This window comes from Curtobacterium sp. RM9 (genome assembly GCF_054956955.1).
The window spans coordinates 674,862-904,666 of record NZ_CM143271.1; the positions used below are offsets into that span (position 1 = coordinate 674,862).

Annotated in this window: 207 protein-coding genes, 1 tRNA gene, 1 pseudogene and 2 riboswitches (2 of these 211 cut by a window edge); of the genes and pseudogenes, 122 read left to right on the forward strand and 87 right to left on the reverse strand. The window is 72.2% G+C overall.

What is annotated here, in order from left to right:
* Both ACY3FI_RS03295 and ACY3FI_RS03300 read right to left on the reverse strand, forming a co-directional pair.
* Positions 1-797: the 5' portion of a discoidin domain-containing protein gene (locus tag ACY3FI_RS03295; RefSeq protein WP_462549320.1), read on the reverse strand. The gene continues 976 nt to the left of window position 1, outside the view; the window shows 797 of its 1,773 coding nt (coding positions 1-797); it begins with the start codon at positions 795-797; its stop codon lies off the left edge, out of view.
* A gap of 142 nt (positions 798-939) precedes the next feature.
* A complete protein-coding gene (locus ACY3FI_RS03300) occupies positions 940-2,103 on the reverse strand; it encodes an epoxide hydrolase family protein (RefSeq protein ID WP_462549321.1) in 1,164 nt (387 codons plus the stop codon).
* 99 nt (positions 2,104-2,202) lie between these two features.
* Between ACY3FI_RS03300 and ACY3FI_RS03305 the strand changes: the two genes are divergently transcribed.
* From ACY3FI_RS03305 to ACY3FI_RS03315, 3 genes are all read left to right on the forward strand, one after another.
* Positions 2,203-2,799: a TetR/AcrR family transcriptional regulator gene (locus ACY3FI_RS03305; RefSeq protein WP_462549322.1), complete on the forward strand. Its 597-nt coding sequence runs from the start codon at positions 2,203-2,205 to the stop codon at positions 2,797-2,799.
* Entirely contained in the window at positions 2,796-3,692 is an 897-nt protein-coding gene (locus tag ACY3FI_RS03310; protein ID WP_462549323.1) for a serine hydrolase domain-containing protein, read from the forward strand. Before ACY3FI_RS03305 ends, ACY3FI_RS03310 begins: the two co-directional genes overlap by 4 nt.
* Before the next feature lie 133 nt (positions 3,693-3,825).
* Positions 3,826-5,775 carry a potassium transporter Kup gene (locus tag ACY3FI_RS03315; RefSeq protein ID WP_462549324.1) on the forward strand — a complete coding sequence of 650 codons (1,950 nt, stop codon included), beginning with the start codon at positions 3,826-3,828 and terminating at the stop codon, positions 5,773-5,775.
* A 16-nt stretch (positions 5,776-5,791) separates the two neighbouring features.
* On the opposite strand, the gene ACY3FI_RS03320 is transcribed toward ACY3FI_RS03315, so the two are convergent.
* The 4 genes from ACY3FI_RS03320 to ACY3FI_RS03335 all read right to left on the reverse strand — a co-directional run bounded on the left by ACY3FI_RS03320 (position 5,792) and on the right by ACY3FI_RS03335 (position 12,094).
* The gene (locus tag ACY3FI_RS03320) at positions 5,792-6,832 is read right to left on the reverse strand and encodes a carboxypeptidase-like regulatory domain-containing protein (protein ID WP_462549325.1); all 1,041 of its coding nucleotides are present in this window, start codon (positions 6,830-6,832) and stop codon (positions 5,792-5,794) included.
* A 175-nt stretch (positions 6,833-7,007) separates the two neighbouring features.
* Entirely contained in the window at positions 7,008-8,705 is a 1,698-nt protein-coding gene (locus ACY3FI_RS03325) for a collagen-binding domain-containing protein (RefSeq protein WP_462549326.1), read from the reverse strand.
* On the reverse strand, positions 8,702-10,366 hold the full coding sequence (locus ACY3FI_RS03330; protein WP_462549327.1) for a bifunctional aspartate transaminase/aspartate 4-decarboxylase: 1,665 nt from the start codon (positions 10,364-10,366) through the stop codon (positions 8,702-8,704). Before ACY3FI_RS03330 ends, ACY3FI_RS03325 begins: the two co-directional genes overlap by 4 nt.
* Positions 10,367-10,387: 21 nt before the next feature.
* On the reverse strand, positions 10,388-12,094 hold the full coding sequence (locus ACY3FI_RS03335) for an aspartate:alanine exchanger family transporter (RefSeq protein ID WP_462549328.1): 1,707 nt from the start codon (positions 12,092-12,094) through the stop codon (positions 10,388-10,390).
* 234 nt (positions 12,095-12,328) lie between these two features.
* Here ACY3FI_RS03335 and ACY3FI_RS03340 point away from each other — a divergent pair, with 234 nt between their 5' ends.
* Positions 12,329-12,586 (forward strand): hypothetical protein, encoded by a 258-nt coding sequence (locus tag ACY3FI_RS03340; protein ID WP_462549330.1) that lies wholly within the window; start codon positions 12,329-12,331, stop codon positions 12,584-12,586.
* A gap of 15 nt (positions 12,587-12,601) precedes the next feature.
* Here ACY3FI_RS03340 and ACY3FI_RS03345 read toward each other — a convergent pair whose 3' ends face one another.
* Positions 12,602-13,180: a TetR/AcrR family transcriptional regulator gene (locus ACY3FI_RS03345; RefSeq protein ID WP_462549331.1), complete on the reverse strand. Its 579-nt coding sequence runs from the start codon at positions 13,178-13,180 to the stop codon at positions 12,602-12,604.
* A gap of 94 nt (positions 13,181-13,274) precedes the next feature.
* Between ACY3FI_RS03345 and ACY3FI_RS03350 the strand changes: the two genes are divergently transcribed.
* Entirely contained in the window at positions 13,275-14,156 is an 882-nt protein-coding gene (locus tag ACY3FI_RS03350; RefSeq protein WP_462549332.1) for an NAD-dependent epimerase/dehydratase family protein, read from the forward strand.
* Between the two features lie 58 nt (positions 14,157-14,214).
* Here ACY3FI_RS03350 and ACY3FI_RS03355 read toward each other — a convergent pair whose 3' ends face one another.
* Both ACY3FI_RS03355 and ACY3FI_RS03360 read right to left on the reverse strand, forming a co-directional pair.
* A complete protein-coding gene (locus tag ACY3FI_RS03355; RefSeq protein ID WP_462549333.1) occupies positions 14,215-15,093 on the reverse strand; it encodes a DUF808 family protein in 879 nt (292 codons plus the stop codon).
* A gap of 30 nt (positions 15,094-15,123) precedes the next feature.
* Positions 15,124-16,095, reverse strand: coding sequence for a helix-turn-helix transcriptional regulator (locus ACY3FI_RS03360; protein WP_462549334.1), 972 nt, complete (start codon positions 16,093-16,095; stop codon positions 15,124-15,126).
* A gap of 91 nt (positions 16,096-16,186) precedes the next feature.
* Here ACY3FI_RS03360 and ACY3FI_RS03365 point away from each other — a divergent pair, with 91 nt between their 5' ends.
* Positions 16,187-16,453 carry a hypothetical protein gene (locus ACY3FI_RS03365; protein WP_462549335.1) on the forward strand — a complete coding sequence of 89 codons (267 nt, stop codon included), beginning with the start codon at positions 16,187-16,189 and terminating at the stop codon, positions 16,451-16,453.
* Positions 16,454-16,525: 72 nt separating this feature from the next.
* Here the strand turns inward: ACY3FI_RS03365 and ACY3FI_RS03370 are convergent, their stop codons facing one another.
* The 3 genes from ACY3FI_RS03370 to ACY3FI_RS03380 form a co-directional block, all read right to left on the reverse strand.
* Entirely contained in the window at positions 16,526-16,945 is a 420-nt protein-coding gene (locus ACY3FI_RS03370; protein WP_462549336.1) for a VOC family protein, read from the reverse strand.
* A gap of 38 nt (positions 16,946-16,983) precedes the next feature.
* Entirely contained in the window at positions 16,984-17,562 is a 579-nt protein-coding gene (locus tag ACY3FI_RS03375; RefSeq protein WP_462549337.1) for a TetR family transcriptional regulator, read from the reverse strand.
* A gap of 236 nt (positions 17,563-17,798) precedes the next feature.
* Entirely contained in the window at positions 17,799-18,404 is a 606-nt protein-coding gene (locus tag ACY3FI_RS03380) for an acyl-CoA-like ligand-binding transcription factor (RefSeq protein ID WP_462549338.1), read from the reverse strand.
* A gap of 125 nt (positions 18,405-18,529) precedes the next feature.
* On the opposite strand from ACY3FI_RS03380, the gene ACY3FI_RS03385 reads away from it, so the two are divergent.
* Positions 18,530-19,477 (forward strand): aldo/keto reductase, encoded by a 948-nt coding sequence (locus ACY3FI_RS03385; RefSeq protein WP_462549339.1) that lies wholly within the window; start codon positions 18,530-18,532, stop codon positions 19,475-19,477.
* A 120-nt stretch (positions 19,478-19,597) separates the two neighbouring features.
* On the opposite strand, the gene ACY3FI_RS03390 is transcribed toward ACY3FI_RS03385, so the two are convergent.
* Both ACY3FI_RS03390 and ACY3FI_RS03395 read right to left on the reverse strand, forming a co-directional pair.
* Entirely contained in the window at positions 19,598-20,188 is a 591-nt protein-coding gene (locus tag ACY3FI_RS03390; protein WP_462549340.1) for a TetR/AcrR family transcriptional regulator, read from the reverse strand.
* A 76-nt stretch (positions 20,189-20,264) separates the two neighbouring features.
* On the reverse strand, positions 20,265-22,346 hold the full coding sequence (locus ACY3FI_RS03395; protein WP_462549341.1) for an MDR family MFS transporter: 2,082 nt from the start codon (positions 22,344-22,346) through the stop codon (positions 20,265-20,267).
* A 97-nt stretch (positions 22,347-22,443) separates the two neighbouring features.
* Here ACY3FI_RS03395 and ACY3FI_RS03400 point away from each other — a divergent pair, with 97 nt between their 5' ends.
* From ACY3FI_RS03400 to ACY3FI_RS03410, 3 genes are all read left to right on the forward strand, one after another.
* Positions 22,444-22,920, forward strand: coding sequence for a MarR family winged helix-turn-helix transcriptional regulator (locus tag ACY3FI_RS03400; RefSeq protein ID WP_462549342.1), 477 nt, complete (start codon positions 22,444-22,446; stop codon positions 22,918-22,920).
* 113 nt (positions 22,921-23,033) lie between these two features.
* The gene (locus ACY3FI_RS03405) at positions 23,034-24,860 is read left to right on the forward strand and encodes a DEAD/DEAH box helicase (RefSeq protein WP_462549343.1); all 1,827 of its coding nucleotides are present in this window, start codon (positions 23,034-23,036) and stop codon (positions 24,858-24,860) included.
* Between the two features lie 305 nt (positions 24,861-25,165).
* Positions 25,166-26,497 (forward strand): fibronectin type III domain-containing protein, encoded by a 1,332-nt coding sequence (locus tag ACY3FI_RS03410; RefSeq protein ID WP_462549344.1) that lies wholly within the window; start codon positions 25,166-25,168, stop codon positions 26,495-26,497.
* Between the two features lie 58 nt (positions 26,498-26,555).
* Here the strand turns inward: ACY3FI_RS03410 and ACY3FI_RS03415 are convergent, their stop codons facing one another.
* On the reverse strand, positions 26,556-27,485 hold the full coding sequence (locus ACY3FI_RS03415; RefSeq protein WP_462549345.1) for an NAD-dependent epimerase/dehydratase family protein: 930 nt from the start codon (positions 27,483-27,485) through the stop codon (positions 26,556-26,558).
* A 137-nt stretch (positions 27,486-27,622) separates the two neighbouring features.
* On the opposite strand from ACY3FI_RS03415, the gene ACY3FI_RS03420 reads away from it, so the two are divergent.
* The 4 genes from ACY3FI_RS03420 (at position 27,623) to opgC (ending at position 33,576) form a co-directional block, all read left to right on the forward strand.
* On the forward strand, positions 27,623-28,444 hold the full coding sequence (locus ACY3FI_RS03420; RefSeq protein WP_462549346.1) for a TetR/AcrR family transcriptional regulator: 822 nt from the start codon (positions 27,623-27,625) through the stop codon (positions 28,442-28,444).
* 151 nt (positions 28,445-28,595) lie between these two features.
* Positions 28,596-30,623: a glycosyltransferase gene (locus ACY3FI_RS03425; protein WP_462549347.1), complete on the forward strand. Its 2,028-nt coding sequence runs from the start codon at positions 28,596-28,598 to the stop codon at positions 30,621-30,623.
* Positions 30,620-31,030, forward strand: coding sequence for an ATP-binding protein (locus tag ACY3FI_RS03430; RefSeq protein ID WP_462549348.1), 411 nt, complete (start codon positions 30,620-30,622; stop codon positions 31,028-31,030). Before ACY3FI_RS03425 ends, ACY3FI_RS03430 begins: the two co-directional genes overlap by 4 nt.
* The gene (gene opgC / locus ACY3FI_RS03435; RefSeq protein WP_462549349.1) at positions 31,018-33,576 is read left to right on the forward strand and encodes an OpgC domain-containing protein; all 2,559 of its coding nucleotides are present in this window, start codon (positions 31,018-31,020) and stop codon (positions 33,574-33,576) included. The genes ACY3FI_RS03430 and opgC overlap by 13 nt, the downstream gene beginning before the upstream one ends.
* An 82-nt stretch (positions 33,577-33,658) precedes the next feature.
* On the opposite strand, the gene ACY3FI_RS03440 is transcribed toward opgC, so the two are convergent.
* A complete protein-coding gene (locus ACY3FI_RS03440) occupies positions 33,659-35,251 on the reverse strand; it encodes a long-chain-fatty-acid--CoA ligase (RefSeq protein ID WP_462549350.1) in 1,593 nt (530 codons plus the stop codon).
* 164 nt (positions 35,252-35,415) lie between these two features.
* Positions 35,416-36,294 (reverse strand): hypothetical protein, encoded by an 879-nt coding sequence (locus tag ACY3FI_RS03445; RefSeq protein WP_462549351.1) that lies wholly within the window; start codon positions 36,292-36,294, stop codon positions 35,416-35,418.
* Positions 36,295-36,644: 350 nt separating this feature from the next.
* On the opposite strand from ACY3FI_RS03445, the gene ACY3FI_RS03450 reads away from it, so the two are divergent.
* Positions 36,645-37,106 carry a hypothetical protein gene (locus tag ACY3FI_RS03450; protein ID WP_462549352.1) on the forward strand — a complete coding sequence of 154 codons (462 nt, stop codon included), beginning with the start codon at positions 36,645-36,647 and terminating at the stop codon, positions 37,104-37,106.
* Positions 37,107-37,313: 207 nt separating this feature from the next.
* Here ACY3FI_RS03450 and ACY3FI_RS03455 read toward each other — a convergent pair whose 3' ends face one another.
* From ACY3FI_RS03455 to ACY3FI_RS03495, 9 genes are all read right to left on the reverse strand, one after another.
* On the reverse strand, positions 37,314-37,718 hold the full coding sequence (locus ACY3FI_RS03455; RefSeq protein WP_462549353.1) for a hypothetical protein: 405 nt from the start codon (positions 37,716-37,718) through the stop codon (positions 37,314-37,316).
* Between the two features lie 304 nt (positions 37,719-38,022).
* Positions 38,023-38,598: a VanZ family protein gene (locus ACY3FI_RS03460; RefSeq protein WP_462549354.1), complete on the reverse strand. Its 576-nt coding sequence runs from the start codon at positions 38,596-38,598 to the stop codon at positions 38,023-38,025.
* 448 nt (positions 38,599-39,046) lie between these two features.
* Positions 39,047-39,688, reverse strand: coding sequence for a response regulator (locus tag ACY3FI_RS03465; RefSeq protein ID WP_462549355.1), 642 nt, complete (start codon positions 39,686-39,688; stop codon positions 39,047-39,049).
* A gap of 11 nt (positions 39,689-39,699) precedes the next feature.
* Positions 39,700-41,067 carry a sensor histidine kinase gene (locus ACY3FI_RS03470; RefSeq protein ID WP_462549356.1) on the reverse strand — a complete coding sequence of 456 codons (1,368 nt, stop codon included), beginning with the start codon at positions 41,065-41,067 and terminating at the stop codon, positions 39,700-39,702.
* A gap of 213 nt (positions 41,068-41,280) precedes the next feature.
* Positions 41,281-42,405 carry a Gfo/Idh/MocA family protein gene (locus tag ACY3FI_RS03475; RefSeq protein ID WP_462549357.1) on the reverse strand — a complete coding sequence of 375 codons (1,125 nt, stop codon included), beginning with the start codon at positions 42,403-42,405 and terminating at the stop codon, positions 41,281-41,283.
* Positions 42,402-43,196, reverse strand: coding sequence for a ThuA domain-containing protein (locus ACY3FI_RS03480; RefSeq protein WP_462549358.1), 795 nt, complete (start codon positions 43,194-43,196; stop codon positions 42,402-42,404). The genes ACY3FI_RS03475 and ACY3FI_RS03480 overlap by 4 nt, the downstream gene beginning before the upstream one ends.
* A 50-nt stretch (positions 43,197-43,246) precedes the next feature.
* Positions 43,247-44,137, reverse strand: a complete 891-nt coding sequence (locus ACY3FI_RS03485) for a carbohydrate ABC transporter permease (RefSeq protein ID WP_462549359.1) — start codon at positions 44,135-44,137, stop codon at positions 43,247-43,249.
* Positions 44,134-45,084 carry a carbohydrate ABC transporter permease gene (locus ACY3FI_RS03490; RefSeq protein ID WP_462549360.1) on the reverse strand — a complete coding sequence of 317 codons (951 nt, stop codon included), beginning with the start codon at positions 45,082-45,084 and terminating at the stop codon, positions 44,134-44,136. Before ACY3FI_RS03490 ends, ACY3FI_RS03485 begins: the two co-directional genes overlap by 4 nt.
* Before the next feature lie 62 nt (positions 45,085-45,146).
* Positions 45,147-46,388, reverse strand: coding sequence for a sugar ABC transporter substrate-binding protein (locus ACY3FI_RS03495; RefSeq protein ID WP_462549361.1), 1,242 nt, complete (start codon positions 46,386-46,388; stop codon positions 45,147-45,149).
* Between the two features lie 210 nt (positions 46,389-46,598).
* On the opposite strand from ACY3FI_RS03495, the gene ACY3FI_RS03500 reads away from it, so the two are divergent.
* The gene (locus ACY3FI_RS03500; RefSeq protein ID WP_462550397.1) at positions 46,599-47,609 is read left to right on the forward strand and encodes a LacI family DNA-binding transcriptional regulator; all 1,011 of its coding nucleotides are present in this window, start codon (positions 46,599-46,601) and stop codon (positions 47,607-47,609) included.
* A gap of 136 nt (positions 47,610-47,745) precedes the next feature.
* Here ACY3FI_RS03500 and ACY3FI_RS03505 read toward each other — a convergent pair whose 3' ends face one another.
* Complete coding sequence (locus ACY3FI_RS03505; RefSeq protein ID WP_462549362.1) at positions 47,746-47,901, reverse strand: hypothetical protein; 156 nt, start codon at positions 47,899-47,901, stop codon at positions 47,746-47,748.
* 157 nt (positions 47,902-48,058) lie between these two features.
* Entirely contained in the window at positions 48,059-48,505 is a 447-nt protein-coding gene (locus tag ACY3FI_RS03510; RefSeq protein ID WP_462549363.1) for a MarR family winged helix-turn-helix transcriptional regulator, read from the reverse strand.
* A gap of 122 nt (positions 48,506-48,627) precedes the next feature.
* On the opposite strand from ACY3FI_RS03510, the gene ACY3FI_RS03515 reads away from it, so the two are divergent.
* Complete coding sequence (locus ACY3FI_RS03515; protein WP_462549364.1) at positions 48,628-49,611, forward strand: AraC family transcriptional regulator; 984 nt, start codon at positions 48,628-48,630, stop codon at positions 49,609-49,611.
* 114 nt (positions 49,612-49,725) lie between these two features.
* Here ACY3FI_RS03515 and ACY3FI_RS03520 read toward each other — a convergent pair whose 3' ends face one another.
* Positions 49,726-50,757, reverse strand: coding sequence for a LacI family DNA-binding transcriptional regulator (locus tag ACY3FI_RS03520; RefSeq protein ID WP_462549365.1), 1,032 nt, complete (start codon positions 50,755-50,757; stop codon positions 49,726-49,728).
* A gap of 147 nt (positions 50,758-50,904) precedes the next feature.
* Here ACY3FI_RS03520 and ACY3FI_RS03525 point away from each other — a divergent pair, with 147 nt between their 5' ends.
* From ACY3FI_RS03525 to ACY3FI_RS03540, 4 genes are read left to right on the forward strand one after another with little or no spacing between them, the layout of a single operon-like run.
* Positions 50,905-52,206 carry an ABC transporter substrate-binding protein gene (locus ACY3FI_RS03525; RefSeq protein ID WP_462549366.1) on the forward strand — a complete coding sequence of 434 codons (1,302 nt, stop codon included), beginning with the start codon at positions 50,905-50,907 and terminating at the stop codon, positions 52,204-52,206.
* Between the two features lie 2 nt (positions 52,207-52,208).
* A complete protein-coding gene (locus ACY3FI_RS03530; RefSeq protein WP_462549368.1) occupies positions 52,209-53,231 on the forward strand; it encodes a carbohydrate ABC transporter permease in 1,023 nt (340 codons plus the stop codon).
* On the forward strand, positions 53,231-54,124 hold the full coding sequence (locus ACY3FI_RS03535) for a carbohydrate ABC transporter permease (protein ID WP_462549369.1): 894 nt from the start codon (positions 53,231-53,233) through the stop codon (positions 54,122-54,124). Before ACY3FI_RS03530 ends, ACY3FI_RS03535 begins: the two co-directional genes overlap by 1 nt.
* A complete protein-coding gene (locus tag ACY3FI_RS03540; RefSeq protein ID WP_462549370.1) occupies positions 54,121-56,688 on the forward strand; it encodes a glycoside hydrolase family 3 N-terminal domain-containing protein in 2,568 nt (855 codons plus the stop codon). Before ACY3FI_RS03535 ends, ACY3FI_RS03540 begins: the two co-directional genes overlap by 4 nt.
* 209 nt (positions 56,689-56,897) lie before the next feature.
* Here ACY3FI_RS03540 and ACY3FI_RS03545 read toward each other — a convergent pair whose 3' ends face one another.
* The 3 genes from ACY3FI_RS03545 to ACY3FI_RS03555 all read right to left on the reverse strand — a co-directional run bounded on the left by ACY3FI_RS03545 (position 56,898) and on the right by ACY3FI_RS03555 (position 60,095).
* Positions 56,898-58,172, reverse strand: coding sequence for an alpha/beta hydrolase (locus ACY3FI_RS03545; protein ID WP_462549371.1), 1,275 nt, complete (start codon positions 58,170-58,172; stop codon positions 56,898-56,900).
* Positions 58,173-58,267: 95 nt separating this feature from the next.
* Positions 58,268-59,329: a sodium:calcium antiporter gene (locus ACY3FI_RS03550; RefSeq protein WP_462549372.1), complete on the reverse strand. Its 1,062-nt coding sequence runs from the start codon at positions 59,327-59,329 to the stop codon at positions 58,268-58,270.
* A 115-nt stretch (positions 59,330-59,444) separates the two neighbouring features.
* Positions 59,445-60,095 (reverse strand): NAD(P)-dependent oxidoreductase, encoded by a 651-nt coding sequence (locus ACY3FI_RS03555; protein WP_462549373.1) that lies wholly within the window; start codon positions 60,093-60,095, stop codon positions 59,445-59,447.
* Positions 60,096-60,157: 62 nt separating this feature from the next.
* Between ACY3FI_RS03555 and ACY3FI_RS03560 the strand changes: the two genes are divergently transcribed.
* Positions 60,158-60,769 carry a TetR/AcrR family transcriptional regulator gene (locus ACY3FI_RS03560; protein ID WP_462549374.1) on the forward strand — a complete coding sequence of 204 codons (612 nt, stop codon included), beginning with the start codon at positions 60,158-60,160 and terminating at the stop codon, positions 60,767-60,769.
* Here the strand turns inward: ACY3FI_RS03560 and ACY3FI_RS03565 are convergent.
* The 4 genes from ACY3FI_RS03565 to xylA all read right to left on the reverse strand — a co-directional run bounded on the left by ACY3FI_RS03565 (position 60,747) and on the right by xylA (position 65,043).
* Complete coding sequence (locus tag ACY3FI_RS03565; RefSeq protein WP_462549375.1) at positions 60,747-61,202, reverse strand: hypothetical protein; 456 nt, start codon at positions 61,200-61,202, stop codon at positions 60,747-60,749. The two genes, ACY3FI_RS03560 and ACY3FI_RS03565, sit on opposite strands and share 23 nt — an antisense overlap.
* Positions 61,203-61,269: 67 nt before the next feature.
* Positions 61,270-62,256 carry an acetylxylan esterase gene (locus ACY3FI_RS03570; RefSeq protein WP_462549376.1) on the reverse strand — a complete coding sequence of 329 codons (987 nt, stop codon included), beginning with the start codon at positions 62,254-62,256 and terminating at the stop codon, positions 61,270-61,272.
* Between the two features lie 136 nt (positions 62,257-62,392).
* A complete protein-coding gene (gene xylB, locus ACY3FI_RS03575; protein WP_462549377.1) occupies positions 62,393-63,856 on the reverse strand; it encodes a xylulokinase in 1,464 nt (487 codons plus the stop codon).
* Positions 63,853-65,043 (reverse strand): xylose isomerase, encoded by a 1,191-nt coding sequence (gene xylA / locus ACY3FI_RS03580; protein WP_462549378.1) that lies wholly within the window; start codon positions 65,041-65,043, stop codon positions 63,853-63,855. The genes xylB and xylA overlap by 4 nt, the downstream gene beginning before the upstream one ends.
* Positions 65,044-65,183: 140 nt before the next feature.
* Between xylA and ACY3FI_RS03585 the strand changes: the two genes are divergently transcribed.
* The 14 genes from ACY3FI_RS03585 (at position 65,184) to ACY3FI_RS03650 (ending at position 79,774) form a co-directional block, all read left to right on the forward strand.
* Complete coding sequence (locus tag ACY3FI_RS03585; RefSeq protein ID WP_462550398.1) at positions 65,184-66,335, forward strand: Gfo/Idh/MocA family protein; 1,152 nt, start codon at positions 65,184-65,186, stop codon at positions 66,333-66,335.
* A 51-nt stretch (positions 66,336-66,386) separates the two neighbouring features.
* Positions 66,387-67,034, forward strand: coding sequence for a ThuA domain-containing protein (locus ACY3FI_RS03590; RefSeq protein WP_462550399.1), 648 nt, complete (start codon positions 66,387-66,389; stop codon positions 67,032-67,034).
* Positions 67,019-68,131 carry a Gfo/Idh/MocA family protein gene (locus ACY3FI_RS03595; protein WP_462549379.1) on the forward strand — a complete coding sequence of 371 codons (1,113 nt, stop codon included), beginning with the start codon at positions 67,019-67,021 and terminating at the stop codon, positions 68,129-68,131. The genes ACY3FI_RS03590 and ACY3FI_RS03595 overlap by 16 nt, the downstream gene beginning before the upstream one ends.
* 26 nt (positions 68,132-68,157) lie before the next feature.
* Positions 68,158-69,192: a sugar phosphate isomerase/epimerase family protein gene (locus ACY3FI_RS03600; protein WP_462549380.1), complete on the forward strand. Its 1,035-nt coding sequence runs from the start codon at positions 68,158-68,160 to the stop codon at positions 69,190-69,192.
* Positions 69,193-69,243: 51 nt separating this feature from the next.
* Positions 69,244-70,590 (forward strand): ROK family transcriptional regulator, encoded by a 1,347-nt coding sequence (locus ACY3FI_RS03605; protein WP_462549381.1) that lies wholly within the window; start codon positions 69,244-69,246, stop codon positions 70,588-70,590.
* Entirely contained in the window at positions 70,587-71,627 is a 1,041-nt protein-coding gene (locus ACY3FI_RS03610) for an NAD(P)-dependent alcohol dehydrogenase (protein WP_462549382.1), read from the forward strand. The genes ACY3FI_RS03605 and ACY3FI_RS03610 overlap by 4 nt, the downstream gene beginning before the upstream one ends.
* 154 nt (positions 71,628-71,781) lie before the next feature.
* Complete coding sequence (locus ACY3FI_RS03615; RefSeq protein WP_462549383.1) at positions 71,782-73,191, forward strand: MFS transporter; 1,410 nt, start codon at positions 71,782-71,784, stop codon at positions 73,189-73,191.
* Positions 73,192-73,345: 154 nt separating this feature from the next.
* Entirely contained in the window at positions 73,346-73,504 is a 159-nt protein-coding gene (locus tag ACY3FI_RS03620; protein WP_462549384.1) for a hypothetical protein, read from the forward strand.
* A complete protein-coding gene (locus ACY3FI_RS03625; RefSeq protein ID WP_462549385.1) occupies positions 73,501-75,375 on the forward strand; it encodes an alpha/beta hydrolase in 1,875 nt (624 codons plus the stop codon). The genes ACY3FI_RS03620 and ACY3FI_RS03625 overlap by 4 nt, the downstream gene beginning before the upstream one ends.
* Before the next feature lie 95 nt (positions 75,376-75,470).
* A complete protein-coding gene (locus tag ACY3FI_RS03630; RefSeq protein WP_462549386.1) occupies positions 75,471-75,878 on the forward strand; it encodes a hypothetical protein in 408 nt (135 codons plus the stop codon).
* 106 nt (positions 75,879-75,984) lie between these two features.
* Positions 75,985-76,401 carry a hypothetical protein gene (locus ACY3FI_RS03635; protein ID WP_462549388.1) on the forward strand — a complete coding sequence of 139 codons (417 nt, stop codon included), beginning with the start codon at positions 75,985-75,987 and terminating at the stop codon, positions 76,399-76,401.
* 112 nt (positions 76,402-76,513) lie between these two features.
* The gene (glmU, locus tag ACY3FI_RS03640) at positions 76,514-77,941 is read left to right on the forward strand and encodes a bifunctional UDP-N-acetylglucosamine diphosphorylase/glucosamine-1-phosphate N-acetyltransferase GlmU (RefSeq protein WP_462549389.1); all 1,428 of its coding nucleotides are present in this window, start codon (positions 76,514-76,516) and stop codon (positions 77,939-77,941) included.
* Positions 77,942-77,996: 55 nt separating this feature from the next.
* Positions 77,997-78,974, forward strand: a complete 978-nt coding sequence (locus ACY3FI_RS03645; RefSeq protein WP_462549390.1) for a ribose-phosphate diphosphokinase — start codon at positions 77,997-77,999, stop codon at positions 78,972-78,974.
* Between the two features lie 23 nt (positions 78,975-78,997).
* The gene (locus tag ACY3FI_RS03650; protein ID WP_462549391.1) at positions 78,998-79,774 is read left to right on the forward strand and encodes a putative protein N(5)-glutamine methyltransferase; all 777 of its coding nucleotides are present in this window, start codon (positions 78,998-79,000) and stop codon (positions 79,772-79,774) included.
* Between the two features lie 82 nt (positions 79,775-79,856).
* Here the strand turns inward: ACY3FI_RS03650 and ACY3FI_RS03655 are convergent, their stop codons facing one another.
* A complete protein-coding gene (locus ACY3FI_RS03655) occupies positions 79,857-81,461 on the reverse strand; it encodes a molybdopterin-dependent oxidoreductase (RefSeq protein WP_462549392.1) in 1,605 nt (534 codons plus the stop codon).
* A gap of 194 nt (positions 81,462-81,655) precedes the next feature.
* Here ACY3FI_RS03655 and ACY3FI_RS03660 point away from each other — a divergent pair, with 194 nt between their 5' ends.
* Positions 81,656-82,282, forward strand: coding sequence for a hypothetical protein (locus ACY3FI_RS03660; RefSeq protein ID WP_462549393.1), 627 nt, complete (start codon positions 81,656-81,658; stop codon positions 82,280-82,282).
* Between the two features lie 77 nt (positions 82,283-82,359).
* On the opposite strand, the gene gnd is transcribed toward ACY3FI_RS03660, so the two are convergent.
* On the reverse strand, positions 82,360-83,817 hold the full coding sequence (gene gnd / locus ACY3FI_RS03665; protein WP_462549394.1) for an NADP-dependent phosphogluconate dehydrogenase: 1,458 nt from the start codon (positions 83,815-83,817) through the stop codon (positions 82,360-82,362).
* A gap of 112 nt (positions 83,818-83,929) precedes the next feature.
* On the opposite strand from gnd, the gene ACY3FI_RS03670 reads away from it, so the two are divergent.
* Positions 83,930-84,469 carry a gluconokinase gene (locus ACY3FI_RS03670; RefSeq protein WP_462549395.1) on the forward strand — a complete coding sequence of 180 codons (540 nt, stop codon included), beginning with the start codon at positions 83,930-83,932 and terminating at the stop codon, positions 84,467-84,469.
* On the opposite strand, the gene ACY3FI_RS03675 is transcribed toward ACY3FI_RS03670, so the two are convergent.
* Positions 84,456-84,713: an SHOCT domain-containing protein gene (locus ACY3FI_RS03675; protein ID WP_462549396.1), complete on the reverse strand. Its 258-nt coding sequence runs from the start codon at positions 84,711-84,713 to the stop codon at positions 84,456-84,458. The two genes, ACY3FI_RS03670 and ACY3FI_RS03675, sit on opposite strands and share 14 nt — an antisense overlap.
* Before the next feature lie 214 nt (positions 84,714-84,927).
* Between ACY3FI_RS03675 and ACY3FI_RS03680 the strand changes: the two genes are divergently transcribed.
* Positions 84,928-86,223 (forward strand): sensor histidine kinase, encoded by a 1,296-nt coding sequence (locus ACY3FI_RS03680; RefSeq protein WP_462549397.1) that lies wholly within the window; start codon positions 84,928-84,930, stop codon positions 86,221-86,223.
* Positions 86,220-86,924 carry a response regulator gene (locus ACY3FI_RS03685; protein ID WP_462549398.1) on the forward strand — a complete coding sequence of 235 codons (705 nt, stop codon included), beginning with the start codon at positions 86,220-86,222 and terminating at the stop codon, positions 86,922-86,924. Before ACY3FI_RS03680 ends, ACY3FI_RS03685 begins: the two co-directional genes overlap by 4 nt.
* A 33-nt stretch (positions 86,925-86,957) precedes the next feature.
* Here the strand turns inward: ACY3FI_RS03685 and ACY3FI_RS03690 are convergent.
* The 3 genes and pseudogenes from ACY3FI_RS03690 to ACY3FI_RS03700 form a co-directional block, all read right to left on the reverse strand.
* Positions 86,958-87,440 (reverse strand): annotated as a pseudogene (locus tag ACY3FI_RS03690) (class I SAM-dependent methyltransferase); the annotation flags it as partial.
* Between the two features lie 92 nt (positions 87,441-87,532).
* Complete coding sequence (gene uxaC / locus ACY3FI_RS03695; protein WP_462549399.1) at positions 87,533-88,972, reverse strand: glucuronate isomerase; 1,440 nt, start codon at positions 88,970-88,972, stop codon at positions 87,533-87,535.
* Between the two features lie 11 nt (positions 88,973-88,983).
* Positions 88,984-90,030 (reverse strand): LacI family DNA-binding transcriptional regulator, encoded by a 1,047-nt coding sequence (locus tag ACY3FI_RS03700; RefSeq protein WP_462549400.1) that lies wholly within the window; start codon positions 90,028-90,030, stop codon positions 88,984-88,986.
* Between the two features lie 202 nt (positions 90,031-90,232).
* Here ACY3FI_RS03700 and ACY3FI_RS03705 point away from each other — a divergent pair, with 202 nt between their 5' ends.
* The 13 genes from ACY3FI_RS03705 (at position 90,233) to mfd (ending at position 107,109) form a co-directional block, all read left to right on the forward strand.
* Positions 90,233-91,591, forward strand: a complete 1,359-nt coding sequence (locus ACY3FI_RS03705) for an ABC transporter substrate-binding protein (RefSeq protein ID WP_462549401.1) — start codon at positions 90,233-90,235, stop codon at positions 91,589-91,591.
* Positions 91,591-92,619 carry a carbohydrate ABC transporter permease gene (locus ACY3FI_RS03710; protein ID WP_462549402.1) on the forward strand — a complete coding sequence of 343 codons (1,029 nt, stop codon included), beginning with the start codon at positions 91,591-91,593 and terminating at the stop codon, positions 92,617-92,619. The genes ACY3FI_RS03705 and ACY3FI_RS03710 overlap by 1 nt, the downstream gene beginning before the upstream one ends.
* Complete coding sequence (locus ACY3FI_RS03715; protein ID WP_462549403.1) at positions 92,616-93,566, forward strand: carbohydrate ABC transporter permease; 951 nt, start codon at positions 92,616-92,618, stop codon at positions 93,564-93,566. The genes ACY3FI_RS03710 and ACY3FI_RS03715 overlap by 4 nt, the downstream gene beginning before the upstream one ends.
* Before the next feature lie 80 nt (positions 93,567-93,646).
* On the forward strand, positions 93,647-94,486 hold the full coding sequence (locus tag ACY3FI_RS03720) for a sugar phosphate isomerase/epimerase family protein (protein ID WP_462549404.1): 840 nt from the start codon (positions 93,647-93,649) through the stop codon (positions 94,484-94,486).
* The gene (locus ACY3FI_RS03725) at positions 94,483-95,697 is read left to right on the forward strand and encodes a Gfo/Idh/MocA family protein (RefSeq protein WP_462549405.1); all 1,215 of its coding nucleotides are present in this window, start codon (positions 94,483-94,485) and stop codon (positions 95,695-95,697) included. The genes ACY3FI_RS03720 and ACY3FI_RS03725 overlap by 4 nt, the downstream gene beginning before the upstream one ends.
* The gene (locus ACY3FI_RS03730) at positions 95,694-96,566 is read left to right on the forward strand and encodes a sugar phosphate isomerase/epimerase family protein (protein ID WP_462549406.1); all 873 of its coding nucleotides are present in this window, start codon (positions 95,694-95,696) and stop codon (positions 96,564-96,566) included. Before ACY3FI_RS03725 ends, ACY3FI_RS03730 begins: the two co-directional genes overlap by 4 nt.
* Positions 96,563-97,843: a mannitol dehydrogenase family protein gene (locus ACY3FI_RS03735; protein ID WP_462549407.1), complete on the forward strand. Its 1,281-nt coding sequence runs from the start codon at positions 96,563-96,565 to the stop codon at positions 97,841-97,843. Before ACY3FI_RS03730 ends, ACY3FI_RS03735 begins: the two co-directional genes overlap by 4 nt.
* Positions 97,840-99,195, forward strand: a complete 1,356-nt coding sequence (manD, locus tag ACY3FI_RS03740; RefSeq protein WP_462549408.1) for a D-mannonate dehydratase ManD — start codon at positions 97,840-97,842, stop codon at positions 99,193-99,195. Before ACY3FI_RS03735 ends, manD begins: the two co-directional genes overlap by 4 nt.
* 31 nt (positions 99,196-99,226) lie before the next feature.
* Positions 99,227-100,330 carry a hypothetical protein gene (locus tag ACY3FI_RS03745; RefSeq protein ID WP_462549409.1) on the forward strand — a complete coding sequence of 368 codons (1,104 nt, stop codon included), beginning with the start codon at positions 99,227-99,229 and terminating at the stop codon, positions 100,328-100,330.
* A 209-nt stretch (positions 100,331-100,539) separates the two neighbouring features.
* Positions 100,540-101,172 (forward strand): 50S ribosomal protein L25/general stress protein Ctc, encoded by a 633-nt coding sequence (locus ACY3FI_RS03750; protein ID WP_462549410.1) that lies wholly within the window; start codon positions 100,540-100,542, stop codon positions 101,170-101,172.
* Between the two features lie 32 nt (positions 101,173-101,204).
* Positions 101,205-101,789 carry an aminoacyl-tRNA hydrolase gene (gene pth / locus ACY3FI_RS03755; RefSeq protein ID WP_462549411.1) on the forward strand — a complete coding sequence of 195 codons (585 nt, stop codon included), beginning with the start codon at positions 101,205-101,207 and terminating at the stop codon, positions 101,787-101,789.
* A 161-nt stretch (positions 101,790-101,950) separates the two neighbouring features.
* Positions 101,951-103,435 (forward strand): NHL repeat-containing protein, encoded by a 1,485-nt coding sequence (locus ACY3FI_RS03760; RefSeq protein ID WP_462549412.1) that lies wholly within the window; start codon positions 101,951-101,953, stop codon positions 103,433-103,435.
* 62 nt (positions 103,436-103,497) lie between these two features.
* Complete coding sequence (gene mfd / locus ACY3FI_RS03765; RefSeq protein ID WP_462549413.1) at positions 103,498-107,109, forward strand: transcription-repair coupling factor; 3,612 nt, start codon at positions 103,498-103,500, stop codon at positions 107,107-107,109.
* A 58-nt stretch (positions 107,110-107,167) separates the two neighbouring features.
* Here the strand turns inward: mfd and nhaA are convergent, their stop codons facing one another.
* Positions 107,168-108,346 (reverse strand): Na+/H+ antiporter NhaA, encoded by a 1,179-nt coding sequence (gene nhaA, locus ACY3FI_RS03770; RefSeq protein ID WP_462549414.1) that lies wholly within the window; start codon positions 108,344-108,346, stop codon positions 107,168-107,170.
* Between the two features lie 99 nt (positions 108,347-108,445).
* On the opposite strand from nhaA, the gene ACY3FI_RS03775 reads away from it, so the two are divergent.
* The 8 genes from ACY3FI_RS03775 (at position 108,446) to ACY3FI_RS03810 (ending at position 116,810) form a co-directional block, all read left to right on the forward strand.
* A complete protein-coding gene (locus ACY3FI_RS03775) occupies positions 108,446-109,234 on the forward strand; it encodes a MazG family protein (RefSeq protein WP_462549415.1) in 789 nt (262 codons plus the stop codon).
* 288 nt (positions 109,235-109,522) lie between these two features.
* Positions 109,523-110,767, forward strand: coding sequence for a histidine--tRNA ligase (gene hisS / locus ACY3FI_RS03780; protein WP_462549416.1), 1,245 nt, complete (start codon positions 109,523-109,525; stop codon positions 110,765-110,767).
* Between the two features lie 79 nt (positions 110,768-110,846).
* Positions 110,847-112,130 (forward strand): phosphopyruvate hydratase, encoded by a 1,284-nt coding sequence (gene eno, locus ACY3FI_RS03785; protein ID WP_462549417.1) that lies wholly within the window; start codon positions 110,847-110,849, stop codon positions 112,128-112,130.
* 380 nt (positions 112,131-112,510) lie between these two features.
* Entirely contained in the window at positions 112,511-113,044 is a 534-nt protein-coding gene (locus tag ACY3FI_RS03790) for an FtsB family cell division protein (protein ID WP_462549418.1), read from the forward strand.
* A gap of 68 nt (positions 113,045-113,112) precedes the next feature.
* The gene (locus tag ACY3FI_RS03795) at positions 113,113-113,661 is read left to right on the forward strand and encodes a DUF501 domain-containing protein (protein WP_462549419.1); all 549 of its coding nucleotides are present in this window, start codon (positions 113,113-113,115) and stop codon (positions 113,659-113,661) included.
* A gap of 47 nt (positions 113,662-113,708) precedes the next feature.
* Positions 113,709-115,181, forward strand: coding sequence for an NAD(P)/FAD-dependent oxidoreductase (locus ACY3FI_RS03800; RefSeq protein ID WP_462549420.1), 1,473 nt, complete (start codon positions 113,709-113,711; stop codon positions 115,179-115,181).
* A 74-nt stretch (positions 115,182-115,255) separates the two neighbouring features.
* A tRNA-Leu gene (locus tag ACY3FI_RS03805) sits at positions 115,256-115,329 on the forward strand.
* A gap of 143 nt (positions 115,330-115,472) precedes the next feature.
* Positions 115,473-116,810, forward strand: coding sequence for a threonine/serine exporter family protein (locus tag ACY3FI_RS03810; protein WP_462549421.1), 1,338 nt, complete (start codon positions 115,473-115,475; stop codon positions 116,808-116,810).
* A 93-nt stretch (positions 116,811-116,903) separates the two neighbouring features.
* On the opposite strand, the gene ACY3FI_RS03815 is transcribed toward ACY3FI_RS03810, so the two are convergent.
* On the reverse strand, positions 116,904-118,604 hold the full coding sequence (locus ACY3FI_RS03815; protein ID WP_462549422.1) for a class I adenylate-forming enzyme family protein: 1,701 nt from the start codon (positions 118,602-118,604) through the stop codon (positions 116,904-116,906).
* Between the two features lie 100 nt (positions 118,605-118,704).
* Positions 118,705-121,161 (reverse strand): hypothetical protein, encoded by a 2,457-nt coding sequence (locus tag ACY3FI_RS03820; protein ID WP_462549423.1) that lies wholly within the window; start codon positions 121,159-121,161, stop codon positions 118,705-118,707.
* A gap of 232 nt (positions 121,162-121,393) precedes the next feature.
* On the opposite strand from ACY3FI_RS03820, the gene ACY3FI_RS03825 reads away from it, so the two are divergent.
* Complete coding sequence (locus ACY3FI_RS03825) at positions 121,394-121,975, forward strand: LemA family protein (protein WP_462549424.1); 582 nt, start codon at positions 121,394-121,396, stop codon at positions 121,973-121,975.
* Between the two features lie 71 nt (positions 121,976-122,046).
* Here ACY3FI_RS03825 and ACY3FI_RS03830 read toward each other — a convergent pair whose 3' ends face one another.
* Complete coding sequence (locus ACY3FI_RS03830) at positions 122,047-123,300, reverse strand: winged helix-turn-helix domain-containing protein (RefSeq protein ID WP_462549425.1); 1,254 nt, start codon at positions 123,298-123,300, stop codon at positions 122,047-122,049.
* A gap of 91 nt (positions 123,301-123,391) precedes the next feature.
* Between ACY3FI_RS03830 and ACY3FI_RS03835 the strand changes: the two genes are divergently transcribed.
* Positions 123,392-124,663 carry an AI-2E family transporter gene (locus ACY3FI_RS03835; RefSeq protein ID WP_462549426.1) on the forward strand — a complete coding sequence of 424 codons (1,272 nt, stop codon included), beginning with the start codon at positions 123,392-123,394 and terminating at the stop codon, positions 124,661-124,663.
* Between the two features lie 45 nt (positions 124,664-124,708).
* The gene (gene ilvA / locus ACY3FI_RS03840; RefSeq protein ID WP_462549427.1) at positions 124,709-125,968 is read left to right on the forward strand and encodes a threonine ammonia-lyase; all 1,260 of its coding nucleotides are present in this window, start codon (positions 124,709-124,711) and stop codon (positions 125,966-125,968) included.
* A gap of 71 nt (positions 125,969-126,039) precedes the next feature.
* Here the strand turns inward: ilvA and greA are convergent, their stop codons facing one another.
* Both greA and ACY3FI_RS03850 read right to left on the reverse strand, forming a co-directional pair.
* The gene (gene greA, locus ACY3FI_RS03845) at positions 126,040-126,528 is read right to left on the reverse strand and encodes a transcription elongation factor GreA (RefSeq protein WP_462549428.1); all 489 of its coding nucleotides are present in this window, start codon (positions 126,526-126,528) and stop codon (positions 126,040-126,042) included.
* 67 nt (positions 126,529-126,595) lie between these two features.
* The gene (locus tag ACY3FI_RS03850; protein WP_462549429.1) at positions 126,596-126,985 is read right to left on the reverse strand and encodes a DUF4307 domain-containing protein; all 390 of its coding nucleotides are present in this window, start codon (positions 126,983-126,985) and stop codon (positions 126,596-126,598) included.
* 150 nt (positions 126,986-127,135) lie between these two features.
* On the opposite strand from ACY3FI_RS03850, the gene mca reads away from it, so the two are divergent.
* Together mca and ACY3FI_RS03860 are read left to right on the forward strand one after the other, a co-directional pair.
* A complete protein-coding gene (gene mca / locus ACY3FI_RS03855; protein WP_462549430.1) occupies positions 127,136-128,026 on the forward strand; it encodes a mycothiol conjugate amidase Mca in 891 nt (296 codons plus the stop codon).
* Positions 128,023-128,337 carry a hypothetical protein gene (locus tag ACY3FI_RS03860; RefSeq protein WP_462549431.1) on the forward strand — a complete coding sequence of 105 codons (315 nt, stop codon included), beginning with the start codon at positions 128,023-128,025 and terminating at the stop codon, positions 128,335-128,337. The genes mca and ACY3FI_RS03860 overlap by 4 nt, the downstream gene beginning before the upstream one ends.
* A 91-nt stretch (positions 128,338-128,428) precedes the next feature.
* Here the strand turns inward: ACY3FI_RS03860 and trhA are convergent, their stop codons facing one another.
* Positions 128,429-129,130 (reverse strand): PAQR family membrane homeostasis protein TrhA, encoded by a 702-nt coding sequence (gene trhA / locus ACY3FI_RS03865; protein WP_462549432.1) that lies wholly within the window; start codon positions 129,128-129,130, stop codon positions 128,429-128,431.
* 85 nt (positions 129,131-129,215) lie between these two features.
* On the opposite strand from trhA, the gene ACY3FI_RS03870 reads away from it, so the two are divergent.
* The 3 genes from ACY3FI_RS03870 (at position 129,216) to phoH2 (ending at position 132,879) form a co-directional block, all read left to right on the forward strand.
* On the forward strand, positions 129,216-130,001 hold the full coding sequence (locus tag ACY3FI_RS03870; RefSeq protein WP_462549433.1) for an isoprenyl transferase: 786 nt from the start codon (positions 129,216-129,218) through the stop codon (positions 129,999-130,001).
* Positions 130,002-130,090: 89 nt separating this feature from the next.
* Positions 130,091-131,200 (forward strand): aminotransferase class V-fold PLP-dependent enzyme, encoded by a 1,110-nt coding sequence (locus ACY3FI_RS03875; RefSeq protein ID WP_462549434.1) that lies wholly within the window; start codon positions 130,091-130,093, stop codon positions 131,198-131,200.
* Between the two features lie 317 nt (positions 131,201-131,517).
* On the forward strand, positions 131,518-132,879 hold the full coding sequence (phoH2, locus tag ACY3FI_RS03880; RefSeq protein ID WP_462549435.1) for an RNA 5'-3' helicase PhoH2: 1,362 nt from the start codon (positions 131,518-131,520) through the stop codon (positions 132,877-132,879).
* A 189-nt stretch (positions 132,880-133,068) separates the two neighbouring features.
* Here phoH2 and ACY3FI_RS03885 read toward each other — a convergent pair whose 3' ends face one another.
* From ACY3FI_RS03885 to xseA, 5 genes are all read right to left on the reverse strand, one after another.
* Entirely contained in the window at positions 133,069-134,490 is a 1,422-nt protein-coding gene (locus ACY3FI_RS03885; RefSeq protein ID WP_462549436.1) for a class II fumarate hydratase, read from the reverse strand.
* Positions 134,491-134,623: 133 nt separating this feature from the next.
* Entirely contained in the window at positions 134,624-135,238 is a 615-nt protein-coding gene (locus ACY3FI_RS03890) for a carbonic anhydrase (protein WP_462549437.1), read from the reverse strand.
* 44 nt (positions 135,239-135,282) lie between these two features.
* Positions 135,283-135,918, reverse strand: coding sequence for a DUF4245 domain-containing protein (locus ACY3FI_RS03895; protein WP_462549438.1), 636 nt, complete (start codon positions 135,916-135,918; stop codon positions 135,283-135,285).
* Positions 135,915-136,166 carry an exodeoxyribonuclease VII small subunit gene (locus tag ACY3FI_RS03900; protein ID WP_462549439.1) on the reverse strand — a complete coding sequence of 84 codons (252 nt, stop codon included), beginning with the start codon at positions 136,164-136,166 and terminating at the stop codon, positions 135,915-135,917. Before ACY3FI_RS03900 ends, ACY3FI_RS03895 begins: the two co-directional genes overlap by 4 nt.
* A gap of 156 nt (positions 136,167-136,322) precedes the next feature.
* The gene (xseA, locus tag ACY3FI_RS03905; protein WP_462549440.1) at positions 136,323-137,564 is read right to left on the reverse strand and encodes an exodeoxyribonuclease VII large subunit; all 1,242 of its coding nucleotides are present in this window, start codon (positions 137,562-137,564) and stop codon (positions 136,323-136,325) included.
* Positions 137,565-137,631: 67 nt separating this feature from the next.
* Between xseA and ACY3FI_RS03910 the strand changes: the two genes are divergently transcribed.
* Entirely contained in the window at positions 137,632-138,696 is a 1,065-nt protein-coding gene (locus ACY3FI_RS03910; RefSeq protein WP_462549441.1) for a 4-hydroxy-3-methylbut-2-enyl diphosphate reductase, read from the forward strand.
* Positions 138,693-139,373, forward strand: coding sequence for a DUF6264 family protein (locus tag ACY3FI_RS03915; RefSeq protein WP_462549442.1), 681 nt, complete (start codon positions 138,693-138,695; stop codon positions 139,371-139,373). The genes ACY3FI_RS03910 and ACY3FI_RS03915 overlap by 4 nt, the downstream gene beginning before the upstream one ends.
* Here ACY3FI_RS03915 and ACY3FI_RS03920 read toward each other — a convergent pair.
* Positions 139,351-139,941 (reverse strand): TetR family transcriptional regulator, encoded by a 591-nt coding sequence (locus tag ACY3FI_RS03920; protein ID WP_462549443.1) that lies wholly within the window; start codon positions 139,939-139,941, stop codon positions 139,351-139,353. The two genes, ACY3FI_RS03915 and ACY3FI_RS03920, sit on opposite strands and share 23 nt — an antisense overlap.
* Positions 139,942-140,024: 83 nt before the next feature.
* On the opposite strand from ACY3FI_RS03920, the gene ACY3FI_RS03925 reads away from it, so the two are divergent.
* Positions 140,025-141,146 carry a zinc-binding alcohol dehydrogenase family protein gene (locus ACY3FI_RS03925; RefSeq protein ID WP_462549444.1) on the forward strand — a complete coding sequence of 374 codons (1,122 nt, stop codon included), beginning with the start codon at positions 140,025-140,027 and terminating at the stop codon, positions 141,144-141,146.
* A 21-nt stretch (positions 141,147-141,167) separates the two neighbouring features.
* Here ACY3FI_RS03925 and ACY3FI_RS03930 read toward each other — a convergent pair whose 3' ends face one another.
* On the reverse strand, positions 141,168-142,424 hold the full coding sequence (locus ACY3FI_RS03930) for a M18 family aminopeptidase (RefSeq protein WP_462549445.1): 1,257 nt from the start codon (positions 142,422-142,424) through the stop codon (positions 141,168-141,170).
* A 93-nt stretch (positions 142,425-142,517) separates the two neighbouring features.
* Complete coding sequence (gene fbaA / locus ACY3FI_RS03935; protein ID WP_462549446.1) at positions 142,518-143,546, reverse strand: class II fructose-bisphosphate aldolase; 1,029 nt, start codon at positions 143,544-143,546, stop codon at positions 142,518-142,520.
* A 121-nt stretch (positions 143,547-143,667) separates the two neighbouring features.
* Between fbaA and glpX the strand changes: the two genes are divergently transcribed.
* Positions 143,668-144,657 (forward strand): class II fructose-bisphosphatase, encoded by a 990-nt coding sequence (glpX, locus tag ACY3FI_RS03940; RefSeq protein WP_462549447.1) that lies wholly within the window; start codon positions 143,668-143,670, stop codon positions 144,655-144,657.
* Positions 144,658-144,677: 20 nt separating this feature from the next.
* Here glpX and ACY3FI_RS03945 read toward each other — a convergent pair whose 3' ends face one another.
* A complete protein-coding gene (locus ACY3FI_RS03945; RefSeq protein ID WP_462549448.1) occupies positions 144,678-145,940 on the reverse strand; it encodes a DNA recombination protein RmuC in 1,263 nt (420 codons plus the stop codon).
* A gap of 151 nt (positions 145,941-146,091) precedes the next feature.
* Here ACY3FI_RS03945 and iolC point away from each other — a divergent pair, with 151 nt between their 5' ends.
* The 10 genes from iolC to ACY3FI_RS03995 all read left to right on the forward strand — a co-directional run bounded on the left by iolC (position 146,092) and on the right by ACY3FI_RS03995 (position 157,121).
* The gene (gene iolC, locus ACY3FI_RS03950) at positions 146,092-147,096 is read left to right on the forward strand and encodes a 5-dehydro-2-deoxygluconokinase (protein ID WP_462549449.1); all 1,005 of its coding nucleotides are present in this window, start codon (positions 146,092-146,094) and stop codon (positions 147,094-147,096) included.
* Entirely contained in the window at positions 147,089-148,078 is a 990-nt protein-coding gene (locus ACY3FI_RS03955) for a class I fructose-bisphosphate aldolase (RefSeq protein ID WP_462549450.1), read from the forward strand. Before iolC ends, ACY3FI_RS03955 begins: the two co-directional genes overlap by 8 nt.
* On the forward strand, positions 148,075-149,631 hold the full coding sequence (locus ACY3FI_RS03960; RefSeq protein ID WP_462549451.1) for a CoA-acylating methylmalonate-semialdehyde dehydrogenase: 1,557 nt from the start codon (positions 148,075-148,077) through the stop codon (positions 149,629-149,631). The genes ACY3FI_RS03955 and ACY3FI_RS03960 overlap by 4 nt, the downstream gene beginning before the upstream one ends.
* 7 nt (positions 149,632-149,638) lie before the next feature.
* Complete coding sequence (gene iolB / locus ACY3FI_RS03965) at positions 149,639-150,544, forward strand: 5-deoxy-glucuronate isomerase (protein WP_462549452.1); 906 nt, start codon at positions 149,639-149,641, stop codon at positions 150,542-150,544.
* Complete coding sequence (iolD, locus tag ACY3FI_RS03970; protein WP_462549453.1) at positions 150,541-152,439, forward strand: 3D-(3,5/4)-trihydroxycyclohexane-1,2-dione acylhydrolase (decyclizing); 1,899 nt, start codon at positions 150,541-150,543, stop codon at positions 152,437-152,439. The genes iolB and iolD overlap by 4 nt, the downstream gene beginning before the upstream one ends.
* 31 nt (positions 152,440-152,470) lie before the next feature.
* On the forward strand, positions 152,471-153,424 hold the full coding sequence (locus tag ACY3FI_RS03975) for a sugar phosphate isomerase/epimerase family protein (RefSeq protein ID WP_462549454.1): 954 nt from the start codon (positions 152,471-152,473) through the stop codon (positions 153,422-153,424).
* A 34-nt stretch (positions 153,425-153,458) separates the two neighbouring features.
* The gene (locus ACY3FI_RS03980) at positions 153,459-154,538 is read left to right on the forward strand and encodes a Gfo/Idh/MocA family protein (protein WP_462549455.1); all 1,080 of its coding nucleotides are present in this window, start codon (positions 153,459-153,461) and stop codon (positions 154,536-154,538) included.
* A gap of 3 nt (positions 154,539-154,541) precedes the next feature.
* Positions 154,542-155,411: a sugar phosphate isomerase/epimerase family protein gene (locus tag ACY3FI_RS03985; RefSeq protein ID WP_462549456.1), complete on the forward strand. Its 870-nt coding sequence runs from the start codon at positions 154,542-154,544 to the stop codon at positions 155,409-155,411.
* 2 nt (positions 155,412-155,413) lie between these two features.
* The gene (locus ACY3FI_RS03990; protein WP_462550400.1) at positions 155,414-156,610 is read left to right on the forward strand and encodes a Gfo/Idh/MocA family protein; all 1,197 of its coding nucleotides are present in this window, start codon (positions 155,414-155,416) and stop codon (positions 156,608-156,610) included.
* Positions 156,611-156,716: 106 nt separating this feature from the next.
* Positions 156,717-157,121, forward strand: coding sequence for a tautomerase family protein (locus ACY3FI_RS03995; RefSeq protein ID WP_462549457.1), 405 nt, complete (start codon positions 156,717-156,719; stop codon positions 157,119-157,121).
* 18 nt (positions 157,122-157,139) lie between these two features.
* Here the strand turns inward: ACY3FI_RS03995 and ACY3FI_RS04000 are convergent, their stop codons facing one another.
* Positions 157,140-157,898 carry a GntR family transcriptional regulator gene (locus ACY3FI_RS04000; protein ID WP_462549458.1) on the reverse strand — a complete coding sequence of 253 codons (759 nt, stop codon included), beginning with the start codon at positions 157,896-157,898 and terminating at the stop codon, positions 157,140-157,142.
* A 416-nt stretch (positions 157,899-158,314) separates the two neighbouring features.
* Positions 158,315-158,950, reverse strand: a complete 636-nt coding sequence (locus ACY3FI_RS04005) for an exonuclease domain-containing protein (RefSeq protein ID WP_462549459.1) — start codon at positions 158,948-158,950, stop codon at positions 158,315-158,317.
* Positions 158,951-159,030: 80 nt separating this feature from the next.
* Here ACY3FI_RS04005 and ACY3FI_RS04010 point away from each other — a divergent pair, with 80 nt between their 5' ends.
* The 5 genes from ACY3FI_RS04010 to ACY3FI_RS04030 all read left to right on the forward strand — a co-directional run bounded on the left by ACY3FI_RS04010 (position 159,031) and on the right by ACY3FI_RS04030 (position 162,508).
* Entirely contained in the window at positions 159,031-159,570 is a 540-nt protein-coding gene (locus tag ACY3FI_RS04010) for a hypothetical protein (protein ID WP_462549460.1), read from the forward strand.
* Between the two features lie 24 nt (positions 159,571-159,594).
* The gene (locus tag ACY3FI_RS04015; RefSeq protein ID WP_462549461.1) at positions 159,595-159,795 is read left to right on the forward strand and encodes a hypothetical protein; all 201 of its coding nucleotides are present in this window, start codon (positions 159,595-159,597) and stop codon (positions 159,793-159,795) included.
* A gap of 61 nt (positions 159,796-159,856) precedes the next feature.
* The gene (ychF, locus tag ACY3FI_RS04020; protein WP_462549462.1) at positions 159,857-160,930 is read left to right on the forward strand and encodes a redox-regulated ATPase YchF; all 1,074 of its coding nucleotides are present in this window, start codon (positions 159,857-159,859) and stop codon (positions 160,928-160,930) included.
* Between the two features lie 647 nt (positions 160,931-161,577).
* Positions 161,578-162,039, forward strand: coding sequence for a DUF8821 family protein (locus tag ACY3FI_RS04025; RefSeq protein ID WP_462549463.1), 462 nt, complete (start codon positions 161,578-161,580; stop codon positions 162,037-162,039).
* Between the two features lie 112 nt (positions 162,040-162,151).
* The gene (locus ACY3FI_RS04030; RefSeq protein WP_462549464.1) at positions 162,152-162,508 is read left to right on the forward strand and encodes a hypothetical protein; all 357 of its coding nucleotides are present in this window, start codon (positions 162,152-162,154) and stop codon (positions 162,506-162,508) included.
* Between the two features lie 69 nt (positions 162,509-162,577).
* Here ACY3FI_RS04030 and ACY3FI_RS04035 read toward each other — a convergent pair whose 3' ends face one another.
* From ACY3FI_RS04035 to ACY3FI_RS04045, 3 genes are all read right to left on the reverse strand, one after another.
* The gene (locus tag ACY3FI_RS04035) at positions 162,578-162,865 is read right to left on the reverse strand and encodes a hypothetical protein (RefSeq protein WP_462549465.1); all 288 of its coding nucleotides are present in this window, start codon (positions 162,863-162,865) and stop codon (positions 162,578-162,580) included.
* Positions 162,866-163,123: 258 nt separating this feature from the next.
* Entirely contained in the window at positions 163,124-163,735 is a 612-nt protein-coding gene (locus ACY3FI_RS04040) for an HD domain-containing protein (protein ID WP_462549466.1), read from the reverse strand.
* Between the two features lie 72 nt (positions 163,736-163,807).
* Positions 163,808-164,584: an isocitrate lyase/PEP mutase family protein gene (locus ACY3FI_RS04045; protein ID WP_462549467.1), complete on the reverse strand. Its 777-nt coding sequence runs from the start codon at positions 164,582-164,584 to the stop codon at positions 163,808-163,810.
* Positions 164,585-164,696: 112 nt separating this feature from the next.
* Here ACY3FI_RS04045 and ACY3FI_RS04050 point away from each other — a divergent pair, with 112 nt between their 5' ends.
* The gene (locus tag ACY3FI_RS04050) at positions 164,697-165,884 is read left to right on the forward strand and encodes a MalY/PatB family protein (RefSeq protein WP_462549468.1); all 1,188 of its coding nucleotides are present in this window, start codon (positions 164,697-164,699) and stop codon (positions 165,882-165,884) included.
* A gap of 79 nt (positions 165,885-165,963) precedes the next feature.
* On the opposite strand, the gene ACY3FI_RS04055 is transcribed toward ACY3FI_RS04050, so the two are convergent.
* On the reverse strand, positions 165,964-166,161 hold the full coding sequence (locus tag ACY3FI_RS04055; protein ID WP_462549469.1) for a hypothetical protein: 198 nt from the start codon (positions 166,159-166,161) through the stop codon (positions 165,964-165,966).
* Between the two features lie 23 nt (positions 166,162-166,184).
* Positions 166,185-166,676: a GNAT family N-acetyltransferase gene (locus ACY3FI_RS04060; RefSeq protein WP_462549470.1), complete on the reverse strand. Its 492-nt coding sequence runs from the start codon at positions 166,674-166,676 to the stop codon at positions 166,185-166,187.
* A gap of 68 nt (positions 166,677-166,744) precedes the next feature.
* Here ACY3FI_RS04060 and ACY3FI_RS04065 point away from each other — a divergent pair, with 68 nt between their 5' ends.
* Positions 166,745-167,638 carry a LysR substrate-binding domain-containing protein gene (locus tag ACY3FI_RS04065; protein ID WP_462549471.1) on the forward strand — a complete coding sequence of 298 codons (894 nt, stop codon included), beginning with the start codon at positions 166,745-166,747 and terminating at the stop codon, positions 167,636-167,638.
* 128 nt (positions 167,639-167,766) lie between these two features.
* On the opposite strand, the gene ACY3FI_RS04070 is transcribed toward ACY3FI_RS04065, so the two are convergent.
* The 5 genes from ACY3FI_RS04070 to ACY3FI_RS04090 form a co-directional block, all read right to left on the reverse strand.
* Entirely contained in the window at positions 167,767-169,164 is a 1,398-nt protein-coding gene (locus tag ACY3FI_RS04070) for a hypothetical protein (RefSeq protein ID WP_462549472.1), read from the reverse strand.
* Between the two features lie 71 nt (positions 169,165-169,235).
* Complete coding sequence (locus tag ACY3FI_RS04075) at positions 169,236-169,496, reverse strand: hypothetical protein (RefSeq protein WP_462549473.1); 261 nt, start codon at positions 169,494-169,496, stop codon at positions 169,236-169,238.
* Positions 169,493-169,975 (reverse strand): FBP domain-containing protein, encoded by a 483-nt coding sequence (locus ACY3FI_RS04080; RefSeq protein ID WP_462549474.1) that lies wholly within the window; start codon positions 169,973-169,975, stop codon positions 169,493-169,495. The genes ACY3FI_RS04075 and ACY3FI_RS04080 overlap by 4 nt, the downstream gene beginning before the upstream one ends.
* 12 nt (positions 169,976-169,987) lie before the next feature.
* Complete coding sequence (locus ACY3FI_RS04085) at positions 169,988-170,770, reverse strand: M56 family metallopeptidase (protein WP_462549475.1); 783 nt, start codon at positions 170,768-170,770, stop codon at positions 169,988-169,990.
* The gene (locus ACY3FI_RS04090) at positions 170,742-171,116 is read right to left on the reverse strand and encodes a BlaI/MecI/CopY family transcriptional regulator (protein ID WP_462549476.1); all 375 of its coding nucleotides are present in this window, start codon (positions 171,114-171,116) and stop codon (positions 170,742-170,744) included. Before ACY3FI_RS04090 ends, ACY3FI_RS04085 begins: the two co-directional genes overlap by 29 nt.
* A gap of 94 nt (positions 171,117-171,210) precedes the next feature.
* A riboswitch (glycine riboswitch) is annotated at positions 171,211-171,311 on the forward strand.
* Positions 171,312-171,433, forward strand: a riboswitch (glycine riboswitch).
* A gap of 49 nt (positions 171,434-171,482) precedes the next feature.
* Here ACY3FI_RS04090 and gcvT point away from each other — a divergent pair.
* From gcvT to ACY3FI_RS04130, 8 genes are all read left to right on the forward strand, one after another.
* Positions 171,483-172,586 carry a glycine cleavage system aminomethyltransferase GcvT gene (gcvT, locus tag ACY3FI_RS04095; protein ID WP_462549477.1) on the forward strand — a complete coding sequence of 368 codons (1,104 nt, stop codon included), beginning with the start codon at positions 171,483-171,485 and terminating at the stop codon, positions 172,584-172,586.
* Between the two features lie 4 nt (positions 172,587-172,590).
* Positions 172,591-172,968: a glycine cleavage system protein GcvH gene (gene gcvH, locus ACY3FI_RS04100; RefSeq protein ID WP_462549478.1), complete on the forward strand. Its 378-nt coding sequence runs from the start codon at positions 172,591-172,593 to the stop codon at positions 172,966-172,968.
* Positions 172,965-175,883 carry an aminomethyl-transferring glycine dehydrogenase gene (gcvP, locus tag ACY3FI_RS04105; protein ID WP_462549479.1) on the forward strand — a complete coding sequence of 973 codons (2,919 nt, stop codon included), beginning with the start codon at positions 172,965-172,967 and terminating at the stop codon, positions 175,881-175,883. The genes gcvH and gcvP overlap by 4 nt, the downstream gene beginning before the upstream one ends.
* A gap of 337 nt (positions 175,884-176,220) precedes the next feature.
* A complete protein-coding gene (locus ACY3FI_RS04110; RefSeq protein WP_462549480.1) occupies positions 176,221-177,855 on the forward strand; it encodes a peptide ABC transporter substrate-binding protein in 1,635 nt (544 codons plus the stop codon).
* A gap of 229 nt (positions 177,856-178,084) precedes the next feature.
* Positions 178,085-179,014 (forward strand): ABC transporter permease, encoded by a 930-nt coding sequence (locus tag ACY3FI_RS04115; RefSeq protein WP_462549481.1) that lies wholly within the window; start codon positions 178,085-178,087, stop codon positions 179,012-179,014.
* A complete protein-coding gene (locus ACY3FI_RS04120) occupies positions 179,004-179,954 on the forward strand; it encodes an ABC transporter permease (protein WP_462549482.1) in 951 nt (316 codons plus the stop codon). Before ACY3FI_RS04115 ends, ACY3FI_RS04120 begins: the two co-directional genes overlap by 11 nt.
* The gene (locus tag ACY3FI_RS04125) at positions 179,951-181,693 is read left to right on the forward strand and encodes a dipeptide ABC transporter ATP-binding protein (protein ID WP_462549483.1); all 1,743 of its coding nucleotides are present in this window, start codon (positions 179,951-179,953) and stop codon (positions 181,691-181,693) included. The genes ACY3FI_RS04120 and ACY3FI_RS04125 overlap by 4 nt, the downstream gene beginning before the upstream one ends.
* Positions 181,694-181,752: 59 nt before the next feature.
* Positions 181,753-182,196: a PH domain-containing protein gene (locus tag ACY3FI_RS04130; protein ID WP_462549484.1), complete on the forward strand. Its 444-nt coding sequence runs from the start codon at positions 181,753-181,755 to the stop codon at positions 182,194-182,196.
* A gap of 555 nt (positions 182,197-182,751) precedes the next feature.
* On the opposite strand, the gene ACY3FI_RS04135 is transcribed toward ACY3FI_RS04130, so the two are convergent.
* From ACY3FI_RS04135 to ACY3FI_RS04145, 3 genes are all read right to left on the reverse strand, one after another.
* Positions 182,752-183,315, reverse strand: a complete 564-nt coding sequence (locus ACY3FI_RS04135) for a hypothetical protein (protein ID WP_462549485.1) — start codon at positions 183,313-183,315, stop codon at positions 182,752-182,754.
* Between the two features lie 253 nt (positions 183,316-183,568).
* Entirely contained in the window at positions 183,569-184,045 is a 477-nt protein-coding gene (locus tag ACY3FI_RS04140) for a peroxiredoxin (protein ID WP_462549486.1), read from the reverse strand.
* Positions 184,046-184,262: 217 nt separating this feature from the next.
* Positions 184,263-185,945: an ABC transporter family substrate-binding protein gene (locus ACY3FI_RS04145; RefSeq protein WP_462549488.1), complete on the reverse strand. Its 1,683-nt coding sequence runs from the start codon at positions 185,943-185,945 to the stop codon at positions 184,263-184,265.
* Positions 185,946-186,089: 144 nt separating this feature from the next.
* Here ACY3FI_RS04145 and ACY3FI_RS04150 point away from each other — a divergent pair, with 144 nt between their 5' ends.
* Genes ACY3FI_RS04150 through ACY3FI_RS04160 form a run of 3 tightly spaced genes read left to right on the forward strand, consistent with a single transcriptional unit; the run spans position 186,090 to position 190,265 of the window.
* On the forward strand, positions 186,090-187,073 hold the full coding sequence (locus tag ACY3FI_RS04150) for an ABC transporter permease (RefSeq protein ID WP_462549489.1): 984 nt from the start codon (positions 186,090-186,092) through the stop codon (positions 187,071-187,073).
* A 1-nt stretch (position 187,074) separates the two neighbouring features.
* Positions 187,075-188,103, forward strand: a complete 1,029-nt coding sequence (locus ACY3FI_RS04155) for an ABC transporter permease (protein ID WP_462549490.1) — start codon at positions 187,075-187,077, stop codon at positions 188,101-188,103.
* A complete protein-coding gene (locus tag ACY3FI_RS04160; protein WP_462549491.1) occupies positions 188,100-190,265 on the forward strand; it encodes a dipeptide ABC transporter ATP-binding protein in 2,166 nt (721 codons plus the stop codon). Before ACY3FI_RS04155 ends, ACY3FI_RS04160 begins: the two co-directional genes overlap by 4 nt.
* Positions 190,266-190,355: 90 nt before the next feature.
* On the opposite strand, the gene ACY3FI_RS04165 is transcribed toward ACY3FI_RS04160, so the two are convergent.
* Positions 190,356-191,105, reverse strand: a complete 750-nt coding sequence (locus ACY3FI_RS04165) for a CPBP family intramembrane glutamic endopeptidase (protein WP_462549492.1) — start codon at positions 191,103-191,105, stop codon at positions 190,356-190,358.
* 125 nt (positions 191,106-191,230) lie between these two features.
* Between ACY3FI_RS04165 and typA the strand changes: the two genes are divergently transcribed.
* The 7 genes from typA to ACY3FI_RS04200 all read left to right on the forward strand — a co-directional run bounded on the left by typA (position 191,231) and on the right by ACY3FI_RS04200 (position 199,271).
* Positions 191,231-193,153: a translational GTPase TypA gene (typA, locus tag ACY3FI_RS04170; RefSeq protein ID WP_462549493.1), complete on the forward strand. Its 1,923-nt coding sequence runs from the start codon at positions 191,231-191,233 to the stop codon at positions 193,151-193,153.
* 109 nt (positions 193,154-193,262) lie between these two features.
* Positions 193,263-194,456 (forward strand): amidohydrolase, encoded by a 1,194-nt coding sequence (locus ACY3FI_RS04175; protein WP_462549494.1) that lies wholly within the window; start codon positions 193,263-193,265, stop codon positions 194,454-194,456.
* A gap of 75 nt (positions 194,457-194,531) precedes the next feature.
* Entirely contained in the window at positions 194,532-195,071 is a 540-nt protein-coding gene (locus ACY3FI_RS04180; protein WP_462549495.1) for a hypothetical protein, read from the forward strand.
* Positions 195,072-195,090: 19 nt separating this feature from the next.
* Entirely contained in the window at positions 195,091-196,275 is a 1,185-nt protein-coding gene (locus ACY3FI_RS04185) for a PIG-L deacetylase family protein (protein WP_462549496.1), read from the forward strand.
* 36 nt (positions 196,276-196,311) lie between these two features.
* The gene (gene fdxA, locus ACY3FI_RS04190) at positions 196,312-196,629 is read left to right on the forward strand and encodes a ferredoxin (RefSeq protein WP_462549497.1); all 318 of its coding nucleotides are present in this window, start codon (positions 196,312-196,314) and stop codon (positions 196,627-196,629) included.
* A 13-nt stretch (positions 196,630-196,642) separates the two neighbouring features.
* Entirely contained in the window at positions 196,643-197,761 is a 1,119-nt protein-coding gene (gene dapC / locus ACY3FI_RS04195) for a succinyldiaminopimelate transaminase (RefSeq protein ID WP_462549498.1), read from the forward strand.
* 211 nt (positions 197,762-197,972) lie between these two features.
* On the forward strand, positions 197,973-199,271 hold the full coding sequence (locus ACY3FI_RS04200) for a citrate synthase (protein WP_462550307.1): 1,299 nt from the start codon (positions 197,973-197,975) through the stop codon (positions 199,269-199,271).
* Between the two features lie 157 nt (positions 199,272-199,428).
* Here ACY3FI_RS04200 and dapD read toward each other — a convergent pair whose 3' ends face one another.
* Positions 199,429-200,397 (reverse strand): 2,3,4,5-tetrahydropyridine-2,6-dicarboxylate N-succinyltransferase, encoded by a 969-nt coding sequence (dapD, locus tag ACY3FI_RS04205; protein ID WP_462549499.1) that lies wholly within the window; start codon positions 200,395-200,397, stop codon positions 199,429-199,431.
* A gap of 76 nt (positions 200,398-200,473) precedes the next feature.
* Between dapD and dapE the strand changes: the two genes are divergently transcribed.
* Entirely contained in the window at positions 200,474-201,556 is a 1,083-nt protein-coding gene (gene dapE, locus ACY3FI_RS04210; protein WP_462549500.1) for a succinyl-diaminopimelate desuccinylase, read from the forward strand.
* A complete protein-coding gene (locus tag ACY3FI_RS04215; protein WP_462549501.1) occupies positions 201,541-202,785 on the forward strand; it encodes a putative hexosyltransferase in 1,245 nt (414 codons plus the stop codon). Before dapE ends, ACY3FI_RS04215 begins: the two co-directional genes overlap by 16 nt.
* Here ACY3FI_RS04215 and ACY3FI_RS04220 read toward each other — a convergent pair.
* On the reverse strand, positions 202,764-203,915 hold the full coding sequence (locus ACY3FI_RS04220; protein WP_462549502.1) for an AI-2E family transporter: 1,152 nt from the start codon (positions 203,913-203,915) through the stop codon (positions 202,764-202,766). The genes ACY3FI_RS04215 and ACY3FI_RS04220 overlap by 22 nt on opposite strands.
* 127 nt (positions 203,916-204,042) lie before the next feature.
* Here ACY3FI_RS04220 and ACY3FI_RS04225 point away from each other — a divergent pair, with 127 nt between their 5' ends.
* Both ACY3FI_RS04225 and ACY3FI_RS04230 read left to right on the forward strand, forming a co-directional pair.
* The gene (locus ACY3FI_RS04225; protein ID WP_017887054.1) at positions 204,043-204,213 is read left to right on the forward strand and encodes a DUF3117 domain-containing protein; all 171 of its coding nucleotides are present in this window, start codon (positions 204,043-204,045) and stop codon (positions 204,211-204,213) included.
* A gap of 91 nt (positions 204,214-204,304) precedes the next feature.
* Positions 204,305-205,027 (forward strand): AAA family ATPase, encoded by a 723-nt coding sequence (locus tag ACY3FI_RS04230; protein ID WP_462549503.1) that lies wholly within the window; start codon positions 204,305-204,307, stop codon positions 205,025-205,027.
* Positions 205,028-205,072: 45 nt separating this feature from the next.
* Here the strand turns inward: ACY3FI_RS04230 and ACY3FI_RS04235 are convergent, their stop codons facing one another.
* Positions 205,073-205,705, reverse strand: coding sequence for an O-methyltransferase (locus tag ACY3FI_RS04235; protein WP_462549504.1), 633 nt, complete (start codon positions 205,703-205,705; stop codon positions 205,073-205,075).
* Between the two features lie 64 nt (positions 205,706-205,769).
* Between ACY3FI_RS04235 and ACY3FI_RS04240 the strand changes: the two genes are divergently transcribed.
* A complete protein-coding gene (locus ACY3FI_RS04240; protein ID WP_462549505.1) occupies positions 205,770-206,144 on the forward strand; it encodes a twin-arginine translocase TatA/TatE family subunit in 375 nt (124 codons plus the stop codon).
* Between the two features lie 86 nt (positions 206,145-206,230).
* Complete coding sequence (locus tag ACY3FI_RS04245) at positions 206,231-206,815, forward strand: hypothetical protein (protein WP_462549506.1); 585 nt, start codon at positions 206,231-206,233, stop codon at positions 206,813-206,815.
* Between the two features lie 130 nt (positions 206,816-206,945).
* On the opposite strand, the gene ACY3FI_RS04250 is transcribed toward ACY3FI_RS04245, so the two are convergent.
* From ACY3FI_RS04250 to ACY3FI_RS04265, 4 genes are all read right to left on the reverse strand, one after another.
* A complete protein-coding gene (locus ACY3FI_RS04250) occupies positions 206,946-207,794 on the reverse strand; it encodes a class I SAM-dependent methyltransferase (protein ID WP_462549507.1) in 849 nt (282 codons plus the stop codon).
* Between the two features lie 69 nt (positions 207,795-207,863).
* A complete protein-coding gene (locus ACY3FI_RS04255) occupies positions 207,864-209,024 on the reverse strand; it encodes a P-loop NTPase (protein ID WP_462549508.1) in 1,161 nt (386 codons plus the stop codon).
* Entirely contained in the window at positions 209,017-209,565 is a 549-nt protein-coding gene (locus ACY3FI_RS04260) for a DUF1003 domain-containing protein (protein WP_462549509.1), read from the reverse strand. The genes ACY3FI_RS04255 and ACY3FI_RS04260 overlap by 8 nt, the downstream gene beginning before the upstream one ends.
* Positions 209,549-210,868: a magnesium transporter MgtE N-terminal domain-containing protein gene (locus ACY3FI_RS04265; RefSeq protein ID WP_462549510.1), complete on the reverse strand. Its 1,320-nt coding sequence runs from the start codon at positions 210,866-210,868 to the stop codon at positions 209,549-209,551. Before ACY3FI_RS04265 ends, ACY3FI_RS04260 begins: the two co-directional genes overlap by 17 nt.
* A 97-nt stretch (positions 210,869-210,965) precedes the next feature.
* Here ACY3FI_RS04265 and ACY3FI_RS04270 point away from each other — a divergent pair, with 97 nt between their 5' ends.
* Positions 210,966-211,979 (forward strand): YflT domain-containing protein, encoded by a 1,014-nt coding sequence (locus ACY3FI_RS04270; protein ID WP_462549511.1) that lies wholly within the window; start codon positions 210,966-210,968, stop codon positions 211,977-211,979.
* Between the two features lie 566 nt (positions 211,980-212,545).
* Here ACY3FI_RS04270 and ACY3FI_RS04275 read toward each other — a convergent pair.
* A complete protein-coding gene (locus ACY3FI_RS04275) occupies positions 212,546-213,046 on the reverse strand; it encodes a GNAT family N-acetyltransferase (protein ID WP_462549512.1) in 501 nt (166 codons plus the stop codon).
* Between the two features lie 9 nt (positions 213,047-213,055).
* A complete protein-coding gene (locus ACY3FI_RS04280) occupies positions 213,056-214,540 on the reverse strand; it encodes an aminopeptidase P family protein (RefSeq protein ID WP_462549513.1) in 1,485 nt (494 codons plus the stop codon).
* A gap of 61 nt (positions 214,541-214,601) precedes the next feature.
* On the opposite strand from ACY3FI_RS04280, the gene ACY3FI_RS04285 reads away from it, so the two are divergent.
* Positions 214,602-215,483 (forward strand): PHP domain-containing protein, encoded by an 882-nt coding sequence (locus ACY3FI_RS04285; RefSeq protein ID WP_462549514.1) that lies wholly within the window; start codon positions 214,602-214,604, stop codon positions 215,481-215,483.
* A gap of 164 nt (positions 215,484-215,647) precedes the next feature.
* Here ACY3FI_RS04285 and ACY3FI_RS04290 read toward each other — a convergent pair whose 3' ends face one another.
* A complete protein-coding gene (locus ACY3FI_RS04290; protein ID WP_462549515.1) occupies positions 215,648-217,144 on the reverse strand; it encodes a DEAD/DEAH box helicase in 1,497 nt (498 codons plus the stop codon).
* Between the two features lie 82 nt (positions 217,145-217,226).
* Here ACY3FI_RS04290 and ACY3FI_RS04295 point away from each other — a divergent pair, with 82 nt between their 5' ends.
* Positions 217,227-217,943: a ferritin-like fold-containing protein gene (locus tag ACY3FI_RS04295; protein WP_462549516.1), complete on the forward strand. Its 717-nt coding sequence runs from the start codon at positions 217,227-217,229 to the stop codon at positions 217,941-217,943.
* A complete protein-coding gene (locus tag ACY3FI_RS04300; protein WP_462549517.1) occupies positions 217,943-219,124 on the forward strand; it encodes a mannosyltransferase family protein in 1,182 nt (393 codons plus the stop codon). Before ACY3FI_RS04295 ends, ACY3FI_RS04300 begins: the two co-directional genes overlap by 1 nt.
* Before the next feature lie 22 nt (positions 219,125-219,146).
* Here the strand turns inward: ACY3FI_RS04300 and ACY3FI_RS04305 are convergent, their stop codons facing one another.
* Together ACY3FI_RS04305 and ACY3FI_RS04310 are read right to left on the reverse strand one after the other, a co-directional pair.
* Positions 219,147-219,443 (reverse strand): hypothetical protein, encoded by a 297-nt coding sequence (locus ACY3FI_RS04305; protein WP_462549518.1) that lies wholly within the window; start codon positions 219,441-219,443, stop codon positions 219,147-219,149.
* 1 nt (position 219,444) lies between these two features.
* Positions 219,445-219,669: a DUF3107 domain-containing protein gene (locus ACY3FI_RS04310; RefSeq protein ID WP_462549519.1), complete on the reverse strand. Its 225-nt coding sequence runs from the start codon at positions 219,667-219,669 to the stop codon at positions 219,445-219,447.
* 167 nt (positions 219,670-219,836) lie between these two features.
* On the opposite strand from ACY3FI_RS04310, the gene ACY3FI_RS04315 reads away from it, so the two are divergent.
* Positions 219,837-222,995 carry a PD-(D/E)XK nuclease family protein gene (locus tag ACY3FI_RS04315; protein WP_462549520.1) on the forward strand — a complete coding sequence of 1,053 codons (3,159 nt, stop codon included), beginning with the start codon at positions 219,837-219,839 and terminating at the stop codon, positions 222,993-222,995.
* On the forward strand, positions 222,992-226,288 hold the full coding sequence (locus tag ACY3FI_RS04320) for an ATP-dependent DNA helicase (RefSeq protein ID WP_462549521.1): 3,297 nt from the start codon (positions 222,992-222,994) through the stop codon (positions 226,286-226,288). The genes ACY3FI_RS04315 and ACY3FI_RS04320 overlap by 4 nt, the downstream gene beginning before the upstream one ends.
* 90 nt (positions 226,289-226,378) lie before the next feature.
* On the opposite strand, the gene ACY3FI_RS04325 is transcribed toward ACY3FI_RS04320, so the two are convergent.
* A complete protein-coding gene (locus ACY3FI_RS04325) occupies positions 226,379-227,377 on the reverse strand; it encodes a phosphotransferase (protein ID WP_462549522.1) in 999 nt (332 codons plus the stop codon).
* 94 nt (positions 227,378-227,471) lie between these two features.
* Between ACY3FI_RS04325 and nudC the strand changes: the two genes are divergently transcribed.
* Both nudC and ACY3FI_RS04335 read left to right on the forward strand, forming a co-directional pair.
* Positions 227,472-228,407, forward strand: coding sequence for an NAD(+) diphosphatase (gene nudC / locus ACY3FI_RS04330; protein ID WP_462549523.1), 936 nt, complete (start codon positions 227,472-227,474; stop codon positions 228,405-228,407).
* Positions 228,404-229,805 carry the 5' portion of an ATP-dependent helicase gene (locus tag ACY3FI_RS04335; RefSeq protein ID WP_462549524.1) on the forward strand. 347 nt of this gene lie beyond the right edge of the window, so only the first 1,402 of its 1,749 coding nucleotides appear in the window; its start codon is at positions 228,404-228,406; its stop codon lies beyond the right edge, outside the window. Before nudC ends, ACY3FI_RS04335 begins: the two co-directional genes overlap by 4 nt.

Genomic DNA, 229,805 nt, shown 5'->3' on the forward strand with positions numbered 1-229,805 from the left:
TTCGCCCGGGCCGCGTCGAACAGCGGCGCCGAGGACGCGTCGGTGCCCCAGGTCCGGACGGTGTTCGCCCCCATCGCCGCGACGTCCGGCAGGTACGTCGCGGCCTGCGCGGGCGGTGGCCCGTACGTCACGCCGCGGACGGTCCAGGGGGCGCCGTCGACGGTGAGCTGCCAGGAGCCCTGCGAGCCGACGACGTGCACGCCCGTTGCCGGGGCCGGGGCCGGCGACGTGGACGGCGTCGGCGTCGGCGTCGGCGCGATGGTGGCGGTGGGGGCCGGGGTGGGGGTCGCGCTGGGTGTCGGCGTCGCGGTCGCGGTGGTGCCGAAGACCTGGAACTCCCACAGCGAGTAGCCGTAGCTCGTCGCCCGCTGCACGCCGAGCATGCGGACGTAGCGGCCGGACGCCGAGACGCTCGTGGACACGACGCCGCCCTTCCCCGCCGTCGTGGTCGACACCGTGCGCCAGTTCGTGGCGTCCGAGGAGACCTGCAGCCGGTACGACCTCGCGTACGCGGCCTCCCAGCGGAGGGTGATGCTGGTGATCGTCGCGGTGCGTCCGAGGTCGACGCGCAACCACTGCGCATCGGACCGACCGCTGGCCCAGCGTGTGGACGTGCTGCCGTCGACCGCCTTCGCCGGGCTGCGGGTGGTCGCGTCGCTGGCGGAGGCTGCCGCGGGGCGACCCTGGGAGAGCAGGGTCGGGGCGGCGCTCGCCGGGGACGTCCGCACGGTCACCAGGAGGGCGGCCAGCAGGACGGCGACCAGCACCGCCACCGCCGTCCGGGTGGTCGTGGACACGGTGCTGCTGATCCTGCGCATCGGGGCTCCTCGGCGCTCCTGGTGCTCGTCGTGCTCCTCGGTGGGGAGCACCGTCACCGTACGGACGTCTCCGTGCCGGGGTCAACGGCCGGTGGCCGCCCCAGTCCGGGGGCAGGACAGTTCACGCACGGAGGCCGCGGAGTCCGCTCCGCAGCTCCTCGACCAGGAACGCCGGCTGCTCGAGCGCGGCGAAGTGGCCGCCGTGCTCGGCCGTCCCGAGGTGGACGAGCCCCGGGTAGGCGTCCTCGATCCAGTGCCGCGGCATCAGCGGCACGTCCTCCGGGAACCGGGTCACGGCGACCGGCAGGGTCAAGCGTGGACCGCTCATCGTCGCGGACCGGTTGTCCCAGTAGATCCGCGCCGCCGAGGCCGCGCTGTTCGTGAACCAGCTGATGGACACCGTGTCGAGGATCCGGTCGAGGTCGATCGCGTCCTCGAACCGACCGCCGTGGTCGGTCTTCGACTCGTACCGGTCCAGGATCCACGCGGCCTGCCCGATGGGGGAGTCGGCCAGCGCGAAGCCGATCGTCTGCGGTTTGGTGCCCTGGAGGTGGTTCGCCCCGCCGAGTTCCCCGGCGTAGCGGACGAGCCCCTCGACGGCCCGCTCCTCCTCGGGTGAGCGGTCCGTCGGGAGGACGGCGGGGACGGCGTACGGCGTGCTGAGGTGCACGCCGAGCAGCCCCTCCGGACGGGCGGCGCCGAGGGCGGTCGTCACGGCGGAGCCCCAGTCGCCGCCGTGTGCCGCCCACCGCGCGTACCCGAGCCGACGCATGAGCTCGGTCCACGCCCCGGCGATCCGGTCGACCGTCCACCCTGGTTCCGACGGCGCGCTCGAGAACCCCGCGCCCGGCAGCGACGGGACCACGACGTCGAAGGCGTCCTCGGCGCGGCCGCCGTGCGCGACGGGGTCGGTCAGTGGGGCGACGAGGTCGAGGAAGTCCGCGGGGGTGCCGGGCCAGCCGTGGGTGAGGAGCAGCGGCAGGGCACCCGGCTCGGGGGACCGGACGTGCAGGAAGTGGACGTCGACGCCGTCGATCGCGGTCCGGAACTGCGGGACGCTGTTCAGGCGCTCTTCCCGCCGACGCCAGTCGTAGCGGTGACGCCAGTGGTCGACGAGCGCCCGCGCGGCGTCGGTCCGGACGCCCTGGGACCAGTCGGGGACGGGCTCGGGTGCCGGCCAGCGGGTCGCAGCGAGCCGACGCGCGAGGTCGTCGAGGTCCGCGTCTGACACGGCGAGGCGGAACGGTCGGACGGCGTCGGGTGCGTGGGTGGTCGGTTCGTGCATGGTCGGACTCCTCGTCCAGTGGACCGATCCGGCTGCGATTGCACACCGGTGTGCAACGCAGGCTAGAGGCTTTGCACACCGGTGTGCAATCATCGAGGCGTGACCGACACCGAAGACCGCATCCTCACCGTCGCGGTGGAGATGCTCGGTGCGGACCCCGACGCCGGCATGGGCGAGGTCGCGCTGGCGGCCGGTGTCGTCCGCCGGACCGTCTACGGCTACTTCCCGAACCGGGCGGCACTCGTCCGGGCGATCACGACGCGGGCGGTCACCGAGATCCTCGAGGTCCTGCGTGACGCCGACCGACCGGACCGCTCCGCCGACGCCGCATGGGTGGCCTGCATCGCCCGGGTCTGGCCGCTCGCGCACCGGTACCGGGTGCTCGTCGTGCTCCGGCGCGGCGAGTTCGGGGCCGACATCCACGCGCTGCTCGCCCCGGTGGACCGTGCGCTGGCCGACCTCGTCGCTCGCGGGCAGGCGGACGGGTCGCTCGGCAGGCACCTGCCGGCGGACGTCCTCGGACAGCTGGCGTGGTCGGCGGTGTTCGCGATCGCGGACCACGACCTCGCGCGCGACGACGTGGACCTGCCCGCGGCGGTCACCACGAGCCTGCTCCTGCTCGGCGTCCCCGCGGACCGTGCGGCCGCGCTGCTCCGCGAGGCCGGGCCGGACGTCACGGAGCGCCGGGCCTCGTGAACGCCGCCGGGACGCTCCTCGACGCCCTGGTGGCGCACGTCGACACGACGGGCTTCGGCGCGCACGGCCTCCACGTCACCGTCGGCACGGACACCGCCGAGCACCGCTGGACCCCCGACGTGCGCGAGGAGGTGCACTCGATCGCGAAGGGCGTCTGCGTGCTCGCCCTCGGGATCGCCGCGGACGACGGGCTCGTGGACGTCGACCTGCCCGTGCGCCGGTACCTCCCCGACCTGGCGTACGGGGCCGGGACCGCGGACGTGACGCTCCGCCACCTGCTCACCATGACGAGCGGGATCGACATGCCGTGGTCGCCGACCGAACTGACCGACTGGCCGGACCTCGCCGCCGAGTTCCTCCGGCGACCCTCCCGCGGCCGGGTGTTCCAGTACGCGAACGCCAGCACCTACACCGCGATGCGCGCGCTCGCGACCCGGGTGGGCGACGTCGGGACCTTCGTGTCCGAGCGGCTGTTCGCGCCGCTCGGCATCGAGGACGTGCACTGGCTGCGCTCCCCGGACGGCTCCGTGGCGGCGGGCGAGGGCATCGCGCTCCGGACCGAGGAGCTCGCACGGCTCGGCCGCCTGGTGCGCGACGGCGGGGTGTCGGACGGTGTGCGGGTCGTCTCCTCCCGCTGGTGCGACGCGATGCACGCCGGCTGGGTCCGACGCGACGACGCCGACCCGGGCTACGACCGGTACGGGATGGCCGGCTGGGGCGGCCCGGGTCGGCTCTGGCGCCTGCACGGGGCGTACGGCCAGATGCTGCTGTTCGCCCCGGACGGCCGGACCGTCGTGACCGTCAGCGCCGACGACCACCTCGGCGCGGACGCCTTCGCCGCGTTCGTCGCCGACGAGACGGAGCGACGACGGGCCCGACCGTCGAGGGACTGAGCACCGTCCGTTCCACGCGCCGCCCGACGGCGTCCCGTCCACGTTGTGCGCCCGCTGCGAGCGGCGGCCCCGTCGCGGTGCGAGGATGATCCGCGGCCGTCGCCCGGACGGCCGCGAGACAGAGGTGACGAGCGTGACCGAGACCCGCTCCCAGAGCACGGCGACCGAGACCTCCGAGGACGGCGGACACGGCCCGGCCAAGGGCGTCGTCGCGCTCGCGCTCGCGGCCCTCGGGGTCGTCTTCGGCGACATCGGGACCAGCCCGCTGTACGCCCTGCGCACCGTGTTCACCATCGACGGCGGGATCGTGAAGGCCACCGAGGAGGACGTCTACGGCGTCATCTCGATGATGTTCTGGAGCATCACGATCGTCGTGTCGATCAAGTACGTGCTCGTGCTGATGCGCGCAGACAACGACGGCGAGGGCGGGGTGATGGCGCTCGCCGCACTCGCACGGCGCCTGTACGCGAAGCGCCGTGGCGGGGCGACGATCTTCCTCGTCATCGGGATCGTCGGCGTCTCGCTGTTCTACGGCGACTCGGTGATCACCCCCGCGGTGTCCGTGCTCTCCGCGGTGGAGGGCCTGCAGACGGCGGCGCCGAGCGTCGGGCACCTCATCGTGCCGATCGCCGCCGTCATCCTGGTGATCCTGTTCGCGGTGCAGAAGTTCGGCACCGGCAAGGTCGGCAACCTGTTCGGCCCGGTGATGCTGCTCTGGTTCGTGGTCATCGCGGCTGCCGGTGTCCCGCACATCCTGGCGCACCCCGGCGTGCTGCAGGGGCTGTCCCCGACGTGGGCGATCGCCTTCCTCATCGCGCACCCGTACATCACCTTCGTCGCGATGGGCGCGGTCGTGCTCGTGATCACCGGTGCCGAGGCGCTCTACGCGGACATGGGGCACTTCGGCCGGACGCCGATCCTCCGCGCCTGGTTCTTCGTCGTGTTCCCGGCCCTCGTGCTGAACTACCTCGGGCAGGCGTCGCTCGTGCTGAGCGACCCCTCGGCCGCGAAGGACCCGTTCTTCCTGCTGTTCCCGAACGCGCTGCAGATCCCCGTCGTCGCCCTCGCCACCCTCGCCACCGTGATCGCCAGCCAGGCCGTCATCTCCGGGGCCTTCTCGCTCACCCGGCAGGCCGTCCAGCTCGGGCTGCTGCCGCCGCTGACGATCCGGCAGACCTCGCGGCAGGAGGGCGGGCAGATCTACCTGCCGGCGATCAACCTCATGCTCTTCATCGCGGTCATGGCGATCATGCTGACCTTCCGGTCGTCGGCGAGCCTCGCGACCGCGTACGGCGTCTCCGTCACCGGGGCACTCGTCGTCGACACCCTGCTGCTGCTCCTCGTCGTGAAGCCGCTGTGGGGGTGGAAGACCTGGAAGCTCGTGGTCGCCGCCGTCGTCTTCGGTGGGCTCGAGCTCACGTTCCTCGCCGGCAACCTGTCGAAGATCCTGCACGGCGGGTGGGTGCCGCTGCTCATCGCGCTCGCCGTGATCACGCTCATGACCACGTGGCGCCGGGGCCGGCAGCTCGTGCAGGAGGAGCGCAAGGAGCGCGAGGGGTCGCTCGCCGACTTCATCGACCGGGTCAACCGCGAGCACCTCCCGCGCGTCCCCGGCGTCGCGGTGTTCCCGCACCCGAACAAGGAGACGACGCCGCTGGCGCTCCGGGCCAACGTGGAGCACAACGGGGTGGTGCACCGGAAGGTGCTCATCGTGTCCGTCCTCACCGCGAACGTGCCGCACGTTCCCCACGCCAAGGCCTTCTTCCGCGACGACCTCGGGTACGAGGACGACGGCATCGACCACATCACGGTGAAGTTCGGGTTCTCCGACGACCAGGACCTGCCCAAGGCCCTGCACGCCGCGTGCCTCGCCGAGGTGCTCGACGTCGACCCCGACGAGATGCTGCACGCGTCGTTCTTCATCTCCCGCGGCGCGCTCCGGCCGACGCCGGGCAACCGCGGCATGGCGGGCTGGCGCAAGAAGCTGTTCGTCGGGCTCGCCCACAACGCTGCGGACCCGGCCGCCCGGTTCGGCCTGCCGGCGCAGCGCACCGTGACGATGGGCAGCGACGTCGAGATCTGATCGGCGAGTCAGCCCGTCAGCGCGTGCTCCAGAAGTTCACCGTCCGGCTCTCCTCGCTCGTGACCACGATCGTGTGCGAGGACGCCCGGTCGGCGACGGGCCGCTTGCCCTCGCCGCCGTACCAGTAGGACACGTACCGGCCCTGGCTCGGTGACCAGCCGACGATCTCGATCTTGTAGCGACCGGGGTTCACGAGCGCACCCCAGGTCCCGCCACGACCGGGCGACCAGTACCCCATCCGGCTGTCGAACGTGCTGCCGATCGACTCGCCGTACACGTGCACCTCGCCGTTCGTGAAGTCCGTGTCGAGCTGCGGGTTGAGGATCACGCCGAGACCGACGCCGCGGGTGGACCGGCCGTCCACGCCGTCCACGACCGTCTCGGCACGGCCTCCGACCCGCTGCGCGACGCGGACGTAGGACCGCTCGGTCGTCGCGCCCGCCGCACGGTGGAAGCCCCACGACTGGTCACGGAGTGCCGGCCAGGCGTCGAGCGTCTCGTCGTGCGCGTTGAACTGCACGCTGTAGTCGTCGCTCGGCAGCCCGTGCACCCAGTAGTGGCCGTCCGGCCCGGTCACCGTACGGCGGACGGTGCCGGTGTTCCAGCCGCGCACGACGACGGATGCGCCGTACAGGTCGGCACCGTACGGGTTGGACGCGGTCCCGCCGATCGAGGCGCCCTTCCGCATCACGAGGACCACGGTGTCGTGCTCCCCGGCCGCCACGACGACACCGGTGCGCTCGGCGGGCAGGACGTCGTCGAAGCCGTGGTCGCCCTGTCGTTCGCCGTACAGCGAGAACGTGCCGGCGGGGACGTCGCCGAACGTGAGCCGCCCACGCGGGTCGCTCATCGCGGTGTCCTCGATGCGCCCGGACGGGTCGCGCAGCTCCACCGTGACGCCGTCCATCGCGAGCGGTCGCTTCTCCGGGTCGCTGAGCATGACGGTCAGCGCGCCGTCGGCCGGTGCGGCCGAAGCCGCGGTGACCGGGACGACGAGCACCCCGGTCAGCGTCATGGCGGTGGCGATGCCCACCGTCGTCCATCGTCGTGCGGTCATCTCGGGCCCCTGATCCCTCGCGGGGCCGCCCCCGGCCCCGGTGCGTCGCATGGTAGCCGCACCGTCGTCACCGCGGTGCGGATCCGACGGACTGGAGGCGCGGTGCCGGCCCGCCCCGCGCCTCCAGGACGACCTCCGGGACGTTCCGAGGCCGTGCACCGCGACCCGGCTCCCGTCACCCCCGGTGCGTGCGACGGCGCGCACGGCGCACCGTCAGCAGCAACACGGTGCCCGCGGTGAGCAGCGCGGCCGCGGCGAGGCCGAGGGCGGACGGGTCGTCGCCGGTGAAGGCCAGGACGGACGCCGCAGCCCCAGCGGCAGCATCCGGTCCACGGCCACCCGCCGGTGCGCCGGTCGGCGCCGCCGGCCCGGTCGGGTCGCTCGTCGGGGGCGCAACACCGCCCGGGTCAGGGGTCGGCGAGGGGCCGGTGGTCGGCCCCGGCGTCGGGTCGGAGTCGGGTGGGACCGCGGTGTTCACGACCGTGCAGACGGCGTCGGCGCCGTCCGTGATCGTGACCGTCGACCCCGCGACCGCCGCGCCCGTGCAGGCCCACGGTCCGGGGTCGTACCCGGTCGGACCGCCGGTCTCGCCGAGGACGTAGTCGCCCGCCGGGACGGTCTGCCCGGTCACCGCCGCACTGCCCGAGGTGCCGGCGACGACCGTGCCGGGTGCGGTCGCCGTCAGCGTCCAGTCGGCCGGGTCGGCGGATCCGCCCGACACCCGCTTCACGAGCGTGAGCGTGCCGGTGGCTGCCGACGTGCCGACGCAGGACACCGTCGCGGCGAAGGGGAAGCCGTGGATCTCGAGCGGGACCGGCCCGGGTGCGCTGGCGACACCGTGCGTGAAGGACGCCGCGATGACGTTGCCCTCGATGTTCTGCGTGACGTCCCACCGGAGGTCGGCCCGCGGGGCGTAGATCGTCCCCTCCAGCGCGTCGGCGCCGGTCACGTGCACGCTGGTCGCGTCGGGGAAGTTCCACAGCACGAACGGCGCGTTGCCGCTCGTCAGGTTCGCCAGGTTCGGGATCGATCCGTCGAACGACGCACCGGTGACGTTGACCACCAGCGGGGTCCCCGGGCCGGGCACGCCGTCGAAGGTGAGCAGCGACAGTGCGTCGAGGTCGGTGCCGGGGACGGTCAGCACGTTCGTCATGCCCGTCTGGAGCGCCACCCGGGCGGAGGTCCCCTGGGCGACCGGGGAGTCGACGGGCGTGCCCGCTGCGTCGGTGAGGACGGTGGTGGCCGGGCAGGTCCCGATGTCGGTCGACAGCGACCGGTAGCGCGCGAACGAGGCGGCGGGGTCGAGCACGGACGGGTCCGCCGTCCGCGCGACGTCGGCGGGCGACTGCGTGACCGTGCCCTCGATCCGCGGGGTCGTCTCGGCGGTGGCGCCCTCGGGGACGAGCCGGTACGGGATCGCGGCACCGTTCTGGTCGACGTCGAAGGCGTCGTAGGTCGTCGTGTCGCCGACGTGGGTGAGGCCGCCGTTCAGCACCCGCAGCACGGCACCGCTGCCGGTCGGGAAGCGGATGCCGCCGCCGACGTAGAGGTAGGTCGGCCGGTCGTCCCCCGGCAGCGTGGGGGCGCCGATCGGCGTGCTGCCCGCGCCGATGTTGTACGCGGTGTCGAAGGTCAGGTCGCCACCGGCGGCGAGCGTCCCCTCGGCCTCGTCGGCCGCCAACCGCACGTCGCCCTCGACGAACACGAGGAAGCCCTGGTTCGCCGGGTGTCCGTCGACCGGGACGGTCACGGGGTTCACCGGGGCGAGCGGCGCGGCGACGGCCGGTGTCGGAGCCGTCCACGCGAGGGTCGAGGTGGCCGCGACGACGAGGAGCGCCGCCGAGCCCGCCAGCCCGCGCCTGACCCGTCTCACGCGCCCGGCTCCGCCGCGACCGTGTCGGCCTGCTCCTCGCTCGCCCGCCACTCGTCGACGTACTGCTTGCCGATCGCCCGGAGGCTGCGACCGATCTGCGTGTAGTCCTCGTCGCGGAGGTTCGCCAGCGAGACACGGACGGACCACTCCGGACCGTCGAAGCCGCCGCCGTTCAGCAGGATGATCCCGGTCTGGTCGGCGAGACGGAACAGGATGTCGGTCGGCTCGTAGTGCTCGCGGAGGAACGCGCCGATGCCGGGCCCGCGAAGTCGTTCGGCGTAGGCGAGCACGTCGAGCTCCACGTAGTAGCCGACGCGGTTCACGTCCTCGGGCAGGGTGACCTGCATGCCGTCGAGGAGGAGCTCGAGGCGACGCCGGATGAGCGCCTGGGCCTCGTGCTTGTAGTGGCCTTCGCGGTCGAGGACGGCGTACGCGGCGAACAGCAGCATCTGGCACTGCTGCGGGAGGGAGAGCCCGGCCGTGTGGTTCAGCGCGACGGACCGGCTGTCCGCCACCAGCCGGTCGACGAACCGGATGTCGCGCGGGTGCAGGGACAGTGTGCCGTAGCGGGCGTCGAGCTCGCGGAGGTCGGCGTCCGGCAGTGCGGCGAGTCGCTCGTCGAAGACGTTGTCACGGTTGACCGCGACGACGCCGAGTCGCCATCCGGTCGCCCCGAAGTACTTCGAGAACGAGTACACGCCGATGGTGTTCCGCGGGACCTCCGCCATCAGCGAGCGGAACCCGTCGATGAAGGTGCCGTAGACGTCGTCGGTGATGATCGTCAGCTCCGGGTTGTCGGTCGCGACGACCTCCGCGATCGCGTCGAGCGTCTCCTGGGCGATCCGGACCGACGGCGGGTTGGTCGGGTTGACGACGAACAGCGCCGTGATCGACGGGTCGCGCAGCCGGTCGATCTCCTCCGGCGGGTACTGCCAGAGGTGCACGCCGTCCTGGTCGACGGTGCTCGCATGCAGGTGGACCTGTTCGAGGTCGTACTCCGCCAGGGCGGGGATCTCGAGGTAGGGCGTGAAGATCGGGGTCATGAGCGCGATGCGGTCGCCGCGGTGCATCAGCCGGTTCTGGAGCAGGGAGTCGAACACGTAGCACATCGCGGCCGTGCCGCCCTCGACGGCGAACAGGTCGTACGGTTGCCCGGGTGCCTCCCCGGCGCACATCTCCTGCACGAGGTACTCGTGCACGAGCTGCTCGGCGTGGTGGAGCATGCGGTCCGGCTCCGGGTAGTGGTCCCCGATCACCGAGTCGGCCAGCTCCCAGACGAACGAGTCCGGGGCGAAGCCGAGGTCGTCGACCCCGTGGCGCAGGACCCGCCGCAGCAGGTCCACGCCGGGTTCGCCGTCGTGCTCGGCGATCCAGGCCTCGAACCGCGCGGCGATGCCGTCCTTCTCGGGGACACCGATGAGCTCGCTGTCCCACTCGTGGTGCTCACGGGACGTCGTGAGGGCGAACTGCCCGAGGGCGAAGAACGCCTCGCGGGGGGTGGGTGCGATGAAGTTCGGGTTGCCGCGTCCCGCGTTGAGCATCTGGAACGCGGTGCGTGCCTCGTGCTCGCCAGCGATGCGTTGCAGCTCGGCCTTGAGTTCGAAGGGCGAGAGTTCCTGGAGTCGGGCGATCTGCTCGCGGGAGACGCTGGCGACGGGCATGGGGGTTCTCCTTGCGCTGGGTCAGCTGGCCATGACGGCGACGACGACGGCGCCGCCGATGCTGAGGACGATGTTCCCGATGGCGTACGGGACGGTGAAGCCGAGCAGGGGGACGCTGCTCTTCGCGGTCTCCTGCAGCGACCCGACGGCAGCCGTGGTCGTCTGTGCGCCGGTCAGCATGCCGAGGATGATGACCGGGTCGGTCCGTCGGAAGAAGAACCGCCCGACCAGCGTCATGACGACGAGGGGGACGAGCGTGACGACGACGCCCGCGAGGAGGAGCTGGACGCCGTACTGCCGGAGGCCGTCGACGAACCCGGGTCCGGCGTTGATCCCGACGACCGCGACGAAGAGCGTCAGGCCGACCGTCTCGAAGAACCACTGGGCCCCGGGCGGCACGTGCCCGAACGTCGGGCTCTTCGAACGTCGCCAGCCGAGCAGCAGGCCGACCACGAGCGCACCGACGCTCGTCGTGAGGGCGACGGGGACGGTGCCGATGGTGATGGACGGCACCCCGATGAGCGCACCGACGGTGATGCCGATCGCGACCGTGACCATGTCGGTCTTCGGGTCGGTGCGCTCCGGGAAGCCCACGTACCGGATGCCCTGCTCGAGGAGGGGCAGCGGCCCCTGCACGCGGAGTTCGTCGCCCGCGTGGAGCACCGTGTCCGCGCCGAACGGGATCGCCTGACCGCCCCGGGTGATGCTCTTGAGGAAGATCTGGCGGGCCGTGGGCGTCCGTCGGAGGTCCTCGATCGACTTCCCGACGACGGCCCTGTTCGTCACGACGACGGAGAGCTCCTCGATCGGGACGTCGAGCAGGGCGGCGTCGTCGACCTCGGTCGCGAACGCCGCGAGGTCCTCCTCGACGACCGCTGCGTGGTGGCCGGCGACCACCACCACGTCACCGGGCTCGAGCTGCTGGTCGAGGTGCGGTTCGACGATCGCGTCGCCGTGCCGCACCCGGGCGATGAACACCCGTGCGCCGACGCGTTCGTCGGACGCCGCTTCGAACGCCCCGACGGTCTGCGGCCGGAAGGCCTCGTCCAGCCGGTAGGCGCGACGGACGACCTGCGCGTACCCGCTCGTCACGTCCGGGTTGTCGTCGTGCACGCCGAGGCGCTGCTCCAGCCCGTGCGCGGCCGCCGGGAGGTCGCGGACACCGAGCAGACGGGGCGCGAGCAGCGAGATGTAGAGGGCGGCACCGACCGTGCCGAAGATGTACGTCACCGCGTAGGCGACGGGCACGAGGTCGCTCCAGGTCTTCGCGGTCTCCGCGCTCACCGGCAGCCCGGCGATCGAGTCCTGTGCCACGCCGATGATCGACGACTGGGTGAGCCCGCCGCCGGCGAGCCCGGCCGCGAGCCCCGGGTTGTAGCCCAGGGCGACGCTGATCGCGATCGTCGTGCCGAAGCCGACGACGGCGAGCAGCACGGCGAACAGTGCCTGCGGCAGCCCGGAGCCCTTGAGCCCCGCGACGAACTGCGGACCGAGCTTGTACCCGAGCGAGAACAGGAAGACGAGGAAGAAGACCTGCTTCACGACCGCGTCGACCTGCAGGTCGTCCCCGAGCACGGCGCCGATCACGACCCCGGCGAGCAGTGTCCCGGTGACCGCTCCGAGGCCGATGCCCCGGTAGCTGAACCGCCCGACGAAGAAGCCGACCCCGAGCGCCAGGAACACGGCGATCTCCGGGTGGTCGACGATCGTGTCCCTGAACCACGTCATGGCGCCCCCGCCCCGCGAGGACCCTGCTGTCCCCGGTGCAGCAGACCGTAGCCCTCCGGCCGCGCTCGCGTGCCGCGGACCTGTCCGGTACGCGCGGGCGAGCTCACCGCCTCCGCGTGCCGAGGACAGCCCGTCCGCGCATCGTGCACACCCCTCGTCCGGGGGGTCCGGATGTGCTTACGGTGCGGAGACGGGCGTGCGCAGGGCTGCCCCGGAGTCGGCGGGAGGAGTGCCATGAACCAGGACGTCAACAGCCGCGCGGACGGTGACCGCCGGCGCCTGGTGGACACGGCCGCTGCATGGCCGGACGACGTGGACGTCTCCGTCGGCCGGACCGCGCCCGACGGGCGAGGCACCTGCACGGTCCTGCGTGACCTGCGGCGCTGGTTCGCCGGGGTCGCCGCGGACGGCACCTCCGCGGACGGGCTGCCCACGCTGCCGGTGGCGGTGGTGCGGACGCCCGAGCACCACCGGACGAACCATCCGGCGTGACCCCCGGACCCGGCGTCAGCCCAGCGCCGCCACCGCGCTCCGCAGCTCCGCCAACGCTGCCAGCGCGTGCGGCGCCAGCGGGTCGTCCTCGGCCCGGTCGACGCCCGACCACCGGTCGTACCCCTGCTTGAACGCGAGCACGCCCATCTCGCTCGCCAGGCGTGCGGGGACCGGTTCGACGCCGCGCGCGAGCAGCGCGTCGGTCATCGCGGCCGCCATGCCGACGCTCTTCAGGGCGTCCCGCTCCTGCAGCTCGGTGCTCGCCGCGACGGCCGCCCGGAGGCGCGGGCCGAGTTCGCGGTTCGTCGGCCCCATCTCCGCCGAGGCTCGGGTGAGTCCCGCCGCGACGGCGTCGAGCGGCGCGGCGTCCGCCGGGGCGTCGGCGATGCCCTCGGCGAGGAGACGGCTCAGCGTCTCCTGCCCCGCGACGAGGAGCTCCCGCTTGTCGGGGAAGTGCCGGAAGAACGTGCTCTTCGTCACGCCGGCCCGCTCCGCGATCTGCGCGACGGTGGTGTCGTCGTAGCCGTGCTCGGAGAACAGGTCGACGGCGGCGAGGACGAGTCGTTCCCGTGCTCCCGGTTCCCAGCGTGCCATGCCCCGATCATACTGACGGGACAAGTGTCCCATCGGGTGTAGCGTGATGCGACAAAGGTCCCGTCACGGGGCCGTCGTCCGTCAGGAGCACACCATGCACGTCTTCGTCACCGGTGGGACCGGCACGATCGGCACCGCCGTCGTCGCCGAGCTGACCACCGCAGGGCACACCGTCTCGGCCCTCGCCCGGTCCGACCGGTCCGCAGCGGCCCTCACCGCGGCCGGGGCCACCCCGGTGCGCGGCGCGCTCACCGACCTCGACGTCCTGCGGGCCGGTGCCCGCGACGCCGACGGGGTGGTCAGCCTCGCGTTCTCGAACGACTTCAGTTCGGACGATGCGCTCAGCCGCGGCATCGACGAGGAGGCTGCCGCGATGGCCGCGCTCGGCGACGAGCTCGTCGGGTCGGACCGTCCGTTCGTCGTCGTCTCGGGCACGCCCTGGATCCCCGGTCGCGCCTCCGTCGAGACCGACCCGCTGCCGACCGACGGCCCGGTCGCCGGCCGGGCGCGATCGGTCGAGACCGCGCTCGCGCTGGCCTCACGCGGCGTCCGGTCGAGTGCGATCCGGCTGCCGCGCACCGTGCACGCCGATGGTCGGGGCGGCTTCGCGGGCATCCTCACCGAGGCCGCGCGTGCCTCGGGGATCGCCGGCTACCCGGGCACCGGCGAGCAGCGCTGGCCCGCCGTGCATGCTCGGGACGCAGCCGTCCTGTTCCGCCTCGCACTCGAAGGGGCTCCGGCCGGCTCTGCCTGGCACGCGGTCGCCGACGAGGGGGACCGGGTCGTCGACATCGCGGCGGTGATCGGCAGCCGGCTCGGGCTGCCCGTCGAGCAGGTCGGCGACGAGGTCTTCGGCGCGTTCGCGCCGATCTTCGCGACCGACCAGCCCGCCTCGAGCGCGGCCACGCGCCGCGCGCTCGGCTGGGAGCCCACGCACCCCTCGCTGCTGGCCGACCTCGAGAACGTGACCCCCTGACGGACTGGAGGCGCGGTGCGGGCCCGCACCGCGCCTCCAGTCCGACGGCGGTGCCGGTTCAGTGCGCGGCGCGAGGCCGCAGGCGGCCGACCGCCGTCACGACGGCGACGACGACCAGACCGAGCACGAGGCCGGCCACGGCCGACAGGGCGGTGTCGACGATCCAGGTCACGACCGGGCCGGCCGCCTCGACCGCGTGCTCCACGGCGTGCAGGACGTCGAGCGGGCCGTGCCAGAGCGTCTCCGCGAGGTTGACGACGACGAGGTGCCCGCCGACCCAGAGCATCGCGACCGTGCCGACGACGCTGATCACGCGGAACACCGCGGGCATGCCCCGGACGATGCGAGCACCGATACGACGGGTGCGCCGGACGGGGTGCTTCATCAGGCGGAGGCCGATGTCGTCGAGCTTCACGAGCAGGGCCACCGCGCCGTAGACGACGACGGTCATCACGATGCCGATGACGACCAGCGCCGCCAGGGTCGCCCACGTGCCGAGGTCCGGGTCGAGTCCCGCGAGCGCGATGAGCATGATCTCGGTGCTGAGGATGAGGTCCGTGCGGATCGCGCCGAACACCAGCTTGCGCTCGTCGCCCGTCGACTCCTCGGCCGCGGCGTGGTGCAGGCCGAACCACTCGGTGACCTTCTCAGCACCCTCGAAGCACAGGTACGTGCCGCCGAGCAGCAGGAGCCACGGCAGCACCCACGGCGCGAACGCGGACAGCAGCAGGGCGACGGGGACGATGACGACGAGCTTGTTGACGAGGCTGCCGAGTGCGATCCGGCCGACGACCGGCAGTTCACGGGCGGGCGTGAGGCCCTGCACGTACTGCGGTGTGACCGCGGCGTCGTCGATCACGACACCGGCCGTCTTGGCGCTGGCCTTCAGGGCTGCGGAGAGCACGTCGTCGACGATGGCGAGCAGACCGACGGACATGCGCTCACCATAGCGGTCCTGCGAGGCTGCTCAGGCAGCGAGCCGGATGCGACGCGCCTCGCGGAGGGTCTCCGATGGGGTCTCCCCGAACACCTCGGCGTAGTAGCCGGAGAAGCGTCCGAGGTGGTGGAAGCACCACGACCGGGCCACCTCGGCCACCGTGGTCGTCGCGGGGTCGCCCGCGAGCAGGTCCGCGCGGACGCCGGCGAGTCGCGCTTCGCGGAGGAACTGCATCGGGCGGACCCCGACGTGTCGCTGGAACGCCGCCTGGAGCCCGCGTGCGCTCACGCCGGTCGCGGCACTGACGTCGGCGATGGTGAGCGGACGTCGCGCGTTCGCGACCATCCACTCGCGCGCGAACCGCACCGTCGCGCTGCCGACCGACCCGGCCGGTGCCAGCGAGGGGGTCTCGTCGAACGCGGCGACCACGGCGTCCGCGACCTCCCGGTTCCACCGTGAGCGGTCGTCCGGCGAGGACGCGGCGCTGAACAGGTGTGGTGCCGCCGCCGCGATCCGCGCGCGGAGCCCGGCGAGGGCCTCGTCGTCGAGGTCCGACCGGAGCACGAGTCGCCGTGGCGCGTCCCCGCGACGGGCGGCGGCGACGCCCTCGAGGAAGGTGCCGGAGAACCGCACGGAGTGCTGTCCGGACGGCAGCCCGTCGAAGCCGAAGTCGCGGCCGACCGGGTAGACCACGGGCACGCCGGGGTGCATCTGGACGGGCGTGCGTGAACCGGTGTCGATCGTCATCCCCGGGGACGTGGCCCATGCGAGCACGTACTCCTCGCCCGGCCGGACGGTGCCCCAGCGCCGTGCCGCGACCTGCGAGGTGCCCACCGTCACGTCGGCGTCCCCGACGCTCCGGAGCCGGTAGGCGAAGCCGGACTCGGCCGGGGCACCGACGTTGATGTCGCGGCTGTCGTAGGCCCGCTCGTACAGGGCGACGGCGTCGTCGACCAGCGAACCGCGGTGGTCCGTGCTGACGGGGGCGGCGGAGACGGGCATCCAGTCGAGTCTGGCCTCGTCGGGCTGCGGGCGGACCCCCAGTGCGCGGGGCGGCTGAACGTCCACACCGGGCGGTCCGTAGGGTGGCGGCATGGCTGACTTCACCGCTGCACAGGCCGCCGTCGTCCGCATCGAGCGTGCCGAGGAGGGGCGCTGGGACCTGTCGGTGATCAGCGACTCCGGCGTCGCGATGGGGCACGGCGTGTACCTCTTCGACGCCGCGCACGACGACGCCGAGGACGAGCAGGCCGCGGCGCTCGACTTCGTGCGCGCGTTCGGCTTCCGGTTCGAGGCGGACGCGGTCGTGTCCGACGGCCCGGACGCGATCTGGGCGCCCCTGCTGCCGATCGACGCGTAGCGCGCAGCGGACCGACGCGTCGCTCGCGCAGCGGATCGGGGCGTCGCTCGGGCGGGCCCTGGCGGCGCGCGGTCAGTCCTCGGTCAGGGCCGACCCCTCGAAGCCGATCAGCCACGTGACGCCGAAGGTGTCCCGCACGGTGCCGTCCCAGTCGCCCCACGGGCGTTCCTGCAGCGTGTCGACGACGGTGCCGTCGGCGGCGAGGTCGTCCCACCACCGGCGGAGCACGTCGGGTTCCGCGGCACCGAGCAACGAGAACAGCACGCCCGTCGCGGCGAACGCGGTGTCGTCCGCACCCGCGTCGGCGGCGAAGAGCTCCAGGTCGCCGTGCAGCTGGCCGTGCGCCACCGCGTCGGCCGGTCCGTCGTCGCGGGAGAAGTCGGCGTAGGTGGCGATCCGGACCTCGCCCCCGAAGACCCCCTGCCAGCGGGTGAGTGCCGCACGCGCGGTCCCGGGGAGCAGGAAGTACGGCGACGGTCCGTGCACGTTCATGGCCGTACCGTACGCCGACGCCGGGCTTCCGGACCGGTTCAGACGAGGAGCGCGAGCGCCCGGTCGACGACCTCGTCCGGCCTGCCCTCGTCGGTCGCCGCCCACCAGGAGAGCGCCGTGCTCGCGGCCGCCACGAGGGTCCGCGCCCGCACGGTGGTCTCCAGCGATGGGACCCCGCCGCCGTCGCGCTCGGTGACGAACCGCACCACGATCTCGGTCAGCGCGGCGGCCGCCGACTCGCCGCCGCGGCCGAGCGACGGGGTCGCCCGGATCACACGGATCCGGCGACGGGTCACCTCGAGTTCGTCGTCGGGGAAGCGCGTGGCGAGCCGGTAGGCCGCCCGGACGGCGACGGCCGCGGGCTCCTCGGCGGGCCGGACGTGCAGCGCGCGCGTGAACCGGGTCGCGAACGCGTCGAGGCCGCCCCAGACGAGTGCCGCCTTGCTCGGGAAGAGCCGGAAGAGGGAGCGGCGGCTCACCCCGGCGGCCTCGGCGACCTCGTCGAGGGAGACGGCGTCGAAACCGCGCTCGTCGAAGAGCCGCAGGGCGACGAGCGACACCGCGTCCGGGTCGATCGGGCCTCGGTGACCGGTGGACCGGGGGTCGGTGGTGCGCATGGATCCCTTCCGTCGCTGCTCCCGCAGGGGGACCATCCTGGCGACGGAGCCATGCGCCGGGACGACGCGACGCGCGCGGTCCGCGCACTCCGTACAGCCGCGTGGACCCGTCACCGGACCGGTCCGCGATGGCGGCTCTCGACCGGCACCGACTCCGGACGGGAGGCGCGGTGGGGGGCGGGCGCCGTGCCTCCCGTCCGGCGGACGGTCGGGTCCGCTGCCCGGGTGGCTCGGGCTCAGGAGGAGGTGCGGACCGCGGCGAAGGCGCGTCGCAGGAGGGCGACGAGGTCGCCGTCGGCGGGCTCCTCCGCCCACCGCCCGATCGCGACGTCGAAGCAGCCGAGCGCGGCCTGCACGAGCGCGTCGGCGCGGAGCTCGGCGTCCTCCGGGTCCTCGTCGGCCAGGCGCGCGGTGACCAGGGGGACGAGCGCCTCCGCCCAGGCGAGGTGCTTCTCGAGGTTGCGCGCACGGAGCGACACCGTCGAGCGCATCACCCGGACCGAGCGACGTCCGGCCTCGGTCGGTCCGGCGTCGCTCGTCAGCATCTCGACGAACGCCTCGCGGAGGGAGTCCCACGGCTGCTCGTCCGTCGGTCGCCCGGCGAACGCGTCCGCGAGGGCACCACGGTGTCGCGTCGGATCGCCGATGACGGCGTCCTCCTTCGCGGGGAAGTACCGGTGGAAGCTGCGGGCGGAGATGCCGGCGTCGGCCGCCACCTGCTCCACGGTCACGGCGTCGAAGCCGTCCTGGTCGAACCGGGCGACGGCGATCGCGGCGATGCGGTCGCGGACGGCGGCGCGAGTGACGTCACGAAGGCTGCCGTTCATGCCACCCGGTTCCATGTCGCCATCGTACCGGCCCGGCAGGGTACGCCGGATGTGGCAGAGACTGACAGAAAGGGCGTACTCTGCCACCACGGTCGTGACGAACTGGTCGTGGCGAACCGGTCGCATCGAGAGGAACACGCATGCAGCAACGCAGCATCGGGCAGCAGGGCCTGACCGTCGGAGCCGTCGGGTACGGCGCGATGGGCACGGTCTTCGCCTACGGACCCGCGGACGCCGACGAGTCGGTGACCGCGATCCGCCGGGCGCACGACCTCGGCGTCACGCACTTCGACACCGCCGAGATGTACGGGTGGGGAGCGGGGGAGCGGCTCCTCGGCAGAGCGCTCGCACCGATCCGTGACGAGGTCACGATCGCGACGAAGTTCGGCTTCACCGCTGACGCCTGGCGCCCCGACTCCCGGCCGGAGCACGTCCGGCAGGTTGTCGAGCAGAGCCTCCGGAACCTCCGGGTCGACTCGATCGACCTGCTCTACCAGCACGTGGACGACCCCGAGGTGCCGATCGAGGACGTCGTCGGTGTGATGCAGGAGTTCGTCGAGGCGGGCAAGGTCCGGTACCTCGGCCTGTCCAACACCGACGCCGACCAAATCCGTCGGGCCAACGCGGTGCACCCGATCTCGGCGTTCCAGACCGAGTACTCGGTGTTCGCGCGGGAGTCCGAGGAGCTGTTCCCGGTCGTGGACGAGCTCGGGATCGGTCTGGTGGCGTACTCGCCCCTTGCACGCGGGTTCCTCGGCGGGACCCCGCGCCCGCGGGCTGCCTACCCGGAGGACGACATCCGGCACCTGCTCGAGTGGTGGGCACCGGAGCACTTCGACGCGAACGTCGCCGTCACCGCGTCGTTGCGTGCGGTGGCGGAACGGAACGGAGCCACGCTCTCGCAGCTGGCACTGGCGTGGATCCTCGCGCAACGTGCCGACATCGTCCCGATCCCGGGTTCGACCAACCCGGACCGCGTCACGGAGAACGTCGGGGCGGCGGACGTGGTGCTCTCGCCGGCGGACCTCGCGGTCATCGACGCGGCGTCACGGCGGGTGCAGGGGAAGCGCATCGAGAGCCGCGTCTGAGGGGACGTTCCAGCTGGCCTCGGGCGGTGGGCACCCCGTCCCGGTACGGCCATGGTCGCTGTCGTCCGACGGTGACCAGGTCGTTCCGGGACGGCCGAGGCGGGACGACCCGTGACCCGCTCAGGCGGTGGCCAGCACGCCCATCTCACGCACGACGTCCCGCAGCCGCGCCGCGAGCTCCTCCGTGCCGCCGACGGTCTCGCGGTGCGCGACCTCGCTGAGCGCCGTCATCACGAGCGCGACCGCCGTGCGCGCGGTCTGCTCGTCGGCCCGGGCGCCGACGACGCGCATCAGGGACTGCCGGGACTCCGCCATCCACTGCATCACCATCGGGGTCATCTCCGGTCGGAGCACGAGCAGCTCCTTCATCCGACGTCGGTCCTGCGACAGCGGCACGGTCGAGGCGACGAGCCCGCAGAGGTCGTCGACGAGACGCCCGCCGGCCTCGGCGAACCACAGCGCCGCGGCCTCCGGGACCTCGACGGTGTCCAGCCCGAGCGCCGCGTGGGCCTTCGAGCCGAAGTAGTTGAAGAAGGTCCGCGGCGAGACGTCGGCGTCGGCGCAGATCTGCTCGACCGTCACGCCGTCCAGGCCGTGCGCCGAGACGAGGGTCAATGCCGCGTCGTGCAGTGCGCGCCGGGTCTGCTGCTTCTTCCGTTCGCGCAGCGTGCACGGCTCCGTTGCCGTCCCTGCTGCCGTGGTGGTGGTCACGTTCGCTCCTCGTGGGGCCTGCTGGTGGGGTGGGGCGTCCGCCCGGAACGGGGGCACGGGCGGACGCCCCGGTCGGTCACCGACGCTGCGTCGGCGTGGAGCCGGTCATCGGTCCGGTGAACGAGCCGGCCTCGGCGGCGGCCAGTCCGGCGGACGCCTCGAGCTCGGCTTCGGGGGAGACGTCGTCATCGTCCCGTGCCCCGGCCTCGTCGGCACGCTCCTGCAGTGCCGAACGGGCACGCAGCGGCGGCACCTTGAAGAACCAGGTGAGGACGAAGGCGAGCAGGATCACGCCGAGCCCGACCCAGTAGATCGTCACGGACGAGGCGTTGAAGCCCGCCATGAACGGCCGGGTGAGGCGGCTGTCGGCGCCGGTCAGGAACGAGGTGTCGTTCGTGCTCGTCGCGCTGTCGCCGGACTCGCCGCCCGCGTCGATCTTCTTCGCGATCGCCGGGGTGAGCTCGCCCACCCAGTACGAGCGCTGGCCCGCGTCGGACCAGTCGACCGTCAGCTTGCCGTCCTGCACACTGGCGTGCGCCTGGTCGGCCGCGGCGGCGAGGGCCTGGTCGCGCACGGCCGCCGGAGCGCCCGTGGTCGCCTGGTCGACCTTCGCGGTGACCCCGTCGAGGGACGCCTGGACCTGCTGTTCGACCGGGGTGACGATCGGCGTCCAGATCTGGTCCATGACGCCGCGGTTCTCGCGCGCGGTGGCCACCGTCGGGTTCGTCGCCGCGTCGAGGGCGTCGCGGAGGTCGGCCCGGTTGGCGGTCGCGTGCAGGATGTTCGACGGCATCACCGAGAACAGGATCGAGAGCAGCACGGCGGTGCCGAGCGTGCCACCGATCTGGCGGAAGAACGTGGCCGACGAGGTGGCCACACCCATGTCCCGCGCCTCGACCGAACCCTGGGAGGCCAGGGTCAGCGACTGCATGACCGAGCCGAGCCCGAGGCCGATCAGGAACATGCCGATCATCAGGAACCAGAGCGGCTTGTCGATCGTCATGAACGTCAGGACCACGTAGCCGGCCGACACGAGGAACGTGCCGATGACCGGGAAGATCCGGTAGCGGCCGACGCGGGCGACGATCTGACCCGAGGTGATCGACGCGATCATCAGGCCGCCGACGAGCGGCAGCGTGGCGAAGCCGGACTCGGTCGGGGTCAGGCCGACGACGATCTGCAGGTAGAGCGGGATGGTCAGCATCGCGCCGAACATCGCGAACCCGACGAGGAAGCCGATGACCGTGGCCATCGAGAACGTGCCGGAGCGGAAGAGCTTGAGCGGGATGATCGCCGCGTCGCCCATCTTCGACTCGACCAGGAGCAGCGCGACGAGACCGAGTGCGCCGATCACGTAGCTGGCGATCGCGGCGGGGGAGCCCCAGCCCCAGGTGCGACCCTGCTCGGCGACGAGGAGCAGCGGGACGAGCGTCACGATGACCGAGGTCGCGCCCCACCAGTCGACCTTCGGCTTGTCGCCCGAGCCGTGCACCTTCGGCAGGTGCAGGAAGACGATCACCATGATCAGCGCCGCGATGCCGATCGGCACGTTGATCAGGAGGACCCAGCGCCAGCCGGTGATCCACAGGATCTCGCTCGACCCGGCGAGCAGGCCGCCGATCAGGGGGCCGATCACCGAGGAGATGCCGAACACGGCCAGGAAGTACCCCTGGTACTTCGCACGCTCACGGGGCGCGAGGATGTCGCCCATGATCGCGAGCGGCAGCGACATCAGCGCACCCGCGCCGATGCCCTGCACGGCGCGGAAGCCGGCGAGCATGAGCATCGAGGTCGACAACGACGAGAGCACCGCGCCGAGGATGAACACGACGATGCCGAAGATGTAGAGCGGACGGCGTCCGAAGATGTCGGAGAGCTTGCCGTAGATCGGCGTCGCGATCGTCGAGGTGATGAGGTAGGCCGTCGTCACCCACGCCTGCTGGTCGAGGCCGTGCAGGTCGTCGCCGATGGTGCGGATCGCCGTGCCGAACACCGTCTGGCCGAGGGACGACAGGAACATGCCCGCCATGAGGCCGTAGATCACCAGGAGGATCTGGCGGTGCGTCATGAGGGGCTGCTGGCCGGGCGCTCCGGAGGCCGCGGGGGCCTCGGCAGCGTGCCGACCGTGCTGCACCGAGACGGGTGCGGTGGCGGTCATCGAACTCCTTGCTTCGTGCTGTGAAACTTTGCAGACCGCGCAACGATACATCCATTGCTTCCGGCAAGCAACTAAATCTGCTCGCTACGCTGGCGTGGTGACCGAGGAACGCGCCGACGCCGAACGACGCCTCCGCGCCCAGCTCGACCGGCTCTGGGTGCGCCAGACCCTCCGCTCGTCGTTGATCGAGTCGCGCGGCGGCCTCGACCCGACCGCGCGTGTGATCCTCCGGGCCGTCGACCACGTCGGCGCGGTCCGGTCGATGGCCATCGCGGACGCGACCGGCCTCTCGCGTCCGGTGGTCAGTCGCCGGGTGGCATCGCTCGTTGAGTCCGGCTACCTCGGCACCGGACCGGACCCGGCGGACGGACGCGCCAGCCTGGTGTCGGTCGCCCCGGCGGGCAGGGCGTTGCTCGACACCCTCGACGCCGCCGGTGCCGAGGTCGTCGACGACCTCACGAGCGCGTTCGCCACGGCCGACCTCGACACGCTCGCCGGGCTGCTCGCCCGGTTGAACGACCGGGCCGACGCCGTCCTCGGGATCGGGACCGCCGGTCGCGACCAGGCCCCCTGACGGCCTGGAGGAACGGTGCGGGCCCGCCCCGCGCCTCCCGTCCGCCGCATCGCGGCGTCCACAGGATGGTCGATCCGTCAGCGCGCGCGCCGCATCCGAGATACCGTTTCTGCATGAGCACGGACACCGCCACCACCACCGAGACCACCGACGAGGGGCCCGTGGTGACCTTCGCCGATCTCGGCCTGAGCGACCCGGTGCTCAAGGCCGTCAAGGACATCGGCTACGAGACCCCTTCCGCCATCCAGGAAGCCACCATCCCGACGCTGCTCGAGGGCCGTGACGTCGTCGGCCTCGCGCAGACCGGAACCGGCAAGACCGCGGCGTTCGCGCTGCCGATCCTGTCCCGCATGGAGTCGGGCAGCAAGGTGCCGCAGGCCCTCGTGCTGTCGCCGACCCGCGAGCTCGCACTCCAGGTGTGCGAGGCGTTCGAGCAGTTCGCATCCCACATGAAGCACGTGCACGTGCTCCCCGTCTACGGCGGCCAGGCGTACGGCGTGCAGCTGTCCGCGCTCCGTCGTGGCGTGGACGTCGTCGTCGGCACGCCCGGTCGCATCATGGACCACATCGCCAAGGGCACGCTCGACCTGTCCGAGCTGAAGTACCTCGTGCTCGACGAGGCCGACGAGATGCTCAAGATGGGCTTCGCCGAGGACGTCGAGACGATCCTCGCCGAGACCCCGGACGACAAGCAGGTCGCGCTGTTCTCGGCGACGATGCCCGCGCAGATCCGCCGCATCTCGCAGCAGTACCTCACCGACCCGGCCGAGATCACGGTCAAGACCAAGACGAAGACCGCGGCGAACATCACGCAGCGCTACCTGATGGTGTCGTACCCGCAGAAGGTCGACGCGCTCACCCGCATCCTCGAGGTCGAGGACTTCGAGGGCATGATCATCTTCGTCCGCACGAAGAGCGAGACCGAGACCCTGGCCGAGAAGCTCCGTGCCCGCGGGTACGCCGCCGCTGCCATCAGCGGTGACGTCGCCCAGGCGCAGCGCGAGCGCACGGTCAACCAGCTCAAGTCCGGCAAGCTCGACATCCTCGTCGCCACCGACGTCGCCGCCCGCGGCCTCGACGTCGACCGCATCACGCACGTCGTCAACTACGACATCCCCGTCGACATCGAGTCCTACGTGCACCGCATCGGCCGCACCGGCCGCGCCGGCCGCAAGGGCGACTCGATCAGCTTCGTCACGCCGCGCGAGCGCCGCCTGCTCTCGGCGATCGAGCGCCACACCAAGCAGCCGCTCACCCAGATGCAGCTGCCCACGATCGACGACGTCAACGAGACGCGCCTCACCCGCTTCGACGACGCCATCACCGCGGCGCTCGAGCAGCAGGACCGCATCGCCGCCTTCCGCGACGTCATCGCCCACTACGTCCGCAACCACGACGTCCCCGCCGAGGACGTCTCCGCGGCCCTCGCCGTGGTCGCGCAGGGCGACGACCCGCTGCTGCTCGACCCGAAGTCGGACGCCCTCCGCAACCAGGTCGACCGCGACGGCCGCCGTGACGACCGCCGCGACCGCGACGACGACCGCGGTGGTCGCGAGGACCGCGGGCCCCGTCGGTCGCAGCCGATGACCGCCTACCGGATCGAGGTCGGCCGGCGTCACCGGGTCGAGCCGCGCCAGATCGTCGGCGCGCTCGCGAACGAGGGCGGGCTGCGCCGCGACGACTTCGGCGCGATCCAGATCCGGCCGGACTTCTCGATCGTCGAGCTGCCCGAGAGCATGGACCCGGGCGTGCTCGACCGGCTGTCGGACACCCGGATCAGCGGGAAGCTCATCGAGATCAAGCCGGACCGCCGTGGTGGTGCCCGGAAGTACGACCGCGACGACCGTGGTGCGCGCGGCCCGCGTCGTGACCGTGACGACCGCGACGACCGCGGCGGCTACGACCGCGACGACCGGGGACCGCGCAAGCCCCGGCACTGACGCGCGTCCGGCGCCCGGCGCTTCGCGGTACTCCGCGCTCCCGGGTGTCGCTGGTGACTTCGGGCGTACCTGGTCGTTCCTCTCGACCAGGTACGCCCGTTTCCGTTCTCCATCGCCGGCGCCATGGGAAAACTCGGGCGACGCGCGCTCGGGCGCACCCGCACGGGCCCGTTGCGGAGTCGCGCCAAGTGCACCGCCCGCCCCGCACGATCTCTGACGGACCCTCGGCGGCAAGCCCCCCGCGGTGGTGGGATACCCGGAGCCGTGGCGCGATGGGAAGCCACGGAGACGACAGGGGATCGATCGTGTACAGAGCAGTACTCACCGCCGCGGCTGCCGTGGCGCTGGTGATCGGGGGAGTGACGCCGGCGATGGCGGCTCCGTCGTCGAGGCTCCCGGGAGCACCGACGTCCGTCCAGGTCAGTGGAGCCGGGGACGGTGCCACGCTGACGTGGAGTCCACCGCGCACCGGCGCAGCCCCGACCGGCTGGCGCGTCACGCTCCGGCCGAGCACGAACCAGGCCGGCGGCGGCGTCGAGCAGCTGCCCGCGACCGCACGCTCGGACCGCTTCGGCTCGATCCGCGCCGGTGTGACCTACTCGTTCTCGCTCCGTGCCACGTCGGCGCGGGGCACCGGCCCCGAGGTGCGCGTGCGTTACACCGCTCCGCGGACGGCCGTCGCGCAGTCGCTCTTCGCGATCGACTCCTCCGGTGCGCTGCTGCGCTACCCGACGACCGGGACGGGCGCACCCCGCACGGTCCTCGCGTCCGGCGCCGCGGGCTACACCGCCGACGACATCGGTGACGTCTTCGTCCCGTCGGCCGACCGGACCTCGATCCTGCTCGTCCCGGCGAGCGGCGGAGCTCCCCGCGTGCTCGCGACCGGGCTGCACCTGTCGGAGGACCTGCGTTCCGACGTCGAGGGCAACCTGTACTGGGTCGACTCGGTGTCCGGCGCGATCATGAAGCTGCCGGTGAAGGGCGCTGCCAAGGCGCTCCTGCCGTCGGCCGGCACGTTCTGGGCGGTCGGCCGCGACGGGACGGTGTCGGCGTGGGCATCGACCCAGACGACCGGGGGGACGGTCACGTCGGTGTCCCCGCGGGGCGTCGTGACCACGCGCACGGTGGTCCCGGCGGCCGGTACGGGCACGTCGATCGGGTACGCCGTGGGGCTGCTCGCGGACGGCCACGGCAACCTCTACCTCGGCGTCCGGTCGCCCGGTGGCAGCTTCTACAACAGCTGGTACGCCCTGCGCGCCGGTTCCTCGACCGCGACCAGCGTCGCCGTGCCCACGCGCTACCAGTACAGCGCCGTGAACCAGGACGCGCTCGTGCTCGGGCAGTCCGCCGGCTGGTGCCCGGCGATCTCCGAGTCCTCGCCGGTCAACCCCTGCGTCGCCGACCACACGGTCGCGCACCTCGTCACCGTCGACGGAGCCGGGACGGTCAGCACCGGGCCGGCGACCAGCGGCCTGCAGGTCCCGTCGAACGGGCTCTACCTCGGCGTGGCCGACTCCGCGGGCGACCTGTTCGTGGACGCGCCGGAGCGCACGCCCGGCCTGTGGCGGGTCCCCGCCACCGGCGGGGCGGCGCAGCAGCTCTCGACCGGCCAGTCCACCCGGCTGCTCGTGATCTGAGCGCGACCCGTCCACACACGGGAGGCGCGGTGCCGGCTGGCACCGCGCCTCCCGTGCGTCACGCCGCCAGTCCGCCCACCGTGCGGCGGCAGACCTCGTCCCACGGCGTCGGCTCGATGCCGAAGTGGGCGCGCGCTGCGGAGTCGTCGAGCAGGTAGGGGCGGGTGAACTGGTAGGTGAGGTCGGCGACCTCGCGCATGAACGGCAGGACGACGCCGATGCCGCGGACGAGTCCGGCTGGCAGGCCGTGCACGGTGACCGGGGGTCGGCCCGCGGCGGCGAGCGTGTCGGTGAGCGCCTGCGCCTGGGTGCGGGGCGGGTTGGAGGGGACGAGCCAGGTGCGGCCGTGCGCGGTGGGGTCGTCGGCTGCGGCGACCAGCGTGCGGGCGACGTCGAGCACGTCGGTGAAGGTGTGCAGGACGTCGGTGCGTCCCATCATCGTGACGGACTTCCCCTGCAGTGCGCGAGGGAGGACCCGGGTGACGTGGCCGTTCGCGCCGGTGCCGGGTCCGACGTAGTCTGCGCCGCGGACCTCGACGGCGCGGAGACGCCCGGCCTCGTGGGCGGCCAGGGCCTCGGCCCACATCCGTGCCCGGAGGACGCCCTTGTGGTCGGTGGCAGCGTCCGGCAGGTCCTCGCGCATCACACCGTCGACGGGACCGTACGGGTAGAGGTTGCCGGTGATGGCGTAGACCGCTCCGGTGCGCTCGGCGGTGGTGAGCAGGGCGGTCGCGAGGGGTGGCCAGACGCGCTCCCACTGTGTGTAGTCACCCGGGTTCGCGCAGTTGTGCAGGGCTGCCGCGCCCTCGGTCAGGCGGGTCAGCGCATCGGCGTCGGAGGCATCGAGCGCTGCGTGTTCGACGCCGGGGATGCCGGTGTCGCGGCCGGATCGGGAGACGACGGTCGCCCGGTCACCGCGTTCGGCCAGGACGGTGGCGACGTGTCGGCCGACGGGGCCGGCGCCGACGACGACGTGGTGCTCGGACATGGTTCCTCCTGGGAGTCGGGCTGCGATGGGCGTTCCGAGAGCGGTGCTCTCGCGAACAGTGTGCACGACGATCCAAAGAATTGCAAGAGCGGTGCTCTCGTTTGTGTGCGCTGCTCTCGCGTGACATGGTTGGGGGCATGGCAGACGAGCGAGGAGCGACCGCACGGACCGCACGGACCGCCCCGGGCGCCCCGGGCGCCCCGGCCGCCCCGACCGCCCGGGCACTCGCGCGCGAGGCGGTGCACGCGGCGATCCTCTCGGCGGCCCGGGCCCGGCTGACCCAGGAGGGACCGAGCCAGCTCGCGCTCCGGGCCGTGGCGCGCGACGTGGGCATGGTCTCGTCGGCCGTCTACCGGTACTTCCCGAGTCGCGACGACCTGCTCACGGCGTTGCTCGTCCTCGACTACGACGAGCTCGGGGCCGCGGTCGAGGCTGCTGACCGGGCCCTCCCACGCGACCGCCACCGAGCGCGCTGGACGGCGGCCTGCCGGGCGATCCGCACATGGGCGGTCGACCACCCCGGTGACTTCGCGCTGCTCTACGGCTCGCCCGTGCCCGGCTACGTCGCACCGCAGGACACGATCGAGCCGGCGTCCCGCACCACACACGTCCTGCTCGGCATCGTCACCGAGACCTGGAACGCCGGGTGCGCGACCGGCACCGTGGCGGACGCGGTCGCGGCGGGAAGCTCGTCGCACGGGGAGCACGACCCGGCGCGCGCTGCACACCCCGCCCGTGCCGCGGTGGCGGACGCGATCGCGTACGTCGAGGCCCGTGGCTTCGCGCAGGACCCCCCGGTCGAGGTCGTGATGCGGACGCTGATGGCCTGGACCACGGTGTTCGGGGTCCTCTCGTTCGAGCTCTTCGGGCACGCGGTCGGCTCGGTGTCCGACCCCGCGGCGTACTTCGACGAGGTGGTGTCCCGGCTCGCCGACGACCTCGGGCTCCCCGCGGCGTGAGTCGGCCGGGTCGGTCGCCCGACGCACGGTGGACCGCCACGTGACGCGGCACCGGGGTGGCAGGCTGACAGGCGGGCTCCTCCTCCGGTAGACAGTCCTGTACGCGGCGCACTCACCAGCGCCGTACCGGCCGCAGCAGGGAAGGGCGCCGATGACCGCGATCGACGTGAGCCGTCAGGACCGCCGACGGCTGACCACGGGGACGCCCAGACGACGGCTCGTGACCGTCCGCACCGTCGCACTGCTCGCCTCGCTCGCCGGGCTGAACTACATCGTCTGGCGCTGGGCGGCGTCGGTGAACTGGCACTCGTGGTGGATCGCCGTGCCGCTGATCCTCGCCGAGACGTACAGCGTGATCGACTCGCTGCTGTTCGCCTTCGGGGCGTGGCGGCTGCGCGAGCGCGGAGAACCCCCGACGAAGCCCGCCGGGGACGTCACGGTGGACGTCTTCATCACCACCTACAACGAGCCGGTCGAACTCGTCGTCCGCACGGCCCGTGCCGCGAAGGCGATCACACACCCGCACTCGACCTGGATCCTCGACGACGGCAACCGGCCCGAGATGCGCGCGGCCGCCGAGTCCCTCGGCATCGGGGTCATCACCCGCGGTGCCGACTGGGTCGACCGTCCCCGGCACGCCAAGGCCGGCAACCTCAACAACGCGCTGCTCGCCACACAGGGCGAGTTCCTCCTCATCCTCGACGCCGACCAGGTCCCGGAGCCGTCGATCCTCGACCGCACGCTCGGGTACTTCAAGGACCCGCGGATGGCGCTCGTGCAGACCCCGCAGTGGTTCGAGAACGTGCCGGAGGCGGACCTGCTCGGCAGCCAGGCACCGCTCTTCTACGGCCCGATCCAGCAGTCGAAGGACGGCTGGAACGCCGCGTTCTTCTGCGGCTCGAACGCGATCCTCCGCCGCGAGGCGCTCATGCAGCTCGGTGTGACCCGCTACGTGCGCGAGGTCGAGGCGTCCGTGCAGCGCACCCTCCGCACCTCGCGCAAGCTCCTCGCCCGGGCCCGCGAGACCGAGACCGACCCGCGCGTGCTCACCGCGCTCGACGAGGCCGAGGCGGTCGTCGACCAGGCCCGTGACCAGGTGCAGCAGGGCGAACCGCTCGGCGACGTCACCTACGACTTCCAGCGCGGCATCGACGCCATCGCCTTCCGCTTCGCCGCGTCCGACCTCGAGTCGGTGCGCCGCGACCTGCAGGAACTCGCCGCGATGTCGACCGAGGCCGACACCTTCGCCGGGCTCGACGACGCCGCACTCGACGTGCTGGGGCAGCGCGACGCCTCACCGGTCGCCGCGATCGAGGCCATCGCCGTCCTCGCCCGCGCGCTCGACGTCAACCGCGACGACGAGGCACAGCCGATCATGCCGCTGGCGACGATCTCGGTGACCGAGGACATGGCGACCGCGATGCGCCTGCACGGACTCGGGTGGCGGTCCGCGTACCACGACGAGATCCTCGCGAAGGGCCTGGCGCCGGAGGACCTGCCGACCATGCTCGTGCAGCGGCTCCGCTGGGCACAGGGCACCATGCAGGTCTTCTTCCGCGAGAACCCGCTCGTGCAGAAGGGCCTCTCGTGGGGACAGCGGCTCATGTACTTCTCGACGATGTGGAGCTACCTCTCCGGCTTCGCGGCGATCGTCTACATCGCCGCCCCGGTGCTCTGTCTGTCGTTCGGGGTCGTGCCCGTGCAGGCGTACAGCGTGGACTTCTTCGCCCGGCTCATCCCGTTCCTCGTGCTCAACCAGGCGCTGTTCTGGGTGGTCGCCGCCGGACGCCCGACCTGGCGCGGGCAGCAGTACTCGCTTGCGCTCTTCCCGGTCTGGATCGAGTCGGTGACGAGCGCGTTCGAGAACGTGTTCCGGGGCAAGCCGCTCGGGTTCCGCGTCACCCCGAAGGTCCGCGACGAGTCCGAGCAGAAGCCGCGGTGGGACCTCGTGAAGCCGCAGCTCATCGCGATGGGCGCGCTCGTGGCCGCCCTCGTGATGATCGGCATCCGCTACCTGACCGGGCAGGCGTCCGGCATCGCCCCGCTCGTGAACACCGCCTGGGTCGTCTTCGACCTGTTCATCTTCAGCATCGTCGTCCGCGCCGTGCTGTACCGCGGGCCGGAGGCCGGCACGGTGCAGTCCGAACACGTGTCGAGCACGGCAGGAGGACCACTGTGAGTGCACGGGTCGTGTTCGAGGTCCCGGCGACGATCGAGTCGGTCGACGAGGTGCAGGACCGCTTCGGTGCGTGGTGGGACACGCTCGGCATCGACGACGTCCGACCGCGGTTCGCGCTCGAGACGGCGCTGGCGGAGATCGCCGCGAACATCGTCGAGCACACGAAGCGGACGGACCGCGCGGCAGGGAGGCGGTACACGGTGGAGCTCGAGGCGGACGAGAGCGAACTGGTCGCCGTGCTGACCGACAACGGCCAGCCGGCCGACGTCGACCTGGCCGCGGTGACGATGGCCGACGTCGACGAGGAGAGCGGGCGGGGGCTGGCGCTGGCGATCGCCGCGCTCGACCGGCTCGAGCACCGGCACGAGGGCGGGCACAACGTCTGGACGCTGGCGTGCGCTCGCTGAGGCGACGGGCGGCCAAGGGGGTCGCCCTGCTCGTCGTGGCCGCCACCCTGGCGCTCGGCGGCGCGCTGCCCGCGGCCGCCGCGATGGACGCAGCGACCCCGGCCACGACGGCGACCCCGACCCCGACGAAGGCGGCGACGTCGGACACGACCGCGCCCGCCGACGGGAAGGCGTGGTTCGGCCCCGACCTCGACTGGGGCGACGACGCCCCGGACGGGTACGCGGGCCGGCTCGACGCCACCCCGTCGATGTACGGCGTCGAGATCTCCTACCCGTTCGACCGCGGTGCCCGCAAGGAGTTCCAGCGCGCCACCCGGGCCGCCGCCGCCCAGGGCGCGGTGCTCGTCGTCAGCCTCGAACCCGACCGCTCGCTCGGCTCGCTCACCCGCGCCGACGCCCGCGCCGCGAACCGGCTCTTCGAGCAGGCGCACGCGCAGTACGACACGCAGCTGCTCGTCCGCTTCGCCCCGCAGATGAACGGCACGTGGGTCCGCTGGGGGCAGCAGCCGACGCAGTACGTCCGGGCCTTCCGGGCGCTGGCCGGCGCCGTGCACGGCGGCGACTCCGCCGCGCGCATGGTCTGGTCGCCGTCCTACGGTGCTGGCTACCCCTTCGGGGAGTCGGCGGGGCGCCTGCAGGACCTCTCCGCCGCCGACGTCCAGAAGCTCGACACCGACGGGGACGGTCGGCTCACCGCGGCCGACGACCCCTACGCGCCCTACTGGCCCGGTTCGACGGCGGTCGACTGGGTCGGCATGTCGATGTTCTCGTTCGGCAAGGGCAAGGCCACCGAGGCCGCCGGTCGCGACGTCCCGCTCACCCGGAACGACGTGCCCGAGCGCGGCGAGGTGGCCGCCCGGTTCGACGAGCGCTGGGGCTACGAGACCGCGCAGTCACGGACGTTCTACGACCGGTTCGCCGTGGCTGGCGATCGCCCGATGCTGCTCGACACCGGCGCGCTGTACGACCACACGCTCCGCGGGGCCGACGAACTGTCCGTCAAGCAGGGCTGGTGGCGCCAGGTGATCGCCGAGGTGCAGGAGCATCCGCTCGTCCGCGGCGTGACGTTCCTCGAGACCAACCGTCGTGAGCCGGAGGCGGGGAACCGGGTCGCCGACTGGCGCGACACCGCCGTGCCGGGGATCGCCGGGTCGTTCCGCACCGACCTCGAGCGGAGCGACCACTTCGTGTTCGGGCCCGTGACCGAGCGGGTCACACCGCAACAGGGTGCGGCGGCGATCAGCCAGGAGTACGAGACCGGCGGCGACCAGATGGCGTGGATCGTCTGGTGCGCAGCGGGCCTCGCGGCGGCGTTCCTGCTCAGCGGACTCGTCGGCCGACTCCTGCCGAGCTGGCGCTACCCGGACGACGGCAAGCCCGGACGTGACCTACGCCTGGACCTGTTCCGCGGCTTCATCATCCTCGCCGTGGTCATCACGCACATCGAGATCGGCGGCCCGTACTCGTTCATCACGCTGCACGCCACGGGAGCGATCACCGGTGCGGAGATGTTCGTGTTCCTGTCCGGCATGGTCCTCGGCATGACCTACCCGTTCGCGATCAAGAAGTTCGGCGAGTGGGCGGCTGCGGTCGGGGCATGGAAGCGTGCCCGGAAGCAGTACCTGGTGACGCTCGGGGTGATCCTCGTGGTCTTCGCGATGAGCTTCGTGCCGTTCCTGAACACGGACGCCATCACCACGTTCACCGACCGGGGGACCGGCACCGGCGGGGTCGGCGCCGAGGGGCTGGTGTACGACCTGTACCCGAACGCCATGCAGCTGCTGGCCTACCCGCCGCCCTGGTACGCGATCCGGCAGTTCCTGCTGCTCGAGATGGGCCCGTGGCCGTTCAACATCATGGGGCTGTTCGTGGTGCTGAGCCTGTTCATCCCGGCGTTCATGTGGGTGATCAAGCGCGGCTTCTGGTGGGCGCTGCTCGCCGTGAGCTGGGCGCTGTACGCCTACCAGGTGCTGAACCCGGACTTCCGGCCGCTGAACTCGCAGTTCGAGTCGGTGTTCCCGCTGCTGACCTGGCAGGTGGTCTTCACGCACGGCCTCGTGCTCGGGTACTACCGCCGGCAGATCATCGGCGCGCTGACCGGACGGCTGGGCAAGGTCCTGGTCGGCATCGGCGTCGCCGGGTACGCGCTGTTCCTGGTGTACGTCTGGGCGGCGCACCAGTACGGGTTCGCGCCCACGCCGTTCCCCGCGACGATGTACGAGGACCTCTACAACACCGCGTACCAGCGCGTCGACCTGCAGTGGGGCCGACTGGTCGACATCGCGTTCTTCGCGATCGTGTCGTACGCGATCCTCACCGTGTTCTGGAAGCCGATCGCGTCGGTGATCGGCTGGCTGTGGATCCCGATCGGGCAGGCGAGCCTCTACGTGTTCGTCTGGCAGGTGTTCTTCGCGCTGGCGATCGCGTCGATCCCGGGGGTCGACTGGTACAACGGCTGGATCGGCTTCGCCGCCCACACCGTGCTGATCCTGCTCGTCTGGTACATGATCCGGAAGCGCTTCCTCTTCTCGGTCATCCCGCGCTGACCCCGGTCAGCGGGTCCGGCCCGGGACCCGCACCGGAGCAGACGGGAGGCGCGGTGCCAGCTGGCACCGCGCCTCCCGTCCGTCACCGGGTCGCGTCCACCCCGTCGGTCGGCTCCGGCGCGTACTGCGCGCTCAGCGCGCGCCGCAGCACCTTGCCGCTCGGTCCCAGCGGCAGCGACTCCACCACGTGGTACACCCGCGGGTACTTGTACGCCGCGACCCGGTCGCGCACGAACGCGTCGAGCGCCTCGGTGCTCGACGCGCCCTTGCGAAGGACGACCGCCGCGTGCACCTCCTGCCCCTGCACGGGGTGCTCGACGCCGAACACCGCGGCGGACGCCACGTCCTCGTGCCGGTGCAGCACGGCCTCCAGCTCCGACGGGTACACGTTGTACCCGTTGCGGAGGATGAGGTCCTTCTTCCGGTCGACGATCGTGACGTACCCGTCGTCGGACAGCAGACCGATGTCGCCCGTGCGGAGGTACCCGTCGACCATCGCGGCCTCGGTGGCGGCGTCGTCGTCGAGGTAGCCGCGGAAGAGGTTGTGGCCGCGCACGACGATCTCGCCCGTCTCGCCGACCGGCAGCGGGACGATCCGGTCCTCGACCTCGGCGTCCGCGATCACCACGTCGACGCCCCAGATCGACGGGCCGACGCTGCCCGCCCGACTCGGCACACCACGGGGGTTCACCGAGATCACGGGCGAGGTCTCGGTCATGCCGTAGCCCTCCTGGATCGGCGCGCGGAACGTGGTCTCGAAGCGCTCGAGCACGGCCGCGGGGAGGGCGGCACCGCCGGAGACCGCCCAGCGGAACGGGGGCCGCTCGGGGTGCGTCCGCGAGGCCTCGGTCAGCGCGATGAACATCGTCGGGACCCCGAGGAAGGCCGTGACCCGCTGGTCGACACACAGTTCCAGGGCGGTCGCCGGGTCGAAGCGGGGGAGCAGCACGATCGTGGCGCCGCGGCGGAGCGTGGTGTTCATCACGACCGTCTGGCCGAAGGTGTGGAAGAGCGGCAGCCCCCCGAACACGACGTCGTCCTCGCGCAGGTCGAACAGGTCGATGATGCACACGTTCGCCTGCTCGACGAGGGCGAAGTGCGTGCCCACCGCGCCCTTCGGCAGCCCGGTCGTGCCGCTCGTGAACAGCACGGTCGCGGGGTCGAGCGGGTTCGTGCCGACGACGACGTCGAGTGGTTCGCCCTCGGCCGCGAGGTCCGCGAGCGTGGTGTCCGGGGCCGGTGCACCCTCGGGGAGGGACCCGACGCCGACGACGACCGTGCCGGTGTCCGCCGCGGCGGGGCCGGCCTCGGGGAGCACGGTGCCGGAGACGATCAGCACGTCCGCGCCGGAGGTCCGCAGCACGTGCGTGATCTCCTCGCGCTTGAAGAGCAGGTGGATCGGGACCACGACGGCCCCGAGGGCGAGCACCGCGAAGTACGACACGATGAACTGCGGCACGTTCGGCAGCATCACGGCCACCCGGTCGCCTCGCTCGACGCCGCGTGCACGGAGCCCGCCGGCGGTGGCGCGCACCTGCTCCCAGAGGTCGCCGTAGCTGAGCTCGTGCAGGCCGTCCGGCAGCGCGGTGACGACGGCGGTCTTGTTGCGGTGACGTCGGGCGCCCTCGGCGACGATGGTCGCGACGTTCAGGGTCCCCGGTCCGAGTCCGTTCATGCCTCCGACGCTACCCACGCGGCCCGGGCGGGGCGCGTGGGTCGGGTGCGCGTGTCCGCGCGCGTTCTCACTCACCACGACCTCACGCGCTCAGCGACACCTCACGGCCGGCTGGGGCCGTGAGGTGTCGCTGAGCCTGTGAAGTGATGCGGAGCGCAGGTGCGTCAGCGCGCCGTGGTGCCGAGCGGCTGCGGGTCCACCGGGTCCGGCGGCACCGGCAGGGAGCCGCGGACCTGGTTCTGCGCCTGGCAGTCGCTCGTGCAGTTCGTCGCACCCTGCGAGAGCTCGACCGCGTCCTCGCCGAGCACGCCGCCCATGCGGCCGCCGGGCTGCACGGTCCAGGTGGTCGTCGTCGCGGTCTGCGAGGTCTTCGTCGCGACCTGGGGGCTGTCCTTGCCGAGCAGCATCTGGTGCGCGTCGCTGCCCGAGGCCACGGCGGGCGTGCCGTCGCCGAAGTTGATCTTCCCGGTGTACGGGTTCGTGAAGTAGAACAGCCCGGCGCCGAGGGTGTGCGTGAAGGTCACGGGCGCGGCGAACTCGGTCTCCATCTGGAAGACCCCGCCCTGCGCGCCGTCCTTCGCCTGCACCTTGAGCTTGCCCGCACCGGTGGCGAAGATCGCGACGAGGGTGTCGTCGCGGACCTCGAGCGAGGACAGCGTCGTCGACGCGAGCTGCGCGGCCGTGAGCGAGGGCACCTTCGACGCGAACACGACGGTCGGCTTCGTCACCATCCGCTGGGTGTCCGGGGCGCCGGTGAGCGTGTAGTCGTACACACCGAGGTCGGCGAGCCGGATGTCGAACCCGTTGTGCTTGCCGCGGACCGCGATCGTGCCCGAGACGGCGACGTCCCGGAGCTTGTAGTCCTTGCCGACGGCGGGGTTCGTGGTGACGCCGTTCACCGTCACGGCGTAGTCGCCGCCGGTGCTCGTCTTGCCGGACGCGTTCGCGGGGGAGACCCCGACGAGGGCGGCCGCGGCGACCGCGCCGAGGGCGATCGCGGCGGCGATGCCGGTGGTGCGGCGTCGCGTGCGCTGGGTGGTCATGGGATGCCTCCTGGGCTGGTCCGACGCGCCGACGGTGGTCGCGTCCCTCGGGACGATCGTCGTCGGGACGCGGCGGCGGCACCATCGGACCTTGGTACTAGTACCCGCTCACCGGCTTCCGGTCAGTACGCGTGGTGCTCGTGCTCGGGTGCCAGCGGAGGACGTCGACGAGGCGGGACAGGCCTGGAGTGCGTGACAGTAGGACGAAGACCGCGGAGCCGACGACCCCGCCGACGACGTTCCAGTCGAAGTCGTTGATGTCCGCGATGTGACCGCCGCCGGCCTACGCCACACTGAACGGTGAACGCATCGAGATCACGTCGGTCAACTACCAGCGAGTGAAGTGACGCATGATCATCCAAGAGACCAACAGTCACGTCAGCAGCGTCCTCAAGGACACGTTCCGGCCGATGCCGGAGCAGGTGCAGCAGATGCTCGGTCTGCTCGATGACGACGAGCACTTCGCCTGGCGGATCTGGTGGTGCCCAGACGACGCCGACTGGATGTTCAACCCGGAGAAGGTCGAGACCGAGTTCGACGGCTCCTACCTCCAAGCCGGCGGCACCGCGGAGAAGATGAGCGTCGAACTCCGCCGCTGCGAAGACGACGGCGAGTACCGGTTCTACGTCATCGGCCGTCCCCATGACCTCGCCGACCCGCTCACCGAGGTCATCGACGTGCAAGACGCTCACGAGCCGCGGCACCCGGCCGAGCTGTTCACCGCAGACCAGGCTGCGCCGGTCTTCACCCACTACGTCGAGCACCAGACCGTCCCCGACGGGTACACCCTCCGTCTCATCGACGACATGTGAGGAGGCGACCCGCCCATCAGCGTGCGCTCTTGGCGGCTCGGTCGAGGGTCAGCGTCCGTCGCGGATCGGCTACCGCGACCCCAGCACGTTTGCGCTCACCGCGTCCATAGGGGCAACTTACCGCTTGTGGTCGTCGCAGTAGACGATCGGCGAGCGCGACGTTGGTCAGCCACCCGATGCACGCCGCCGGCGGCCTGACCGGAAAGCTCAGTTCGGCTGTGCTGCAAAGTGGACGACGGTCGCAGCGAGTGCAAACAAGGCGACGATAGTCAGGATCGCTCCAGCTCCAAGCATCCATGCACGACGACGGGCGCGCCGGCGACGTTCAGCCGCAAACGCCCAGAGCACTGTGCTGACAACGGCCGCGATCGGGAAGCCGATGTAGGCCACTGAACCGGCGGTGTAGTTGCATCCTCCGTCACCGCAGGCGTCGAAGGCGAACATCGAGAGCAGGACGCCGAACCACCCGAGAACGAGCAGCGGCAGACTCAGTCCGAACAACGTCAGGGTGACTGCTCGATCCTTCCAGCCTGCAGCAGCCCGGATCGAGTGCGTGTGGCGGTCAGGAGCCCCGAGCGGGAAGAGCTCGTCATCGTCCTTGTCCTGCCTCATAGCTACAAGTGTGCCGTGGAGCAACGCCACGCTGCGGCCACGTCCGATCACAGGGCCAGGCAGCCCCGACAACGGTTGACCCGGCGAGCGTTGGCCGTGAATGCCCGGCAGGGTCTTGCTGGTTACCCTGCACCTCCCACCAACGCCGACCCATTGGCCCGCCTTCGCCGCTCTCCATACGAATGCCGACCCTGTTCGCCGGTGCTCGCATCGACCCGTCTCGATAGCCGATGGTCTGCCGAAATACAGGAGCGCCCGCGGAGTCTCATGCTCCGCGGGCGCTCCCGGTCGACTCTTGCCTGGTTCAGACGGTGCGCGTGGTCCTCGTGGCCGGGTGCCAGCGGAACAGCTCGACGAGGCGTGACAGGCCCGGAGTGTGCGACAGGACGACGAAGATCGCGTAGCCAACGGCCCCGCCGACGGTGTTCCAGAGGAAGTCGTTGACGTCTGCGACGTGGCCGCCACCGAACAGCCCGTCGGTGACGATCTGGAGGAGTTCGATCGCGAGGCTGACCGCGGCGGCGGTGAGGATCACCTTTCCCCAGGACGGGCGGCGCATCAGCAGCGGGATCAGGATGCCCAGCGGGGCGAACACGATCACGTTGGTGATCGCGTCCATGACCTCGTAGTCGTAGAACGGGATCAGTGCCAGCTTCGGCGTCCAGGGCTGTAGCTGCGGGGGCCGGTTGAGGTAGATCGGGAGGACCGTGTTCGCGAAGATGCCGGCAACGTAGACCGCGAGTGCGGCCGCGACAGCTCCGCGGGGCCAGGTGAAGCGCCGGCTTGGGAGCAGGACGAGCAGTTGGATGAGGAGGGCGATGGTGCCGACTACGAGGGCAACGGGCAGGGCGGGGATCTCGCCGAACGGGTTGTCAGACATTTGAGCGAGCCTAACCTGTCTATCCGCTCAGCGCGTCCCTCTACAGGTTGATGTGGGAGCGGGTCGCTTCGAACCCAATACAGGCAGGGTGCAGTCCCGCCGGACCGGAGCGCGGGCGGACGTCCGTTAGACGATGCGCTATCGAGACGTCGCTCGTCCTCTCCATCCGAGTGTCAGAAGCGACCGATCCGCGCCTTGGTCGCCGGGCAGCAGTCGTGATCACTTCCGTCGTGGCTCGGCGCGGTTTCGGCGCATCGCTGCGGGTCGTGTCCCCGCGCTGGCTTCGTCTCACATGGGTGGTCCGCTGGGTCTCGCAGTGAGCGTGCGTCGTACGGACGCGCCTGGCGCAGTCGCTGTCCGCCGAGCTGCGCGGTCGATTCGGCCGACGCGGCGCGCCGACTGGCGACCCGTCGTCGGCGGAGGGTGTGCGCGGCGACGACGGAATCGCTCACCAGCCGTGGTCGCGGGCCCAGAGTGCGGCACTCGTCCGGTCGGCGACCCCGATCCGACGGAACAGCGAGCCGACGTGCACCTTGACGGTCCGCTCGGCGATCCCGAGCTCGGTGGCGATCTGCCGGTTCGACAGGCCGCGTGCGATCCGGTCGAGCACGTCGCGCTCCCGCGGCGGCAGGTCCGGACCACGGTCCGCCGCAGCGACGGCCGCAGCGGCGTCCATCCGCGCGGGGGTCCGTGGAACCGCTCCGGGCAGAAGGGCCCGGGCGACGCGGGGATCGACCGGGGTCTCGTCGCGGGCCGTCGACCGGACGGCGGCGACGACGTCCTCGGGCGCTGCGTCCTTGAGCAGGTACCCGGTCGCCCCGGCCGTCAGGGCCGCACGCACCCGGTCGTCGTCCGAGAACGTGGTGAGGACGAGCACCCGCACGTCGGGCATCGCGGCGCGCAGCCGACGGGTGGCCTCCACACCGCCGGCACCCGGCATCGAGAGGTCCATCACGACGACGTCCGGGCGGAGCGCGGGAGCGGCCTCGACGGCCTCCTCCCCGGTTGCCGCCTCGCCGACGACCTCGCAGTCCGTCGTCGTCCCGAGCACGGCGCGGAGCCCCTGCCGGACGAGCGCGTGGTCGTCCACGAGCAGCACCCTCACCGCAGCGCCTCCGTCCGCGCCGGCAGCGTCAGCTCCCACACCGTCCCGGCGTCCGGCGCGGTGCCCAGGGACAGCGAGCCGCCGGTGTCCTCGGCGACCTCGCGCAGCAGGGTCGTGCCGAGGTGCCCGGACCGCGGCGGGCCGTGCAGGATCGCCGGGTCGAACCCGGAGCCGTCGTCGGCGACGGTCACGACGAGGTCCGCCCCGTCCGCCCGGACCCCGACGTCGATCCGGGTCGCGTGCGCGTGCTTCACGGCGTTCCAGACCGCCTCACGGACGAACCGCACGACCGCGGTACGCGCATCGGGGGAGGCGTCGACGACCTCGGGCACGTCGAGGACGACCGCGACCCCGGCGGCCCGGGCACGGGCGCACGCATCGTCGAGCGCGGCGTCGACGCCGTCCCGCTCGGGGGCGACCGGGCGGATCGTGGCCATCGACGTCCGGAGCGAGGACACCGCGCGGCGCAGGGTCTCGGCGGCTGCCCGGGTCTCCGGCACCGCCCCGAGCGACAGCGCGAGGCCAGCGACGTCCTGCACGGGACCGTCGTGCAGCTCGGCGGCGAGGCGTCGGCGCTCCGCGGTCTCCGCGTCGAGCGCACGCCCGAGCAGCCGTTCCCGGAGCCGTTGCCCCGAGCGGATCCGGACGAGCAGCCAGAGCAGCAGCGGCACGAGAAGCACGAGCACGACGCCGACCGTGCCGAACGCCAGCGCGGCGAACGCGGCCCGGAGGTCGGCGGCCCGCGCGAGGACCTGGTCGTACGGCCGGTACGCCTCGAACAGCAGCGGTTCGCCGGACGGCGTGTGCACCGCCTGGTACGCCTCGAGCAACGGCCCGTGGCCCCGTTCGTAGCGGTTCTCCGGCTCGTCGAGGTCCGACACCTCGGCGTCGGAGCGGTCGCTGCGGAGGGCCTCGAGGTCGTCCTCGGAGAGCGGGAAGCGCTCGCCGACCAATCGGGGCTCGTCCGACCAGAGCACCGTGCCGTCGGCGGCCCAGAGCTTCATCCGGACGGTCGACCCCGCGCGGCGTTCCCCGGCGAGGGCGTCGTCGAGTCGGGCGCGTGCGGCCACCCGCGCTCCCGGGTCGTCGCCCGAGACGGCGTCCTCGAGCGCGGGCTCGACGACCACGCGGGCGAGTGCCGCGGTGTCGCTCGTGGCGTCCCCGACGGCGAACGACTCGGCGACGCGCTGCGCGACGAGGGTGCCGGCGGTGGCCACGGCCGCGCCGCCGAGGACCGCGGCGACGACGACACCGGCGAGGACGCGTCGCCAGGGGGTTCGTCCCACGCGTCGCCGGGGGTCGGCGGCCACGAGCACGACGGGTGCCGGGCGTGCCCCGCTGTCCGACGACCGTTGTCCGTGCACGGTGCCAACCTAACCCGAGCGGGCGCAGCGGGCGTGACCTCACGCGCTCAGCGACACCTCACGCCCGAGCCGGGCCGTGAAGTGTCGCTGAGCGCGTGGAGTGGGGGACCGGCAGACGGGCGAGTCCCGCCGGGTCGTGGGGGCGACCACACGACGGACGGGAGGCGCGGTGCCAGCTGGCACCGCGCCTCCCGTCCGCCGTGTGGTCCGGTCTCAGGCGACCGGCGCGCGGTCCGCGGTGGTCGCCGCGAGCACCTCGCGCACCGAGCTCCACCCGGCCAGCCGCTCCCGCACCGCCTCGTCCCGCTCGTCCGCGAGGGCCGTCGCATGCGCCTGCTCGAGCACCTCGTCGATGACGATCCGCTGCCCGCTCCGGGCGGAGGCGATCGCCGCGTCGACCATCACCAGGCTCATCACGTTGCCGTGCACCTCGCCGTCGGGGACCTGCCCGGTCCGCACGGCCCGGACGAACGACGCGAGCGCGCCCGCGATCTCCTGACCGACCCCGGGTGCGGCGTCCGGGGTGCCCGGCGTGCCGTCGAGGTCGCTCGACGGGTCGTGGTCGCCGTCCCAGAGCGCGGTGCCGTGCGGGCCGGACGCCCGCCAGTCGCCGTTCCAGGACGTCTCCGCCCCGGGGGCGCACCACGAGCCGTCGTAGACGTAGCGGACGTCGTCCTCGAACGCGAAGACGGCCGCGGCGGCGGCGTCACCGCGGTACCAGGACCAGGACGGGTTCCACGACTCGCAGTAGACCGAGACGGGTTCGCGTTCGAGCACGTAGCGCGCCGAGTCGAACGCGTGGATCGCCATGTCGAGCAGCAGGACGTCGTCCATCTCCTCGCGGAAACCGCCGAAGTGCGGGGCCTTCGCGAAGCGTGTGCTCAGGCCGCCGACGCCCCCGAGACCGCGGACGTGCTGCCGGAAGGCGACGAGCTGGTCGTTGTACCGACGCGACTGGCTCACCATGAACAGCTTGCCGCTGACCTCCGCCGCCGCCGCGAGGGAGAGCGCCTCGGCGACCGTCTGCGCCGCGGGCTTCTCGCCGAGGACCGGCAGTCCCGCGCCGAGCGCCGCGACCGTGACGGGGTGGTGCGCGACGGGCACGGTGATGTCGAGGACCGCCTCGGCACCCGTCTCGGCGGCGAGGGCGGTGACGTCGGTGCCGACCGGGATCGACGGGTCCCCGGCGACGGCGGCACCGGCGCGGGCGGCGTCGAGGTCGAGGTCCACGACGCCGACGAGCTCGACGTCGGGGTCCGCGGCGACGGTCGCGAGCCAGGCCCGGCCCATGCCGCCCGCGCCGACCTGCACGACGCGCAGGGGGGCGTGGTCGGTCATGCCGGGACCTCTTCGTCGACGGGCGCGTCGTCGAACGGGCCGCGGTAGTGCTGGCCGTCGTGGTACTCGCCGAGGTCGTACCGGCGGAGGGTCGGCAGCTCGCGCTCCCGCTCCGGCCGCGCCCACTCGGCGCCGTTCGCCACGACCCGGCGGACGTCCGGGTGGTGGTACACCGGGAAGTCCTGGTCGCCGGGCGAGAAGTAGAAGATCTTCCCGAAGCCGCGGCGGTAGGTCATGCCGCTCCGGAACACCTCGCCGCCGGTGAACCCGGAGATGAAGATCAGCTCGTCGGGGGTCGGCACGTCGAAGTACTCGCCGTACATCTCCTGCTCGGGGATGACGATGGGGTTCGGGACGCCGCGGGTGATCGGGTGCTGCGGGTTCACGGTCCAGACGAGCTCCTGGTCGTGCTCGCTCCGCCAGCGCAGCGTGCACGTCGTGCCCATCAGCTTGCCGAAGATCTTCGACCAGTGACCGGAGTGCAGGACGACCAGGCCCATGCCGGACAGCACGTGCTTGTGCACCCGGTCGACGACGGCGTCGTCCACGTCGGCGTGCGCGGCGTGACCCCACCAGGTCAGGACGTCGGTCTCGGCGAGCACCGCGTCGGTCAGGCCGTGCTCGGGCTCCTGCATGGTCGCGGTGCGGACGACGGCGTCCGGCAGGTTCTCGCGGATGCCGTCGGCGATCGCGCCGTGCATGCCGTCCGGGTAGCGCTCGGCGACGTGCTGCTCGACCTGCTCGTGGACGTTCTCGCCCCAGACGGTGATGCGCAGCGGGGTGTCGGTCATGGTGTGCCTCTCTGAGGGATGGTTCGTGCCGGGGTTCGTCGGGGGCGTCGTCACTTGACGGCCCCGCCGAGCGCTCCGGCCGAGATGTAGCGCTGGGCGACGATGAGGAGGACGGCGGCCGGCAGCGATGCCAGCACGGACGTCGCCATCACGGGCCCCCAGTCGGTGACGTTCGAGCCGATGTAGTTGTAGATGCCGAGCGTGATCGGGCGGACCGCGTCGGTGGAGGTCAGGGTGAGCGCGATGAGGAAGTCACCCCAGGCCCCGAGGAACGTGAACAGCGCCGCGGTGACGATGGCGTTCCGGCTGATCGGCAGCACGATCGACACGAAGGCCCGCAGGTCGCTCGCGCCGTCGACCTGCGCCGCCTCCACCAGGCTCGGCGGGATGGACTCCATGAACGCCCGCATCAGGAGCACCGCGAAGGGGACCTGCACGGCGCTGTCCGCGAGGATCAGGCCGAGGTAGCTGTTCAGCAGCCCGACGTTGTTGAACAGTGTGTAGAGGGCGTTCGCGATCACGATGCCCGGGACCATCTGCGTGATGAGCAGCACGAGCAGGAACGCCCGGGTGCCGCGCATCCGGAAGCGCGCCAGCCCGTAGGCCGCCGGGGTCGCGATCACGAGCGTGAGGACCACCGTGCCGAGGCCGATGATCATGCTCGAGACGAAGTTCTGCCCCTGCTGCGCGAACGCCGCGCGGTACCCGGCGAACGTCGGGCTCCACGGGAACCACGTGGCCGTCGCGGCACCAGAGGTGGCCTGCAGGCTCGTGTTCACCATCCAGTAGACGGGGAAGACCATGATCGCCAGGAACACGATCCCGAGGATGGTGAAGGGGATGCCCTTGACCGAGCGCCGCGGTCGGCGGCTGCCCTCGCGTCGGGCCGTGGTGATGGTGCGCGTCGCGGTGACGGTGGTGCCTGCGAGTCCGACGCTCATTCGTCGACCGCCTTCCTGGAGATCACGATGTAGACCATCGCGAAGACGAACGAGACGACGATGAGCACGTTGCTCACGGCGGCGCCGATGCCGAACTGGAAGTTGATGAACGACTGGTGGTACGCGTTCGTGGCGAGGGTCTGGGTGGAGTTCGCGGGGCCGCCGCCGGTCAGGCCGAGGATGGTGTCGACGACCTTCAGCGTGTAGACGACCCCGAGCACGATCACGACGCTGACCACCGACCGGATGCTCGGCCAGGTGATGTACCAGAACGCCTTGAATCCCGTGGCGCCGTCGAGCGAGCCGGCTTCGTAGAGCTCCGGCGGCACCGACTGCAGGCCGCTGTAGAGGATGGTCGTGTTGAACGGGATGCCGAGCCAGACGTTGACGCCGATCACGGCGATGAGCGCGAGGCTCGGGCTCACCAGCCACGGCACCGGGCCGATGCCGAAGGCGCCGAGCAGCTGGTTCAGCGCGCCGCTGTCCTGGTCGAGCAGCCACTTCCAGACCGCGCTCGACGCGATCAGCGGCAGCAGCCACGGCAGCAGCAGGAGCCCGCGGAGGAAGCCCGACAGCGGGAAGTGCCGCCGGAAGAACAGCGCCAGGCCGAGGCCGATGACGAACTGCAGGACGATCGAGCCCGCGGTGAAGAGGGCCGTGTTCACCACGCTCGTCGTGAAGACGGCGCTCTGGAACACCGCGATGTAGTTGGCGAGTCCCACCCACGGGGCCTCGCCCGTGAAGAAGGTCTTGGTGGTGTAGTCCTGGAAGGACATCACGATGTTCTTCACCACGGGGTAGCCGAAGAAGACGGCCACGAACAGTGCTGCCGGGACGACGAACGCCCAGCGGGTGATGCCGGTGCGGACGCGGGCGCGTCGCTGACCGGGGCGGACGGGGGCCGCGGGCGTCGTCGCCCGGGGCCGGATCTGTGTCGATGCACTCACGGTGTGGTCCTTTCCCGTGCGGTCACGGGAGCCGGTCGCGCAGGCGGCCGGCTCCCGGACCACTACTGGTCCTGCGACTGGGCCTGCTTCAGGGCCTGCTCGGGGTCGGCCTTGCCGGTGAGGGCGAGTTGGACGGCGGTGTAGATCTTCGTGGCGGCCTTGGGCCAGTCCGGTCCGAGCTCACCGGTGCGGGCACGGGCCGTCTGCACGGTCGTCACGAACGAGGCGACGTCGGCGTGGTCCTTCGCCCACGCCTTGCCGACCTCGATGTTGGTCGGGACGTTGCCGCTGACGCCGGCGAGGACCGCCTGCATCTTGTCGTTGTTGAGGCACCCGACGAACTTGCCGGCGAGCTGCATCTTGTCCTTGTCGCCGGTCTGCGGGACGGTGAACGCCTCGCCGCCGAGCGGGGCGACGGTCTCGGAGCCGGTGCGCGTCGGGATCGGGACGCTGTCGAACTCGAGGTTCTTGGCCTCCTTGAGCGCCGGCAGCTGCCACGGGCCGTTGATCATCATCGCGGCCTTGCCGGCGATGAACTGGTTGTTGACGTCGGCCTGGGCCCAGTTGATCGAGCTCTTCGACAGCGATCCGTCGTCCTGCAGGTCCTTGACGAGCTGCAGCGCCTGGGTGGCCTCGGGCGTCGCGATGTCCTTCTCGTCGCCGCCGTTCGACCAGAAGAAGGGCAGGAACTGCCAGGTGCCCTCGTAGGTGTTGATGTTGCTCATCGCGAAGCCGTACGTCGAGCCCTTGGTGAGCGTCTTCGCGGCGGCCTTGAGCTCGTCCCACGTCTTCGGGGGCTGGACGCCGGCGTCCGCGAGCAGCTTCTTGTTGTAGTACAGCGCGATCGAGTTCGTGTTGGGTTGCAGGCCGTAGAGCTTGCCCTCGTACGTGTTCGCGCCCTTCACGCCCGGGACGTCGTCGTCCGCGTCCAGCTTGTAGTCCGCGAGGTCCGACAGGGCCCCGGAGGCGGCGATCTGCTGCACGTCCGGGTTGTCGAGCATGAGCACGTCGGGCAGCGTCCGCGACGACGCCTGCTGCAGCACCTTCGAGATGAGCCCGGCACCGGCGACGTGGTTGATCTTCACCGAGACGCCGACGTCCTTCGCGCACTGCTGGTAGACGGCGTCGTAGTTCTCGGCGTAGTAGTCCTCGATCGTGAGGGTCTTGCTGCCGCCGCCACCGCCGGACGAGGCGGCGCCGGAGCCGGAGCACCCGGCCAGGACGAGGGGGACCGTTGCGGCGATCGCCGCTGCGCCCATCAGGGCACGGGTCCGGCGGGACGTGGAGCGGGAACCAGGCTTCATCGACTGCTCTTCTCTTCGCGGATGCGGGGGAGGACGCGGTGTGACGACTCCGGTGACGTCGTCGTCGCGGTGGTCCTGGGGCGAGAAGCTAACAGAAAAGCGCTTCACCTGTAAAGCGCTTTTCTGGTTTCATCGCGGGTCTATGCTGAGGCTCGCCGCGGGTGTCGCGGCAGTTCGACGACGGGTGCCCGAGGAGGCGACGTGGCCACGATGCAGCAGGTCGCCGACCGCGCCGGTGTCTCGATCGCGACCGTCTCCTTCGTCGTGAACGGCACGAAGTACGTCACCCCGGCGACGACCGCGAAGGTCACCGCGGCGATGCGCGAGCTGAAGTTCCGCGGCAACGTCGTCGCCCGGGCGCTGGCGAGCCGTCGGACCCGGATCATCGCGCTGCTCTTCCCGACGACGGGCAACCGCTTCAGTCCGACGACGTCCGAGTTCTTCATGAGCGCCGCGGAGCGTGCGTCCGAGCGCGGGTACCACCTCGTGCTCTGGCCCGTCGACCCCGCGGGGGACGACCTCGACGACCTCGTGTCCGGCGGACTCGTCGACGGCGTCGTGCTCATGGAGGTCCGCATGGACGACCCGCGCGTCGTCAAGCTGTCCGAGCTCGGCGTCCCGTTCACGCTCATCGGACGCACCCGTGACAGCAGCGGCCTGCCGTTCGTCGACATCGACTTCGAGACGACGATCGAGGACGGCCTCGACCACCTCGCGGACCTCGGCCACCGACGGTTCGGCCTCGTGCTCGAGAACCTCGAGGGCACGCCGATGGCCGGGTACGCGCCACACCTGCGCGTCGAGCAGACCTTCGCGCGGTCGATCGCCGAGCGCGGGTACGCCGGCAGTGTCGTCTACGCCGGTCCCGGGAGCGAGGGCGGGCGCGACGCGGCCCGACGCCTGCTCGACGAGGACCCGGACGTGTCAGCGGTCCTCGTGATGAAGGACGACTCGTCGGCGGGGCTGCTCGTCGGCCTGTTCGACGCCGGGCGACGCGTGCCGGCCGACGTCTCGGTGCTCAGTGTCGCGTCGTCCGCCGCTGCGGGGGACCAGCACTACCCGCGGCTGTCGACGATGATCGCTCCCGGTCGTGAGCTCGGCGTGCGGGCGGCGGACGCCCTCATCGACCAGCTCGACGGCACCTCCGCCGACCTGCCGCACTTCCTGCTGCCGTGCGTGCTGCGCACCGCGGAGTCGGTCGCTCCCGCCGCTGCGCGCTGAGGCGTCCGTCCGCGGTGCGGACCGGTCCGTGCGGAACGGTGTGCGCAGTCGCTGACGGCGACCCGTCACGCACGGGAGGCGCGGTGCCAGCTGGCACCGCGCCTCCCGTCCGTCACTGCGGTCGCGTCCACCTGCGTCAGCGGCGACGCGGGTCTCGCGCGGTGTCCGTGAAGAAGTCGTCGTAGACGGCGGCCGTCTCCTGCAGATCGCCGAACTTCCACCGCTTCCGCATGCGACGGAACGTCTCGATGCGCACCGGGTCGACTCCCTGTGCTGACTCGTACTTGCCCATCTTCCCTCCCTGGGTACCGCGGCCCCCGATCGGGGGCATTCGTTGCCGACGCTACGGACCCGGTGGCGACGCGTCCGGCAAGATAGGTAGGGAAGTTACGTAACTGCGCATGATGGACAAACCGCCGGAGGGGTTCGTGCGCGCCCGTACTCTGCCGTCAGGGAGTCGGTGCGCCGTGCTCCAGGGCCTCGATCACCTGGTCGATGACCTTGACGTACTTCGTCCGCTCCCGTTCCGAGAAGGAGGACAAGAGCTCGTGCAGGTGCTCGTTCGTGCTGTCCATGGCGCTGGCGTACGCCCGTTCGGTGTCCTCCGTCAGCTCGATGAACCGACTGCGGCCGTCGTCGGGGTTCGGCACGCGGCACAGGTGTCCCGCCCGCTCCAGACGATCGACCGTGCCGGTCACCGCCGGACCGGTCAGGCCGAGGTGTTCGGACAGGTCCTTCACGCGGACCGATCGCTCGGCCGCGGCCGCCCGGGCCACGAACTGCAGCACCGTGAGGTCGGCGCCACTGATCCCGAGGCGTTCTCGCAGACGGCCGCGCAGCGCGCCCATCGCGGCTTCGAGCCGTGTGAGCGCGGCGGTGAGGTCGATCTCGCTCACGTGGTCGCCCCTTCCCTGCTGTCCGGTCCGGCGCAACGATACGCCGCACCCTCCCCCCGACCTTATCCAGATAACGAAGACGTGTTCGCGAACGGGACAGACCGGAACCGGGAGGTGGGGGCATGAGCGACCTGATCGACGACTGCTTCGAGGCCGACAGCCGCCCGGTCCCCGTCCGTTTCGAGCTCGCCGGGCGGCGACCCGAGGACGCGCTCCGCGACCTCGCGGGCGTCTACGCCGGGCGGCGCTGGTCCGCCTCGGCGACCACCGAACCGTTCGAGTACCGCTACACCGCGCTCGGTGACTCGGACGTCACCATCCGCCGGTCGCAGATGCACGGCTCGGTCACCGGCTTCGTACCCGCCGGGGGCGACTACGTCATCACGTGGATCAGCGTCGGCACGGGCACGCTCGACGTCCTCGGGGAGCGCTGGCCGATGGCGCTCGAGACCCCCGTGCTCTTCCCGACCGACCAGGAGTTCGCGTTCACCACCGCGGACTACGACCAGCGGCTCGTGCACTTCGACCGCGCCTACGTGCGCCGCATCGCCGAGGCCCGTCAGCCGCTCGACGACCGGGAGCTGCGCTTCGACCACCGCCGGGAGCCGGACGAGCAGACCGCCCGTCGGTGGCAGGGGGCGCTGACCGGCCTCGCGCGCGCGCTGCGGGTCGGTGGCCCGGAGTCGGCCGCGTGGCACGAGGCCAAGGCGACCGCCGCCAGCGTCTTCCTCGACCTGTTCCCGTCGCACACGGACGACCTGCCCGCGGTGCTCGGCCTGCCCCGGAACGCCCGGCTCCGGGCCGCGGTGGAGTACATCGAGGCCCACGCGGCTGAGGTCGTCACCATCCAGGACCTCTCGGCGGCGTCGGGCCTCAGCGTCCGCAGCGTGCAGGAGTCGTTCCGGCGCGTCTTCGACGTCTCGCCGCTCACCTACCTGCGGCACGTCCGACTCGACCGCGTCCGCGAGGAGCTCCTGCTGTCGGGGCCGCAGGCCGGGGCCGTCGGCGACGTCGCGCGGCGCTGGGGCTTCGCGCACCTCGGGCGGTTCTCGGCGGCGTACGCGGCGCGCTTCGGGGAGTACCCGAAGGAGACGCTGCGGCGCTGACGGACCGTGCCGGCGGCTCGGTGTCCGCGCTCGCGCGGCGGCACCGGCCTCGGCGATCCGGCGGCGGCACCCGGCACCGGCGATCCAGCGGGCCTCCGCCCGGAGGCCGTCCGGTCAGGCCGTCGGCGCCGGACCCGTGCTGCGCCGGACGCGGAGCGTCGTCGCGAGCCGGACGTGGTCGGGCGCGGAGTCACCGCGGAGCATCGCGAGGAGCATCTCGACCGCTTGCGCCCCGAGTTCCGCGAGCGGCTGCACCACGGTCGTGAGCGGTGGCGTCGTGGTGGACGCCTGCGGCACGTCGTCGAACCCGACGACCGACAGGTCCTCGGGCACGCGCAGCCCGAGCTCGGCAGCGGCGCGGAGCACGCCGAAGGCCGACGAGTCGTTCGCCGCGAACACCGCCGTCGGTCGGTCCGGGCCCGCGAGCAGCTCCCGCGCGACCGCGGCCGACTGGTCCTCCTGGTAGCCGCCGTCGCGGAGGAGTCGCTGGTCGAACGGGATCCCGGCGGATGCGAGCGCGGTGCGGTACCCGGCCTCGCGGAGCTGCGCCGACGCCAGGTCGGCGCGGCCGTGCAGGTGGGCGATCCGGGTGTGCCCGAGGCCGATGAGGTGCTCGACCGCGAGCACGGCACCGCCCTCGTTGTCGGCGTCCACGGTGGCGTGCCCCTCAGGGCCGGTGTGCGGGTCGATCGCGACGACGGGGATCGAGGTGCTCGACATCGCGCTGGTCGGGGTGACGACGATGGCGCCGTCGATGAGCGTGCCGGACAGCCGGGAGAGCGAGCGACGTTCCCAGCCCGGGCGGTCGACGCCGGTGAGGAGTCCGGCGTAGGCGAGGAGCTCGTACCCGGTGCCGGTCGTGGCGCTCGAGATCCCGCGGAGCAGCTCGGTGGAGAACGGTTCGAACTCGGTGACGAGGATGCCGATCACGCCGGTGCGGGAGCTGCGCAGGCTGCGGGCGACCAGGGACGTCTCGTAGCCGAGGTCCTCGACGACCTGCTGCACGCGGAGCATCGTGGCGGGGGCGACGCCGTCGCGCTGGTTGATCACCTTCGACACCGTGGGGATCGACACCCCCGCCACGCGCGCGACGTCCGCGATCGTGACCCGGCCGGCACCGGGACGCGTTCCGAGTGCCGTGTCCATGTGCACACCGTACCGCTGCGGTCATGCCTCGAACGGTAAAGAAAACGTTATCGATATCGATTGACAAGTCCATGGACCGCCTGGCACGCTCTCCGCAGCGGCACCCGATGTCGCTGCGAGTCAACGACGACACACAGGAGTTCCACGATGACGAGGAAGATCCGTGCCGCGGCAGCCATCGCGCTGGTCGGGGCGACAGCACTGGTGGCCGCCGGCTGCTCCGCAGGCAGCGATGCCGCGAACGGCGACGGGAACGGCAAGGTCACGATGACCTTCTGGCACAACTCCACCACCGGACCGGGCAAGGCCTACTGGGCCGACACCGTGAAGGCGTTCGAGGACAAGTACCCGAACGTCACCATCAAGGTCCAGGCGATCCAGAACGAGGACCTGGACGGCAAGCTCCAGACCGCCCTGAACTCCGGCGACGGCCCGGACATCTTCCTGCAGCGTGGCGGCGGCAAGATGGACGCGATGATCGCCGCCGGGCAGCTCATGGACATCTCCGACTCCATCAGCGCCGACGCGAAGCAGTCCATCAGCAAGGGCACCTTCTCGGGCTACGAGAAGGACGGCAAGACCTACGCGATGCCGGGCGCCGTGCTCCCCGAGGGCATCTGGTACTCGAAGGACCTCTTCAAGCAGGCCGGCATCGAGGGCACCCCGACCACGATGGACGAGTTCAACGACGACGTCTCGAAGCTCAAGGCAGCGGGCATCGACCCGGTCGCCGTCGGCGCCAAGGACGCCTGGCCCGCCGCGCACTGGTACTACAACTTCGCGCTCCGCGAGTGCAGCGAGAAGACGCTCACCGACACCGCGAAGTCGCTGAAGTTCGACAACGCCTGCTGGACCAAGGCGGGCGAGCAGCTCGAGGACTTCAACAAGACCGAGCCCTTCAACCAGGGCTTCCTCACCACCGCCGCCCAGCAGGGCGCCGGCAGCTCGGCCGGTCTCCTCGCGAACCACAAGGCCGCCATGGAGCTCATGGGTGCCTGGGACCCGGGCGTGATCTCCTCGCTCACCCCGGACCAGAAGCCGCTGGCCGACCTCGGCTGGTTCCCGTTCCCGACCATCGACGGCGGCAAGGGTGACCCCAAGTCGATGATGGGTGGCGTCGACGGCAACTCCTGCTCGGCGAAGGCCCCGAAGAAGGCGTGCACCGACTTCCTCAACTTCATCGTGCAGAAGAACAACCAGGAGGCCTACTACAAGGCGTTCCAGTCCATCCCGGTGAACAAGGACGCGCAGGGCGTCGTCGACGCCGACTACCTGAAGTCGGCCCTCGCCGCCTACCAGGAGGCCCCGTTCGTCTCGCAGTACCTCGACACCCTGTACGGCCAGAACGTCGGCAACGCGCTGAACACCAGCGTGGTCGACCTGCTCGCCGGCAAGGGCAGCGCGAAGGACATCGTCGAGACCACCAACCAGGCCGCGGCCAAGGGCTGATCATGGCGCTCGACACCTCCCTCGGCACGACCCCGGCGAAGGCGTCGGGCAGCGCATCCGGCCCGTCGACGGCGGGGAGCGGCGCACCGCTCCCCGCCGCCCGGCGGACCGCCAAGCGCGTCGCGGACTGGCGCAAGCGCGTCGAGATCGCGGTCCTCGCCGGACCCGCGGTGATCGTCTTCGTGACGTTCGTCATCCTGCCGGTGGCGCTCGCCGCCTACTACGGCTTCTACAAGTGGCAGGGCTACGGTCCGCCGACCGACTTCGTCGGACTGCAGAACTACCTCATCATCTTCCAGGACAAGGCCTTCCAGTCGGTCCTCATGCACAACGGGTTCATTGTCGTGATGTCGCTCGTGCTGCAGGGCCCGATCGCGATCGTGCTGGCGCTCCTGCTCAACCAGAAGATGCACGGCCGCGGGCTCATCCGCGTCCTGGTCTTCGTCCCCTACGTCATCTCCGAGGTCATCGTCGGCACCGGGTGGAGCCTGATGCTCCAGTCGAACGGTGCGGTGAACGACCTGTTCCAGAGCATCGGGCTCGGCGGGCTCCGTCAGGACTGGCTGTCCAACCCGGACATCGCGATCTGGAGCCTGCTCGCGATCATCTCGTGGAAGTACATCGGCTTCGCGGTGATCCTCTTCCTCGCCGGTCTGCAGTCGATCCCCGAGGAGCTGTTCGAGGCGGCGGCGATCGACGGCGCGAGCTACTGGCAGATCCAGCGCCGCATCACGCTCCCGCTGCTCGGCCCGACGATCCGCATCTGGGCCTTCCTGTCGATCATCGGCTCCCTGCAGCTGTTCGACCTCGTCTACATCATCTGGGGTCAGTACATCTCCTCGACCGCAGGCACCTCGACCATGGCGACGTACATGGTCGCCAACGGGCGGACCTCGGGCAACTTCGGCTTCGGCAGTGCCGTCGCGGTGGTCATGTTCGTGATCTCGCTCGCGGTCGCCCTCGTCTACCAGCACTTCGTGCTCCGTCGCGACACCGCGGGCGCACTCACCGAGAGGAAGAACTGATGGCGATCACGAGTGCCACCACCAACCTCGTCGCACCCGGTCGCCGCGGTGCCCGGGCGCGGAAGTCCGGGGCAGCCCTCGGCCAGGCGAACCCGCTGACGTACGTCGTCGCGGTGCTGTTCGTCGCCGCGAACCTCGCCCCGGTGCTCTACATCGTGCTGGGCGGGTTCCGGACGAACTCGCAGATCACGACGAGCCCAGCGGGCCTGCCGGCACCCTTCCAGTTCGGCAACTACGGCAGCGTGCTCTCCAGCGGCATCTTCTGGCAGCAGCTCGGCAACTCGACGATCAGTGCCCTGAGCACCACGCTCGGCGTCGTCGTGCTCGGGCTCATGGTGAGCTTCGTGCTCGCCCGCTACCACTTCAAGGGACGCGGCGCGGTGTACGCCCTGTTCGCCGCCGGTCTGATGTTCCCCATCACCGTCGCGATCACGCCGCTGTACCTGCTCGTCAAGGACCTCGGCCTGACGAACAGCTTGGCCGGCGTGATCCTGCCGCAGATCGCCTTCGCCCTGCCGACGACGGTCATCATCCTGGTGCCGTTCCTCCGGGCGATCCCGGACGAGCTCGAGGAGGCGGCGTCGATCGACGGCGCGAGCCGGCTCGGGTTCTTCTTCCGGATGATCGTGCCGCTGTCGCTGCCGGGCGTCGTCACCGTCGGCATCCTGGCGTTCATCGGCAGCTGGAACAGCTACATCCTGCCGCTGTTCATCCTCAACAACGAGGCCAGCTACACGCTCCCGCTCGGCGTGCAGGCGTTCTCGTCGCAGTACTCCGTCGACACGGCGAAGGTGCTCGCGTTCACCTCGATGTCGATGATCCCGGCGCTCGTGTTCTTCACGATCTTCCAGAAGCGGATCGTCGGCGGCCTGACCGGGGCGGTGAAGGGGTGACGACGACGGACGCGACGCGGTCCGCCGGGCGCGAGCCGCGCCTCCCGGCCGAGTCGACCACGCTGACCGAGGCGAGTGAGACCGCGACCGCAGCCACCGCGACCGAGACCGCGACCGCAGCCGCCGCGACCGCGACCGGCGGCGACCGCGTCACCGCCCTCCTCGGCGCGATGACTCTCGAGGAGAAGGCGGCGCAGCTCGTCGGCTACTGGCTCGACCAGGACGGCGTCGTCGCCCCGATGCAGGGCGAGATGGCGGCCGTCCAGGACGGCGACACCCTCGCCGACGTCACCCGCCACGGCCTCGGGCAGTACACCCGCGTCTACGGCACCCGCCCGGTCGAACCCGACGAGCGGGCAGCGTGGCTCTGGGCGGAGCAGCGCCGCCTGAAGCGCGAGACGCGCCTCGGGATCCCGGCCCTCGTGCACGAGGAGTGCCTCACCGGCCTCGCCGCGTGGAAGGCCGCCACGTTCCCGACCCCGCTCGCGTGGGGTGCCTCGTTCGACCCGGAGCTCGTCGAGCTGGTCGGCGCGGCGATCGGCGGCTCGATGCGGCAGCTCGGCGTGCACCAGGGGCTCGCGCCCGTGCTCGACGTCGTCCGCGACCCCCGCTGGGGGCGGGTCGACGAGTGCATCGGCGAGGACCCGTACCTCGTCGGCACGGTCGGCACCGCCTACGTGCGCGGGGTGCAGAGCGCCGGCGTCGACGCGACGCTGAAGCACTTCCTGGGCTACTCCGGTTCGCAGGCGGGACGGAACCACGCCCCCGTGCACGCCGGACCGCGCGAGGTCGCCGACGTGTTCCTGCCGCCCTTCGAGATGGCGCTGCTCGACGGCGGCGCCCGCAGCGTGATGAACTCGTACGCCGAGGTCGACGGGGTGCCCGTGGCCGCGAACGGCGAGCTGCTCACCGGGTTGCTGCGCGACCGGCTCGGCTTCGACGGCACGGTCGTCGCGGACTACTTCTCGGTCGCGTTCCTCGAGGTCATGCACGGCATCGCGGCGGACCGTGGCGAGGCCGCGGCGCTCGCGCTCGAGGCCGGCATCGACGTCGAGCTGCCGACCGGCGACGCCTACCTCGCACCGCTCGTCGACCGCGTCCGGTCGGGGGCGTTCGACGAGGCGTTCGTCGACCGTGCGGTGGAACGGGTGCTCCGCCAGAAGGAGCGCCTCGGCCTGCTCGACCCCGAGGTGTTCGAGGACGAGCCGCCGACCGGCATCGACCTCGACACCCCGGAGCATCGGCAGCTCGCCCGTCGGCTGGCGACCGAGTCGCTCGTGCTCCTGTCCAACGACGTCCCGGCGACACGGACCGGGGCCGCCGACGAGCCCACGGACCGGACTGCCGCCGGGGACGAGGGCGACGGCGGGCCGGTCCTGCCGCTGCGTCCCGGTTCCTCGGTCGCGGTCATCGGCCCGAACGCTGACCGCGCCGAGGCGCTGCAGGGGTGCTACTCGTTCGCGAACCACGTGCTCGCGTCGCACCCCGACCTGCCGCTCGGGTTCGCGATCCCGACGGTCCGCGAGGCCGTCGCCGCCGCCCTCGGTCCCGCGTCCGTCCGGTTCGCCGCCGGCTGCGCGGTCACCGGCACCGACCGCGGCGGGTTCGCCGACGCGGTCGCCGTCGCGGAGGCGTCCGACGTCGCCGTGGTCGTCGTCGGCGACCAGGCCGGGCTGTTCGGCCGCGGCACCGTCGGCGAGGGCAACGACACCGAGTCCCTCGACCTCCCGGGCGTGCAGCGCGAGCTCGTCGAGGCCGTCGTGGCGACCGGGACGCCGACGGTCGTCGTGCTCCTCACCGGTCGCCCGTACGCGATCGGCTGGGCGCTCGACGGCGACCACGCCCGACCCGCGGCGGTCGTGCAGGCGTTCTTCCCGGGGGAGGGCGGTGGCCTCGCGGTCGCCGACCTGCTCACCGGGGCCGCCTCGCCCTCCGGCCGCCTGCCCGTCTCGCTCCCGCGGTCGGCCGGCGCGCAGCCCTACGGGTACCTGCACCCGCGCCTCGGTGGTCCGTCGGACGTCACGGCCGCGGACTCCACCCCGGTGCGGCCGTTCGGGTTCGGTCTCGGGTACACCTCGTTCGCGTACGAGGACCTGACGGTCGACGAGTCGGTCACGACCGACGGCACGTTCACGGCGTCGGTGACGGTCCGGAACACCGGGGACCGCGACGGCGTCGAGGTCGTGCAGCTCTACGGTCACGACGTGCACGCCACGATCACCCGTCCCGAGGTGCAGCTCCTCGGCTACGCGCGTGTCCCGCTCGCCGCGGGCGAGGCGCGACGGGTGCGCTTCGCGGTGCCGGTGCAGCGCTTCGCGTTCACCGACCGGCGGATGCGCAAGGTGGTCGAGCCCGGCGACGTGCAGGTCTGGGTCGCGTCGCACGCCGCGGCGTCCCGTCCTGGAGGCGCGGTGCAGACGGGTGGGATCGTCGCCTCCGGCGACGGTCCGGTGCGACACCCCGTGCCCGGGTCCGCGACGGAGCGTGCGGTCGTGCGGGTGACCGGCGCGGTCCACGAGGTCACCACAGCGGACCCGCGGCGCGTGGAGTGGGCCCTGGTCTGACGGCAGACCCGATGACGGGAGGCGCGGTGCGGGTCGGCACCGCGCCTCCCGTCCGTCGCGTGGGCGGCTGCCCGTCCGCGTCCGCCGGTGCGACTCCACGCGCTCAGCGACACCTCACGGGCCGGCCTGGCCGTGAGGTGTCGCTGAGCGCGTGGGGTGGTGCGGCCGTTTCGCCGCCCGGGTGGGCCGCCCGGGTAGGCCGGCCGGCGTCAGAGGTCGACGCGGGGGAGCAGCCAGGCGATGCCGGCCGCGAGGGCGGTGCCGGCCGTGTGCCAGTCGTGCCCGCTGTCCGGCACCCGGTACTCGGTGACCGAGATGCCCGCACGTCGCGCGGCCGCCACGACCTCGGTCTGCTGTGGCCCGTAGCGGGAGTCGTCCGCGCCGACACCGAAGAAGGCCGCGGTCGACCGGTACGGCGCGTTCCGGGCGAGCACCCGTGCCGGTTGTGCCGCCGCGTACGCCGAGGCATCGCCCTGGAAGCCGAGGCGGACGGTCTCGTCGCGGTCGCCGAGCGTCGGACCCCGCTGTCCGGACACGTCGATGAACGACCCGAACAGGTCCGGGAACCCGGCACCGAGCTGCACGGCGCACGTCCCGCCCTGCGAGAAGCCGCTCACCGCCCAGTCCGCGGCGTGCTGCTCGACGTGCAGGTGGGTCCGGATCCACGCCGGGACGTCCCGGGTGAGGTAGCTCCGACTGTTGCCGAGCGGACCGTCGACGCACATCGGGTTACGCGTCGCCTCGCCGAGCTGGTCCGGCATCACGACGATCGGCGCGAGCCCGTGGTGCGCCGCGGCGAGCCGGTCGAGCCGGTCGGCCATCCGCCCCGCCTCCACGATGTTCGACGGCGCGGCGCCCGGACCCTGGCCGGAGAGCATGAGCACCACGGGGAGTCGGGGTGCATGCCGGACCAGGGCGGCCGGCGGCAGCCAGACGATGCCGGGCCGGGCGGGGAAGTGCGAGGTCTCCCCGGGGATGTGCACCGATCCGACCCGTCCGTGCCGCGGCAGGTCCGACGGCGATCGCCACGTCGCCGCGTCGGCGTCGACGTCGGCCGGTGCGGGGTCGTCCGGCAGGTGGAGCGCCGGGACGTGCGACCGGCCGAGCGCGTCGGCGACGGTCGGGAAGAGCCCGGTGTCCCGGTTCACGGCGAGCCCGGCGGCGACGACCGAGACGACCACGAGTCCTGCCGCTGCGACCCGTCCGGATCGGGTGCCGCGCACGAGGACGACCACGGCCACCGCGACGAGGGCGAACGCGACGCCGACCCAGATGCGGACCACCCAGGACGGTGAGACCTCGAGCACGTCGAGCACGTCGCCGAGCCACCACGAGACCAGCCCGCCGACCACCGCGCCGACGACGACCGCCACCAGGAGGGCACGCCAGGTCCGACGGGCCAGGACGGCGACCAGCACCACGACGGCGACGAGGACGGCGTCCGCGGCGGCGAGCAGCCAGCCGGCGAGCAGGGGCAACGTCATGGTGACCGATCGTCCACGGAACGCGGTCCGCGCACGACCGTCCGGCAGATGATCGACGGTGGCCGATCGGCCACGAGTACCGACCGACCGGCTGCCTACGACAGCGAGATGGCGACCAGGCCGCCGACCCCGGCGAGGTAGAGCAGCACCACCACGAACGAGTCGACGCCCATGCCGGCGATGCGCTTCTGCGGCCGGAACACCAGCCCGACGGCGTACACGACCGTGAGGAGCGCGGCCACCGCGGTGAGGTAGATGTCGCTCGCGTTCGCCTGCGGCAGGACGGCCTTGCCCGAGATGAGCGTGGCGACGAGGAACAGCACCGGCAGGAAGGCGTTCCCGCCGAAGATGTCGCTGATGGCCAGGTTGTCGTCGCCCTGCTTGACCGCCTGCAGGCCCGTGGAGATCTCGGGCAGGCTCGTGGCGAGCGCGAGGACGGTCGCGCCGAACAGCACCCCGGACAACCCGATCTGCGACGAGGCGGCGTCGCCGGCCCGTTCGAGCACGACACCCGCGACGAGGGTGGCGAGGGCGGACAGGGCGAACACGATCGACGCCTTCACGGTGCTCATCTTCGCGACGGGCTTCCGGGTCCGGTGTCCGTGCGGCTGCGGGACGGTCGTGTCCGGTGCAGCGCCGGACTGGTGCCAGGGCAGGCCCTTGCCGGCGCGCTGGACGAGGAACAGGCCGACGACCCAGATCGCGGCGATGAGGACGACGTCCGGGGTGAGCCGCAGCGCGATCAGGCCGGGCGGGAGCTGGCTGCCGGCGATGACGACCGCGAGCACCGCGACGACGACGACCGCCTCGAGCACGAGCCCGAGCGAGGCCGCGCGGTAGGTGATCGGCTTGACGCCCTTCCCGCGCCGGCCGAACGCGTCGAGGATCACGATGACGACCGTCTGCAGGGCGATGCCGCCGAGGATGTTGCCGGCCGCGACCTCGATCGAACCGGACGCGGCGGCGCTGACGGTGATCGCGATCTCGGGCAGGTTCGTCGCGACGGCGAGCACGATCAGCCCGCCGAGCGCACTGCCGAGGTGCAGGCGGTCGTCGAGCACGTCGGTCGTCTTCGAGAGCTGGATGCCGGCGACCCAGATCACGGCGGCACCCGCGACGAAGATCACCACGAGGAGCCAGAGCGGCAACGATTCCATGTTGCGAGATCGAACTCCCACGGTGCCGACAGTGTTCGGAGACTGTCCGCTCCGTGCACCCCGCCGTACCCGCGACCCGTGGGGGACGACCGGACCCCGCCCGGCCGGTGGACCGTCACCGCGGCGCGCGGTAGGTGCTGCAGTGGAAGGTGTGGACCGCGTCGTCGTCGAGCACCGTGCGCAGGGTGAAGGCAGCGCAGTCGACGAAGGTGCCGATGCTGATCGCCGTGGCCGACCGGTGCAGGACTCCCTTCGACGGGCCGTCCGAACCGATGCCCGCGCGGTGCACCATCCACTCGACGTCCCGCGCCTCGTCGTCGAGGTAGCGCATCACGGCCTCGTTGTCCCGGTGCTGCCCGTCGTACCCGCGGGCCAGTGTGGCGCGGACGAGGCGGAGCGCGGGCGCGAGTCGCCGGTCGGGCGCCGCGCTGAGACCGCCTGCCTGGTAGAGGAACCGGCGCACCCCGGTCCGACGCATGGCGGGGACGAGCTGCTGGACGAAGGGGGTGGCGACCTTCCGGTCGCGCTGCGCGACGACGTCCCCGATCATCGCCACGACCGCATCGACGCCGTCCAGGAGGGCATCGAGGTCGAGCGGTCCGTCGACGGACCCGGCGACGACCTCGAGTCCGTCACGGGGTGCGAGCTTGTCGGGGGTCCGGGCGACCACCCGCACGCGGTGGCCCTGTTCGAGCGCGAGCCGGACGAAGTGGCGGCCGGTCTGTCCGGTCCCGCCGAACACGAGGAACGTCTGCGGATGGGGCATGCCGTCAATCTAGGCACTGACTAGAAAGTAGTCAATGCCTGGTTCGGGTTTAGGATGACGGCATGCCCGAGCGTCCGTTCCACCACGGCAACCTCCGGGCCGTGCTGCTGGACGAGGCCGTCGTCGTGCTGCGCGAGTCCGGTGTCGACGGGCTCTCCCTGCGCGACCTCGCGCGTCGGGCCGGGGTCAGCCACGGCGCGCCCCGAAGCCACTTCGTCGACCGGCAGGCGCTGCTCGACGCGCTCGCCGAGGTCGGGTTCCGACGGTTGACCGCCGACGTGCAGAAGGCGCTCGAGGGGGGCGGTGCGACCGCAGCACGTTTCGCACGGGTCGCGCACGCCTACGTCGACTTCGCGATCGAGGACGCCGCGTTGATGGATCTCATGTTCCAGGCGAAGGCGGACGGGGCGCCCGCAGGCGTCGGCGCAGCGGCGGCCGGGTTGTTCGCGACGTTGGACGCCGCGATGGGGGAACGCGCTGCCGGGGCGGACGACGACGCCAGGGTGACGTTCCAGCTCCTGTTCGCGGCCACGATGCAGGGGATCGCCGCGCTCGTTGCGTCCGGCCGGATCACCCGCGCGCAGGGTGACACGCTCGTCGACGCCGGCATGACGACGATGCTCGACTCGGAACTCGCCGAGTGGTCGGGACTCAGCCCACGCCCTCGCTCGTGACCCGCCACCCGCCACTGCCGCGGCGGAGGCACAACCCCCACGTGTTCGCCCCGGGGGCCATGCCGACGAGCCCGTCCTGGTCGAGTCCGTACTGGTAGCACTGCTCCGGCTCCGTCGGGGCCGACACGGACTCCAGCGCGGTCCACGAGTGCATCGTCGGGTCGCCCTCGCCCGTCCACTGCGTCCAGAGACTCGCCGGGCACCAGTCGGTGTCGTCCGGCGACGAGAGTGCTCGCATCGACCCGCAGTCCCGACGCACCGCGGCGTCGAGGAACGCCCGGGCGACCGTCGCCGGTCCCGCGTCCGCCCGGGGGAGCGGCGCCGACGGACCGGAGCGCCCGGGCACGTTCACCGCGACGACGCCGGCGATGAGCACCAGGAGCACGGCGCCGAGGGTGATGACGGCGGGACGGGGACCACGGGCGCGACGCACGGGTCGATCCTGGCGGCACCCGCGGCCCGCACCCGGGGAACCCGGCACCGTCGAGGTGCGAGGACGCTCAGACGCGCGCGGCGAGGAAGGCCGCCTGGCGCTCCCAGTGCCGGTGTCCGCCGCCCTCGTGCCCGTTGTACGGGTAGACATCGATCTGCTTGTCCGTCGACCCGAGCGCGTTGAACGCCGCGAAGGTCGTTCGCGGCGGCACGACGTCGTCCATCAGCGCGACCGAGAACAGCGCCGGTGCGGTGATGCCGGCCGCGTGGTTCACCCCGTCGAGGTAGCCAGCCGTCTCCCACACCGTCTCGACGTCGTCGCGGTGCACCGCGAGGTGGGTCGCGAGCTCCCGGTACGGACCGCCCACCGCCACGTCGGTGCCGTGCTCCCAGTCGGCGAGGAACGCGACGTCGGGCAGGACGGCCACGAGCGGAGCGGTGTGCGCCTCGACGAGGGCGGCCGCGGCGATCGCGATGCCGCCGCCCTGGCTGCCGCCGGTGAGCGCGATGCGGTCGCGGTCGACGCCGGGCAGCGCGCGGACCGCGTCGACGAGCCGGACGGCGTCGGTGTACACGCGCCGGTAGTAGTGCTCGGCGGGCGAGGTGATGCCGCTCGCCATCCAGCCGCCGACGTGCGGGCCGGAGCCGTGCGGGTCGGGGGTGTCGCCCCCGGATCCCCAGCCGCTGCCCTGCCCGCGGGTGTCCATCACGACGTGCACGTAGCCGGCGAGGGCCCACGAGACCCGCTCGCCCGGCAGGCCGCGGCCGCCGCCGTACCCGATGAACTCGACGACGGCGGGCAGCTCGCCCGTGGCGCCGGCCGGGCGCGAGACCCAGGCGCGGACCGGGTCACCGGCGAACCCGGGGAACGTGAGGTCCTGCACGTCGAGCGCGGTCACCGGGGTCTCCGCGGGGACGAGGACGGTCTTGGTCCCGGCGCCCGCGGTCCGGGCGTCGTCGACGGTGGTCGCCCAGAACGCGTCGAAGTCGTCCGGGCGACGGACGGTCGGTCGGTAGGCGCGGAGCTGGTCGAGGGGCAGGTCGGTGAGTGGCATGTGGTGTCCTCCTGGGCGTCGTCGCTGGCGGATGGGGTCGTGCCCGGCCGGGTCGGACCGGGCGTGCTCAGCGGGAACGGGCGTACCTGGTCAGCGATCCCGACCAGGTACGCCCGATCCCACCAGGTGCGGGCAGTCAGCGCGCGGCGGCGCGGTACTGCTCGAGCACCTCGGGGCGCGGGTCGCCCGGCACCACGGCGCCCGAGACGTCCCACGCCGGCAGGCTGCCGCCGAGGGCCCAGGCCGCCTGCCGCGCGGCACCCGCGGCGACGTACTCGCCCGGTTCCGGCACGCTGACGTCGCGCCCGAACACCTGCGCGGCGACCGTGCGGACCGCCTCGTTCCGTGCCGCCCCGCCGATGAGCAGGAGTCGCGACACAGCGACGCCCGTCCCCTCGACCGCGGCGAGCCCGTCCGCCAGCGCGCACAGCATGCCCTCGACGGCCGCGCGGGCGAGGTGCGCCCGGTCGGTCGTCAGCGGCGTCATGCCGAGCAGCGATGCGGTGGCGTCCGGCCGGTTCGGCGTGCGCTCCCCGACGAAGTACGGCACGAGGACGAGCCCGTCCGCACCGGCCGGCGCCTGCAGCGCGAGCTCGCCGAGCTCGTCGTGGTCGACGGAGAGGAGTCCGCCGATCACCTCGAGCACGCGGGCCGCGTTGAGCGTCGTCACGATCGGGAGGCGCGACCCGGTCCCGTCGGCGAAGCCCGCCACGGTGCCGCTCGGGTCCGTCACCTCGGCGTCGGTCACGCCGAAGACGGTGCCGCTGGTGCCGAGGGACACCGCGACGTCACCAGGGCCGAGTCCGAGGCCGAGCGCTGCCCCGGCGTTGTCGCCGAGACCCGCGCCGACCACGAGCCCGGCGTGCGCGACGCCGCCGCCGGCCAGCGGGACGTCGACGTCGAGCGTGCCCATCGCCTCGTCCGGATCGACGACCCGCGGCACCACGACCGCGTCGTCGTCACCGGTCTGGGCGGGACGCATCGGGCGACCGAGCGCTGCCTCGAACAGCTCGGGGTCGTACTCCCGGCGGACCGGGTCCCAGTAGCCGGTGCCGCTGGCGTCCGAGCCGTCGGTCGCGAGGGCGTCGAGGTCCGGGCCGAGCGGGCTCTCGTCCGCCGGGCCGTACCCGCGCAGGCGCCACGACAACCAGTCGTGGGGGAGCGCGACGGCGGCGACCCGTGCGGCGTTCTCGGGCTCCGCGTCGCGGAGCCACCGCAGCTTGGTGCCGGTGAACGAGGCCACCGGGACCAGACCCGTCCGGGCGACCCATGCCTCCCGTCCGAGCTCCTCGACCATCTGCGCGGCCGCGGCCGCACTGCGCACGTCGTTCCAGAGGAGCGCGTCGCGGACGACGTGACCGTCGGCGTCGAGCGCGACCATGCCGTGCTGCTGCCCGGCGACCGCGACTGCGGCGACGTCGTCGAACCCACCGGCGTCCGCGATCGCGCTGCCGAGCGCGTCCCACCAGTGGCGCGGGTCGACGGACGTGCCGTCCGGGTGGGTCGCGCGACCCTCCCGGACGACCGCGCCGGTCGCCGCGTCACGGATCGTGACCTTGCAGGACTGGGTCGAGGAGTCGACCCCGGCGACGAGACTCAACGAGCGCCCATGAGGTGCTCGATGGCGAGCTGCTGCAGGCGCACGAAGCCGAAGCCCTTGCCGCCGAAGTACGCGTCGGCGTCGAAGTCCTCGTACGCGGAACGGTCGGCGAGGAAGTCGTCGTACGACTCGCCGCTGTTCAGCGTCGGGGTCGAGAGCTCGTCGACCTTCGCGGCGGACAGCGCCTCCTGCACCTCGGGGTCGGCGCGGAAGGCCTGCGCGCGCTCCTTGAGGAGCAGGTACATCCGCATGTTCGCCTTCGCCGAGTCCCACACGCCGGTGATGTCCTCGGTGCGGCTCGGCTTGTAGTCGAAGTGGCGCGGGCCGTCGTACGCCTGGCCGCCCTGCGGGGCGCCGTGCTCGAGCAGGTCGACGAGCGAGAACGCGTTCTGCAGGTCGCCGTGACCGAACACGAGGTCCTGGTCGTACTTGATGCCGCGCTGCCCGTTGAGGTCGATGTGGAAGAGCTTGCCCTGGTAGAGCGCCTGGGCGATGCCGGCTGTGAAGTTCAGGCCGGCCATCTGCTCGTGGCCGACCTCGGGGTTGATGCCGAACAGCTCCGGACGCTCGAGCGTCTCGGTGAAGGCGATCGCGTGGCCGAGGGTCGGCAGGAGGATGTCGCCGCGGGGCTCGTTCGGCTTCGGCTCGATGGCGAAGCGGATGTCGTAGCCCTTGTCGGTGACGTACTGGGCGAGCAGGTTGACGGCCTCGCGGTAGCGCTCGAGCGCGGCCTGCACGTCCTTGGCGGAGTCGTACTCCGAGCCCTCGCGGCCACCCCACATGACGAAGGTCTTCGCGCCGAGCTCGGCGGCCAGGTCGACGTTGCGGAGCACCTTGCGGAGCGCGAACCGGCGGACCGCGCGGTCGTTCGAGGTGAAGCCGCCGTCCTTGAAGACCGGGGCGGAGAAGAGGTTCGTGGTGACCATCGGCACGATGATCCCGGTGGACTCGAGCGCGCCCTTGAGGCGGTCGATCTGCGCCTGGCGTTCGGCGTCGGTCGAGCCGAACGCGAACAGATCGTCGTCGTGGAAGGTCAGGCCGTAGGCGCCGAGCTCGTCGAGCTTCTCGACCGCCTCGACCACGTCCAGCGCGGGACGGGTCGGGCCGCCGAACGGGTCGGAGCCGTTGTAGCCGATGGTCCAGAGACCGAAGGAGAACTTGTCGTCGCGGGTGGGCGTCGTTGCCATGGTGGATCACCGTTCGTCGTCGAAACAAAATGTTGCCGCGCCCAACATAAGCGGTAGGGTGGATCGTGGCAAGCACCGGATCGCAAAGGAGCGAGTGGATGGCACAGGACGGACACGGACCGGGTCGACTGCGGGTCGCCATGGTCGGGCACGGGTTCATGGGGGCGGCGCACTCCCAGGCGTGGCGGACCGCCCCGCGGTTCTTCGACCTCGGCGTGGAACCCGAGATGGCGGTCGTCGTCGGGCGGGACGCCGAGCGCACGGAGGCGGCACGCGCGAAGTACGGCTGGCAGACCGCGTCGACCGACTGGCGCCAGGTGGTCGCCGATCCGGACATCGACGTCGTCGACGTGGTGTCGCCCGGGTCCTCGCACGTCGAGGTCGCGATCGCCGCGCTCGAGGCCGGCAAGCACGTCCTCTGCGAGAAGCCCCTGGCCAACACCGTGGCGGAGGCCGAGGCGATGACCGCCGCCGCCACGGCCGCCGCCGAGCGCGGCGTCCGCGCCATGGTCGGCTTCAGCTACCGTCGCGTCCCCGCCATCGCCCTCGCCCGCCAGCTGGTGCAGGACGGGAGGCTCGGGGCCGTCCGCCAGGTCCGCGCGCTCTACCTGCAGGACTGGTTGGCCGACGAGGACGGCCCGATGACGTGGCGCCTGGACAAGGCGCTCGCCGGGTCCGGCTCGCTCGGCGACATCGGGGCACACGCGATCGACCTCGTCGAGCACGTCACGGGCGCACAGCTCGCCACCGTGTCCGGCACGCTCGAGACCTTCGTGCACGAGCGACCGCTGATGGCCGAGGGCGTCGGGCTCTCCGGCACCGCGTCGAGCGAGCGCGGGCAGGTCACCGTCGACGACGCCGCGTTCTTCCTCGGGCGGCTGTCCGGCGGCGCTGCCGAGGGCGCGATCGGCTCCTTCGAGGCCACGCGCTACGCGACCGGTCGGAAGAACGGCCTGACGCTCGAGATCAGCGGGTCCGAGGGTGCGATCCAGTTCGACCTCGAGTCGATGAACGAGCTGCGGCTGTACGAGTCGTCGGCACCCGCGGGGGAGCAGGGCTTCCGTCGCATCCTCGTCACGGAGCCGGAGCACCCGTGGATGGCCGCGTGGTGGCCGACCGGGCACCTCATCGGCTACGAGCACACCTTCAGCCACCAGGTCGCCGACTTCGTGCAGGCGATCGTCGCCGGCGCCGACCCGGAGCCGTCGTTCGCCGACGGGCTGCACGTGCAGCGCGTTCTCGACGCGGTCGAGCGCAGTGCGGCCGACGGCAGCGCCTGGACGGTGATCTGAGTGGCCTCGACGAAGAAGGCCCTGGTCGTCCGTGGCGGCTGGGACGGGCACATGCCCGTCGAGACCACGGACCTGTTCGTGCCGTTCCTGCGGGACAACGGCTTCGACGTCCACGTGTCGGACTCCACCGCCGTGTACGCCGACGAGGCCGTGATGGCCGACGTCGACCTCATCGTGCAGGTCGTCACGATGTCGACCATCGCCGACGACGAGTTCGCCGGCCTGCAGCAGGCGGTCCTCGGCGGCGCCGGGCTCGCCGGGTGGCACGGCGGGATCGCGGACGCGTTCCGCAACACGGCGGACTACCTGCACATGATCGGCGGCCAGTTCGCGCACCACGCGGGCAAGCACCCGTCCGAGCGCACCGGCGAACAGTCCGACAACTACATCCCGTACACCGTGCACATCACGGAGGCCGGGCACGAGCACCCGATCACGCGGGGCATCGAGGACTTCGACCTCGTGACCGAGCAGTACTGGGTGCTCTCCGACGAGTACAACGACGTGCTGGCGACCACGACGCAACAGGCCCGCGACTTCGACGCCTGGAACCGTCCGGTCACCGCGCCGGCGATCTGGACCCGGCAGTGGGGCGAGGGACGCGTGTTCGTCTCCGCACCGGGGCACCGGCTCGAGGTCGTCGAGTCGCAGCCGCTCCGCACGATCATCGAGAGGGGACTCCTGTGGGCAGCCCGGTGAACGACCGACCGTTGCGGGTGGGGGTCGTCGGCGTCGGCGTCATCAGCCAGCAGTACTTCGAGCACTTCCCGGCGCTGCCCGGGCTCGAGCTCACCGCGGTCGCGGACATCGACGTCGCCCGGGCGCAGTCGGTCGGCGCGACGCAGGGCGTGCGCGGGACGAGCGTCGACGACCTCATCGCCGCGGACGACGTCGACGTCGTGCTCAACCTGACGATCCCGGCCGCACACGCCGAGATCGCCACCCGGGCACTCGAGGCCGGGAAGCACGTCTACGGCGAGAAGCCGCTCGCGATGTCGACGGCGGAGGCGCCGCCCGTGCTCGACCTGGCACGGCGGTCGGGCCTGCGGGTCGGCAGCGCGCCGGACACCGTGCTCGGCACCGGGATCCAGACCGCCCGGCAGGCGCTCGACAGCGGTGCGATCGGCACCCCCGTCGGCGCCGCGGTGTCGTGGTCGGCACCCGGGCACGAGCTCTGGCACCCGGCCCCGGCGTTCTACTACCAGCCCGGCGGTGGACCGCTGCTCGACATGGGGCCGTACTACCTGACGAGCCTCGTGTCGTTCTTCGGCCCGGTCGTCCGGGTCAGCGGCGCCTCGACCCGCTCCGACCGCGAACGCACCGTCGCCACCGGCCCCGCCGCGGGCACCCCGCTGCCGGTCGACATCGACACCCACGTGGTCGCGGTGCTGGAGCACGCGAACGGCGTCGTCTCGACGGTCACCGTCTCGTTCGAGGTCTGGGCCACCCGGGCGCCGCTGTTCGAGGTGTACGGCACCGCGGGCACGCTCGGCGTCCCCGACCCGAACCGGTTCTCCGACACCGTGTCGATCGCCGATGCCGCCACCCGCGAGTGGCGCGACCTGCCCACGAGCGCCGGGTACGCCGACGCCGGCCGCGGCTACGGCCTCGCCGACATGGCGCACGCGATCGCGACGGACCGCCCGCACCGGGCCTCCGGCGACCTCGCGTTCCACGTGCTCGAGGTGATGGAGGCGGTCTCCACCGCCGCCCGCGAGCACACCGTGGTCGCGGTGCGGTCGCGCGTCGACCGCCCGGACACGGTGCCGGTCGGGGCGGAGCCGGGCACGTGGTGAACGAACAGCAGGAGGAAGGAAGCAGCATGACGGAGACGACCCGCGCCTCCCGGCCGACGCGTCCGGTGACGCTGTTCACCGGACAGTGGGCCGACCTGCCCTTCGAGGAGGTCGCCCGACTCGCCGGTGAGTGGGGCTACGACGGCCTGGAGATCGCCTGCTGGGGCGACCACCTCGACGTCCGGCGCGCCGCGACGGACCCGGCGTACGTCGCCGACCGCAAGGCCGTCCTGGAGCGCAACGGCCTGCAGGTCTGGACCATCGCGAACCACCTCACCGGCCAGGCCGTGTGCGACGACCCGATCGACCAGCGGCACGAGGACATCCTCGCGCCGCACGTGTGGGGCGACGGCGACCCCGAGGGCGTGCGGCAGCGTGCGGCCGAGGAACTGCAGTGGACCGCCCGCGCGGCAGCGGCACTCGGTGTCGACACCGTCACCGGGTTCTCCGGCTCCTCGATCTGGAAGACCGTCGCCGGCTTCCCGCCGGTGCCGCCGTCGATGATCGAGGCCGGGTACCAGGACTTCCACGACCGCTGGTCGCCGATCCTCGACGTGTTCGAGGAGGTCGGCGTCCGCTTCGCGCTCGAGGTGCACCCGTCCGAGATCGCCTACGACTACTGGACGGCGAAGCGAGCGCTCGAGGTCTTCGCGGACCGGCCGGCGTTCGGGTTCAACTTCGACCCGTCGCACTTCGTGTGGCAGGACCTCGACCCCGCCGCCTTCCTGCTCGACTTCGCGGACCGGGTGTACCACGTGCACTGCAAGGAGTCGGTGAAGCAGCTCGACGGGCGCAACGGCCGGCTGTCGTCGCACCTGCCGTGGGGCGACCCGCGCCGCGGGTGGGACTTCGTGACCGCCGGGCACGGGGACGTGCCGTGGGAGCGGGTGTTCCGCGTGCTGAACCACATCGGGTACGACGGTCCGACGAGCGTCGAGTGGGAGGACGCGGGCATGGACCGGCTCGTCGGCGGTCCCGAGGCGCTGGCGTTCGTGCGCCGCCTCGGCACCATCGCCCCGCCCGACGCCGCGTTCGACGCCGCGTTCTCCCGTTCGCGCTAGCCTCGCGGGCGCCCCGCCCCGTCCCGCCCCGACCCGACCCCAGGAGGACCCATGGCCCGACCGGCCACCACCACGCCCGGCAACGCCGCGCGCGTCCTCCGCATCGTGCACGAGGGCGGGCCGGTCAGTCGCGCCGAGCTCACCCGGCGCACGGGGCTGAACCGCTCGACCGTCCTCGCGCTCGTCGGGGAGCTCGTCGAGCAGGGGCTCGTGCACGAGGAGCTGCCGGCCGCCGGCGCCCCCGGTGCCGACCGGCCCGCCGGGGTGGGACGCCCGAGTGCGATCGTCCGCGCCTCCCCGGACGTCGTCGCCGCCGCGGTCACGGTCGAGATCGACGCCGTCGGCGTCGCCCTCGTGGCCCTCGACGGAACCGTCCGCGACCGTCTCGTCGAACCCCAACCCGAGGTACCCGGCGCGGCGGCGGCGATCGACGCCGTCGCCCGCGTGCTGGACACGCTGACCGCACGAGCGGAACCGTCGCTCCGGCTGGTCGGGGTCGGCGTCGCGGTTCCGGGCATCGTCCGGGTCGAGGACGGTGTCGTCCGCGACGCCCCGCACCTCGGTTGGCGCGACGAGCCCTTCGCCGGGCCGCTCGCCGACCGCCTCGGCCTGCCGGTGCGCGCCGCGAACGACGCGAACGTCGGTGCCTGGGCCGAACGGCTGTACGGCAGCGCCCGCGGCGTCGACGACCTCGTGTACCTCAACGGCGGCGCGAGCGGCATCGGTGGCGGCATCGTCAGCGCCGGGCGTCCGTTCAGCGGTGCCGACGGGTACGCCGGCGAACTCGGGCACACCTTCGTCGCCGCGAACGGCATCCGCTGCCACTGCGGCGCGGTCGGGTGCCTGGAGACCGAGGCCTCCCGGTCAGCACTGACCGCGGTGACCGGGACGCCGCCCGACGACCTCGACGCGCTGGCGACGGCGCTCGCCGCGGGGCGGGACGACGTCGAACGGGTCGTCGACCGTCAGGTGACCGCACTCGCGACGGCGCTTCGGAACGCCATCCACACCGTCGACCCCGAGGTCGTCGTGCTCGGCGGGTTCCTCGGGGTGCTGCTCGGGCACGTCGGGGACCGGGTCGAGGACGACGTCCGGGCGCAGACGATGGCGGCGATGACCGACCGGCTCCGCATCGTGCCCGCGGCGCTGGGCCGTGACGTCCTGGTGCGCGGCGCGGCCGAACTCGGCTTCGCCGACCTGCTCCGGGGCGGCATCCTGCCGGTCCCCGCCGCCGCGGCGGCCCGCGCCGACGTGACGGCACCCGCCGCCGCGGCGACCCGCGCCGACGTGACGGCGCCCGCCCCCGCGGCGACCCGCGCCGTCACACCGGACGCCGCCCTCACCCCCATGACCGAACACGACCGCGACGCCGCGGCCGAGGAAGCGAGAACCGCATGACCACCGCCGACCACCAGCGCGTCAGCGTGCTGCAGGGCACCCAGGACCTCACCGTCGAGGACCGCCCCGTCCCCGCCGTCGACCCCGGCGACGTGCTCGTCCGCGTCGCCGCCGTGGGCGTGTGCGGCTCCGACGTGCACTACTACCGGCACGGGCGCATCGGCGACTTCGTCGTCGAGGAGCCCCTCGTCCTCGGCCACGAGCTGTCCGGCACCATCGAGGCCGTCGGCGAGGGCGTCGACCCGTCCCGCGTCGGGGAGCGCGTCGCCGTCGAGCCGCAGCGTCCGTGCCACCGGTGTGCGCAGTGCCTGGCCGGCCGCTACAACCTCTGCCCGCACATGCGCTTCTACGCGACGCCGCCGGTGGACGGTGCGTTCGCCGAGTTCGTCACGATCGAGGCCGAGTTCGCGCACACCCTGCCCGACGCGGTGTCGTTCGAGGCCGGTGCCCTGCTCGAACCCCTCTCCGTCGGCATCGCCGCGGTCCGGAAGGCCGCGATCGTCCCCGGGTCGAGCGTCCTCATCGCCGGCGCCGGTCCGATCGGCATCATCTGCGCGCAGGCGGCGCGGGCGTTCGGTGCCTCGCGCATCGTCGTCAGCGACCTCGTCGCCGAGCGCCGTGAGCGGGCGCTGTCCTTCGGTGCCACCGAGGTCGTCGACCCGACCGCCGTCGACGTCACCGCGGACATCGTCCCCGTCGACGCGTTCATCGACGCCAGCGGTGCTCCCCGCGCGGTGTCGGACGGCATCAAGGCCGTGGGTCCGGCCGGTGCCGCGGTGCTCGTCGGACTCGGCAACTCCGAGATGACGCTGCCCGTCGAGCACATCCAGAACCTCGAGGTCACGGTCACCGGGATCTTCCGGTACACGAACACGTGGCCGGTCGCGATCGAACTGGTGGCGTCCGGGCAGGTCGACCTCGACTCGCTGGTGACCGGGCGCTTCGGACTCGACGACGTCCGCGAGGCCCTCGAGAGCGACACCGATCCGCAGTCGTTGAAGTCCGTCGTGTACCCGGGCGGGGTCCCGACGGCCTGACCACGGCCCTGGTCGTGACCAGGTGGCGGTCTGGAGGCGCGGTGCCAGCTGGCACCGCGCCTCCCGTCCGTCGGCCGGTACCGTCGCGGGGAGGTGGCGTCGCCACCCGGACCGGGGCCACCGGCGCGACACCGGGACGCGCTACGGTTCGCCCATGACGGCGACCAACGCGGCTGCGGTGCCGCAGCGCACCGACCGACGGGCCCTCGTGTCCTGGGCCCTCTGGGACTGGGGTTCCGCCGCCTTCAACGCCGTCGTCACCACGTTCGTCTTCAGCACCTACCTGGCGAGCCGGGCGTTCGTCGACCCGGCCCTCGTCGCACGTGAGGACGGCTCCGCCGCCGCGGCCCGCGCGGTCGAACGCGAGCTCGCCCACAACGCGGCGACCGTCTCCACGGCCCTCACGATCGCGGGGATCGTCGTCGCACTCGTCGCGCCCGCCGTCGGGCGGCTCGCGGACTCCTCCGGACACCGACGACGCTCCGTCCTCATCGCGACCATCGGCATCGCGCTCTCGATCGGCGGCATGGTGTTCGTCGCCCCGAGCCAGCCGTTCCTGCTGCTCGGCGCCGCACTGCTCGGCATCGGCACGGTCGCGTTCGAGATCGCGAGCGTCGGCTACAACGCCATGCTCGGGCAGGTCGCCACCGGCGAGCTGAAGGGGCGGGCGTCCGCGATCGGCTGGGCGTCCGGCTACTTCGGCGGCATCGTCCTGCTCGTCGTCCTGCTCGTGCTGTGCATCCAGGACTTCAGCCAGCCGGGGGTCGCCGGGCTCCTGCAGCTCCCGGCGACCGTCGCGTCCGGGCAGTGGGACGTGCGCGTCGCCATCGGCATCGCCGCGGTGTGGCTCGCCGTGAGCTCGGTCCCGCTGTTCGTCACCGTGCCCGAGGCCGCACCCGACCCCGGCCGGACCGGCGGGGTCTCCGGGGCGTACGCCGACCTCGGGCGCGACGTCGCGCGGCTCTGGCGGGAGCGCCGGGACGTCCTCGGGTTCCTCGTCGCGAGCGCGGTGTTCCGGGACGGCGTGGGCGCGGTGTTCACCTTCGGTGGGATCATCGCCGCGCAGGTCTTCGGCTTCAGCCCGTCGAAGGTGATCCTGTTCGCCATCGCCGCGAACGTCGTGGCCGGCGTCGCGACGTTCGTCTCGGGCTGGCTCGACGACCGGTTCGGCTCGCGGGCGATCATCACGGTGTCCCTCGTCGGTCTCGTCGTCACCGGACTCGGGGTCTTCCTGATCGGCGAGGCCACGACCGGGTTCTGGGTGCTCGGCCTGACCCTGGCGGTGTTCGTCGGACCGGTCCAGGCGTCCTCGCGCGCGTACCTCTCGCGGCTCGCGACGCCCGGGCGCGAGGGCGAGCTGTTCGGCCTGTACGCCACGACCGGGCGCGCGGCGTCGTTCCTCGCGCCGGCGCTGTTCGGGGTCGCGGTGACGATCGGCGGGTCGACGCGGTTCGGCATCATCGGGATCGTCCTCGTGCTCGTCGTGGGCCTGGTGCTCATGGTGGTCGTGGGGCGGCAGCGGACCGGGACGTCCGCGACGGCCGGTGGTAGCCTCCGAGCGTGACTCAGGGGGAACTGCAGGTCTCATGGGGCGGGCTGGCGCTCGTCTCCGGGGGGATGGTCTGGCGCTGGACGACGTGTCGGGTGCGGCGTCGTCGCTGCGTTCGGCCGACACGGGCTGTCTCGGACGCGCCGCGGTCGTCGCCGCAGGCAGCGAGTTGGCACGCGCGCACAGCGGCATGACGGAGGCGGTGACGACGTCGCTCGAGAGCGCCGTCACGTACCCCGACCGCGTGATGGAACAGCTCGAGGCGGCGGACGGCTCGCTGGCGAAGGCCCTCGACGGCATCCAGCCCGGCGGGGGCGGCCACCGGTGAGCGGCGAGGAGCCGGACGCCGGCGACCCGGCGGGCATCTCGGCGCTCGCGACGACCTGGCACGACCACGCGGACGCCCTGCAGCGGGCCCGAGACCACGTCGCCCGGTCGGCGACCTACGCCGCCCCGCCGACCTGGGACGGTACCGCCCAACGCGCCTTCGTGGCGCTGCTCGACGAGCTCGCCCCCGCCTTCTCGACGCTCGTCGGTCAGCTCGACGCTGCCGGGGACGCCTTCGACCAGTACGCGTCCGACGTCCAGCGGATCAGCGACGACGCCGACGACCTCCGCCGACTCCAGCAGGCCAACGGCAACGTCCTCGCGTCGCGCTCGCGGTCCCTGCCCGGACTCGAACGAGCAGCCCGTGCCGACGGGGCGACCGAGGCCGACCAGCGCGGCCTCGCCGAGGCGCAGCACGCGCTCGCCGACGCACACGCCCAGGCCGCCGCCCACGACGCCCGGTGGCAGCAGCTCGAGGACGAGCGCGCGACCGCGGACGCCGCCCTGCTCCGCGTGATCACCGGGACCACGACGCTCGGTCGGCTCGCGACGGTCGCCGGGACCTCCGGCGCGACGTCGGACGCCGATCTCGCGGCGCAGCTGCGGGGACTGACCCCGACGGAGCTCGGGGCGCTGCTCGCCCTCGACCCGACGATCGAGGAGCGGATCGCGGCGATGGGGCCGGAGCAGGCCGCCGCCTTCTGGAACGCGCTCGGCGACGACACGGCGGACGGTCACTCACCCGCGCAGGACACGCTCGTCGCGCTCGCCCCTGCCGTGATCGGGAACCTCGGCGGCGTCCCCGGCTGGGCGCGCGACCGCGCCAACCGAGTCCAGCTCGCCGCTGCGCTCACCGCGGCCCGGAAGGAGTTCTGGGCCGCGGAGGACGCCGCAGCCGGGAACCGGCGGAACGACCCGGCCGTCCAGGACCGGCTCGACCGAGCGACGACCGACGTCGAGGCGTACGAGAACATCCTCCAGACGCTGGCGAAGACGCCGAAGCAGGGCGATCCGCCTCCGCGCATGCTGCTGACCCTCGCCACGGACCACCACCCTCCGCTCGCGGCGGTGTCGGTCGGTGACGTCGACACGGCGGAGAACGTGACCTACATGGTGCCCGGGATGGGGACGACCACGAAGGACACCAGCGGCTGGACCACCGCGGCGCAGAACCTCTGGTCGACACAGGAGCTGTCGAACGCCGACGGTACCTCGCACGCCGTCGTCGCGTGGATGAACTACGAGGCCCCGCCGGTGCCCCCCGCGTCGCTCGGGGTGCTGCACGGCGACGCCGCCCGCGCCGGTGCGGACCGGCTCGCCGGCGACCTCCTCGGGTTCCAGGCCGCGCGGTCGGACGGGCCGACCCTCAACGTGGTCGGCCACTCCTACGGCACCACGACCGCGGCGAACGCGTTGCACGACCGTGGGGTGCACGTCGACACGTTCGTGAGCGTCGCCTCGGCCGGCATCGAGCGGTCCGTGCACGGCGCGAGCGACCTGTCGGCGGACCACGTCTACGCCGGACAGGGGACCGACGGCATCCCGTTCACCGGCGACGCGCGCGACGACTGGGCCGGGACCGGCCGCATGCTCAGCGGACGACAGGACCCGATGCAGCCGTCGTTCGGTGCGCAGACCTTCGGGACCAACGGCGGCTCGGAGTCCGACGGGGCCGGCGTCACCACGCACGACCCGATCGGCTACCGTGGCGACGAGGGGTACTTCAACATGAACACCGAGTCGCTGCGCAACGTCTCGCGCGCCACGTTCGACGGCGGACGCGGGCTGACACCGGCGGACAGTGCGGAGCCGACCGTCATGGACGACTGGGCGAACACGCCCGGCGGCCCGAGCCTCGGAGGACGACGATGACCGCGAAGCACACCCTCGTGGCAGCCGCCGTCGTCCTGGTGGTCGCGGGGCTGCCCGGGTGTGCCGGGACACCCCCAGGAGCAGGAGAGACGACGATGACGACAGCACCATCGGTCGAGCACCAGGGCGACGCCGCCGAGGCGTTCGTCACGTCCACGATGAGCACCTCCGGAGTGGCCTGGACGGCCTCGGACGACGCCTCGTGGACGCAGGACTGCGTGCTCGACGGCGGCGACCGCGGCGCGCTCGTGAACCTCACCCGCGTGGGTGGCGGCCTCGCCGACCCCGAGTCCGTCCGCCAGCAGGTCGGCAAGGCCTGGGAGCAGGACGGGTTGCGGGTCACGTACTCCGAGGACACGTACAACGACGGCAGCGCCCGGTACGTCGTCCGTGGTGTCGGCGGACCCGTGTCGAGCATCGAGTTCGGCGTCGGGGCACACCGCAGCACGATCTCCGCCGTGTCGCACTGCGGCACCGGCGACGCCGCGGCGGACGCGGGCTGACGACACGGTGGAGCGACGGCTCTGGTGTGCGTCCGCCGGGCTCGCCCTCGCCCTGGCGCTGACGCTCGCCGCGTGTTCGTCCGGTTCGCCGACAGGAGGCACTTCCGTGGCGAGCACACCGGACACTCCGACGGTCCAGCAGCAACGCGACCTCGCGTCCGTGTACGTGGGATCGACGACGAGGATCTCGGGAGTCGCGTGGGACGAGTCGCAGGCGAACGAGTACGCCCAGGAGTGCCGGCTCGACGACGGTACCTCGGGGGCGATCGTCAACCTGACCCGGATCGGGGCAGGGGTGACCGATCCGCAGGCGGCGGTGCGGGCCGTCGGCCGAGCGTGGAAAGCGGACGGACTGAGCGTCCGGTACTCCGAGTCATCGCTCAACGACGGGAGCAGGCAGTTCGTCGTCACGGGCGCGGGCGGCGATGTCGAACGCATCCAGTTCGGGGTGGCGACCGCCCGTGGTTCGCTCGCCGCCGTGTCGCACTGCGGCACCGGCGACGCCGCGGCGGACGCGGGCTGACGGCCGGGAGGCGCGGAGCGCCTCCGCCCCGTCCGCTGCGGTCCTCCGCACGGTTCCCCCACGGACCGTGGCCGGTTCGGCCACGTCGTCCCGCGTGGGCCAGGATGGAGCCATGACCGACCAGCGCATCGCCGTCGTCGTCCTCGCCGCCGGGCAGGGCACGCGCATGAAGTCGTCCACCCCGAAGGTGCTGCACCGCCTCGCCGGCCTGCCCCTGCTGGCGCACGTGCTGCGGACGGCCTCCTCGCTCGAGCCGGAGCACGTCGCGGTCGTCGTGCGCCACGAGCGCGAGCGCGTCGCCGCCGAGGTCGTCGAGCGTGCGCCGGACGCCATCGTGGTGGACCAGGACGACGTGCCCGGCACCGGGCGTGCGGTCGAGGTCGCGGTGCAGGCGCTGCCGGCCGACTTCCACGGCTCGGTCGTGGTGCTCTCCGGCGACGTGCCGCTGCTCGACACGGCGTCCCTGCGTCTCCTCGTGAACGCGCACGCCGGCAAGGCCGTGACCCTCGTGAGCGCGATCGCCCCCGACCCCACCGGGCTCGGCCGGGTCGTCCGCGACGCCGACGGTGCCTTCGTGCGGGTCGTCGAGCACAAGGATGCCACCGACGAGCAGCGCGCGATCACCGAGGCGAACGCCGGCATCTACGCCTTCGACGTGACCCACCTGCGTGCCGTGCTGCCGTCGCTCACCACGGCCAACGCGCAGGGCGAGAAGTACATCACCGACGTGCCGGCGCTCATCGCCGAACGGGGCGGGGCGATCGACGTCGTCACCCTCACCGACCCGTGGCTCGTCGCCGGCATCAACGACCGGGCACAGCTCTCCGACGCCGCGCGGGAGCTCAACGCCCGCATCGTCCGCCGTCACCAACTCGCCGGCGTCACGGTGCAGGACCCGGCGACCACCTGGATCGACGTCGACGTCACGATCGAACCGGACGCCGAGGTCCTGCCCGGCACGCAGCTCGTCGGTGCCACGGCGATCGCCGCCGGTGCCGTCGTCGGTCCGGACACCACCCTCCGCGACACCGAGGTCGGTGCCGGAGCGGTCGTGAACCGCGTCGACGCCACCCTCGCGGTCATCGGCGAAGGTGCGTCGGTCGGCCCGTTCGCGTACCTCCGGCCGGGCACGATCCTCGGCGACGGCGGCAAGATCGGGACCTTCGTCGAGACGAAGAACGCCGTGATCGGCCGTGGCAGCAAGGTGCCGCACCTGTCCTACATCGGCGACGCCGAGGTCGGCGAGGACTCGAACATCGGCGCGAACACGATCACCGCGAACTACGACGGCGTGCACAAGCACCGCACCGAGGTCGGGTCGAACGTCCGCACCGGGTCGCACAACGTGTTCGTCGCCCCGGTTAGGATTGGTGACGGGGCGTACACCGGCGCGGGTACGACCGTCCGCAAGGACGTACCGGCCGGGTCGCTGGCGATCAGCTACGCCCCGCAGCGCAACACCGACGGATGGGTCGAGGAACACCGACCCGGTTCGCCGGCGGCCGAGGCGGCTCGGCGCGCGCACGGCGAACAGATCTGACGGCGGTCGGGTCGATCGAAACGGCCCCGAGCGGGTCAGGGAGTGAGCACCGCACTTGTCCGGAATCAAGACGACCGGCCAGAAACGACTCGTCCTCGTGTCAGGGCGAGCTCATCCGGCACTCTCTGCTGAGATCGCCGAGGAGCTCGGCGTCGACCTCGTCCCGACGGACGCCCGGACCTTCGCGAACGGCGAGCTCTACGCCCGCTTCGACGAGTCGGTCCGCGGGTGCGACGCCTTCGTCATCCAGTCGCACACGGCGCCGATCAACGAGTGGCTCATGGAGCAGCTCATCATCGTCGACGCGCTGAAGCGTGCCTCGGCGAAGCGCATCACGGTCGTGGCGCCGTTCTACCCCTACGCCCGGCAGGACAAGAAGGGCCGCGGGCGCGAGCCGATCTCGGCCCGGCTCGTCGCCGACCTGTTCAAGGCCGCCGGCGCGCACCGCATCATGAGCGTCGACCTGCACGCCGCGCAGATCCAGGGCTTCTTCGACGGCCCCGTGGACCACCTCTTCGCGATGCCGGTCCTGCTCGAGCGCTTCCAGCAGATCCTCGACCCCTCGACCCTGACCGTCGTCTCGCCGGACATGGGCCGCGTGCGCGTCGCCGACATCTGGTCGGAGAAGCTCGGCGCCCCGCTGGCCATCATCCACAAGCGTCGCGACCCCCTCGTGCCGAACCAGGTCTCCGTCCACGAGATCGTCGGCGACGTCTCCGGTCGGGTCTGTCTGCTCGTCGACGACCTCATCGACACCGGCCGCACCATCGCGAAGGCCGCCGAGGCACTCAAGAACGCCGGCGCGACGGGTGTCGTCGTCGCCGCGACGCACGCCGTGTTCTCCGACCCGGCGACCGAGCTGCTGCAGAGCGAGTTCATCGACCGCGTCGTGGTCACCGACACGTTGCCGCTGCCGGAGGACAAGCGCTGGGACCGCCTCGAGGTCCTGCCGATCGCGCCGCTCATCGCCCGCGCGATCCACGAGGTCTTCGACGACGGCTCGGTCACCTCGATGTTCGACGGCGCAGCCTGACGACACCCGACACCGTGTCCTCCGTGCACCCGGCGCGCGCCGCGCTCGCGTCGCGCCTCCGGGCTGCCGGCAGCGTGTTCGCCGAGGACGAGGCCGACCTCCTGCTCGACGCCGGTGCGGGCGACCCGAGCCGTCTCCGGTCGCTCGTGCAGCGTCGGCTGGCCGGGGAGCCGCTCGAGTACGTCCTCGGGTGGGCGGCGTTCGACGGGCACCGGGTCCGGGTGACGTCCGGGGTGTTCGTGCCCCGTGTCCGTACGACCGTGGTCGTCGCGCAGGCCGCACGTCGGTTGCAGCGCTACGACCGCGTCGTCGACCTCTGCTGCGGCGCTGGCGCGATCTCCGTGGCGCTGCTCGGCCGCGTCGGGGCGCTCGACCTCGTCGCGGCGGACGTCGACCCGGACGCGGTCGAGGTCGCTGCGGAGAACATCGGCGACCGCGGCATCGTCGTCGCGGGTGACCTCTTCGCGCCGCTGCCCGACCGGTTCCGCGGTGGCGTCGACGTCATCGCGGCGAACGCGCCCTACGTCCCGACGACGGCGATCGCGACGATGCCCGCCGAGGCGCGTGAGCACGAGCACCGGGTGGCGCTCGACGGCGGCGCCGACGGGCTCGACCTGCACCGTCGCATCGCGGCCGGAGCGGCGGACTGGGTGCGGCCGGGCGGAGCGGTCGTCATCGAGGTGTCCGCGGAGCAGTCCGAGGCATCGGCGGCGCTCTTCGCCGATGCCGGGTTCGACACCGAGGTGGTGTCCGCGCCCGAGGTCGACGGCACCTGCGTCGTGGCGGTCCGGCCGGCCTGAGCGGTCGGCACCCGCCGGTGTCGCGCGGACGCTCGCTCGCCGCGCCGTTCGTCGCAGTCGCAGTCGCTGGCGACGCGTCCGGTCAGTCCGCCTGCACCGTCACCTCGTGCCAGCCGGTCGCCCCGTTCGGAGCCGGGGGTCGCTCGACGCTCGTCTGCACCTCGCCCTCGGCGCTCGTCGCACGCACCTGGATCCGGTGCGAGCCCTTCGTGGGCGTCCACCGGTACACCCACTGACGCCAGGTGTCGGCGGAGACCGAGTCGGCCAGGGTCGCGTCCTGCCAGGCGCCGTCGTCGACCCGCACCTGCACGCCCTTCACCCCGACGTGCGGCTGCCAGGCGACGCCCGCGACCGCGACGGTGCTGCCCGCCCGCACGGTCGAGCCGGCGCGAGGGGTGTCGATCCGGGACTCGAGCTTCACCGGTCCGCGTTCCGACCATCCGCGCGGCGTCCAGTAGCCCTGCGCGTCGGCGAAGCGTGTGACCTCGAGATCGGTGACCCACTTCGTCGCCGAGACGTACCCGAACAGGCCCGGCACGACCATCCGGACCGGGAAGCCGTGCTCGGCCGGGAGCGGTTCGCCGTTCATCCCGACGGCCAGGAGCGCCGCCGTGCCGGGGTCCTGCAGCACGTCGAGCGGCGTCCCCGCGGTGAAGCCGTCGACGCTCCGGGAGAGCACCATGTCGGCACCCGCTCGCGGCTCGGCCCGGGCCAGCAGCTCGCGGATCGGGTAGCCGAGCCACAGCGCGGTGCCGATGAGGTCGCCGCCGACCTCGTTCGAGACGCAGCTCAGCGTCGCGTGGTGCTCGACGAGCGGCAGGGCGAGCAACTCGTCCCACGTCAGCTCGACCTCGTTCCGGACGGCGCCGTGGATCCGGAGCCGCCAGGTCGCCGGGTCGACCGCGGGCACGCGCAACGCGGTGTCGATGCGGTAGAAGTCGGCGTTCGGCGTGACGTAGGGGGTCACCCCGGTGACGTCGAGCGACGCGCCGGCCGGGACCGCCGGTGCGGCCGTCGCCGCGCGGGGGAGCCGGACCGCCCGTCGAGCGGCAGCCGCGGCCTGCATCGCCGAGGACCCCACCCGGGAGGCGGTGCCCACCACGATCGCGAGGCCCGCCGCCGCAGCGCCCCAGACCAGGAACGCGCGGCGCTCCGCCGACGCCGGTCGTGGTGCCGCGGAGGGGACGGCCGAGGCCGCCTCCCACCGTCGGAGCCGGCGGGCGAGGACCCGGAGGACGAGGACCGCGGCCGCGACGCCGAGCACCGAGGGTGCGCCGTCCCACATGCCGCTGCCGGAACGGGTCGTCACCGCGAGGAGCGAGAGCACGCCGCCGACGGCGAAGACCAGCGCGCCGAAGGGCGGTCGTGCCCGTTCGAGGATCCCGGCAGCCGCGCTGACGACGGCGACGACGACGCCCATGAGGACGAACAGCGCGAGCTTGTCCCCGGTGCCGAAGAGGCTGACCATGAGGTCCTTCGCGCCGCGCGGTGCGAGGTCGATGACGGCCGAGCCGACCGCGACGAGTGGGCTGCCCGCACCGCCGAGGACGAGCGCGCCGAGCTCGGCCGCGGCGAAGAACGACGCGCCCGCGACGAGCCCGCACGCGGCCGCCCACAGCACCGGGCCCCGACCGGCGTCGACGGGGCTCGGGGTCGGGGGAGCGTCGGTGGACGGAGCGGTGGTCACGAGCCGAGCGTAGGTCCGTCGCGCCGGGGACGGGCTGACAACGTGGACATCTGTGGGAGAGGGCACCGGTTCGACGGTCGTTCACCGCCGGTGGTGAGCCGATGGGCCGGTGGACGTGCGAGGATCGGGACGTGCCGAGGCGTCCAGACCGTGTCCCTCGGTTCGACCCTGCCCGACGGCACCACCGCCGGCCGATGAGCGGCACCGCTCGGCTCATGGTGCTCCGCTGGGTGATCGTCGGCGTCTGGATCGCACTCCTCACCGCACGCGTGGTCGTCGTCGCGACGACCCCGGACGCCGACCTCACGGCGTTCGGCGTCGCCGAGGCTGCCGCGGTCACCCTCGGCATCACCGTGATCGTGGTCGCCGTCGTCCGCGCTCGCTCGATCCGGCGTCGTCGCGAGGACGATGCCCTCGCCCTGGCGATCCGCAGGATCGACCCGACCGTCTGGCTCGTCCCCGCGGCGCCGACCCCCGAGCTCCGGGCCTCGGTCGAGGAAGCGCGTCCGGACGCGACGCTCGGGCAGCGCGTCACCTGGGCCTTCGGAGCGACCGAGGCATCCCTGTGGGAACTCGAGGAGCGACGGGCGACCCGGCTGCTCGTGATCCGGTGGAGCCGGATGGTGCACGTCGGACTCGAGGACGTGCACGGCGACGGGCGGTCGTGGGCGGTGGCGATGCACTACGTCCGGCCCGACGACTCCACGGCCGTCGCGACCTTCTTCGTCCGGTCGGCGCCGGGGTCGCGTCGGATGCTGGGGCGGGGGCCGCGGTTGGAGCGGCTCGTCGCGGACCTGGCGCGGGAGCGCATCGTCGCCTGACGGCGGCGCCGACGCCACGACCGACGTGACGAGGGCCTCGCCGATCGGCGAGACCCTCGTGCCGTTCGACCTCCGCCCTAGTGGGTGGACGGCTCCTGCTCGACCTCACGACGACCCTCGTCGGACCAGAGCGTGTGGAACGTGCCGTCCTTGTCGATGCGCTGGTACGTGTGCGCCCCGAAGAAGTCCCGCTGCCCCTGGATGAGCGCGGCCGGCAGCCGGTCGGAGGCGAGCGCGTCGAAGTACGCCAGCGCGGACGAGAACCCCGGCGCGGGGATGCCCGACGCCGCGGCGATCCCGACGATGCGCCGCCACGCGGCCTCGCCCTCGGCGACGGCCTTCGCGAAGTACGGGTCGACCAGCAGCGACTCGAGCGAGGGGTCCTCGTCGTACGCCTCGACGATGCGGTTGAGGAACTGGGCGCGGATGATGCAGCCGCCCCGCCAGATCTTCGCGACGGCACCGAGGTCGATGTCCCAGTCGTACTCCTTCGCCCCGGCGATGATGAGGTCGAACCCCTGCGCGTAGGCGACCACCTTCGACGCGTACAGCGCGGCGCGGACGTCGTCCTCGAACGTGTCGGGGACGTCGACCACCTCCGGTCGGCTCTGCACCGAGCGCTGCACGGCGGCGCGCTGCGACGGCTTCGAGGACACCGCCCGGGCGAAGACCGCTTCGCCGATGCCGGAGACGGGGATGCCGAGTCCGACTGCGTTCTGCACGGTCCACACCCCGGTGCCCTTGGACCCGGCCTCGTCGCGGATGACGTCGACGAGCGGCTTGCCGGTGTCGGCGTCCTGCTGCTTGAGGACCTCGCCGGTGATCTCGATCAGGTACGACTCGAGGTCGCCCTCGTTCCACTTCTCGTAGATCTGCACGAGTTCGTCGACCGAGTGGCCGCCGGCGCGGCGGAGCAGGTCGTAGGACTCCGCGATGAGCTGCATGTCCGCGTACTCGATGCCGTTGTGGACCATCTTGACGAAGTGACCGGCGCCGTCGGTGCCGATATGCGTCACGCAGGGCTCACCCTCGGCGACCGCCGCGATCGACTTCAGGATCGGGCCGAGGGTCTCCCACGCCTCGTCCGATCCGCCGGGCATGATCGACGGGCCGTTCAGTGCACCCTCCTCGCCACCCGAGATCCCGGTGCCGACGAAGTTCAGGCCCTTCTCGCGCAGGTCGTGCTCACGCCGGATGGTGTCGTGGAAGTTGGCGTTCCCGCCGTCGACGATGATGTCGCCCTCCTCGAAGCGCTCAGCGAGCTGCTCGATCACGGCGTCGGTGCCCGTGCCGGCCTGCACCATGATGATCGCGGTGCGCGGCTTCGACAGCGACGCGACGAAGCCGTCGATGTCCTCGGACGCGATGAAGCCTGCGTCGCCGTGCTCCCGCATCAGCTCCTCGGTCCGCGCGTAGGTGCGGTTGTAGACCGCGACCGTGTTGCCCTCACGCGACGCGAGGTTCCGCGCGAGGTTCGATCCCATCACCGCGAGGCCGATGACCCCGATGTTCGCCTGTCCGTCGTTCTCCGCCACGTTGGTCTCCTTCGTCCTGACGTCCTCCTTGCAACCTACGAGCCGGAGCCTGGGGTCGCACGGCTGTTCCACCGCCTGGGGACGCCTTCTGGACGGCCCGTACTGTGGAGGGATGACCGACCAGGACGTCCTCCCGCCCGTGCTCGTGATGGGGGTCTCCGGCTCCGGCAAGTCGACGATCGGCCAGGCGCTCGCCGATGCCCTCGCCGACCAGGGGCAACCGACGGTGTTCGTCGACGCCGACGACCTGCACCCCACCGCCAACAAGGAGAAGATGCGGCAGGGTGTGCCGCTGACGGACGAGGACCGCTGGCCGTGGCTGGACGCGTGTGCCGCCCGCATCGCGGAGGTGCAGGGCTCCGGGCGCCGGTGTGTGATGGCGAACTCGGCGCTGAAGCGCGTCTACCGCGACCGCCTGCGCCGGGCGGCTCCTGACCTGGTCATCGCCTTCCTCGACGGGTCGCACGACCGCATCGCCCAGCGGCAGGCGCACCGGCACCACGAGTACATGCCGTCGTCGCTGCTCGACTCGCAGTTCGCGACGCTGGAGCGGCCGCAGCCGGACGAGACCGCCGTCGCGGTGTCGATCGAGGGATCGGTCGACGACACCGTGGCGACGATCACGTCGGCGCTGTCGGTCACTTCCGGCTGAGCTCCGACAGCCGCGAGCGGTACTCGTCCGCGTCGATGTCACCGCGGGCGAAGCGGTCCGCGAGCACGGACCGGGCATCCGACCGTGCACGCCAGCTGCCCCGGCGGAGGACGCCGAACACGACGAAGACCACCAGGAACGCGAAGAAGAAGAACGCCGGGAAGACGAAGAACGGGAAGCCGCCGCCGTGGTGCCAGTAGGGGCCGGTGGCCGTGGCGGCGGTGAGCATGGTCGTGGTGAGCACGAGGACCTCCTGGGTCGGTTTCGGTGCCGCTGTCGCGGCGGTCCAAGACTCCGGCCTGGAGGCGCGACGCGCGTCCGCCGTGGAGCCTCACTTCCGCCTGCTCCCGCGGTCGTGGTGCACCGCCTCCTCGACAGTGAGGTACTCCCGGGGGAGTAGTCCACAGGTCGTGCTCGTGCCCGATGTCCCCTGCCTCGCGCGACCCTAGGCTCGCTGCATGGCCTCCTCCGCACTCGTCACCGAACCGGTGACCGCCGACGACCGCTGGCGCGGCCGCCGTCGGTTCGCCCGGGTCGGCCGGGTGCTCCCGGTGGCGTTCCTGCAGATCGTCGGCACCGTCGTGGCGTCCCGCTTCGCGACCGTGCCGGGCGGTACCGGCGCGGTCGGCGGTCCGCCGTGGGCACGGCACGCGCTCGGCGGGGCGGTCGACCCCGTGCTGCTCGGTCCGCTCGCGATCGCGCTGCTCGTGGCGGGCGTCGTCGTGCTCCCGTGGCGGTGGCGCTGGCCCCGCGCGGTGCTGGTCGTCACCCTCGCCACCACCGTCGGGTACGCCCTGGTCGTGAGTCCGCGCGGACCCTTCGTCGCGGCCCTGACCATGGCGATGGCGAACGCCTGGCTCCGAGGCCACCGCAGGTGGGTCGCCGGGGCGGCCGGTCTCGCCGTCGCGGTCCTCCCCACCGCGGACTTCCAACTCGGACGGTCCTCGGTGCTCGACCTCAGCGCCGGCCTGCTGTGCATCGCGTGGGTCACGGTCACGATCGCGGTGTCCGAGCTCGCCCGGGTCCGACTCGAACGGGTCGCCGAGCGGCGTCGGCAGCGGGCCGAGGCCGACCGGCGCCGTGCCGCCGACGAGCGGGTCCGGATCGCCCGGGAACTGCACGACTCGGTCGCCCACAGCATGTCCCTCATCAACCTGCAGGCCGGCGTCGCCCTCCACCTGGGAGCCGAGCTGCCGGACCGCACCCGGGAGTCCCTCGCGAGCATCCGCGACTCGAGCCGGGACGCCCTCGTCGAACTCCGCACGATCCTCGGCGTGCTGCGGTCGGTCGACGGCGCCGCGGACGGTGCGAGGTCCGAGCGGACGCCGACCGCCGGGCTCGACCGGGTCGCCGACCTCGTCGCGCGTGCGCGAGCCGCCGGCGTCGACGTCCGCCTGGCGATCGACGGCGACCCGACCTCGGTGCACGGCGTCGCCGACCGGAACGCCTTCCGCATCGTGCAGGAGTCCGTGACCAACGTGATGAAGCACGCCCCCGGGCACCGAGCCAGCGTGACCATCGCGATCGGACCGGACGTGGTCGACCTGCTGGTCGAGGACCACCCCGCTCGATCTGACCCGACCCGCGTCCCGTCGACCGAACCCCTCGGGTCGACGGGCAACGGGATCATCGGGATGCGTGAACGTGCGAACGCCGTCGACGGCGCCCTGACCGCCGGGCCGACGACCGACGGCGGTTGGCGGGTCGCTGCTCGTCTCCCGCTGCTCGGCACCGAACCGGAGGACCCCCGATGACCGCTGACCCGACCGCCGCCGATGCCGTTCGCGGGCCGATCCGCGTCCTCCTCGTCGATGACCAGGTCCTCGTCCGCGCCGGACTCCGGGCGCTCGTCGACGCCGAACCGGGGATGACGGTCGTCGGCGAGGCCGGCGACGGCGATGCCGCGGTCGAGGTCGCTCGACGGGAACACCCCGACGTCGTGCTCATGGACATCCGGATGCCGGGCACGGACGGCCTCGCGGCGACGCAACGGATCTCGGCCGACCCCGACCTCGTCGACGTGCACGTGGTCATCCTCACCACCTTCGAGGAGGACGACCACGTGTTCGAGGCGATCCGCGGCGGTGCGGCCGGCTTCCTCGTGAAGGACACCGAGCCCGCCGAGCTCCTCCGGGCCGTCCGGACCGTGGTCGCCGGCGATTCGCTCCTCTCACCCGGCGCCACCCGCTCCCTGGTGGAGGCCTTCGCCACGCATGCCAAACCCGCGTCCCTCGCCCCTGCGCTCGACGTCCTGACCGACCGGGAACGCCAGGTCATGCAGCTCGTCGCCGCCGGTCTCACGAACGCCGAGATCGCCGAGCGACTCTTCATCAGCCCGATGACGACGAAGACCCACGTCTCCCGAGCGATGATCAAGCTCGGAGCCCGCGACCGGGCCCAGCTCGTGGTCTTCGCCTACGAGACGGGTCTCGTCACCCCAGGGTGGCAGCCGTGACCGCCTCACTGCTCACTCCACCCGCACCTGGTGTCACCCTCGACACCGTGCCCGACGTCTCGGCGGCACTCGACCGCTCGTCGGAGCGTCCGACCGCTCGCCCCGGTCCGGCCCCCGCACCGCGCTGATCGCCGCGTGCGGCCGTGCCCCGGGATCGCTGCGCCGCACGACGTCGTGCACGACGAAGCCCGCGTCCGTCAGCCGCGCGGCCAGCACCTCGACGGGCCAGCGCCACGCGGTGGTGACGGCGTGGTCGAACGGTTCCTGCGTCGCACCGTCGAAGAACCCGACGAGCAACCCGCCGCCGGGCCGGAGCACCCGACGGAACTCCGCGAGGGCGGCGGGGACCTCCTCGGGGTCGTGGTGCACGAGCGAGTACCAGGCGAGCACCCCGTCGACGCTCCCGGTGCGCAGTCCGGTCCGTTCGAGCGCGCCGACGCGGAACTCGGCGGCGGGTTCGGCCGAGCGGGCGATCGCGACGAACCGCGGAACGGCGTCGAGTCCGACCACGTCGTGCCCGCGTCGGGCGCCCGTACGCCTCGGTCACCCGTCCACCCATGGGGCCGACGGTACCGGCCCGCCCCGCGCGCCCCGCGGACCAGGCCGCGCTACAGCTTGAACGTCGCCCGCGGGATGTCCGACACGATCCGCCGGGCCGTGTGCACCGCGTCCTCCTCGGACAGCTGGTGCGTCACCACGAGCGACGCCAGGTACGCCGCGTCGACGCGTCGTGCCATGTCGTGTCGCGCGGGGATGGAGCAGTACGCCCGGGTGTCGTCGATGAAGCCGGAGGTCTTCGTGAACCCGGCCGAGTCGGTGACCGCGGCCCGGTACCGGCCGATCGCCGCCGGGGTGTCGATGAACCACCACGGCGCACCCGCGTACACAGCCGGGTAGAAGCCCGCGAGCGGCCCGATCTCCCGCGAGAACACGGTCTCGTCGACGGTGAAGAGCACGAGGTGGAACCCCGGGGCGGTGCCGAACGCCTCGAGCAGTGGTCGCAGCGGCTCGGTGAAGGCCGCGACCGCGGGCAGGTCGTGCCCGGTGTCCGGTCCGAACCGCTCGAGCGTGGGGGTGTGGTGGTTCCGGATCACCCCGGGGTGGAGCTGCATGACGAGGCCGTCCTCGACGCTCATCTCGGCCCACCGGTAGAGCATGTCGTGGCGGTACGCGACGGCTTCCGCCGCGGTGACGCCCGACGGCCCCTGCAACGCCGCCGTGTGGATGCGCGCACGCTCGGCCGCGGACAGCGGGGTCGATCCCGCGTCGAGCACGCCCGTGTCGGTGGCGGTGGCCCCGTGGTCGATGAAGTGGCGGCGACGGGCGCGGAGGGCCGCGAGCAGGCCGTCGTGGGTGCCCGTCTCGATGCCCGCCGCCTCGCCGATCGACGCGACCACGTTCCTCCAGTCCGGCCGTGACGGGTCGAACACGGCGTCCGCGCGGAAGGTGGGGAGCACCCGGCCGGTGAAGGTCGGGTCGGCGGCGAGGCGCGCGTGTGCGACGAGGTCGGCGGTGGGGTCGTCGGTGGTGGCGAGCACCTCGATGCCGAAGGCGTCGAACAGGGCGCGCGGACGGAACGCCGGCGCCGCGAGCTGCGCAGCGATCCGCTCGTACTGCTCGTCCGCGTTCGCGGCCGACGGCTGCTCCGTCAGCCCGAAGACGTCGTGCAGCTCCGTCTCGAACCAGTACCGCACGGGTGTGCCGGCGAAGTCGTCCCAGTGGGCGGCCAACTGCCGCCAGATGCCCAGCCCTGGAGGCGCGGGGTGCGTCCCCGACCGGTCGGGGCGTCCCAGCGCCTCCAGTCCGACACCGTTCGCGTGCAGGAGCCGCAGGACGTAGTGGTCCGGCGTGATGAGCAGCGCGGCAGGGTCGGGGAACGGCTGGTCGTCCGCGATGAGGGCCGCGTCGACGTGCCCGTGCGGGGAGATGATCGGCACGTCGGCGACGGCCTGGTAGACGGTCCGGGCGACGGCTCGTGCCCCGGGGTCGGCAGGGAACAGTCGATCGGGGTGCGGGGCGAGCGGGGTGGCGGTGCTGGTGCGGGTCATCGTCGACTCCTTCAGGACGGACGGCGGGGCGAGTCGGGTGCCGGTCCGGTGGACGCGCGCACGGTGAGGTGGGTGGGCAGGGCGACGGCGCCGCTCATGTGCTCGCCGGGCAGCTCGTCGGCGGGGATCGCGCCGAGCCTGCCGAGCAGCATCCGGATCGCGACCCGGCCGGCCCGTTCGATCGGCGAGGTCATGGTCGTGAGCGGCGGGTTGCAGAAGTCGGCGCCGAAGATGTCGTCGCAGCCGACCACGCTCATCTCCTCGGGCACACGGACGCCGCGCTCCCGGAGGCGGGTGAGCATGCCGATCGCGATGAGGTCGTTGAAGGCGATGCACGCGGTGGCGCCGGCGTGCACGGCGGCGTCGGCGGCGGCCGCCCCGGAGTCGACGAACGGTGCGTGCGGGCCGATGCGGGCGACCCGGACGCCGAGCCGACCGGCGACCCGGACGAGCGCGCGCCACCGGCGTTCGTTGGACCACGAGCTGTCCGGACCGGCGACGTACAGGACGTCCCGGTGGCCGAGCGACACGAGGTGCTGCACGGCCTGCTCGACCCCGCCGGGGGTGTCGATGAGCACGGACGGCACCCCGGCGGGGCGGCGGTTCACGACGACGAGCGGGGTGCGTTCGGCGAACCGGGCGATCTGCGCGTCGGAGAGCCGCGACGCGGTGAGCACGACGCCGTCGGCCTTGGCGGCGATCGCGCTGAGGGCGGCCATCTCGGCGTCGGCGGACTCCTCGGTGTCCACGAGCAGCTGGGTCCAGCCGGCGGCGGCGAGCTGGTGCTGGGTGCCGCGGATGACGTCGAAGTAGAACGGGTTCGTGATGTCCGACACGAGCACGGCGACTGCCCGCGTCCGTCCGGACGTCAGTGCCCGCGCCTGCGAGTTCGCGACGTAGCCGAGCTCGCGCGCCGCCTGCTGGATCCGCTCCTGCGTCGCGCGGTTCACCCGGTCCGGCAGGGACAGCGCCCGGGACACGGTGGACGGCGCGACCCCGGTCGCGTCCGCGATGTCCCGGATGGTCACCCGCCGGGTGCTGCTGTCGGTGTCGGTCACGCAGGTCCTCCAAGTGGCGCGTCGGTGCGCCGATCTCGACGCGTCGTCACGCCGGATCCGCGGCGCGTCGGTGCGCCGATCGAGACGAACGTAGGTCGGTCTGGCAACAAGTGGCAACCGGTTGCCGCATGTTGCCACCGACGGGACAGTGGTCGGACCGGGCAGCGCCGCCCGGAGGAGGTCTCGAGGAGGAAACCCCCGCATGAGCACAGGAAGACGCAGGACCCGCACCCTGTTCGGTGCCGTCGCCGTGGCCGCCGTGGTCGCACTCTCGTTGCAGGGGTGCGCCGTGGTCGACGGCAGCGGCGACGATCCGAACACCCTCCGCGTGATGATGGGCGCGGACACCACCTACCCGAAGGAACGGAAGCAGTGGCAGCAGGAGACCGCTGCCGAGTTCAAGCGGACCACGGGCGCCGACATCCAGTGGGAGACGTACTCGTCCGCGCAGGAGGAGCTCACCGCGATCCAGACGAGCGTCATCTCCGGGCAGGGCCCCGACGTCTACGCCATCGGCACGACGTTCACCCCGACCGCCTACGCCACCGGTGCCTTCGTCGAGCTGGGGAGCAAGGAGTGGGACGCCGTCGGCGGCAAGGACCAGTTCGACCCCGCCTCGCTCGGCATCTCCGGTCCGAGTGCCTCGAAGCAGATCGGCATCCCGTTCGCCAGCCGCCCCTTCGTCATGGCCGTGAACACCGACCTGCTCCGGAAGGCCGGCATCACCGACCTGCCGACGACCTGGGACGAGCTCACCGCGGACGCGAAGGCGACCACGCGGAACGGGGCCCACGGCATGGCGATCGCCTACGCCGACGGGTTCGACCCGTGGAAGTTCGTGTGGGGCATGGCGCAGAACGCCGGCAACACGATCGTCACGGACGGCGGCAAGGCGGAGATCTCCGCCGACGCCGTGCAGAACGCCTACCGCACGTACTTCGACTGGGTGACGAAGGACGGCGTGGTCGACCCGGCCGCGATCGGGTGGAACAACGCCCAGGCCCTCGCACAGTTCGCGGACGGCAAGGCGGCGTTCTTCCCGATGACCACCACCACCTCGTTGAACACGCTCCAGGGGTCGAAGGTCGACGGGAAGTACGAGTACGCCCTGCTGCCGACGGTCCCGCCGGGTGCCACCGAACGGCCCACGGACGGCATCGAGGCGGCGAGCATCCTCTCCGGCGACAACCTCGTCGTCGCGGACTACGGCTCGAAGCAGGACCTGTCGTTCGACTTCGTGAAGCAGGTGTCCTCGCCCGAGGCGCAGGAGCGGTACTTCGAGCTGTTCGGCCAGCTGCCGACCAACACCGAGGCCGCGCAGCGCATCGCCGCCGCGAACCCCGACCTCGCGCCGATCGTGCAGGCCGGCAAGCTCTCGAAGCCGACCGCGTTCACGGGTGCCTGGTCGGACATCCAGCTCTCGCTCGTCGACGTCGTCGTGCAGTCCATCCCCTCGCTGAAGAGCGGGGAGGTCACCGACGACCAGCTCCGGAAGCGTCTCGAAGCGGCGCAGCAGGACGCCCAGTCCACCCTGAACCGTCAGAAGAACGGAGGCCTGTGATGACGCAGGTCCAGACGCCGACGCCACGCGCGTCCGAGCCCCCTCGCCAGGTGCGACCGCACGGTCGGACGCCGCTGTCCCGGCGCGAGCGCCCCCTGTGGATGCTCCTGCCCGGCGGCGTGCTCATGCTCGCGGTCATCGTGGTCCCGCTCCTGGTGGGCCTGTACATCGCGATGCTCGACCTCGACCAGTACACGCTGCGCCAGTGGTTCAGCGCACCGTTCGTCGGACTCGCGAACTTCGCCGAGGCGTTCACGGCCTCGCCGCTGCTCCACTCGATCTGGATCTCGGTGTCGCTGTCGGTCCTCGTGACGATCGTCACGGTGCCGATCGGTGTCGCTGCCGCGATCTCCACGCAGAACCGGTTCCCGGGCCGCGGCCTCGTCCGGTCGATCTACCTCATCCCGTACGTCCTGCCCGCGTTCGTCGTCGGCACGTTCTTCCGGACGATGCTGCAGCCGCAGGGCGTGGTGAACACGGTGTTCGGCACGGACGTCCTCTGGCTGAACGGCTCGGCGTCGTACTGGGCGCTCGCCGGGGTGATGATCTGGACGAGCTGGCCGTTCGTCTACCTGCTCTCCCTCGCCGGGCTGCAGGCGGTGGACAACGAGGTGCACGAGGCGGCCGCGCTCGACGGCGTCACGTGGTGGGCGAAGCTGCGGTACATCGTCTTCCCGTACCTCCGGGGCCCGCTGAGCCTCGCGGTGATCATCTCGATCCTGCACAACATCAACAACTTCACCCTCCCGTTCGTGCTGTTCGGGATCCCGCTGCCGTCGAGCGTCGAGGTGATGCCCGTCCTGACCTACATCGCGAGCTTCCAGTCGTTCCGCTTCGGCCTGTCCGCGGCGATGGCGATCTGCTCGCTCGTGATCGTCGCGATCCCGCTGTTCGTCTACCTGCGGGCCGTCAAGCTCGACACGGGCGACGACGCCGGACCCAGCCGCAAGCAGCGCCGCACCGACCGGCTGACGCTGGCAGCAGCGACCCCGGCCGCCGCTGCCGACATCGACGGAGCCCGCGCATGAGCGCCTTCAGCACCACCCGCACCCGCCCGACGGCCACGCTCACCGAGAGCATCACCACCGGCGGCACCCGGAGGCCCACCAAGCGCCCGTACGACACCGACGTCACCCGGCTCCTGCCGCGCTGGTTGCTCATCGTCGTGATCGCGGTGATCATCGCGTTCATCGCCGCTCCGGTGCTGTACATCCTGTTCGGCTCGGTCAACTCCGACGTCGCGGTGGCTCGTGGCGAGTACTTCCCGTCCGAGTTCACGCTCGCGAACTACGTCCGGATCTGGGACACGGTCGCCCTCGGACAGGGCCTGGTCAACTCGCTCCTGACCGCCGGTGCGGTGGCCGTCGCGAGTGCGGCGCTCGCCGTGTCCACCGCGTACGTGCTCGTCCGATTCCGGTTCCTCGGACGCCTGACGATCCTCCGCGGGCTGCTCGCCCTGCAGTCGATCCCGGGCACGCTCTTGCTCCTGCCGGTGTTCGTGGTCTTCTCGAACATCGCGAGTGCGACCGGCGTGCAGATCATCGGGACACGATGGGGACTCTTCGTCACGTACCTCACGTTCGCCCTGCCGTTCTCGACGTGGGTCATGGTCACCTACCTCCGCGGTCTGCCGAAGGAGCTCGAGGAGGCCGCGCGCATCGACGGCGCCTCGAGCACCCGCATCCTGCGCAGCGTCGTCCTGCCGCTGTCCTGGCCCGGCATCGTCGTCTCGGCGATCTTCGCCTTCCTGCTCGGCTGGAACGACGTGCTCTTCAGCACGATCATGACGACTCCGAACACCCGCACGGTCGCCGTGGTGCTGCAGGTGCTCGGCACCACCCAGGAGGGCGGCGCGGTGCCGATCTACGGCCAGATGATGGCCGCCTCGATCGTCTGCGCCGTGCCGGTCGTCGCCCTGTACCTGGTCTTCCAGCGCTACCTGGTCGGCGGTCTCACCGCCGGCTCTGTGAAGTAGCGGGACTCATCCACAGACCGACTGGAGGCGCGGTGCCAGCCCGCCCCGCGCCTCCAGTCTGGTCACAAGAAGGGAATGCAATGACCGACCAGCAAACGTGGGAGCTCTCCGGCTTCGGCGACGAGATCGACGCCGACCCGGTGGTGCAGGTCGCCGTGCTACAGGCGCTCGGCGCCTCCGCGATCGAGGTGCGCAGTGCCTGGGGTGTCAACGTCGTCGACCTCGACGACGATCAGCTCGCCGGACTCCACCGCCTGCTCCAGGAACGCGGCCAGACCGTGTCCGCCATCGCCTCGCCGATCGGCAAGGTGTCCGTCGACGAACCCGTCGAGCACGAGGTCGAACGGCTCGGTCGGGCGATCGCCGCGGCGCGCGCCCTCGGCACCACGAACATCCGGATCTTCTCGTTCTACTTCCCCGGGCGCACCGCCGAGGCCGTCCGCGACGACGTGCTCGTCCGGATGCGGGCGCTCGCCGGCCTCGCCGAGCGCGAGGGGATCACCCTGCTGCACGAGAACGAGAAGGACATCTACGGCGACGTCCCCGACCGCGTGCTCGACGTCGTCGAGAGCGTCGGGTCCAGCGCCCTCCGCCTGGCGTGGGACAACGCCAACTACGTGCAGTGCGGCGTCCGCCCGTTCACCGACGGCTGGGCGCAGCTCGCCCCCTACGTCGACTACCTGCAGGTCAAGGACGCCCTCGCCGCCGACTCGTCCGTGGTCCCCGCGGGGGAGGGCGACGGCGAACTGCTCGCCACCCTGACCGCGCTCCGCGACGCCGAGTACTCCGGCTACGCGTCACTCGAACCGCACCTCACCGACGTCACTTCCCTCGGCGGGTTCTCCGGCCCCGCGGCCTTCGGTCGCGCCGGACGGGCCTTCCGCACGCTCACCGACCAGATCGGAGTCACCCTGCGATGACCACCCCATCCGAGATCTCCCGTCCGCTCCGCTTGGCGGTCGTCGGCGCCGGCGTCATCGGCCGCCACCACGCCCGCGTCGCGGTGCAGCACGACGACCTCGAGGTCGTCGCCCTCGTCGACGCCGTCCCCGAAGCCGCCACGAGCGCGGCCGACGAGCTCGAGGCCATGGGCGTCGCGCGCCCCGTCACCACCGAGACCGTCGAACAGGCCATCGCCGCGACCGACATCGACGTCGTCGCGATCTGCTCGCCGTCCGGCATGCACGTGCAACTGGCCGAGGCGGCGCTCGCCGCGGGCAAGCACGTCGTCATCGAGAAGCCCCTCGACACCACGATGCCGCGGGCCCGTTCGATCGCGGCGCTCGCCGCCGCCGGACGTGAGCGCGGGCTCGTCACGAGCGTCATCAGCCAGCACCGGTTCGACCCGGCGTCGGTGGCCGTGGCGGGCGCGGCGCACGGCGGCGACTTCGGCACGGTGACCTCCGGCGTCGCGAGCGTGGCCTGGTACCGGTCGCAGGGGTACTACGACTCCGGTGACTGGCGTGGCACGTGGGCACTCGACGGCGGCGGTGCGGTGATGAACCAGGGCGTGCACACCGTCGACCTGCTCGTCTGGGCGCTCGGTCGTCCCGAGGAGATCTCGGCGCAGGTCGGACTCCTCGCGCACGACCGGATCGAGGTCGAGGACACGGCCGTCGCCACGGTCCGGTTCCGCGGCGGTGCGCTCGGCGTCATCCACTGCACGACCGCCGCCTACCCGGGGCTCTCAGCGCGCTACGCGGTCTACGGCACCCACGGCTCCGCGATCGTGGACGACGACCGGCTCGCGTACTTCCACGTCGCGCCGGACACCGCGACGCTCGAGTCGGCGTCCACGACCGCGAACGCCACGGCCGTCGCCGACGCCGCAGACCAGAAGCACGAGGTGGTGCCGCCCGAGCACGTCGTCGGCGGCCCTGCCGAGCCGGACCACTTCGCCGCCGGGCACGCGCGCCAGTACACCGACATCGTCGCCGCGATCCGGGCGGGCCGTGCTCCGGGCGTCACCGTCGACGACGCCCTCGTGTCGCTCGCCACCGTGCGCGGGCTCTACGTCAGCGCGACGCTCGGGCAGCCTGTCCGCATCGACGACGTGATCGCGGGGAAGTACGACCACGTCGTCCCCCTGGTCGCCGCGCCGTCCACCACCACCGAGGGAGCCACCCGATGAAGTTCTCCGTGTTCACCGCGTCGACGCCGGACTGGACCCCTGAGCAGGCGGCGACGACCCTCGCCGAGCAGGGCTGGGACGGCATCGAGTGGCGCGTCGTCGACGACCGCACCGACGACGGATCCTCCGGCTTCTGGGCCGGTAACCGTTCGACGTGGCAGTACACCGGCATCGCGGACCGGGTCGGCGAGATCGCCCGGATCACCGACGCTGCCGGGCTGGAGTACTCGGGCATCGGCGGCTACCAGCCGGCGTCCGACCGAGCGGGCGTGGAGACGATGCTCCGCGTCACGAGCGAGCTCGGCGCCCGCCAGGTCCGCGTGACGATGCCCTGGTACCGCCGCGAGCGTGAGCAGACCGGCGAGACCTACGGCGAGATGTTCGACCGCACCCGCGCCGATCTCGAGTGGGCCGCCGAGCGTGCGGCGGACCTCGGCGTGAAGGCGCTCGTCGAGCTGCACCACATGACGATCACCCCCTCGGCCTCTGCTGCCCTGCGGCTCGTCGACGGCCTCGACCCTGCGCACGTGGGTGTCATCCACGACCTCGGCAACCTCGTGATCGAGGGACACGAGGACCACCTCGCCGCGTTCGAGCTCCTCGGGCCGTACCTCGCGCACGCCCACGTGAAGAACGCCCGCTGGGTCGACACCGGGGACACCCGGGCCGACGGCAGCCGGACCTGGCAGCACGAATGGGCACCGCTGCGCGACGGGCAGGCCTCGGTGTCCGAGTACCTCGACGCCCTCCGCCAGGTCGGCTACGACGGGTGGGTCACGATCGAGGACTTCTCGACCGACCTCCCGCTCGCCGAGCGCACCGCGGACAACCTGGCGTACCTGCGCTCCCTCGTCCCGGTGACGGCATGAGTCGTCGCCCGGGCATCGTGCACCTCGGCGTCGGGGCGTTCGCGCGCGCCCACCTCGCCTGGTACACGGCACACGCGGACAGTGAGCCGTGGGGCATCACCGCGTTCACCGGACGGTCGCCGGTGGCGTCCGACGCACTCACCGCGCAGGACTGCCGGTACACGCTGGTCACCCGGGGTGCAGACGGCGACGGCGCCGAGGTGGTCGACACGATCGTGGCCGCCCACCCCGGCAGCGACGCGGCGGCCTGGAGGCGCGCGGTCGCGTCCCCGGAGACGACCGTCGTCACACTGACGGTCACCGAGGCGGGCTACCGCGCCGACTCCGACGTGCCGGCCCGGCTGGTCGCCGGCCTCGCCGCCCGGCGCGACGCCGGGGCCGGTCGGATCGCGCTGGTCAGCCTCGACAACCTCACGCACAACGGCGCGGTGCTGCGCGAGGCCGTGCTCGGCGCGGTGGACGACGACGGACTCCGCTCCTGGATCGAGCGGACGGTGTCGTTCCCCAGCTCCATGGTCGACCGGATCACGCCGGCCACCACCGACGAGGACGTCGCCGGGCTCGCCGACCTGGCGGGAGCGCTGCCGGACGACCGTGTGCCCGTGGTCACCGAGCCGTTCGCCGAGTGGGTGCTCGAGGACGCCTTCGACGGCATCGCCCGGCCCCCGTGGCAGACCGCGGGGGTGCGGCTCGTGCCCGACGTCACGCCGTTCGAGCAGCGGAAGCTCTGGCTGCTCAACGGTTCTCACTCGCTCCTGGCGTACCTCGGACTCCTGTTCGGGCACGAGACCGTCGCCGCGGCGATGGACGACCCCCGCTGCCGTGACGCCGTCGAGCAGCTCTGGGGCGAGGCAGCTGCCGAGCTCCCGCTCCCCGCCGCCGAGGTCGAGGCAGCCCGGGCCGCCCTCGTCGACCGGTTCGCGAACCCCCGCATCCGGCACACCCTGCGGCAGATCGCGGCCGGCGGCTCGCAGAAGCTGCCCGTCCGGGTCGTCGACGTCGTGCGGCGACGGCTCGCCCGCGACCCCAGGGCCGGCATCGGTCCGGGCGCCGCGACCGCGATCGCCGCGTGGTGGCTGCACCTGACCGAGCAGCCCGACCTCGTGACCGACACCGCCGCGCCCGGGCCAGACTCGGACGTGCACGACGTCCTCGCCGTGATCGCGCCCGACCTCGACACCACCCCCGTCGTCGCCGCCCTCACCGCGGCGGCCGACAGCATCCGCACCGCCGCGGCACCCTCCCGCGGCACCGTCGACGAAGGAGTCCTCCGATGAGCCAGACGAGCACCACGAACCCGGCCGCGCCCGTTCCCGGCGCCGGTGACGGGGGAGCGGCGACCGACCCGACCTCGGGACGCCCGGACACCTGGGCCTCGACCGACCGGGGACAGCTCATCGACCGGGCCGAGGTCATCGTCACGAGCCCGAACCGGAACTTCGTGACGCTGAAGATCACCACCGCCGACGGCGTCACCGGCCTCGGTGACGCGACGCTGAACGGCCGGGAGCTCGCCGTCGCCGCCTACCTGTCCGAGCACGTCGTCCCGCTGCTCGCCGGTCGGGACGCCTCGCGCATCGAGGACGCCTGGCAGTTCCTCTACCGCTCGTCGTACTGGCGCCGCGGGCCGGTCACCATGGCCGCGATCGCGGCCGTCGACATGGCGCTCTGGGACATCAAGGGCAAGGTCGCCGGCATGCCGCTGTACCAGCTGCTCGGCGGCGCCTCGCGCACCGGGCTGATGGCGTACGGGCATGCCTCGGGCAAGGAGCTGCCGGAGCTGTTCGACTCGATCCGCGAGCACCAGGAGGAGGGCTACCGGTCCATCCGCGTGCAGACGGGCGTGCCCGGGCTCGAGAGCATCTACGGCATCGCGTCGAACGCGACCACCGAGGGCAACGCCGGCGTCCGGTACGACTTCGAGCCGGCACAGCGCGGAGCGTTCCCGGCGATGGAGGACTGGGACACCCGCGCCTACCTCCGCCACGTGCCGACCGTGTTCGAGGCCGTCCGCAACGAGTTCGGCCCCGAGCTCCCGCTCCTGCACGACGGACACCACCGGATGACGCCGCTGCAGGCCGCCAAGCTCGGCAAGAGCCTGGAGCCCTACGACCTGTTCTGGCTCGAGGACTGCACCCCCGCCGAGAACCAGGAGGCCCTGAAGCTCGTCCGGCAGCACACCACCACGCCGCTGGCCATCGGCGAGGTCTTCAACACGATCTGGGACTTCAAGGACATCATCCGCGACCAGCTCATCGACTACGTCCGCGGCGCGGTGACGCACATGGGCGGCATCTCGCCGCTGCGGAAGACGATGGACTACGCCGCGATGTACCAGATCAAGTCCGGGTTCCACGGACCGACCGACATCTCGCCGGTCGGGTTGGCGGCCCAGATGCACCTCGGGCTCGCGATCCACAACTTCGGCATCCAGGAGTACATGCAGCACGGGCCGAAGACGAACCAGGTGTTCCACCAGACGTTCACCTTCACCGACGGCTACCTGCACCCGGGTGACGAGCCGGGCCTCGGTGTCACGCTCGACGTCGACGAGGCCGGCAAGTACCCGTACGAGCAGGCCTACCTGCCGTTCAACCGCCTGGCCGACGGCACCGTCCACGACTGGTAGGCGGCGACGCGCCGCCGGGCATGCTGTGGTGATGGAGTTCGCGGACGTGGCGAGGGAACTGCTCCTCGTCGCGCCCGCGGACTTCGTGCGTGAGCGCACCGCACGGCAGCGCGCGGTGCGGAAGGACGACCGGGCCCTCGCGACCCGGATCGGCGGACTCCGGAAGCCGGCGCCCGCGGCGTGGATCGTGGACCTCCTGGCCGACCAGGGCGCCCTCGACGAAGCCGTCGACCTCGCCCCGACCGTGCGTCAGGCGCAGGCGGACGCCGACCCGGACGCGATCCGGCGGCTCCGGAAGCAGCGCGCAGACCTCGTCGACGCGCTGACCCGTGCCGGGGCCGAGCTCGCCGCCGATGCCGGGCACGCCGCGACCCCCGCGGTGCTCAACCAGGTGCGCGCGACCGTCGAGGCCGCGACGGTGGACCCGCACGCCGGGGCGGCGGTCCGCTCCGGGCTCCTCGTTCGCCCGTTGGAGAGCGTCGGGTTCGACGCCGTCGACCTCGACGGCGCCCTGGCCGACCCGGACGGGGTGCCCGACGCCTGGGGCGGTACCGACGCCGAACCGATCCCGATCACCAGCGCGCGCCGACCGCGGGGGATGAGCCGCGCCTCCCGGAAGCCCGGACCGGACCGGTCTGCCGGACCGGACGGGTCTGCCGGACCGGACGGTTCTGCCGGACCGGACGGGTCTGCCGGACCGGAACCCGACCCTGCCGCCCCGGAACCCGACGAGGGCACGGACCTCGACGAGGGCACGGACCCCGACGAGGGCACGGAACCCGACGAGGGCACGGTCCCCGACGAGCAGCCGCGCCGACGTCGCCGCACCGCGGCCGCAGACCGCCGCACCCCGGCCGAAGAGCGCCACGACCCGGCAGCCGACCGCCGCGCCGCCCGCGAGGCCGAGGCCACCGCCCGCGCCGAGTCCCGTGACGCCGACGCCGCCCTCGACGCCGCCGAGCAGGACCTCGACGCCGCGGAGGACCACCGTGCCGATCTCGAACGTCAGCTCGCCGAGGCCACCGCCGCCGTCGAGCGCGCCGAGCAGGCCCGCGACGACGCCGAGGCCGCGAGCGACCGCGCCCGCGAGGTCCTCCGCGCCGCCCAGCGCCACCGCCGCGACGTCGGCCGCTGACGGGCGCCGGCGCGACACGCCCGGTTGCTCCTGCTAGACTCACAAACCGACTTCGGCGAGGGCCGCGCACCGCGCGGCCGTGATCGACGCGGTGGGAGACCCGGCCCAGTCCTGGGAACGTTCCTCACGCGTGCACGCGTTCGAGTTGCAACACCACAGACCCCCACGATGCCGGCACCCCGGTGTCGCCCACGAGACCAGGAGGCACCATGGCCGACTACACCAAGCTCGCAGCGGAGATCCGCACCAAGTTCGGCAAGGGCGCTGCCCGGAAGATCCGCGCGAACAACCAGATCCCCGCGGTCATCTACGGCCACGGCACCGAGCCGCAGCACATCACCCTCCCGGGCCACGAGACGATGCTGCTCGTCCGTACCGCCAACGCGGTCGTCGACCTCGACATCGAGGGCGCTGCCCAGCTCGCGCTCGTGAAGGACGTCCAGCGCGACCCGGTGCGCCAGATCATCGAGCACATCGACCTCGTCGTCGTGCGTCGTGGCGAGAAGGTCACCGTCGACGTCCCCGTCGTCGTCGAGGGCGAGTCCTTCGCCGGCACGATCCACGTGCAGGACCTCTCCTCGGTCTCCCTCCTCGTCGAGGCGACCGACATCCCGGAGCACATCGTCGTCAGCGTCGAGGGCCTCGAGGACGGCACGCAGGTGCTCGCCTCGCAGCTCGAGCTGCCGGCCGGCGCCGAGCTCGAGACCGACGCCGAGGCGCTGGTCGTCCAGATCGTCACCCCGCGTGGCACCGCCGACGACGACGCCGCCGACGAGGCCGCTGCCGAGGCGGGCGCCGAGGCCGGCACCGAGGGCGGCTCCGCCCCGGTCGAGTCCGAGTAACACACCCCTCGCGGAACATCTGGCCGACGCTGATGGCAGTGGACACGCTCGTCGTGGTCGGGCTCGGGAACCCCGGGCCCGGTTACGCGGGCAACCGTCACAACGTCGGCCAGATGGTCCTCGACGAACTCGCCGCCCGCATGGGCGCGACGTTCAAGAAGCACAAGACGCCGAACCAGGTCGCCGAGGGCCGTCTGGTCCCCGGCGGTCCGCGGCTCGTGCTCGCCAAGCCCGGGTCGTTCATGAACACCTCGGGCGGCCCGGTCTCCGCGGTCCTCGGTTTCTACAGCGCGTCGCCGGCCGACCTCGTCGTCGTGCACGACGAGCTCGACCTGCCGTTCGACACCGTCCGGCTCAAGGGCAACGGCGGACACGGCGGCCACAACGGGCTCCGCGACATCATCAAGGCGACCGGCACGAACGAGTTCGCCCGGGTGCGGATCGGCATCGGCCGTCCCCCGGGACGTCAGGACCCCGCCGACTTCGTGCTGCGCGACTTCTCGCCGACCGAGAAGAAGACGCTGCCGAACCTGCTCGCCGACGGCGCCGACGCGGTCGAGGCCATCGCAGAGCTCGGCCTGCTCGCCGCGCAGCAGCGCATCCACGCCCCCTCCTGAGGTCGCGACCGTCTCCCGTCGGCTTCCGGTCTGGAGGCGCGGTGCGGCTCCGTCACGCCTGTCCGGTAGCCGCGCGGTCCCCGAACTGGGGGACCGTTCCGTACCCCGCGGATGGGTAGGTTCGCGGCGGGGCACCGGCCCCGCTGACGAGGGGGACCACCGTGCGACGAGCAGCTCACCGCGCGCCGCAGCGCGCCGGTCTCCGCCTGCTCGCTGTCGTCGTCCCCGCTGCGTTCGCGGTCGTCGCCGTCGCCATCGGTCCGGTGCTCATCCAGGACGGAGCGGTCGCCGCCACCGAGACCTGGACCCCGACGTCCGCCGAGGCCTCGGCCCCGCCGGTCGCGTCGGCGTTCAGCGCACCGAACGACGTGCACCACGAGGCTGACGGGGCCTTGCTCGTCGCCGACTTCTCCGCGAACGGCCTGCTGCGCCGAGCGTCCGACGGGACCTGGAGCGTCGTCGCCCCCTTCGGTACCGCCCGGGGCGACATGTGGAACCCGTCCGCGGTGACCACCACGGCCGACGGACGGGTCCTCGTCGCCGAGGCCGGACGAGGTGCCCTCGCGCTGCTCGACCACGACGGTGCGGTCCTCGCCCGCACCGCTCCGCCCACCAGTCGGGCCGTCGCCGAACTCGCGGTCGCCGGCACGACGGTCTTCGCCGCCGTCCCCGGCAGCGGCGTGCTGTTCACGAGCGAGCTCGGCTCAGACACTTGGACGACGGTCGCCGGCCCGTGGTCCGACCCGAGCGGGGTCGCAGTGTCGTCCGACGGTGCACAGCTCACCGTGTCCGACGCCGGGGCCGACCAGGTCTGGCAGCTCGACCGGGCGACCGGCAGCGTCAGCTCGCTCGGGTTCCCGGGTGACGCCGAGGCCCGGTTGCGCGGGGTGGCCGTGGACGACGGCGACGTCTTCGTGGTGGACAACGGCCACGGCGTGGTCTGGGCACGGGCCGGCGGCGGCGGGTGGTCATCGGCGTTCGCGGCCGCTCCGGACGGGTCCGCGCTGGTGAACCCCACGGCGGTGTCGGTCGGACCGGACCGCCAGCTCGTGGTGGCCGACTACAACCGGCAGCGCATCGTGGCGGCGGCGTCCTCCGGGCGGGCGGTCGTCGTGCCGGGCACCGACCCGACCGCCGCACCCACCACCGGCCCCACCGACCCGACCGCCACACCCACCACCGGCCCCACCGACCCGACGGTCGTGCCTACGCCGGATCCGACCGACGAGCCGACGGCAGCACCCGCGGTCGACCCGACGCCCGCTCCGACGGCCGAGCCGACGGCCGCACCCGAAGTCGACCCGACGGCCGACCCGACGGCCGACCCGACGGCCGAGCCGACGCCCGGTCCGACGACCGCACCGACCTCGGCCGCCGGCCCCGAGGCGACCCCGTCGCCGAGCGCCAGCGCCCCGAGGACGGGCCCCGTGCCTCCCGTCCGGCCCGGCGACCAGACGGAAGGCACCGGAGTCGACGGTCTGGGCACCGACCGGACCACGGCCGACGTCGCCGCCCGTCGCACCCTCGCGTGGACCGGTAGCGCGCCCCTCGCGCCCGTGCTCCTCGTCGCCGGCGCGCTCACCGTCGTCGGCCTCCTGCTGCGGCGATCCGGGCGCCGCACGCGCCGCACGCGCCGTCGCTCCTGAGCGCTGTTCGCCTGCTGCGCACACCGCGACGGGTGTCGGACGGTCCCGGTACCATCGTCTGAGTGACGATCTCGGGCATCATCCCTGCGCTCTCGCGCGCCTCCGCGTTCGATCGCGTCCTCCGCACCGCGAACCGCGACGCCGACTTCTCCGTGGTGGACGGCTTGCGCGTCCCGCTTCTCGGCGCACTGCTCGCCGAACGCCAGGGCCCGCAGTGCCTGTTCGTCATCACCGCCACCGGGCGTGAGGCCGAGGCAGTCCGCGACGCCGTGAGCTGCACGGTGCCCGACGCCCAGGTGCTCGAGTTCCCCGCGTGGGAGACCCTGCCGCACGAGCGCCTCAGCCCGAGCGCGCAGACCGTCGGCACCCGCATCGCGACGCTCCGCACGCTCGCCGCCTGGCAGGCCGCCGCCCCGACCGACCGTCGCACGACCGTCGTGGTGGCCAGTGTCCGAGCGGCCCTGCAGCCGCTCGCGGGCAACCTGACGTCGCTCGCGCCGGTGGTGCTCCGGACGGACTCCCGCGGCAACGACCTCGCCACGATCGCCGCGCAGCTCGTCGACTTCGCCTACGCCCGCGTCGACCTCGTCACCCGCCGCGGTGAGTTCGCGGTCCGTGGCGGCATCCTCGACGTCTTCCCGCCGACGGCGGACCACCCCGTGCGCGTCGACTTCTTCGGTGACGAGATCGAGGCGATCAAGGCCTTCTCGGTCGCCGACCAGCGCACCACCGAGGACGACCTCGGCCAGGTCGAGCTGACGGCGTCCCGCGAACTCCTGCTCAGCGACGACGTCCGGCAGCGGGCGCGCGAGATGCTGCACGAGTTCCCGAACCTGTCGCAGATGCTCGCGAAGATCGCCGAGGGGATCCCGGTCGAGGGCATGGAGTCGCTCGCACCGGCGCTCGTCCAGGACCTCGTCCCGATCACCACCTACCTGCCCGACGCCGCGACCATCGCCGTGCTCTCGCCGGAGCGGGTGAGCGGCCGCGCGCACAGCCTGGCGGAGACGAACACCGAGTTCCTGCAGGCCGCGTGGAGCGCCGCCGTCGCCGGGGCGCAGGCGCCGATCGACCTCGACGCCGGCAACTTCCTCACCGTCCAGCAGCTGAAGGACACCCGCGGTCAGCGCACCTGGTGGACGGTCACGCCGTTCGACTCCGGGATGGACGAGGGCGACCGCGACCGCATCCTCACCGACGCCGAGGCGGCGGACGAGGCCGGCGAGTACATCCGCGTCCGCGCCGAGTCGATCCCGAGCTTCGCGGGCAGTGCCGACGGGGCCGTCGAGCACGTCGCACACCTCGTGTCGGACGGGTGGGCCGTCGTCGTCACCGCGCAGGGCAAGGGGCTCGTCGAGCGGGCCGTGCAGGTCCTCGCCGAAGCGGGGGTCGCCGCCCGCGCCGAGGACCTCACCACCCCGCCCGTGCCCGGCGTCGCGATCGTCTCCACCGCCGCGGTCGAGGCCGGCTTCGCCGTCCCCGACCTCCGCGTCGCGGTCCTCAGCGAGGCGGAGTTCTACGGCCGCAGCGTCCAGCAGGGCGCCCGCACGGTGAAGAAGCTCGCCGGGCGTCGCAAGAACGTGGTCGACCCGCTGCAGCTCAAGCCGGGCGACGTCGTCGTGCACAACACCCACGGCATCGGCAAGTTCGTGGAGCTCGTCAGCCGCGAGGTCAGCTCCGGTGGCCGCAACGCGGTGAAGTCGCAGCGCGAGTACCTCGTCCTCGAGTACGCCCCCTCGAAGCGGAACTACCCGGGCGACAAGCTCTTCGTGCCGACGGACCAGCTCGACCAGCTCTCCCGCTACGTCGGTGGCGAGAACCCGACCCTGTCGAAGATGGGCGGTTCGGACTGGTCCGCGGCGAAGTCGAAGGCGCGCAAGGCGGTGCGTGACATCGCCGTCGACCTCGTGAAGCTCTACTCCGCCCGCATGGCGTCGAAGGGGCACGCGTTCGGGCCGGACACCCCCTGGCAGCGCGAGCTCGAAGAAGCGTTCCCGTTCGCGGAGACCGCCGACCAGCTCACCACGATCGACGAGATCAAACGGGACATGGAGCGGCCGATCCCGATGGACCGACTGCTCTCCGGCGACGTCGGCTACGGCAAGACCGAGGTCGCGATCCGCGCCGCGTTCAAGGCCGTGCAGGACGGCAAGCAGGTCGCCGTGCTCGTCCCGACGACGCTCCTCGTCCGCCAGCACATGGAGACCTTCCAGGAGCGCTTCGCCGGCTTCCCCGTGCACCTGCGTGCGTTGAGCCGGTTCCAGACTGAGAAGGAGTCGAAGGAGACGATCGCCGGGCTCGCCGACGGCACCGTCGACATCGTCATCGGCACGCACCGCATCCTGTCGCAGAACATCGCCTTCAAGGACGTCGGCCTCGTCATCATCGACGAGGAGCAGCGGTTCGGCGTCGAGCACAAGGACCAGCTCAAGAAGCTCAAGACGAACGTGGACGTCCTCGCCATGTCCGCGACCCCGATCCCGCGCTCGCTCGAGATGGCGGTCACCGGCATCCGCGAGATGTCCACGCTCGCGACCCCCCCGGAGGACCGCCACCCGATCCTCACGTTCGTCGGACCGCAGTCGGACCTGCAGGTCGCCGCCGCGATCCGGCGCGAGCTCCTCCGCGAGGGCCAGGTCTTCTACGTGCACAACCGCGTGAAGGACATCCAGTCGGTGGCTGCGCACCTCGCCGAGATCGTGCCGGAGGCCCGGATCCAGGTCGCCCACGGGCAGATGTCCGAGGGGACCCTCGAGCAGGTCATGGTCGACTTCTGGGAGCGTCGGTTCGACGTCCTCGTCTCGACGACCATCGTCGAGACCGGACTCGACATCGCGAACGCGAACACGCTCATCATCGACAAGGCGGACAAGTACGGCCTGTCGCAGCTCCATCAGCTGCGCGGCCGTGTCGGCCGTGGCCGCGAGCGTGGGTACGCGTACTTCCTCTACGACGCCGACAAGCCGCTGTCCGAGACCGCGCAGGACCGGCTCGAGACCATCGCCGCGAACAACGAACTCGGCGCCGGCATGCAGGTCGCGATGAAGGACCTCGAGATCCGCGGCGCGGGCAACCTGCTCGGCGGCGAGCAGTCCGGCCACATCGCGGGCGTCGGTTTCGACCTCTACCTCCGGATGATCGGCGAGGCGGTGTCGCAGTTCCGCGGTGACGTCGCCGAGGGGCAGACCGAGCTCCGGCTCGAGATCCCGGTCGACGCGCACATCCCCGAGGAGTACGTCGAGTCCGAGCGGCTCCGGCTCGAGGCCTACCAGAAGCTCTCCGCTGCCTCGGCGCCGGCCGCGCAGCCCGAGGCGATCGACATGGTGCTCGACGAGCTCACCGACCGCTACGGCCAGCCGCCGCAGGCCGTGCTGACCCTGGTCGAGGTCTCGCGCCTGCGTCGGATGGCGCAGCAGGTCGGCCTGTCCGACGTGGTCGTGATGGGCTCGAACCTCCGCGTTGCGGGCAAGGAACTCGCGGACTCGGCGCAGGTCCGGCTCAAGCGCATGTTCCCGGGAGCGCGCTGGTTCCCGCAGCAGAACGCGACGAGCATCCCGCTGCCGAAGCCGCACGGCGAGTCCCTGCCCGACGACGGCCTGATCCAGTGGGTGGAGAGCATCCTGACGGCCGTCTACGGGGCCTCGAAGGCCCCGGCGGAGACGCCCGCCGCCTGAGCGGCGACCACCGACGATCGGGAGGCGCGGTGCCAGCTGGCACCGCGCCTCCCGACCGTCATTCGGTCGCCTCGACCTCCGACAGCGCGCGCCGCGCGCGGTACCGACGGGCGCGCAGGCTGACGACCACCGCGGATGCCACGATCGCGACGCCCGAGCCGACCAGGACGGCGAGGACGCCCTCGTCGAGGACCTCCTCGCTCCGCGCGAAGGCGAGCTCGTTCATGAGCAGCGACACCGTGAACCCGATCCCGCCGAGCACACCGACCGTGACGATCGACCCGAACGACAGCGTCGACCGCCCGGGCGCCCGGAAGATGCGCGTCGCGATCGAGCCGAACAGCGTGATGCCGACGACCTTGCCCACCGGCAGCGCGAGCACGACCGCCCAGAACGTCGGGGAGAGTTCGCCGATCCCCACGCTCGGCACCACGACGGCGGCGGAGGCGAACGCGAAGACCGGCAGGACGATGCCGTTCGACCACGGCTCGACGCGGTCGTACACGGTGTGGCCGGGACGGCGGGGCAGGACGAGGCCGAGGGCGACACCGGCGATCGTGGCGTGCACGCCGGAGTGGTACACGAGCCACCACGTGACGAGGCCGACGAGCACCATCGCGGCGATGATCCAGGCCTGCCCGGTGCGCCCCGGCCGGAGCATCCGCCCGAGCATCGCGAAGACGAGCAGTGCGACGACCGCGCCACCGAGGGCGAGGAAGTCCGTGCCGTGCGCGAAGACCACCGCGATGATGATGATCGCGATGAGGTCGTCGAGCACCGCGAGGGCGAGCAGGAACACCCGGAGCGTCGAGGGCAGCCCGCGCCCGAACATCGCCAGCACCCCGAGCGCGAACGCGATGTCGGTCGCCGTCGGGATCGGCCACCCGTGCTGGTACGGCGTGCCGGTGGTCACCGCGAGGTAGACGCCGGCCGGCACGAGCACGCCGCCGACCGCCGCGATCGCCGGGATGATCGCGGTCCTGGGGTTCGACAGCTCGCCGTCGAGGAGCTCCTGCTTCAGCTCGATCGCGACGAGCAGGAAGAACACCGCGAGCAGGCCGTCGCTGATCCAGTGCGACACGGAGAGGTCGAGGCCGACCGCACCCCAGGACGAGTGCGCGTCGAGGACCCGTTCGAGGCCGGGGCCGAGCGGCGAGTTCGCCACGATCAGGCCGAGCACGGCGGCGGTGAGGAGCGCGATGGCGCTGAAGCGGGGGGAGCGGACGAGTGCCGACATGGTCTCCGGTGTGTGGGTAGGGGAGATGGACCGTCGACCAGACTTCCCGACACACCAGGGACCACCCTACCGGCCGGGCCTGCGTGCGAGCATGGCGTGATGACCGCCGTCTCGGACCTCGTCGAAGTCGTCGACCGCCTGCTGGCCCCGGACGGCGGGTGCGTCTGGAACCGCGCGCAGACCCACGCCACGCTCGCCCGGTACGCGGTCGAGGAGTCCTACGAACTGGTCGACGCGATCGACGACGGTGACGACGCGGACCTCCGCGAGGAACTCGGCGACGTGCTGTACCAGGTGGTGCTGCACGCGGGACTCGCTGCGGCTGAGGGCCGGTTCGACCTCGAGGACGTCGCCGCCGGCGTGCGCGACAAGATGGTCAGGCGGCACCCGCACGTGTTCGGGGACGAGCGGGCCGACACCGAGGCGGACGTCGTGCGGGTCTGGCGCGCGGCGAAGGCGGCCGAGAAGGCCGGGCGGCGCAGCGTGCTCGACGGTGTGCCACGGGCGATGCCGCCGTTGGAGCGGGCGGTGAAGCTGCTGGAACGCCTGGAGGAACGGGGGGACGCCGCCACGGTGGTGGCGGCGGTCGTCGGGCCGGCCGGGAGGCGCGGTGCCGGTGGGCGCGCTGGCGCGGGTGGCGTCGTTGGTGACGTCGACGAGGCGGCGGCCGCCGCGGATGCGGCGGGCGCCCCGAGTGCGGCAGACGGCACCGACGCGGGCGGTGATGACGCGGCGGCCCGGGGCACCGGTGTGGCCGGGGCGGACGCGGCATGGGGTGCCGAGATGCTCGCCGAGGTCGCAGCAGCGCGCGAGGCGGGCATCGACCCCGTCGCCAGCCTGCGTGCAGCGGTGACCCGGCTGGAGACGGAAGCCCGCGCGCGGGAGTGAGTCGCGCCTCCCGGCTGGAGGGGCCAGCACGGGAGGCGCGACGAGGTGAAGAGCGGGCGTCCTCCCAACCCGAAAAAGGAGGACGCCCGCGAGCGGGCCACCGGTACCACCAGGGGTGCAGCACCGGGTTGAACGCCCGCCCGAACCGCGGGGCAAACTGCAGCACGTTGCCCTCGCGAACGGGCCGATGAGCGGATCAGGCGCCCACCGAACCGAGGTTCTGCATCCAGCATGTCGGCTACTCACATGCCGCGCAACCCCAGACCGCCCTCTGCCAAGATTGACGGCATGGCGACCAGCGTGACGGCCCCCCGTGGCATGCGAGACCACCTCCCCGCGGACAAGGCCCGACGCGAGCACGTGCTCGGCGTCATCCGGGGCGTGTACGCGCAGCACGGGTTCGACGAGATCGAGACGCCGGTGGTCGAGGACGCCGCGCGGCTGCACTCCGGACTCGGCGGCGACAACGAGAAGCTCGCGTTCGCCGTCATGAAGCGCGGACTGTCGACGGAGGACCTCCGCACCGCCGAGGCACCGCTCGACCTCGCCGACCTCGGACTCCGGTTCGACCTCACGGTGCCGCTCGCCCGGTTCTACGCCACCCACCGCGCCGAGCTGCCGACGGTGTTCCGCTCCGTGCAGATCGCGCCCGTGTGGCGTGCCGAGCGGCCGCAGAAGGGGCGCTACCGCCAGTTCGTGCAGTGCGACATCGACGTGCTCGGTGAGCCCGGGCAGCTCGCGGAGATCGAGCTCATCCGGGCGACGTCCGCGGCGCTCGACGCCCTCGGCATCGCCGGCACGACGATCCGGATCAACGACCGGCGCATCCTCACGGCACTGCTCGGGTCGTGGGGCATCGTCGACCCGGAGGCCGCCGAGCGCGCGCTCATCACGGTCGACAAGCTCGACAAGATCGGGCCGGACGGGGTGGCCGCCGAGCTCCGCGAGACGACCGGTGCCGAGCTCCCGGGGCTCGAGGACACGATCCGGTCGCTCGAGTCCGCCGACTGGTCCTCCGTGGCCGACGCCGAGTGGCTCGACGCCGAGGCGTTCGCCGACCTCCTCCGGCTCCGCGACGCGCTCCCCGGTGCCGACCTGCGCTTCGACCCGACGCTCGTGCGCGGCATGGGCTACTACACGGGCACGATCTTCGAGGTGGCGCACCCCGACTTCGGGTACAGCCTCGGCGGCGGCGGTCGCTACGACGGCATGATCGGGCGGTTCCTCGGCCAGGACGTCCCCGCGGTCGGGTTCTCGCTCGGGTTCGAGCGGCTCGTCGACCTCGTGACGCTGCCCGAGTCCGCCGAGTCGGACGCCGTCGTGCTCGTCTACGACAAGGACGTCGACCCGGTGCGACTCGCCGCGCTCAAGGACGAGGCGCTCCGGTCGCACCGTCGGGTCCGGCTCGAGCGACGGGTCAAGAACACGAAGAACCAGCTCGCCGGACTCGTCGAGCAGGGCTTCGACGCCTTCGCGTCCGTCCGCGCGGACACCGAGACGCTCGAGGGCGTCGAGTTCCGTCCACTGTCCTGACGCACGACACCTCCGATCCACCGCGCGTCGGTAGGATCGGACCCGCAAACACCACAACCGAACTCGTAGGGAGTACCCCGTGGCCCAGATCGATGCCGTAGGCGCACGCGAAGTCCTCGATTCCCGAGGCAACCCGACGGTCGAGGTCGAGGTCCTCCTCGACGACGGCGTCGTCTCGCGCGCACTCGTCCCGTCCGGTGCCTCCACCGGCGCCTTCGAGGCGTACGAGCTCCGTGACGGCGACGCGAACCGCTACGGCGGCAAGGGCGTCCTCAAGGCCGTCGACGCCGTCCTCGACGAGATCGGCCCGGCGCTCGAGGGCTTCGACGCCACCGACCAGCGTCTCGTCGACGCCGCGCTCATCGAGCTCGACGGCACCGAGAACAAGTCGCGCCTCGGTGCGAACGCGATCCTCGGCGCCTCGCTCGCCGTCGCCCGTGCCGCAGCCGACTCGGCCGACCTCCCGCTGTTCCGCTACCTCGGCGGCCCGAACGCGCACACCCTGCCCGTGCCGCTCATGAACGTCGTCAACGGTGGCGCGCACGCCGACACGAACGTCGACATCCAGGAGTTCTTCCTGGTGCCCTACGGCGCCGAGTCCTTCTCCGAGGCGCTCCGCTGGGGCGTCGAGACCTACCACGCCCTCAAGGGCGAGCTGAAGAAGCAGGGCCTCGCGACGGGCCTCGGCGACGAGGGCGGCTTCGCGCCGGAGCTCGCGTCGAACCGCGCCGCGCTCGACTTCCTGCTCGCCGCCATCGAGAAGGCCGGCTTCACCCCGGGCAAGGACATCGCGCTCGGCCTCGACGTCGCCGCGACCGAGTTCTTCCACGACGGCAAGTACACGTTCGAGGGCAAGCAGCTCTCGAGCGAGGAGTTCACCGGCTACTTCACCGACCTCGTCGCGAACTACCCGCTCGTCACCATCGAGGACGCCCTGGCCGAGGACGACTGGGAGGGCTGGAAGCACCTCACCGCCGAGCTCGGCTCGAAGCTGCAGCTCGTCGGCGACGACCTGTACGTCACCAACCCGAAGCGTCTGCAGCGGGGCATCGACGAGCAGGCCGGCAACTCGATCCTGGTGAAGGTCAACCAGATCGGCACGCTGACCGAGACGCTCGACGCCGTCTCGCTCGCGCAGCGCCACGGCATGACGGCGATCCTGTCGCACCGCTCCGGTGAGACCGAGGACACCACCATCGCGGACATCGCCGTGGCGGTCGACGGTGGTCAGATCAAGACCGGTGCCCCGGCACGCTCGGACCGCGTCGCGAAGTACAACCAGCTGCTCCGCATCGAGGAGGAGCTCGGTGACGCCGCGGTCTACGCCGGTCGCACGGCCTTCCCGCGCGCTGCCGCGCTGTAACACCCGGTTCCTCGAGACGCCGTCCTCCCTCGGGAAGGCGGCGTCTCGTCGTCCCGGGCGTTCGACGCGCCCGGTGCCTGCCTGCGTCCCACCCAGCGCGCCTTCTCCGTCACGCTCGGGGCCCTCGGCCGACGGGTTCTGCCCGCACCGCGGAAGTGAGCGGCATGTCCTGCCCGTTCGGGGTGGGGCGGGTGGGGCGGGTGGGGCGAGCAGGCCGGGGTCGGGTCGAGCGGGCGGACGCGGCGGGGCAGTGGAGCCGGGACGGTGCGGGTAGGACCGGCGGGGCGGAGGTGCGCCGCGCCTCCAGGCCGCCTGGGAGCCGACCGCCCACCCGCGTGCCGGTGTCCGCCGGACCCGTGCCGTCGGGTTATCGTCGACCCGTGCCCAGCCAGAAGCCCCGCGTCCGTCGTGTCCCCGTGGCCATGCCCGCCGCCGGCACCGCGGAGCAGCCCTGGTACCGCTCGCTGCACTTCTCCGGGTTCAGCCTGCTCATGCTCGCGATCATCGTGCTGTTCGTCGTCGTGCTCGCGCCGTCGCTCCGCACCCTCGTGCAGCAGCAGGAGCAGATCGCCCAGCAGCAGCGCGAGGTCGCCAGCCAGAAGGCGGACGTCGCGCAGAAGAAGAAGGACGTGGCGCGCTGGGACGACCCGGCGTACATCGAGGCGCAGGCGCGCGACCGACTGCTCTACGTGTACCCGGGGGAGGAGAGCTACCTCGTGATGGGGTCCGAGGAGAGCGCCGCGACGAAGCGCCCACGGACGGACTCCGGCACACCGGTCAGCTCCACGGTGCAGACGCCGAAGGTCGACTGGGTGCAGGCGATGCTCTCGTCCGTGCTGACCTCGGGGCTCACCGAGCAGACGACGCAGGAGCTCGTCGCACCGGACGTGTCGGGCACCGGCGACCCGAAGTAGCCACTCGGCGGCTGCCCAGCGTCATCGAGTACGAGCCCTCGCCGTGACTCCGGTAGGCTCCTGTGCCCGTGACGACCCCTCCCTTCGACCCGCCCTCCGACCGCGACATCCAGGTCGTGTCGGCGCAGCTCGGACGACCGGCGCGTGACGTCATCGGGATCGCGGCACGCTGCGTCTGCGGCAACCCCACCGTCGTGTCCACGAAGCCCCGGCTCGGCAACGGCACCCCGTTCCCGACGCTCTACTACCTGTGCCACCCGACGGCGACCGCCGAGGTGAGCACCCTCGAGGCGAACCAGGTCATGCCGGAGCTGGCCGCGCTGCTCGAGGACGAGACCATCGCCGCGCAGTACCGCGCGGCGCACGAGTCCTACCTGGCCGACCGTGAGTCGATCGAGCACGTGGAGGAGATCGCCGGCATCAGCGCCGGCGGCATGCCCACCCGCGTGAAGTGCCTGCACGCCCTCGTCGGCCACTCCCTCGCCGCCGGACCCGGCGTCAACCCCATCGGTGACCTCGCGCTCGAGCGCATCTCGTGGTCACCTTCCCGGTGTGAGTGCCGGGCGTATGATGGCTTGGCAGACGCCGGAGTCGGGGCGGGTGGCGGCGAAGCTTGACCAGCCTCCCGGCAACAGACCACCCCACTCCAAGGAGATCATCCCCCGTGCCCAAGATCCTCGTCGTCGGCGGCGGTTACGCCGGTTTCTACACCGCCTGGAAGCTCGAGAAGCACCTCCGTCAGGGCGAAGCTGAGGTCGTGATGGTCGACCCGCTGCCGTACATGACGTACCAGCCGTTCCTGCCCGAGGTCGCCGCCGGTTCGATCGAGCCGCGTCACGCGGTCGTCGCGCACCGTCGTCACCTCAAGAAGACGCGCGTCGTCACCGCCAAGGTCACGGGCGTCGACCACGCCACCCGCACCGCGACGATCACCCCGGCCGAGGGCGAGCCGTGGCAGGAGTCGTACGACCAGATCGTCATGACGGCCGGCGCTGTCTCCCGCACGTTCCCGATCCCGGGCGTCGCGGACGAGGCGATCGGCCTCAAGACCATCGAGGAGGCCGCGGCGATCCGCGACAAGATCCTCACGAACTTCCACAAGGCCGCGACCCTGCCGGCCGGCCCGGAGCGCGACCGCCTGCTGACCGTCGTGGTCGTCGGCGGTGGCTTCGCGGGCATCGAGGTCTTCGCCGAGCTCCGCTCCTTCGCGTCCGACCTGCTCAAGAGCTACCCCGAGCTGTCCTTCGACGACACGCACTTCCACCTCGTCGAGGCGATGGGCCGCATCATGCCCGAGGTGTCGCTGGAGACCTCGCACTGGGTGCTCGAGAACCTCGCGCAGCGCGGCGCCGAGGTGCACCTCGAGACGCAGCTCGCCTCGGCCGAGGGCGGCGTGTGCCAGCTCAAGGCCAAGGACGACTCGATCCAGACGATCGAGTCCGACCTGATCATCTGGACCGCCGGCGTCATGGCGAACCCGATGGTCAAGGGCACCGACTTCCCGCTCGAGCAGCGCGGTCGCATCCGCGTGCAGCCCGACCTCCGCGTGGTCGACGACAACGGCGTGATCGCCGACGCGTGGGCCTGCGGCGACGTCGCGGCCGTGCCGGACCTCACCGGTGGCGGCGTGGGCGGCTTCTGCGTGCCGAACGCCCAGCACGCGGTGCGCCAGGCGAAGCAGCTCGCGAAGAACCTCGTCGCGGTGATCCGCGGCGAGGCGACGAACGACTACAAGCACGAGAACCTCGGCGCCGTCGCGGGCCTCGGGCTCGGCATCGGTGTCTTCCAGTCCGGCAAGTTCGCCATGAAGGGCTTCCTCGCGTGGGGCGCCCACCGTGGCTACCACGGGCTCGCGATGCCGTCGTGGGAGCGCAAGTGGCGCGTCATCGGTGACTGGGTGGGCGGCTTCTTCCTGGGCCGCGACATCGCGTCGCTCGACGACCGCGAGACCCCGCGCGCCGCGTTCGAGGCGTTCGCGTCACGTCCGCGCCCGGCCGTCGAGGCCCCGGCGCCCGCCGCTGCCCAGGCTCCGGCCGAGGGTCAGCCGGCCGACGCCGCCGGCCCCGCGTACGCCACCCCGGCCGAGGACGTCTCGAAGGAGGCCGCGCCCGTCGCAGCCTCGGCGGACGCCAAGTAGGACCAGCACGACCCGACGGCCGTCGCCCCACGCGGGGCGGCGGCCGTCGTCGCGTCGGTAGGCTGTTGCGACCCGCCCCCGTGGCCCAATCGGTAGAGGCATGCGACTTAAAATCGCCGAGTTGTGGGTTCGAGTCCCACCGGGGGTACTGCGAGACTCGGGGTCGGCGCCGCGAGACTCGGCCGCAACGACGGTTCTCGGGCCGCGGCGGGCGAGAACTGTCGCTCAGCGCGACACTCGGGGCCGCCGGCCCAGCCCGTGCCGCCGCCGCGGGCAGTACGATCGAGTCTCGTGGTCGGACTCGGAAGCGCCCTCGCGAACCTGCGGAACGCCCTCAACCGACCCGAGGCGCACGTCGAGGTGGTCGACGGTGAGACCGTCCCCGTCGGCATGCTCCTCGGCACGCTCGGCGCCCTGCTCCTCGACGCCGGCAGCTCGGTCACCGACGTCCGTTCGGCACTCGAGAAGGCCCGCGACGCCGCTGGCGTGGGCCCGACCCTCGCCGTCGGGGTGCTCCCGGCGCTCGTGATGGTGAGCGAGGTCTCCACCGGGGCCGCCACGATCGTGAACGCCGAGGGCATCGAACTCTCCTCGCGCCAGGCCGCCCGCGCCAACCGCCTCGTCCTCGGCCTGGAGCGCGGCTCGATCGCCCTCGCCGAGATCCCCGCCCGCGTCCGCGCGATCCGTGCGGGGACCGTCCCGCCGCCGGCCCTGCCGTGGATCCTCGGCAACGCCCTCACCTCGGCGGGCCTCGCGGTCGTCTTCCGCTGCCCGTGGTGGGCGGTCCTCGTGGCGCTCGGCGTCGGTGCCGTCGTCGGCGTGATCGGTCTCCTGCTCCGGCGCTTCCGCGAGGCCGTGGCGATCATCCCGTTCCTCGCGGCCTTCGTGTCGACGGGCATCGTCGGGCTCATCGCCGCGGGCACCGGGTTCGACCACGTGCCCCTGTTCGCGGTGTGCGCCCCGGTCGCGGTGTTCGTCCCCGGGGCACTCATCACGAACGCGCTGCTCGAACTGACCGCGGCCGACATCGTGACGGGGTCGTCGCGGCTCGTGCAGGGGCTCATCACGCTCGGCTTCATGGCCGCGGGCATCGCGGCGGGCAGCGCGTTGACCGGGCTGCGGGTGGACCCGTCGTCGGCGGCGCTCGTCGGGCAGGTCGCCGGCGTCGGGACGGACCGCGGCGGGTGGGAGGCCGTGCCGTCGTACTGGGTGTCGTGGGTGGCGGTGGCCGCCCTGGCCGTCGGCCTCGGTCTGGTGTTCCGGTCCGGTTGGCGGCTCACGCTCGTGTCGGTGGCGGTGATGATCACCGCCTACGCCATCGTCACCCTCACGACGCCGATGTGGGGGAGCGTCGTCGCCACGGGTGCGGCCGCGGCGCTGCTGTTCGTGGCGACCCGTCTGGTCGAACGCCTGGTGCCGGCGATCCCGGCGACCGTGTCGTTCTTCCCCGCGTTCCTGCTGCTGGTGCCGGGGACGGTGGGGCTCGTCGCGGTCGCGACGAGCAACCCGGAGGCGCTGGCCACCCCGCTCGCGACCTTCGTGAGCCTGTGCATCGGGACGAAGCTCGGCGGGCTCCTGCCCGGCCTGTTCGCGCGGAACGCGCCCCAGCAGCCGCACCCGGTGCCGTAGCGGCGACCGCCGCCGGTGCGGAGGGACGGGGCGGCTCGGCACCGCGCCTCCAGTCCGGCGCACGGCCGGCGCCACGGCGCGGGTCCGGACCGACTAGACGGCGTGCAGCCGGCCGGCCGCGGCGTCCGCCGCCGCCGTCGCCTTCGCGAGGTAGTGCACCTTCTTGCCGGTCGCGTTGTACGGCAGCTCGGTGACGAAGCCGTAGCGCCGGGGGCGCTTGTAGCGGGCCAGGCCAGGGTGCCCGGCAGCCCACGCGTCGAGCGCTGCGGCTGCCTCGGCGTCGTCCTCCGGCAGCCGACCGGGTGCGCGCACGACGTACGCCGTCACCACCTCGCCCCAGCGCTCGTCGGGCACGCCGACCACGATCGAGTCGGCGACGCCCGGGTGCTCCTGCAGGACCGCTTCGACCTGGACCGGGTGCACGTTCTCGCCGCCGGAGATGACCATGTCGTCCTTGCGTCCGACGATCGTCACACGCTCGTGTTCGTCCCAGGTGGCGAGGTCGCCCGGGTAGAACCAGCCGTTCGCGAACTTCTCGGCCTCGAGGCCCGGGTTCCGGTACGAGTACCCGGACTTCACGGTGCGGACGGCGAACTCCCCGATCTCGGTGCCGTCGCGGGCCACGGTGTCGGACGGGTCGGCGAGGCGGTCTTCGTACACGCGGACCACCGCGACGTCGTCGTCGGTGCTCGCGCGGCCGGTCGATCCGGCGCCGTCAGGGAAGTCCTCGGGGCGGAGGAAGGTGTTCCAGAACGTCTCGGTCGTGCCGTAGCCGTTGAAGATCCGCGGCGAGAGCAGCTCCTGGTACCGGAGGGCGGCGGCGCGGTCGAGCGGGGCGCCCATCGTCACGATGCCGTGCAGGCTCGACAGGTCGCGCGGTCGGGCCTCCTGGGCGTCGGCGAGCTGGACGAGGTTCGGCGGGGCGCCGATGAGGAACGTCAGGTGTTCCGACTCGACGAGGTCGAGCACGCGTCCGGCGTCGAAGTGCCGGAGCGTCGTCAGCTCGGCGCCGACGTAGAACACCGGGTTCGGGCCGCCGGAGTACAGCCCGCCGCGGTGGAACAGCGGCGACATGTTGAGCGTCTTGTCGAAGGGGCTCAGCGGGAAGTGCATGATGACGTCGTGCGCGCTGAGCACCTCGACGAGGCTCGGCAGCGGGACCGGCTTCGGTCGGCCGGTGGTGCCCGACGTGTAGAGCCGGGTGGTCTCCTCGAAGGTGGTGCGCGGCTCGGTCGCTGCGAGCTCGGCTGGCGTGACCGGTGCGGCGGCGAGGAGCTCCACGAAGGGCACGCGGTCGCGGTCGCCGCCGCTGCCGCTGCCGCTGCCGGTGCCGTCGCCGCCGACGACCACGACGTGTTCGGGCGCGTGGGTCGCGGTGTGCAGCGCCGCGTCGAGGTCCACGGTGCGGGCGGCGTCGTGCACGAGGACGACGGGTGCGGAGTCCTCGATGATGAACGCCACCTCGTCCGGGGCGAGCCGGAAGTTCGTCGGCGAGAACACCGCGCCGAGCCGGTGGCAGGCGAGGTAGAGGATCGCGAACTCGGGGGAGTTGAACAGCTCCACCATGACGACCGACCCGTGTCCGGCACCGTGGCGGACGAGCCAGCCGGCGACACGGTCGACGTCGGCGCCGAGCTCGGCGTAGGTCCACGAGCGGCCGGTGTCGGGCTCGCGGAGTGCCGGACGCGTGGCGAAGCGGTGCGTGTTCCGCGCGAACCCGTTGGCGTAGGTGTAGCCGTGCTCGAAGACGTCGCGGAACCGGGTGGGGTCGTAGTCGGATCGGCTCTCGGTCATCGTCGCTCCCTGCAGCAGCGTGGTGGTGCGGCCCGCACCGATCGTCAGGCTATCCGGCAGGTCCGACGGGAGGAACGGTGCGGGCGGGCCGCCGGCGCGGTCAGGCGTGCCGGTCGGCAGACGTGCGGCCCCAGAGCCGCGAGGCCACGGCTCCGCCGACGCACCCGACGGCGACCACGACGAGGACCGCTGGCGGCAGGTGGTTCCCCGCCGGCGCCGACCCCACGGCCGCGGCGAGGGCCACCGCGACGGCCGCCACCGCCACGTACCGGCCGCGCGACGCCGCGAGGAGCACGCTGCCCGGGGAACCGACCACGGGCAGCAGGGTCACCACGAGCGCACCGAGCCCGCCGACGCAGAGCGTGGTCGCGAACTCGGACACCGCGGTCGTCCAGACGCCGCCGCCGAGGGTCAGCGAGTGCAGCACCCACCCGGCGGTCGCGACGACGAGGAGCGACACGGTGCGCCAGGTGGCGCAGCGGGCTCCGGCCTCGGGTCCGGCGGCGAGTCGCAACGCGCCGGTGCCAGCCCCGGGCCGGGCGACGGGCACGAGCACGACGCCGACGACGAGCGCGGGGGAGAGGTCCAACGTCCGGGTGAGGGCAGTCGCGACCAGGGCGGCGACGACGAGCCACGGGGACACCCGGAAGCCCAGCGCCCGCCGGTCGCTCCCGGCCGCCCAGCGGGCCGCGAGGACCGTCGTCACGGTGAGCACCGCGGCTCCGAGCAACACCGCGGCCGCGAGACGGACGTACCGGGCCTCGAGCGAGACCCCGACGCCGAGCACCGTGCAGAGCGCGACGACCACGGCGCCCACCGTCACGGCCGCCCACGTCGGCAGTGGGTCCTCGCCGCGCCGGCGTTCCTCGCGCGGACGGTTCCGACCGAGCAGCCCGGACTGCCAGACGCGGAGCCGTCCGCGCGCGGCCGCGCCGGCGAGGGCGAGCGGTGCGGCGACGAGCACGAGGAAGCCTGCGGCGACCGCGGTGGCGACCAGGACGGTCCGCCACGAGAACGACGCCTGGATGGTCGGCACGGCGTGGTCGAAGCCGGTGGCGGCGGTCCAGTCGGCGGCCGGGCCGGACCAGCCGCGTCGGCCGGAGCCGTCCGGACCGCCGGTCGTGCCGTGGGCTCCGGCCGAGCCCGTCGCCCCGGGGGCTCCCGGGGCGCCGCTGGTGCCCGTCCCGCTCGAGCCGTCCGAGCCGGGGACGCCCGGACCGCCGCCGCCCTGGCCGTTGCTGCCGGCCGTACCGCTGGTGCCGCCGCCCGCTGCCGGGGACGCCCCGGCACCCGGCGACGCGGACCCGGTTCCGTCGCCCGCGCCGTCCGTCCCGGCCGCAGCGACCCGCACGGACAGCCCGGCCGAGGACGACGACGGGCTGCCCGCCGCATCCTGCTGCAAGGCCGTGAGCACGTGCCTCCCCGCGGTCAGCCGGACGTCGTTCGTGGTGCACGCCCAGCGGCCGTCGGTGCCGACCACGGTCCGGCACACCGGTGCGCCGTCGGCGGACAGGACGAGCGTCGCTCCTGCCTCCCCGGAGCCCGAGACGACCAGGGGCTGTCCGCGCGGGACGGTGCCGGGCGTCGGCGCGGTGATGCGTGGTGCCGCGGGCGGCGTCCGGTCCACGGTGACGTGCACCGGCGTCGAGGCCGTGCTCCGGAGGTCCGACCGGAACCCGGCGCCGGTGGTCGCGGTCTGGATCGCGGTGACCGTCACGTGGCGGTCGCGGCCGCCGGTCCCCACGAGGTCGGACAGCGACACGGTCCAGCGGCCGTCCGGGCCGACCGTGGCGGTCCGGTCGGCGCGCGAGCCGGAGAGCGTCAGGGCGACGCGGGCCCCCGGGTACCCGGTGCCGGAGACCGGGCCGGTGGTGGGCCGGCTCGTGGTCACGACGGGTGGCACCACGACGTCGGACGCGGGCGCGTCCTCGATGAGGAGCGCGGGTTCGGTGCGGTCCTGCACGCTGAACACCTGCTGCGGGCCGGAGCGCACGGTGGCGAAGCACGCCCAGGCGCCGCGGGCGTCGACGGTCGCCGAGCACCCGGTCGATCCCGTGGCGGCGGGGCCGGTGACGAGCACCCGGTGACCGGGCGTGCCGGTGCCGTGGAAGCGGACCGTGCTGGTCGTGACGTCGCCGGGGTCGGCGATCGTCGGGCGGGTGGAAGGGCCGGCCGGAGCGCCCGTCGGGGTCCCGGTGCCGGGCGTGACCCCGTTCTGCGGCACGCCGGTCGGCGTGGCCGTCGGCTGGGGGTCGGGCTCGTCGGACGCCGCCTGACCGGGTTCCGGGTCGCCCCCGGGCTCGGGCTGGGGTGCGGTGTCCGCGGGGTGCTCGCTGGTCGCCGCCGCAGGGCCCACAGCGCGCTCGCTGGTCGTCGCCGCGGCCGGAGCCGCGGCCGACACCGGGGCGGCGGGGAAGGCAAGGACCCCCGCGACCCCCGCCAGGGCGAGGACGCCGAGCAGCATCCCGCGGCCGAGGAGACGGCGCGATCGGGTTCGCCGGACACGGTCGTCGCCCCCGACGACCCGCGTTCCGACGTGCTCCCCGTGCGTGTCCACTGCCTCCATCCCACGCGATCGAGCGCGATCGGTCAACACGACCTCCGGATGATCCTCCGCCGCGGGCCGTGCAGCACACGTGCAACCGGAAGTGCGGTGTGCGTGACTCGGGAATCGGCCGTGAACCGCGGCAGCGGACGGGAGCGCTCCTGCTCCGTCGGTAGGATCGGACCCGGCCGTCGCCCGGCCGTTCGCAGCACCGCGGACCCGACCGCAGAAGGAGCACGCCCGCATGGACACCGGTCTCATCACGACGCTGATCGTCGTCGGAGTGGTGGTGGTCGTCCTCGTGGTCCTCGGGATCGCGTTCTGGTCCAGTCAGAAGTCCCTCACGGCCCTCACCGGCCGGGTCGACCAGGCCTGGCACGAGATCGAGACGCAGCTCGGCCGTCGCGCCGAACTCGTCCCGACGATCGTGGACACGGTGCGCGGGTACGCCACCCACGAGAAGGCCGTGTTCGACGCCGTCTCCGCGGCGCGGTCCGAGACCGTCAGCGCGAACGACGCCGCCAGCGCGTCCGTCGCCGAGGGGCACATGCAGAAGGCCCTGAAGAGCGTGTTCTCGGTCGCGGAGGGGTACCCGCAGCTCCAGTCGAGCCAGGCGTTCCTGCAGCTCCAGTCGGAGCTCGTCGACACCGAGGACCGGCTGCAGTCCGCCCGGCGCTCCTACAACGGCGGCGTCCGCGAGCTGAACACCAAGATCCGCGCGTTCCCGAGCTCCACGGTCGCCAAGCGTCGCGGCGTCACGCAGGCGTCGTTCTTCGAGACCGCCGAGCCCGCGGCGATCGCCGAGCCGCCGCGCGTCCAGTTCTGAAGCACGGCCTCCTGCGCTGACGCGCGTCGGACGGGAGGCACCCTGCGGCCCCGCCCCGCGCCTCCCGGCCGTCAGGCGGTCGCGTCCAGGGCCGCGTCCGCGTCGTCCGCTGCGACGTGCGGGACGAGCGCCGCGCCGAGCGTGCCCGCGAGCGCCGCGGCCGCCGTGCCCCGGTCGGTCACCTCGATCCCGTCGAGGCCCTGCCAGTCCGCAGCACGGCGCAGCGTCCCCGCGAGCCGCTCCGGGTCGAGCCGCTCGCCGGGTTCCTGCCACGCGGTCCGGACCCGGAGCACGCCGCGCTGCCGGTCGCTCTTCAGGTCGACGCGGCCGACGAGCCGGTCGTCCTGCAGCACCGGCAGCACGTAGTAGCCGAACACCCGCTTCGGTGCCGGTGTGTAGATCTCGATCCGGTAGTGGAAGCCGAACATCCGCTCCGCCCGCCGCCGGAACCAGACGACCGGGTCGAACGGACTCAGCACCGCGTCCGTCGACATCCGGCGCGGCACCCGGGCGTCGACGTGCATCCATGCACGCTCGCGCCACCCCTCGACCTCGACCGGCGCGACCTCGCCCGCCTCGGTCAGCTCGGCGAGGGCGACGGCCGTGTCGTCGGAGCGGAGGCGGTGGTAGTCGGCGATGTCCGCACGCGTGCCGACGCCGAGTGCCCGGACCGATCGGCTGACGAGCTGCCGGATCGCGGTCGGCCGGTCGGGCGCGGTCTCGAGGGTCCCCGGCGGCAGCACCTGGTCCGGCAGGGCGTAGACCCGCTCGAACCCGGCGCGGCCGGCGCTGACGACCTCACCCCATCGGAAGAGCTGTTCGAGGCCGAGCTTGACGTCGCTCCACCCCCACCACGGCCCCCGGCGCACGTTCGACTCGTGCTCGACGGCGCTCGCGGGCATCGGCCCCTCGGCGGCGAGCAGTGCCCGGAGCTCCCGACGGACACCCTCGGTGCGGCGGACGCCCTCGATCCGGGTCGGTCCGGCGTCGCGCTCGCGGTAGGCGTCCATCCGCCAGCGGAACAGTGCGAGGTCGGACCGCGGGACGAACGCGGCCTCGTGTGCCCAGTACTCGGCGTACGGCCCGCGTGCAGTGAGGGTGAGCCGGTCGAGCGTCGCCTTGTCGTACGCGCCGAGCCGGGCGAACAACGGCAGGTAGTGGCTGCGCTCGAAGACGTTGACGGAGTCGATCTGCAGCAGGCCGAGCCGTCCGATCGCGGCGTTCAGCGTCCGTGTCGGGACGCCGTCGGACGGTGGCTGTCCGAAGCCCTGCGCGGCGAGGGCGACGCGGCGAGCCTCCGCCGCGGAGAGCGAGGTCCTGACCATGCGGTCGACGCTACCGATCCCCGCCGACAGGGCGATCGTGGCGTATGCCGCATCTGGAACGCGACCAGGGGCCCGTCGCTACAGTGGCGGCATGGCATGGGCATGGGGCAAGACGCAGACGCAGACGCATCCCGACCCGGTGGTCGAGGAAGCGGTGCCCACCGGCATGCGGATCGCGGGGGCGTGGTCGTGGCGCGTGCTCGTCGTGGTCGGCGTCATCGCGGTCTTCATCTGGCTGATGACGGTGTTCAGCGAGATCCTCATCCCGTTCCTCATCGGGATCGTGGTGTCGGCGCTGCTCGTCCCGTTCTCGAACTGGCTGCAGCGGCACCACGTGCCGAAGTGGCTCGCGGTCGTGATCAGCCTGCTCGGAGGGCTCGCGGCGCTCGGCGGTCTGATCTGGCTCGTCATCGACCAGATCATCGCGTCCTACCCCTCGCTCCGTGACCGCACGGTCGAGCAGTACGCGAACATCCGCGACACCGTGCTCAACTCCGGTCTCGGCATCAGCCAGAACGACGTCAACGGCTGGCTCGACGACGGCACGAAGTGGGTGCAGGACAACTCCGGCCAGATCCTCTCCGGCGTCGCGAGTGCCGGCTCCGGCGCGACGCACGTCTTCGAGGCGCTCTTCATCATCCTGTTCACCACGATCTTCCTGCTCGTCGACGGCAAGAACGTCTGGCGCTGGACCGTGCGGCTCTTCCCGCGCAAGGCCCGCGCGGCGGTCGACGGTGCGGGTGTCGCCGGGTGGATCACCCTGACGAGCTTCATCCGCGTACAGATCTTCGTCGCGTTCGTCGACGCCGTCGGCATCGGGCTCGGCGCGTACATCGTGGGCCTGTTCTTCGGCGGGATGCCGCTCGTGATCCCGATCGCGGCGTTCGTGTTCCTCGGTGCCTTCATCCCCGTCGTCGGCGCGATCGTCACCGGGTTCCTCGCGGTGTTCGTCGCCCTCATCTTCAACGGCCCGCTCGCCGCGGTGCTCGTGCTCGGCGTCGTCCTGCTCGTGCAGCAGATCGAGGGGCACATCCTGCAGCCGCTCGTGATGGGCAACGCGGTCAAGGTGCACCCGCTCGCGGTGGTGCTCGGCGTGACCGCTGCCTCGGGCCTCGCGGGCATCGCCGGTGCGTTCTTCGCCGTCCCGTTGATCGCGACCCTGAACGCGATGGTCACCACGATCGCGAGCGGCCGCTGGCGCGGGCTCGACTCCGACCACGTGCTCGAAGCCACCCCGAAGCACGGGCAGCACGGACGCATCCAGCTCATGCGCCGACGTCGCCACGAGATCGGCGACGACGTGCCGCCGCCCGGCGCGGACCAGCAACCCACCGCCGCCGAGGGCACCGCGAGCACGAACTGACGTCACGGGTTCGTCAGGACGGCTCCGACCGACGATGATTGGTCCGTGACCGACACCACCGTGCCCCAGCAGACGACCCCGGCGTTCCCGACCCTCGCGGACATCGAGGCGGCGCGGGAGACCATCGCGGGCGTCGCGCGCGTCACACCGATGGAGACGTCGCAGTTCCTCGCCGAGGTGCTCGGGTCACCGGTGCACCTCAAGTGCGAGAACCTGCAGCGGACCGGGGCGTACAAGGTCCGCGGCGCGTACAACCGTCTCGCGGCCCTCACGCCCGAGCAGCGGGCAGCCGGCGTCGTCGCCGCGAGCGCCGGCAACCACGCGCAGGGCGTCGCCCTCGCCGCACGCGAACTCGGCATCCCGGCGACGATCTTCACGCCCGTGGGCGTCGCACTGCCGAAGCTCCAGGCCACGCGGCACTACGGGGCCGACGTCGTGCTCCGCGGCCACTCGGTGGAGGAGGCCCTGAGCGCCGCCAAGGACTTCGCGGCCCGGACCGGCGCGGTGTTCATCCCGCCGTTCGACCACCCCGCGGTGATCGCCGGTCAGGGCACCATCGGGCTCGAGATCGTCGAGCAGGTCCCGGACGTCGACACGGTGGTCGTGCCGATCGGCGGGGGCGGCGTCATCTCCGGCATCGCCCTCGCCGTGAAGGGCCTCGCAGCGCGCACCGGGCGACAGATCCGCGTCGTCGGCGTGCAGGCCGAGAACGCCGCCGCCTACCCGACCTCGCTCGACGCGGGCGAGCCGATCACGGTCACGACGACGCCCACCATCGCCGACGGCATCGCCGTGGCCCGTCCCGGCGAGCTGAACTTCCCGATCATCCGCGACCACGTCGACGAGGTCGTCACCGTCTCCGACGACGACACCGCCCGCGCCCTGCTCGTGCTCCTCGAGCGCGCCAAGCTCGTCGTCGAGCCCGCCGGGGCCGTCGGGGTGGCGGCGCTGATGTCGGGCGCCGTCCGCGACACCGGTCGGACCGTGGTGCTGCTGAGCGGCGGCAACATCGACCCGCTCATGATGGAACGCGTGATCACCCGCGGCCTCGTCGCCGCGGCGCGCTACATCGGCATCCGCATCATGCTGCCCGACCGTCCGGGCCAGCTCGCGCGGGTGTCGCAGGTCATCTCGGAGGCCGGCGCGAACGTCGTCGAGGTGCTGCACACGCGCCACGGGCAGGGGCTCGTCATCAACGAGGTCGCCCTCGACCTGTCGGTCGAGGCGCGCGGCCCCGAGCACGCGCAGGAGGTCCTGCAGCGGCTGCGCGAGGTGGGCTTCAAGCCGGAGCTGCTCGAGCACTGAACCCGGCCCCACGACGGACAGAAGGCGCGGTGCCAGCCGGCACCGCGCCTCCTGTCGTGAGACGGTCGCGCCTACGGCACGTAGCGCTCGACCTTGGTGACCTCGACGGCGATCTCCTTGCCGTTCGGGGCCGTGTACGTCGTCTTCTCGCCCGCGCGGAGCCCGACGATCGCCGCACCCACCGGGCTGACCGGGCTGTAGACCGTCAGGTCCGAGCCCTCGGCCACGATCTCGCGGTTGCCCACGAGGAAGGTCGACTCGTCGCCCGCGATGACCGCGGTGACGACCGTGCCGGGCTCGACGGAGCCGTCGAAGTCGGCCTCGCCCACCGTGGCGTGCTTGAGCAGCTCGGTGAGCTGCCGGATGCGGGCCTCGATCTTGCCCTGCTCGTCCTTCGCGGCGTGGTAGCCGCCGTTCTCCTTGAGGTCGCCCTCTTCACGCGCCGCCTCGATGCGGTCCGCGATCTCCTTGCGGGCGGGGCCGGAGAGCTGCGCGAGCTCGGCCGTCAGACGGTCGTGCGCCTCCTGGGTCAGCCAGGTGACCTGGATGTCGTTGCTCATGTGGGTTCCCTTCGACAGAGAACGAGACCGGCCGGTGTGGCCGGTCTCGTCCGCGAATCAGTCGAGTCTAGGGAACCCAGCAGTCGTGGATCAAGCCGGTCACGCCGCGTGTCACGGTGTTCACAGGCGTGCTGATGCTGCGCGTGCGCTGGTCGGACGCCGGCAGTCGGACCTCGCGCCAGCCGACGATCGTGTACGACTTGTCGAGCACCTGCACGGCGCACTCCGCGGCCGTCCCCGGGTCCACCGAGACCTGCGCGTGGACGACCGTCTCGTGGTCGGACACCACCTCGTACCCGACCGCGTCGGTGTCGAGTCCGTGGCTGGTCTGTGCGGGCCCGGCCCAGATCACCCAGACGAGGAACACGAGGGCGACCGCGACGGCGGCGACGACGCCGACGAGCTTCGCGCGGCGTGCGCGGCCGGGGGTACGACCGTAGCGGTCGTCCAGCGTCACGGTGGCGGACGGCTCGTGCGCCGTGGGGTGCGATGCGTCGGACAGTGGTTCGGCTCCCGGGTGATTATCCTGGGTCCAGGGTAGTTCACGCCCCGCTGTGCGCGGCCCGTGCCCCTGCCCCTCCCCGCTCGCTGTCCGTGAGGATCCGTAGTGCCCTACCGTCTGCTCGCCGTCCACGCCCACCCCGACGACGAGTCGAGCAAGGGAGCGGCGACCGCGGCGAAGTACGTGGCCGAGGGCAACCAGGTCCTCGTCGTGTCCTGCACCGGGGGCGAGGCCGGCGACATCCTCAACGAGCAGCTCGGCCAGCCCGCGACGGCACGGGCGCACCGGGACATGGCCGGGTTCCGCCGGACCGAGATGGCCGCGGCGCAGGCCGCCCTCGGCATCGACCACCTGTGGCTCGGCTACCACGACTCGGGACTGCCCGACGCAGAGAAGGGCGAGACGGTGCGCCCCGGCACCTTCGCCACGGTGCCGCTGGAGTTCTCGACCGAGACGCTCGTGCGCGTCGTCCGCCGGTTCCGTCCGCACGTGCTCGTCACCTACGACGAGAACGGCGGCTACCCGCACCCCGACCACATCCGCTCGCACGAGGTCTCGGTGGCCGCGTGGCGCGACGCCGCCGACCCCGCGAAGTACCCGTCGGCCGGGGCGCCGTGGTCGATCTCCAAGCTGTACTACGAGCGCACGATGAACCCGCGCCGCTTCCGGACGGTCTTCGAGGCCCTCCAGGAGCGTGACCCGGACAGCCCCGCGGTCGAACAGCTCCGCGAGTGGGTCGAGCGCTTCGCCGACCGACCCGACCTCGCCACCACCCACGTCGACGTGCACGAGTACTTCGACGCCCGCGACGCCGCGCTGCGTGCCCACGCCAGCCAGGTGCCGCCGGACAGCGCCTTCTTCTACTGGCCGAACGACCTCCTCGCGACGGTGTGGCCGACCGAGGACTACCAGCTCGTCGAGGCCCGCGTGCCCACGTCGACGCCGGAGTCCGACCTCTTCGCGGGGATCCCGGCAGACGAGGACACCACCGCGTGAGCACCATCCAGGCCGTCCTGGCGGCCACCCCCAGCCCGAGCCCGTCGCGCGTCCCGGACGTGAACGTGACGCCCGGCGTCGCCGGCTTCATCGCGATCGCGGTCGTCGCCGTCGTGACGATCCTGCTCGTCGTGGACATGACCCGCCGCATCCGTCGGACGCGCTACCGGTCCGAGATCCGGGAGCGGCTCGAGGCCGACGCCCGTGGGTCGGGCGCCGACGACGCCGACGACGTCGCGACGGGCGAGCCGCCCCGGCGTGCTGCCGAGGACGGCCGTGCCGACGTCGGGGACGACACCGAGCGCGGCTGACTCGCCGCGTGGCGGACGGGAGGCGCGTGGCGGGTCCGCCACGCGCCTCCCGTCCGTCACGCGCGCGCCTCAGGTGAGGTGAGCGCTCCGGTCAGCGCACGGGGTCGAGGGCGACGATGAGCACGCCGACCCACTGCGCGGCGAAGGCCACCACGGTCAGGGCGTGGAAGACCTCGTGGAAGCCGAACACCGTCGGCGCCGGGTCCGGGCGCTTGAAGCCGTAGACGAGCGCTCCGAGGACGTACGCCAGCCCGCCGGAGAGCACGAGCACGGTCATCGGGACGCTCGCGGCGAAGAACTGCGGCAGCAGCCCGAGCGCCGCACACCCGAGGACCAGGTAGATCGGCACGTACAGCCACCGCGGTGCGCCGATCCACAGGACGCGGAAGGCGATGCCGAGTGCCGCGCCGGACCACATCACCCAGAGCACGACGACCATCAGCGTGTGCGGCAGGGCGCAGATCGCGATCGGTGTGTACGTGCCCGCGATGAGCAGCAGGATGTTCGTGTGGTCGATCCGCTTCAGGACCTTCTTGACCGTCGGACCCCACGGGAACCGGTGGTACGTGGCCGAGACGCCGAACATGAGCAGCGACGTCGCCATGAACACGGCGCTGCCGGCCTTCGCGGCTCCGCTGTCGGCGAGGCAGATGAGCACGACGCCCATCGCGAGGGCGAACGGGAACGTCCCGAGGTGGATCCAGCCGCGCCAGGCGGGCCGGGGCGGCTCGGTGGTGGTGGCGGCTTCCTCCGTGAACGGGACGTGGGGGAGGGTCGCGGTCTCGTCCTGCATGTGCCGACAGTAGGGCTCCTGTCCGAACAGCAGCCGAACATCCGCGTTCCACGGTCGCACGGGGGCCGTGCACTATGTTCGTTCCGTGACCGGCACGGTGGGATGGGCAGGACGCGGAGTCCTCTACCGCGCGTACCAGCGGCGTATCCGGCGGCAGATCGAGGGGGCCGCCAAGCCGAAGCACGTCGCGATGATCGTGGACGGCAACCGGCGATGGGCGAAGCAGCTCGGCCTCGAGTCGGCGGCCCACGGACACCGGGCCGGCGCGGCGAAGATCCCCGAGTTCCTGGACTGGTGCGACGACCTCGGCGTCGAGGTCGTGACGCTCTACCTGCTCTCCTCGGACAACCTCACCGGCCGCGGCGGCGAGGAGCTCGAGCAGCTCGTCGACATCATCGCCGACCTCGCGGGCACGCTCGCCGACCACCGCGACTGGCGCGTGCAGCACGTCGGTGCGAACGAGGGGCTGCCGGACGCGCTCGTGTCCGCACTCGAACGGGCCGAGGAGCGCACGGCGTCGCACACCGGCCTGCACGTGAACCTCGCGGTCGGGTACGGCGGACGCCGGGAGATCGCGGACGCCATGCGCAGCATCGTCCGCGCCCACGGCGAGGGCGGCGGCACGCTCGACACCCTGGCCGAGGTCCTCACGCCGGAGCTCATCGGCGACCACCTCTACACGCAGGGTCAGCCGGACCCGGACCTCGTGATCCGGACCTCGGGGGAGCAGCGGTTGTCGGACTTCATGCTGTGGCAGAGCGCGCACAGCGAGTTCTACTTCGTCGAGGCGTTCTACCCCGACCTGCGCGAGGTCGACTTCCTGCGCGCGGTCCGCGACTTCGGGCTCCGGTCGCGGCGCTTCGGGGGCTAGCGGCCGCTGCGCGCAACGGCCTGCATTGGCCTGCTGCAGGACCATCCCAGTACACTCACAGGGTTCTGGTCCCGTGGAAGGTTGTCCCTGTGAACATCGACGAGTACGCCGCCGGCTTCGCCGAGGAGCCCGGCTACCTCGACCATGCCGCGTTCGGTCCCGTGCAGACGGCGGTGCTCGAGGAGCAGCGCGTCCTCGGCACCATCCAGGAGCGGATGCGCTTCGGCGCGATGGAGACCCTCGACGAGCAGGACCCCCGCGTCCGCACGGTCGCCGCGCGGCTCGTCGGTCGCCGCGAGGACCAGGTCGTCTCGCAGACCGCGACCACCCCGGGCCTGCTCCACACCGCGTTCGGCCTGACCGGCGGCGTGCTGGTGTCCGCCGACGAGTTCCCGTCGCTGCCGCTGGCCCTCGCCAGCGCCGCCTCGGCGACCGGCGGCCGCGTGCAGCCCGTCGTCATCGAGTCCGGTGCCGGGTGGATGACGCCGGAGCTCATCGCGTCCCGCCTGACCGACGAGGTCACCGCCGTCGCCGTGTCGCTCGTCGACTGGCACACCGGGTACCGCACCGACCTCGCCGCCGTGCGCGAGGTCATCGGCGACCGTCTGCTCATCGTCGACGCGATCCAGGGGTTCGGCGTGGTCGACGCCCCCTACGAGGTGGCCGACGTCGTCGCCACCGGCGGTCAGAAGTGGCTGCACGCCGGCTGGGGCACGGGGTTCGTCGCGTTCAGCGACCGCGCGCTCAACCGTCTCCGCCCGGCACTGTCCGGCCCGCACGGCACGACCGGCTGGCCGACCGAGGTGCCGTCGGTGAAGCCCGGAGCCGCGGGCTACCAGATGACCCGCACCGACCCGGTCGCCCAGGCGCGCCTCGCGGTGTCGCTCGACCGTCTCACCGCCGTGGGCGTCGCCGCCGTCGAGGAGCGGACCGCCGAGCGGGTCGAGCGCGTGTTCGACATCGCCGACGAGTTCGGGCTCGAGGTGGAGTCCAGCCGCGACCCCTCCGAGCGCGCGGGCATCGTCGTGCTCCGGCCGCCGCAGGGGCGCCTGACGGCGCTGTCCGCCGCGTTCCACAACCACGGGGTGACGGTGACGACGCGGCTCGGGGTCGCCCGCGTGTCCGTCTTCGCGTCGACGACGAACGAGACGCTCGACATGCTGCGGGACGCCTGCCTCTCCTACGCCACCATGCAGTAGCGGTCGCGCTCCCGCGGGCTCGCGGTCGAGCCCTCGCGGTGCAGACAGCGGGGCGATGCGGCGCGGGCCGTGGAGCCGGGGCGGTGCGGACGGGAGGCGCGGTGCGGGCCCGCCCCGCGCCTCCCGTCCGCCGCGGCGCGCGTTCACGCGACCGTAACCTGCGGAACCGCGTGTCGCGGTGCGGCTGTCGGAGGCCGGTCGTAGCTTGGCCGCATCGGGCACAGTGCCCGGTCGAGGCGGCCACAGTCGGTGCTTCGGGACCGCTCCACGGCCGCGTTCGAGGACAGTGACCGGGCCGAGCGCGGCCCGGGGATGGAGTGGTCGTGACCTCTCAGAACGTCTCTCGCGAACCCGCCCAGCGGCCCACCGCGGACTCGTCCACATCGGTCGCCCAGCGCACGTACGTGCTCGACACCTCGGTGCTCCTCAGCGATCCGCGGGCACTGTTCCGCTTCGCCGAGCACGCGGTGGTCCTGCCCGTCGTCGTCGTCAGCGAGCTGGAGTCCAAGCGCAACGACCCGGAGATCGGGTACTTCGCGCGGCAGGCGCTCCGACTGCTCGACGACCTGCGGATCGAACACGAACGACTCGACTTCCCGATCGCGCTCGAGGACGGCGGCTCGTTCCGCGTCGAGCTGAACCACTCCAACCAGTCCGTGCTGCCCTCGGGGCTGCAGCTCGGCGACAACGACTCCCGGATCCTGGCCGTCGCGTCGAACCTGGCGAACGACGGGCTCGACGTCGTCGTGGTGTCCAAGGACCTCCCGCTGCGCGTCAAGGCGTCCTCGATCGGCATGGCGGCCGAGGAGTACCGGGCCGAGCTCGCGGTCGACTCCGGCTACACGGGCATCGCCGAGCTGCAGGTCTCCGGCGAACAGATGAGCGACCTCTACGAGCGCGAGGAGATCCGCTCGTCCCGACTGGAGGGCGTGCCGGTCAACACCGGCGTCGTCATCCACTCGGAGCGCGGGTCAGCGCTCGGCCGCGTGCACGAGGCCGGTGCGGTGTCCCTGGTGCGTGGCGACCGCGAGGTCTTCGGCCTCCGCGGCCGGTCCGCCGAGCAGCGACTCGCGATCGACGCTCTGCTCGACCCCGAGATCGGCATCGTCTCACTCGGCGGCAGCGCCGGCACGGGCAAGTCCGCGCTCGCGCTCTGCGCCGGGCTCGAGGCCGTGCTCGAACGGCAGCAGCACAAGAAGATCATGGTGTTCCGACCTCTCTACGCGGTCGGCGGGCAGGAGCTCGGCTACCTGCCGGGCGACGCCAACGAGAAGATGAACCCGTGGGCGCAGGCGGTGTTCGACACCCTCGGCGCGCTGGTGTCGGACAACGTGCTCGAGGAGGTCGTCGAACGCGGCATGCTCGAGGTCCTGCCGCTGACGCACATCCGCGGGCGGTCCCTGCACGACGCGTTCGTGATCGTGGACGAGGCGCAGTCCCTCGAGCGCAACGTCCTGCTCACCATGCTGTCGCGCATCGGGCAGAACTCCCGCGTGGTGCTCACGCACGACGTCGCCCAGCGCGACAACCTGCGGGTCGGTCGGCACGACGGGGTCGCGAGCGTGATCGAGCGGCTCAAGGGGCACCCGCTGTTCGCGCACGTGACGCTGACCCGGTCGGAGCGGTCCGCGATCGCGGCGCTCGTGACCGAGATGCTCGACTCGCCCGACCTGGGGTAGGTGGCGCGGCGGCCGTGGCGCGGCGCGGCGCGGCGCGGCACGGCGCGGCGCGGTCTTTCGCGCTGAGCGACAGTTCACGCCGCGTGGAGCGCGTGAACTGTCGCTCAGCGCGTGGAGACGGTCACTGAAGAGACGGGAGGCGCGGTGCCAGCTGGCACCGCGCCTCCCGTCCGTCAGCGGACGCGACCGTCAGTTCGGGTGCGTCATGCTCAGCACGTCGAGCGCGCTGTCGAGCTGCTCCTCGGTGACCTCGCCGCGCTCCACGTGACCGAGGGCGATGACGGCCTCGCGCACGGTGACGCCCTCGGCGACGGCGAACTTCGCGACCTTGGCGGCGGCCTCGTAGCCGATCACCCGGTTGAGCGGCGTCACGATGGACGGCGACGACTCGGCGAACGCGCGGGCACGGTCGAGGTCCGCCTCGAGCCCGTCGACGGTCTTGTCGGCGAGCACGCGCGAGCTGTTCGCGAGGAGCCGGATCGACTCGAGCAGCGCCGTCCCCATCACCGGGATCGCGACGTTGAGCTCGAACGCACCGGACGCACCGGCCCAGGTGACCGTCGCGTCGTTGCCGATGACGCGCGCCGCGACCATGAGGGTGGCCTCGGGGATGACCGGGTTCACCTTGCCGGGCATGATCGACGAGCCGGGCTGCAGGTCCGGGATGTGCAGTTCGCCGAGGCCCGTGTTCGGCCCCGAGCCCATCCAGCGCAGGTCGTTGTTGATCTTCGTCAGGCTGACGGCGACGACCTTGAGCGCACCCGATGCCTCGACGAGGGCGTCGCGGGCACCCTGCGCCTCGAAGTGGTCGAGCGCCTCGGTGATCGGCAGACCGGTGTCCTCCGCCAGGCGCGCGATGACCTGCTGCGGGAAGCCCTTGGGCGTGTTGATCCCGGTGCCGACCGCGGTGCCGCCGAGCGGGACCTCGGCGACACGGGGCAGGGTGGCCCGGACACGCTCGACCCCGAGCCGGATCTGACGGGCGTAGCCGCCGAACTCCTGGCCGAGCGTGACCGGGGTGGCGTCCATGAGGTGCGTGCGACCGGACTTCACGGCGTCGGCCCAGAGCGTCGCCTTCGCCTCGAGCGACTCGGCGAGGTGCTCGAGCGCGGGCACCAGCGAGCGGACGAGGGCCTCGGTGACCGCGACGTGCACCGAGGTCGGGAAGACGTCGTTCGAGGACTGCGAGGCGTTGACGTGGTCGTTCGGGTGCACGTCGGTGCCGGCGATGCGGGTCGCGAGCGTCGCGAGGACCTCGTTCATGTTCATGTTCGACGAGGTGCCGCTGCCGGTCTGGTAGACGTCGACCGGGAACTGGTCGTGGTGTGCGCCCCCGATGATCTCGTCCGCCGCACGGGCGATCGCGTCCGACAGGGCCGGGTCGACGATGCCGAGCTCGCCGTTGACGAGCGCCGCCGCACGCTTGATCCGCGCGAGGGCCACGATCTGCGCCGGCTCCAGGCCGCTCCCCGAGATCGGGAAGTTCTCCACCGCACGCTGGGTCTGCGCGCGGTAGAGCGCGTTGCGCGGCACCCGGACCTCGCCCATCGTGTCGTGTTCGATCCGGAAGTCGGGGTCGTCGGTGGTGGGGGAGGCGGTGGTGTCGGTCACGTCGTCGTGGTCCTTCCTGGGTGGCGGCCACGCGGTCGCGTCGGCCGTGGTGTCCCGTCGTGCCGGAGCGGTCGACTCCGACGGCGGGCTGGTCGCCCCGGCTGGTGTCCGGGGCGCTCGTCGTCGGGGCCGGTCAGGCCTCGCCGACGACGGTGTCGATGGAGACCTCGCCGGTGGTGAGGTCGTAGGTCGCCCCGACGACGGCCAATCTACCCTCGGCGATCGCGTCGGACACGGCGCCGGACCGTTCGATGACCTGGCGGAGCGTCGCCTCGAGGTGGGCGGCGCCGACGGCCTCCTGCGGGACCTCGGCGTCGACGGTGCGGACCCGCTCGACGCTCGGGGCGATGGCGTCGACGAGCGCCTGGAGGTGCGGCGCCGGGACGGGTTCGCCGGACCGGGCGGCCGCGACGGCGCCGCACCGGGTGTGCCGCAGGACGACCACGAGCGGGGTGCCGAGCGCGACGACCGCGAACTCGATCGACCCGAGCACGACGTCGTCGACGATCTGGCCGGCGTTGCGGATCGCGAAGAGGTCGCCGATGCCGGCGTCGAAGACGTGCTCGAACGGCACGCGGGAGTCGGAGCAGCCCAGCACGGTCGCGAACGGCGACTGCGACCCCGTGAGCTCACCGCGGCGGTCCGGATCGATCCGGCCCGTGCGGCGCTTGTCGGCGGCGAAGCGTGCGTTGCCCTCGACGAGCAGGCGCAGGGCGTCGGACGGGGTGGAGGCGGCGCGGTCGGGCATGGGGCTCCTCGGGCGGGTGACGGGTCGGGGTGGGGGAAGGGGTTCTAGGCGGTGAACTGCTTCGCGACGGCGGTCGCCACGGTCCGGAAGGACGAGTCGTCGGCGGTGCCGGAGAGCACGACGGTGTTCTCGCCGAAGGTCGTCACGAGGGAGTACGCGTGGTTGCCGGCGTCCTTGCCCTCGTCGCGACGGTCGTACACGGTCCACTTCGTGCCGTCGATGGTGCGGTCACCGGTCGCGGGCTTCTGGTCGAGTTGGGCGGACACCCACGAGTCGTTCGCCCGGATGCCCTGCTGCAGACCGATGTACTGGCGGTCCGGCGTGACGAGGCCGACCGTCCAGACCCGGACGCCGTCAGCGGTCTTGTCCTGGAAGTCCGCACGGTTGGCGCTGAAGCCCGCCGGCAGGTCGGGGGCGGCGAGCGTGACGCCGGGGACGTCGGCCTTCTCGGCGATCTGCTGGTAGTCGACGGTGCGGTCGACCGACTGGTCGGGCCGGACGACGACGGCCACGAGGAGCAGCACGATGCCGAGCGACGCGAGGAGCGCGATGACGAGGTTGAACGCCGTCTGGTGCTGCCGGCGGGCCGTGCGGGCGGCGTCCTTGCGCGCCCAGGTCTCCTCTGCCGTCTCGGGGCGACCGAGCTCGGCGACGATCGGGCGGCCGTCGGCGTCGGTCACCGTCCCGCTCCGTCCTGGTCAGCGGAGTCGGACGCGGCACGCGCGGCGTCGAGCCGGGCGCGGGCCCCGACGAGCCACTCCTCGCACCGGGCCGCGAGGGCCTCGCCGCGCTCCCAGAGGGCGAGCGAGCGCTCGAGCGTCGCCGACCCCTGCTCGAGCTCGCCGACGACGCGGACGAGCTCGTCGCGCGCCGCCTCGTAGCTCAGCGTCTGCACGTCGGACGACACGGGTTCCTGCTGGGATGACACACCCCGATCCTACCGAGCACCCTGTGACGCGGCGCACCGCACGGAGCAGCTGTGGAGAGCGAGCTCGGCTGCGCCGCGCTGCGCTGCGCCGCGCAGCGTCCGCGGGCACCACCGCGTCCGCGCCGCGCGCGCCACCGCATCGGGCCCGCGCCCGCGTCAGGCGCCGGAACCGTCCGGCCCCGGGCCGTCCGGCTCGAGCGTGCCGGTCGCGGTGCCGGTGCCGAGCGTCACGTGCACCGCCGTGGGGCCGGTCAGGTCGTCCGAGCCGCGCACGACACCGCCGTCGGCAGCCTGCACGATCGCGTACCCGCGGCGCAGGGTGTCCCGCGGCGACAGCGCCCGGAGCCGTGCGGTCAGGTGGCCGACCTCGGCGTGCGACCGTTCGAGCCGGCGGTCGAGCAGTTCGCGGGCGCGGGAGAGGTCTCGCGCCACCTCCTCTGCCCGGGTGTCGACGAGCCAGGCCGTCGAGGCGAGCGCCGGACGCGAGCGGAGGGCGGCCAGCCGGTCGGCCTCGACCGAGAGCGTGTGCGACAGCCGGAGACCGAGCCGGGCCCGAGCCTGCCGGACGTTGGCGAGCTCCTCGGCCACGTCGGGCACGACCCGCTTCGCCGCGTCGGTCGGGGTGGAGGCGCGGAGGTCGGCGACCTCGTCGAGGATGGGCCGGTCGGCCTCGTGCCCGATGGCCGAGACGATCGGGGTCGACGCCGCGGCCGCCGCCCGGACGAGCCCTTCGTCGCTGAAGCCGAGCAGGTTCTGGAAGTCGCCGCCGCCGCGCGCGACGATGATGACGTCGACGGTCGGGTCGGCGTCGAGCTCGAGGATCGCCGCCGTGACCTCGGCCACCGTGCGGTCGCCCTGCACCGCGGTGTGCACGGTCCGGAACTCGACCTGCGGCCACCGCAGCTGCGCGTTCCGCTTGACGTCCTTCTCGGCGTCGGAGTCCTTGCCGGTGATCAGGCCGAGGCGGTGCGGGAGGAACGGCAGACGCCGCTTGCGGGCCGGGTCGAAGAGCCCTTCCTCGGCCAGGGTCCGGCGGAGACGTTCGAGCCGTTCGAGCAGGTCACCGAGCCCGACGTGCTTCATCTCGACGACCTGCATGGTCAGCGAGCCGCCCTTGACCCAGTAGTTCGGCTTGACGGCGGCGACGACCCGGGCGCCCTGCTTCAGGTCGGCCGGCACCCGGGAGCGCACGCTCGACCAGATCGAGAACGACACGGTCGCATCGACCTCGACGTCCTTGAGCTTGCCGTAGACGTTGCCGCCGGCGACGTTCCACTGCGTGATCTCGCCCTCGACCCAGGCGGTGCCGAGGCGGTCGATCCAGTCACGCAGCTTGGCGCCGAGCAGCGCGACGGGCCACGGGTTGTCGGCCGTCGGCGGGCCCTGTTCGATCGCCATGCCCCCATGCTGCCGCATCCCGGCGACACCCAGGCCACGCGCGCGACCGCCACCTATCATCAGGGGCGTGACGATCACCAACGGCCGCACGGTCCCGCTCGCCCCGCCGCGGGTGCATGCAGCGCGCGGTCGACTGCGGGACGAGCCGGTCGCCGGCACCAAGAAGGTCCTCCTCGCCGCCCCCCGTGGCTACTGCGCCGGGGTCGACCGCGCGGTCGTCGCCGTCGAGAAGGCGCTCGAGCAGTACGGCGAGCCCGTCTACGTCCGCAAGCAGATCGTCCACAACGTGCACGTCGTGTCCACGCTCGAGCAGCGCGGCGCGGTCTTCGTCGACGACGTGACCGAGGTGCCGCGCGGCGCCCACGTCGTGTTCAGCGCCCACGGTGTCTCGCCTGCGGTCGTCGCCGGTGCCGCGGAGCGCGACCTGCACGCCATCGACGCGACCTGCCCGCTCGTCACGAAGGTCCACCGCGAGGCCACCCGCTTCGCGAAGGCGGAGCGCACGATCATCCTCATCGGGCACGCCGGCCACGAGGAGGTCGAGGGCACGATGGGGCACGCCCCCGAACGCACGATCCTGGTCAACGGCCCCGCGGACGTCGCCGCGCTCGAGGTCCCCGACCCGGACAACCTCGTCTGGCTGTCGCAGACGACGCTGAGCGTCGACGAGACGATGGAGACGGTCCGACTGCTCCGCGAGAAGTTCCCGTCGATCGAGAACCCGCCGTCGGACGACATCTGCTACGCGACCCAGAACCGCCAGGTCGCGGTCAAGAAGGTCGCCCCCTCAGCTGACCTCGTGATCGTGGTCGGCTCGGCGAACTCCTCGAACAGCGTCCGACTCGTCGAGGTCGCCCTCGAGCACGGTGCCGCCGCGGCGCACCGGGTCGACTACGCCGAGGAGATCCGGCAGGAGTGGCTCGAGGGCGTCCGGACCGTCGGTGTCACGAGCGGCGCATCCGTGCCCGAGGAGCTCGTCGCCGAGGTCCTCGAACAGCTCGCGGACGCCGGGTACGGCACGGTGGAAGAGGTCGTCACGGCGCACGAGGACCTCATGTTCTCGCTGCCGAAGGAACTCCGCACGGACGCGTCGGGCAACCCGACGCGCGCCCTCGGCGGGCGTCGCCGGTGAGTGACGGCACGAGGGTGCGGTCGGACGACTGGTCGTCGGTGCCGGCTCACGACCCGGCTCGCGGGACGCAGGACACGGCCGGTCTGGAGGCGCGGCACACCGCCGACACGTCGGCCGCCGCGCACGTGGACGGTCGCGTCCACGGCCGACCTGCTCCGCAGTACGGCGAGTACGCCCCGGAGGGCTGGGTGAACCCCGTGCTCGTGGAGCAGGAGCGTCGGGAGCGGGCGGAGCGCGCACACGAGTCCGACCGCCCGGTCGTCGGCCGCCCGGTCGCGAGCCGGACGTCCCCCGAGCGCGCAGGAGCCGACCCCGAGGCGGGCCCGAAGCCGGTCGCCAGTCGCTACGGTGCCTCGCCGCTCGACTTCATCGTCACGGTGGCGCTCCTCGTCACCGGCCTCACCTCGACGATCCAGACGCTGCAGGTCGGGACCACGGCCTCGTCGGTCCGCCGGTTGCTCGAAGGTCAGGGCTTCACGCTCGGTGACCCCGCGGCGCTGTCGACAGCGGTGGTCGTGGTGGCGCTCGTCGACCTGGTCCTCTTCGTGGTCGTCGTGTGGTGGTCCGTCGTCCGGCTCCGGGCACGACGCTGGACGTTCTGGGTGCCGCTCGTCGGCGGTGTCCTCACGTCGGTGCTCAGCGCGCTCGTGCTCTTCACCGCCGCGTTCTCGGGGTAGGTCCTCCGGGCGCGAGCGCCACCCGCATCCGGTCGAGGGCCGCGTCGAGGTGCTCGGTCAGGGGCGTGTCCGCCGGGTCGGCGAACCACGACCGGAGCGCCGTCTGGATCCACGTCACGGTGATGCCCGCGATCGTCTCCGCGACCAGTGGGTCCTCGCCCCGGGCGACGAAACCGGCCTCGACCGCGGCGTGCAGATCGGCCTGCTTCCGCAGGTCCCGTTCACGCAGGGCCGGCTCGGCCTCGATCACCCGTCGGGCCGCGCGCATCTCGGTGCGCTGCGGTTCGAACCGTTCGGCGGCGAGGGTCCGCAGCCCCTCGGCCACGAGGGTCATCGGCGGGATGCCGGCCGGCGCCTCCGCGAGCATCCGGGCAGCGAGGGCGGGGATCTCGTCGTCACCGAAGAACACCTCGCGCTTGTCGCTGAAGTGCCGGAAGAAGGTCCGTCGGGTGACCCCGGCGCGCTCGACGATGTCCGGCACCGTCGTCGCGTGGAAGCCGCGCTCGGCGAAGAGTTCCAATGCGGCCGAGCGCAGTCGCTGTCGGGTGTCCGGGGCCCATCTCGCCATGCCGACAGCCTAGTGATGACACAGGGTGTCGCGTCGGAGTACGATGACGACACCAGGTGTCATCAGTCGACGAAAGGCCCGCCGTGCCCGACAACTCCGCAGCCGTCCTCCGCGAACCCCGGGGGTCGCTCGTCGTCGACCGGGTACCGGTCCCCGAGCCCGCTGCCGACGAGGTGGTCGTGCGCGTCCGGGCCGTCGCCGTCAACCCGGTGGACTGGGTGATCCAGGGGACCGGGCCGGTGACCTACCGATGGCTCCGCACGCCCGCGGTGCTCGGCTCCGACGTCGCCGGCGAGGTCGTCGGCGTGGGGACCGACGTCACGCGGTTCCGCGTCGGCGACCGCGTCGTCGGCCTCGCGACCGGTACCGACCGCGGGCGTGACGCGATGCACGAGGGCGCGTTCCAGGAGCACACCGCGCTGCTCGAACGCCTCACCGCACCGATCCCCGACACCGTCACCGACGAGCAAGCCGCCGTGCTGCCGCTCGGGGCCTCGACCGCCGCGTGTGCGCTGTTCCAGCCGAAGCACCTCGGACTCCCGCTGCCCGGTGCCGCGGATGCCCCGGCGGAGCGGTCCGGCGTCGTCGTGGTGTGGGGCGGCTCGACGAGCGTCGGCATGAACGCCGTGCAGCTCGCTCGCGCCGCCGGCTACACGGTGGTGAGCACCGCCTCGCCCCGGAACGCCGACACCGTCCGGTCGCTCGGCGCCGAGGTGGTCGTGGACCACGGGTCGCCCACGGCGGTGGACGAGCTCGTCGCCGCCGTCGCCGGACGACCGGTCGTCGGTGCCGTCGCCCTCGGCACGACCTCAACGGCGGCGTGCATCGAGGTGCTGCGGCGCACCGGGGGCACGGTGCTGGCGATGGCGAGCACGCCCGTCTCGCTCGACGGGATCGCCGGCCGCCGTCGGCTCTTCCCGGCCATGCTGCCGGTGTTCACCCGCCTCGGGCTCACCACGGTGGGGCTCACGCTCCGGGCGCGGCGTGCCGGCATCCGGGCCGCGTTCGTGTGGGGGAGCAGCCTCCGCGACGACGACATGGGCCCGGAACTCTGGGGACGCGTCCTGCCCGAGGGTCTCGCTGACGGCACGATCCGACCGATGCCGGAGCCGCTCGTCGTCGGGCACGGGCTCGGCGCGGTGCAGGGCGCGATCGACCGGCAGCGCGCGGGGGTCTCCGCGCGCAAGGTGGTCGTGACGCTCTGACCGCCGGGTGCCCGGCGCGAGTCAGCCCGCCAGGAAGGCGGCGACCGCGCCGTGCAGCGCCGCCAGGTCGTCCACGTGCACGAGCTCACGGACCGAGTGCATCGACAGCAGGCCGACGCCGATGTCGATCGTCGGGATGCCGAGCCGGGTCGCCGCGATCGGGCCGATGGTCGAGCCGCCGGGGATCGTGTTGACGTTGACGAACGGCTGCCACGCGACCCCGGCGGCGTTGCACGCGGCCGCCCAGACGGCCTCGCCCTTCGCCTCGGTCATGTAGCGCTGGTTCGCGCTGATCTTCAGGAGGGGTCCACCACCCGGACGCGGGCGGTTGGTCGGGTCGTGCTTCTCCGGCTGGTTCGGGTGCACGAGGTGCCCCGCGTCGCTGGACAGCAGCCAGGAGGCACGGAACGCCCGCGCGGCCTCGGAGCGGGTGGCACCGAGGCCCTCCTGCACGCGGCCGAGGACGTCCTCGAGGAACGGACCGCCCGCGCCCGACGGCGTCGAGGAACCGATCTCCTCGTGGTCGAACGCGGCGAACACCGGCACGTGGTCGCCGTCGGCCGGGGCGTCGATGATCCCGCGGAGTCCGGCGTGCACGCTCGTCAGGTTGTCCATGCGGCCGGATGCAAGGAAAGCGCCGTCGATGCCGATGCGTGCCGGCGCCTGCGTGTCGGCGAGGAAGAGGTCCCACGACACCGCCTCGCCGACCCGGCCGCGCAGCCAGCCGAGGACGTCGGTGCCGCCGAAGCCCGCGTCGATGCCGACCACGGGCAGGGTGTGGCGCTGCCGGTCGATCTCCTTGCCGTCGTTCACCCCGCGGTCGAGGTGGATCGCGAGGTTCGGGATCCGGGCGACCGCGTCGGTGGCGATGAGTCGGACCGTTCCGTCGGCGTCGACCACGCGGCCGGCGATCCGGAGGTCGCGGTCGAACCACGTCGACAGGAGCGCTCCGCCGTAGACCTCGACGTTGAGCTGCTCCCAGCCGCCGACCCGCACGGCAGGGTTCGGCTTGATGCGGAACCCGGGGGAGTCGGTGTGTGCGCCGAGGATCCGGAACGGCGTGGTCGCAGTCGCCCCCTCGGGCAGACGCCAGGCGATGACCGCCCCGTCGCGCACGACGACGTACGCGCCGGCCTCGGTGGGCCAGGCGTCGAGCTCCGACAGCTCGGTGAACCCCGCCGCGACGAGCTGGTCCCGCGCCACCGCGGCCGCGTGGAACGCGGTGGGGGACTCGGTGACGTACTGGGCGAAGGCGGAGGCGATTGCGTCGGTGGTCACGCGTCCATCGTGTCACGGGCCGTGGCGGTGACCGGACGCAGAACGGGGCGCGTCCGTCGGACGCGCCCCGTTCCTCCAGGCTGTTCCTGCTGGTCAGCCCTTGGTGTTGCCGGCCGAGCCGAGGACCTTCGCGGCCTCGCCGACGCGCGCCGCCATGGCGGTCTCGGCGACCTTGCCCCAGGCGCGCGGGTCGTACTGCTTCTTGTTGCCGACCTCGCCGTCGATCTTCAGCACGCCGTCGTAGTTCCGGAACATCGAGTCGGCGATCGAGCGCGTGAACGCGTACTGCGTGTCCGTGTCGATGTTCATCTTGATGACGCCGTTGCGGACCGCCTCGTGGATCTCGTCGTCGGTCGAGCCCGAGCCGCCGTGGAAGACGAGGTCGAGCGGGTTCTCGCCGGTGCCGTGCTTCTGCGCGACCGAGGCCTGGATCTCGCCGAGGAGCTCCGGACGCAGCTTGACGTTGCCCGGCTTGTAGACGCCGTGCACGTTGCCGAACGTCAGCGCGGCGATCCAGCGGCCCTGGTCCCCGAGGCCGAGCGCGTCGACGACCTTCTCGACGTCGTTCGGGGTCGTGTACAGCGCGTCGTTCGTGCCCTCGTGCTGGACGCCGTCCTCCTCGCCGCCGACGACGCCGATCTCGACCTCGAGGATCGCGTTGATGTTGCGCGTCTTCTCGATCATCGTGCGGGCGATCTCGATGTTCTCGTCGAGCGGCACGGCCGAGCCGTCCCACATGTGCGACTGGAAGATCGGGTTACGGCCCTGGCGGACCTCCTCCTCGCTCGCGGCGATGAGGGGGAGGACGAAGCCGTCGAGGGCGTCCTTCGGGCAGTGGTCGGTGTGCAGCGCGACCGTGATGTCGTAGTTCTTCGCGACCTCGTGGGCGAAGCGCGCCATCGCGAGGGCACCGGCGGCACGGTTCTTCACGGTGTGGCCGGCGAAGTAGTCGGCGCCGCCGGTGGTCACCTGGAGGATGCCGTCCGAGCCGGCTTCCTGCAGGCCCTGGAGGACGGCGTTGATCGTCTGGGAGGAGGACACGTTCACCGCGGGGTAGGCGAACTTGCCGGCCTTCGCTCGTTCGAGCATCTCGGCGTACTGTTCCGGCGTTGCGATGGGCACTGCGATCTCCTTCGACGTGGTGGTTCCGACGCCGAGCCTAGTCAGGCGGACTGGACGGGTGACAGCTGCACGTCCGTGCATCCGGTGAGGCGGCTGGGTGCTCGCTCGGTAGGCTCGGGTCGTGACTCCCACGACTGAGACCGGTGCCCTGTTCCTCCAGCCCGACCGCAACCTCGCGCTCGAGCTCGTGCGTGCGACCGAGGCCGCCGCGATCCGTGCGCAGCCGTGGGTCGGCCGGGGCGAGAAGAACCTCGCCGACGGCGCCGCCGTCGATGCGATGCGGAAGTTCCTCGGCACGGTGAACTTCGACGGTGTGGTCGTCATCGGCGAGGGCGAGAAGGACAACGCCCCGATGCTCTACAACGGCGAGCACGTCGGCAACGGCCACGGCCCGGCCTGTGACATCGCGGTGGACCCGATCGACGGCACCTCGCTCACCGCTGCCGGCCGGCAGAACGCCATCTCCGTGATGGCCGTCTCCGACCGCGGCTCGATGTACGACCCGTCGGCCGTGTTCTACATGGACAAGATCGCCGCGGGGCCCGAGGGGCGCGGGGTCCTCGACCTCGAGAAGCCGATCGGCGAGAACATCCGCGCGCTCGCGAAGGCGAAGCACAAGGACATCGAGGACATGCAGATCGCAGTCCTCGACCGACCCCGCCACGACGAACTCATCCGCGCCATCCGCGCGACCGGTGCAGGCACCCGCCTGCTGCTCGACGGCGACGTCGCGGGCGGCATCTCGGCGGCGCTGCCCGGCTCGAAGATCGACATGTGCGTCGGTGTCGGCGGCACCCCCGAAGGCATCATCACCGCGTGCGCCATCAAGGCGCTCGGCGGTGTGATCCTCGGCAAGCTGCAGCCGAAGGACGACGAGGAGCGCGAGCGCGCGATCGCCGCCGGGCACGACCTCGACAAGGTCCTCGACCAGGACGACCTCGTCACCGGCGACAACACGTTCTTCGTCGCGACCGGTGTCACCGACGGTGTGCTCGTCGACGGTGTCCGCCGCTCGCGTGGCGTCATCCACACGGACTCGCTCGTGCTGCGGTCCCGCTCGAACACGATCCGTCGGATCCAGGCGGACCACCGCGCCGAGAAGTGGTTCTGATCCGCTGACCCGCCGGCGCCTCAGTCGTCGTCGAGGGCGCCGACGAGCTCGGGCGCGGTGAGCAGCCGCGGCTCGTCGTCGACCGCGGCCGGGTCGTCGAGCACCTTCGACTCGTCGAGCAGTGCCAGCCGTCGGGCACTCGGCAGCACCTGGCGCTCGAGCGACCCCACGAACCGGTTGTAGTCGACGACGGAACCGCGGATCGCCCGACCGAGCTTGTCGACGTGCCCGCCGAGGGTCGCGATCCGCCCGTACAGCTCACGCGACACGCGGAAGAGCTCACGCGCCTCGGCGGTGACGACGTCCTGCTGCCACGAGAACGCCACGGTCTTCAGCACCGACCAGAGCGTGACGGGGGAGGCGAGGGCGATGCGCTTGCGGAAGGCGTGGTCGAGCAGCCCGGGGTCCGCGGCGAGGGCGCTGGAGATGAGCGACTCGGAGGGGATGAAGGCGATGGTCAGCTCGGGGGAGGCGTCGTACCCGGACCAGTACTCGCGCGCGGCGAGTGCGTCGACGTGTGCGCGGAGCGCCTTGACGTGCTGCGCCACGAGCTGGTCGCGGCGCGCGCCCTCGGCTCCGGTCGCGCTCGCCGGGATCTCGGTCGCCTGCAGGTAGGCGCTGAACGGCACCTTGGCGTCGACCGCGATGGTCTTGCCGCCGGGCAGGTGCACGACCATGTCCGGGCGTGCCGCGCCGGCCGCGGTGGTGACGGAGGACTGCACGTCGAAGTCGACGCGTTCGAGCAGCCCGGCGGCCTCGACGACGTTCCGGAGCTGCGTCTCGCCCCAGACGCCGCGCGTGCTGTTCGACGACAGGGCACTCGCGAGGGTGTCGGCCGTTGCACGGAGGCGCTCCTCGGACTCGGCGGCCGACCGGAGCTGGGCGGACAGGGCGCCGTACTGCTCGCTGCGGGACTGCTCGAGCTCGGCGATCTTCGCGCGCATCGTGTCGAGCGTCTGCGCGACGGGGCTCAGTGCGGCGAGGACCTTCGACTCGTCCTGGTTCCGCGCGGTGTCGGCTCCGTGCATGCGCTGCACGAGGTGCTCGAGTTCGGCGCTGCGTCGCTCGAGGGAGTCGACCTGTCGTCGGTACTGCGCGTCCTGCGCGTCGAGGCGCTCCTCGGCGTCGGACCGCACCGAGTCGAGCTGTGCGCGCAGTGCCTCGGCGGTCGCGCGCGCCGCGGCGGCGTCCACGCCGGCGCGGGAGCGGGCGAGTGACCAGGCGACGACGGCGCCGACGGCGACGCCGAGGACGAGTCCGATGACCAGCGCGAGGATCTGCATGACGCAACCGTGGCAGTGCCCACCGACACCGCGCCTCCCGGCCGGCTGCGGGGGAGCGGTGAAACGCGTTCATGTCATGACATTCGGCCAAACGCGGTGTACAGTCGTGACCGTCCGCCGATGAAGCCGCACGGAAGGTCCACCGCGTCGCATGACCAACGAAGCTCCGCACGTCCATGACGTCATCACGATGGGCCGTGTCTCGGTCGACATCTACCCGCAGCAGACCGGTCCCCTCGAGGACGTCACCACCTTCTCGAAGTCGGTCGGCGGCAGCGCCACGAACGTCGCCATCGCCGCCGCCCGGCACGGAGCCGACGCCGCGGTGATCACCCGGACGGGCAACGACCCGTTCGGCCGCTACATCGCGCGGACCCTGCCCGAGTTCGGCGTGGCGAACGACTTCGTCGAGACGGTCGAGGGGCTGAACACTCCCGTCGCGTTCTGCGAGGTCTTCCCGCCGGACGACTTCCCGTTGTACTTCTACCGGGCACCGAAGGCGCCGGACCTGATGATCACGACGAAGTCCCTGCCGCTGCACGCGATCGAGCGGGCGCGGGTGTTCTGGACCACGGTGACCGGCCTGAGCGAAGAGCCGAGCCGGAGCGCCCACCATGCTGCGTCCGCAGCCCGCAGCGCGTCGACGAGCACCACGAAGGTGCACACCGTGCTCGACCTCGACTACCGCGCGGTGTTCTGGCCGAACGCGGCCGCCGCGACGCGCGAGGTCGCCGTCGCCCTCGAGCACGCGACCGTCGCCGTGGGCAACCGCGAGGAGTGCGAGGTCGCCGTGGGGGAGACCGACCCGGTGCGTGCCGCCGACGCCCTGCTCGAACGCGGCGTCGAGGTCGCGATCGTCAAGCAGGGACCGAAGGGCGTGCTCGCGAAGACCCGCGACGAGGTCGTCGAGTTCCGGCCGCACACCATCCAGGTCGTCAACGGCCTCGGGTCGGGTGACGGCTTCGGCGGGGCGCTCGTGCACGGTCTGCTGCAGGGCTGGAGCCTCGACCGCACGCTGGCGTTCGCCAACGCCGCCGGCGCCATCGTCGCCACGCGGTTCGAGTGCTCCACCGCCATGCCGACGAGCGAGGAGATCGAGCGGTTCCTGCAGGACAACCCGGTGCAGGCCACCACGGAGGAGGACGTCGATGCCTGAGATCAGCTCCGCCGACTTCGCCCGGCTGCGCGACGTCCGCGCCGGGTCCCCGGAACGGGTCGCCGAGGTGCTCCGTGCCCGCACCCGTCGCCCGCTCCTCGCCGACGACGGGAAGGTCTTCATCGTCGCCGCCGACCACCCCGCACGCGGCGCGCTCGCGGTCGGTGCCGACCGATCGGCGATGGCCGATCGCTACGACCTGCTCGAACGACTCGTCGTGGCGCTCGGACGGCCGGGCGTCGACGGGGTCCTGGGGACTCCGGACGTCCTCGAGGACCTCGCGCTCCTCGGCGCCCTCGACGGCAAGGTCGTGGTCGGCTCGATGAACCGCGGCGGCCTGCGGGGCGCGTCCTTCGAGTTCGACGACCGGTACACGGCCTACTCCGCGCAGGCGATCGCGGACGCCGGTCTCGACGTCGCGAAGCTCCTCGTCCGGGTCGCGCTGCAGGACCCGGGCACCGCCGCAACGCTCGAGGCGACCGCGAAGGCCGTCACCGAGGCAGCGGCCCTCCGTCTGCCGATCATGCTCGAGCCGTTCATGTCCTCGTGGCGGGACGGCGCGGTGGTCAACGACCTCAGCACCGACGCCGTGATCACCTCGATGGCGATCGCCGCGGGTCTCGGCGCATCGAGCGCCTACAGCTGGTTGAAGATCCCGGTCGTCGCCGAGATGGAGCGCGTGATGGCCGCGACCACGCTGCCGACGCTGCTGCTCGGCGGTGACCCCTCCGGCAGCCCGGACGAGACGTACGCCACCTGGGCAGACGCACTCGCCCTGCCGGGCGTCCGCGGACTCGTCGTCGGCCGCACCCTCCTCTACCCGCAGGACGGGGACGTCGCCTCCGCGGTGGACGTCGCGTCCTCCCTCGTCCACAGCCGGGAGGCACGGGGCGCGTCCTCCACATCGGCTCGCGATCCGCTCGCATCGCCGCGCACGTCCGTCACCCTGGACACGTCCGTTCCGGAAGGAAGCAACGCATGACCACCACCGACTCGACGAACACCGAGCCGTCCGGCACCGAGCAGTCTGGCTCCGGGCAGGCACAGCCCACGGTCGGGCACTGGATCGACGGCGAGCACGTCCCCTCGACCTCCGGCCGGACCGCCCCCGTGTACGACCCGGCGCTCGGCGTCGTGACGAAGCAGGTCGCCCTCGCCGACGAGTCGGAGATCCAGCGCGCGATCGCGAGCGCCAAGGCCGCGTTCCCCGCGTGGGCCGACCTGTCGCTCGCCAAGCGCCAGCAGATCCTCTTCGCCTTCCGCGAGGTCCTGAACCGCGACAAGGCCGAGCTCGCCGAGATCATCACCAGTGAGCACGGCAAGGTCATCGACGACGCGCTCGGCGAGATCGCCCGCGGGCAGGAGGTCGTGGAGCTCGCCACGAGCATCCCGTCGCTCATGAAGGGCGAGTTCTCCGACCAGGTGTCGACCGGCATCGACGTGTACTCGATCCGGCAGCCACTCGGTGTGGTCGGCATCATCTCGCCGTTCAACTTCCCGGCGATGGTGCCGCTGTGGTTCCTGCCGATCGCGATCGCCGCGGGCAACACCGTCGTGCTGAAGCCGAGCGAGAAAGACCCGTCCGCGGCGATCTGGCTGGCGCGGAAGTTCCAGGAGGCCGGACTGCCCGACGGCGTCTTCACGGTGCTCAACGGCGACAAGCTGTCGGTGGACGGCCTGCTGACCAGCCCGGACGTCGAGTCGATCTCGTTCGTCGGGTCGACCCCGATCGCGCATTACGTCTACGAGACCGGCACGAAGCACGGCAAGCGCGTGCAGGCCCTCGGCGGCGCGAAGAACCACATGCTCGTGCTGCCGGACGCCGACCTCGACCTCGTCGCGGACAACGCGATCAACGCGGGCTTCGGCTCCGCCGGTGAGCGCTGCATGGCGATCTCGGTCGTCGTCGCGGTCGAGCCGGTCGCCGACGAGCTCATCGCGAAGATCACCGAACGCGCGGCGACGCTGCGCATCGGTGACGGACGCCGCGGCTGCGACATGGGACCGCTCGTCACGCGCGAGCACCGCGACAAGGTCGCCTCGTACATCGAGGTCGCCGAGCAGGACGGCGCGGAGGTCGTCGTGGACGGCCGCACGGTCCAGCCGGACGGCGACGAGAACGGCTTCTGGCTCGGTCCGACGCTGATCGACAAGGTGCCGACCACCAGCCGGGTCTACACCGAGGAGATCTTCGGCCCGGTGCTGTCGGTCGTCCGCGTGCAGTCCTACGAAGCGGGCCTCGAGCTCATCAACAGCGGGGCGTTCGGCAACGGCACCGCGATCTTCACGAACGACGGCGGAGCCGCCCGCCGCTTCCAGCGCGACGTGCAGGTCGGCATGATCGGCATCAACGTCCCGATCCCGGTGCCCGTGGCGTACTACTCGTTCGGCGGGTGGAAGAACTCGCTGTTCGGCGACCACAAGGCGTACGGCGCCGACGGCGTGAGTTTCTTCACGCGGCAGAAGGCGATCACCTCGCGCTGGCTCGATCCGTCGCACGGCGGCATCAACCTCGGCTTCCCCTCGAACGGCTGACGAGCGCATGAACGACGACACCTGGTTCATGCCGGCGGGGAGCCGACCGGAGGACGGTTGGACCGACGTCGTGGACGACCGCGTGCCGGGGTGGACGCACACCGGCCTGCGGACCGGCACCCTGTCCGACGGGGGCGAGTTGCACCTGGCGAGTGCCGCGGTGGAGCGCATCGTCGTGCCGCTCGCGGGGTCGTTCTCGGTCGAGTACGACGGACCCGCCGGCACCGGCACCCAGCGGCTCGAGGGTCGCGCGAGCGTCTTCGACGGTCCGACCGACGTCCTGTACCTCGGGTCCGGGTCGGCGGCGACGGTCACCGGCAGCGGCCGCTTCGCCGTCGCCGAGGTCCCGACCGACCAGGTCCGGCCGACGACGTACCTCGCCCGGCAGGACGTGCCCGTCGAACTCCGCGGTGCCGGGCAGTCCAGCCGGCAGGTGCACAACTTCGGCACCCCGGCGGCACTCGACGCGGCGAAGGCGATCGTGTGCGAGGTCATCACGCCGGCCGGCAACTGGTCGTCGTACCCGCCGCACAAGCACGACACCCACCGCGACGGAGCGGAGTCGGACCTCGAGGAGATCTACTACTACGAGGCCGACGTCGCCCGCGGCGTGGACGCCCCGGCATCCGCCGAACCGTTCGCGCTGCACCGCACGTACGCCTCCGACGACCGCCCGATCGACGAGTTCCGGCAGGTCCGGACGGGCGACATCGCCCTCGTGCCGTACGGCTGGCACGGCCCCGCCGTGGCCGCGCCCGGCTACGACATGTACTACCTCAACGTGATGGCCGGGCCCGACCCGGAGCGCGTCTGGAACATCACCGACGACCCGGCACACGGCTGGGTCCGCCAGGTGTGGGAGTCGGAGACGATCGACCCGCGCCTGCCCTACGGGAAGGACTCCGACCGATGAACGAGACCCGCCGGATGACCGTCGGCCAGGCACTCGTCGAGTTCCTGGCGAACCAGTGGACCGTCGACGGCGACGTCCGCGAGCGCACCATCCCGGGGATCTTCGGCATCTTCGGGCACGGCAACGTCGCCGGCATCGGTCAGGCGATCAAACAGCTCCACGTCGAGCAGCCCGGACTGCTGCCGTACCACCAGGCGCGCAACGAGCAGGCGATGGTGCACGAGGCCGTCGGCTTCGCGCGGATGCACCGCCGTCGCGCGACCTACGCGGCCGCAGCCTCGGTCGGGCCCGGCGCCGCGAACATGCTCACCGGCGCCGCGCTCGCCACGACGAACCGGCTGCCCGTGCTGCTGCTGCCCTCGGACACGTTCGCCACGCGCACGACCGACCCGGTGCTGCAGCAGATCGAAATGCCGCACGACACGTCCCTGCAGGTGACGGACGCCTTCCGTCCCCTGTCCCGGTTCTTCGACCGTGTCGAGCGCCCCGAACAGCTGTTCTCGATCGCGCTCGCCGCCATCCGGGTGCTCACCGACCCGGCCGAGACCGGCGCGGTGACGATCGCGCTGCCGGAGGACGTGCAGGCCGAGGCGCTCGACGTCCCCGTCGCGTTCCTGCAGCCCCGCGAGTGGCACGTCCGCCGGCCCCTGCCCGAGCACGGGCCGCTGTCGCGTGCCGTCGCGGCGATCCGCGCGGCGCAGCGTCCGGTGATCGTGGCCGGCGGGGGCGTCCTGTACGCCGACGCTGCCGACGAGCTCCGCACCTTCGTCGAGTCCACCGGCATCCCGGTTGGCACCTCGCAGGCGGGCGGCGGGTCACTGGTCTGGGACCACCCGCAGTACCTCGGCGGGATCGGCGCGACCGGCACCGCCGCAGCGAACGCGATCGCCGCGCAGGCCGACCTCGTGATCGGCATCGGGACGCGGTACAGCGACTTCACGACCGCGTCGCGCACGGCCTTCCAGAACCCGGACGTCACGTTCGTCAACGTCAACGTCGCCTCCTTCGACGCCTACAAGCACGGCTCGCAGCTGCCCGTCGTCGCGGACGCCCGGGAGGCCCTGGTCGCGCTCACCGAGCAGCTCGCCTCGTTCTCGGTGCCTGCCGGGTACGCGGCCGAGATCGCCGACCGCAAGCGCGAGTGGGACGCGGCCGTCGACAGCGCGTTCGCGCCGTCCGGCAGCGCCCTGCCCGGCCAGCCGGAGATCATCGGCGCGGTGCAGGCGGCCTCCGACCCGCGTGACGTCGTGATCCAGGCGGCGGGCTCGCTGCCCGGCGACCTGCACAAGCTCTGGCGCGTGCGGGACGAGCTCGGCTACCACGTCGAGTACGCCTTCTCGTGCATGGGCTACGAGATCGCCGGTGGGATCGGTGTCCGGCGCGGCGCCCCCGACCGCGACGCGATCGTCATGGTGGGGGACGGCTCCTACCTCATGCTGCACACGGAGCTCGTCACCGCGGTGGCCGAGGGCATCAAGATCATCGTCGTCCTCATCCAGAACCACGGTTACGCGTCGATCGGGCACCTCTCCGAGACCGTCGGCTCGGAGCGCTACGGCACCCGGTACCGCTACCTCGACGAGACCCGGTCGTTCGACGACGGCGATCCGTTGCCCGTCGACCTCGCGGCGAACGCGCGCTCGTACGGCGTCGACGTCATCGAGGTGCAGCCCGGTCCGGACGCGATCGCGGACCTGCAGGCCGCGGTGCGCCAGGCCAAGGCGAACGACCACACCACGCTCGTGCACATCAACTCCGACCCGCTGGTCTACGCGCCCGACGGCGACGGCTGGTGGGACGTCCCGGTCGCCCAGACCTCGACGCTCGAGAGCACGCAGACCGCCCGGACCCACTACGAGCAGCAGGTCGCCGCCCAGCGCCCACTGCTCGGCTGATCCCACCCGTCACGAGAGAGACGACGACGTCATGACCGACACCGCCACCCCGACGGGCGCGCCCGCCACGGACACCACGACCGCCTCCATCCGCATCGGCACCGCCCCCGACTCGTGGGGCGTCTGGTTCCCGGACGACCCGGGCCAGGTGCCGTGGCAGCGGTTCCTCGACGAGGCCGCCGCAGCCGGGTACGAGTGGATCGAGCTCGGGCCGTACGGCTACCTGCCGACCGACCCGAACCAGCTCTCCGACGAGCTCGAGTCCCGCGGGCTCAAGCTGTCCGCCGGCACGGTCTTCACGGGGTTCCACAAGGGCGACGACCAGTTCCAGCGCGCGTGGGACCAGGCCGTCGCGGTCGCGGGGCTCGCGGCGGCGCTCGGGGCGCAGCACCTCGTCACGATCCCCGACCTCTGGCGCTCGGATGCGACCGCGGAGGTCCTGGAGGCCCGCACGCTCACCGACGAACAGTGGGAGCGGCTGGGTGCGGGACACGACCGACTCGGCAAGGCGCTGCTCGAGGAGTTCGGCGTCCACCAGCAGTTCCACACCCACGCGGACAGCCACGTCGGCACCCACCGCGAGACCGTCCGGTTCCTCGAGGTCACCGACCCGCGGTACACGAACCTCTGCCTCGACACCGGCCACTTCGCCTACTACGGCGGCGACAACCTGCAGCTCATCGCCGCCCACCCGGAGCGCATCGGCTACCTGCACCTGAAGCAGGTGGACACCGAGCTGCTCCCCGACGTGCTGAAGAACGACGTGCCGTTCGCCACGGCCGTCGCCCAGGGGATCATGACCGAGCCCCCGCACGGCACCCCGGAACTCGCGCCCGTCATCGAGGCCGTCGCCCGGATCAACCCCGAGGTCTTCGGCATCGTCGAGCAGGACATGTACGGGTGCTCCGTCGACGCGCCGGGCCCGATCGCCGAGCGCACGTTCCACCACATCTTCGAGTCGACGTCGGCCGCCCGCGTTTCGTAGCCGCGACCCGACCACCACACAGAGGAAGACCGCCATGAGCAGCACTGACAACCTCCGCGTCGCCGTCGTCGGCGCCGGCATGATGGGCGCCGACCACGTGCGGCGCATCACCGCGAAGATCTCGAACGCCGACGTCGTCGCGGTCGTGGAACCGGACGACGCCCGTGCTGCCGCAGCCGCCGCGCTCGCCCCCGGCGCGATCACCGCTCGCTCCTTCGACGAGGCGCTCGCCGCCACCCCGATCGACGGCGTCATCATCGCGACCCCGGGCTTCCTGCACGAGCCGATCCTGGTGACGGCACTCGAGCGCGGGCTCGCCGTGCTGTGCGAGAAGCCGCTCACGACGAGCGCCGCGGACTCGCTCCGCATCGTCGAGCTCGAGCAGCAGCACGCCGAGCGGCCCGTCATCCAGGTCGGGTTCATGCGTCGGTTCGACAGCGGGTACCAGGAGCTCAGGGCCCTCCGCGAGTCCGGGGCCAACGGTGCGCTGCTCGCGCTGCACCACGCGCACCGCAACCCGACGACGCCGCCGAACTTCAGCGAGTCGATGCTCATCCACGACTCGGTCATCCACGAGATCGACATCATCCCGTTCCTCACCGGCGAGCCGATCACCCAGGTCGAGGTGAAGAAGCCCCGGAAAAACTCGCTCGCCCCGGCCGACCTGCCCGAGCCCCAGTTCGTGCTGTTCACCACTGAGTCGGGGACGATGGCGATCGTCGAGATCAACGTCAACGCCCAGTTCGGCTACCAGGTCACCACCGACGCCGTCTTCGAGTCCGGTGTGGCGTACATCGGCCGCGAGACCGCGCAGACCATCGTGTCCGCGGGCCGGTCGGCGCAGGGCGTCACCCCGTCCTTCAAGGAGCGCTTCGCCGCCGCGTACGACGAAGAGGTCCAGCGCTGGGTGGATGCGGCCCGGACCGGCGGGATCGACGGCCCGAGCGCCTGGGACGGCTACACCGCGTCCGTCGTCGCCGAGGTCGCGGTGCGAGCGCAGCAGTCGGGCGCGCTCGAGACGGTCGAGTACGCGGTCGGCAAGCCCGCCTTCTACGAGGTCGACACGGCCGCCGCCACCGGTGCCGCCGGTGCCGCCGCGCTCACCGGGGCCTGACGCATGCCGAAGATCGCCCTCGATCCCACCCCGTTCCACCACGACCTGTCGTTGCTCGAGTTCCCCCGGAAGGTCGCCGACCTCGGGTTCGAACACCTCCAGCTCACCCCGCACCGGGACTTCATCCCGTTCCACCGGCACCCCAAGGCCGACGACGACCTCGTCGACGCCTTCGCCGCCGCGTGCCGTGACGCCGGTGTCGGGATCGCGAGCGTCCTGCCGGTGCTCCGGTGGTCCGGGCCGGACCCCGAGGCGCGCGAAGCGGCGGTGACGAAGTGGAAGCGCGTCATCGAGATCACGAAGCGCCTCGGGGTCGACACGATCAACACCGAGTTCTCCGGCCGTCCCGAGCGTGCCGAGGAGTCCGAGGACTCCTTCTACCGCTCGATGGAGGAGCTCCTGCCGATCATCGAGGCCGCGGACCTCCGCGTCCTCATCGACCCGCACCCCGACGACTTCGTCGAGGACGGGCTCGAGGCGCTCCGCGTGATCCGCGGGCTCAACTCGAAGCACGTCGGGTTCGTCTACGTCGCGTGCCACACGTTCCACTACGGCGGGAACATGGACGAGATCATGGACGCCGCCGGCGACTCGCTGCAGCTCGTGCACGTCGCTGACGCGTTCGACCACACCCGGTCCCACGGCCTGCGCTACATCTCGAACCCGCCCGGCAACACCACCCGGGTGCACCAGCACCTGCCGGTCGGCCAGGCCGACGTCGACTTCGACGCGTTCTGGGCCGGGCTCGCCCGCATCGGGTTCACCGACCGCGACGACACCGTCGCCGTGTCCAGCGTGTTCGCCGAGGACGAGAACGCGGACGCCGTGTCGCGCTTCCAGCTCGACGCCATCACGAGAGGCCTCCGGCGGTGACCGTGCCTCGCGCCATCGGCGTCGGTCTCGTGTCGGTCGGGTGGATGGGACGACTGCACTCCCGCGCCTACCGAGCGCTCCCGGACCACTTCCCGGAGCTCGGCGTCACGCCGCGGCTCGTCGTCGCGGCCGATCCGGTGCCCGAGGCCCGCGCACAGGCCGTCGAGCGTCTCGGGTACGAGCGTGCCGTGGCGGACTGGCACGAGGTCCTCGCGGACCCCGAGGTCGAGGTCGTCTCGATCTGCTCCCCGAACTTCCTGCACCGCGAGATGGCCGTCGCAGCGGCCGAGGCGGGCAAGCCGTTCTGGATCGAGAAGCCGATGGGCCGGTACGCCAGCGACTCGCGGCAGATCCACGACGCCGTGCAGCGTTCCGGAGTGGTGACGGCGGTCGGCTTCAACTACCGGCACGCACCCGCGATCGAACGCGCCCGCGAACTCGTCCGGAGCGGTCGACTCGGCCGGGTCACGAACGTCCGGGGGAGTCTCCTCGCGGACTACTCCTCCGACCCCGCAGCTCCGCTCACGTGGCGCTTCGAACGGGAGCGGGCCGGCTCCGGCGTCCTCGGCGACCTGCTCTCGCACGGACTCGACCTCGCGCAGTACCTGGTCGGGCGGATCGCGAGCGTGAGCGCGCTCGCCGAGACGTTCATCACCGAACGCCCCCTGCCGGGCAGCGGGATCGTCGACCGGTCCGCCGCGACCACGGGGGCCACGAGGCCCGTCGAGAACGAGGACTACGCGGCCCTGCTGTTCCGCTTCGACGACGGAGCCGTCGGGACGATGGACTCCAGCCGGGTCATGCGCGGGCCACACGCCGAGTACACGCTCGAGGTGTACGGCACGCAGGGCTCGATCCGCTGGGACTTCCAGCGGATGAACGAGCTGCAGGTGTTCCTCGACGGGCAGGACGTCGCCGGGTACGTCACGCACCACGTGGCGCCCGGCGACGGCGACTTCGCGCGCTTCCAACCGGGTGCGGGCACGGCGATGGGCTACGACGACCTGAAGACCATCGAAGCCGCGCAGTTCGTCGCCGGCGTCCTCCGCGGAGAGCAGCTCGCACCGTCGGTCGCCGACGGCCTGGCGGCTGCATCGATCGTGGAGGCGGCGGAGGCGTCCCTCGCCGACGGGGCGTGGCACGACGTCGCGCGCGTCGACGGGCCGCTCACCTACCGGGCGGCGACGCCCGTGCTGTAGACCCGCCCTGAAGCGGACGGGAGGGGCGGGGCAAGCTGGCACCGCGCCTCCCGTCCGACATCGCGCACCCGTACACCTCGCCCACCGCACCAGATCTGGAGCATCCATGCCACTCGTCCGCATCGACCTCGCCACCGGCCGCACCCCCGAGGAGGTCCGTGCCGTCGCCGACGCCGTCCACACCGCCATCGTCGACGAGTACGGCATCCCGACGCGCGACCGGTTCCAGGTGATCACCGAGCATCCGGCGCAGCAGATCATCGCCGAGGACGCCGGGCTCGGGTTCGAGCGCACCGAGGGCGTCGTCGTCATCCAGGTGTTCACACAGCGCGGGCGCAGTGACGAGGCGAAGCAGTCGCTCTACCGGGCCGTCCATGACCGTCTCGCCGAGGTCGGCGTCGCGAGCGAGGACGTCTTCATCGGGTACGTCGAGAACGGCCCCCAGGACTGGTCGTTCGGGTTCGGGCGCGCCCAGTACCTCACCGGTGAGCTCAGCGTCCCGTCGGCCTGACCCGGGAACGCCCGCCGGTCACTTGTCGACGAGGGTGACCTCGAACGAGTAGCGGTCGGGGCGGTAGCAGTGCACGCCGTACTCCACCGCCCGGCCCGAAGCGTCGTACGCGGTGCGGCTCATGGTCAGCACGGGGTCGCCGTCCTCGATCTCGAGCAGCGAGGCCTCGTCGTCGGTCACCGCCCGGGCGCCGATGCGCTGCTTCGCGACGCGCATCGTGACTCCACGACTGCGCAACAGCTGGTACAGCCCGTGCGCCTGGAGGTCCTCGTCGGTGATGTCCGTGAGCTCCGGCGGGAGGTAGTTCTCGAGGATCGCCATCGGCACGTCCTCAGCGAACCGGAGCCGACGGATGTGCGCGACCGTCGTCCCCGGAGCGACGCCGAGCGCCTCGGCGACGAGGTCGTCCGCGGGCACGTCGTCACGCTGCAGGAGCTTCGTCGCCGGCGTCTGGGCACCCTGCGCGAGGTCGTCGTACAGGCTCGTCAGCTCGACCTTCCGCGTCACCGGTCCGTGCACCACCTGCGTGCCGATGCCGCGCCGTCGCACGAGCAGGCCCTTGTCGACGAGGTCCTGGATCGCTCGGCGGATCGTCGGGCGCGAGAGTCCGAGGCGCTCCCCGAGGGCGATCTCGTTCTCCAAGCGAGCGCCGGGCGGCATCGCGCCGGAGCGGATCGCCTCCTCGATGCGGGAAGCCACCTGGAAGTAGAGGGGCATCGGACCTGACCGGTCCAGGTCCATGAACAGGTCGGACGGCAGCTGGCCATCGTTGGTCATCGCGGTCCTTCGGGAAGACGGGGGGCGGCGGCGGCGCCTGATTGTCCTGACAATACCACCGCGGTACCGACGCCCCACGAGGACCACCGCGTCGCTCAGTGTCCGGCGACCGCCTCCAGCTGCGCGAGGCCCTTCTCGAAGTCGCCGCCGACGAGCTTCTCCATGTCGATGAAGACCCCGACGATCCGCGACGTCGTCGTCTGCGGGCTCGTCATCGTCCACGTGACGCGGGTGCCCTCGGCGGTCTCGTCGAGACGGAACGCGCTCGTGCTCGTCGACCGGAACGGCGCGGTGAACCGCAGCGCGATGTCGACCGCGTGGTCGGGGACATCCGGTGAGGGTGACCGTCGGAGTCCTCGCGGTGCACGCCCGAGTCGACGTCGATCACCGCACCTCGTCCGGCGCGGATCGGCCGGTCAGTCGGCGAAGATCATCGGACGGTTCGACAGCCGCGGCTGCCCCGCCGTGCGCGGCTTCTCGTCCCGCGGCCGCACCGGCGCGATGTGCACCCGGGTCGCCGCGCCGAGGGCCTCGACCGTGTCCGCGCGGTGCTGCCCCGCGGCGTGCACGACGATGGCCGCGCAGGCCTCGGCGTCGGCAGCCGCGTCGTGGTGCTGGAAGCCCTCGAAGCCCGCCGCCCGGGCAGCCATCGGCAAGCGGTACGAGTCGAGCGTGTACGTCTTGCGTGCCACCTGGAGGGAGCACAGCGAGTGGTGCTCCGCCAGCGCGGTCCCCGTCGCCGAGCAGCCGCCCGCGATCACGCCCATGTCGAAGCGGGCGTTGTGGGCAACCAGCACGTCACCGTCGGCGAACGCCACGATGTCGCGGTACTGCTCCGCCCAGCCCTTCGCCCCGACGACGTCCGAGGCGACGATGCCGTGGATGCGGGTGTTCCACTCGAGGAAGGCGTCGTGCCCGAGCGGCGGCTGGATGAACCAGGACGCCCGTTCGACGACCCGGCCGGCCCGGACCTTCACGAGCCCCACGGAGCAGGCGCTGGCGGGCGAGCTGTTCGCGGTCTCGAAGTCGATCGCGGTGAAGTTCAACGGCACGGGCACGATGGTGCCACGCGGCGCCGACATCACCGGCCGTTGGCCTCGGCGTTGCGGCACCGTGCCGGTAGCGTGCCGACGTGACCGACCACGCCGCTCGACCTCTCGTCCTCGTCCTGCCGGGAGCCGGCTACGGCCAGCAGGCGCCGCTGCTCTGGTGGGCGCGGTCGATCGCCGGACAGCACGGCTGCGAGGTCGTCGCCCCGACCTGGGTCGTCGACGCCGCCGCGGGCGCCGACCCGATCGGGTTCGTCGGACGCGCCGTCGGGGAAGCGCTCGACGGGCGTCTGCCGGACCTCGTCGTCGCGAAGTCCTTCGGCTGCGCCGTCCTGCCGTGGGCCGTGCGGCAGGGGATCGACGGCGTCTGGCTGACGCCGGTCCTCACCGAGCCCGCCGTGGCCGCGGCGCTCGCCGCCGCCGGCGCGGGGTCGGTCGCGGTCGGCGGCTCCGCCGACCCGCTCTGGCAGCCGTGTGCGGTCGGGACGGGCGCGGCCGAGCTGCGCACGGTGGTCGGAGCCGACCACGCGCTCGAGGTGCCCGGGGACTGGCGGGGGTCCCAGCGCCTCCAGTCCGACGTCCTCGATCTGGTGGACCGGCGGATCGCGCGCCTGGTGTCCTGACGCGCCGGGACGTACAGTCAGCGCATGGGGGAGCCGAAGGACATGGACGAGCTGTTGACGGGCGCCGAGCGCGTCGACGCCGAGTCGCGCACCGCGCGTCGCGCGGTCGGTCTCGGCACCGCGCTCCTCGCGAGCGCCGTCACCGTGGCCGTCATCGTGTCCGGGACGGCCTACGGCCTCTGGGTGGGGTTCTGGAAGATCCTGCTGTCCGGCTGGCAGCACTGACCGACCCGGACTGGAGGCGCGGGTCGGCTCCGGCGCGTCGCCGCCGGTAGGCTGTGCTCCCGTGGCTCTCACCATCGGAATCGTCGGTCTCCCGAACGTCGGCAAGTCGACCCTGTTCAACGCCCTGACCAAGAACCAGGTGCTCGCGGCGAACTACCCGTTCGCGACGATCGAGCCCAACGTCGGCGTGGTGAACCTGCCCGACCCGCGGCTCGACCAGCTCGCGACGCTCTTCGGCTCCGAGAAGACCGTGCCCGCACCGGTGTCGTTCGTCGACATCGCCGGCATCGTCAAGGGTGCCAGCGAGGGCGAGGGCCTCGGCAACAAGTTCCTCGCGAACATCCGTGAGGCCGACGCCATCGCGCAGGTCGTCCGCGGCTTCACCGACGACGACGTCGTGCACGTCGCGAACAAGGTCTCGCCGAAGGACGACCTCGAGGTCATCAACACCGAGCTGATCCTCGCCGACCTCGAGACCATCGAGAAGGCGCTGCCGCGGTACGAGAAGATGCTGAAGCTCAAGCAGGCCGAGCCGATCGTGCTCGCGACCGCGCAGGAGGCCAAGGCGGCGCTCGAGGCCGGCACCCTGCTCTCCGCCACCTCCATCGACCTCGCACCGATCGCCGAGCTCGGGCTGCTCAGCGCCAAGCCGTTCATCTTCGTCTTCAACGTGGACGAGGCGATCCTGACCGACGAGTCCCGCAAGGCCGAGCTGTCCGCGCTCGTCGCCCCCGCGCAGGCCGTGTTCCTCGACGCCCAGGTGGAGTCCGAGCTCATCGAACTCGACCCCGAGGACGCCGCAGAGCTGCTCGAGTCCACCGGCCAGACCGAGTCCGGTCTCGACCAGCTCGCGCGGATCGGCTTCGACACCCTCGGGCTGCAGACCTACCTCACCGCCGGGCCCAAGGAAGCGCGGGCGTGGACGATCGGCAAGGGGTGGAAGGCTCCCCAGGCGGCCGGCGTGATCCACACCGACTTCGAGAAGGGCTTCATCAAGGCCGAGGTCATCTCGTTCGAGGACCTGATGGAGACGGGGTCGATCGCTGAGGCCCGTGCACACGGCAAGGCCCGGATCGAGGGCAAGGACTACGTCATGCAGGACGGCGACGTGGTGGAGTTCCGCTTCAACAACTAGATCGTCGGATCTGCCAGTCGGGTCATGGCCCGCTGAAAGGCGAGCACTGGGAAGTCGAGGCGTTCCTCCACGAGGGGCGTGTGGACTACTACGACACAGCGTCAGGCATCTCGAAGTGAGGAGCGGCATGTTCTTTGGGCGAGTGGAGCGCTTCGAGGCTGACGACTCAGGAGCGGAGGTTCAATCCGGCGAGTTGGTCGACGGGTGGTTGGCGATACGAGTCCGCTCGGCGGCGCTGGAGACCGTCGGCCGACACGGGGTGCAGGCGCCCGTGATCGCGGGTGAGGACTTCACGGTCACAGATCCGGCAGGAGTCGTACTCCGGTCATCGCTGGTACAAGCCTCGACCGGGCCACTGCTCGGAGTGGTGGACATCGCATTCCCTCTGGATGGATCGTTCACGAGCGAAGGGCCACTCACGCTGCGTTCCAGCAGCTTCAGTGCACGGTTCCGGCTGTCTCAGTAGCGCCCCGACCACCGGCCGGAGGTACGGAGCACCGGATCCTCCGGTCTCGGACGATTCGGTCCTCGCTCAGTGATCGACCTGATCGCACCGCTCGACGACGTCGTGCAGCGCCGAGGCGCGCAGACGTGGCGCTCGTGACGCCGGCGGCGCTACCGTGAGCGCGAGCCACCAGGAGGACCGCATGCCCCACACCGTCGACTTCGTCACCGTCTCCACCGAAGGCCTCGAGACCTCCCCGGTCGCCGACGCCCTCGCCGGCCTCCGCGCGAACGAGGCCCGGTACTTCAAGAACAAGTACGACCACACCTTCACCACGTCACCGGCCGCCGAGGCGCCGGAGCTCGTCGAGTACGTCGCCCGGGTCCTCCGCGAGGAGCGCGACATCGTGATCGCGTCCCCGGTGCTCGAAGCGACGGAGTTCGAGGTCGAGGGGGTCCGTTGGACGTACGCGTTCTACGAGTCCGGCCTGTCGATCAACGTCCTGTACACGCTGGAGCCCGGCGGGAAGCGCGCCGTCGGCTTCAAGCTCTCGGACGGCATGGAGGTCCCCGAGGAGTTGTCGGCGTTCAAGTTCGCTCGGCAGCGGTCGAAGCTCGCGGGCACGATCCGCGGGTCGTACTTCGTCGTCAAGGGCGAGTACTGAGCCCGAGGCGTCGCACCCCCTGGCCGCCGAACGCACACCCTGTACTCCGTTCCCGGCCGCCCGACCTACCGTCTGCCCCATCAGACGAACGCACCACGGGGAGGGCAGCACGATGAAGTACATCCACTACGACGGCACCGAGATCTTGACGGGGGACCTCATCGCCGACGCCGTGATGGACTACGCGGCGGTCCTCGGCGCCAACGCCCGCACGGACACGGTGTCGATCCCGTCCGTCGCCGAGGACGGCTCGGTCACCAGGACCGTCGTGCTGGTCGGCCCGGCGAGCGAGCTCACGGTCACGACGGCTCCGGACGACGAACTCGAACCGGAGGACGGTTCGTTCATCCGCAACCTCCGCGACGCAGCCGGACGCGCCGGTCCGGGCCGCCCGCTCGACTCGGACGGTGGCCAGCGCTTCCGCGGTGCGGACGACGGTGACGAGGCGCAGGGCCACGACGCGACCTGAACCTGCGGAACGACGGACGGGAGGCGCGGTGCCAGCTGGCACCGCGCCTCCCGTCCGTCTGTGGGTCGCCTAGGCGGCCAGTGCGAGCTCCGCAGCGCGCACGGAGCGCGCGAGCAGGATGGTCCGGCTGGCCTCGCCGCGCCAGGAGCGACCCGGCACGGTCCAGCCGGCTTCACCGTCGACGGCGACGCGGGCGCCACGGGTGAGGAACACGTCGAGGTCGTCCGCGTCGAGGCGGACGAGGTACTCGCGGGCGGACCGGTCGTCGCGGAGGGTGAACTCGGCGATGCGGTCGGGGGAGACGGTCGGCGCCGCGAGGGCGGTGCCGGTGATGGTGATGTGGTCGTTGCTGGTCATGGTGGTGCTGGTACTTCCTGGTCGTTCGGCGCCCTGGTTCCCGGCGGCGGCGGACATCCTGGTCCGGCACGACGCATCGGGTGCGGGCGCGCACGTCGAGCCTCGACGTGCAGCTCGTCCGGTCGGATCGAGCGGGGTCTCGCTGGAATGCGGCCCGGGTGGGACGGCGTCGAGACGGTGTGGTGTGCGCGAGTCAGATGGGTTCGCTGCAGTGCACCAAAGAAACAGTATACGTGGCTCCTGCACAGAAGTCCAGCTTCAGTCGGTGAGGAACGCTTCCCACCGCTCGCCGCCGGCACGGACGTTGCCCGAGGCGTCGAGCCGTGCCGCGGGGGAGTGCTGCTTCCGACCCGCCTGCGCGTGGATCGAGGTGTCGAACGCGGACGAGAAGCCGCGTCGGGGGAGTGCGGCCGTCACGGCGCGCAGGTCGTCGTGCTGCCACCGCTCGAACCCGATGCCGGAGACGTCGAGCGAGGTGGCGACCTCGAGCAGGTGTCCCTCCACATCGAGGGCGGGGTCGACGGTCGTCCACATGTGCCGCTCGATCACCTCGCCGACCCGTCGGGCTCGGGCAGGATCCCAACCGGCACCGAGCGCGAACACCGAGCCGACGGCGCCGCCGGCCTCCTCGAACGGCACGGCGTGTGCATCGAAGGAAGGGACCACACCGAGGTCATGCAGCATCGCAGCGACGAACAACAGCTCACGGTCGGCGTCGAACCCGTCCCGCTCCGCGAGCAGCGACGCCCACGCCCACGACCGCAAGCAGTGGTTCGCCAGCGCCGGCGTCGACCAGGCGCGCACGACGTCGAGCGCCCGCGCGGCCACCGGGGTCGGCGGGGCGAGCAGCGTGTCGACGTCGAGTGCCATGTCCCGACGCTAGCGGACGCCGGACAGGAGGCACGGTGCGGACCCGCCGCGCGCCTCCCGTCCGCCCGTGGCTCAGTTCAGGGTCGGGGTGTCCTCCGGCACGACGCCCCCGCCGTACAGGTCGGTCGCCAGGTCACGCAGCGCGCGCAGCGCGACGCGCTGCGTCAGGGGCCCGTACGAGATCCGGGCGACGCCGAGGGCCTCGTAGTCGGCAGCCGGCAGGGCGCCCGGCAGACCGATCACGGACAGCTTCCCGCGGCCGAGCCCGTCGACGAGTCGCTCCACCACGTCACGCTGGATCGCGCCGGGCACGAACACGAGCGACGCACCGTTGTCGAGGAACGCCTTGCCGCGGGCGATCGCGTCCTCGATGCTCTCGTCGATGGGCCGGTCGCCACCGCGGGCGATGGCGTCGGTGCGGGCGTTGAGCTGGAAGTCGATGCCCTCGGCCTGTGCGGCGGCGGTGATGGCGGCGACACGGGCGACGGCCTCGTCGAAGGGCCGCAGCCGGTCCTCGACGTTGGCGCCGACGATGCCCGCGCCGATCGCTCGACGGATCGTCTCGGCGGGGTCCTCGTACCCGTCGTCGAGGTCCGCGGTGACCGGCAGGTCGGTCGCGGCCACGACCGTCGCGGCGCCGGCGAGCGCGAGGTCGAGCGGCATCCCGCCGTCCTCGTACCCGTGGCTCGCGGCGATCGAGTGTCCGGCGGTGGCGATCGCCTTCGTCTCCGGCAGGTCGCTGACGACCTTCGCGGTGATCGCGTCCCAGACGTTCACGACCCGGAGGATCTCGGGGGCTTCGTGCAGCTGCTTGAGGGTGGTCGCCTTGTCGGCGGTGCTCGTGCTCATGCTGCCGAATGTACGGGCGCCTCGCCGTCGACGCTCAGCGGACGAGCGGAAGACGACGCGCGATGACGGCCGGACTCGCGCCGTGCCTCGATCCCGGTGCATCCTGGGACGCATGGCGCACGACGAGGAGGACCCGGTCGGCACGCTCCGCGGGGTCCGCACGAGCATCAAGTGGACGCGGTACGCGCCCGACGTGCTGCCCTTGTTCGTCGCCGAGATGGACCACGATGTCGCGCCGGCGATCCGGCAGGCGCTCATCGAGCGGGTGCAGCAGTCCGACCTCGGCTACCTCGACGGACCCGGTCCGCTCGCGCCGGCGTTCGCGCAGTTCGCCCGCACCCGCTGGGGGTGGGAACTCGACCCGGCACGGGTACACCTCGCGACCGACGTCAGCGTCGGGATCGTCGAGTCGCTGCGGCTCGCGCTGCCGGACGGTGGTCGCGTGGCGATCACACCGCCGGTGTACCCGCCGTTCTTCGAGCTCGTGGAAGAGGCCCGATGTCAGGTCGAGGAGGTCCCGCTCCTCGAGCAGTGGGGCGTCTACCGGCTCGACCTCGCCGGCCTCGAACGGGCGTTCGCCGACGGGGTCGGGGTCTTCCTGCTCTGCAACCCGCACAACCCGATCGGTCTGGTGCACGACCGCGACGACCTCGTGGCGCTCGCCGAGCTGGCCGCCCGCTACGACGTCCTCGTGATCAGCGACGAGATCCACGCCCCGCTCACCCATCCCGGCGTCCGCTTCACCCCGTTCGCGATGATCGCGGAGCCGCTCGGTGCGCGCAGCGTCTGCGTGACGAGTGCGAGCAAGGGGTGGAACCTCGCGGGCGTGAAGTGCTCGGTGATCGTCGCCGGCGATCCCCGCACCGCAGCGCTGCTCGACACACTGTGGGAGGAGGTGGCCTGCCGGACGAGCATCCTCGGGTTGCACGCGAACCTCGCGGCGTTCACCCTCGCCACGGACTGGCTCGACGACGTCGTCGCGCGGATCGTGGCGAACGAACGGCTGCTCGGATCCCTGCTCGCCGAGCACCTGCCCGGGGTCGTGTACACGCGGCCGCGAGCCGGGTACCTGGCGTGGCTGGACTTCCGCGGGATCGGTCTCGGCGACGACCCGGCCGTGCCGCTGCGCGAGAACGCCTACGTCGCGCTCAACTCCGGGCTCGGCTTCGGGTCGCAGGGGCGGGGGTTCGCGCGCCTCAACCTCGCGTGCTCGCCCGACACGCTGCGTGAGGCCGTCGCGCGGATCGCTGCGGCGTACCCGTCGAGTGCGCAGGAGGGGCTCGTCTGGCACGTCGCCTGAGCGGCGGCCCTGCAGGCGACCGACGCACGGGAGGCGCGGGTCACCTCCGTGACGTCGGCACCCCTTGCGCGTGCTCGCGTCAGTCGGTGCTGACGTCGACGTACTGGTTCCGGCCGACGACGCGGATCTGCAGCTCGTCGGTGCGGTCCATCGCGAGGATCTCGCGGGCGACGAAGCCGACCGACGGCCAGCGGGTCACCTCCGTCACCAGGAACCCGTCGATGAACACCTGCCACGCGCCGTGCTCGCGGACGGCCTGGACCTCGTACGTCGCCATGCGCCGAGCGTAGCGGTGCGCCGTCAGTCGAGGTCGAGCGCCATGTGCACGTCGGCGCGGGCGTACGGGCTGGGCGCGACCTCGTCGTGCCCGAGGTGGCGGAAGCCGAACGCCTCGTAGAGGTGCACCGCGCTCGCGAGCTGCGCGTTGCTCTCCAGCACCACGCGGTGGGCGCCGAGGTCCCGGGCGCGCTCCAGAGCGACGGCGATGAGCTTCCGCCCGGTGCCGTGCCCCTGCCGCGCGGGGGAGACCGCCATCTTGACGAGCTCGAACACGCCGGGGGAGACCGGTGCGATGCCGACGCATCCGATGACCTCGTCCCCGAGTCGGGCGACGAAGACGGCGCCGCCGGGTTCGACGATCTGGCCGAGTGGATCGCGGAGGAGCTTGCGGTCCTCGTCCTCGAGTGTGAAGAAGCTGCCGATCCAGGCTTCGTTGAGGGTGCGGAAGGCGGCGGCATCGGCGGGCGAGGCGAGGTCGGCGATGACGAGTCCGTCGGTGGTGGTGTCGGGCATGCCTCCATCGTGCGATGTCGCTCCGTGCGCGTCCAATACTCCTTCGCTCCGATCGATACGCTGCGTGCATGGATCGCGAACCCGAGGTCGACCTCCGGCAACTCCGTGCGTTCCTCGCGGTGGCCGACGAACTGCACTTCGGACGCGCGGCGGAGCGGCTGCGGATGGCGCAGCCCGCGCTCTCCCAGCAGATCCGCCGCACCGAGCGCGCGCTCGGGGTCGACCTCTTCGAGCGCACGTCGCGGAGCGTCTCCCTGACCGCGGCCGGGCAGGTCCTGCGCGGACGGGCGGCCTCGCTCCTGACGCAGGCCCGACGGGACCTCGACGAGACCGTCCGGGTGGGCCGGGGCGAAGCGGGGCGCCTCGACGTCGGGTTCGTGGTGTCGGCGTTGCCGCTCGGGCCGATCGAGCGCGTCCAGGCGTTCCGCGAGCGGTACCCCCTGGTGCGCGTCGAACTCACCGAGGGGTACTCGTCGACCCTGCTCGCCCGGATCGTCCGCGGCGAGCTCGACCTCGCCGTGGTGCGCGACCCCGACCCGGACCCCGCCGTCCGGCTGCTGCCGTTCCGGAGCGAGCGCTTCGTCGCCGCGGTCCCGCGCGGCCACCGGCTCGCGGGCCGGTCTGCCATCCGAGGTCCGGAGCTCGTCGACGACCCGTTCGTGTTCTTCCCGCCAGCGGCGGGGGCCGTCGCGACCGAGCGGAACCTCGCGCCCGTCACCGCGGAGGGTCGGCGACCCCGCGTGGTGCAGGAGGCCACGACGTGGGCCACGGTCCTGCACCTCGTCGGCGCGGGTCTCGGCGTCACGGTGACGCCCGAGAGCGCTGCGCTCGCCGCGCCGGACACCGTCGTGCTCCTGCCGCTCGAGGGGCCGGGGGCAGAGCACCGGAGCGAACTGTGCTGGGCGGTGCGCGCGGACGACGAGCGCGAGATCCTGCGGAACTTCATCGCCGCCACCGGCTGACCCGGCCGCCGAGGACGCACGATCCCGCACCGGTTGGGCGACCCGCCGAGGACGCACGGGTCGCCGCCGTCGGACGCGAGGCACCGGAGCCGGCGGCCCTGCTGCCAGATCCGCCGCCGGCCCCACGGTCACCCCACGCAGGACGACGACGCCCCGAGGGAGAGGCCGTCCGCGGTGCCCCGGATGCTCGCCGTCGCGACATCGGCAGGGCCCGGCGAGGTCGCGGTGAAGAAGTCCTGTCCCATCGCCCGCCCGCTCGTCCGGAAGCCCGCCGTCTCCCACTGCCGGACGACGGCGTCGAACGGTCCCTGCGCGTCGTCGTACCGCGTGAACACCGGCGCGACCGTGAGCGCGACCGCACGGGTGCCGGTCTGCGCGCCGCCGTCGGTACCGTCGGGGCTGCACGGTTCGACGCTCGTCGTCACCTCGGACGCGACGCCCGTCGCCCGAGCCGCGGCCTCGAGGAAGGCCCGCACCGACGCGGTCTGCTCCGGCACCGGTACCGCGGTCCAGCTCGGCGACGGCACACCCCCGGCCCCGCCACCCGCACCGCCGCCCGAGTCGCCACCGGCCGTGCCGCCCGCCCCGTCGCCGCCCGTGCCGCCGTCACCCGACCCGCCCGTGCCCGGCGGGATGCCGTCGTCCGGCGCCGCCGCCCCGAGCGGGAGCCCGAGGTGACCGTCCTGCTCGTCCCCGAACGAACCGTCCGGGGCGTGCTGCCACAGCACGAACCGCGTCCGCGGTGCGAGGTGCGCGTCCGCGGCCTCGTCCGCGGTCCCCGCGAGCACCGACGCGACCGCCGCCGGATCGTCGACCTCGGCGCTGAGCGTCGAGCGGTCGGTCCATCCTCGCCCAGGAGTCGCGGCGGCGGCGTACGTCGGCGCGAGGCTCGTCGACGGCTCGTCGAGCACGCCGGAGTCGAGGACACCCAGGAGCGCCGGACCGGGGCGGGTCGCGTCGACGGCGATGCCGCCGTGCCCGTTCGAGACCGTCACCGTGCTCGTGCCGAGGGACGGCCGGACCGCCGCGACCGCCTGCGACCACGTCGTGTCGCTCCGCACCACCACGAAGTCCTGCCGACTGCTGAGTTCGACCGACCGGACGACGTCCACCCGCCGCAGTCGGTCGGCCACGGCGACGACGGCCGGGTCCGCGGGATCGACCCGCACGGACGCGAGGCCTGCTGCGCGCGGGACGTCGAGCGTCAGGTCGAGGTCGGCACCGCGCACGCCCGCCGCCGCCCGTTCCCGAACCGGACCGGCCAGGTCGAGGCCCGCGGTGTCGCCCCGCACCACGACCTCCGCGATCCAGTCGTCCGGGTGGTCCTTCGCGTCGACCTGCCGGAGCCTCCCGGTCACCCCGGCCACGTGCGGCAGCCGTTCCAGCGCCGACGTCAACGCGTCTATCGACGCGGCGGAGTCCTCCGGGGGCGGGGTGTCGAGGATGCAGCCCGTCAGGGACAGCAGGGCGGCGACCGCCAGGGCCACCGTGCCGGTCGCCCGTCGGAGCGGGTTCGTGCTGCGCATCCGGCAACCGTAGGGACCGCGGGGACCGTTCCACGCACCGTCACGTCACGATGGGTCGGACGGCCCAGTGCTCAGGTGCGACCGAGCGGCAGCACCGGGGCGCGCTGGTCGCCGAGCTCGTCCTCCGACCACGGACGGGTACCGCGCAGCGTCAGACCGAGCTGGACGAGGACGAACGCCACGTGCGGCTCGACGTCCGGATCCCACGGCCCCTCGACGCCGAGGCCCAGCGCGCCGAGCTCGTCGTCGGCCTCGTCACGGATGCTGAGCCGCCACCGGCCGTCCCCGAGTTCCTCGACGACTGCCCACCGTGCGGTGTCGAAGCGGCTCACGCGGTCTTCGAGACGTCCTCGGTGAAGTTCCGTACCCGGCCGTACAGCGCCTCGCCGCGCATCGCGATCGTCGCCGGCGGGTTCAGGTGCGGCGGCGCCGTGCGGATGAGCATCGAGCAGCCGAGGTCCTCGCAGATGTACGAGCCGATGGTGTTGCCGTTGCGGCCCGACTCACCGGCACGGGCAGCCGAGAACAGACGCACCTGCGTGGCCGGCTGCGGGGAGTGGCAGAACGAGCACATCGCGGCGATGCCGGGTCGCAGCGAACCGCCCGCCGACCGGACGACGATGCCGACCGGCCGGTCGTCGATCCACGACACGATGTACCCGCGGCGAGCGGCCTGCGGGTCGCGCCAGCCGAGGAACTCGCGTTGGTCCCAGAGCATCTCGTGAAGACCCGGGATCGGGAGCTGCTCGAGTTCCTCGGGGGTGGCGTTGACGAACGACGAACGGATGTCAGCTTCGGTCAGTGGCTTCACGGTCCCGCCACCCTAGCCCTCCAGCCTGGAGGCGCGGATCGCCCCGAGCGCGCCCGTCTCGTCCGCCACCAGGACGGCCCGCCGCAGCGCGTCGCGCCCGACACGTCGGGCCGCGGCGTCGTCCGCCGCGAACTCGACGAGGACGCGCGTCGAGCGCGCCATGGCGCGCGCACCGGGCACCCACGGGACCGCACGTTCGATCGATTCCGCGACCGCGACCGCGACCGCGTGGTGCTGGGTCAGGTGCGCTCGCTCGTGGGCGACCACGGCCTCCAGTTCGTCGACCCGGAGGCGGTCTGCCAGCCCGGTGCTGACGAGGACCCCGCCGGACCGGCCGGGGACGGCGCAGGCGAGCGCGTGGTCGGCTTCGACGAGGGCGACGGGCGTGCCGTCGATCTCGCGGTGCGGTGCCGTCCCGCTCCGCATCGCTTCGCGCACGGCCTCGTGTCCGGGGCCGGGGCGGACCCGCACGGCGACGACGAAGGCGACCACCGCGAGCACGGCGACGCCGAGGTTGAGCCCGCGCCCGGGGGACTCGCCGAGGCGGAACGGATCGGCGGCCGAACGGTCGGCGAGGACCACGAACGCGATCCCGGCGACGAACCCGACGACCCCGAGGACGACCGACGCGCTCCACGCGACGAGCGCGGTGCGCGGCAGGTCGATGGTCCACGCCGAGCGGGTCAGGACGCGCGGAGCGAGGACGACGACCGCGAGGGCGAGTGCGATGAGGGCGACTCCGGCGACGACCACGGCAGCGGGGTCCTCAGGAGCGTGCTCGGGCGTCGAGGGCACGGCGGAGGACGTCGAGGTCGTCCGAGGCCAGGGACCCGGTGAACTGCAGCAACGCCGCCTCGCGGTCGGTCGCGGCGGCGAGGGCGTCCGACATGAGGGAGGCGGTCTGCTCCTCGCGGCTGTGCGTGGCTCGGAAGGTCAGCGGGGCGTCGTCGTGCTGCTCCCGCTCCACGCTGCCCTTGCGGCCGAGTCGGTCGAGGACGGTGAGCACGGTCGTGAGTGCCGGGCGCGGCTCGGGGAAGGCGTCGAGGACCTGCCGGGCGGTGCGACCCGCGCCGGCCGACCAGAGGACGTCGAGCACGGCCTGTTCGAGCTGCCCGCGGGGGCGCGATCGCTGTCCTGGCACCCGAGGATCCTACGAGACGTCGGACCTGGTCGCACGACACATGCCCGTAACGCGGTCTCGGTATGCTCGTCGCGGACAACTGAACACCGGCCGCTCATCCGTCGCGGGAGACGTCGTGCACAGCCTCCGGGCACGCGCGGCACCGAAGGAGCAATCCCCCCGCCAATCTCTCAGGTCCCACACCGCAGCGGACAGGCCACTCTGAAAAGCAGACGTCGTGCCCCCACCGGGCCGGCACGCTCGTCTCGCCCACGGTGAAAGCCGCCGGACCTCACGGGCCGCGGTGAAACTCTCAGGCACATGACAGAGGGGGAGTTCCGCCCGACGACGGTCGTCGGGCCCTGCCGATGCCAGGAGAACTCCGTCATGCGTTCGTCCCCCCTCGAGTCCGCGCACGAAGCCGCCGGCGCGACCTCCACCGACTTCGCCGGGTACCGCATGCCCGTGCGCTACTCGTCCGACCTCGCCGAGCACCACGCCGTCCGTCGTGCCGCCGGCGTCTTCGACCTCTCCCACATGGCCGAGGTCGGGGTGACCGGACCGGACGCGGTCGCGTTCCTCGACCACGCGCTCGCCGGGTCCTTCGGGGCGATGCCCGTCGGCCGGGCGAAGTACTCGCTCCTGCTGGCCGAGGACGGCGGGATCCTCGACGACCTCGTCGTCTACCGGACGGAGGAGGACGTGTTCCTCGTCGTCGCGAACGCCGCCAACCGGCAGGTGGCGGTCGACGCCCTGACCGCCCGCGCCGACGGCTTCGACGTGGTCGTGTCGGACGACTCGGACACCACCGCCCTCGTCGCGATCCAGGGGCCGGCGGCCGCCGGAACGCTCGACGCGCTCGTCGTGGCCGACCGTCTGCAGCCGGAGAGCCCGCTCGACGAACTCCGCTACTACCGAGTCCTGCACGCGCTGTTCGACGGCGCCGAGGTGCTGGTCGCCCGCACCGGCTACACCGGTGAGGACGGCTTCGAGGTCTACAGCGACCCGTCGGTCGCGACCGCGATCTGGGACGCACTGCTCGAGACCGGGGCCGAGCGGGGCGTCGTGCCCGCCGGACTCGCCGCGCGCGACACCCTGCGGCTCGAGGCCGGCATGCCGCTCTACGGCCACGAGCTCGGCACCGACGTGCGCCCCGCGCAGGCCGGACTCGGCCGGGTCGTCGCGACCTCCGGGTCGTTCGTCGGTGACGCCGGCGTGCAGCCCGCGGAGGACGCGCGGGTGCTCGTCGGGCTCGTCACCGAGGGGCGCCGCGCTCCCCGCGCCGGGTACGACGTGGTGCACGAGGGGCGGGTCGTCGGCACGATCACCTCGGGCGCGCTCTCCCCGACGCTCGGCCACCCCGTCGCGATGGCCTTCGTCGACCCCGCCCTCGCCGCCGAGGGACAGGTCCTCCACATCGACGTGCGCGGCACCGAGATCCCCAGCATCGTCACCCCGTTCCCCTTCTACCGTCGCACTCCGAGAGGCTGACCCCGTGACCGACCAGACCGCACTCCAGTACACCGCCGACCACGAGTGGATCCTCGTCGAGGGCGACACCGTGACCGTCGGCATCACCGACCACGCCGCCGAGCAGCTCGGTGACGTCGTCTACGTCGAGCTGCCCGCCGTCGGCACCACGACGACCGCCGGCGAGCAGATCGGCGAGATCGAGTCGACCAAGAGCGTCGGCGAGCTCTTCGCGCCGATCGAGGGCGAGGTCGTCGAGGTGAACGACGCCGTCGTCGACGCCCCGGACACCGTGAACCACGACCCGTTCGGCGCCGGCTGGCTCGTCAAGCTCAAGGTGGACGGCACTTCCTTCCCCGAGGACCTCATGGACCACGACGCGTACCGGGCCTCCCTCGCATGAGCGCCGACCAGAACCTCCAGACGTCCTTCGCCGACCGCCACATCGGCACCACCGGCGCCGACCAGCGCGTGATGCTCGACGTCGTCGGGCAGCCGTCGCTCGACGCGCTCGTCCGCACGGCGATCCCCGAGGCGATCCACGCCGCTCCGGTCACGCGTTCCTCGATCCCGGCTGCGGTCGGCGAGACCGAGGCGCTCGCGGAGCTCCGGGGCAAGGCCCGCCGCAACACGGTCCGTCGCGCGATGATCGGCCTCGGGTACCACGGCACCCACACCCCCGCGGTGATCCAGCGGAACGTGCTCGAGAACCCGAGCTGGTACACGGCCTACACGCCGTACCAGCCGGAGATCTCGCAGGGCCGGCTCGAGGCGCTCATCAACTTCCAGACGATGGTGTCCGACCTGACCGGCATGGCCACCGCCGGCGCGTCGATGCTCGACGAGGGCACCGCCGTCGTCGAGGGCATGCTCCTCGCCCGCCGGGCGTCGAAGGTGAAGGGCGACGCGTTCCTCGTGGACGCCGACCTCCTCCCACAGACCCGTGCGCTCCTCGACCACCGCGCCGACGCCGTCGGCATCGCACTCCGCACGTTCGACGCGGTCGACGGCCCGTCCGACGAGCAGCTCGCGGGCGCGTTCGGCGTCGTCCTGCAGTACCCGGGTGCCTCGGGTCGCGTCGTCGACCCGTCGAGCACGATCGAGCGCGTGCACGCCGGCGGCGGCATCGCGGTCGTCGCGGCGGACCTGCTCGCCATGACGCTCCTCGCGAGCCCCGGCGACCTCGGCGCCGACGTCGCCGTGGGCACGAGCCAGCGCTTCGGCGTCCCGCTCGGCTTCGGCGGCCCGCACGCGGGGTACCTCGCCGTCCGTGCCGGCCTCGAGCGCCAGCTCCCCGGTCGTCTCGTCGGGGTGTCGTTCGACGCCGACGGCCAGATGGCCTACCGCCTGAGCCTGCAGACCCGCGAGCAGCACATCCGCCGCGAGAAGGCGACGAGCAACATCTGCACCGCGCAGGTCCTGCTCGCCGTGATGGCCTCGATGTACGCGGTCTACCACGGGCCCGAGGGCCTGCGGTTCATCGCCGACCGGGTGGCCCGGACCACCGCGGCGCTCGCCGAGGTCGCACGGACCGCCGGGCTCGACGTGGTGCACGAGCACTGGTTCGACACGCTGACGCTCCGCGCGACGGGCCGTGCCGCAGCCGTGGTCGACGCCGCGCGCGACGCCGGGTACCTCCTCCACCTGGTCGACGACGACACCGTGCAGGTGTCGGCCGACGAGACCACCACGGCGGACGACGTGACCGCCCTGGCGGGCGTGTTCGGGGCGGTGGACGTGACCGTGCCGACGACCGAGGCCGCCGTGCGCGACGCCGCCACGGGCCTCCCGGACGGCCTGCTGCGCAGCAGCGGGTACCTGACGCACCCCGTGTTCAGCGCGCACCGCAGCGAGACCCGCATGATGCGGTACCTCAAGCACCTCTCCGACAAGGACTACGCGCTCGACCGCGGCATGATCCCGCTCGGCAGCTGCACCATGAAGCTCAACGCGGCGACCGAGATGGCGGCGGTGACCTGGCCGGAGTTCGCGGACGTGCACCCGTTCGCACCCCGGTCGGACGTCGAGGGCTACCTCGACATGATCGGCGACCTCGAGACCTGGCTCGCCGAGGTCACCGGCTACGACACGGTGTCGCTGCAGCCGAACGCGGGCAGCCAGGGCGAACTCGCGGGCCTGCTCGCCATCCGCGGGTACCACCGCTCGCGCGGGGACCTCGACCGCACGGTGTGCCTCATCCCGTCGAGCGCGCACGGCACGAACGCGGCGTCCGCGGTCCTCGCCGGCATGCGGGTCGTCGTGGTCGCCTGCGACGAGAACGGCAACGTCGACCTCGGCGACCTCCGGGCCCGTGTCGCCGAGCACGCGGACACCCTCGCGGCGCTCATGGTGACCTACCCGTCCACGCACGGCGTCTACGAGCACGACATCCGCGACATCTGCGACGCCGTGCACGACGCCGGCGGTCAGGTGTACGTCGACGGCGCCAACCTCAACGCGCTCCTCGGGCACGCCCGCTTCGGCGACTTCGGCGGCGACGTCTCGCACCTCAACCTGCACAAGACGTTCTGCATCCCGCACGGCGGCGGCGGACCCGGCGTCGGACCGGTCGCGGCGAAGGCGCACCTCGCACCGTTCCTGCCGGCGCACCCGATGGCGCAGCAGGACGACCGTCGTCCGGACTCGTCCGCTGCGGCCGAGGGGCGGCTCGCGCATGCGGGCGGTCCGGTGTCCTCCGCGCCGTACGGCAGCCCGAGCATCCTGCCGATCACGTGGACGTACGTCCGCATGATGGGGCTCGAGGGGCTCACCCGTGCGACCGAAGCAGCAGTCCTCGGCGCGAACTACATCGCGGCGCGACTGCGCGACGCCTTCCCGGTCCTCTACACGGGGGAGTCGGGCCTCGTCGCCCACGAGTGCATCGTCGACCTGCGCCCGCTGCGCGAGTCGTCCGGCATCACGGTCGACGACGTCGCGAAGCGGCTCGTCGACTACGGGTTCCACGCGCCGACCATGTCGTTCCCGGTCGCTGGCACCCTCATGGTCGAGCCGACCGAGAGCGAAGACCTCGCCGAGCTCGACCGCTTCGTCGATGCGATGCTCGCGATCCGGGCCGAGGCCGCGGCCGTCGAGCGGGGGGAGTGGCCGGCGGACGACAACCCGCTCGTGCACGCTCCGCACACCGCGGCGTCCGTGATCACCGGCGAGTGGGAGCACGCCTACACGCGCGAACAGGGTGTCTACCCGCTGCCGGGCATCAGTGCGAGGAAGTACTGGCCGCCGGTGCGCCGGATCGACCAGGCGTACGGCGACCGGAACCTCGTCTGCGCCTGCCCGCCGGTCGAGGCGTTCGCGTAGCGCCGGACGCCTGTAACGTGTGCCCCGTCCGGTCCGCCGGGCGGGGCACCGTCGTCTCCGTGTGAGCGTTCACCGCTCGTTCGTCCGGGTGAACAGCGGCTTGCACAGAGTTGTGCGCTCGTGCAACAGGTTCCATGCGGTCGCAACAAATCCGCCCCGGGTCCGCGCCGCCGCGCAGATCTTGCATCCTGCCGCAACGATCGTGCAACTTGGTTTCCGATTTGTAACCGATGTCCCCAGGGTTTGGCCACGGCTGTCGCCACTGCCTACAGTGCAGGAGTCAAACGTGGCGGGCAGCACCTCTGTGCCCGGCGCGTCCCATGCACCAGGAGGAACCTTGATCAAGAAGCGCGCTGGGCTCGCAGCCCTCGCCGTGCTCGGGGCCACAGCAATCGCCCTGGCCGGCTGCTCCAGCAACGGCGGAAGCAGCAACGGCGGAGACGACTCGGGCTCGACGAACGCGTCCGGCATCGTCACCACCAACGGCAGCGAGCCCCAGAACCCGCTCATCCCCTCGAACTCCACCGAGACCGGTGGTGGCAAGATCATCACCTCGATCTTCGAGGGTCTCATCTCGTACGACGCCAAGGGCAAGTCGGTCAACGAGGTCGCGAAGAGCATCTCCACGGATGACTCGAAGACCTACGACATCAAGCTCAACACGAACTACACCTTCACCAACGGCGAGAAGGTCACGGCCGAGTCGTTCACGAAGGCGTGGAACTGGGCTTCCCAGTTCTCCAACGCCCAGGGCGCGAGCTACTTCTTCGAGAACATCCAGGGCTACAACGCCGAGAAGGACTCCGAGCTCACGGGTCTCAAGGTCGTCAGCGACGACGAGTTCACGGTCACCCTGAACTCCCCGCAGTCGGACTTCCCGCTGTCGCTCGGCTACTCGGCGTTCATGCCGCTGCCGTCCGAGTTCTACAAGGACACCAAGGCCTTCGGTGAGAACCCGATCGGCAACGGCCCGTACAAGCTCGACGGCAAGAGCGCGTGGACGCACAACCAGTCCATCAAGCTCGTCACCAACAAGGACTACGAGGGCAAGCGCAAGCCGAAGAACGGTGGTCTGACGATCACGTTCTACACCTCGCAGGACACCGCCTACGCGGACGTGCAGGGTGGCAACCTCGACGTGCTCGACGCGATCCCGGACAGCGCCTTCCAGACGTACAAGTCGGACTTCCCCGACTCGAACGTCAACCAGCCGGCCGCGATCTTCCAGGGCATCTACCTGCCCTACTACCTCGACCACTGGAAGGGTGAAGAGGGGCAGCTCCGCCGCGAGGCGATCTCGATGGCGATCAACCGCAAGCAGATCACCGAGAAGATCTTCGACGGCACGCGCACCCCGGCCAAGGACTTCACCTCCCCGGTCATCGCCGGCTGGAACGGCGACCTGAAGGGTTCGGACGTCCTCGACTACAACAAGTCGGACGCCAAGAAGCTCTGGGCCGAGGCGGACAAGATCTCGCCCTACAACGAGACGCTCACCATCTCGTACAACGCTGACGGTGGACACGAGGCGTGGGTGACCGCGGTCACGAACTCGATCTCGAGCACGCTCGGCATCAAGGCCGAGGGCAACGCGATCCCGACGTTCCAGGAAGCGCTCGACACGCAGAAGAACGACAAGCTCAAGGGCGGCAGCCGCACCGGTTGGCAGGCGGACTACCCGTCGCTGTACAACTTCCTCGGCCCGACCATGGGCAAGGGCTCGTCCAGCAACTACGCGCGCTACGACTCCGCTGAGTACAACGAGCTCCTCGCGAAGGGCCGTTCGGCCTCCTCGGTGGAAGAGGGCAACAAGATCTTCGACCAGGCCCAGGAACTGCTGTTCAAGGACCTGCCCGAGATCCCGCTCTGGTACTCCAACGTGACCGGCGTCTGGTCGGCCGACAACGTGTCGAACGTCAAGTTCGGCTGGGACTCGGTGCCGCTGTACTACGACGTCGAGGTCAAGAAGTAACACCCGGTCTCGACTGAGACCCACCGCGAGCGGGTATCCTGCTCCGCGGCCACCGGACGGGGGTCCGGGGACCACACGGTCCTCGGGCCCCCGTACCACGGCGGTCACACCTTCCCCACCACCGCGGGCGCCGCCGCCCGCACCGGACACCCGTGCCGACCCGCGGACCGTCCACCCTCACGACAATGAACCTGAACGACATGCGCGCTGCGCAGGACCGGGCGATCTGATGCTCTGGTACCTCGGCAAGCGTCTACTGCAACTCATCCCCGTCTTCTTCGGGGCCACGTTCCTCATCTACTTCATGGTCTTCTCGCTGCCCGGCGACCCGATCGCCGCGCTGTTCGGCGACCGGCAGCCGTCGCCGCAGGTGATCGAGCAGCTCCGGCAGCAGTACAACCTCGACAAGCCGTTCATCATCCAGTACCTGCTCTGGATCGGTGGGGTCTTCAAGGGCGACCTGGGCATCACCTACTCGGGCCTCCCGGTCTCGCAGCAGCTCGCGTCGGCCTTCCCGATCACGGCGCGTCTCGCGATCCTGGCGCTCGTCTTCGAGGCCGTCGCCGGCATCGTCGTCGGCGTCATCGCTGGGCTCAAGAAGGGCAAGTGGTTCGACGCCACGGCGCTCGTCGTCTCGCTGCTGCTCATCTCGGTGCCGACCTTCGTCGTCGGGTTCCTGCTGCAGTACGTCTTCGGCATCCAGCTCGGGCTGTTCCGCGTGACCGTCTCCGGTCAGGCGCCGTGGTCGGAGCTCGTGCTGCCGGCGATCGTGCTCGCATCGGTGTCGTTCGCGTACATCGTCCGCCTGACGCGCGCCAGCGTCGCCGAGAACATGAGCGCGGACTTCGTGCGGACCGCCACCGCGAAGGGCCTGCCCCGTCGTCGCGTGGTCGGGGTGCACATCTTCCGCAACTCGCTCATCCCGGTCGTCACCTACCTCGGTGTCGACATCGGCAACCTGATGGTCGGTGCGGTCGTCACCGAGGGCATCTTCAACATCAACGGTGTCGGTGGGACCGTGTTCCGCGCCGTCAAGCTCGGCGAGGGGCCGACCGTCGTGTCCTTCGTCGCCGTGATGGTCATCATCTTCATGCTCGCCAACCTCCTGGTCGACCTGCTCTACGCCGTCCTGGACCCGAGGATCCGCTATGCCAAGTAACGCTGAGCCCCGTTCCGCGACGCACTACGTCGCTCCGATCGAGGAGACACCGCTCCAGGCGGTCGACCAGGTCAACGAGGACGAGAAGACCCGCTCCATCTGGACGGACGCCTGGGACTCCATGCGCACCCGTCCGACGTTCTGGATCTCCTCCGTCCTGATCCTGCTCGTGCTGATCGTCGCGATCTTCCCGGGCCTGTTCACCCACGTGGACCCCCGCGCGTCGAACCTCGACTTCAGCGACGAGGGCCCGCGTCCGGGTCACCCGCTCGGGTACACCCGTCAGGGCTACGACGTCTACGCCCGCGTGATCTGGGGCGCGCAGAACTCGATCATCGTCGGCCTCGTGGCGACGATCCTCGTGTCGATCGTCGGCATCGTGATCGGCGCCCTCGCCGGGTTCTACGGCGGTTGGCTCGACACGATCGTGTCCCGCATCGGTGACATCTTCTTCTCGATCCCGACCATCCTCGGCGCGATCGTGATCATGTCGGTCATCCCCGCCCGCAACGCCCTGACGGTCGCCCTGGTCCTCGCCGCGTTCGCATGGCCGCAGATCGCCCGCATCATGCGCGGTGCCGTGCTCAGCGCGAAGCAGTCCGACTACGTGATGGCCTCCGCGGCGCTCGGCGTCAGCCGGTTCACCACGCTCGTGCGCCACGTCATCCCGAACGCGCTCGCGCCGGTCATCGTCGTGGCGACCGTCTCCCTCGGCTCGTTCATCGTGGCGGAGGCGACCCTGTCGTTCCTCGGCATCGGGCTGCCGCCGTCGGCACTCAGTTGGGGCCTCGACATCGGTACCGCCCAGACGTCGATCCGCACCAACCCCGCGACGATCTTCTGGCCGTCGGCCGCCCTGTCCATCACCGTCCTCGCGTTCCTGCTCCTCGGCGACGTGGTCCGCGATGCACTCGACCCGAAGGCGAGGGCCCGTCGATGACCGAGACGCTCACCGATCCCACCACCCGTCGTCCCCGGACCCCGGGCACCCCGCTGCTCGAGGTCTCCGACCTGCAGGTCGGGTTCAAGACGCAGGGCGGCTTCGTGCAGGCCGTCCGTGGGGTGAACTTCACCCTCGAGCAGGGTGAGCGACTCGCCATCGTGGGCGAGTCCGGTTCGGGCAAGTCGACCAGCGCGCAGGCGATCATCAAGCTGCTCGCCGGCACCGGCGAGGTCACCGGCGGGTCGATCAAGTTCAACGGGCGCGAGCTCGTCGGCCTCAGCGACAAGGACATGTCGGAGATCCGCGGGAAGGAGATCGGCTACGTCCCGCAGGACCCGATGTCGAACCTCAACCCGCTGTGGTCCATCGGCTTCCAGGTCGAAGAGGCGATCAAGGCCAACGGCATGGCCACCGGCAAGCACGCGATCCGCGCCCGCGCGATCGAGGTGCTGCAGGAGGCCGGCCTCGGCGACGCCGCCAACCGCCTCAAGCAGTTCCCGCACGAGTTCTCCGGCGGCATGCGCCAGCGCGTGCTCATCGGCATCGGCCTGTCCAGCCGTCCGCAGCTCCTCATCGCGGACGAGCCGACGAGTGCGCTCGACGTCACCGTGCAGCGCGTCATCCTCGACCACCTCGAGACCCTGACGCGCGACTTCGGCACCTCGGTGCTGTTCATCACGCACGACCTCGGGCTCGCCGCCGAGCGTGCCGAGAAGCTCGTCGTGATGTACAAGGGCCAGGTCGTCGAATCGGGTCCGTCGAAGGAGATCCTCGCCAACCCGCAGCACCCGTACACACAGCGCCTCGTCGCGGCGGCGCCCTCGCTCGCGAGCCGTCGCATCCAGTCGAAGGTGCAGCACCAGCGGGTCGACATCGCCGACGTCGGCAGCGAGGACGACGAGCTGATCGCCCGTGCTCACGAGCGCGAGCAGCACCCGTCCAAGGACCTCATCGTGGTGAAGAACCTCGGCAAGGTCTACAAGCTGCGCGGCAAGAACCTCGCCACCCGCGAGCTCAAGGCCGTCGACGACGTGTCGTTCTCGATCCCGAAGGGCACCACCACGGCGCTCGTCGGTGAGTCCGGTTCGGGCAAGTCGACCGTCGCGAAGCTCGTCCTGCAGCTCGAGGACATCACGAGCGGCACCGTGCAGTTCGACGGCATCGACATCGGCGCGCTGAAGGGCAAGGAGCTCTTCGACTTCCGCCGCCGCGTGCAGCCGGTGTTCCAGGACCCGTACGGCTCCCTGGACCCGATGTACAACGTCGGGAACACGATCGCCGAGCCGCTCGCGACGCACAAGGTGGGTGACAAGGCGTCCCGCCGTGCCCGCGTGCTCGAGCTGCTCGACCAGGTCGCCCTGCCGAAGTCGATGGTGAACCGCTACCCGAACGAGCTCTCGGGCGGGCAGCGGCAGCGCATCGCCGTCGCCCGCGCGCTGGCGCTCAAGCCGGAGGTCATCGTCCTCGACGAGGCCGTCTCCGCGCTCGACGTCCTCGTGCAGGGGCAGATCCTCGACCTGCTCACCGAGCTCCAGTCGGAACTCGACCTGACCTACCTCTTCATCACGCACGACCTCGCCGTGGTCCGCCTCGTCGCGGACAACGTGTGTGTCATGCGCAAGGGGCAGATCGTCGAGAAGGCGACGACCGACGAGGTCTTCGCCGACCCGAAGGAGCAGTACACGAAGGACCTGCTCGCCGCGATCCCGGGCGCCGGGTTCGAGTTCGGACGCTGATCCTGGGTTCCCCCGAAGCCGGACGTCCCGTCGTCCTCCGCGCTGGTCGCGGAGGAGCGGTGGCGTCCGGCTTCGTCGTGCTCCTGGGGGCGTTCCTCCTCGTGGACGCCGCGCTGCGGGGGAGCTGGGACGTCGTCCTCCGCATCCTCGGCCCGACCGCCGCCCTGGCCTGGGTGCTCTGGGTGCTCACGGCCCGCCCGCACCTCCGGGTCGACGACGACGCGCTGACCGTCGTCAACCCCCTGCGGATCACACGGCTGCCCTGGAACGCGATCACCGACGTCCGGCAGCGATGGCAGATCGAGGTCGACTCCGTCGACGGCCGCACCCTCCGCTGCGTCGGCGGTCCCGGACCACGGTCGGCGGGCCTGTCCGTCGTGACGGACCGGTGGACCCGGTGGCGGTCCGTGCCCGGCGGCGCACCGACGTCCGGGTGGGACCGCCCGGCCGTCGTCACGGGGATCGTGGCGCTGGTGCTCGTGGTGGTCGCGCTCCTCGCCTGACCGGGTGCGGGCTCGGTCCCGCCCTGGAGGCGCGGCTCGCCTCCGCCCCGCCCGTCACCTCGCGCGCTCCTCACCTCCAGCCCGCGCCCCCGCGAGCGGGCTGTGTCTGCGCGTCCTGATGCGCGGGCCCTGCCGTTTCCGCCCGCTCGCGCACCGCAGCCCCGAGCGGGCGTGATCTGCCGCTGGCGTTGCGCGAGCGTGACGGCTTCCGCCCGCTCGTGTGCGGCAGCTTCGAGCGGGCGGATCCTGCCTCCGGCTTCCGCGTGCGAGGCCGATTCCGCCCGCTCGCGCAAGGGAGCCTCCAGCGGGTGAGATCTGCCGCCGGAGTTCCGCGAGCGTGACGTATTTCGCCCGCTCGCGCGGCGGAGCCCCGAGCGGGCGAATTCGGAGGACATGGCCGACGTGGCCTTGCCGATTCCGTCCGCTCGCGCACGGGGGACCGAGCGGGCGGAATGCGCCGTCGGCAGTCGGCGAACGTGACGGATTTCGCCCGCTCGCGCGCGGACGCGCCGAACCTTCGACGCCGGCCGGCCCCCGGAGCGCTGACCGCTCGGGTCAGAGCTGCGCGGCGGCCATCGTGGCGAGCAGCCCCAGCACGATGAGCGCGACGACCGTCCACCCCTGCGCCCGGTGCACCACGAGCGCGGGGATCACCGTGGCGGGCGGGGGCCCGTCCACGGCGACCGGAGCGGGGACGTGGGCGCGCATCGCGTCGGCCGCAGCCGGCACGGTCAGGGGAGTCGCGCCTCCAGGCCGGCCGGAGCCGAGCACCGCGAGCCGCGCGGTCGGACGCGTCGCCAACCACGTCCGGCGGACGCCCTCGCTCGAGACGACCTCGATGCCGTACTTGGTGCGGACCTCCTGCACGCGCCGCCAGGCGTAGGTGGTCCGCCGCCGGACGTCGACGATGGTGAGCGTGTCCTCGGTGAGCTCGAACCGCGGGCGCCACAGGACCGCCCAGGCGAGCAGTGCGATGAAGGCGCTCGGCACCGGGGCGAGCCACGGGGAGTCGCCGGTCACGAGCGCGAGGGGGACGAGCGCCACGGCGGCGACCCAGAGGACGATCGCGAGGCTGCGCATCCCGGGCGCGACGATGGTGGTCACTGCGTCGGTGGGCACTGCGTCATCGTAGGGGAGCGTGTTCCGAGAGTGCCTCCCCGGGGACGCCCGGGGAGCGGGTGTGACACACCGGCGCGAATCCCTGGACGACCCGATTCCCCGGGGAGGCGAGTCCGTGATGGACCTCTCGTTGCAGACAATCGTCCCTACCCCCCGATCGGGTGTCAATACCTCATCGGTATTCGTCCAGCAGATCGACACGCCGTTCAGGCCCAGCTGCGCGGGTCGGCCGACCGGCCGTGGTCCTGGTGCGTCAGACGAGCTGTTCGACCTGGTCGCGGATGACCTCGCCCTTCGGGAACCGCAGCCCGACGAGTCCGACGTGCCGCCAGCGGACCACGCCGTCCGGCCCGATGACGAACACGGAGCGGCGGAGCCCGATGCCCGGTGCGTTGACGCCGTAGTCGCGGATGGCGCTGCCGGCGGTGTCGCTGAGCAGGGGGAAGGTGAGCGACGAGCCGCGGGCGAAGGCTTCGTGGGAGTCGAGGGCCTGCGGGCTGACGCCCCACACGACCGCGCCGAGGTCGTCGAAGTCGTCCAGTTCCTCCTGGTAGCTGCACAGTTGCGCGGTGCAGACCGGGGTGGCGTCCCCGGGGTAGAAGGCGAGGACGACGGTCCGACCGATCTCGGCGGACAGGGCGTACTCGCCGTCGACGCGGGCGCCGTCGCGGACGATCATGCCGGGCAGGGTGAAGTCCGGTGCGGGGTCGCCCACGGCGGGGATGCTCATGCGCTCACCGTAGGAGCCGGAGGTGGCTGCGGCGTCCCGACGCGCTGTGCGTTCACCGGGACCTCGGCCTGGGCGGCGTCCGGCGGACCGCGCCGCGCACGCCGACGAGCGCCAGGCGTACGGTCCCGGACGCGAACGGGCCCGGACGCGCGTGGACCCGGACGCGAACGGGCCCGGACGCACGTGGCGTCCGGGCCCGTCCCCGCGGTGACCGCTCTTACTTGGTGAACCCGACCTTGGTCCAGTCGATGTTCTGCGCACCCGCGAAGGCGCCGTAGTTGGCGAGCTTCGGGTTCTGCGCGACGAGCGCCGGCTTCGCGGTGATCGGCATGGAGTGTCCGATCGCCCAGACCTGCTTGTCGAGCTTGTTCCAGATGGCGTTCGCCTTGTCGGTGTCCGGCTCGGCGATGGCCTGCTTCACGAGCTTGTCGATCGCGTCGCTGCTGATGCGGCCGTAGTTCTGGCCGGTGTCACCGGTGGTGTAGATCGACGCGCCGCCCGAGTGGAACCCGGTGCCGCCCCAGACGAAGATCGTCATGTCGTAGTTGCCGGGCGTGACGTACTGCTCGAAGAAGTCGTCGACCGCGACCGACTTGAGCTTCAGCTCGATCCCGACCTCCTTGAGCTGCTGCTGCATGACCTCGGAGAGCTTCTGCGACACGGTGGCGCCGGACGGGATCGTGATGGACAGCGAGAGCGTCTTGCCGTCCTTCTTCCGGTACGTGCCGTCGGTCTTCCAACCGTCGTCGTCGAGGATCTTCTTCGCCTTCTCGACGTCGAAGGTGGCGTTCGGGTCGATGTTCGACTTGTAGCCGTCGTCGGTCGACAGGAAGACGTGGTTGTCGAGCGTCCCGAGCTTGTAGGGCAGGGTGCCGCCGATGACCTGCGCGAGCGCCTCACGGTTCACCGAGTGCTGGATCGCCAGTCGGAGTTCCTTGTCCTTCAGGATGCCCTTGGACGAGAAGTCGACGTGTGTGTACTGCGCCGAGGTGGAGGCGTAGATCTTCGAGTTCTTGGCGTCCTTGACGCGGTCGTACCGCTCGGACGTCGTGGTGAGGACCGAGTCGATCTCCTTGTTCAGGTACGCGTCAACGTCGGCGTTCCCGTCGAGCGCGCGGAAGATCACCTGGTCGAGCTTCGGCTTGTCACCCCACCAGTTGTCGTCCGGCACGATCGTGACGGTCTGGGCGGTCTCGTCGAGCTTCGACACCTTGTACGGGCCGGAGGAGACGGGGACCTTGCCCTTGTAGTTCTCGTTGAAGGCCTGCGGCGTACCGGTCTGGCTGGCCGGGTACAGCGGGCTGAAGAGCGACTTCCAGTCCGAGAACGGCTTCGAGAAGACGACCTTGACGTCCTTGTCGGACGCGCCCTTGGTCACCGACGCGATGTCCTCGTAGCCTGTGGTCGAGCCGACGAGGTACTCCTTGTTCGACCCGTTGTCGGCCTTCCACTGGTTCTCGAAGTCCTTCCACGTGATGGGCGACCCGTCGTTCCACTTCGCCTTCGAGTTGATCGTGTACTCGATCGTCAGCGGGTCGTCGCTCGTGGCCTCGGCCTTCGTGACGTAGTCCGTGTCGAGCTCCGGGGCGCCCTTGCCGTCGATCGTGTAGATGAACGGCGTCGTCGCCTGTTCGATCGTCGAGGCGTCGACGAGCGCACCGTCGACCTGGTTGTAGTTCCACTGCGTGATCCACTGGGAGATCGGCAGACGGAGCGTGCCGCCGTCCTGCAGGTCCGAGACGGGCTTCTCGTTGATCTGCGCAGCGGTGGGCAGGGTCTTCTTGCCCGAGTCGCTGGAGCTGCCGCCGGATCCGCCGCTGGATCCGCTCGAGCAGCCGGTGGCGACGAGGGCGAGGCCGGCGAGCGTCGCCGTCAACGCCAGGAGGTTCCTGTGCTTCATGTTCTTCCCCTCGTGAAGTTGGTGATCACCATATGTCCCTCGGGGTGGGGCAGTCGACGCGTTCTGTTGCGCATGCCAATTCGTTACGCGAACGCGCGGTCCATGTGATCTGTCGGAAACAATCGGGGTCGTATGGTGTTCCGCATGACCCGCTTCCTGGCGCGTCGACTCGCGTACTACGTCGTGCTCGTGTTCCTCGCCACCTCGCTGACGTACTTCCTGGCCTCGGCGACGTTCAGCCCCCGTTCCGTGTACGCCGAGCGCAACCCGGCCCCGCCAGCAGCGACCATCGACCGGAAGCTCGACGACATCGGGGTGAACGACAAGACCCCGATCGTGGTCCGGTACGGGCACTGGCTCGGTGACGTCGTGCAGGGCGACATGGGCCAGACGATCCAGGACCGCCCGGTCACCGACCAGTTCTGGCCGCGCCTGGGGGTGAGCCTGCGGCTGCTCCTGGTCGGGACGATCATCGGCATCCTGCTCGGGGTGCTCCTCGGCGTCTGGAACGCGATCCGGCAGTACCGGATCTCGGACCGGGTGAGCGCGATCATCTCGATCGTCCTCATCTCGACGCCGGTGTTCCTGACCGCGGTGTTCCTGAAGATCGGGGCGACGAAGCTCAACCAGGACACCGGGACGCAGCTCATCAACTTCACCGGCGAGGCCACGCCGGGGCTCACCGGCAGCTGGCTCGACCTGTTCCTCGACCGCGGTGTGCACCTGCTCCTGCCGACGATCTCGATCGCCCTCGGCCTGATCGCGATCTACAGCCGATACCAGCGGGCGACCATGCTCGACGTGCTCGGGTCGGACTTCCTGCGGACCGCCCGGGCGAAGGGGCTCACTCGGCGCCAGGCGACGTTCAAGCACGGCCTCCGCACGGCGTTGCTGCCGATGACGACGCTCTTCGCGTACGGCTTCCTCGGCATCCTCACCGGCGCGATCTTCACGGAGAAGATCTTCGGGTGGAACGGCCTGGGGGCGTGGTTCATCGACTCGGTCAACAACAACGACGTCAACGCGGTGACCGCCTACTCGCTGTTCGCGTCCGTGATGGTGCTCATCGCCGGGTTCCTCGCGGACACCCTCACCGCCGTCCTCGACCCGCGCGTGCGGAGGAGCTGACATGACCGACACCCGGATCGAGCCCGTCGACGGCACCACGGTGGCCCGCGCCGACACTCCGCTGCCCGGCAGTGCGAAGCCCGGCGGGAAGCAGCGCAACCGCTTCCTGCAGACCGTGGTCCGCACGTTCATGAACCGGGGCGCCGGGGTCGGGCTCGTGCTGATCCTCGTGCTCTTCGCGTTCGCCTTCATCGGGCCGCTCGTCAGCCCGTACAGCTACTCCGCGATCGACTACACCGCGTTCACGCAGCCGCCGAGCGCCGCACACTGGTTCGGCACCAACGGCATCGGGCAGGACGTCTTCGCGCAGACCGCGCGCGGCATGCAGAAGAGCCTGCTCATCGGACTGCTCGTGGCGGTCTTCTCGACGGCGATCGCGGCGTTGACCGGCGCGGCCGCAGGGTACTTCGGCGGGTGGACCGACCGCATCGTGATGTTCTTCGTCGACATGCTGCTCGTGCTGCCGTCGTTCCTCATCATCGCGATCATCAGCCCCCGCATCCAGGACTCCGGCTGGATCGTCCTCGTCGCCCTCATCGCGGGCTTCGGCTGGATGATCACCGCGCGGGTCGTCCGCTCGATGACCCTCTCGGTCAAGGAGCGCGAGTTCGTCCGCGCCGCGCGCTACATGGGCATCGGGCCGTTCCGGATCATCCTCCGGCACATCCTGCCCAACGTGGCGTCGTTCCTGATCATCGACGGCACGATCCAGGTCGGTGCCGCGGTGCTGTCCGAGACGAGCCTGAGCTACTTCGGGTTCGGCGTGCAGCCGCCGGACGTCTCGCTCGGCACGCTCATCGCGCAGAACCAGGACGCGGCGCTCACCAGCCCCTGGCTGTTCTACTTCGCCGCCGGCGCGCTCGTGGTGTTCGCGATCGCGGCGAACCTGCTCGGTGACGGGCTGCGGGACGCCCTCGACCCGACGTCGTCGACCGGCAAGAAGCAGAAGCGCGTCGGTCGCAAGCGCGACCAGAACCAGGCCGCGGTCGACGCGGCGACGATCACCACCCAGGCGGGGGCCGGCGCATGAGCACCGAACGCAGCATCAGCACCGACCGCACCGCCGGGGACGTCGTCACCGACGCGCCGGTCCTGCGGGTCCGCGACCTCGACGTGCGGTTCCCGACCCCGCGCGGCGTCGTGCACGCCGTCCGTGGTGTCGACCTCGAGCTCCGTCGCGGCGAGGTCCTCGGCATCGTCGGCGAGTCCGGTTCGGGCAAGTCGGTCACGAGCATGGCGATCCTCGGCCTGCTGCCGGAGACGACGAAGGTGACCGGCTCGATCGAGCTCGAGGGCGAGGAGCTCCTCGGCCGCAGCGACAAGCAGATGAGCAGGCTCCGTGGCGCGAAGGTGGCGATGGTCTTCCAGGACCCGCTGTCCGCCTTCACGCCCGTGTACACGATCGGCGAGCAGATCGCCGAGACCGTCCGAGTGCACCGCGGGGCCTCGAAGCAGGAGGCGCGGACCCGCGCGGTCGAGCTGCTCAAGCTCGTCGGCATCCCGCAGGCCGAGCAGCGCGTCGACGCCTTCCCGCACGAGTTCTCCGGCGGCATGCGGCAGCGCGCCATGATCGCGATGGCGATGGCGAACGACCCGGACGTGATCCTCGCGGACGAGCCGACGACCGCCCTCGACGTCACGATCCAGGCCCAGATCATCGACGTGCTCCGCACCGCGCAGCGCGAGACCGGCGCGGCCCTGGTGTTCGTCAGCCACGACCTCGGGGTCATCGCCGGCATCGCCGACCGCATCGCCGTGATGTACGCCGGCCGGATCGTCGAGACCGCGAGCGCGGAGGAGCTGTTCGCCCGTCCGCGGATGCCGTACACGATCGGCCTCATCGGCGCGCTGCCCCGGCTCGACGAGTCGAGCGGCGAGCCCCTCGTGCCGATCCCGGGGTCGCCGCCGTCGCTCATCGCCCTGCCGGACGCGTGCCCGTTCGCGGATCGCTGCCCGCTCGCAGCCGCCGTGTGCCGCGGGTCGGAGCCGCCGCTCGCCGCCGTGGACGTCGCCGCAGGCGTGCCCGGCGAGGAGCCGGTCGACGCCGCGGTCCCGCATGCCGTCGCCTGCCACCGCTACGAGGAGGTCGCGAAGGCCCACGCAGACGCCGGCGCGATCTTCCGGCTGCCCGAGATCCCGGCGGGCGCGCCCGCCGCCGAGGCACCCACCGCGCGCGCCGGCCGCGAGTCGGTCGTGCAGGTCGAGGGCCTGACGAAGACGTTCCCCCTGGTCAAGGGCGCGGTGTTCAAGCGCAAGGTCGGCGAGGTCTACGCCGTGGACGGGGTCGACCTCGACATCCGCACGGGCGAGACCCTCGGCCTGGTCGGGGAGTCGGGCTCGGGCAAGTCGACGACGCTGCACCAGCTCATGGACCTCGAGCGGCCCGAGCACGGCACGGTCGAGCTCTTCGGGCAGCCGGTGACCGCCTCGAAGCAGCTCCGGCAGCGCATCTCGATGGTGTTCCAGGACCCCGCCGCGAGCCTCGACCCGCGCATGTCGGTCTACGACGTCGTCGCGGAGCCGCTGCGGGCGATCGGTGCATCGTCCGACCGCATCGCCGAACGCGTGCCGGAACTGCTCGGCCTGGTCGGGCTGCGCGCCGCCGAGGCCGACCGCTACCCCCACGAGTTCTCGGGCGGGCAGCGGCAGCGCATCTCGATCGCCCGGGCACTCGCGACCGAGCCGGAGCTGATCGTGCTCGACGAGCCGGTCTCCGCGCTCGACGTGTCGATCCAGGCCGGCGTGCTCAACCTGCTCGCCGAGCTCAAGGCCCGTCTCGGGTTGGCGTACCTGTTCGTGTCGCACGACCTGTCGGTGATCCGGCACGTCGCCGACCGGGTGAGCGTGATGTACCTCGGCCGGACGGTCGAGGAAGGCGCCGTCGACGAGGTCTTCGAACGACCGATGCACCCCTACACGGCGGCGCTCATGTCGGCCGTCCCGGTGCCCGACCCGGTGATCGAACGCTCGCGTCGGACCATCCTCCTGCCGGGGGACCCGCCCAGCCCGACCGAGCGGCCCACCGGGTGCCGGTTCCGCTCGCGCTGCCCGCTCTACGCGATGCTGCCGGAGGCGCAGCAGGCGCGGTGCCGCGACGAGGTGCCGGAGAAGGCGCCGCGCCGCGGCGGCGAGGACGTCGACCACCGGGCGGCGTGCCACTGGCCGGAGCAGGTGCCGCAGCTGGTCGCCTGAGACGCGACCCCCTGACGGACGGGAGGCGCGGTGCCAGCTGGCACCGCGCCTCCCGTCCGTCTCCGGGTCACGCCCAGGGCCCGGCTCCGCTCACCGGAACAGCGCCGGGAACGCGTGCGCCACCCAGGGGTAGCCGACGAAGACGACGGCGTCGAGCAGGCAGTGCGTGATGACCAGGGGGAGCAACCGCCCCCACCGCGTGTAGATCCACCCGAACACGACGCCCATCACCGCGTTCCCGACGAACGCGCCGAAGCCCTGGTACAGGTGGTAGCTCCCGCGCAGCACCGCGGTGGAGAGGATGATCTGCCACCGCCCCCACCCGAGCCGCCCGAGGCGCTCGTACAGGTAGCCGATGACGATGACCTCCTCCTGCAACCCGGACCGGACGGCCGAGAGCAGCAGGACGGGGATCGTCCACCAGTACGAGTCGAGGGCCGCCGGGTCCACGTTCACGGTGAACCCGAGCGCCCGGCCGGTGAAGTAGAGCGCGAGCCCGGGGATGCCGATGCCGAGCGCGATGAGGGCCGCACCGCCGAGGTCCGGCCGGACGCGGAACCGGTCGATGCCGAGCCGCTGCAGGTGCGGGCGTCGGGCGCTCCAGAGGAGGAAGCAGACCAGCGCGACCGGGGCGAGGTCGACCGCGATCCCGACGAGCTGTCGCGCGAGGTCGACGTACTGCACGGTCGTGGTGGAGGTGTTGAGCGCGGTCGACTGCTCGCCGAGCGGGGTCGTCTGGGACAGGTCGTCGATGATCTGGAGGACCGAGTACAGCGCGCTGCCGCCGAGCGAGAGCAGCAGGACGATCGTGATCTCGACCCACGTTCGCCGACGGCTCATGCGCTGTACTCCTCAGGGTTGCGAACTACCGGTAGACTGGCGTGTCGGGCGTTCTGCCCGCGGGTGCCATGTGTCCACGACGACCGGCCGCCCGATCTTCTCCGAACACTTGAAGGATGTCCTGTATGGCGCTCGCCACCCGGTCCGACCTGCGCAACGTCGCCATCGTGGCACACGTCGACCACGGCAAGACCACCCTCGTCGATGCGATGCTCACGCAGACCAACTCGTTCGACGCCCACTTCGAGGGCGAAGACCGCATGATGGACTCGAACGACCTCGAGCGCGAGAAGGGCATCACCATCCTCGCGAAGAACACCTCGGTGCTCTACAACGGGAAGCACGCCGAGGAGTTCAACCCGGGCGGTCGCATCACGATCAACGTGATCGACACCCCCGGCCACGCCGACTTCGGTGGTGAGGTCGAGCGCGGCCTCTCCATGGTCGACGGCGTGGTCCTGCTCGTCGACGCGTCCGAGGGCCCGCTGCCCCAGACCCGCTTCGTGCTCCGCAAGGCGCTCGCTGCCAAGCTCCCGGTGATCCTGCTCGTCAACAAGACGGACCGCCCGGACTCCCGCATCGACGAGGTCGTCTCCGAGTCGCAGGACCTGCTCCTCGGCCTGGCCTCCGACCTGTCGGACGAGGTCGACGACCTCGACCTCGACGCGATCCTCGACGTCCCGGTGGTCTACGCCTCGGGCCGCGCCGGTGCCGCGAGCCGCAACAAGCCCGAGGACGGCACGCTGCCGGACAACGACGACCTCGAGCCGCTGTTCGAGGCCATCCTGCAGCACGTCCCCGCGCCGAAGTACGACGACGAGCACCCGCTGCAGGCGCACGTCACGAACCTCGACGCCTCGCCGTTCCTCGGCCGCCTCGCGCTGCTCCGCATCTTCCACGGCACCATGAAGAAGGGCCAGACCGTGGCCTGGGTGAAGCACGACGGCAGCGTCGTGAACGCCCGCATCACGGAGCTCCTCATCACGAAGGCGCTCGACCGCTACCCGGCGGAGTCTGCGGGCCCGGGCGACATCGTCGCCGTCGCCGGCTTCGACACGATCACCATCGGTGAGACGCTGTCCGACCCCGAGGACGTCCGGCCGCTGCCGACCATCACGGTCGACGCCCCGGCGATCTCGATGACCATCGGCACGAACACCTCGCCGCTCGTCGGCAAGGTCAAGGGTCACAAGCTGACCGCCCGCATGGTCAAGGAGCGCCTCGACCGCGAGCTCATCGGCAACGTCTCGCTCAAGGTCGAGGACATCGGGCGTCCGGACGCCTGGGAGGTCCAGGGCCGTGGCGAGCTCGCGCTCGCCATCCTGGTCGAGCAGATGCGTCGCGAGGGCTTCGAGCTCACCGTCGGCAAGCCGCAGGTCGTCACCCGGCGTGACGAGAACGGCAAGCTGCAGGAGCCGTACGAGCACATGACGATCGACACGCCGGAGGAGCACCTCGGCGCGATCACGCAGCTTATGGCCGCGCGCAAGGGTCGCATGGAGAACATGACGAACCACGGCACCGGCTGGATCCGCATGGAGTTCATCGTGCCGTCGCGTGGCCTGATCGGCTTCCGCACGTCCTTCCTGACGGAGACCCGCGGCACCGGCATCGCGAACGCGATCTTCCACGGCTACGACGAGTGGGCCGGCCCGATCCAGACCCGCATCAACGGCTCGATCGTCTCCGACCGTTCGGGTGTCGTGACGCCGTTCGCCATCACGAACCTCCAGGAGCGCATGTCGTTCTTCGTGAACCCGACCGAAGAGGTCTACGAGGGCATGGTCATCGGCGAGAACTCGCGCGCCGACGACATGGACGTCAACATCACGAAGGAGAAGAAGCTCACGAACATGCGTTCGGCGAACGCCGACTCCTTCGAGTCGATGACGCCGTCGCGCCAGCTCTCCCTCGAGGAGTGCCTGGAGTTCGCGCGTGAGGACGAGTGCGTCGAGGTCACCCCCGACGCCGTCCGCATCCGCAAGGTCGAGCTCGACGCGCAGGCACGCCAGCGCTCCTACGCCCGCCTGAAGCGCCAGGACGCGTAACCCGGGACAGCCTGGAGGCACGCCCTCCGTCCGACGGCCCGGTCACCTCGTCGAGGTGGCCGGGCCGTCGGCGACTGTGCGCTCCGTGTTCGGGGATACGGTGGACAGCGTGACTCTCGACCTCCTCTCGCTGTACCAGGACCTGCACGCCCACCCGGAGCTCGGCTTCCAGGAGCACCGCACGGCCGGCGTGATCGCCGACCGGCTCGCGGAGCTCGGCGGCATCGAGGTCACCACGGGCGTGGGCGGCACGGGCGTCGTCGGCGTCCTGACGAACGGCGACGGCCCGGTCGTGTGGCTCCGCGCCGACATGGACGGACTGCCCGTGCAGGAGCGCACCGGCCTGCCGTACGCCAGCGCGCACACCGGGCAGGGCGACGACGGCACCGAGGTCCCGACCATGCACGCCTGCGGGCACGACATCCACGTCACGTGGTTGCTCGGCACGCTCGAGCGCCTCGTCGACACCCGTGACGCCTGGCACGGCACGGTCGTCGCCGTGTTCCAGCCGGCGGAAGAGGTCATCTCGGGCGCCCGGTCGATGATCGAGGACGGCCTCGTCGAGCGCTTCCCGGCACCCGTCGTCGTGCTCGGGCAGCACTCAGCACCCGCGCCCGTCGGCATCGTCGCGGTCGGGTCGGGCCCGGTGATGGCGTCGAGCGACCGCCTCACGGTGACCTTCAACGGCCGGGGCGCGCACGGTTCGGCGCCGCAGGCCTCCCTCGACCCGATCGTCACCGCGGCCAGCGCCGTCGTGCGGCTGCAGACCGTGGTCTCGCGCGAGGTGTCCCCGTCGGACGCCGGCGTCGTCACGGTCGGCAGCTTCCACGCGGGCACCCGGCCGAACATCATCCCCGACCAGGCCGTCATCGAGATCTCGACGCGTGCCCGCAACGAGGAGACCCGTGAGCGCATCATCGCCTCGATCGAGCGCATCGTCCGCGCCGAGAGCGACGCCGGCGGGCTGCCCGCTCCCACCATCGAGCGTGCACCGGGCGCCGAGGTCACCGTCAACGACGCCGAGGCGGCCCAGCGCGTCCTCGAGGCGCTCCGCGGTGCCGTGCCGGACGCCCGCGACCTCGAGATCGGCCTCGCGATGGCGTCGGAGGACGTCGGCCAGCTCGCCACCGCGGCGGGGGTGCCGCTCGTGTACTGGTTCACCGGGATCACCGACCCGGAGCTGTTCCGCCGGGGCGAGGAGATCCCGAGCAACCACTCGCCGTTCTACGCGCCGCAGGCCGAGACCGCGATCCCGGTCGGGGTCGACGCCCTGACCGCCGCGGCCCGCGCGTACCTGTCCTGACCCGGGGCGCGGCGGGCGGGAGATCCACAGCCAACGCACGCCGCGCCTCCCGGCTCGACCCCTAGGGTGCTGCCCATGCGAACGTCCCGAACCCTGATCGCCGCCGTCGCCGCCGGCATCGCCCTCGCCGGGCTGACCGGCTGCTCGTCCGAGTCCGTCCAGCAGGCCACCGACCTCGGGTCCTCCGTGGCCTCCGACGTGTCCGAGGCTGTGCGGGGGATCGACGGCCGAGCGATCCAGGACGGCATGGCCTCGGTCGCGGGCGGGATCGACGGCGCACTCGACACGGCGCTCAAGGGCGCGGACGTCACCAGCGACGGCCAGGTGCCCGAGGGCTTCCCGACGAAGGAGGTCCCGCTCGTCGACGGCACCGTCCTCGGCGGGGGAGCGGGGCCGAACGGGTCCGGCTGGGTCGTCCAGGTGCGCGCCGGGTCGGTCGACGACTTCACCGCGGCGACCGACCGGCTGACCGCGGCCGGGTTCACCGAGTCGGCGAAGCGGGCGGACACCAAGAGCGCCTTCGGCATGTTCCGGAGCGACGCGTACCGGGTGGTGCTGACCGTGTCGGACGGCGACGGCGGCGTCACCGCGACGTACATCGTCACGCCCCGCTAGCGAAGTACCCTGGGGGACGATGTCCAAGGTCCCCGCCACGCGCCCCGAGCGCGTCCTGTTCGTGCACGCCCACCCCGACGACGAGACCCTCTCGACCGGCGGGACGATCGCGACGCTGCTCGAGCTCGGCGCCGAGGTGACCGTGCTGACCGCGACGCGGGGCGAGCGCGGGGAGATGCTGACCGCCGTCCTCGCGCCCCTCGCCGGCGACGGACCCCGCGTGGCCGCGCACCGCGAGACCGAGATCGCCGCGGCGCTGGCCGCCCTCGGCGGAGCCCGGCACCTGTGGCTCGGCGGACGGGGTGCCCGGCCGACCGACCTGCCCGAGCGTCGGTACACGGACTCGGGGATGCAGTGGGGACCGGACGGCCGAGCCGCCGCCGCCGACGACGCCCCCGCGGACTCGCTCACCGCGGCCGACCTCGGTGAGGTCGTCGACGACGTCCGCGCCGCGATCCGGTCGACGGGCGCGGACGCGGTGGTCAGCTACGCGGACGACGGCGGCTACGGCCACCCGGACCACGTGCGCGTGCACCACGCGGCCCGGTACGCCGCGAAGGCCGAGGAGGTCCCGTTCTCGATGGTCGTCGACCCGACCACGACCGAGGCCGACCTGACGGTCGACGTCGTGCCGGTCCATGCGAAGGTCCGCGCCGCCGTCGAGCAGTACCGCTCGCAGGTCGCCGTCGACCGCGAGGACCCGGCCGACCCGACGGCGCTGTCGTGGGTGATGCCGCACGGCGTCCGGCAACACGCTCCCGCCGTCGAGGCCTACCGGTACGACGCCGACCCGGTGCCCGCGACGCCGCAGACGTACGCGGAGCTGAGCCGGCAGGGGAAGATGACCGCGGTGGTCGTCGCCGCCGTGCTCGGGCTCGTGACGGGCGCACTCGGCACCGTGACGCACCAGCAGTCCCTCGGCGGGTTCCCGGTCGGCATGGTGCTCACGACGCTCATCGTGGTCGGCCTGGCGGTGGGCCTGCGCCTGCTCTCCCGGTCGCGCGTGCTCGTCGCGGCGTTCGGGATCGCCGTGATCGTCGCGACGCAGGTGCTCGTGTCCGTCGGCGGCCAGTCGTCGCCGCTCGTGCTCGCGAACGCCGCCGGGTACGTGTGGACCTTCGCGCCGGCGCTGATCACCCTCCTCGCGCTCGCATGGCCCGACCTCTCCGGGCTGCGGTCAGGGGCCTCGCGGCCGCGCGAGTAGACTCGGACGCGCTCAGTCGAAGGGAGCACCCGCACCGTGACCTACGTGATCGCTCAGCCCTGTGTCGACGTCAAGGACCGCGCCTGCATCGACGAATGCCCGGTCGACTGCATCTACGAGGGTGACCGGTCGCTCTACATCCACCCCGACGAGTGCGTGGACTGCGGTGCCTGCGAGCCCGTCTGCCCGGTCGAGGCGATCTACTACGAGGACGACCTCCCCGACGAGTGGGCCGACTACTACAAAGCCAACGTCGAGTTCTTCGCCGAGGTCGGTTCCCCCGGCGGTGCCGCGAAGGTCGGTGTGATCCACAAGGACCACCCGGTCGTCGCCGCCGAACCGCCCCGCGGCTGAGCCGGAGCGTCCCGTGCCGCTCGACCTCCCCGACTTCCCCTGGGACCAGCTCGTCCCGTTCAAGCAGCAGGCCGCCGCGCACGAGGGCGGCATCGTCGACCTCAGCGTCGGCTCGCCGGTCGACCCCACCCCCGCGATCGTGCGGACGGCCCTGACCGAGGCCACCGACGCCCATGCCTACCCGCAGGTCGCCGGCACCCCGGCCCTGCGTGAGGCCATCGCCGAGTGGTACGGCCGTCGGCAGGGCGTGACCCTCACACCGGAGCAGGTCCTCCCGACGATCGGCTCGAAGGAGTTCATCGCCGGACTCGCCCTCTGGCTCGGCCTCGGCCCGGGCGACACGGTCGTCTTCCCCGAGGCGGCCTACCCGACGTACGAGCTCGGTGCCGCGCTGGTCCGAGCCGAGGCGCTCGCCTCCGACGACCCCGCCGTGTGGCCGGACAGCACGAGGCTGGTCTGGCTCAACTCCCCGGGCAACCCGGACGGCCGGGTGCTCGGCGTCGAGCAGCTCCGCGCCGCGGTCGAGCGGGCGCGCGGACTCGGCGCCGTGATCGTGGGCGACGAGTGCTACGCCGAGCTCGGGTGGGAGCCCCCGTACGACGCCGAACCGACCCCGTCGGTCCTCGACCCCCGCGTCGTCGGGGACTCGGTCGACGGCGTCCTCAGCGTCTACTCGCTGTCGAAGCAGTCCAACCTCGCGGGCTACCGGGCGGCGTTCGTCGCCGGCGACGAACGGGTCCTCGCCGAGGTCCTCGCCGTCCGCAAGCACACCGGCATGATGCCGCCGCTGCCGGTGCAGCACGCGATGGTCGTCGCCCTCGCCGACGACACCCACGTGCAGCAGCAGAAGGCGCGCTACCGGACCCGGCGGAACATGCTCCGCCGGGCACTCGACCAGGCCGGCTTCCGGGTCGACCACAGCGAGGCCGGGCTGTACCTCTGGGCAACGCGGGGCGAACCCGCGCTCGACACCGTCGCGTGGCTGGCCGAACGCGGCATCCTCGTCGCTCCCGGCACCTTCTACGGCACCGCGGGTGCCGAACACGTACGGATCGCGCTCACCGCGACCGACGAGCGGATCGCCGCGGCCGCGCAGCGGCTGGCGAGCGGCAGCCGGGTCCGCACGGTCTGACCCGACCGGCCACGGAGCGGACGCGCGCCGGGAGACGGCGGTGATCCGTGCCTCCCGACCGGCTCGCGCTCCGGACACAATCCGCGGTTCCCACCAATTCCGAGGCCGCTCCTGGTGCACGAGCCACAGTGGGCGCGATTAGGCTGTCACCGTGACTGACACTGCCGATGATGCTCAGAAGACGGCCACACCGCCCACCACGCCCGTCCCCGTGAGTCCCGCTGCCGAGGAGCAGACGGCGACCGCGACGCTGACGTACCCAGGTGGCACGGCGGAGTTCCCGATCCTGCCGAGTGTCGACGGGGCGTCGGCGATCGACATCTCGACGTTCAAGAAGCAGACCGGCATGAACACGCTCGACTACGGGTTCGTGAACACCGGCGCGACGAAGAGCGCCATCACCTACATCGACGGCGACCAGGGCATCCTGCGCTACCGGGGCTACCCCATCGACCAGATCGCCGGGAACTGCACGTTCCTCGAGGTCGCCTGGCTCCTCATCTACGGCGAGTTGCCGACCGACGCCGAGCTCGAGCAGTTCGACGCCCGCATCCGCCGCCACACCCTGCTGCACGAGGACCTCCGTCGGCTGTTCGACGCCCTGCCCCACTCGGCGCACCCGATGTCCGTGCTGTCGAGCGCCGTCAGCGCGCTGTCCACGTACTACGAGGACGACATGGACGTCGACGACCCGGAGAAGGTCGAACTGCAGACCGTCCGGCTCCTCGCGAAGCTCCCGGTGATCGCCGCGTACGCGCACAAGAAGGCCATCGGCCAGGCCTTCCTGTACCCGGACAACAAGCTGTCGTTCGTCGACAACTTCCTCCGACTGAACTTCGGCACGATGGCCGAGACGTACGAGCCGAACCCGGTGCTGTCGAAGGCGCTCGAGCGGCTCCTGATCCTGCACGAGGACCACGAGCAGAACGCCTCGACGTCGACGGTGCGGCTCGTCGGCTCGACGAAGGCGAACATGTTCGCGTCGATCTCCGCGGGCATCAACGCACTGTACGGGCCGCTGCACGGCGGTGCGAACGAGGCCGTGCTCGAGATGCTCCAGCAGATCAAGGACTCCGGCGAGCCGGTGTCGCGCTTCGTCGAGCGGGTGAAGAACAAGGAGCGCGGGGTGAAGCTCATGGGCTTCGGGCACCGCGTCTACAAGAACTACGACCCGCGGGCGAAGCTCGTGAAGGAGTCCGCGCACGAGGTCCTCGACTCCCTCGGGGTGCAGGACGACCTGCTCGACATCGCGATGGAGCTCGAGCAGATCGCGCTCGAGGACGAGTACTTCGTCAGCCGGAAGCTCTACCCGAACGTCGACTTCTACACGGGCATCATCTACAAGGCGATGGGCTTCCCGCCGCGGATGTTCACCGTCCTGTTCGCGATCGGGCGCCTGCCGGGGTGGATCGCGCAGTGGCGCGAGCTGAACAACGACCCGCTGAACAAGATCGGGCGCCCGCAGCAGCTCTACGTGGGGCACCCGGAACGCGACGTGCCGAAGCGCTGAGGCGCGCGGCGCGGCGCGACCGCCCGTCGGCGGAACCAGGTTCCGGACACAGCACCACGGACTTCCGTGGTGCTGTGTCCGTTCAGCGGTGCACGACGCTCGCACTGGAGGCGCGGTGCCCGTCCCGCAGACCGGCACCGCGCCTCCGGGCGGTCGCCTAGGCGTGCAGGGCCGTGTTGAGCTGGATGCCCTGCCCCTGACGCTGCAGCGCCTCGACGGCGCCGGTGAGCGAGTTGCGGCGGAACAGCACGTTCGGCACACCGGAGAGCTCCGCGGCCTTCACGGTGCGGGGCGTGCCGTCCGGCGACGGCGCTGCGCCGACGAGCACCACCTTCGTGCCGGCGGTCACGTAGAGGCCTGCCTCGACCACGGAGTCGTCGCCGAGCGAGATGCCGAGTCCGGCGTTGGCGCCGAGGAGGGCACGCTCGCCGAGGGACACCCGGTGCGTGCCGCCGCCGGACAGCGTGCCCATGATCGACGCGCCACCGCCGATGTCCGTGCCGTTCCCGACGACGACGCCCTGGGACACGCGGCCCTCGATCATGGCGTCGCCGAGGGTGCCGGCGTTGAAGTTCACGAAGCCCTCGTGCATGACCGTCGTGCCCGGGGCGAGGTGCGCGCCGAGGCGGACCCGGTTGGCGTCACCGATGCGGACGCGGTCCGGCACGACGTAGTCGAGCAGCCGGGGGAACTTGTCGACGGCGTGGACGCCGATCCCGGCGCGCTGCAGCGACGGACGGAGCCGGGCCAGCGCCTCCGGGTGCACGGGGCCGGCGTTCGACCACGCGACGATCGGCAGGTGGCCGAAGACCCCGTCGAGGCTGATCGTGTTCGGCGCGACGTGCAGGTGGCTGAGCAGGTGCAGGCGGAGGTACGCGTCGGGTGTGCTCGCCGGGGCCGCGTCGAGGTCGATCGCGACCGTGACGGCCTCGATCCGGACCTCGCGCCGCGGGTCGTCGCCGACGTGCGCCTCGAGCTCGGGCGGGAACACCGCGTCGGCGGGGAGGGCGCCGAGGTGGGTCTCGGGGTACCAGGTGTCCAGGGTGGTGCCGTCGGCGGCGATCGTCGCGAGGCCGTGGCCCCAGGCGGCGGTCGGGCGGTCGGTCGGTGCGGTCGTCTCGGTCACCGCACCAGGGTAACGAGCGGTCACGCGGGGCGACCGTCCACCCGGACTGGTGGGGCGGGGCCGGTAGGGTGACGGCATGCCGGAGCTGCTCGACCTCACCGCCTCGTCCATCGACATCACGCGTGCCATCTGCGACATCGAGTCGGTGTCCGGCAACGAGGGCCGGCTCGCCGACGCGATCGAGGCGACGCTCACGCCGCTCGGCCACCTCGACGTCGTGCGCGACGGCGACGCGATCGTGGCACGGACCCACCTGGGCCGGGAGCGCCGGGTCGTCATCGCCGGGCACATCGACACCGTCCCGCTCAACGGCAACCTGCCGAGCGAGTTCCGCACCGCAGAGGACGGCACCGAGATCCTCTGGGGCCGGGGCACGGTCGACATGAAGGCGGGCGTCGGCGTGCAGCTCAAGCTCGCGTACGACCTCGTCGCCCCGAGCGTCGACGTCACCTGGGTGTTCTACGACCACGAGGAGGTCAGCGACTCCCTGAACGGCCTCGGTCGGCTCGCCCGCACCCGCCCCGAGCTCCTCGCCGGCGACTTCGCGATCCTCGGGGAGCCGTCCGGGGCGCAGATCGAGGGCGGTTGTAACGGCAACCTGCGCGCCGAGGTCCGCACGTTCGGCAAGCGATCGCACAGCGCCCGGAGCTGGATCGGCGACAACGCGATCCACAAGACCGCCCCGATCCTGGCGACCCTCGCCGCGTACGAGCCGCGCACCGTCACGGTGGACGGGCTCGAGTACCGCGAGGGCCTGAACGCCGTGGGCATCTCCGGCGGCATCGCCGGCAACGTCATCCCCGACGAGGCGATGGTGCACGTGAACTACCGGTTCGCCCCCTCGCGCTCGGCGGACGAGGCGGTCGCGCACATCCGCGAGCTCTTCGACGGGTACGACGTGCAGATCGTCGACCTCGCCGCGGGTGCCCGTCCGGGGCTCGACGCCGCGCTCGCGCAGGACTTCGTCAGCGCGGTCGGCGGTCCGGCTCCGCGCCCGAAGTACGGCTGGACCGACGTCGCGCGCTTCTCCGCCCTCGGCGTGCCGGCGGTGAACTACGGTCCGGGCGAGCCCGTGTTCGCCCACCACGACGACGAGCAGGTGCCCGTCGAGCAGATCACCGCGGTCGAGGACGGCCTGCGTCGGTGGCTGACGGCCTGACGACGACCGGGGCCATCCGACAGCGCCGCAGCCGCGCCCGGTTGCGGGCGCGGTACCGGGTCGTGCCGTGGTGGCTCCGGATCACGGTCGTCTACGTCGCGGCCCGCTTCGTCACCGGTGCGCTGATGCTGGCGTTCGCGCGGGTGCAGACCGCGAACTCGTTCACGCTGCAGCACCCGTCGTACCTGTCCTTCGCGTCGATCTGGGACGGTGCCTGGTACCGGGTGATCGCGGCGAACGGCTACCCGTCGACGCTGCCGATCGACGCCTCGGGGCACGTGACCGAGAACGCGTGGGCGTTCATGCCCGCGTACCCGTTCCTCGTCCGCGGTCTCACCGCTCTGACCGGGGCGCCCTTCGAGGTCGCCGCCGTCGGGGTGTCCCTGCTCGCGGGGTGGGGCGCTGCGCTCGTGTTCCGCCGGCTCATGGGCCGGTTCCTCGACCCGGCGCGGGCGACGTTCGCGACGGTGCTGTTCTGCGTCGCGCCCGTCTCCGCGATGTTCCAGGTCGCCTACGCCGAGTCGATGGGACTGTTCCTGCTGCTCGTGGCGCTCCTGCTCGCCGTCGACCGACGGTGGTGGACGATGCTGCCCGTCGTGCTCCTGCTCGGCATGACCCGGCCGACCGGGCTCGCGTTCGCGCTGTTCGTCCTGCTGTTCCTCGTCACGTGGGCGGTGCGCCCCGCCTGGGTCCGCGAGTCCGGTCCGCTGACGCTCCGGGCCGCGGTGCCCCCCGCGGTCGTCGCGGTCGTGTCGGGGCTCGTCGGACTCGCGTGGCCGGCGATCGCGTGGGCCGTGACCGGCGTGCCGAGGGCGTACACGGACACCGAGCTCGCCTGGCGTTCGTCGTACATCGGCTGGCGTGAGCTCGTGCCGTTCACCCCGTGGGTGCAGGGGGTCGGCTGGTGGTTCCGGCAGCCGACCGGCACCGTCCTGCTCGTGCTGGTCCTCGTCGGGTTCGCCGCCTTCGTGGCGATGCCGGCCGCACGACGGATCGGCCTCGAGCTCCGGCTCTGGTCCGTGGCGTACCTCGTGTACCTGCTCGCGGTGTTCTTCCCGCAGTCGAGCACCTGGCGCATCCTGCTGCCGATCGCGCCGCTGCTCGGGATCGTGGCGCTGCCGCGGTCACGCTGGTACCGCGTGGTCCTCGTGGTGGTCAGCATCGGGTTGCAGTGGGTGTGGCTCGACCACTGCTGGTGGATCGACGGCTACGACTGGACCCCGCCGTGATCGGCTTCCGGGGCTTCGCCGCCGACGGCTGACGAGCCGACGTCCGTCGGACGCCAGGCTGCGGCGGCCGTCACCATCGCGTTCACCGTCGCGATGAACGGCACCGCGAAGAACGCTCCGACGACGCCGGCGACGGTGGTCCCGGCGGTGACCCCGAGCACGACGCCGAGCGGGTGCACCTTGACCGCCGTCCCGGTGAGGAACGGGTGCAGCACGTGGCTCTCGAGCTGTTGCACGGCGATCACGACGGCGAGCATCACGAGCGCCGGCACCCAGCCGTTGAACACGAGGGCGATCACGACTGCGAGGGTGCCCGCCACGATCGCGCCCACGACGGGCACGAACGCGCCGAGGAACACCACGACCCCGATCGGGATCGCGAGGGGCAGGCCGAGCGCGAGCGCGCCGATCACGATGCCGAGGGCGTCGGTGACCGCGACGATGAGCTGCACGCGGATGAAGCTCGTCAGGGTCTTCCACCCGGCGTGCCCCGCGACGTCGATCCGCGGTCGGGCACGACGGGGGAACAGCCGCACCACCCACGACCAGATCCGACGGCCGTCGATGAGCACGAACAGCGTCGTGAACACCACGATGAAGAGGCCCTCGAGCGCGTGCACGAGCCCGAGCCCCGCGGCGCCGAACCCGGACAGGATCGACGACGCGTGCTTCTCGATGAACGACGTCGCCTCGGACACCCACTTGTCCAGGTCCGCCGTGGTGATGCCGAACGGCTGCGTGTCGAGCAGGGACTGCAGCGACTGCACGCTGTGGTGCAACCGCCGTTCGAGCGAGGGCAGGTCGTACCGGATCTGCGCCGTGACGACGAGTGCCAGCACGCCGATGACGACGACCGCCAGGAAGCAGGAGAGCACCGCGAGCCACTTCGGCCACCGGTGCCGCTGCAGGAACGCCGACATCGGGGCGAGGAGCGCGCAGAGCAGCAGGCCGATGCAGAACGGCACGACGATGTCCTGCAGCAGGACGACGGCGGCGACCACCACGGCGAGGGCCCCGAGCACCACGAGCATCCGCCACGAGAACGCTCCGGCGACCTTGACGCCGTCGGGCAGGGCGTCGTCGACCACCGTGCGAGGGCGTGGATCGGACGTGGAGCGGCTGTTCGGCATCCGCGCAGGCTACGGAGCGGAACCGCGAGAACGACGCGTTTCGTCACCCCGATGCTGGGGGGTTTCGCAGTTCCGCCTCTGATACGGGATAATGGGTCTGCATGTACTGCACGAAAGGGGACATCTGATGGCAGCGATGAAGCCGAGGACCGGTGACGGGCCGATGGAGGCTGTCAAGGAGGGTCGACTCATCATCGTGCGGGTTCCGCTCGAAGGTGGAGGCCGCCTGGTGGTCTCGGTCAACGACGCCGAGGCCAAGGAACTCCACGACGCACTGGCAGAGGTCGTCTCGGCCTAGTACGTCGAAGCACCACGCCGGAGGGCCCGGAGCGCGTACGCTCCGGGCCCTCCGTGCGTCCCGACTGCCCGCAGTGCGTCAGGATGGGCGGGTGCCCCGCACCAGACTGCCCGTCCGCCGCATCGAGGAGTACGCGCCCGACCCGCTCCCGCGCGGGACCTGGCCGGCGACGCTCGCGCCGGTGCGGCAGGTGCTCGACGAGGGGCTCGACCTCGACCCCGTGACGGTCTTCGTCGGCGACAACGGCGTCGGCAAGTCGACCCTCGTCGAGGCGATCGCCCTCGCGTACGGCATGTCGCCCGAGGGCGGTTCGACGATGTCCGGCCACTCGACCCGCCCCACCGAGTCGCAGCTCTGGGAGCACCTCGTCCTCGTGCGCGAACCCGGCGCACCGAGGAGCGGTTTCTTCCTCCGCGCTGAGACGATGCACGGGTTCTTCACGTACCTCGAGGAGCACGGCGGCCGTGGCGACGAGCCGCGCTTCCACGAGCGAAGCCACGGCGAGTCCTTCCTCGACTTCGTCATCGACCGGTCGCGGTGGCCCGGACTGTGGATCCTCGACGAGCCCGAGTCGGCGCTGTCGTTCTCCGGCTGCCTCGCGCTCATCGGGCTGCTGCAGTCGGTCGTCGAGACCGGTGTCGGACAGGTCGTGCTGTCGACGCACTCGCCGGTCCTCGCGGCGTTCCCGGGTGCGGTCGTGCACGAGGTGGGGGAGTGGGGGCTCCGGCGCACCGCGTGGGGTGACCTCGACCTGGTGCGCGACCAGCGGGCGTTCCTGGCCGCCCCGGAACGGTACCTGCGGCACCTGGGGTGACCCGCGCCTCCAGACCGGTGACGCAGCGCCGACCGGTCGGCTCCGCTAGGCCGAGACCTTCGTCATCTGGAGCAGCCCGTCGCCCGCGGGCGACAGCGCACTGATGACGGCACCCGACGTCGACACCTCGGTGAGCAGCAGCCGGAAGTCCGTCGTCGCACGATCCCGCTTGACCGGGTCCGCCACACGACCGCGCCACAGGGCGTGCGGCACGAGCACGGTGCCGCCGACCCGCGCGAGCCGGAGCCCGTGCTCGACGTACTCGATCACGTGCTCCGGGTCCGCGTCCACGAGCACCACGTCGTACGACGCCTCGTTCATGCGCGGCAGCACCTGGTTCGCACGGCCCGGGATCAGCCGGATCCGCGACGGTGCGGTGCCCGCTGCGATGTAGGCGTCACGGGCGTACTGCTGGTGGTCCACCTCGACGTCGATCGTCGTGAGGGTGGCGTCCGGGGCACCCCCGAGCAGGTACAGTCCGGAGACCCCCAGGCCCGTGCCGATCTCGATGATGCTCGTCGCCCGCGAGGCCGCCGCGATCACGCCGAGCTGCGCTCCGATGGCGGGGGAGATCGCCTCGACCCCGAGTTCCAGGGAGTGCTCGCGAGCACGGGAGATCGCCTCCGACTCCGAGACGATGTCCTCGGCGAACTTCCAGTTCGACTCTTTCTCTGACACGCACACTCCGTTCGGGGTCCAACTCTACGGGTGCCGCAGGGTGTGGACGGGTTACGCTCGTACCGTGTTCGACGGCTTCGAGAAGTTCCTGGTGATCGGGATCATCGCCGTCCTCGTGCTCGGGCCGCAGCGGCTCCCCACGTACGCACAGAAGCTCGCCGAGTTCGTCAAGGCCGTCCGCCGGTTCGCCGACACCGCGAAGGACCGGATGCGCGACGAGATGGGTCCGGAGTTCGACGAGATCGAGTGGCAGAAGCTCGACCCGCGGCAGTACGACCCGCGCCGGATCATCCGCGACGCACTGCTCGACTCGGGGTCGTCGGCGAGCGTCGCGACGGTGGAGGCCGCACAGGTCACGGCGTCGAAGGTGCGCGCGAAGGCCCCGACGGTGCCGCTCGCCGTCGGCGAGGCCGCGCCCTTCGACAGCGAGGCGACCTGACGCCCGACCTCGCACGAGGGCGTTGACACGACAACTGGCATACAACATCCTGAGTTCTGTACATCGGACAGAACGAAGGAGTTCCCATGAGTCGTCACCGCACCGTCCTCACCGCCCTCGTCGCGGCCGCGGCGGTCGCCTTCCTGCCCGTCGCACCCGCGAGTGCGGCCGTGGCTCGCTCGACACTGCCGCAGAGCGCGTTCGCCGACGGTGTCCTCGTCGCAGCCGGTCCGGAACGCACCAGCGCCGTCGCGGCGCCGCCTGCCGCGGGGCAGGAGCGGACGTTCACGACCTACCGGGTGATCGACGTCACGAAGACCGAGAACGCCGTCGGGAGCGCGACCATCGCTCGCTGCGTCGCGGCGACGGCGGGCGGGCAGTGCTCGATCTCGGCCGGCGTCCTGGTGTCTGCGACCGTCGGTGTGACGCTCGGCGCGACCGTGCAGATGGTCTCCGCGCAGTTGAGCGCGAACGTGACCACGCAGGTGTCGCTCACCGTCGGGTGCACGTCGCCGGTGATGGCCGCGGGGCAGTCGTGGGATGCGCACCCGGTCGGGACGGCCTACTCGTACCGGATCGAGCGGTGGAACCTGTTCACGGGGACGACGCGCTCCGGCGTGCTCACCGCGTTCGTGCCGGACGCGAACGGGATCGCCTGCGGCCTGTCCTGACCCGGACTGGAGGCGCGGTGCCGGTCGGTGCCGCGGCTCGCGTCCGCCGCGGTGCGGGCTGGTGCCCGTTCCTTCCCATGACGGGCGCGATGGGAAGTGGGATCGGGCCCGAACCCCGGGGTGCCGGTCCTCAGTCCTTCGTGGCGACGATCGTGTACGTGGTGGGCATCCGGTCGCGGTCCCGGGCCGGCCAGACCCACGAGCCGGCGCCGTCCTCCTCCATCCGGGCGCTGAACCGCCACGGCAGGCTCTTGCCCTCGTCGAGCCGTCGGAGCCGCAGTCCGGCGCCGAGCAGCGCGTTCACGATCTCGGACAGCGGGTGCGGCCACTCGTACGTGCGGCTGTTCGCGACGGCACCCTCGCCGACGTAGGTGCTCGCGTCGTCCCACTGCTGCGCCGTACCGTCCGGGAAGTACCGGTACCGGGTGACGAGCTCGTCGGCGTCCTCGTCGAGGGCGTACAGCGCCGGGTGGCCGTCGCGGATGAAGAACACCCCGCCGGGCCGCAGCAGCGCGGCGACCTGTGCCGCCCAGCGCTCGAGGTCGGGGAGCCAGCAGATCGTGCCGATGCTCGTGTACACGACGTCGAAGTCTCCGACGACGGCCGCGCGGGCGTCGAGCACGTCGGACTCCACCCACGTGACCCCGAGCCCGAGGCGGTCGGCGAGTCCGGCGGCCGAGGCGAGTGCCGCGGCGGAGAAGTCCACGCCGGTGAGCCGGGCGCCCTCGCGGGCGAGCGACACCGTGTCGGTGCCGATGTGGCACTGCAGGTGGCAGACGTCGAGCCCGGCGAGTGAGCGCTGGGGCAGCCAGGGCGTCAGGGCGGGGAGGTCGTCGCGGACCACGTCGGAGCGGTGGTCCGGGTCGGTGAGGACGTCGATCGCGTAGGCGCCCTCGTGGATCGGGACGCGGTCGTCCCAGTTGGCGCGGTTCGTGGCGCGCGCGTGGTCCCAGTCGACGCTGACGTGGTCGGTGCTCATGCGACGAGCCTAGGACAGTGCCCGGCGGTGGCCCGGCGGGGACCGAGCCGGGGGAACGTCCGCCGGGCCTCAGGACAGCGAGAGGCCGAGCTTGCGGCCCGCGAGCCCCCGGCCGAGCGCCGTGACCCGGTCCGCGATCGCATCGAGCGCCACCGCCGCGGGGTCCTGCGGTGCACCGAGCACCACGGGCACCCCGGCGTCGCCGCCCTCGCGGAGCGGGACGGACAATGGCACGCTGCCGAGCACCGGCACGGGGGCGTCCTGCCCACGGGAGAGCCTGACCGCGGTCTCGGCGCCGCCGCCCTCGCCGAAGAGGTGCAGCACGCTGCCGTCGGCCTGCACGAGCCCGGCCATGTTCTCGACGACGCCGATCACGCGCTGCCCGGTCTGCCGGGCGACGATCCCGCTGCGTTCGGCGACGTCGGCGGCGGCGGCCTGGGGTGTGGTCACGACGAGGACCTCGGCGTGGGGGAGGAGCTGGCCGACGGAGATCGCCACGTCGCCGGTGCCGGGCGGCAGGTCGAGCAGCAGCACGTCGAGGTCGCCGAACCACACGTCGGAGAGGAACTGGTTGACGGTCCGGTGCAGCATCGGGCCACGCCAGGACACCGCGGTCGAGACGTCGTCGACGAACATGCCGATCGAGACGACCTTCACGTCGTGTGCGACCGGCGGCAGGATCATGCTGTCCACCCGCGTCGGGCGTGGGGCGACGCCGTTCGCGTCCGTGAGCCCCATCAGCCCCGGGACGCTGAAGCCGTGCACGTCGACGTCGACGACCCCGACCCGCTGCCCCTTGGCCGCCAGCGCCGCGGCCAGGTTGACCGTCACGGTGCTCTTGCCGACGCCGCCCTTGCCGCTCGTCACCGCGATCACCCGGGTGAGCGAGTCGGGCGTGAACTGCACGCCGCGGGGACGCCCCGCACGGAGCCGCTCCGTCAGCGCCGCCCGGGTGGCCGGGGACATCACGTCGACGGCCACGTCGACCGACGCGACCCCGTCCACGGAAGCCGCGGCGGCGCGCACGTCGCGCTCGATCGTGTCGGCGGCCGGGCACCCCACGATCGTGAGCTGCAGGTCGACGCGCACCGCGCCTCCCGGCCGGACGTCGACCCCACGGATCATGTCGAGCTCCGTGACGGGCCGGCGGATCTCCGGATCGACGACGCGACCGAGCGCAGCGAGGACCGCCGCACCGAGCCGCTCGTCGGGGTGCTGTGGCTCAGCCACGGGTGCGGGCGCTCCCCGCCTCGTCGTCGAATGCCTCGTCCGCGTCGCGGCGGTCGAGCTCCTCGAGCAGGGACCGGAGTTCGGCCCGGATGAAGTCCTTCGATGCCATCTCGCGCATGGCCAGGCGGAGGGCGACGACCTCGCGCGCCAGGTACTCGGTGTCGGCGAGGTTCCGCTCCGCGCGCTGCCGGTCCTGCTCGAACTGCACGCGGTCGCGGTCGTCCTGTCGGTTCTGCGCGAGCAGGATGAGCGGCGCCGCGTACGACGCCTGCAGGGACAGCACGAGCGTCAGCGCGGTGAACCCGATCGCTGCCGAGTCGAACTGCCACGACTTCGGGGCCAGCGTGTTGTAGCCCATCCAGACCACACAGAACAGCGTCAGGCCGACCAGGAACCAGGGCGTGCCCATTGCACGCGCGATGCCTTCGGTGGCACGACCGAAGGTGTCGCCGCGACCACGGCGGCGGCTCGGGAGCACGCGCGTACGCATGCCCTTCGGGGAGTCCAGGCGCTCCTGGCGGGCATCATCCGTTCGGGCCACGGGTGGTCCTCCTTCCCGTCGTCACGGGCGTCTTGCGCGGGCGTTGGCGTGGGAGCGGTGAGGGTTCCCCCTCGCCCTGACTTCGCCAGTCGTCCGGCAGGACGTGGTCGAGGACATCGTCGATCGTCACCACCCCGACGAGTCGGTGGGCGTCGTCGACCACGGGGACCGACAGCAGGTTGTACGTCGCCATGATGCGGGTGACCTCGGCAGCGCTGGCGTCGACCCGCACCGGCTCGGTCTGCTGGTCGATGAGCGTGCCGAGTCGTTCGTTCGGCGGGTACCGGAGCATCCGCTGGAAGTGCACGAGCCCGAGGAACCGGCCGGTGGGCGGCTCGTACGGCGGCAACGTCACGCAGACCGCGGCGCCGAGCACCGGGGCGAGCTCGTGCCGTCGGACCAGGGCGAGCCCCTCGGCCACCGTGGCGTCCGCCGAGACGATCACCGGCTCGGTCGTCATCAGACCACCGGCCGTGTCCGGCTCGTACTCCAGGAGCATGCGGACGTCCTGCGCCTCCTCGGGCTCCATCAGTTCGAGGAGGGCTTCGCTGCGCTCGTCGGAGAACTGTGCGAGGACGTCGGCCGCGTCGTCCGGCTGCATGTGGTCGAGGACGTCGGCGGCGCGGGCGTCCTCCAACCGGGTGAGGATCTCGATGCGCTGCTGGTCGGGCATCTCCTCGAGCACGTCGGCGAGCCGCTCGTCCGGCAGCTCCTCGGCCACCTCGAAGCGACGCTCCTCCGGCAGGTCGAGCAGGGTGCTCGCGAGGTCCGCCGGCAGCAGGTCGGAGTAGGCGGCGATCACGTGCTCGGCGGACTGGGCCTCGCCGGGGAGTTCGTCCTCGGTGACCTCGTTCCACCCGGCGAAGGTCGTCGGGCCCTTGCCGAACGGGGACGGCGTCGTCTTCGGCTTGCGGAGGAAGAGCTGCGACACCTCCCAGTCGCCCTGGCCGCGGTCCTCGATCGCGACGTCCTCGACGGTCGCGCGGATGCGGTCCTTCTTGATGAGCACCTTGCGGCCGAGCATCTCGGCGATCACCCGGACCTCGCCACCGCGCTGCTCGAAGCGGCGCATGTTGACGATGCCGGTCGTGATGACCTGGCCGGCACCGATCGAGGTGATCCGGCCGATGCTCACGAAGATGCGGCGTTTGCCGGGCACCTCGACGATGAGTCCGACCACGCGCGGGGCGTCGACGCGGCGGTACACGACGAGGACGTCGCGGACGCGGCCGACGCGGTCGCCCGCGGGGTCGAAGACGGAGCACCCGGCGAGGCGGGCGACGAAGACCTTCGTGGCGCTCACCCGTCCAGCGTAGTCGCTGGCTCACGGGCTCCGCGCACCCCGGTGCCTCCCGGGAGCCGTACGTGCGATCGCAAGGTGTCCGGTGGATGATGGCTGGGTGAGCAACCAGAGCCCGTTCGCCGGACGCACCGCCCAGGCCTTCCCGACGCTCCCGCGCGGGGACGTCCTCGGCACCTACGAGAGCTACCCGGACGCCCAGCGCGTCGTCGCGAAGCTCGCCGAGGCGGACTTCCCCGTCGCGAAGATCTCGATCGTCGGCAACGACCTCAAGACCGTCGAGCGGGTCACCGGCAAGATGACCTACGGCCGCGCGGCCGTCGCGGGTGCGCTGTCCGGGCTCTGGCTCGGGTTCTTCTTCGGCATCGTGCTGACCCTGTTCTCACCGTCCGCCGGCGGGCTGTTCTTCGCCGCAGCCGTGATCGGTGCCGCGTTCGGCATGCTCTACGGCATCGTCTCGTTCGCGATCACGAAGCGGCAGCGCGACTTCACGAGCGTGCACCAGGTGCTCGCCACGAACTACCAGATCGTCGTCGACCCGCAGCTCACCGGGCAGGCGCAGCAGATCCTCGGCAAGGCGGGCGTCGCGCCGACCACGCACTGGAATCCGGGCACGCCCGGTGCGCCGAGCGTGGGCGGACCGGGTGCGGGCGGCCAGGGCGGCCCCGGCTACGGCCAGGGCGGTCCGGGCTACGGCCAGGGCGGTCCGGGCGCAGGACAGCAGGGCGGCCCCGGGTGGCAGGGCCAGCCGCCGCAGCAGCCGTGGCGGCCGGGCCCGAACGACCCCCGCGGCGGGCAGCAGGGATCCCCCTACGGCGGTCACGCCACACCCCACCAGCCTGGAGGCGCGCAGCACCCCGGCACATCGGCTCCCGCCCCGCAGGCGGGCGCGCCACGCTACGGCACCAACGAGGGGCCGCGGTACGGGGAGACCCAGGCGAACGGGGGAGCTGCGGCGACTCCGGCTCCGGCCCCCGCGCAGCCGCGTGCCGATGAGCCGCCGCGCTACGGCGAGCGCGTCGGTGGGGCGACGCCGTCCGCGCGCCAGGAACAGCCGGCCGAGCGTCCGGAGTCCGAGGACGACACTCGCAGGTCGGACGACGACCGCAACTGACGCTGCTGCGGCGACGCACGCGCAGGACGCGGGCTGCGGCTTCGCCTCGCTCGCCCGCCGAGCGGGCGGGAGCCGACCGGCCGCGCTCGCCTGCCCAGCGGGTAGGACATGCCGCTCGCGTTCGGCGCGCGGGCGGTTCCCGTCGCCGGAGCGCGTCGAGCGTGACAGATGTTGCGCGCTCGGCGGGGGTCAGCGCCCTCCTGACGCGTCGGCCGAGCGGGTAGGACATGCCGCCCGCGTTCGGGGCGTGGGCGGTTCGCGTCGCCGGGGCGCGTCGAGCGTGCCAGATGTTGCACGCTCGGCGGGGGTGAGCGGCCCTCCTGACGCGTCCGCCGACCGGGTAGGACATGCCGCTCGAGTTCGGCCCGTGGGCGGTTCGCGTCGCCGGAGCGCGTCGAGCGTGACAGATGTTGCACGCTCGGCGGGGGTCAGCGCCCTCCTGACGCGTCGGCCGACCGGGTAGGACATGCCGCTCGTGTTCGGGGCGTGGGCGGTTCCCGTCGCCGGGGCGCGTCGAGCGTGACAGATGTTGCACGCTCGGGCGCCGGGCGTTCGGTCCTGCCGGGTCAGAGCACCTTCGAGTAGCAGACCGAGAGCGGCGCCCCGACGTACGGCCCGAAATTGGCGATGCGCGAGAACCCCTCGCGCTCGTAGAACCCGATCGCTCGCTTCTGCTCCGTGCCGGTCTCGAGTACCAGCGCGGGTGACCCGAGGTCGACCGCCGCCTCCTCCAGCCGCCGGAGCAGCGCGGCCGAGACTCCGGCGCCCCGGGACTCCGGCCGGACGTACATGCGCTTGATCTCGGCGATGCCGTCCTGCACGATCCGCAGCCCGCCGCAGCCGAGCGGGGTGCCCTGCTCGTCGCGTGCGAGGAAGAACACCGCGATCGACTCCGCCGTCGGCTTCTCGCCAGGCTCGGTGTCGCCGCCGTACGCGCGGTCGATCTCCAGACGCTGCGCGGCACGGAGGCGCTGCGCGTCGGGGGAGTCGAAGTGCTCGACGTCGATCGCCAGTTCGACGGGGACGCCGGCCGCGGTGCCGGGCGTGGTCTCGGGTGTGGTCGTCACCCGCTCAGGCTAACGGCCGGAGCGGGCGATCCACCCCTCCACTTCCGAGGGGGTCCGGGGGATCCCGACCGACAGGTTCTCGGCGCCGTCCTCGGTCACCAGGACGTCGTCCTCGATCCGGACGCCGATGCCGCGGAACTCCTCGGGCACGGTGAGGTCGTCCTGCTGGAAGTACAGTCCGGGCTCGATCGTGAAGACCATGCCGGCCTGCACGACGCCGTCGATGTACATCTCGCGGCGGGCCTTCGCGCAGTCGTGCACGTCGAGGCCGAGGTGGTGGCTCGTGCCGTGCACCATGTAGCGGCGGTGGAACTGGTTGTCGGGCTGCAGCGACTCCTCCGCCGTGCCGGGCAGGAAGCCCCACTCGGCGGTCTTGCGGGCGATGACCTCCATCGCGGTCGCGTGCACCTGGCGGAACGTGATGCCCGGCTTGACGATCGCGAACGCGGCGTCGGCGGCTTCGAGCACGGCCTCGTAGACCATGCGCTGCACGTCGGTGAACGTGCCGGACACCGGGAGCGTGCGGGTGATGTCGGCGGTGTAGAACGAGTCGACCTCGACGCCGGCGTCGATCAGGATGAGGTCGCCCGGCTGCACGGCGCCGTCGTTCCTGGTCCAGTGCAGGATGCAGGCGTGGTGGCCGGACGCGGCGATGGTGTCGTACCCGACGGTGTTGCCGTCGGCACGGGCGCGGCGGTTGAAGGTGCCCTCGACGATGCGCTCGCCGCGGGGGTGCGCGAGGACCTGGTCGAAGTCGGCGATGACGTCGTCGAACCCGGCCTTGGTCGCCTCGACCGCCTTGCGGAGCTCGTGGACCTCGTACGCGTCCTTCACGAGGCGCAGCTCGGAGAGGTCGCGCGCGAGGACGTCGTCGGTGGCGGGTGCCGCGTCGGTCTCGGCAGCACCGCCGACCGGGCCGCCGAGCCGCTCGTCGAGCGCCCGGGTGAGGTCGGTGTCGGCGTCGCGGACCACGAGCGCTGCCGCGTCGAGGCCGTCCACCACGGCGTCGAACGCACCGAGGTCGGCGGTCGCGATCCCGAGGTCGGCGGCGACCTCGTCGAGGGAGGGACGCGGTCCGACCCAGAACTCGCCGATCTCCGGGTTGGCGTAGAACTCCTCGGAGTCGCGGCCGGCGGTGGCGCGGAAGTAGAGCGTGGCGTCGTGTCCCGAGCCGTTCGGCGTCATCACGAGCACGGAGCCGACGACGGTGTCGGTGCCCCACCCGGTGAGGTGCGCGAACGTGGAGTGCGGACGAAACGGGTAGTCGCAGTCGTTCGACCGGACCTTCGCCTGGCCCGCGGGGACGACGATCGTGCGACCCGGGTGCAGCTCGGAGATCCGGGCGCGGCGCTCGGCGGCGAACGCGGCCTGCTCACGAGGCTCGGGCAGCGGACGCTCGCGCTCGGCCCACTGGGAGCCGATGTGGTCCTTGAACGTGGAGGAACCCGGGGTCGTGGAACGGTTGCTCGTCGCGCGGGGAGTGGAGTCGGCCATGCCCCCATCATCGCACCGCCGCGAGCACCCCGGCCGGTGCGCCCCCACACCTGTGGATACCATGGTCGTCGTGCCCGATCCGTTCATCGACCTGCACGCGCACTCGAGCGTCTCCGACGGCACCGAGCGACCCGCGGACCTCGTCCGGGCGGCAGCAGCCGCCGGACTGGACGCCGTCGCCCTGACGGACCACGACACGACCGCGGGCTGGGCGGACGCCACCGCCGCGGCCCGCGAGCTCCCGCTGACGCTGCTGCCGGGCCTCGAGCTCAGCACGCGCGTCGGCTACCGCAGCGTGCACGTCCTCGGCTACCTCGTCGATCCCGCGGACCCGGACCTCGTCGCCGAGACGGAGCGCATCCGCGTCGGTCGACTGGCCCGCGCCCGCCGCATGGTGGAACGCATCGGCCGCGACCACCCGATCACGTGGGAGGACGTCCTCGCCCAGTCGAGCGACGGCGCCACCATCGGACGCCCGCACATCGCCGACGCCCTCGTCGCCCGGGGCCTCGAACCCGACCGCAGTGCTGCGTTCCGCGGCATCCTGCACCCGGCGTCCGGCTACTACGAGCCGCACGAGGCCCCGACGCCGCTCCGCGGTGTGGAGCTCATCCGCGGCGCCGGCGGCGTCCCCGTGATCGCCCATCCGGCGGCGTCCTCACGTGGGATCGTCATCGACGAACCGATGCTCCGCGAGCTGGTCGAGGCCGGGCTCGGCGGCCTCGAGGTCGACCACCGCGAGAACCTCGCACACGGCAAGCGCACCCTGCTCGACTGGGCCACCCGCTACGGCCTGTTCGTCACCGGGTCGAGCGACTACCACGGCACCGGCAAGCCGAACCGACTCGGCGAACACCGCACGGCCCTCGCCGCGTTCGACGCCATCCGCTCCGAAGCGACCGGCAGCGCCCCCGTCGTCGGCCCCGGCTCCCGCCTCACCTGACCCGAGTCTCGCTCTGACCGGCCCGAGTCTCGCCCTGAGCGACTGATCTCGCGCTGATCGCCGCGAACAACGCCGCCGAGGCCGAGACTCGGCGGCGGCCAGCAGGCGGGCGGGGACGACGAAGGGCCCGTCGCGTCAGCGACGGACCCTTCGGTCTGGAGGCGCTACTCGCCGTCCGAGCTGCCCTGCGGCGTCGAGGCGGTCGCCTCGGCGGAGCCGCCGCCGGGGCGGCGGCGACGACGGCGGCGGCGCTTCGCCGCGCCGTCCGCGGAGCCGGCCTCGCCCGCGGAGCCGGCGTCACCCGTGGAGGAGGCCGGGGTCTCGGAGCCGGTCGACTCAGCGGCGGGGGTCTGCGGGGCGGACTGCTCCGCGCCTCCAGACCGGGTGCGGGTGCGAGCCGGACGTGAGCCGGACCGAGGGGGCCGGTCGCCCGTCTTCTTCTCGGCGGGACCGCCGGCGGACGCCGCGTGCGAGGACGCTCCGGGCAGGCGGCCCTTGGTGCCGGCCGGGATGTCGAGCTCCTCGAAGAGGTGCGGCGACGACGAGTAGGTCTCGACGGGCTCGGGGATGCCGAACTCGAGGGCCTTGTCGATCAGCGTCCACTTGTGCAGGTCGTCCCAGTCGACGAACGTGACCGCGATGCCGGTCTTGCCCGCACGACCGGTGCGGCCCGCGCGGTGCAGGTACGTGTCGGGGTCGTCCGGGATCGTGTGGTTGATGACGTGCGTGACGTCGTCCACGTCGATGCCGCGGGCCGCGACGTCGGTCGCGATGAGCACGTCGCGCTTGCCGGCCTTGAACGCCGCCATCGCGCGCTCGCGCTGTTCCTGGTTGAGGTCGCCGTGCACCGCCGCCGCGTTGAAGCCGCGGTCCTTGAGCTCTTCGACGAGCTTCGCCGCGGCGCGCTTCGTGCGGGTGAAGATCACGGTCTTGCCGCGGCCCTCGGCCTGCAGGATGCGGGCGATGACCTCGTCCTTGTCGAGCGAGTGCGCGCGGTAGATGACGTGCTTGATGTTCGCCTGCGTCAGACCCTCGTCGGGGTCGGTCGCGCGGATGTGCACCGGGCGGGTCATGAAGCGACGGGCGAGCGCGACGATCGGCGCGGGCATCGTGGCCGAGAAGAGCATCGTGTGGCGCACGGCGGGCACGGCCTGGAAGATCCGCTCGATGTCCGAGAGGAACCCGAGGTCGAGCATGCGGTCGGCTTCGTCGAGGACGACCTCCTGCACGTGGGAGAGGTCGAGGATGCGCTGGCGCTGCAGGTCGATGAGGCGGCCCGGCGTGCCGACGACGATCTGCGCGCCGGACCTGAGCTGCTCGATCTGGCCCTCGTACGCCTTGCCGCCGTAGATCGACGCGACCGTGGTCGGTCGGTTCGAGGTGGCGAGCTCGAGGTCCTCGGTCACCTGCACCGCGAGCTCGCGGGTCGGGACGACGATGAGGGCCTTGACGCCGGGTTCCGGGTCGGAGCCGAGGCGCTGGACGAGTGGGAGGCCGAAGCCGAAGGTCTTGCCGGTACCGGTCTTGGCCTGGCCGATGATGTCCTGGCCGGTGAGGGCGAGCGGGATCGTCTGCTGCTGGATCGGGAAGGGCTCGCTGATGCCCTTCGTCGCGAGCGCGTCGACGATGTCCTGCTCGATGGAGAGGTCTGCGAAAGTCAATGGATCACCTTGGTCCTGGTGGGAGTCCCCACCAGTCTACCGACGGGGAGGAGCACCGGCTGCCGACCCGTATGCTGAGCGGGTGGTGTCGTGGTGGAACCGGAAGCGCGCGGCGCAGCTCGCGGCCGCATGGCTGGCGTCGCGGAACCCGCGGAACGCCTCGTCCGGCGAACGGCTGCAGCTCGACGACGTCAGCCCCGAGCTCGACGTCTACCTCGGGCAGGCGGCCTACCTGCAGCTCTCCCTCTACGAGACCATGGGTCGCGCCGGTGCCGGCGCCCCGACGCTCTCCGGTCGCCTCGTGACCGGCGTCCTCGCGACGACGGCGCTCGAACGGCACCGCACCATCGTCGCCGAGATCGAACGGGCCGGCCTCGACCCGGCCGAGCTCATGGCCCCGCACCGCGAGGCGATCGACCGGTTCCTCGAGCGCACCAGCGGCGCCGACTGGTACGAGTCGATGCTCACCGGCTACGTCACCGCCGGCATCCTCAACGACCTCTTCGACAACCTGCTCCGCTCGCTGCCGATCGACGTCCGGCAGCGCCTGCGGACGGTGTTCGACTCCCGTGAGGAGCCCGCCGTGGTCGAGGAGCTCACCGCCCGCATCGAGGACGACCCGAGCGTGGGGCACCGGCTCGCGATGTGGGGTCGTCGTCTCGTCGGCGACACGCTCCTCGTCGCCCGGTCCGCGCTCGCCTCACACGCCCGCCAGGACCAGGAACGGCTGGAGCCGGTGTGGACCGAGCTCATCGCCGCCCACACTCGACGGATGGACGCCCTCGGGCTGACCGCCTGATGTCCGCCGTCACGACGGGTGGCCGTCGCGTCCGGCCGCGCACCCTGGACGGCGACGGGTCGTGGCTGTCCGCGCTCCTCGGTGGGGCCGCGATGTGGACCGCGTCCCGTGTGCTCGTCACCACGATCGCACTGGTGTCGCAGTGGGCGGCCACCGGTTCGCTCCTCGGCGGCCGTCCGTTCGCCGACCTGCTCGCCCGCTGGGACTCCGGGCACTTCGCGGCCATCGCCACGGACGGGTACACCGCCGGGTCCACCGACGTCGCCTTCTTCCCGGGCTACCCGTTCGCGGCCAGGGCGCTGGCCGCGGTGCTCCGGCCCGTGAGCGCCGACCCGGTGCCGACCGCCCTCATGCTCGTCGCGGCGCTCGGTGGCCTCGTCGCGGCGGTGCTGCTCTGGCGGCTCGCCGAGGTGACCGTCGGTGGGCGCGCGGCCTCCGTCGCGACGCTGCTGTTCGTCGTCGGGCCGTACGCGGTGTACCTGCACGCGTCGTACTCCGAGTCGTGCTTCGCCGCCGCGGCGATGGGTGCCTGGTACCTCGCGCTCCGCGACCGGTGGACGGCCGCCGGGCTGGTGACCGCGCTCGCGGGGACGATCCGGGCGAACGGGCTGTTCCTGCTCGCGGCGCTCGTGGTGCTCTACGTCGTCCGCCGGCGAGCGGCGGGCGAGCGGACCGTGGCGTGGCCGGCTGCCGGCCTGGCGACCGGGGTGCTCGGGTTCGCCGGGTACATGACCGGGCTCCGCGTGCTGACCGGCCGTTGGGACGCGTGGTCCGTCGCGCAGCAGGAGGGATGGGCGCGGACCACCTCGGCACCGTGGACGACCTTCTCGGCTACGGTGCAGAACGTGCTGCACCACCCGCTGGTGTCGGCACGGCCGCAGTTCCTGCTCGACATCGTCTTCGCGGCGCTGCTGCTCGTCGCGGTCGCGTACTTCCTGGTCCGGCGGCGGTGGGCGGAGGCGACGCTGCTCGGCCTCACCGCGGTGTCGCTGATGACCAGCTCCACCTACGTGTCGCTCGCCCGCAACACCCTGACGCTCTTCCCGATCTGGGTGGCGCTCGGGGCGGCCTCGCAGCGGCACGCCCTCGGGCGCTGGGTGACGACGGCGGTGCTCGTCGTCGGGGTGGTGCTGTGCACGGCCAACACGCACCAGTTCACGCTCGGGGCCTGGGCGGACTGACGGCCGTCCGGCGTCGGCGGGTTCAGGCGCCGCGCGTGGCCACCCGGTCGTGGTACTCGGCGTCCGCAGCGGTGCGGCGCGTGCCGAGGACCCACTCGGTGACGGCGGCGACGACGCCCGCACCGACGAGGGCGGCCACCCAGATCCAGGTGCCGTCGTACCGGAGGCCCGCCCAGGTCAGCGCCTCCCAGACCACGGCGGCGACGACGCCGCCGACGGCCGGGCCGAGCAGCGCTCCGCGGCTCGACCGCCAGGGGACCACCACGTGGGCGATCGCCCCGGCGATCACGCCGCCGAGCACGGCGAAGAGGAGCTCCACGTCAGGCGACGAAGCCGATGCGACGCGACTCCTCGGCGCCGACCTCGACGTAGGCGAGCGAGGCGACCGGCACGATGAACCGGCGGCCCTTCTCGTCCTGCAGGGAGAGGTGCGTCGCCTTGTCCCCGAGCGCGGCCGAGACGGCCTGCTCGATCTCGTCAGCGGTCTGGGTGGTCTCGAACGCGATCTCGCGCGGGCTGTTGGTGATGCCGATCTTGATGTCCACGAGCACAGCGTATCCGAGCGCTCCCCGCTGGCTCCGGCCGTTCGCCGCGGGCGCACTGCGGACCGCGGGCACGGCCGGCGGGCCTTCCGTCCGGTGCCGTCCGGTCGGGTGTGCACTCGCTCGCGTGGGACCCGCGCGGTGTCGGCCGTGCTCGGTACCGTACGAGGGTGCCCCGGACCCTGCTGACGCCCGCCCCGACCGAGGCGCCCGCCCGGGCGCTGACGGCCGACGCGTCGCAGGCCGCCGTGCTCGCGCTCCCGGACGACCGGCACGCCGCGGTCATCGGCGCGCCGGGCACCGGCAAGACGACCACCCTCGCCCGGCTCGTCGCCGCGCGGTGCTCCCGCGCCGACGCGATCTCGCCGGACGGCCACGCGACGGTGCTCGCGCTGACCTCGGCGCGGACCGCCGCGACGGCCCTGCGCGACCGGCTGGCAGCAGCGGTGGACCGGGTCGTGCCCGGTGCGCTGGCCCGGACGGTGAACTCCCTGGCGTTCCAGGTCGTCGCGCACGCTGCCGCGGTGCAGGGGCAGGAGGCGCCGACCCTGCTCACCGGCGGCGAGCAGGACCGCATCATCGCGGACCTGCTCGACGGGCACGAGATCGACGGCGCCGGTCCCGACTGGCCCGCGCCGATCACCGCCGTCGTGCGCGAGCGCGCCGGCTTCCGCACCGCGCTCCGCGACGTGATGATGCGCGCGGTGGCCGCCGGGGTCGAGCCCGAGGACATGCGCGAGCTCGGCGACGACCTCGGGCGACCGGAGTGGCGCGCCGTGGGGGACTTCGTCGACGAGTACCGCGCCGCGGTCACGGCCTTCCGGGGCACCAGCCTCGACGCGGCGGAGCTCGTCGCGTACGCCACCGCGGCCGTGCTCCGCGGCGAGGTGCCGGCGAGCGTCGCGGCGCTCCGGCTCGTCGTGGTGGACGACACGCAGGAGCTCGTCGAGGGCGAGGTCGCCCTGCTCGGCGCCCTCGCTCGTTCCGGCGTGCAGGTCGTGGCGTTCGGCGACCCGGACATCGCGGCGTCGGCGTTCCGCGGCGCCGAACCGGACGTGCTCGGGCGGCTCGCGGTGCGGCTCGGTGTCGACCGGGTGGACGAGATCGTCCTGACCACGGTGCACCGGCACCCGGCGCCGATCCGCGCGCTGGTGTCCGCCGTGACCGCTCGCGTCGGGGCCGCTGCCGCCGGACGGCAGCGCACCGCCACCGCAACCGAGGAGGACGCCCGGGCGGACGCCGTCGTGCACCTCGAGGCGCCGAGCCGTGCGGCCCTCGTCGTCGCGGTCGCCCGGCGGCTCCGCGAGCACCGGCTGCTCGACGGCGTCCCGTGGCACCGGATGGCCGTGGTCACCCGCAGCGGCGCCGCCATCCCCGAGCTCGTCCGCGCGCTCTCCGTCGCCGAGGTCCCCGCGACCGCCGGTGCCGCATCCGTGCGCCCCCGTGACGACTCCGCCGCCCGTGCCCTGCTCGACGCGGCCGCCGTCGCGCTCGACGTGGTGCCGCTCGACGCCGCCCTCGCGACGGCGTTCGCGACCGGCCCCCTCGGCGGGCTCGACACCCTGGCCATGCGCCGGCTCCGGCTCGCCCTGCGGCGCGAGGAACTGTCCGGCGGGGGCACCCGTACCGCCGACGAACTGCTCGTCGACGCGCTCGGCGCACCGGAGCGGTTGGCCACGGTCGACGCGGGCTTCGCGCGCCGGGCCACCCGGCTCGCCCGCAGCCTCGTGCAGGCGCGGACGGACGCCTCGGCCGGAGCGAGCATCGAGGAGATCCTCTGGGGGCTGTGGGAGCGCAGCGGCCTGGCGGGCGCCTGGGGTGGGCAGTCCGCGGCCGGCGGGGTCGGCGCGGCCGAGGTGGACCGACACCTCGACGCCGTGGTCGGGCTCTTCACGGCGGCGAAGCGCTTCGTCGAACGCACGCCGGACGCCCCGGCCCGGGTGTTCGTCGACGACCTGCTCGGCGCCGACCTGCCCGAGGACTCCATCGGCCCCGACCGGACCGCCGGCCGCGTCCGGGTGCTCACCCCGTCCGCGACGATCGGGCTGGAGTGCGACGTGGTCGTCGTGCTCGGGCTGCAGGACGGCGTCTGGCCGAACACCCGCGTGCGCGGCAGCCTGCTCGACCCGGACGGCCTCGTGCGCGCCGCCGCGGGGACGGACCACGGCGCCGTCGACGACCGCGCCGCCGTGATCGCCGACGAGCTGCGCCTCTTCGCCCGCGCGGTGTCCCGCGCCACCACCCAGGTGGTGATCGGCACGGTGGCGAACGACGACGAGGCGCCCTCGCCCTTCGTCCGGCTCGTGCCCGTGCTCCCGGACCGGCAGTCGACCGTGCACCCGCTCTCACTGCGCGGGCTCGCCGGGTCCCTGCGTCGCCGCGTCGTGACGACCGGCGACCACGAGGCGGCCTCCGCCCTCGCCCGGCTCGCCGAGGCCGGGGTGCCCGGCGCCACGCCGGACGACTGGTACGGCCTGGCCGAGCCGTCCACCGACGCCCCCCTGGTCGACCTCGACGCCGATCCCGCCCCGCCGCCCGGAGCGCCCGACGACGATCCCGTGCCCCCGACCGTGTCGGTGTCGCCGTCCCGCATCGGGACGTTCGAGGAGTGCCCCGTGCACTGGTTCGCGCAGACGTTCGGCGGCGGCGCCCCGAGCCCGGCGATGGGCATCGGGACGATCGTGCACGAGGCGATGGAGCACGCGACCGCGGTCGACGTCGAGTCCCTGTGGGCGTCGGTCGAGTCGCGCTGGGACGAGCTGACCTTCGAGTCGCCGTGGATCGCCGATCGAGAGCGCGCCCGCACCCGGCGGATGATCGAGGGGCTCAGCGACTACCTCCGCACCTTCGCGAGCGCGGGTCGGCGGCTGCTCGGTGCCGAGACCTCGTTCGCGCTCGTCACCGGGCCGGCCCGGATGCGGGGGAGCATCGACCGCATCGAGGTCGACCCCGAGGGCCGCGTGAGCGTCGTCGACCTGAAGACCGGCCGCTCGATGCCGAGCGAGAAGAACGACATGCCCGGACACCCGCAGCTGGGCGCCTACCAGCTCGCGGTCGAGGACGGCGCCGTCGAGGGTGTCCCCGCCGGGTCGCCGATGGCCGATGCCCGACTCGTCTTCGTGCAGAACCCCCGGAGCGGACGCGCGTACTCGGAGCGGACCCAGCACGCCTTCGGCCCCGAGGACCGCGACGCCTACCGGGACCGCCTGCACACCGTGGCGCGGGGGATGGCCGGGCGGACGTTCCTGGCGAACGTCGACGACCACTGTGAGAAGGCCCGGACCGGCGTCGAGTGCCGGATCCACGTCGTGGGCGAGGTGACCTGGTGACCGACGGACAGCTCCTCACCGAGACGGTGCCCCGGCACGACGCCGACGCGATCGCCGACGCGCTCGGCCGTCCCCGCCCCACCCCGCAGCAGCGCGCCGTCATCGAGTCGCCGCTCGCGCCGGCGCTCGTCGTCGCCGGCGCCGGCAGCGGGAAGACCGAGACCATGGCCTCCCGGGTCGTCTGGCTGCTCGCGAACGGCATGGTGCGCCCGCACGAGGTCCTCGGCCTGACCTTCACCCGCAAGGCCGCGGGCGAGCTCTCGGTCCGCATCAACGACCGCATCCGGGCGCTCGAGGACGCCGGCCTGCTCGAACCGGGCGACGCCTTCGAGGCGCCGACCGTCTCGACCTACAACGCCTTCGCGAACGCGGTGTTCCGCGAGAACGCCCTGCTCGTCGGCCGTGACGGCGAGTCCCAGGTGCTCACCAAACCCTCCGCGTGGCAGCTCGCGCGCCGGGTCGTCGTCGGCGCGCGGGACGACCGGCTGGCCGGGCTCGACCGTGACGTCGACACCGTCACCGCGGCCGTGGTGGCGCTCGCCGGGGCGGTGTCCGAGCACCTCGTCGAGCCGGAGCGGCTGCGCCGGTTCGCGATCGAGTTCTCCGAACTCCTCGAACTGCCGGGCAACAACCGCGGGACGCCGTACCGGGCGATCACCGACGCGGTCGCCGTGATCGGTGCGCTCGAGCCGCTGGTGGACCTGGTCGAGGAGTTCCGGCGGCAGAAGGTCGACCGCGGGTTCGTGGAGTTCTCCGACCAGATCGCGCTCGCCCTCGCCGCGGCCGAGTCGGCACCCCGCGTGGTGGACGACCTGCGCGGGCGGTACGGCGTCGTGCTGCTCGACGAGTACCAGGACACCTCGGTGGTGCAGACCCGGTTCCTCGCGCGGCTGTTCCGTGGGCACCCGGTGATGGCGGTGGGCGATCCGCACCAATCGATCTACGGGTTCCGCGGTGCGAGCGCGGCGAACCTCGCCCGCTTCCCCCGCGACTTCGGCGCCCCTGCGGACGAGGCCAGACCGGATCAGGCCAGACCGGACCAGGCCATGCCCGCGCAGCGCGTTGCTGGGCAGCCCCTTGCGGGTCGACCGGTCACCTACGCCCTCTCCACCAGCTGGCGCAACCCCGTCGACGTCCTCGCCGGCGCGAACGCCGTCGTCGCGCCGCTGTCCGCCGCGTCCGATGTCGACGTCGAGCGCCTGGAACCCCGCCCCGGCGCGGACGCCGGCACCGTGCAGGTCGCCTTCCCGGAGACCCTGCCGGACGAGGCGGCGGCCGTCGCACGGTGGTTCGCCGACCATCGGGGGGCACACGCGGACGCCTCGATGGCGCTGCTGCTGCGGTCGCGGAAGGACCTCGCGGCCTTCACCGGAGCCCTCGCCGAGCACCGGGTGCCGTTCCACGTGCTCGGCACCGGCGGCCTCCTGCAGCGGCCGGAGATCGTCGACCTCGTGGCGTGCCTCCGCGTGCTGCACGACCCGGCGGCCGGGAACGACCTGCTCCGCCTGCTCGCCGGCGCCCGGTGGCGGATCGGTGCGGCGGACATCGCAGCGCTGCACGGCCTCGCCCGGTGGCTGTTCAACCGCGACCACACCCACCAGCGGCTGGACGACGACCTGACGGCGGCCTTCCGGGCCTCGGTCGCCGCGGGGGAGCACGGGTCGATCGTCGACGCCCTCGACTTCGTCGCCACGGCCCCCGACGAGCACGGTGCACTCGAGGGCATCAGCCCGGTCGGCCGGGAACGCATGCGGGCCCTCGGGCAGCAGCTCGCGGTGCTGCGCTCCCGGGCGGGTGGCGACCTCGTCGACTTCGTCACCCTCGTGGTGCAGGAGATGCGACTCGACATCGAGGTGGCCGCGCACGAGCAGGGCAGCGGCGCCTACCTGGACGCCTTCGTGGACGAGCTGTCCGGCTTCGTGTCCACCGACGACCGGGCCGACCTCGGCGCCTTCCTCGGCTGGGTCGACGCAGCCGCCCGTCGTGACGACATGGGTCCGAGGTCCGAGGAGCCCGAGGCCGGCACGGTGCAGATCCTGACGATCCACGGGTCGAAGGGCCTCGAGTGGGACGCCGTCGCGGTGCCCCGACTCGTCGAGGGTGCGCTGCCCGCTCGACCGCAGGAGGGCTCGTCGGGCTGGCTCGGCTTCGGTCGGCTGCCCTACGAGTTCCGGGGGGACGCCGACGAACTGCCCCGCCTCGACTGGCGCGGGCACGACTCGCAGAAGGACGTCACGGTCGCGATCGACGCCTACAAGGAGCAGGTGAAGGCCCGCAACGAGGACGAGGAACGTCGCCTCACCTACGTCGCGCTCACCCGTGCCAAGCACGACCTGCTGCTCACCGGTTCGTTCTGGGCGGGCGGGGTCAGGCCGACCGAGCCGAGTCGCTACCTCCGCGACCTCGTCGACGCCGGCGTGGTCGAGGCCGACGCCGTCCCCGACGCGACCGTGCACGAGGCCGACCCCCTCGGCGAGGCCGGCGCCACGCAGTCGTGGCCGCACGTGCCCTTCGGCCGCCGCGCCGCCCGCGTCGCCGCCGCCGCGGAGCGGGTCCGGAACGCCAACCCCGGCGCCTCCGGCCGGTTCGCCGCCGACATCGACCTGCTCCTCGCCGAGCGCGAGGCCGCACGGAAGGCCCGACACCAGGTGGTGGTGCCACACCGGGTGCCCGCGTCCGGCTTCAAGGACTACCTCGCCGAACCGGACGCCGTGGCCGAGCGGCTCCGTCGGCCGATGCCGGAGCGTCCGTACCGCGCGACCCGGCTCGGCACGTTGTTCCACCAGTGGGTCGAGCAGCGGGCGCGGAGCGGGGGGTCGCTCGAGACCCTCGACGTGTGGGACGGCGAGGCAGACCTCGATGCCGACGAGGCCGTCGACGCCTCCACGGATGCTCCGGTCACCGACGACGACGCCCGCCGTCTCGCCGACTTCCAGGCCACGTTCGCGCGGTCGCGCTGGGCAGGACGCACGCCGATCGAGGTCGAGCGCGAGATCCACCTGCCGTTCCTCGGGCACAGCGTCGTCTGCAAGCTCGACGCCGTCTACGAGATCGACGGACGTGCCGAGGTGGTCGACTGGAAGACCGGCAAGGCCCCGTCCGGCGCGGACGACCTGGCCAAGCGGCAGCTCCAGCTCGCGCTCTACCGCGTCGCCTACGCCGAGTTCACCGGGCGGCCGCTCGACGAGGTCGACGCGGTGTTCTACTTCGTCGCCGACGACCTCGAGGTCCGGCCGGCCGAGCTCCTCGACCGCGCCGGCCTGGAACGCGCGTGGCGCGCTGCGGTGGGCTGACGCGTCGCGCACCGCGCGCAGCGTGCGCCGTGACGGACGGGAGGCGCGGTGCCAGCTGGCACCGCGCCTCCCGTCCGTCGGGTGGTGGCGTCAGCCGTGTCGGCGCTCGGTCGACGACAGCAGCTGCTCGACCTCGCCGATCTCCATCGTCTCCGGCGAGACCGACTGCAGCGGGGCCGCGCTCGGCGTCTGCACCGCGTCGACCAGCCGGTGCATCATCGCGACCGCGTCGTCGACGACCTCGGTGCTCTTCACCTGGACGCCGTGCAGCAGCCACTGCGCGGTCTCGAGTTCGTGGTGCACCCGTGCCCGCTGCGCGAGCTGGCGGTCGCGACCGCCGCCGTTCGCCTCGTACGCGCTGAGGACGGTGTCGAACGCCTCCTGGCGGCCCGCGAGGATCCAGGCGAGGTCCTTGGCGGGGTCCCCGAGGCGCAGCTCGCCCCAGTCGACGACGCCGGTGACGGCGTCACCCTCGACCAGGACCGCGTCCGGGCCGAACGAACCGTGCACGACCGTCGGCGTGAACTGCCACAGCTGCTGGTCGCGCGCGGCGCCCTCCCAGCGTTCCTTGAGCGCGGCGGGGACGAGTTTCGTGGCGACCGCGCGGTCCATCACGGACACGGCGGAGCGGAGCACCTCGAACGGGGTGAGCGAGGGCAGGCCAGCGTCGGTCACGAAGCTCGTCGGGAGCTGGTGGATCGCGGCGACGGCGCGACCGACGCTCGTCGCGAGTTCGGGGCGCTCGACCAGGGTGCGCAGCGTCGGGTGTCCGCCGGGCAGGTAGGTGGTGACGATCGCCCGGGTGGATCCGATCGGCGCCTGACCCCGGTACTCGGCGACGCCGAACGGGAGGCGCGTGCGGATCCCGGCGCTCAGCGCACGGATCGCGACGAGGTCGGCCGACTGCCGCGCCTCGGCGCGTTGGTTGCGGGGGCGCCGGATCGCCACGTGGGCGCCGGTGTCGTCGCGGAGGACCGCGGACTCGTAGTCCCCGGCTGCGACCGAGCCGAGTGTGCGCGTACCCGTCACGACGAGTCCGGGGACGGCCGTCGTCGCCAACGCGGCTAGAGTGAACTGGGATCCCGCCATGCCCTCAGGGTAGGTCGATCGTCGCGGCACCGGTGTGCGCCACGCTGACCCGGGCACTCCCGATCGAAGCCGCTGATCTGAGGAGTCCTCCGCCGTGACCGTCGAGTTCGCCGCCAGACTGCCGCTGTCCCGGAACGAACTCGACCGCGACGCCGAGTTCCGTTCGACCGACGACCTCGAGCGGGTGCTGCGTGACGACCCGGCCACGCGCTGGCTGCCGGTGCGCGGCGGCGAGATGCTCCGCAACCAGGACGGCACCCTCCGCTTCGTCACCGCCGCCGAGGTCCCCGAGGGCACCGTCACGCTCTACCTCGGCCGTGCGGTCGCCGACGAACACGACGCTCCCGCCGGCACCCGGTTCGCCGCAGCCCTGGTCGACGCCGACACCGCAGCGGCGATCGAACCGCGCGACGACGCGTGGGAGAGCCTGCGGATGTTCGGCACCGAGCTGTCCGCGCGTGACCAGGGCCTCGCGGTCGAGGCGGTCGCGATGGCGAACTGGCACGCCGTGCACGGCTTCTCACCCCGGACCGGCGCCGCGACCGAGGTCGTCACCGGCGGCTGGGTCCGCCGCGAACCCGGGGGGAAGGAACACTTCCCGCGCACCGACGCCGCGATCATCGTCGGGGTGACGGACGCCGACGACCGCATCCTGCTCGGCTCCAACGCCGCGTGGGACGCGAACCGGTACTCGCTGCTCGCCGGCTTCGTCGAGCCGGGGGAGTCCCTCGAGGACGCGGTCCGGCGCGAGGTCTTCGAGGAGTCCGGCGTCCACGTCGAGGAGCCCGAGTACCTCGGTTCGCAGCCCTGGCCGTTCCCGGCCTCCCTCATGGTCGGCTTCCGCGCCCGCGCGGTGGACGGCGATCCGTCGACCGCGCGTCCGGACGGCGTGGAGATCCTCGACGTCCGCTGGTTCTCCCGCGACGAGATCCGGGAGCGCGCCGGTGACACCCTGCTGCTGCCGGGGCGCACCTCGATCGCCCGCGCCATCATCGAGGAGTGGTACGGCGGGCCGCTGGACACACCGTGAGCGCGGGCGCTCCGCAGGCCGCCGAGGTCCGGCCGCCGTCCCCGGACGAACTGCTCGCCGCGCTCGACGCCGAACAGCGCACGGTCGCCCGGACGCTGCTCGGTCCGGTCGCCGTGCTCGCCGGCGCCGGTACCGGCAAGACGCGGGCGATCACGCACCGCATCGCCTACGGCGTCGCCACCGGCACCTACTCGCCGAACCACGTCCTCGCGCTGACCTTCACCACCCGTGCTGCCGGTGAGCTCCGGTCCCGTCTCCGTGCCCTGGGCGCCGGGACCGTGCAGGCCCGGACCTTCCACGCCGCGGCGATGGCGCAGCTGAGCTACTTCTGGCCGGACACGGTCGGCGGCAGCGCCCCGCGGATCGTCGAGTCCAAGGGCCGGATGATCGCGCACGCCGCGGACACGGTCGGGCTGCACGTCGACAAGCCCGTGCTCCGCGACCTCGCCGCCGAGGTCGAGTGGCGCAAGGTACAGATGCTGACGCTCGAGGAGTACGAGGCCGCCGCCGCCGAGCGGGTGATGCCCCGGGACACCGCGCCGCGCCGGGTGATCGATCTGATGAAGGCCTACGAGCAACTCAAGGACGAACGGCGCCAGCTCGACTTCGAGGACGTCCTCCTCGCGACGCTCGGCATGGTGGAGTCCGAGCCCCGCGTGGCGAGCTACGTCCGGCAGCAGTACCGCTTCTTCGTCGTCGACGAGTACCAGGACGTCTCGCCCGTGCAGCACGACCTGCTCCGCGCCTGGCTCGGCGGGCGTGACGACGTGTGCGTGGTCGGCGACGCCAGCCAGACGATCTACTCGTTCGCGGGGGCGTCGAGCCGCTACCTGCTCGGCTTCGGGTCGGAGTTCCCGCGCGGGTCCGTCCTCCGGCTGGAGCGGAACTACCGGTCCACGCGTGAGGTCGTGCACGCCGCGAACGCCCTGATGCGCGGACGCCCCGGCGCGCTCGACCTCGTCGCACAGCAGACCGAACCCGGGCCGGAGCCCGAGGTCCTGGCATGCGTGCACGACGGCGACGAGGCCCAGACCGTGGCACGACGCATCGGCGAACTCGTCGCCGGCGGCGCCGCGTTCGGTGACTGCGCGGTGCTCTACCGCGTCGGCGCGCAGGCGGCAGCGCTCGAGTCGGCGCTCGGTCGGGCGGGCGTTCCCTACCGGGTGCAGGGCGGGACGCGCTTCTTCGACCGTCCCGAGGTCAAGCTCGCCGTCCACCACATGCGCGGCGAGGCCGTCCGGCAGACCGACGACGAGCTCACCCGGCGGGTGGGCCTCGTCCTGCAGGTCAGCGGGTGGACCCCGACGCCACCAGAGGGGACCGGCGCGGTCCGCGAGCAGTGGGAGGCGCTGCAGGCGGTCATGGGTCTCGCCGAGGCAGCCCCGGCCGGCACGACGA

Excerpts from the sequence above, each read along its gene's own strand:
- ACY3FI_RS03300 (WP_462549321.1), bottom strand. The coding sequence starts at position 2,103 with ATGCACGAACCGACCACCCACGCACCCGACGCCGTCCGACCGTTCCGC.
- ACY3FI_RS03320 (WP_462549325.1), bottom strand. The coding sequence starts at position 6,832 with ATGACCGCACGACGATGGACGACGGTGGGCATCGCCACCGCCATGACG.
- ACY3FI_RS03330 (WP_462549327.1), bottom strand. The coding sequence starts at position 10,366 with ATGCCCGTCGCCAGCGTCTCCCGCGAGCAGATCGCCCGACTCCAGGAA.
- ACY3FI_RS03335 (WP_462549328.1), bottom strand. The coding sequence starts at position 12,094 with ATGACGTGGTTCAGGGACACGATCGTCGACCACCCGGAGATCGCCGTG.
- ACY3FI_RS03340 (WP_462549330.1), top strand. The coding sequence starts at position 12,329 with ATGAACCAGGACGTCAACAGCCGCGCGGACGGTGACCGCCGGCGCCTG.
- ACY3FI_RS03345 (WP_462549331.1), bottom strand. The coding sequence starts at position 13,180 with ATGGCACGCTGGGAACCGGGAGCACGGGAACGACTCGTCCTCGCCGCC.
- ACY3FI_RS03350 (WP_462549332.1), top strand. The coding sequence starts at position 13,275 with ATGCACGTCTTCGTCACCGGTGGGACCGGCACGATCGGCACCGCCGTC.
- ACY3FI_RS03355 (WP_462549333.1), bottom strand. The coding sequence starts at position 15,093 with ATGTCCGTCGGTCTGCTCGCCATCGTCGACGACGTGCTCTCCGCAGCC.
- ACY3FI_RS03360 (WP_462549334.1), bottom strand. The coding sequence starts at position 16,095 with ATGCCCGTCTCCGCCGCCCCCGTCAGCACGGACCACCGCGGTTCGCTG.
- ACY3FI_RS03365 (WP_462549335.1), top strand. The coding sequence starts at position 16,187 with ATGGCTGACTTCACCGCTGCACAGGCCGCCGTCGTCCGCATCGAGCGT.
- ACY3FI_RS03370 (WP_462549336.1), bottom strand. The coding sequence starts at position 16,945 with ATGAACGTGCACGGACCGTCGCCGTACTTCCTGCTCCCCGGGACCGCG.
- ACY3FI_RS03375 (WP_462549337.1), bottom strand. The coding sequence starts at position 17,562 with ATGCGCACCACCGACCCCCGGTCCACCGGTCACCGAGGCCCGATCGAC.
- ACY3FI_RS03380 (WP_462549338.1), bottom strand. The coding sequence starts at position 18,404 with ATGGAACCGGGTGGCATGAACGGCAGCCTTCGTGACGTCACTCGCGCC.
- ACY3FI_RS03385 (WP_462549339.1), top strand. The coding sequence starts at position 18,530 with ATGCAGCAACGCAGCATCGGGCAGCAGGGCCTGACCGTCGGAGCCGTC.
- ACY3FI_RS03395 (WP_462549341.1), bottom strand. The coding sequence starts at position 22,346 with ATGACCGCCACCGCACCCGTCTCGGTGCAGCACGGTCGGCACGCTGCC.
- ACY3FI_RS03405 (WP_462549343.1), top strand. The coding sequence starts at position 23,034 with ATGAGCACGGACACCGCCACCACCACCGAGACCACCGACGAGGGGCCC.
- ACY3FI_RS03415 (WP_462549345.1), bottom strand. The coding sequence starts at position 27,485 with ATGTCCGAGCACCACGTCGTCGTCGGCGCCGGCCCCGTCGGCCGACAC.
- ACY3FI_RS03420 (WP_462549346.1), top strand. The coding sequence starts at position 27,623 with ATGGCAGACGAGCGAGGAGCGACCGCACGGACCGCACGGACCGCCCCG.
- ACY3FI_RS03425 (WP_462549347.1), top strand. The coding sequence starts at position 28,596 with ATGACCGCGATCGACGTGAGCCGTCAGGACCGCCGACGGCTGACCACG.
- ACY3FI_RS03440 (WP_462549350.1), bottom strand. The coding sequence starts at position 35,251 with ATGAACGGACTCGGACCGGGGACCCTGAACGTCGCGACCATCGTCGCC.
- ACY3FI_RS03445 (WP_462549351.1), bottom strand. The coding sequence starts at position 36,294 with ATGACCACCCAGCGCACGCGACGCCGCACCACCGGCATCGCCGCCGCG.
- ACY3FI_RS03450 (WP_462549352.1), top strand. The coding sequence starts at position 36,645 with ATGATCATCCAAGAGACCAACAGTCACGTCAGCAGCGTCCTCAAGGAC.
- ACY3FI_RS03455 (WP_462549353.1), bottom strand. The coding sequence starts at position 37,718 with ATGAGGCAGGACAAGGACGATGACGAGCTCTTCCCGCTCGGGGCTCCT.
- ACY3FI_RS03460 (WP_462549354.1), bottom strand. The coding sequence starts at position 38,598 with ATGTCTGACAACCCGTTCGGCGAGATCCCCGCCCTGCCCGTTGCCCTC.
- ACY3FI_RS03475 (WP_462549357.1), bottom strand. The coding sequence starts at position 42,405 with ATGACCGACCACGCCCCCCTGCGCGTCGTGCAGGTCGGCGCGGGCGGC.
- ACY3FI_RS03480 (WP_462549358.1), bottom strand. The coding sequence starts at position 43,196 with ATGACCGACACCCCGCTGCGCATCACCGTCTGGGGCGAGAACGTCCAC.
- ACY3FI_RS03485 (WP_462549359.1), bottom strand. The coding sequence starts at position 44,137 with ATGAGCGTCGGACTCGCAGGCACCACCGTCACCGCGACGCGCACCATC.
- ACY3FI_RS03495 (WP_462549361.1), bottom strand. The coding sequence starts at position 46,388 with ATGAAGCCTGGTTCCCGCTCCACGTCCCGCCGGACCCGTGCCCTGATG.
- ACY3FI_RS03500 (WP_462550397.1), top strand. The coding sequence starts at position 46,599 with ATGCAGCAGGTCGCCGACCGCGCCGGTGTCTCGATCGCGACCGTCTCC.
- ACY3FI_RS03505 (WP_462549362.1), bottom strand. The coding sequence starts at position 47,901 with ATGGGCAAGTACGAGTCAGCACAGGGAGTCGACCCGGTGCGCATCGAG.
- ACY3FI_RS03515 (WP_462549364.1), top strand. The coding sequence starts at position 48,628 with ATGAGCGACCTGATCGACGACTGCTTCGAGGCCGACAGCCGCCCGGTC.
- ACY3FI_RS03520 (WP_462549365.1), bottom strand. The coding sequence starts at position 50,757 with ATGGACACGGCACTCGGAACGCGTCCCGGTGCCGGCCGGGTCACGATC.
- ACY3FI_RS03525 (WP_462549366.1), top strand. The coding sequence starts at position 50,905 with ATGACGAGGAAGATCCGTGCCGCGGCAGCCATCGCGCTGGTCGGGGCG.
- ACY3FI_RS03530 (WP_462549368.1), top strand. The coding sequence starts at position 52,209 with ATGGCGCTCGACACCTCCCTCGGCACGACCCCGGCGAAGGCGTCGGGC.
- ACY3FI_RS03535 (WP_462549369.1), top strand. The coding sequence starts at position 53,231 with ATGGCGATCACGAGTGCCACCACCAACCTCGTCGCACCCGGTCGCCGC.
- ACY3FI_RS03545 (WP_462549371.1), bottom strand. The coding sequence starts at position 58,172 with ATGACGTTGCCCCTGCTCGCCGGCTGGCTGCTCGCCGCCGCGGACGCC.
- ACY3FI_RS03550 (WP_462549372.1), bottom strand. The coding sequence starts at position 59,329 with ATGGAATCGTTGCCGCTCTGGCTCCTCGTGGTGATCTTCGTCGCGGGT.
- ACY3FI_RS03555 (WP_462549373.1), bottom strand. The coding sequence starts at position 60,095 with ATGCCCCATCCGCAGACGTTCCTCGTGTTCGGCGGGACCGGACAGACC.
- ACY3FI_RS03560 (WP_462549374.1), top strand. The coding sequence starts at position 60,158 with ATGCCCGAGCGTCCGTTCCACCACGGCAACCTCCGGGCCGTGCTGCTG.
- ACY3FI_RS03570 (WP_462549376.1), bottom strand. The coding sequence starts at position 62,256 with ATGCCACTCACCGACCTGCCCCTCGACCAGCTCCGCGCCTACCGACCG.
- xylA (WP_462549378.1), bottom strand. The coding sequence starts at position 65,043 with ATGGCAACGACGCCCACCCGCGACGACAAGTTCTCCTTCGGTCTCTGG.
- ACY3FI_RS03585 (WP_462550398.1), top strand. The coding sequence starts at position 65,184 with ATGGTCGGGCACGGGTTCATGGGGGCGGCGCACTCCCAGGCGTGGCGG.
- ACY3FI_RS03590 (WP_462550399.1), top strand. The coding sequence starts at position 66,387 with ATGCCCGTCGAGACCACGGACCTGTTCGTGCCGTTCCTGCGGGACAAC.
- ACY3FI_RS03600 (WP_462549380.1), top strand. The coding sequence starts at position 68,158 with ATGACGGAGACGACCCGCGCCTCCCGGCCGACGCGTCCGGTGACGCTG.
- ACY3FI_RS03605 (WP_462549381.1), top strand. The coding sequence starts at position 69,244 with ATGGCCCGACCGGCCACCACCACGCCCGGCAACGCCGCGCGCGTCCTC.
- ACY3FI_RS03610 (WP_462549382.1), top strand. The coding sequence starts at position 70,587 with ATGACCACCGCCGACCACCAGCGCGTCAGCGTGCTGCAGGGCACCCAG.
- ACY3FI_RS03615 (WP_462549383.1), top strand. The coding sequence starts at position 71,782 with ATGACGGCGACCAACGCGGCTGCGGTGCCGCAGCGCACCGACCGACGG.
- ACY3FI_RS03630 (WP_462549386.1), top strand. The coding sequence starts at position 75,471 with ATGACGACAGCACCATCGGTCGAGCACCAGGGCGACGCCGCCGAGGCG.
- glmU (WP_462549389.1), top strand. The coding sequence starts at position 76,514 with ATGACCGACCAGCGCATCGCCGTCGTCGTCCTCGCCGCCGGGCAGGGC.
- ACY3FI_RS03660 (WP_462549393.1), top strand. The coding sequence starts at position 81,656 with ATGAGCGGCACCGCTCGGCTCATGGTGCTCCGCTGGGTGATCGTCGGC.
- ACY3FI_RS03670 (WP_462549395.1), top strand. The coding sequence starts at position 83,930 with ATGACCGACCAGGACGTCCTCCCGCCCGTGCTCGTGATGGGGGTCTCC.
- ACY3FI_RS03680 (WP_462549397.1), top strand. The coding sequence starts at position 84,928 with ATGGCCTCCTCCGCACTCGTCACCGAACCGGTGACCGCCGACGACCGC.
- ACY3FI_RS03685 (WP_462549398.1), top strand. The coding sequence starts at position 86,220 with ATGACCGCTGACCCGACCGCCGCCGATGCCGTTCGCGGGCCGATCCGC.
- uxaC (WP_462549399.1), bottom strand. The coding sequence starts at position 88,972 with ATGACCCGCACCAGCACCGCCACCCCGCTCGCCCCGCACCCCGATCGA.
- ACY3FI_RS03705 (WP_462549401.1), top strand. The coding sequence starts at position 90,233 with ATGAGCACAGGAAGACGCAGGACCCGCACCCTGTTCGGTGCCGTCGCC.
- ACY3FI_RS03710 (WP_462549402.1), top strand. The coding sequence starts at position 91,591 with ATGACGCAGGTCCAGACGCCGACGCCACGCGCGTCCGAGCCCCCTCGC.
- ACY3FI_RS03715 (WP_462549403.1), top strand. The coding sequence starts at position 92,616 with ATGAGCGCCTTCAGCACCACCCGCACCCGCCCGACGGCCACGCTCACC.
- ACY3FI_RS03720 (WP_462549404.1), top strand. The coding sequence starts at position 93,647 with ATGACCGACCAGCAAACGTGGGAGCTCTCCGGCTTCGGCGACGAGATC.
- ACY3FI_RS03725 (WP_462549405.1), top strand. The coding sequence starts at position 94,483 with ATGACCACCCCATCCGAGATCTCCCGTCCGCTCCGCTTGGCGGTCGTC.
- ACY3FI_RS03730 (WP_462549406.1), top strand. The coding sequence starts at position 95,694 with ATGAAGTTCTCCGTGTTCACCGCGTCGACGCCGGACTGGACCCCTGAG.
- ACY3FI_RS03735 (WP_462549407.1), top strand. The coding sequence starts at position 96,563 with ATGAGTCGTCGCCCGGGCATCGTGCACCTCGGCGTCGGGGCGTTCGCG.
- manD (WP_462549408.1), top strand. The coding sequence starts at position 97,840 with ATGAGCCAGACGAGCACCACGAACCCGGCCGCGCCCGTTCCCGGCGCC.
- ACY3FI_RS03745 (WP_462549409.1), top strand. The coding sequence starts at position 99,227 with ATGGAGTTCGCGGACGTGGCGAGGGAACTGCTCCTCGTCGCGCCCGCG.
- ACY3FI_RS03750 (WP_462549410.1), top strand. The coding sequence starts at position 100,540 with ATGGCCGACTACACCAAGCTCGCAGCGGAGATCCGCACCAAGTTCGGC.
- pth (WP_462549411.1), top strand. The coding sequence starts at position 101,205 with ATGGCAGTGGACACGCTCGTCGTGGTCGGGCTCGGGAACCCCGGGCCC.
- nhaA (WP_462549414.1), bottom strand. The coding sequence starts at position 108,346 with ATGTCGGCACTCGTCCGCTCCCCCCGCTTCAGCGCCATCGCGCTCCTC.
- ACY3FI_RS03775 (WP_462549415.1), top strand. The coding sequence starts at position 108,446 with ATGACCGCCGTCTCGGACCTCGTCGAAGTCGTCGACCGCCTGCTGGCC.
- hisS (WP_462549416.1), top strand. The coding sequence starts at position 109,523 with ATGGCGACCAGCGTGACGGCCCCCCGTGGCATGCGAGACCACCTCCCC.
- ACY3FI_RS03815 (WP_462549422.1), bottom strand. The coding sequence starts at position 118,604 with ATGACCGAGAGCCGATCCGACTACGACCCCACCCGGTTCCGCGACGTC.
- ACY3FI_RS03825 (WP_462549424.1), top strand. The coding sequence starts at position 121,394 with ATGGACACCGGTCTCATCACGACGCTGATCGTCGTCGGAGTGGTGGTG.
- ACY3FI_RS03830 (WP_462549425.1), bottom strand. The coding sequence starts at position 123,300 with ATGGTCAGGACCTCGCTCTCCGCGGCGGAGGCTCGCCGCGTCGCCCTC.
- ACY3FI_RS03835 (WP_462549426.1), top strand. The coding sequence starts at position 123,392 with ATGGCATGGGCATGGGGCAAGACGCAGACGCAGACGCATCCCGACCCG.
- greA (WP_462549428.1), bottom strand. The coding sequence starts at position 126,528 with ATGAGCAACGACATCCAGGTCACCTGGCTGACCCAGGAGGCGCACGAC.
- trhA (WP_462549432.1), bottom strand. The coding sequence starts at position 129,130 with ATGCAGGACGAGACCGCGACCCTCCCCCACGTCCCGTTCACGGAGGAA.
- ACY3FI_RS03890 (WP_462549437.1), bottom strand. The coding sequence starts at position 135,238 with ATGCCCGACCGCGCCGCCTCCACCCCGTCCGACGCCCTGCGCCTGCTC.
- xseA (WP_462549440.1), bottom strand. The coding sequence starts at position 137,564 with ATGGCGATCGAACAGGGCCCGCCGACGGCCGACAACCCGTGGCCCGTC.
- ACY3FI_RS03920 (WP_462549443.1), bottom strand. The coding sequence starts at position 139,941 with ATGGCGAGATGGGCCCCGGACACCCGACAGCGACTGCGCTCGGCCGCA.
- ACY3FI_RS03945 (WP_462549448.1), bottom strand. The coding sequence starts at position 145,940 with ATGCAGATCCTCGCGCTGGTCATCGGACTCGTCCTCGGCGTCGCCGTC.
- iolC (WP_462549449.1), top strand. The coding sequence starts at position 146,092 with ATGACCAACGAAGCTCCGCACGTCCATGACGTCATCACGATGGGCCGT.
- ACY3FI_RS03955 (WP_462549450.1), top strand. The coding sequence starts at position 147,089 with ATGCCTGAGATCAGCTCCGCCGACTTCGCCCGGCTGCGCGACGTCCGC.
- ACY3FI_RS03960 (WP_462549451.1), top strand. The coding sequence starts at position 148,075 with ATGACCACCACCGACTCGACGAACACCGAGCCGTCCGGCACCGAGCAG.
- iolB (WP_462549452.1), top strand. The coding sequence starts at position 149,639 with ATGAACGACGACACCTGGTTCATGCCGGCGGGGAGCCGACCGGAGGAC.
- iolD (WP_462549453.1), top strand. The coding sequence starts at position 150,541 with ATGAACGAGACCCGCCGGATGACCGTCGGCCAGGCACTCGTCGAGTTC.
- ACY3FI_RS03975 (WP_462549454.1), top strand. The coding sequence starts at position 152,471 with ATGACCGACACCGCCACCCCGACGGGCGCGCCCGCCACGGACACCACG.
- ACY3FI_RS03980 (WP_462549455.1), top strand. The coding sequence starts at position 153,459 with ATGAGCAGCACTGACAACCTCCGCGTCGCCGTCGTCGGCGCCGGCATG.
- ACY3FI_RS03985 (WP_462549456.1), top strand. The coding sequence starts at position 154,542 with ATGCCGAAGATCGCCCTCGATCCCACCCCGTTCCACCACGACCTGTCG.
- ACY3FI_RS03995 (WP_462549457.1), top strand. The coding sequence starts at position 156,717 with ATGCCACTCGTCCGCATCGACCTCGCCACCGGCCGCACCCCCGAGGAG.
- ACY3FI_RS04000 (WP_462549458.1), bottom strand. The coding sequence starts at position 157,898 with ATGACCAACGATGGCCAGCTGCCGTCCGACCTGTTCATGGACCTGGAC.
- ACY3FI_RS04015 (WP_462549461.1), top strand. The coding sequence starts at position 159,595 with ATGGGGGAGCCGAAGGACATGGACGAGCTGTTGACGGGCGCCGAGCGC.
- ACY3FI_RS04025 (WP_462549463.1), top strand. The coding sequence starts at position 161,578 with ATGCCCCACACCGTCGACTTCGTCACCGTCTCCACCGAAGGCCTCGAG.
- ACY3FI_RS04030 (WP_462549464.1), top strand. The coding sequence starts at position 162,152 with ATGAAGTACATCCACTACGACGGCACCGAGATCTTGACGGGGGACCTC.
- ACY3FI_RS04035 (WP_462549465.1), bottom strand. The coding sequence starts at position 162,865 with ATGACCAGCAACGACCACATCACCATCACCGGCACCGCCCTCGCGGCG.
- ACY3FI_RS04040 (WP_462549466.1), bottom strand. The coding sequence starts at position 163,735 with ATGGCACTCGACGTCGACACGCTGCTCGCCCCGCCGACCCCGGTGGCC.
- ACY3FI_RS04045 (WP_462549467.1), bottom strand. The coding sequence starts at position 164,584 with ATGAGCACGAGCACCGCCGACAAGGCGACCACCCTCAAGCAGCTGCAC.
- ACY3FI_RS04050 (WP_462549468.1), top strand. The coding sequence starts at position 164,697 with ATGGCGCACGACGAGGAGGACCCGGTCGGCACGCTCCGCGGGGTCCGC.
- ACY3FI_RS04055 (WP_462549469.1), bottom strand. The coding sequence starts at position 166,161 with ATGGCGACGTACGAGGTCCAGGCCGTCCGCGAGCACGGCGCGTGGCAG.
- ACY3FI_RS04060 (WP_462549470.1), bottom strand. The coding sequence starts at position 166,676 with ATGCCCGACACCACCACCGACGGACTCGTCATCGCCGACCTCGCCTCG.
- ACY3FI_RS04065 (WP_462549471.1), top strand. The coding sequence starts at position 166,745 with ATGGATCGCGAACCCGAGGTCGACCTCCGGCAACTCCGTGCGTTCCTC.
- ACY3FI_RS04070 (WP_462549472.1), bottom strand. The coding sequence starts at position 169,164 with ATGCGCAGCACGAACCCGCTCCGACGGGCGACCGGCACGGTGGCCCTG.
- gcvT (WP_462549477.1), top strand. The coding sequence starts at position 171,483 with ATGCGTTCGTCCCCCCTCGAGTCCGCGCACGAAGCCGCCGGCGCGACC.
- gcvP (WP_462549479.1), top strand. The coding sequence starts at position 172,965 with ATGAGCGCCGACCAGAACCTCCAGACGTCCTTCGCCGACCGCCACATC.
- ACY3FI_RS04115 (WP_462549481.1), top strand. The coding sequence starts at position 178,085 with ATGCTCTGGTACCTCGGCAAGCGTCTACTGCAACTCATCCCCGTCTTC.
- ACY3FI_RS04120 (WP_462549482.1), top strand. The coding sequence starts at position 179,004 with ATGCCAAGTAACGCTGAGCCCCGTTCCGCGACGCACTACGTCGCTCCG.
- ACY3FI_RS04125 (WP_462549483.1), top strand. The coding sequence starts at position 179,951 with ATGACCGAGACGCTCACCGATCCCACCACCCGTCGTCCCCGGACCCCG.
- ACY3FI_RS04140 (WP_462549486.1), bottom strand. The coding sequence starts at position 184,045 with ATGAGCATCCCCGCCGTGGGCGACCCCGCACCGGACTTCACCCTGCCC.
- ACY3FI_RS04145 (WP_462549488.1), bottom strand. The coding sequence starts at position 185,945 with ATGAAGCACAGGAACCTCCTGGCGTTGACGGCGACGCTCGCCGGCCTC.
- ACY3FI_RS04150 (WP_462549489.1), top strand. The coding sequence starts at position 186,090 with ATGACCCGCTTCCTGGCGCGTCGACTCGCGTACTACGTCGTGCTCGTG.
- ACY3FI_RS04155 (WP_462549490.1), top strand. The coding sequence starts at position 187,075 with ATGACCGACACCCGGATCGAGCCCGTCGACGGCACCACGGTGGCCCGC.
- ACY3FI_RS04160 (WP_462549491.1), top strand. The coding sequence starts at position 188,100 with ATGAGCACCGAACGCAGCATCAGCACCGACCGCACCGCCGGGGACGTC.
- ACY3FI_RS04165 (WP_462549492.1), bottom strand. The coding sequence starts at position 191,105 with ATGAGCCGTCGGCGAACGTGGGTCGAGATCACGATCGTCCTGCTGCTC.
- typA (WP_462549493.1), top strand. The coding sequence starts at position 191,231 with ATGGCGCTCGCCACCCGGTCCGACCTGCGCAACGTCGCCATCGTGGCA.
- ACY3FI_RS04180 (WP_462549495.1), top strand. The coding sequence starts at position 194,532 with ATGCGAACGTCCCGAACCCTGATCGCCGCCGTCGCCGCCGGCATCGCC.
- ACY3FI_RS04185 (WP_462549496.1), top strand. The coding sequence starts at position 195,091 with ATGTCCAAGGTCCCCGCCACGCGCCCCGAGCGCGTCCTGTTCGTGCAC.
- dapE (WP_462549500.1), top strand. The coding sequence starts at position 200,474 with ATGCCGGAGCTGCTCGACCTCACCGCCTCGTCCATCGACATCACGCGT.
- ACY3FI_RS04220 (WP_462549502.1), bottom strand. The coding sequence starts at position 203,915 with ATGCCGAACAGCCGCTCCACGTCCGATCCACGCCCTCGCACGGTGGTC.
- ACY3FI_RS04225 (WP_017887054.1), top strand. The coding sequence starts at position 204,043 with ATGGCAGCGATGAAGCCGAGGACCGGTGACGGGCCGATGGAGGCTGTC.
- ACY3FI_RS04245 (WP_462549506.1), top strand. The coding sequence starts at position 206,231 with ATGAGTCGTCACCGCACCGTCCTCACCGCCCTCGTCGCGGCCGCGGCG.
- ACY3FI_RS04250 (WP_462549507.1), bottom strand. The coding sequence starts at position 207,794 with ATGAGCACCGACCACGTCAGCGTCGACTGGGACCACGCGCGCGCCACG.
- ACY3FI_RS04280 (WP_462549513.1), bottom strand. The coding sequence starts at position 214,540 with ATGGCCGACTCCACTCCCCGCGCGACGAGCAACCGTTCCACGACCCCG.
- ACY3FI_RS04285 (WP_462549514.1), top strand. The coding sequence starts at position 214,602 with ATGGTCGTCGTGCCCGATCCGTTCATCGACCTGCACGCGCACTCGAGC.
- ACY3FI_RS04300 (WP_462549517.1), top strand. The coding sequence starts at position 217,943 with ATGTCCGCCGTCACGACGGGTGGCCGTCGCGTCCGGCCGCGCACCCTG.
- ACY3FI_RS04325 (WP_462549522.1), bottom strand. The coding sequence starts at position 227,377 with ATGGCGGGATCCCAGTTCACTCTAGCCGCGTTGGCGACGACGGCCGTC.